This window comes from Stenotrophomonas sp. AB1(2024) (assembly GCF_037482345.1).
Lineage (GTDB): Bacteria > Pseudomonadota > Gammaproteobacteria > Xanthomonadales > Xanthomonadaceae > Stenotrophomonas.
In genome coordinates this window covers 909,901-1,131,985 of the sequence record NZ_JBBHKO020000001.1, presented here as the reverse complement: position 1 = coordinate 1,131,985, position 222,085 = coordinate 909,901, and the positions used below count along the sequence as shown (strand labels likewise).

At 66.2% G+C, this 222,085-nt stretch carries 224 protein-coding genes, 13 tRNA genes, 1 other RNA gene and 1 pseudogene (1 of these 239 cut by a window edge); 140 read left to right on the top strand and 99 right to left on the bottom strand.

Features of this window, described 5'->3' with window-relative positions; genetic code table 11:
• Positions 1-307: 307 nt before the first annotated feature.
• The 29 genes from rpsJ to WIX41_RS05275 all read left to right on the top strand — a co-directional run bounded on the left by rpsJ (position 308) and on the right by WIX41_RS05275 (position 17,182).
• Entirely contained in the window at positions 308-619 is a 312-nt protein-coding gene (gene rpsJ / locus WIX41_RS05415) for a 30S ribosomal protein S10 (protein ID WP_010341589.1), read from the top strand.
• Positions 620-630: 11 nt separating this feature from the next.
• The gene (gene rplC / locus WIX41_RS05410; protein ID WP_214900299.1) at positions 631-1,281 is read left to right on the top strand and encodes a 50S ribosomal protein L3; all 651 of its coding nucleotides are present in this window, start codon (positions 631-633) and stop codon (positions 1,279-1,281) included.
• Between the two features lie 12 nt (positions 1,282-1,293).
• Positions 1,294-1,899 carry a 50S ribosomal protein L4 gene (gene rplD, locus WIX41_RS05405; RefSeq protein WP_068849458.1) on the top strand — a complete coding sequence of 202 codons (606 nt, stop codon included), beginning with the start codon at positions 1,294-1,296 and terminating at the stop codon, positions 1,897-1,899.
• Complete coding sequence (gene rplW, locus WIX41_RS05400) at positions 1,896-2,195, top strand: 50S ribosomal protein L23 (protein ID WP_068854553.1); 300 nt, start codon at positions 1,896-1,898, stop codon at positions 2,193-2,195. The genes rplD and rplW overlap by 4 nt, the downstream gene beginning before the upstream one ends.
• Positions 2,196-2,205: 10 nt before the next feature.
• Positions 2,206-3,033 carry a 50S ribosomal protein L2 gene (gene rplB, locus WIX41_RS05395; protein ID WP_214900304.1) on the top strand — a complete coding sequence of 276 codons (828 nt, stop codon included), beginning with the start codon at positions 2,206-2,208 and terminating at the stop codon, positions 3,031-3,033.
• Between the two features lie 6 nt (positions 3,034-3,039).
• Positions 3,040-3,309, top strand: a complete 270-nt coding sequence (rpsS, locus tag WIX41_RS05390) for a 30S ribosomal protein S19 (RefSeq protein WP_017355409.1) — start codon at positions 3,040-3,042, stop codon at positions 3,307-3,309.
• Between the two features lie 12 nt (positions 3,310-3,321).
• Positions 3,322-3,657: a 50S ribosomal protein L22 gene (gene rplV / locus WIX41_RS05385; protein WP_017355410.1), complete on the top strand. Its 336-nt coding sequence runs from the start codon at positions 3,322-3,324 to the stop codon at positions 3,655-3,657.
• Between the two features lie 17 nt (positions 3,658-3,674).
• Entirely contained in the window at positions 3,675-4,409 is a 735-nt protein-coding gene (gene rpsC, locus WIX41_RS05380) for a 30S ribosomal protein S3 (RefSeq protein WP_339446096.1), read from the top strand.
• Positions 4,410-4,414: 5 nt separating this feature from the next.
• A complete protein-coding gene (gene rplP / locus WIX41_RS05375) occupies positions 4,415-4,828 on the top strand; it encodes a 50S ribosomal protein L16 (RefSeq protein ID WP_068849463.1) in 414 nt (137 codons plus the stop codon).
• On the top strand, positions 4,828-5,013 hold the full coding sequence (gene rpmC, locus WIX41_RS05370; RefSeq protein WP_339446095.1) for a 50S ribosomal protein L29: 186 nt from the start codon (positions 4,828-4,830) through the stop codon (positions 5,011-5,013). Before rplP ends, rpmC begins: the two co-directional genes overlap by 1 nt.
• A gap of 11 nt (positions 5,014-5,024) precedes the next feature.
• Positions 5,025-5,294 (top strand): 30S ribosomal protein S17, encoded by a 270-nt coding sequence (rpsQ, locus tag WIX41_RS05365; RefSeq protein ID WP_339446094.1) that lies wholly within the window; start codon positions 5,025-5,027, stop codon positions 5,292-5,294.
• A gap of 13 nt (positions 5,295-5,307) precedes the next feature.
• Entirely contained in the window at positions 5,308-5,676 is a 369-nt protein-coding gene (gene rplN / locus WIX41_RS05360; RefSeq protein WP_214900331.1) for a 50S ribosomal protein L14, read from the top strand.
• A 16-nt stretch (positions 5,677-5,692) separates the two neighbouring features.
• Positions 5,693-6,010 carry a 50S ribosomal protein L24 gene (gene rplX, locus WIX41_RS05355; RefSeq protein WP_017355416.1) on the top strand — a complete coding sequence of 106 codons (318 nt, stop codon included), beginning with the start codon at positions 5,693-5,695 and terminating at the stop codon, positions 6,008-6,010.
• Positions 6,011-6,021: 11 nt separating this feature from the next.
• On the top strand, positions 6,022-6,564 hold the full coding sequence (gene rplE, locus WIX41_RS05350) for a 50S ribosomal protein L5 (RefSeq protein WP_339446093.1): 543 nt from the start codon (positions 6,022-6,024) through the stop codon (positions 6,562-6,564).
• A gap of 18 nt (positions 6,565-6,582) precedes the next feature.
• Positions 6,583-6,888: a 30S ribosomal protein S14 gene (gene rpsN / locus WIX41_RS05345; RefSeq protein ID WP_214900344.1), complete on the top strand. Its 306-nt coding sequence runs from the start codon at positions 6,583-6,585 to the stop codon at positions 6,886-6,888.
• Positions 6,889-7,151: 263 nt separating this feature from the next.
• The gene (gene rpsH / locus WIX41_RS05340) at positions 7,152-7,550 is read left to right on the top strand and encodes a 30S ribosomal protein S8 (RefSeq protein ID WP_019186156.1); all 399 of its coding nucleotides are present in this window, start codon (positions 7,152-7,154) and stop codon (positions 7,548-7,550) included.
• A gap of 18 nt (positions 7,551-7,568) precedes the next feature.
• Positions 7,569-8,096, top strand: coding sequence for a 50S ribosomal protein L6 (gene rplF, locus WIX41_RS05335; protein WP_339446092.1), 528 nt, complete (start codon positions 7,569-7,571; stop codon positions 8,094-8,096).
• A gap of 55 nt (positions 8,097-8,151) precedes the next feature.
• Positions 8,152-8,505 carry a 50S ribosomal protein L18 gene (rplR, locus tag WIX41_RS05330; RefSeq protein WP_019186158.1) on the top strand — a complete coding sequence of 118 codons (354 nt, stop codon included), beginning with the start codon at positions 8,152-8,154 and terminating at the stop codon, positions 8,503-8,505.
• Between the two features lie 158 nt (positions 8,506-8,663).
• Complete coding sequence (rpsE, locus tag WIX41_RS05325) at positions 8,664-9,206, top strand: 30S ribosomal protein S5 (protein WP_038690276.1); 543 nt, start codon at positions 8,664-8,666, stop codon at positions 9,204-9,206.
• Positions 9,199-9,390 (top strand): 50S ribosomal protein L30, encoded by a 192-nt coding sequence (gene rpmD / locus WIX41_RS05320; protein WP_068849475.1) that lies wholly within the window; start codon positions 9,199-9,201, stop codon positions 9,388-9,390. The genes rpsE and rpmD overlap by 8 nt, the downstream gene beginning before the upstream one ends.
• Before the next feature lie 4 nt (positions 9,391-9,394).
• Positions 9,395-9,838 (top strand): 50S ribosomal protein L15, encoded by a 444-nt coding sequence (gene rplO, locus WIX41_RS05315; protein WP_068849476.1) that lies wholly within the window; start codon positions 9,395-9,397, stop codon positions 9,836-9,838.
• Between the two features lie 3 nt (positions 9,839-9,841).
• Complete coding sequence (secY, locus tag WIX41_RS05310) at positions 9,842-11,197, top strand: preprotein translocase subunit SecY (RefSeq protein ID WP_339446091.1); 1,356 nt, start codon at positions 9,842-9,844, stop codon at positions 11,195-11,197.
• 363 nt (positions 11,198-11,560) lie between these two features.
• A complete protein-coding gene (gene rpsM / locus WIX41_RS05305) occupies positions 11,561-11,917 on the top strand; it encodes a 30S ribosomal protein S13 (RefSeq protein WP_017355426.1) in 357 nt (118 codons plus the stop codon).
• Positions 11,918-11,929: 12 nt separating this feature from the next.
• Positions 11,930-12,319 (top strand): 30S ribosomal protein S11, encoded by a 390-nt coding sequence (rpsK, locus tag WIX41_RS05300; RefSeq protein ID WP_017355427.1) that lies wholly within the window; start codon positions 11,930-11,932, stop codon positions 12,317-12,319.
• 14 nt (positions 12,320-12,333) lie between these two features.
• Positions 12,334-12,963, top strand: coding sequence for a 30S ribosomal protein S4 (rpsD, locus tag WIX41_RS05295; protein WP_339446090.1), 630 nt, complete (start codon positions 12,334-12,336; stop codon positions 12,961-12,963).
• Between the two features lie 55 nt (positions 12,964-13,018).
• Positions 13,019-14,017 carry a DNA-directed RNA polymerase subunit alpha gene (locus WIX41_RS05290; protein ID WP_068849481.1) on the top strand — a complete coding sequence of 333 codons (999 nt, stop codon included), beginning with the start codon at positions 13,019-13,021 and terminating at the stop codon, positions 14,015-14,017.
• 198 nt (positions 14,018-14,215) lie between these two features.
• On the top strand, positions 14,216-14,602 hold the full coding sequence (gene rplQ / locus WIX41_RS05285) for a 50S ribosomal protein L17 (protein WP_068849483.1): 387 nt from the start codon (positions 14,216-14,218) through the stop codon (positions 14,600-14,602).
• Between the two features lie 662 nt (positions 14,603-15,264).
• Positions 15,265-15,777 carry a disulfide bond formation protein B gene (locus WIX41_RS05280; RefSeq protein WP_339446089.1) on the top strand — a complete coding sequence of 171 codons (513 nt, stop codon included), beginning with the start codon at positions 15,265-15,267 and terminating at the stop codon, positions 15,775-15,777.
• 31 nt (positions 15,778-15,808) lie between these two features.
• Positions 15,809-17,182 carry a class II 3-deoxy-7-phosphoheptulonate synthase gene (locus tag WIX41_RS05275; protein WP_339446088.1) on the top strand — a complete coding sequence of 458 codons (1,374 nt, stop codon included), beginning with the start codon at positions 15,809-15,811 and terminating at the stop codon, positions 17,180-17,182.
• A 26-nt stretch (positions 17,183-17,208) separates the two neighbouring features.
• On the opposite strand, the gene WIX41_RS05270 is transcribed toward WIX41_RS05275, so the two are convergent.
• From WIX41_RS05270 to typA, 3 genes are read right to left on the bottom strand one after another with little or no spacing between them, the layout of a single operon-like run.
• Positions 17,209-18,819 (bottom strand): amidase, encoded by a 1,611-nt coding sequence (locus WIX41_RS05270; protein WP_339446087.1) that lies wholly within the window; start codon positions 18,817-18,819, stop codon positions 17,209-17,211.
• A 56-nt stretch (positions 18,820-18,875) separates the two neighbouring features.
• On the bottom strand, positions 18,876-19,361 hold the full coding sequence (locus WIX41_RS05265) for a DUF2127 domain-containing protein (protein WP_339446086.1): 486 nt from the start codon (positions 19,359-19,361) through the stop codon (positions 18,876-18,878).
• Between the two features lie 10 nt (positions 19,362-19,371).
• Entirely contained in the window at positions 19,372-21,219 is a 1,848-nt protein-coding gene (gene typA / locus WIX41_RS05260) for a translational GTPase TypA (protein ID WP_339446085.1), read from the bottom strand.
• 248 nt (positions 21,220-21,467) lie between these two features.
• Between typA and WIX41_RS05255 the strand changes: the two genes are divergently transcribed.
• From WIX41_RS05255 to prpE, 3 genes are all read left to right on the top strand, one after another.
• Entirely contained in the window at positions 21,468-21,971 is a 504-nt protein-coding gene (locus WIX41_RS05255) for a peptidylprolyl isomerase (RefSeq protein WP_339446084.1), read from the top strand.
• A gap of 114 nt (positions 21,972-22,085) precedes the next feature.
• Positions 22,086-23,072, top strand: coding sequence for a malate dehydrogenase (locus WIX41_RS05250; protein ID WP_339446083.1), 987 nt, complete (start codon positions 22,086-22,088; stop codon positions 23,070-23,072).
• A gap of 485 nt (positions 23,073-23,557) precedes the next feature.
• Positions 23,558-25,435 (top strand): propionate--CoA ligase, encoded by a 1,878-nt coding sequence (gene prpE / locus WIX41_RS05245; RefSeq protein ID WP_339446082.1) that lies wholly within the window; start codon positions 23,558-23,560, stop codon positions 25,433-25,435.
• A 371-nt stretch (positions 25,436-25,806) separates the two neighbouring features.
• Here the strand turns inward: prpE and WIX41_RS05240 are convergent, their stop codons facing one another.
• Positions 25,807-25,989: a hypothetical protein gene (locus WIX41_RS05240; RefSeq protein ID WP_339446081.1), complete on the bottom strand. Its 183-nt coding sequence runs from the start codon at positions 25,987-25,989 to the stop codon at positions 25,807-25,809.
• Positions 25,990-26,377: 388 nt separating this feature from the next.
• On the opposite strand from WIX41_RS05240, the gene WIX41_RS05235 reads away from it, so the two are divergent.
• The gene (locus WIX41_RS05235) at positions 26,378-26,872 is read left to right on the top strand and encodes a hypothetical protein (protein ID WP_339446080.1); all 495 of its coding nucleotides are present in this window, start codon (positions 26,378-26,380) and stop codon (positions 26,870-26,872) included.
• 125 nt (positions 26,873-26,997) lie between these two features.
• Here the strand turns inward: WIX41_RS05235 and WIX41_RS05230 are convergent, their stop codons facing one another.
• The 5 genes from WIX41_RS05230 to WIX41_RS05210 form a co-directional block, all read right to left on the bottom strand.
• Entirely contained in the window at positions 26,998-27,609 is a 612-nt protein-coding gene (locus WIX41_RS05230; protein WP_339446079.1) for a glutathione S-transferase N-terminal domain-containing protein, read from the bottom strand.
• 89 nt (positions 27,610-27,698) lie between these two features.
• Complete coding sequence (locus WIX41_RS05225) at positions 27,699-28,157, bottom strand: cell wall hydrolase (RefSeq protein WP_339446078.1); 459 nt, start codon at positions 28,155-28,157, stop codon at positions 27,699-27,701.
• A 382-nt stretch (positions 28,158-28,539) separates the two neighbouring features.
• The gene (locus tag WIX41_RS05220; RefSeq protein WP_339446077.1) at positions 28,540-30,573 is read right to left on the bottom strand and encodes an NADPH-dependent 2,4-dienoyl-CoA reductase; all 2,034 of its coding nucleotides are present in this window, start codon (positions 30,571-30,573) and stop codon (positions 28,540-28,542) included.
• 162 nt (positions 30,574-30,735) lie between these two features.
• Positions 30,736-31,335, bottom strand: coding sequence for a YczE/YyaS/YitT family protein (locus tag WIX41_RS05215; RefSeq protein WP_339446076.1), 600 nt, complete (start codon positions 31,333-31,335; stop codon positions 30,736-30,738).
• A 108-nt stretch (positions 31,336-31,443) separates the two neighbouring features.
• A complete protein-coding gene (locus WIX41_RS05210; RefSeq protein ID WP_339446075.1) occupies positions 31,444-32,469 on the bottom strand; it encodes a zinc-binding alcohol dehydrogenase family protein in 1,026 nt (341 codons plus the stop codon).
• A gap of 383 nt (positions 32,470-32,852) precedes the next feature.
• Here WIX41_RS05210 and WIX41_RS05205 point away from each other — a divergent pair, with 383 nt between their 5' ends.
• The 4 genes from WIX41_RS05205 (at position 32,853) to WIX41_RS05190 (ending at position 35,938) form a co-directional block, all read left to right on the top strand.
• Positions 32,853-33,947 (top strand): OmpA family protein, encoded by a 1,095-nt coding sequence (locus WIX41_RS05205; protein ID WP_339446074.1) that lies wholly within the window; start codon positions 32,853-32,855, stop codon positions 33,945-33,947.
• Between the two features lie 179 nt (positions 33,948-34,126).
• Positions 34,127-34,651 (top strand): hypothetical protein, encoded by a 525-nt coding sequence (locus tag WIX41_RS05200; RefSeq protein WP_339446073.1) that lies wholly within the window; start codon positions 34,127-34,129, stop codon positions 34,649-34,651.
• A gap of 19 nt (positions 34,652-34,670) precedes the next feature.
• The gene (locus tag WIX41_RS05195) at positions 34,671-35,510 is read left to right on the top strand and encodes a pseudouridine synthase (RefSeq protein WP_409187325.1); all 840 of its coding nucleotides are present in this window, start codon (positions 34,671-34,673) and stop codon (positions 35,508-35,510) included.
• An 86-nt stretch (positions 35,511-35,596) separates the two neighbouring features.
• Complete coding sequence (locus WIX41_RS05190; RefSeq protein ID WP_339446071.1) at positions 35,597-35,938, top strand: hypothetical protein; 342 nt, start codon at positions 35,597-35,599, stop codon at positions 35,936-35,938.
• A gap of 60 nt (positions 35,939-35,998) precedes the next feature.
• Here WIX41_RS05190 and kbl read toward each other — a convergent pair whose 3' ends face one another.
• Positions 35,999-37,210 carry a glycine C-acetyltransferase gene (gene kbl, locus WIX41_RS05185; protein ID WP_339446070.1) on the bottom strand — a complete coding sequence of 404 codons (1,212 nt, stop codon included), beginning with the start codon at positions 37,208-37,210 and terminating at the stop codon, positions 35,999-36,001.
• 193 nt (positions 37,211-37,403) lie between these two features.
• Here kbl and WIX41_RS05180 point away from each other — a divergent pair, with 193 nt between their 5' ends.
• Positions 37,404-38,105 carry a TorF family putative porin gene (locus tag WIX41_RS05180; RefSeq protein ID WP_339446069.1) on the top strand — a complete coding sequence of 234 codons (702 nt, stop codon included), beginning with the start codon at positions 37,404-37,406 and terminating at the stop codon, positions 38,103-38,105.
• 136 nt (positions 38,106-38,241) lie between these two features.
• Here WIX41_RS05180 and tdh read toward each other — a convergent pair whose 3' ends face one another.
• The gene (tdh, locus tag WIX41_RS05175; RefSeq protein ID WP_214900403.1) at positions 38,242-39,264 is read right to left on the bottom strand and encodes an L-threonine 3-dehydrogenase; all 1,023 of its coding nucleotides are present in this window, start codon (positions 39,262-39,264) and stop codon (positions 38,242-38,244) included.
• 189 nt (positions 39,265-39,453) lie between these two features.
• Between tdh and WIX41_RS05170 the strand changes: the two genes are divergently transcribed.
• The 7 genes from WIX41_RS05170 to WIX41_RS05140 all read left to right on the top strand — a co-directional run bounded on the left by WIX41_RS05170 (position 39,454) and on the right by WIX41_RS05140 (position 48,533).
• Positions 39,454-41,619: a S46 family peptidase gene (locus WIX41_RS05170; RefSeq protein WP_339446068.1), complete on the top strand. Its 2,166-nt coding sequence runs from the start codon at positions 39,454-39,456 to the stop codon at positions 41,617-41,619.
• A gap of 614 nt (positions 41,620-42,233) precedes the next feature.
• Positions 42,234-42,878, top strand: coding sequence for a histidine phosphatase family protein (locus WIX41_RS05165; protein ID WP_339446067.1), 645 nt, complete (start codon positions 42,234-42,236; stop codon positions 42,876-42,878).
• A gap of 89 nt (positions 42,879-42,967) precedes the next feature.
• Complete coding sequence (gene folC / locus WIX41_RS05160; RefSeq protein ID WP_339446066.1) at positions 42,968-44,242, top strand: bifunctional tetrahydrofolate synthase/dihydrofolate synthase; 1,275 nt, start codon at positions 42,968-42,970, stop codon at positions 44,240-44,242.
• Positions 44,243-44,343: 101 nt separating this feature from the next.
• A complete protein-coding gene (locus tag WIX41_RS05155; protein WP_339446065.1) occupies positions 44,344-45,351 on the top strand; it encodes an SPOR domain-containing protein in 1,008 nt (335 codons plus the stop codon).
• A 15-nt stretch (positions 45,352-45,366) separates the two neighbouring features.
• A complete protein-coding gene (locus WIX41_RS05150; protein ID WP_339446064.1) occupies positions 45,367-46,164 on the top strand; it encodes a CvpA family protein in 798 nt (265 codons plus the stop codon).
• A 29-nt stretch (positions 46,165-46,193) separates the two neighbouring features.
• The gene (purF, locus tag WIX41_RS05145) at positions 46,194-47,660 is read left to right on the top strand and encodes an amidophosphoribosyltransferase (RefSeq protein ID WP_339446063.1); all 1,467 of its coding nucleotides are present in this window, start codon (positions 46,194-46,196) and stop codon (positions 47,658-47,660) included.
• A gap of 72 nt (positions 47,661-47,732) precedes the next feature.
• Positions 47,733-48,533: a ferritin-like domain-containing protein gene (locus WIX41_RS05140; protein ID WP_409187455.1), complete on the top strand. Its 801-nt coding sequence runs from the start codon at positions 47,733-47,735 to the stop codon at positions 48,531-48,533.
• Positions 48,534-48,698: 165 nt separating this feature from the next.
• Here the strand turns inward: WIX41_RS05140 and WIX41_RS05135 are convergent, their stop codons facing one another.
• The 10 genes from WIX41_RS05135 to WIX41_RS05090 form a co-directional block, all read right to left on the bottom strand.
• A complete protein-coding gene (locus WIX41_RS05135; protein ID WP_339446061.1) occupies positions 48,699-50,186 on the bottom strand; it encodes a phospholipase effector Tle1 domain-containing protein in 1,488 nt (495 codons plus the stop codon).
• 83 nt (positions 50,187-50,269) lie between these two features.
• On the bottom strand, positions 50,270-51,010 hold the full coding sequence (gene lpxH, locus WIX41_RS05130) for a UDP-2,3-diacylglucosamine diphosphatase (RefSeq protein WP_339446060.1): 741 nt from the start codon (positions 51,008-51,010) through the stop codon (positions 50,270-50,272).
• Between the two features lie 57 nt (positions 51,011-51,067).
• Positions 51,068-51,607 carry a phosphatase PAP2 family protein gene (locus WIX41_RS05125; RefSeq protein ID WP_339446059.1) on the bottom strand — a complete coding sequence of 180 codons (540 nt, stop codon included), beginning with the start codon at positions 51,605-51,607 and terminating at the stop codon, positions 51,068-51,070.
• Positions 51,588-52,724 (bottom strand): glycosyltransferase family 4 protein, encoded by a 1,137-nt coding sequence (locus WIX41_RS05120; protein ID WP_339446058.1) that lies wholly within the window; start codon positions 52,722-52,724, stop codon positions 51,588-51,590. The genes WIX41_RS05125 and WIX41_RS05120 overlap by 20 nt, the downstream gene beginning before the upstream one ends.
• Before the next feature lie 146 nt (positions 52,725-52,870).
• Positions 52,871-55,789, bottom strand: a complete 2,919-nt coding sequence (locus WIX41_RS05115; RefSeq protein WP_339446057.1) for a TonB-dependent receptor domain-containing protein — start codon at positions 55,787-55,789, stop codon at positions 52,871-52,873.
• A gap of 347 nt (positions 55,790-56,136) precedes the next feature.
• A complete protein-coding gene (ppx, locus tag WIX41_RS05110) occupies positions 56,137-57,663 on the bottom strand; it encodes an exopolyphosphatase (protein WP_339446056.1) in 1,527 nt (508 codons plus the stop codon).
• A 127-nt stretch (positions 57,664-57,790) separates the two neighbouring features.
• Positions 57,791-59,872, bottom strand: coding sequence for a polyphosphate kinase 1 (ppk1, locus tag WIX41_RS05105; protein ID WP_339446055.1), 2,082 nt, complete (start codon positions 59,870-59,872; stop codon positions 57,791-57,793).
• On the bottom strand, positions 59,869-61,209 hold the full coding sequence (gene phoR / locus WIX41_RS05100; RefSeq protein WP_339446054.1) for a phosphate regulon sensor histidine kinase PhoR: 1,341 nt from the start codon (positions 61,207-61,209) through the stop codon (positions 59,869-59,871). Before phoR ends, ppk1 begins: the two co-directional genes overlap by 4 nt.
• Positions 61,210-61,257: 48 nt before the next feature.
• On the bottom strand, positions 61,258-61,947 hold the full coding sequence (phoB, locus tag WIX41_RS05095; RefSeq protein ID WP_339446053.1) for a phosphate regulon transcriptional regulator PhoB: 690 nt from the start codon (positions 61,945-61,947) through the stop codon (positions 61,258-61,260).
• A gap of 228 nt (positions 61,948-62,175) precedes the next feature.
• Positions 62,176-63,816, bottom strand: coding sequence for a M48 family metalloprotease (locus tag WIX41_RS05090; protein ID WP_339446052.1), 1,641 nt, complete (start codon positions 63,814-63,816; stop codon positions 62,176-62,178).
• Positions 63,817-63,923: 107 nt separating this feature from the next.
• Here WIX41_RS05090 and grxC point away from each other — a divergent pair, with 107 nt between their 5' ends.
• The 3 genes from grxC to WIX41_RS05075 all read left to right on the top strand — a co-directional run bounded on the left by grxC (position 63,924) and on the right by WIX41_RS05075 (position 65,823).
• On the top strand, positions 63,924-64,220 hold the full coding sequence (gene grxC, locus WIX41_RS05085) for a glutaredoxin 3 (protein WP_339446051.1): 297 nt from the start codon (positions 63,924-63,926) through the stop codon (positions 64,218-64,220).
• On the top strand, positions 64,217-64,609 hold the full coding sequence (locus WIX41_RS05080) for a carboxymuconolactone decarboxylase family protein (protein WP_339446050.1): 393 nt from the start codon (positions 64,217-64,219) through the stop codon (positions 64,607-64,609). Before grxC ends, WIX41_RS05080 begins: the two co-directional genes overlap by 4 nt.
• A gap of 206 nt (positions 64,610-64,815) precedes the next feature.
• On the top strand, positions 64,816-65,823 hold the full coding sequence (locus WIX41_RS05075; RefSeq protein ID WP_038690170.1) for an isocitrate dehydrogenase: 1,008 nt from the start codon (positions 64,816-64,818) through the stop codon (positions 65,821-65,823).
• Positions 65,824-65,943: 120 nt separating this feature from the next.
• Here the strand turns inward: WIX41_RS05075 and WIX41_RS05070 are convergent, their stop codons facing one another.
• Positions 65,944-66,702: a Bax inhibitor-1/YccA family protein gene (locus tag WIX41_RS05070; protein WP_339446049.1), complete on the bottom strand. Its 759-nt coding sequence runs from the start codon at positions 66,700-66,702 to the stop codon at positions 65,944-65,946.
• A 206-nt stretch (positions 66,703-66,908) separates the two neighbouring features.
• Here WIX41_RS05070 and WIX41_RS05065 point away from each other — a divergent pair.
• From WIX41_RS05065 to WIX41_RS04990, 16 genes are all read left to right on the top strand, one after another.
• Positions 66,909-66,985 (top strand) — tRNA-Pro (locus tag WIX41_RS05065).
• A gap of 46 nt (positions 66,986-67,031) precedes the next feature.
• Positions 67,032-67,108: transfer RNA gene (locus tag WIX41_RS05060), tRNA-Arg, on the top strand.
• Positions 67,109-67,164: 56 nt separating this feature from the next.
• Positions 67,165-67,241 (top strand) — tRNA-His (locus WIX41_RS05055).
• A gap of 85 nt (positions 67,242-67,326) precedes the next feature.
• A tRNA-Lys gene (locus WIX41_RS05050) sits at positions 67,327-67,402 on the top strand.
• Between the two features lie 160 nt (positions 67,403-67,562).
• Positions 67,563-67,638, top strand: a tRNA-Lys gene (locus tag WIX41_RS05045).
• Positions 67,639-68,182: 544 nt separating this feature from the next.
• Positions 68,183-68,267: transfer RNA gene (locus tag WIX41_RS05040), tRNA-Leu, on the top strand.
• Positions 68,268-68,458: 191 nt separating this feature from the next.
• Complete coding sequence (tig, locus tag WIX41_RS05035) at positions 68,459-69,754, top strand: trigger factor (RefSeq protein ID WP_339446048.1); 1,296 nt, start codon at positions 68,459-68,461, stop codon at positions 69,752-69,754.
• A gap of 65 nt (positions 69,755-69,819) precedes the next feature.
• A complete protein-coding gene (clpP, locus tag WIX41_RS05030; protein WP_282247392.1) occupies positions 69,820-70,446 on the top strand; it encodes an ATP-dependent Clp endopeptidase proteolytic subunit ClpP in 627 nt (208 codons plus the stop codon).
• A gap of 126 nt (positions 70,447-70,572) precedes the next feature.
• Positions 70,573-71,862: an ATP-dependent Clp protease ATP-binding subunit ClpX gene (gene clpX / locus WIX41_RS05025; protein WP_068849575.1), complete on the top strand. Its 1,290-nt coding sequence runs from the start codon at positions 70,573-70,575 to the stop codon at positions 71,860-71,862.
• Positions 71,863-72,004: 142 nt separating this feature from the next.
• Entirely contained in the window at positions 72,005-74,470 is a 2,466-nt protein-coding gene (gene lon / locus WIX41_RS05020; protein WP_339446047.1) for an endopeptidase La, read from the top strand.
• Between the two features lie 218 nt (positions 74,471-74,688).
• Positions 74,689-74,961, top strand: coding sequence for an HU family DNA-binding protein (locus WIX41_RS05015; RefSeq protein ID WP_019185801.1), 273 nt, complete (start codon positions 74,689-74,691; stop codon positions 74,959-74,961).
• 11 nt (positions 74,962-74,972) lie between these two features.
• Positions 74,973-75,047, top strand: a tRNA-Val gene (locus WIX41_RS05010).
• A 27-nt stretch (positions 75,048-75,074) separates the two neighbouring features.
• Positions 75,075-75,151 (top strand) — tRNA-Asp (locus WIX41_RS05005).
• Positions 75,152-75,239: 88 nt separating this feature from the next.
• A tRNA-Asp gene (locus tag WIX41_RS05000) sits at positions 75,240-75,316 on the top strand.
• Between the two features lie 88 nt (positions 75,317-75,404).
• A tRNA-Asp gene (locus tag WIX41_RS04995) sits at positions 75,405-75,481 on the top strand.
• A gap of 124 nt (positions 75,482-75,605) precedes the next feature.
• Entirely contained in the window at positions 75,606-77,579 is a 1,974-nt protein-coding gene (locus WIX41_RS04990; RefSeq protein ID WP_339446046.1) for a peptidyl-prolyl cis-trans isomerase, read from the top strand.
• 119 nt (positions 77,580-77,698) lie between these two features.
• Here the strand turns inward: WIX41_RS04990 and WIX41_RS04985 are convergent, their stop codons facing one another.
• Together WIX41_RS04985 and gloB are read right to left on the bottom strand one after the other, a co-directional pair.
• Complete coding sequence (locus WIX41_RS04985) at positions 77,699-78,901, bottom strand: lytic transglycosylase domain-containing protein (RefSeq protein WP_339446045.1); 1,203 nt, start codon at positions 78,899-78,901, stop codon at positions 77,699-77,701.
• Positions 78,898-79,665: a hydroxyacylglutathione hydrolase gene (gloB, locus tag WIX41_RS04980; RefSeq protein WP_339446044.1), complete on the bottom strand. Its 768-nt coding sequence runs from the start codon at positions 79,663-79,665 to the stop codon at positions 78,898-78,900. The genes WIX41_RS04985 and gloB overlap by 4 nt, the downstream gene beginning before the upstream one ends.
• 11 nt (positions 79,666-79,676) lie before the next feature.
• Between gloB and WIX41_RS04975 the strand changes: the two genes are divergently transcribed.
• Genes WIX41_RS04975 through dnaQ form a run of 3 tightly spaced genes read left to right on the top strand, consistent with a single transcriptional unit; the run spans position 79,677 to position 81,516 of the window.
• Positions 79,677-80,321, top strand: a complete 645-nt coding sequence (locus tag WIX41_RS04975) for a methyltransferase domain-containing protein (RefSeq protein ID WP_409187324.1) — start codon at positions 79,677-79,679, stop codon at positions 80,319-80,321.
• 12 nt (positions 80,322-80,333) lie between these two features.
• Positions 80,334-80,786, top strand: coding sequence for a ribonuclease HI (gene rnhA, locus WIX41_RS04970; protein ID WP_339446042.1), 453 nt, complete (start codon positions 80,334-80,336; stop codon positions 80,784-80,786).
• 4 nt (positions 80,787-80,790) lie between these two features.
• On the top strand, positions 80,791-81,516 hold the full coding sequence (gene dnaQ, locus WIX41_RS04965) for a DNA polymerase III subunit epsilon (protein ID WP_339446041.1): 726 nt from the start codon (positions 80,791-80,793) through the stop codon (positions 81,514-81,516).
• 502 nt (positions 81,517-82,018) lie between these two features.
• Here the strand turns inward: dnaQ and WIX41_RS04960 are convergent.
• The gene (locus tag WIX41_RS04960; protein ID WP_068854556.1) at positions 82,019-82,723 is read right to left on the bottom strand and encodes a PP2C family protein-serine/threonine phosphatase; all 705 of its coding nucleotides are present in this window, start codon (positions 82,721-82,723) and stop codon (positions 82,019-82,021) included.
• A 170-nt stretch (positions 82,724-82,893) separates the two neighbouring features.
• On the opposite strand from WIX41_RS04960, the gene WIX41_RS04955 reads away from it, so the two are divergent.
• A tRNA-Ser gene (locus WIX41_RS04955) sits at positions 82,894-82,984 on the top strand.
• A gap of 347 nt (positions 82,985-83,331) precedes the next feature.
• Positions 83,332-83,724 carry a DUF6165 family protein gene (locus WIX41_RS04950; protein ID WP_339446040.1) on the top strand — a complete coding sequence of 131 codons (393 nt, stop codon included), beginning with the start codon at positions 83,332-83,334 and terminating at the stop codon, positions 83,722-83,724.
• An 81-nt stretch (positions 83,725-83,805) separates the two neighbouring features.
• Here the strand turns inward: WIX41_RS04950 and WIX41_RS04945 are convergent, their stop codons facing one another.
• Positions 83,806-84,849, bottom strand: coding sequence for a glycosyltransferase family 9 protein (locus WIX41_RS04945; RefSeq protein WP_409187323.1), 1,044 nt, complete (start codon positions 84,847-84,849; stop codon positions 83,806-83,808).
• Between the two features lie 21 nt (positions 84,850-84,870).
• On the opposite strand from WIX41_RS04945, the gene WIX41_RS04940 reads away from it, so the two are divergent.
• Both WIX41_RS04940 and WIX41_RS04935 read left to right on the top strand, forming a co-directional pair.
• Positions 84,871-85,620, top strand: a complete 750-nt coding sequence (locus WIX41_RS04940; RefSeq protein WP_339446038.1) for a 3-deoxy-D-manno-octulosonic acid kinase — start codon at positions 84,871-84,873, stop codon at positions 85,618-85,620.
• Positions 85,620-86,378: an MBL fold metallo-hydrolase gene (locus WIX41_RS04935; protein WP_339446037.1), complete on the top strand. Its 759-nt coding sequence runs from the start codon at positions 85,620-85,622 to the stop codon at positions 86,376-86,378. The genes WIX41_RS04940 and WIX41_RS04935 overlap by 1 nt, the downstream gene beginning before the upstream one ends.
• A 149-nt stretch (positions 86,379-86,527) precedes the next feature.
• Here the strand turns inward: WIX41_RS04935 and ffs are convergent.
• Positions 86,528-86,624: signal recognition particle sRNA small type (ffs, locus tag WIX41_RS04930), an RNA gene on the bottom strand.
• 277 nt (positions 86,625-86,901) lie between these two features.
• Between ffs and WIX41_RS04925 the strand changes: the two genes are divergently transcribed.
• On the top strand, positions 86,902-87,219 hold the full coding sequence (locus WIX41_RS04925) for a DMT family transporter (protein ID WP_339446036.1): 318 nt from the start codon (positions 86,902-86,904) through the stop codon (positions 87,217-87,219).
• Between the two features lie 21 nt (positions 87,220-87,240).
• Here the strand turns inward: WIX41_RS04925 and WIX41_RS04920 are convergent, their stop codons facing one another.
• Positions 87,241-87,861, bottom strand: a complete 621-nt coding sequence (locus WIX41_RS04920; protein WP_339446035.1) for a cation transporter — start codon at positions 87,859-87,861, stop codon at positions 87,241-87,243.
• Positions 87,862-88,224: 363 nt separating this feature from the next.
• A tRNA-Ser gene (locus WIX41_RS04915) sits at positions 88,225-88,317 on the bottom strand.
• A gap of 133 nt (positions 88,318-88,450) precedes the next feature.
• Here WIX41_RS04915 and dnaX point away from each other — a divergent pair.
• The 4 genes from dnaX to WIX41_RS04895 all read left to right on the top strand — a co-directional run bounded on the left by dnaX (position 88,451) and on the right by WIX41_RS04895 (position 91,741).
• Positions 88,451-90,376 carry a DNA polymerase III subunit gamma/tau gene (dnaX, locus tag WIX41_RS04910; protein ID WP_339446034.1) on the top strand — a complete coding sequence of 642 codons (1,926 nt, stop codon included), beginning with the start codon at positions 88,451-88,453 and terminating at the stop codon, positions 90,374-90,376.
• A 6-nt stretch (positions 90,377-90,382) separates the two neighbouring features.
• Positions 90,383-90,703, top strand: a complete 321-nt coding sequence (locus tag WIX41_RS04905; RefSeq protein ID WP_145478448.1) for a YbaB/EbfC family nucleoid-associated protein — start codon at positions 90,383-90,385, stop codon at positions 90,701-90,703.
• A 2-nt stretch (positions 90,704-90,705) separates the two neighbouring features.
• Positions 90,706-91,302, top strand: coding sequence for a recombination mediator RecR (gene recR / locus WIX41_RS04900; RefSeq protein WP_339446033.1), 597 nt, complete (start codon positions 90,706-90,708; stop codon positions 91,300-91,302).
• Positions 91,303-91,381: 79 nt separating this feature from the next.
• Positions 91,382-91,741, top strand: coding sequence for a histidine triad nucleotide-binding protein (locus WIX41_RS04895; protein ID WP_339446032.1), 360 nt, complete (start codon positions 91,382-91,384; stop codon positions 91,739-91,741).
• A 45-nt stretch (positions 91,742-91,786) separates the two neighbouring features.
• Here the strand turns inward: WIX41_RS04895 and WIX41_RS04890 are convergent, their stop codons facing one another.
• Genes WIX41_RS04890 through WIX41_RS04875 form a run of 4 tightly spaced genes read right to left on the bottom strand, consistent with a single transcriptional unit; the run spans position 91,787 to position 96,157 of the window.
• Positions 91,787-92,311 carry a Slp family lipoprotein gene (locus tag WIX41_RS04890; RefSeq protein WP_214900502.1) on the bottom strand — a complete coding sequence of 175 codons (525 nt, stop codon included), beginning with the start codon at positions 92,309-92,311 and terminating at the stop codon, positions 91,787-91,789.
• The gene (locus WIX41_RS04885; protein WP_339446031.1) at positions 92,308-94,254 is read right to left on the bottom strand and encodes a transglutaminase TgpA family protein; all 1,947 of its coding nucleotides are present in this window, start codon (positions 94,252-94,254) and stop codon (positions 92,308-92,310) included. Before WIX41_RS04885 ends, WIX41_RS04890 begins: the two co-directional genes overlap by 4 nt.
• Positions 94,247-95,161 (bottom strand): DUF58 domain-containing protein, encoded by a 915-nt coding sequence (locus WIX41_RS04880; RefSeq protein ID WP_409187454.1) that lies wholly within the window; start codon positions 95,159-95,161, stop codon positions 94,247-94,249. Before WIX41_RS04880 ends, WIX41_RS04885 begins: the two co-directional genes overlap by 8 nt.
• Positions 95,162-95,203: 42 nt before the next feature.
• A complete protein-coding gene (locus WIX41_RS04875; RefSeq protein WP_339446029.1) occupies positions 95,204-96,157 on the bottom strand; it encodes an AAA family ATPase in 954 nt (317 codons plus the stop codon).
• A 40-nt stretch (positions 96,158-96,197) separates the two neighbouring features.
• On the opposite strand from WIX41_RS04875, the gene WIX41_RS04870 reads away from it, so the two are divergent.
• Entirely contained in the window at positions 96,198-98,039 is a 1,842-nt protein-coding gene (locus WIX41_RS04870; protein ID WP_409187322.1) for a glycosyltransferase family 39 protein, read from the top strand.
• Between the two features lie 15 nt (positions 98,040-98,054).
• On the opposite strand, the gene WIX41_RS04865 is transcribed toward WIX41_RS04870, so the two are convergent.
• Positions 98,055-98,627 (bottom strand): Maf family protein, encoded by a 573-nt coding sequence (locus tag WIX41_RS04865; protein ID WP_339446027.1) that lies wholly within the window; start codon positions 98,625-98,627, stop codon positions 98,055-98,057.
• A gap of 102 nt (positions 98,628-98,729) precedes the next feature.
• On the opposite strand from WIX41_RS04865, the gene WIX41_RS04860 reads away from it, so the two are divergent.
• The 17 genes from WIX41_RS04860 (at position 98,730) to WIX41_RS04780 (ending at position 111,569) form a co-directional block, all read left to right on the top strand.
• Positions 98,730-99,239 carry a YceD family protein gene (locus tag WIX41_RS04860; protein WP_068849627.1) on the top strand — a complete coding sequence of 170 codons (510 nt, stop codon included), beginning with the start codon at positions 98,730-98,732 and terminating at the stop codon, positions 99,237-99,239.
• 109 nt (positions 99,240-99,348) lie between these two features.
• On the top strand, positions 99,349-99,546 hold the full coding sequence (gene rpmF / locus WIX41_RS04855; RefSeq protein WP_068849629.1) for a 50S ribosomal protein L32: 198 nt from the start codon (positions 99,349-99,351) through the stop codon (positions 99,544-99,546).
• Positions 99,547-99,633: 87 nt separating this feature from the next.
• Entirely contained in the window at positions 99,634-100,611 is a 978-nt protein-coding gene (locus WIX41_RS04850; protein WP_339446025.1) for a beta-ketoacyl-ACP synthase III, read from the top strand.
• 63 nt (positions 100,612-100,674) lie between these two features.
• Positions 100,675-101,457 carry a hypothetical protein gene (locus tag WIX41_RS04845; protein WP_339446024.1) on the top strand — a complete coding sequence of 261 codons (783 nt, stop codon included), beginning with the start codon at positions 100,675-100,677 and terminating at the stop codon, positions 101,455-101,457.
• Positions 101,458-101,540: 83 nt separating this feature from the next.
• Positions 101,541-102,485: an ACP S-malonyltransferase gene (gene fabD, locus WIX41_RS04840; RefSeq protein ID WP_339446023.1), complete on the top strand. Its 945-nt coding sequence runs from the start codon at positions 101,541-101,543 to the stop codon at positions 102,483-102,485.
• 76 nt (positions 102,486-102,561) lie between these two features.
• Complete coding sequence (fabG, locus tag WIX41_RS04835; protein WP_339446022.1) at positions 102,562-103,305, top strand: 3-oxoacyl-ACP reductase FabG; 744 nt, start codon at positions 102,562-102,564, stop codon at positions 103,303-103,305.
• Positions 103,306-103,458: 153 nt separating this feature from the next.
• Complete coding sequence (gene acpP, locus WIX41_RS04830; RefSeq protein ID WP_339446021.1) at positions 103,459-103,698, top strand: acyl carrier protein; 240 nt, start codon at positions 103,459-103,461, stop codon at positions 103,696-103,698.
• A 136-nt stretch (positions 103,699-103,834) separates the two neighbouring features.
• Positions 103,835-105,097, top strand: a complete 1,263-nt coding sequence (gene fabF, locus WIX41_RS04825; protein WP_339446020.1) for a beta-ketoacyl-ACP synthase II — start codon at positions 103,835-103,837, stop codon at positions 105,095-105,097.
• A 168-nt stretch (positions 105,098-105,265) separates the two neighbouring features.
• Positions 105,266-106,657, top strand: a complete 1,392-nt coding sequence (locus WIX41_RS04820; protein ID WP_339446019.1) for an aminodeoxychorismate synthase component I — start codon at positions 105,266-105,268, stop codon at positions 106,655-106,657.
• Between the two features lie 105 nt (positions 106,658-106,762).
• A complete protein-coding gene (gene mltG / locus WIX41_RS04815) occupies positions 106,763-107,824 on the top strand; it encodes an endolytic transglycosylase MltG (protein ID WP_339446018.1) in 1,062 nt (353 codons plus the stop codon).
• Entirely contained in the window at positions 107,821-108,489 is a 669-nt protein-coding gene (gene tmk / locus WIX41_RS04810) for a dTMP kinase (RefSeq protein ID WP_339446017.1), read from the top strand. The genes mltG and tmk overlap by 4 nt, the downstream gene beginning before the upstream one ends.
• On the top strand, positions 108,482-109,441 hold the full coding sequence (locus WIX41_RS04805; RefSeq protein ID WP_339446016.1) for a DNA polymerase III subunit delta': 960 nt from the start codon (positions 108,482-108,484) through the stop codon (positions 109,439-109,441). The genes tmk and WIX41_RS04805 overlap by 8 nt, the downstream gene beginning before the upstream one ends.
• On the top strand, positions 109,438-109,791 hold the full coding sequence (locus WIX41_RS04800; protein WP_214900535.1) for a PilZ domain-containing protein: 354 nt from the start codon (positions 109,438-109,440) through the stop codon (positions 109,789-109,791). The genes WIX41_RS04805 and WIX41_RS04800 overlap by 4 nt, the downstream gene beginning before the upstream one ends.
• A 65-nt stretch (positions 109,792-109,856) precedes the next feature.
• Positions 109,857-109,931, top strand: a tRNA-Val gene (locus WIX41_RS04795).
• Between the two features lie 221 nt (positions 109,932-110,152).
• The gene (locus WIX41_RS04790) at positions 110,153-110,641 is read left to right on the top strand and encodes a hypothetical protein (RefSeq protein WP_339446015.1); all 489 of its coding nucleotides are present in this window, start codon (positions 110,153-110,155) and stop codon (positions 110,639-110,641) included.
• A complete protein-coding gene (locus WIX41_RS04785) occupies positions 110,631-110,870 on the top strand; it encodes a hypothetical protein (protein ID WP_339446014.1) in 240 nt (79 codons plus the stop codon). The genes WIX41_RS04790 and WIX41_RS04785 overlap by 11 nt, the downstream gene beginning before the upstream one ends.
• 414 nt (positions 110,871-111,284) lie before the next feature.
• Positions 111,285-111,569 carry a SymE family type I addiction module toxin gene (locus WIX41_RS04780; protein ID WP_339446013.1) on the top strand — a complete coding sequence of 95 codons (285 nt, stop codon included), beginning with the start codon at positions 111,285-111,287 and terminating at the stop codon, positions 111,567-111,569.
• Between the two features lie 76 nt (positions 111,570-111,645).
• Here the strand turns inward: WIX41_RS04780 and WIX41_RS04775 are convergent, their stop codons facing one another.
• Together WIX41_RS04775 and WIX41_RS04770 are read right to left on the bottom strand one after the other, a co-directional pair.
• A complete protein-coding gene (locus WIX41_RS04775) occupies positions 111,646-111,795 on the bottom strand; it encodes a hypothetical protein (protein WP_339446012.1) in 150 nt (49 codons plus the stop codon).
• A complete protein-coding gene (locus WIX41_RS04770; RefSeq protein ID WP_339446011.1) occupies positions 111,788-112,282 on the bottom strand; it encodes a lipocalin-like domain-containing protein in 495 nt (164 codons plus the stop codon). Before WIX41_RS04770 ends, WIX41_RS04775 begins: the two co-directional genes overlap by 8 nt.
• 117 nt (positions 112,283-112,399) lie before the next feature.
• On the opposite strand from WIX41_RS04770, the gene WIX41_RS04765 reads away from it, so the two are divergent.
• A complete protein-coding gene (locus WIX41_RS04765; RefSeq protein ID WP_339446010.1) occupies positions 112,400-113,230 on the top strand; it encodes a LysR family transcriptional regulator in 831 nt (276 codons plus the stop codon).
• Positions 113,231-113,287: 57 nt separating this feature from the next.
• Here WIX41_RS04765 and WIX41_RS04760 read toward each other — a convergent pair whose 3' ends face one another.
• Positions 113,288-114,250: an AraC family transcriptional regulator gene (locus WIX41_RS04760; protein ID WP_339446009.1), complete on the bottom strand. Its 963-nt coding sequence runs from the start codon at positions 114,248-114,250 to the stop codon at positions 113,288-113,290.
• Between the two features lie 88 nt (positions 114,251-114,338).
• Between WIX41_RS04760 and WIX41_RS04755 the strand changes: the two genes are divergently transcribed.
• The 4 genes from WIX41_RS04755 (at position 114,339) to WIX41_RS04740 (ending at position 117,954) form a co-directional block, all read left to right on the top strand.
• Entirely contained in the window at positions 114,339-115,172 is an 834-nt protein-coding gene (locus tag WIX41_RS04755) for an oxidoreductase (RefSeq protein ID WP_339446008.1), read from the top strand.
• Positions 115,173-115,251: 79 nt separating this feature from the next.
• Positions 115,252-115,485 (top strand): hypothetical protein, encoded by a 234-nt coding sequence (locus WIX41_RS04750; RefSeq protein WP_339446007.1) that lies wholly within the window; start codon positions 115,252-115,254, stop codon positions 115,483-115,485.
• An 89-nt stretch (positions 115,486-115,574) separates the two neighbouring features.
• Positions 115,575-116,540 (top strand): alpha/beta hydrolase family protein, encoded by a 966-nt coding sequence (locus WIX41_RS04745; protein WP_339446006.1) that lies wholly within the window; start codon positions 115,575-115,577, stop codon positions 116,538-116,540.
• A gap of 40 nt (positions 116,541-116,580) precedes the next feature.
• Positions 116,581-117,954: a serine hydrolase domain-containing protein gene (locus WIX41_RS04740; protein WP_339446005.1), complete on the top strand. Its 1,374-nt coding sequence runs from the start codon at positions 116,581-116,583 to the stop codon at positions 117,952-117,954.
• 37 nt (positions 117,955-117,991) lie between these two features.
• On the opposite strand, the gene WIX41_RS04735 is transcribed toward WIX41_RS04740, so the two are convergent.
• The 3 genes from WIX41_RS04735 to WIX41_RS04725 are packed head-to-tail and all read right to left on the bottom strand — an operon-like array spanning position 117,992 to position 120,595.
• Complete coding sequence (locus tag WIX41_RS04735; protein ID WP_339446004.1) at positions 117,992-119,230, bottom strand: FG-GAP repeat domain-containing protein; 1,239 nt, start codon at positions 119,228-119,230, stop codon at positions 117,992-117,994.
• A 16-nt stretch (positions 119,231-119,246) separates the two neighbouring features.
• Complete coding sequence (locus WIX41_RS04730; protein WP_339446003.1) at positions 119,247-120,233, bottom strand: hypothetical protein; 987 nt, start codon at positions 120,231-120,233, stop codon at positions 119,247-119,249.
• Between the two features lie 8 nt (positions 120,234-120,241).
• Positions 120,242-120,595, bottom strand: a complete 354-nt coding sequence (locus WIX41_RS04725) for an H-NS family nucleoid-associated regulatory protein (RefSeq protein WP_339446002.1) — start codon at positions 120,593-120,595, stop codon at positions 120,242-120,244.
• Positions 120,596-120,901: 306 nt separating this feature from the next.
• Here WIX41_RS04725 and WIX41_RS04720 point away from each other — a divergent pair, with 306 nt between their 5' ends.
• Complete coding sequence (locus WIX41_RS04720) at positions 120,902-121,525, top strand: DUF2306 domain-containing protein (RefSeq protein ID WP_339446001.1); 624 nt, start codon at positions 120,902-120,904, stop codon at positions 121,523-121,525.
• Positions 121,526-121,565: 40 nt separating this feature from the next.
• Here WIX41_RS04720 and WIX41_RS04715 read toward each other — a convergent pair whose 3' ends face one another.
• Positions 121,566-123,050, bottom strand: coding sequence for an FAD-dependent oxidoreductase (locus tag WIX41_RS04715; protein WP_339446000.1), 1,485 nt, complete (start codon positions 123,048-123,050; stop codon positions 121,566-121,568).
• 49 nt (positions 123,051-123,099) lie between these two features.
• Between WIX41_RS04715 and WIX41_RS04710 the strand changes: the two genes are divergently transcribed.
• Positions 123,100-123,591 (top strand): MarR family winged helix-turn-helix transcriptional regulator, encoded by a 492-nt coding sequence (locus WIX41_RS04710; protein WP_339445999.1) that lies wholly within the window; start codon positions 123,100-123,102, stop codon positions 123,589-123,591.
• A 55-nt stretch (positions 123,592-123,646) separates the two neighbouring features.
• Positions 123,647-124,027, top strand: coding sequence for a YbjQ family protein (locus WIX41_RS04705; protein WP_409187321.1), 381 nt, complete (start codon positions 123,647-123,649; stop codon positions 124,025-124,027).
• A gap of 34 nt (positions 124,028-124,061) precedes the next feature.
• On the opposite strand, the gene WIX41_RS04700 is transcribed toward WIX41_RS04705, so the two are convergent.
• From WIX41_RS04700 to WIX41_RS04690, 3 genes are all read right to left on the bottom strand, one after another.
• On the bottom strand, positions 124,062-124,244 hold the full coding sequence (locus tag WIX41_RS04700) for a hypothetical protein (protein WP_339445998.1): 183 nt from the start codon (positions 124,242-124,244) through the stop codon (positions 124,062-124,064).
• Positions 124,241-125,377, bottom strand: a complete 1,137-nt coding sequence (locus WIX41_RS04695) for a PepSY-associated TM helix domain-containing protein (protein ID WP_339445997.1) — start codon at positions 125,375-125,377, stop codon at positions 124,241-124,243. The genes WIX41_RS04700 and WIX41_RS04695 overlap by 4 nt, the downstream gene beginning before the upstream one ends.
• Before the next feature lie 116 nt (positions 125,378-125,493).
• Positions 125,494-127,584, bottom strand: coding sequence for a TonB-dependent siderophore receptor (locus tag WIX41_RS04690; protein WP_339445996.1), 2,091 nt, complete (start codon positions 127,582-127,584; stop codon positions 125,494-125,496).
• 179 nt (positions 127,585-127,763) lie between these two features.
• On the opposite strand from WIX41_RS04690, the gene WIX41_RS04685 reads away from it, so the two are divergent.
• The 3 genes from WIX41_RS04685 (at position 127,764) to WIX41_RS04675 (ending at position 131,002) form a co-directional block, all read left to right on the top strand.
• Positions 127,764-127,982 carry a hypothetical protein gene (locus tag WIX41_RS04685; RefSeq protein WP_339445995.1) on the top strand — a complete coding sequence of 73 codons (219 nt, stop codon included), beginning with the start codon at positions 127,764-127,766 and terminating at the stop codon, positions 127,980-127,982.
• Between the two features lie 114 nt (positions 127,983-128,096).
• On the top strand, positions 128,097-129,074 hold the full coding sequence (locus tag WIX41_RS04680; protein ID WP_409187453.1) for a DUF4105 domain-containing protein: 978 nt from the start codon (positions 128,097-128,099) through the stop codon (positions 129,072-129,074).
• Complete coding sequence (locus WIX41_RS04675) at positions 129,071-131,002, top strand: esterase/lipase family protein (RefSeq protein ID WP_339445993.1); 1,932 nt, start codon at positions 129,071-129,073, stop codon at positions 131,000-131,002. Before WIX41_RS04680 ends, WIX41_RS04675 begins: the two co-directional genes overlap by 4 nt.
• A gap of 44 nt (positions 131,003-131,046) precedes the next feature.
• Here the strand turns inward: WIX41_RS04675 and WIX41_RS04670 are convergent, their stop codons facing one another.
• Positions 131,047-132,405 (bottom strand): MFS transporter, encoded by a 1,359-nt coding sequence (locus tag WIX41_RS04670; protein ID WP_339445992.1) that lies wholly within the window; start codon positions 132,403-132,405, stop codon positions 131,047-131,049.
• 89 nt (positions 132,406-132,494) lie between these two features.
• On the opposite strand from WIX41_RS04670, the gene soxR reads away from it, so the two are divergent.
• Positions 132,495-132,929, top strand: coding sequence for a redox-sensitive transcriptional activator SoxR (soxR, locus tag WIX41_RS04665; protein ID WP_339445991.1), 435 nt, complete (start codon positions 132,495-132,497; stop codon positions 132,927-132,929).
• Positions 132,930-133,020: 91 nt separating this feature from the next.
• Here soxR and proC read toward each other — a convergent pair whose 3' ends face one another.
• Positions 133,021-133,842: a pyrroline-5-carboxylate reductase gene (gene proC / locus WIX41_RS04660; RefSeq protein ID WP_339445990.1), complete on the bottom strand. Its 822-nt coding sequence runs from the start codon at positions 133,840-133,842 to the stop codon at positions 133,021-133,023.
• 63 nt (positions 133,843-133,905) lie between these two features.
• Positions 133,906-134,580 carry a YggS family pyridoxal phosphate-dependent enzyme gene (locus WIX41_RS04655; protein ID WP_409187452.1) on the bottom strand — a complete coding sequence of 225 codons (675 nt, stop codon included), beginning with the start codon at positions 134,578-134,580 and terminating at the stop codon, positions 133,906-133,908.
• Between the two features lie 132 nt (positions 134,581-134,712).
• Here WIX41_RS04655 and WIX41_RS04650 point away from each other — a divergent pair.
• The 6 genes and pseudogenes from WIX41_RS04650 to WIX41_RS04625 all read left to right on the top strand — a co-directional run bounded on the left by WIX41_RS04650 (position 134,713) and on the right by WIX41_RS04625 (position 139,977).
• Positions 134,713-135,749, top strand: a pseudogene (locus WIX41_RS04650) (type IV pilus twitching motility protein PilT).
• 121 nt (positions 135,750-135,870) lie between these two features.
• Entirely contained in the window at positions 135,871-137,013 is a 1,143-nt protein-coding gene (locus WIX41_RS04645; protein WP_339445989.1) for a PilT/PilU family type 4a pilus ATPase, read from the top strand.
• A 114-nt stretch (positions 137,014-137,127) separates the two neighbouring features.
• Entirely contained in the window at positions 137,128-137,718 is a 591-nt protein-coding gene (locus WIX41_RS04640; RefSeq protein WP_339445988.1) for a hypothetical protein, read from the top strand.
• Between the two features lie 125 nt (positions 137,719-137,843).
• Positions 137,844-138,827, top strand: a complete 984-nt coding sequence (locus WIX41_RS04635; protein ID WP_339445987.1) for an aldo/keto reductase — start codon at positions 137,844-137,846, stop codon at positions 138,825-138,827.
• Between the two features lie 132 nt (positions 138,828-138,959).
• The gene (locus WIX41_RS04630; protein ID WP_339445986.1) at positions 138,960-139,175 is read left to right on the top strand and encodes a DUF4287 domain-containing protein; all 216 of its coding nucleotides are present in this window, start codon (positions 138,960-138,962) and stop codon (positions 139,173-139,175) included.
• Between the two features lie 94 nt (positions 139,176-139,269).
• Complete coding sequence (locus WIX41_RS04625; RefSeq protein WP_339445985.1) at positions 139,270-139,977, top strand: YitT family protein; 708 nt, start codon at positions 139,270-139,272, stop codon at positions 139,975-139,977.
• A gap of 51 nt (positions 139,978-140,028) precedes the next feature.
• On the opposite strand, the gene WIX41_RS04620 is transcribed toward WIX41_RS04625, so the two are convergent.
• Positions 140,029-140,571, bottom strand: coding sequence for a DNA-3-methyladenine glycosylase I (locus WIX41_RS04620; RefSeq protein ID WP_339445984.1), 543 nt, complete (start codon positions 140,569-140,571; stop codon positions 140,029-140,031).
• Positions 140,572-140,688: 117 nt separating this feature from the next.
• Here WIX41_RS04620 and WIX41_RS04615 point away from each other — a divergent pair, with 117 nt between their 5' ends.
• The 4 genes from WIX41_RS04615 (at position 140,689) to WIX41_RS04600 (ending at position 143,870) form a co-directional block, all read left to right on the top strand.
• Positions 140,689-141,255, top strand: coding sequence for a YqgE/AlgH family protein (locus WIX41_RS04615; protein ID WP_339445983.1), 567 nt, complete (start codon positions 140,689-140,691; stop codon positions 141,253-141,255).
• Positions 141,248-141,715 (top strand): Holliday junction resolvase RuvX, encoded by a 468-nt coding sequence (gene ruvX / locus WIX41_RS04610; protein ID WP_339445982.1) that lies wholly within the window; start codon positions 141,248-141,250, stop codon positions 141,713-141,715. Before WIX41_RS04615 ends, ruvX begins: the two co-directional genes overlap by 8 nt.
• A gap of 15 nt (positions 141,716-141,730) precedes the next feature.
• Positions 141,731-142,681 (top strand): aspartate carbamoyltransferase catalytic subunit, encoded by a 951-nt coding sequence (locus WIX41_RS04605; RefSeq protein ID WP_339445981.1) that lies wholly within the window; start codon positions 141,731-141,733, stop codon positions 142,679-142,681.
• A gap of 739 nt (positions 142,682-143,420) precedes the next feature.
• Complete coding sequence (locus tag WIX41_RS04600; RefSeq protein WP_339445980.1) at positions 143,421-143,870, top strand: REP-associated tyrosine transposase; 450 nt, start codon at positions 143,421-143,423, stop codon at positions 143,868-143,870.
• Between the two features lie 724 nt (positions 143,871-144,594).
• On the opposite strand, the gene WIX41_RS04595 is transcribed toward WIX41_RS04600, so the two are convergent.
• The 16 genes from WIX41_RS04595 to WIX41_RS04520 all read right to left on the bottom strand — a co-directional run bounded on the left by WIX41_RS04595 (position 144,595) and on the right by WIX41_RS04520 (position 157,446).
• Positions 144,595-145,395 (bottom strand): prolyl oligopeptidase family serine peptidase, encoded by an 801-nt coding sequence (locus WIX41_RS04595; RefSeq protein ID WP_339445979.1) that lies wholly within the window; start codon positions 145,393-145,395, stop codon positions 144,595-144,597.
• A gap of 67 nt (positions 145,396-145,462) precedes the next feature.
• Positions 145,463-145,729, bottom strand: coding sequence for a hypothetical protein (locus WIX41_RS04590; protein WP_339445978.1), 267 nt, complete (start codon positions 145,727-145,729; stop codon positions 145,463-145,465).
• Positions 145,730-145,742: 13 nt separating this feature from the next.
• Positions 145,743-147,104 (bottom strand): magnesium transporter, encoded by a 1,362-nt coding sequence (gene mgtE, locus WIX41_RS04585; RefSeq protein ID WP_068849782.1) that lies wholly within the window; start codon positions 147,102-147,104, stop codon positions 145,743-145,745.
• A gap of 186 nt (positions 147,105-147,290) precedes the next feature.
• On the bottom strand, positions 147,291-149,060 hold the full coding sequence (gene ptsP, locus WIX41_RS04580; RefSeq protein ID WP_339445977.1) for a phosphoenolpyruvate--protein phosphotransferase: 1,770 nt from the start codon (positions 149,058-149,060) through the stop codon (positions 147,291-147,293).
• Between the two features lie 2 nt (positions 149,061-149,062).
• The gene (locus WIX41_RS04575) at positions 149,063-149,332 is read right to left on the bottom strand and encodes an HPr family phosphocarrier protein (RefSeq protein ID WP_339445976.1); all 270 of its coding nucleotides are present in this window, start codon (positions 149,330-149,332) and stop codon (positions 149,063-149,065) included.
• On the bottom strand, positions 149,325-149,717 hold the full coding sequence (locus tag WIX41_RS04570; protein ID WP_339445975.1) for a PTS sugar transporter subunit IIA: 393 nt from the start codon (positions 149,715-149,717) through the stop codon (positions 149,325-149,327). The genes WIX41_RS04575 and WIX41_RS04570 overlap by 8 nt, the downstream gene beginning before the upstream one ends.
• Positions 149,718-149,788: 71 nt before the next feature.
• The gene (rapZ, locus tag WIX41_RS04565; protein ID WP_339445974.1) at positions 149,789-150,676 is read right to left on the bottom strand and encodes an RNase adapter RapZ; all 888 of its coding nucleotides are present in this window, start codon (positions 150,674-150,676) and stop codon (positions 149,789-149,791) included.
• A complete protein-coding gene (gene hprK, locus WIX41_RS04560; RefSeq protein ID WP_068849794.1) occupies positions 150,673-151,623 on the bottom strand; it encodes an HPr(Ser) kinase/phosphatase in 951 nt (316 codons plus the stop codon). The genes rapZ and hprK overlap by 4 nt, the downstream gene beginning before the upstream one ends.
• The gene (locus WIX41_RS04555) at positions 151,620-152,072 is read right to left on the bottom strand and encodes a PTS sugar transporter subunit IIA (protein ID WP_339445973.1); all 453 of its coding nucleotides are present in this window, start codon (positions 152,070-152,072) and stop codon (positions 151,620-151,622) included. Before WIX41_RS04555 ends, hprK begins: the two co-directional genes overlap by 4 nt.
• A 21-nt stretch (positions 152,073-152,093) precedes the next feature.
• On the bottom strand, positions 152,094-152,414 hold the full coding sequence (gene hpf / locus WIX41_RS04550) for a ribosome hibernation-promoting factor, HPF/YfiA family (protein WP_339445972.1): 321 nt from the start codon (positions 152,412-152,414) through the stop codon (positions 152,094-152,096).
• 57 nt (positions 152,415-152,471) lie between these two features.
• Positions 152,472-153,917 (bottom strand): RNA polymerase factor sigma-54, encoded by a 1,446-nt coding sequence (locus WIX41_RS04545; protein ID WP_339445971.1) that lies wholly within the window; start codon positions 153,915-153,917, stop codon positions 152,472-152,474.
• Positions 153,918-153,958: 41 nt separating this feature from the next.
• On the bottom strand, positions 153,959-154,678 hold the full coding sequence (lptB, locus tag WIX41_RS04540; protein WP_339445970.1) for an LPS export ABC transporter ATP-binding protein: 720 nt from the start codon (positions 154,676-154,678) through the stop codon (positions 153,959-153,961).
• Positions 154,678-155,232 carry a lipopolysaccharide transport periplasmic protein LptA gene (gene lptA / locus WIX41_RS04535; protein ID WP_339445969.1) on the bottom strand — a complete coding sequence of 185 codons (555 nt, stop codon included), beginning with the start codon at positions 155,230-155,232 and terminating at the stop codon, positions 154,678-154,680. The genes lptB and lptA overlap by 1 nt, the downstream gene beginning before the upstream one ends.
• Positions 155,233-155,297: 65 nt before the next feature.
• Positions 155,298-155,858, bottom strand: a complete 561-nt coding sequence (gene lptC / locus WIX41_RS04530) for an LPS export ABC transporter periplasmic protein LptC (protein ID WP_339445968.1) — start codon at positions 155,856-155,858, stop codon at positions 155,298-155,300.
• The gene (locus tag WIX41_RS04525) at positions 155,855-156,403 is read right to left on the bottom strand and encodes a KdsC family phosphatase (protein WP_339445967.1); all 549 of its coding nucleotides are present in this window, start codon (positions 156,401-156,403) and stop codon (positions 155,855-155,857) included. The genes lptC and WIX41_RS04525 overlap by 4 nt, the downstream gene beginning before the upstream one ends.
• 41 nt (positions 156,404-156,444) lie before the next feature.
• Positions 156,445-157,446: a KpsF/GutQ family sugar-phosphate isomerase gene (locus WIX41_RS04520; protein ID WP_339445966.1), complete on the bottom strand. Its 1,002-nt coding sequence runs from the start codon at positions 157,444-157,446 to the stop codon at positions 156,445-156,447.
• 53 nt (positions 157,447-157,499) lie between these two features.
• Between WIX41_RS04520 and WIX41_RS04515 the strand changes: the two genes are divergently transcribed.
• The 3 genes from WIX41_RS04515 (at position 157,500) to WIX41_RS04505 (ending at position 159,378) form a co-directional block, all read left to right on the top strand.
• The gene (locus tag WIX41_RS04515) at positions 157,500-157,730 is read left to right on the top strand and encodes a BolA family protein (RefSeq protein WP_339445965.1); all 231 of its coding nucleotides are present in this window, start codon (positions 157,500-157,502) and stop codon (positions 157,728-157,730) included.
• A gap of 68 nt (positions 157,731-157,798) precedes the next feature.
• On the top strand, positions 157,799-159,070 hold the full coding sequence (murA, locus tag WIX41_RS04510) for a UDP-N-acetylglucosamine 1-carboxyvinyltransferase (protein WP_339445964.1): 1,272 nt from the start codon (positions 157,799-157,801) through the stop codon (positions 159,068-159,070).
• Positions 159,067-159,378 (top strand): hypothetical protein, encoded by a 312-nt coding sequence (locus WIX41_RS04505; RefSeq protein ID WP_339445963.1) that lies wholly within the window; start codon positions 159,067-159,069, stop codon positions 159,376-159,378. Before murA ends, WIX41_RS04505 begins: the two co-directional genes overlap by 4 nt.
• A 92-nt stretch (positions 159,379-159,470) precedes the next feature.
• Here WIX41_RS04505 and WIX41_RS04500 read toward each other — a convergent pair whose 3' ends face one another.
• From WIX41_RS04500 to purM, 5 genes are all read right to left on the bottom strand, one after another.
• Entirely contained in the window at positions 159,471-160,154 is a 684-nt protein-coding gene (locus tag WIX41_RS04500; RefSeq protein ID WP_339445962.1) for a DUF3108 domain-containing protein, read from the bottom strand.
• Positions 160,155-160,156: 2 nt separating this feature from the next.
• Positions 160,157-160,936, bottom strand: coding sequence for a DUF3108 domain-containing protein (locus WIX41_RS04495; RefSeq protein ID WP_339445961.1), 780 nt, complete (start codon positions 160,934-160,936; stop codon positions 160,157-160,159).
• 67 nt (positions 160,937-161,003) lie between these two features.
• Entirely contained in the window at positions 161,004-161,663 is a 660-nt protein-coding gene (gene purN / locus WIX41_RS04490) for a phosphoribosylglycinamide formyltransferase (RefSeq protein WP_339445960.1), read from the bottom strand.
• Positions 161,660-162,097, bottom strand: a complete 438-nt coding sequence (locus WIX41_RS04485) for a hypothetical protein (RefSeq protein WP_339445959.1) — start codon at positions 162,095-162,097, stop codon at positions 161,660-161,662. The genes purN and WIX41_RS04485 overlap by 4 nt, the downstream gene beginning before the upstream one ends.
• A gap of 9 nt (positions 162,098-162,106) precedes the next feature.
• Complete coding sequence (gene purM / locus WIX41_RS04480) at positions 162,107-163,138, bottom strand: phosphoribosylformylglycinamidine cyclo-ligase (protein ID WP_409187451.1); 1,032 nt, start codon at positions 163,136-163,138, stop codon at positions 162,107-162,109.
• Between the two features lie 138 nt (positions 163,139-163,276).
• On the opposite strand from purM, the gene WIX41_RS04475 reads away from it, so the two are divergent.
• Genes WIX41_RS04475 through hda form a run of 3 tightly spaced genes read left to right on the top strand, consistent with a single transcriptional unit; the run spans position 163,277 to position 166,274 of the window.
• Positions 163,277-164,401, top strand: a complete 1,125-nt coding sequence (locus WIX41_RS04475; protein ID WP_339445957.1) for a DUF2066 domain-containing protein — start codon at positions 163,277-163,279, stop codon at positions 164,399-164,401.
• Positions 164,398-165,567 (top strand): AI-2E family transporter, encoded by a 1,170-nt coding sequence (locus WIX41_RS04470; protein WP_339445956.1) that lies wholly within the window; start codon positions 164,398-164,400, stop codon positions 165,565-165,567. Before WIX41_RS04475 ends, WIX41_RS04470 begins: the two co-directional genes overlap by 4 nt.
• Positions 165,564-166,274 (top strand): DnaA regulatory inactivator Hda, encoded by a 711-nt coding sequence (gene hda, locus WIX41_RS04465; RefSeq protein WP_339445955.1) that lies wholly within the window; start codon positions 165,564-165,566, stop codon positions 166,272-166,274. The genes WIX41_RS04470 and hda overlap by 4 nt, the downstream gene beginning before the upstream one ends.
• A 141-nt stretch (positions 166,275-166,415) precedes the next feature.
• Here hda and murU read toward each other — a convergent pair whose 3' ends face one another.
• The 4 genes from murU to WIX41_RS04445 form a co-directional block, all read right to left on the bottom strand.
• The gene (gene murU / locus WIX41_RS04460; RefSeq protein ID WP_339445954.1) at positions 166,416-167,117 is read right to left on the bottom strand and encodes an N-acetylmuramate alpha-1-phosphate uridylyltransferase MurU; all 702 of its coding nucleotides are present in this window, start codon (positions 167,115-167,117) and stop codon (positions 166,416-166,418) included.
• Entirely contained in the window at positions 167,114-168,139 is a 1,026-nt protein-coding gene (locus WIX41_RS04455) for an aminoglycoside phosphotransferase family protein (protein ID WP_339445953.1), read from the bottom strand. Before WIX41_RS04455 ends, murU begins: the two co-directional genes overlap by 4 nt.
• A gap of 58 nt (positions 168,140-168,197) precedes the next feature.
• The gene (locus tag WIX41_RS04450; protein ID WP_339445952.1) at positions 168,198-168,467 is read right to left on the bottom strand and encodes a GlsB/YeaQ/YmgE family stress response membrane protein; all 270 of its coding nucleotides are present in this window, start codon (positions 168,465-168,467) and stop codon (positions 168,198-168,200) included.
• 66 nt (positions 168,468-168,533) lie between these two features.
• Positions 168,534-170,027, bottom strand: a complete 1,494-nt coding sequence (locus tag WIX41_RS04445) for a M20 family metallopeptidase (RefSeq protein ID WP_409187450.1) — start codon at positions 170,025-170,027, stop codon at positions 168,534-168,536.
• A 247-nt stretch (positions 170,028-170,274) separates the two neighbouring features.
• On the opposite strand from WIX41_RS04445, the gene WIX41_RS04440 reads away from it, so the two are divergent.
• The 4 genes from WIX41_RS04440 (at position 170,275) to WIX41_RS04425 (ending at position 173,527) form a co-directional block, all read left to right on the top strand.
• Positions 170,275-170,556 carry a ComEA family DNA-binding protein gene (locus tag WIX41_RS04440; RefSeq protein WP_409187449.1) on the top strand — a complete coding sequence of 94 codons (282 nt, stop codon included), beginning with the start codon at positions 170,275-170,277 and terminating at the stop codon, positions 170,554-170,556.
• Positions 170,557-171,081: 525 nt separating this feature from the next.
• A complete protein-coding gene (locus WIX41_RS04435; RefSeq protein WP_339445950.1) occupies positions 171,082-172,137 on the top strand; it encodes a L,D-transpeptidase in 1,056 nt (351 codons plus the stop codon).
• A 2-nt stretch (positions 172,138-172,139) separates the two neighbouring features.
• Positions 172,140-172,892 carry a murein L,D-transpeptidase catalytic domain family protein gene (locus tag WIX41_RS04430; RefSeq protein ID WP_339445949.1) on the top strand — a complete coding sequence of 251 codons (753 nt, stop codon included), beginning with the start codon at positions 172,140-172,142 and terminating at the stop codon, positions 172,890-172,892.
• A 14-nt stretch (positions 172,893-172,906) separates the two neighbouring features.
• A complete protein-coding gene (locus WIX41_RS04425; RefSeq protein ID WP_339445948.1) occupies positions 172,907-173,527 on the top strand; it encodes a HutD/Ves family protein in 621 nt (206 codons plus the stop codon).
• On the opposite strand, the gene WIX41_RS04420 is transcribed toward WIX41_RS04425, so the two are convergent.
• The 16 genes from WIX41_RS04420 to WIX41_RS04345 form a co-directional block, all read right to left on the bottom strand.
• Positions 173,506-175,116 carry a sulfite reductase subunit alpha gene (locus WIX41_RS04420; protein ID WP_339445947.1) on the bottom strand — a complete coding sequence of 537 codons (1,611 nt, stop codon included), beginning with the start codon at positions 175,114-175,116 and terminating at the stop codon, positions 173,506-173,508. The genes WIX41_RS04425 and WIX41_RS04420 overlap by 22 nt on opposite strands.
• Positions 175,113-176,087 carry an FAD:protein FMN transferase gene (locus WIX41_RS04415; protein WP_339445946.1) on the bottom strand — a complete coding sequence of 325 codons (975 nt, stop codon included), beginning with the start codon at positions 176,085-176,087 and terminating at the stop codon, positions 175,113-175,115. The genes WIX41_RS04420 and WIX41_RS04415 overlap by 4 nt, the downstream gene beginning before the upstream one ends.
• A gap of 111 nt (positions 176,088-176,198) precedes the next feature.
• Positions 176,199-177,005 carry a DUF4198 domain-containing protein gene (locus tag WIX41_RS04410; RefSeq protein WP_339445945.1) on the bottom strand — a complete coding sequence of 269 codons (807 nt, stop codon included), beginning with the start codon at positions 177,003-177,005 and terminating at the stop codon, positions 176,199-176,201.
• A gap of 56 nt (positions 177,006-177,061) precedes the next feature.
• Positions 177,062-177,580, bottom strand: a complete 519-nt coding sequence (locus WIX41_RS04405; protein WP_339445944.1) for a DUF2271 domain-containing protein — start codon at positions 177,578-177,580, stop codon at positions 177,062-177,064.
• 34 nt (positions 177,581-177,614) lie between these two features.
• Complete coding sequence (locus WIX41_RS04400) at positions 177,615-178,229, bottom strand: PepSY-associated TM helix domain-containing protein (protein WP_339445943.1); 615 nt, start codon at positions 178,227-178,229, stop codon at positions 177,615-177,617.
• A gap of 655 nt (positions 178,230-178,884) precedes the next feature.
• A complete protein-coding gene (locus WIX41_RS04395; RefSeq protein ID WP_339445942.1) occupies positions 178,885-181,317 on the bottom strand; it encodes a TonB-dependent receptor domain-containing protein in 2,433 nt (810 codons plus the stop codon).
• A gap of 151 nt (positions 181,318-181,468) precedes the next feature.
• Positions 181,469-181,897: a hypothetical protein gene (locus tag WIX41_RS04390; RefSeq protein ID WP_339445941.1), complete on the bottom strand. Its 429-nt coding sequence runs from the start codon at positions 181,895-181,897 to the stop codon at positions 181,469-181,471.
• Between the two features lie 180 nt (positions 181,898-182,077).
• Positions 182,078-182,764, bottom strand: a complete 687-nt coding sequence (locus WIX41_RS04385) for a Fe2+-dependent dioxygenase (RefSeq protein ID WP_339445940.1) — start codon at positions 182,762-182,764, stop codon at positions 182,078-182,080.
• An 18-nt stretch (positions 182,765-182,782) separates the two neighbouring features.
• Entirely contained in the window at positions 182,783-185,104 is a 2,322-nt protein-coding gene (locus WIX41_RS04380) for a catecholate siderophore receptor Fiu (RefSeq protein ID WP_339445939.1), read from the bottom strand.
• A gap of 682 nt (positions 185,105-185,786) precedes the next feature.
• Positions 185,787-186,119 (bottom strand): non-heme iron oxygenase ferredoxin subunit, encoded by a 333-nt coding sequence (locus WIX41_RS04375; RefSeq protein ID WP_214900683.1) that lies wholly within the window; start codon positions 186,117-186,119, stop codon positions 185,787-185,789.
• Positions 186,116-186,652, bottom strand: coding sequence for a GNAT family N-acetyltransferase (locus WIX41_RS04370; RefSeq protein WP_339445938.1), 537 nt, complete (start codon positions 186,650-186,652; stop codon positions 186,116-186,118). The genes WIX41_RS04375 and WIX41_RS04370 overlap by 4 nt, the downstream gene beginning before the upstream one ends.
• Before the next feature lie 67 nt (positions 186,653-186,719).
• A complete protein-coding gene (locus WIX41_RS04365; RefSeq protein WP_339445937.1) occupies positions 186,720-187,976 on the bottom strand; it encodes a cysteine desulfurase in 1,257 nt (418 codons plus the stop codon).
• Positions 187,973-189,235, bottom strand: coding sequence for a Fe-S cluster assembly protein SufD (sufD, locus tag WIX41_RS04360; protein WP_339445936.1), 1,263 nt, complete (start codon positions 189,233-189,235; stop codon positions 187,973-187,975). Before sufD ends, WIX41_RS04365 begins: the two co-directional genes overlap by 4 nt.
• Complete coding sequence (gene sufC / locus WIX41_RS04355; protein ID WP_339445935.1) at positions 189,235-189,999, bottom strand: Fe-S cluster assembly ATPase SufC; 765 nt, start codon at positions 189,997-189,999, stop codon at positions 189,235-189,237. Before sufC ends, sufD begins: the two co-directional genes overlap by 1 nt.
• Positions 190,000-190,083: 84 nt before the next feature.
• Positions 190,084-191,559: a Fe-S cluster assembly protein SufB gene (gene sufB, locus WIX41_RS04350; RefSeq protein WP_339445934.1), complete on the bottom strand. Its 1,476-nt coding sequence runs from the start codon at positions 191,557-191,559 to the stop codon at positions 190,084-190,086.
• Positions 191,560-191,575: 16 nt separating this feature from the next.
• Positions 191,576-192,028 (bottom strand): SUF system Fe-S cluster assembly regulator, encoded by a 453-nt coding sequence (locus WIX41_RS04345; RefSeq protein ID WP_339445933.1) that lies wholly within the window; start codon positions 192,026-192,028, stop codon positions 191,576-191,578.
• A 132-nt stretch (positions 192,029-192,160) separates the two neighbouring features.
• On the opposite strand from WIX41_RS04345, the gene WIX41_RS04340 reads away from it, so the two are divergent.
• Entirely contained in the window at positions 192,161-192,628 is a 468-nt protein-coding gene (locus WIX41_RS04340) for an SET domain-containing protein (RefSeq protein ID WP_339445932.1), read from the top strand.
• 209 nt (positions 192,629-192,837) lie between these two features.
• Here WIX41_RS04340 and WIX41_RS04335 read toward each other — a convergent pair whose 3' ends face one another.
• From WIX41_RS04335 to WIX41_RS04320, 4 genes are all read right to left on the bottom strand, one after another.
• Positions 192,838-193,434, bottom strand: a complete 597-nt coding sequence (locus WIX41_RS04335) for a hypothetical protein (protein ID WP_339445931.1) — start codon at positions 193,432-193,434, stop codon at positions 192,838-192,840.
• A gap of 140 nt (positions 193,435-193,574) precedes the next feature.
• Positions 193,575-194,108: a hypothetical protein gene (locus tag WIX41_RS04330; RefSeq protein WP_339445930.1), complete on the bottom strand. Its 534-nt coding sequence runs from the start codon at positions 194,106-194,108 to the stop codon at positions 193,575-193,577.
• A gap of 41 nt (positions 194,109-194,149) precedes the next feature.
• The gene (locus WIX41_RS04325; RefSeq protein ID WP_339445929.1) at positions 194,150-194,458 is read right to left on the bottom strand and encodes a DUF3861 family protein; all 309 of its coding nucleotides are present in this window, start codon (positions 194,456-194,458) and stop codon (positions 194,150-194,152) included.
• 259 nt (positions 194,459-194,717) lie between these two features.
• On the bottom strand, positions 194,718-195,116 hold the full coding sequence (locus tag WIX41_RS04320) for an HU family DNA-binding protein (RefSeq protein ID WP_339445928.1): 399 nt from the start codon (positions 195,114-195,116) through the stop codon (positions 194,718-194,720).
• 384 nt (positions 195,117-195,500) lie between these two features.
• On the opposite strand from WIX41_RS04320, the gene WIX41_RS04315 reads away from it, so the two are divergent.
• A complete protein-coding gene (locus tag WIX41_RS04315; protein ID WP_339445927.1) occupies positions 195,501-195,935 on the top strand; it encodes an OsmC family protein in 435 nt (144 codons plus the stop codon).
• A 114-nt stretch (positions 195,936-196,049) separates the two neighbouring features.
• On the opposite strand, the gene WIX41_RS04310 is transcribed toward WIX41_RS04315, so the two are convergent.
• Complete coding sequence (locus WIX41_RS04310; RefSeq protein ID WP_339445926.1) at positions 196,050-196,925, bottom strand: PhzF family phenazine biosynthesis protein; 876 nt, start codon at positions 196,923-196,925, stop codon at positions 196,050-196,052.
• A gap of 173 nt (positions 196,926-197,098) precedes the next feature.
• On the opposite strand from WIX41_RS04310, the gene WIX41_RS04305 reads away from it, so the two are divergent.
• The 4 genes from WIX41_RS04305 to WIX41_RS04290 all read left to right on the top strand — a co-directional run bounded on the left by WIX41_RS04305 (position 197,099) and on the right by WIX41_RS04290 (position 203,425).
• Complete coding sequence (locus WIX41_RS04305; RefSeq protein WP_339445925.1) at positions 197,099-199,702, top strand: bifunctional aspartate kinase/diaminopimelate decarboxylase; 2,604 nt, start codon at positions 197,099-197,101, stop codon at positions 199,700-199,702.
• 42 nt (positions 199,703-199,744) lie between these two features.
• Positions 199,745-201,097, top strand: coding sequence for a UDP-N-acetyl-alpha-D-muramoyl-L-alanyl-L-glutamate epimerase (gene murL, locus WIX41_RS04300; protein WP_339445924.1), 1,353 nt, complete (start codon positions 199,745-199,747; stop codon positions 201,095-201,097).
• Positions 201,078-202,487, top strand: coding sequence for a UDP-N-acetylmuramoyl-L-alanine--D-glutamate ligase (gene murD, locus WIX41_RS04295; protein WP_339445923.1), 1,410 nt, complete (start codon positions 201,078-201,080; stop codon positions 202,485-202,487). Before murL ends, murD begins: the two co-directional genes overlap by 20 nt.
• 143 nt (positions 202,488-202,630) lie before the next feature.
• The gene (locus tag WIX41_RS04290; RefSeq protein ID WP_339445922.1) at positions 202,631-203,425 is read left to right on the top strand and encodes a dienelactone hydrolase family protein; all 795 of its coding nucleotides are present in this window, start codon (positions 202,631-202,633) and stop codon (positions 203,423-203,425) included.
• 92 nt (positions 203,426-203,517) lie between these two features.
• Here the strand turns inward: WIX41_RS04290 and WIX41_RS04285 are convergent, their stop codons facing one another.
• A complete protein-coding gene (locus tag WIX41_RS04285) occupies positions 203,518-204,516 on the bottom strand; it encodes a polyprenyl synthetase family protein (protein ID WP_339445921.1) in 999 nt (332 codons plus the stop codon).
• Positions 204,517-204,708: 192 nt separating this feature from the next.
• Here WIX41_RS04285 and WIX41_RS04280 point away from each other — a divergent pair, with 192 nt between their 5' ends.
• Positions 204,709-206,322, top strand: a complete 1,614-nt coding sequence (locus tag WIX41_RS04280) for an alpha-glucosidase family protein (protein ID WP_339445920.1) — start codon at positions 204,709-204,711, stop codon at positions 206,320-206,322.
• Between the two features lie 489 nt (positions 206,323-206,811).
• Here WIX41_RS04280 and WIX41_RS04275 read toward each other — a convergent pair whose 3' ends face one another.
• Positions 206,812-209,574: a TonB-dependent receptor gene (locus tag WIX41_RS04275; protein WP_339445919.1), complete on the bottom strand. Its 2,763-nt coding sequence runs from the start codon at positions 209,572-209,574 to the stop codon at positions 206,812-206,814.
• A gap of 270 nt (positions 209,575-209,844) precedes the next feature.
• Complete coding sequence (locus tag WIX41_RS04270) at positions 209,845-211,911, bottom strand: glycoside hydrolase family 97 protein (protein ID WP_339445918.1); 2,067 nt, start codon at positions 211,909-211,911, stop codon at positions 209,845-209,847.
• A gap of 256 nt (positions 211,912-212,167) precedes the next feature.
• Between WIX41_RS04270 and WIX41_RS04265 the strand changes: the two genes are divergently transcribed.
• The 5 genes from WIX41_RS04265 to WIX41_RS04245 all read left to right on the top strand — a co-directional run bounded on the left by WIX41_RS04265 (position 212,168) and on the right by WIX41_RS04245 (position 219,287).
• On the top strand, positions 212,168-214,363 hold the full coding sequence (locus WIX41_RS04265; protein WP_339445917.1) for a hypothetical protein: 2,196 nt from the start codon (positions 212,168-212,170) through the stop codon (positions 214,361-214,363).
• Positions 214,360-215,847, top strand: a complete 1,488-nt coding sequence (locus tag WIX41_RS04260) for an MFS transporter (protein WP_339445916.1) — start codon at positions 214,360-214,362, stop codon at positions 215,845-215,847. The genes WIX41_RS04265 and WIX41_RS04260 overlap by 4 nt, the downstream gene beginning before the upstream one ends.
• The gene (locus WIX41_RS04255) at positions 215,847-217,568 is read left to right on the top strand and encodes an alpha-amylase family glycosyl hydrolase (RefSeq protein WP_339445915.1); all 1,722 of its coding nucleotides are present in this window, start codon (positions 215,847-215,849) and stop codon (positions 217,566-217,568) included. Before WIX41_RS04260 ends, WIX41_RS04255 begins: the two co-directional genes overlap by 1 nt.
• A 185-nt stretch (positions 217,569-217,753) precedes the next feature.
• Positions 217,754-218,134, top strand: a complete 381-nt coding sequence (locus tag WIX41_RS04250) for an SseB family protein (protein ID WP_339445914.1) — start codon at positions 217,754-217,756, stop codon at positions 218,132-218,134.
• Positions 218,135-218,246: 112 nt separating this feature from the next.
• The gene (locus tag WIX41_RS04245) at positions 218,247-219,287 is read left to right on the top strand and encodes a DUF5694 domain-containing protein (protein WP_409187448.1); all 1,041 of its coding nucleotides are present in this window, start codon (positions 218,247-218,249) and stop codon (positions 219,285-219,287) included.
• 5 nt (positions 219,288-219,292) lie between these two features.
• Here the strand turns inward: WIX41_RS04245 and WIX41_RS04240 are convergent, their stop codons facing one another.
• Together WIX41_RS04240 and WIX41_RS04235 are read right to left on the bottom strand one after the other, a co-directional pair.
• A complete protein-coding gene (locus tag WIX41_RS04240; protein WP_409187447.1) occupies positions 219,293-220,327 on the bottom strand; it encodes a LacI family DNA-binding transcriptional regulator in 1,035 nt (344 codons plus the stop codon).
• A gap of 144 nt (positions 220,328-220,471) precedes the next feature.
• Entirely contained in the window at positions 220,472-221,029 is a 558-nt protein-coding gene (locus WIX41_RS04235) for an exonuclease (RefSeq protein ID WP_339445911.1), read from the bottom strand.
• 238 nt (positions 221,030-221,267) lie between these two features.
• Here WIX41_RS04235 and WIX41_RS04230 point away from each other — a divergent pair, with 238 nt between their 5' ends.
• Complete coding sequence (locus WIX41_RS04230; protein ID WP_339445910.1) at positions 221,268-221,828, top strand: single-stranded DNA-binding protein; 561 nt, start codon at positions 221,268-221,270, stop codon at positions 221,826-221,828.
• Between the two features lie 134 nt (positions 221,829-221,962).
• Positions 221,963-222,085, top strand: the beginning of a protein-coding gene (locus WIX41_RS04225) for a pentapeptide repeat-containing protein (RefSeq protein WP_339445909.1). 774 nt of this gene lie beyond the right edge of the window; only the first 123 of its 897 coding nucleotides appear in the window; the start codon lies at positions 221,963-221,965; its stop codon lies beyond the right edge, outside the window.

Below are 222,085 nucleotides of genomic sequence, written 5' to 3'. Positions count from 1 at the left end.
CTGGGTAGGGCATCGGGGTTGCAACACAAACGGGAAAAGAGGCGCAGGACGCACCTCGTGTTCCCCAGACCAGGAAGGGTCGCGCCATTCAGGCAGTGTCAACAGGTCCCCTGTTGACTGCCGCGTTGTATGCGCGCTATACTTTTTGTCTGGGCAGATCGGGAGACCGGTCTGCCTCGATTTTTGAGGTCTATGGAAAGATCTTGTCGCCGCGCAGGAATGTGCGGCGTCCGCATTCAGGATATTCATGGGACAAGGCAACCCAGAGGCCTTGTCCGTCGCTCTTTTAACGAAGGAACCTACCGCCATGGCGGACCAAAAGATCCGGATTCGGTTGAAGGCGTTCGATCATCGTTTGATCGACCGTTCGGCCAGCGAGATCGTTGAAACGGCAAAGCGGACCGGCGCGCAAGTGCGTGGCCCGATCCCGCTGCCGACCAAGATCGAGCGCTACACCATTCTCGTCTCGCCGCACGTCGACAAGGACGCGCGTGACCAGTACGAGACCCGCACGCACAAGCGCGTGCTCGACATCGTCGACCCCAACGACAAGACCGTGGACGCGCTGATGAAGCTCGAACTGGCTGCCGGCGTCGACGTTCAGATCAAGCTGACCTGAGGACTACGACCATGACGAAGAAATATTCGTTGGGCTTCGTGGGCCGCAAGGCTGGCATGAGCCGCGTGTTCACCGAAGATGGCCAGGCCATCCCGGTGACCCTGATTGAAGCTACCCCGAACCGCATCGCGCAGATCAAGACCGTCGAAGCTGACGGCTACAGCGCCGTGCAGGTGACCGTCGGCGCGCGTCGCGCTGCCCTGGTCAACAAGCCGGAATCCGGCCACTTCGCCAAGGCGAAGGTGGAAGCCGGTCGTGGCCTGTGGGAATTCCGCGTTGAAGACGCGCAGCTCGGCGATTTCGCCGTTGGCGGCGAAGTCAAGGCGGACATCTTTGAAGTTGGCCAGAAGGTCGACGTCCAGGGTGTCACCAAGGGTAAGGGCTTCCAGGGCACCATCAAGCGCTACAACTTCCGTATGGGCGATGCAACCCACGGTAACTCGCTGTCGCATCGCGCGCCGGGTTCGCTGGGTCAGCGCCAGACCCCGGGTCGCGTTTTCCCGGGCAAGAAGATGTCGGGCCACATGGGTGCCGTGCAGCAGAGCACGCAGAACCTGGAAGTTGTCAAGGTCGACGTCGAGCGCGGTCTGATCGCGATTCGTGGCGCCGTGCCTGGCGCTGCGGGTGGTGACGTGATCGTGCGTCCGGCTAGCAAGGCATAAGGAGAGATGACGATGGAACTCGTTATCACGGGTAGCAACAACAAGGTCTCGGTCTCCGATGCCGTGTTCGGTCGCGATTTCAGCGAAGATCTGGTCCACCAGGTCGTCGTCGCCTATCGCAACGCCGGCCGCGCCGGCACCAAGGCACAGAAGACTCGCTCTGAAGTGGCTGGTACCACCAAGAAGTCGAAGAAGCAGAAGGGCGGCGGTGCGCGTCATGGCGCGCTGACGGCTCCGATCTTCGTCGGCGGTGGTGTCACCTTCGCGGCCAAGCCGCGCAGCTTCGAGCAGAAGGTCAACCGCAAGCAGTACCGTGCCGCCATGTGCGCGATCCTGTCCGAGCTGAACCGTCAGGGCCGTCTGACCATCGTGGAGTCCTTCGACGTCGAAGCGACCAGCACGAAGGCTCTGATCGCCAAGCTGGCCGGCCTGGAAGTGGGCAAGCGCCCGCTGATCGTCACCGAGGAAGCCACCGAACACCTGTACCTGTCGGCCCGCAACATTCCCTACGTGGAAGTGCGTGACGTGCAGGGCCTGGACCCGGTGTCGCTGGTCGGTGCCGACACGGTCGTCATCACCGCTGACGCGGTCAAGAAGGTCGAGGAGTGGCTGGCATGAACAGCAACGAAAAAATCTTCAGCGTGCTGCGTGCTCCGCGAGTCTCCGAAAAGACCGCGCGCCTGCAGGAACATTCCAACCAGTATGTCTTCGAGATCTCGAACGAAGCGACCAAGGCCGACGTGAAGGCCGCGGTAGAGCAGTTGTTCGACGTCAAGGTCGAAGCGGTCAACGTGCTGAACGTGAAGGGCAAGAACAAGTCCTTCCGTAACCGCACCGGCCGCCGCGGCGATTGGCGCAAGGCGTACGTGCGTCTCGCCGATGGCCAGTCCATCGATGTAACGGCCAAGGCCTGAGGTACATCCCATGCCATTGATGAAATTCAAGCCCACTTCCCCCGGCCGCCGTTCGGCCGTGCGCGTGGTTACGCCCGATCTGCACAAGGGCGCACCGCACGCAGCGTTGCTGGAGCCGAAGAGCAATACCGGTGGTCGTAACCACCACGGTCGCATCACCACCCGTCACGTGGGCGGTGGTCACAAGCAGCATTACCGTCTGATTGACTTCAAGCGCAACAAGGAAGGCATTCCGGCGCGCGTGGAACGCATCGAATACGATCCGAACCGCACCGCCCATATCGCCCTGCTGTGCTACGTCGACGGCGAGCGCCGCTACATCATCGCACCGAAGGGCCTGAAGGCCGGTGACCAGGTGATCGCGGGTTCGGATGCGCCGATCAAGACCGGCAACACCCTGCCGCTGCGCAACATCCCGGTTGGTACCACCATCCACGGCATCGAACTGAAGCCGGGCAAGGGTGCCCAGATCGCGCGTGCCGCCGGCGCTGCCGTGCAGCTCGTCGCTCGTGAAGGCGTCTTCGCCACCCTGCGCCTGCGCTCGGGTGAAATGCGCAAGGTGCCGGTCGAGTGCCGCGCAACCATCGGTGAAGTCGGCAACGACGAACACAACCTGGAAAAGCTGGGCAAGGCTGGCGCCAAGCGCTGGCGCGGTGTCCGCCCGACCGTTCGTGGTGCTGCCATGAACCCGGTTGACCACCCGCACGGTGGTGGTGAGGCGAAGGCCGGCCAGGGTAATCCGCACCCGGTCACCCCGTGGGGTGTTCCGACCAAGGGTTACAAGACGCGCAAGAACAAGCGCACCCAGCAATTCATCGTCCGCGATCGTAGGGGCTAATCGACCATGGCACGTTCACTCAAGAAGGGCCCGTTCGTCGATCACCACCTCGTCAAGAAGGTGGAGGCCGCTGCGGGTAGCAAGAAGCCGATCAAGACCTGGTCGCGCCGTTCGATGATCCTGCCGGAAATGGTAGGCATCACCATCGCCGTTCATAACGGCAAGAACCACGTTCCGGTGCTCGTCAACGAGAACATGGTCGGCCACAAGCTCGGCGAATTTGCCATCACCCGGACCTTCAAGGGTCACGGTGGTGACAAGAAGTCGGGCAAGTAAGGAGAGATGACAATGGAAGCGAAAGCAATCCTGCGCTCCGCGCGCATCTCTGCGCAGAAAGCCCGCCTGGTCGCTGACCAGGTGCGCGGCCTGCCGGCCGAGCGTGCGGTAAACCTGCTGAAGTTCTCGGACAAGAAGGCTGCCCACCTGATCAAGAAGGTGGTGGAGTCGGCTATTGCAAATGCCGAAAACAACCAGGGCGCCGACGTCGACGAGCTGAAGGTTCAGACCATCATGGTAGATGAAGGTCCGACCCTGAAGCGTTTCATGGCGCGGGCGAAAGGCCGCGGCACCCGCATCCTCAAGCGCACCAGCCACATCACTGTGGTTGTGGGCGCCGGCAAGTAAGCGGAAAGGAAAACACCATGGGTCATAAAGTTCATCCGATTGGTATCCGCCTCGGCATCTCCAAGGACTGGAACTCCAAGTGGTACGCCAACAAGGGCGAGTTCGCTGGTTATCTGGCGGCCGACCTGAAGGTGCGGGAAATGCTGCGCAAGAAGCTCGCGCAGGCCGGCATCAGCAAGATCCTCATCGAACGTCCGGCGAAGACCGCCCGCGTGACGATCCACACCGCCCGTCCGGGCGTGGTGATCGGCAAGCGTGGTGAGGACATCGAGAAGCTGCGCAAGGAAGTGAGCGAGATGATGGGCGTTCCGGCGCACATCAACGTCACCGAAGTGCGCAAGCCCGAGCTGGACGCACAGCTGGTTGCCGAGTCGATCGCGCAGCAGCTGGAGCGTCGCATCATGTTCCGCCGCGCCATGAAGCGCTCGGTCGGCAACGCGATGCGCCTCGGTGCCCTGGGCATCAAGGTCAACGTCGGTGGTCGCTTGAACGGTGCTGAAATCGCCCGTTCGGAGTGGTACCGCGAAGGCCGCGTGCCGCTGCATACGCTGCGTGCCGACATCGACTATGGCTTCGCTGAAGCCAAGACGACCTACGGCATCATCGGCATCAAGGTCTGGATCTACAAGGGCGAGGTTTTCGATTTCTCCCAGGTTGGCCAGGAAAAGCAGGACGACACCCCGTCGCGCAACGATCGTAATGATCGCGGCGACCGCGGTGACCGTCAGCGCCCGGCCCGTGAAGCGAGGTAACGACAATGTTGCAACCCAAGCGAACCAAGTACCGCAAGGTACACAAGGGCCGTAACGATGGCCTGAGCTGGAGCGCCAACGCTGTCAGCTTCGGTGAGTACGGCCTGAAGGCAACCGCCCACGGTCAGCTGACCGCGCGTCAGATCGAAGCGGCCCGCCGCTCGATCAGCCGCTACGTCAAGCGCGGTGGCAAGATGTGGATCCGAGTGTTCCCCGACAAGCCGATCACCAAGAAGCCCATCGAAGTCCGAATGGGTTCTGGTAAGGGCAACGTGGAGTACTGGGTAGCCCAGATCCAGCCCGGCCGCATGATCTATGAAATTGAAGGTGTGGGTGAAGACGTGGCACGCGAGGCGTTCCGCCTGGCAGCTGCCAAGCTCTCCGTGACCACCACTTTCGTGACCCGGACGGTGATGTGATGGATATCAAACAACTTCGCGAAAAGTCGGCTGACGATCTGAAGACCCACCTGACCGATCTGCGTAAGGAGCAGTTCTCGCTCCGTATGCAGCAGGTCACCGGGCAGCTGCCGAAGACTCACGAAACCCGCCGGGTCCGCCGCGAGATTGCTCGCGTCAAGACCCTGCTCGGCAGCAACAAGTAAGGATGGCCGCGATGAGCGACAATACTGAAAACAAGACGCTGCGCACGGTCCAAGGCCGTGTCGTCAGCAACAAGATGGACAAGACGGTCACCGTGCTGGTGGAACGCCTGGTCAAGCATGCTCTGTACGGCAAGTACCTGAAGCGTTCGACCAAGCTCCACGCGCATGATGCCGACAACGCCTGCAATGAAGGCGACGTCGTGCTGGTGACCGAGATTGCTCCGATGTCCAAGACCAAGAACTGGCGCGTGGTGGAAGTCCTCACGCGTGCGGCTCAATAAGGAGATCTGAATCATGATCCAGATGCAGAGCTACCTCGAGGTCGCGGACAATTCCGGTGCCAAGGAAGTGATGTGCATCAAGGTGCTGGGCGGCTCCAAGCGTCGCTACGCGCACATCGGTGACATCATCAAGGTCACCGTGAAGGATGCAATTCCGCGCGGCAAGGTCAAGAAGGGTGAAGTGTTCGACGCCGTCGTGGTGCGTACCCGCAAGGGTGTGCGCCGCGCCGATGGCTCGCTGATCCGTTTCGACGCCAACGCCGCTGTCCTGCTCAACAACAAGCAGGAGCCGATCGGCACCCGCATCTTCGGACCGGTGACGCGTGAACTTCGCAACGAGAAGTTCATGAAGATCGTCTCGCTCGCTCCCGAAGTGCTGTGAGCGACAGGAGATAATCATGGCTAACCGTATCAAGAAGGGCGACCAGGTCGTCGTCAACACCGGCAAGGACAAGGGCAAGCAGGGCGAAGTCGTCCGCGTCGACGGCGATCGTGTGATCGTCGCCAACGTGAACATCGTCAAGCGCCACACCAAGCCGAACCCGCAGGCAGGCGTTGCCGGCGGCGTGGTCGAGCGTGAAGCGTCGATCCATATCTCCAACGTGAATGTGCTCAACCCGGCTTCGGGCAAGGGCGAGCGCGTTGGCTTCAAGGTGCTGGAGGATGGACGCAAACTGCGTGTGTTCCGCTCCAGCGGTGAGGCGCTCGACGCCTGAGGAATGAGAAGATGAGTTCCCGTCTCGAAAAGTTCTACCAGGAAGAAGTGGTGCCGGCGCTGATGAAGCAGTTCGGCTACACCAATCCGATGCAGGTCCCGAAGCTGGTCAAGGTCACCCTGAACATGGGTGTCGGCGAAGCGGCGACCAACAAGAAGATCCTGGAAAATGCCGTCGCCGACATGGCCAAGCTCTCCGGCCAGAAGCCGATCGTGACCAAGTCCCGCGTTTCGGTGGCTTCGTTCAAGATCCGCGATGGTTGGCCGATCGGCTGCAAGACCACGCTGCGTCGTGCCAAGATGTATGAGTTCCTGGACCGCCTGATCAACATCTCGCTGCCGCGCGTGCGCGACTTCCGTGGTGTTTCGGGTCGTTCCTTCGACGGTCGTGGCAACTTCAACATGGGTGTGAAGGAGCAGATCATCTTCCCGGAAATCGACTTCGACGCTGTCGACGCGATCCGCGGCATGGATATCGCCATCACCACCACCGCCAAGACCGATGCGGAAGCGAAGGCGCTGCTTGCAGCGTTCAAGTTCCCGTTCCGTAACTGATACGTCGAGGAATCCGAAATGGCAAAGACCTCCATGGTCAACCGCGACCTGAAGCGTGCGAAGCTGGCCGTCAAGTACGCCGGCAAGCGTGAAGAGCTGAAGAAGATCATCTCCAGCGCGACCGCTTCGTACGACGAAAAGGCCGAGGCAGTGGTCAAGCTGCAGAAGCTGCCGCGCGACTCGTCGCCGAGCCGTCACCGCAACCGCTGCGAGCTCTCGGGCCGCCCGCGTGGCGTGTACAGCAAGTTCGGCCTCGGCCGCAACAAGCTGCGTGAAGCCACCATGCGTGGCGACGTGCCGGGCCTGCGCAAGGCCAGCTGGTAAGGGATTCGTCCCTGCAGTACGGGGTGAGCCTGTTCAGGTTCACCCCGACTTGAAGAGTCCGACCCTGGTCGGGCTCTTTTTGTCGTATACTCCCGCGTCTCACCCGGCGGCAAGGGGTGGGGTAGGGCGGTAGTGCCGACCGGTAGGGCCGACTGTCAGTCGGCTGCCTGGCACGGCTGAACTAGAACGACGGGCCGCAAGGCCCATTCCAAATAGCAAGATTTTCGCGAAAGCGGATATCGGTGCACTCAAAGGTATCGACTATGAGCATGACTGATCCCATCGCCGACCTGCTGGTACGCATCAAAAATGCGGCCGCGGTTGGCAAGCAGACGGTGAAAGCACCGTCCTCCAAGATCAAGGTTGCAATCGCAGAAGTGTTGAAGGCCGAAGGCTACATCACCGACCTGCGCGTGACCAAGATCGAGAACAACAAGGCCGAGCTTGAAATCGTCCTGAAGTATTTCGAAGGCAAGCCGGTCATCGAGACCCTGAAGCGCTTCTCGCGTTCGGGTCTGCGCCAGTACCGTGGCAAGTCCGAGCTGCCGAAGGTCCTGAACGGCCTGGGCATCTCCATCATCTCTACCTCCAAGGGCATCATGACTGATGCGCAGGCGCGCCAGTTGGGCGTCGGCGGCGAAGTCCTGTGCTTCGTGGCCTAAGGCGAGAAGGAAACTACTATGTCCCGCGTAGCCAAGAAGCCGGTCAACCTGCCCAAGGGCGTTGAACTGAACATCCAGCCGGAATCCGTCAGCGTGAAGGGCCCGAAGGGCACCCTGACCCTGCCGAAGGTTGCTGGCGTTGAAATCTCCGTCAATGACGGCGTTGCCACCCTGGCCGCCAGCAATGACGACCTGGTTGCCCTCACCGGCACCGTCCGCGCGATCCTGGCCAACATGGTCAAGGGCGTCACCGATGGCTTCGAGCGCAAGCTTGAGCTGGTCGGCGTCGGCTACCGTGCCGCCATGCAGGGCAAGGACCTGAGCCTGTCGCTCGGTTTCTCGCACCCGGTGGTGTACGTGGCCCCGGAAGGCATCACGCTGTCGACCCCGACCCAGACCGAAATCCTGGTCCAGGGCACCGACAAGCAGCTGGTGGGCGAAGTTGCCGCCAAGATCCGCGCTTACCGCAAGCCGGAGCCCTACAAGGGCAAGGGTGTGAAGTACGCCGGCGAAGTCATCATTCGTAAGGAAGCCAAGAAGGCGTAAGGGCGAATCCCCTTTTCGGGGGAGGTCCTGTCTTCAGCTTTCAAGGAAAAAGATCATGAACAAGAACATTGCTCGCCTGCGTCGCGCCAAGTCCACCCGCGCACACATCCGTGTCCTCGGCGTGCCGCGTCTGTCGGTGCTGCGCACCGGTCAGCACCTGTACGCCCAGGTCTTCACCGCCGACGGCTCCAAGGTGCTGGCTGCTGCCAACACCACCCAGGCCGACGTCAAGGAAGGCCTGAAGAACGGCAAGAACAGCGACGCCGCCGCCAAGGTCGGCAAGCTGGTTGCCGAGCGCGCCAAGGCTGCGGGCATCGAGAAGGTCGCTTTCGACCGCTCGGGCTACCGCTACCACGGCCGCATCAAGGCACTGGCCGATGCAGCCCGCGAAGGCGGCCTGCAGTTCTAAGGGATAAGGAAGCGGGGCTGGTCCCCGCTTCCGCCTGCCTGCCGGCACGGGTTGTGCCGGGCGACGTCCTTCTTCTGCAGGGGCGCTCGATCCACCGCTTCATTCCACAGCTATAAGCGGCCCTGAGCCGTACATACCCAATCAATCAAGGAATCAACATGGCAGAAGAACGTCAGCAGCGGGGTCGCGATCGCGACCGTAACCGCGAAGAGAAAGTCGACGACGGCATGATCGAGAAGCTGGTCGCGGTCAACCGCGTCAGCAAGACCGTCAAGGGCGGTCGTCAGTTCACCTTCACCGCACTGACCGTGGTCGGTGACGGCGCAGGCAAGGTCGGTTTCGGTTACGGCAAGGCGCGCGAAGTGCCGGTCGCCATCCAGAAGTCGATGGAGCAGGCCCGCAAGAACCTGGCCGATGTCGATCTGAACAACGGCACCCTGTGGCACCCGGTCAAGTCCGGCCACGGCGCAGCCCGCGTGTTCATGATGCCGGCTTCGGAAGGTACGGGCGTCATCGCCGGTGGTGCCATGCGCGCCGTGCTGGAAGCGGTTGGCGTCAAGAACGTGCTGGCCAAGGCCGTCGGTTCGCGCAACCCGATCAACCTGGTTCGCGCCACGCTGAAGGGTCTGTCCGAAATGCAGTCGCCGGCCCGCATCGCGGCCAAGCGCGGCAAGAAGGTGGAGGATCTCAACCATGGCTAATGACACCGTCAAGACCGTCAAGGTCCGTCTGGTTGGCGGCCTGCGTGGTACCCAGTCGCGTCACCGCCTGTCGGTGCGTGCCCTGGGCCTGAACAAGCTCAACGATGTGCGTGTCCTGAAGGACAGCCCGCAGGTTCGCGGTCTGATCAACAAGGTCCACTACCTTGTCAAGGTTGAGGAATAATCCAATGACCCTGCATCTCAATGAACTGAGCCCGGCACCGGGCGCGCGCAAAGAGCGCACCCGCGTCGGCCGTGGTATCGGCTCCGGCCTGGGCAAGACCTGCGGCCGCGGCCACAAGGGTTCGTTCGCCCGTAAGGGTGGCGGCAAGATCAAGGCGGGCTTCGAAGGCGGCCAGACCCCCATGCAGCGTCGTCTGCCGAAGGTCGGTTTCCGTTCCAAGATCGCCAAGGACACCGCCGAAGTGCTGTCCTACCACTTGGACCGCCTGGAAGCTGGCGAGATCGATTTCGCCGCGCTGCGCGCTGCGAAGCTGGTCCCGAGCACGGCCAAGCAGGCCAAGATCGTCATGAAGGGCGGCCTGACCAAGGCCTTCACCCTGAAGGGCATCGCTGCAACGGCCGGTGCCAAGGCCGCGATCGAAGCTGCCGGCGGCAGCGTACAGGAGTAAGACATGGCGCAAGCTGGCATTGGTAACCTGGGCGGCGGGCTCGGCAAGTTCACGGAACTTCGCCAGCGTCTGCTGTTCGTCGTCGGGGCTTTGATTGTCTACCGCATCGGCTGTTATGTGCCGGTGCCGGGCGTCAATCCCGATGCCATGCTTGCACTCATGCAGGCGCAGGGCGGCGGCATCGTGGACATGTTCAACATGTTCTCGGGCGGCGCCCTGCACCGTTTCAGCATCTTTGCGCTGAACGTGATGCCGTACATCTCGGCATCCATCGTGATGCAGCTGGCGGTCCACATCTTCCCGGCGCTCAAGGCGCTGCAGAAGGAAGGTGAATCCGGCCGTCGCAAGATCACCCAATATTCCCGCATCGGCGCCGTGTTGCTGGCGGTGGTGCAGGGCGGCAGCATCGCGCTGGCACTGCAGAACCAGCTGTCCCCGAGCGGTGCGCCGGTGGTGTACGCGCCGGGCATGGGCTTTGTGCTCACCGCCGTGGTCGCACTGACCGCCGGCACCATCTTCCTGATGTGGGTCGGCGAGCAGGTCACCGAACGCGGCATCGGCAACGGTGTGTCGCTGATCATCTTCGCCGGCATCGTGGCCGGTCTGCCGGGTGCGGTCATCCACACCTTCGACGCGTTCCGCGAAGGCAACCTGCAGTTCATCCAGCTGCTGCTGATCGCGCTGGTGGTGCTGGCCTTCACCTTCTTCGTGGTGTTCGTCGAACGCGGCCAGCGCCGCATCACGGTGAACTACGCACGTCGCCAGGGTGGCCGTAACGCGTACATGAACCAGACCTCGTTCCTGCCGTTGAAGCTGAACATGGCGGGCGTGATCCCGGCCATCTTCGCCTCCAGCATCCTGGCGTTCCCGACCACCCTGGCCATGTGGTCCGGCCAGGCCAGCTCGGCTACCTGGCTGCAGAAGGTGGCCAACGCGCTTGGTCCGGGCGAGCCGCTGCACATGATCGTGTTCGCTGGGCTGATCACCGGTTTCGCGTTCTTCTATACCGCGCTGGTGTTCAACTCGCAGGAAACCGCCGACAACCTCAAGAAGTCGGGCGCGCTGATTCCGGGCATCCGTCCGGGCAAGGCCACCGCCGATTACATCGACGGCGTGCTGACCCGCCTGACCGCAGCCGGTTCGGCCTACCTGGTGATCGTCTGCCTGCTGCCGGAAATCATGCGCACGCAGCTGAACGCCTCGTTCTACTTCGGCGGCACCTCGCTGCTGATCGTGGTGGTGGTGGTGATGGACTTCATCGCGCAGATCCAGGCGCACCTGATGTCGCACCAGTACGAGAGCCTGTTGAAGAAGGCCAACCTGAAGGGCGGCAACCGCGGCGGCTTTGCCCGCGGCTGATTGGCCTGTTACACTATCGTCTTCCTGACGTGATGGTCCTCCGCTTCGCGGACCTGGCCACACAAACGAAGGGCGGCCCCCGCAGCGGTTCCGGGTGGGGGTGAGATCGGGTCGTCCCGCGCGGGAGTAGCGCGGGCGGCGCCGGAAGTGGGCTCGAAAGAGTCGCTTTCCGGAGTCAACCTGATCCGGCGCCGGAGCCTGGGCACACTCCCTGGGCCGGGTCCATGAAACCTTTCAGGTTTCACGGGCTTCCATGTAAACCGGAACCTTGTTAGTATCGCTAGTTCACTTTTTTGATCCATCCTGCCGGATCGGCGCGCCTTGGGTGCGCTGTCGGCCATCACTCAGCTGGAGAACCGCGTCATGGCGCGTATTGCAGGCGTCAACCTGCCAGCCCAGAAGCACGTCTGGGTCGGGTTGCAAAGCATTTACGGCATCGGCCGTACCCGTTCGAAGAAGGTCTGCGACGCTGCAGGCGTGACTTCGACCACCAAGATCCGCGATCTGTCGGAGCCGGAAATCGAGCGTCTTCGCTCGGAAGTGGCCAAGTACATCGTGGAAGGCGATCTGCGCCGTGAAATCGGTATCGCGATCAAGCGCCTGATGGACCTGGGCTGCTACCGCGGTCTGCGTCACCGTCGCGGCCTGCCGCTGCGTGGTCAGCGCACCCGTACCAACGCCCGCACCCGCAAGGGCCCGCGCAAGGCGATCAGGAAGTAAGGGACCTAAGAAATGGCTAAGCCCGTCGCTAAGACCAAGAAGAAGATCAAGCGCGTCGTCACTGACGGCGTTGCCCACGTCCACGCTTCTTTCAACAACACCATCGTGACCATCACCGACCGCCAGGGCAACGCTCTGTCGTGGGCGACGTCCGGTGGCGCTGGCTTCCGCGGTTCGCGTAAGTCCACCCCGTTCGCTGCCCAGGTGGCTGCCGAGAAAGCCGGCCGCGCCGCGCTGGATTACGGCGTCAAGTCCCTGGAAGTCCGCATCAAGGGCCCGGGTCCGGGTCGTGAGTCGGCCGTGCGCTCGCTGAACAACGTGGGCTACAAGATCACCAACATCATCGACGTGACGCCAATCCCGCACAACGGGTGCCGTCCGCCGAAGAAGCGTCGCGTCTAAAGGAGCGATAAGAAATGGCTCGTTATATCGGTCCTACCTGTAAGCTCGCCCGCCGCGAAGGCGCCGACCTTTCCCTCAAGAGCCCGGCCCGTGCGCTGGACTCCAAGTGCAAGCTGGAGCAGAAGCCCGGCCAGCACGGCGCGACCGCCCGCAAGGGCAAGCTGTCCGACTACGCCACCCAGCTGCGTGAAAAGCAGAAGGTCAAGCGTATCTACGGTCTGCTGGAGCGTCAGTTCCGCAACTACTACAAGAAGGCCTCGACCAAGAAGGGCAACACCGGCGAGAACCTGCTGCAGCTGTTGGAAACCCGCCTGGACAACGTCGTCTATCGCATGGGCTTCGCTGTGACCCGTCCGGCTGCGCGTCAGCTGGTCTCGCACCGCGGTGTCACCGTGAACGGCAAGTCGGTCAACCTGGCTTCGTACCAGGTCAAGGCTGGCGACGCTGTCGCGCTGTCCGAGAAGGCTGCCAAGCAGCTGCGCGTTCAGGAAGCCCTGACCGTGTCCAAAACGCATGACCTGCGCCCGTCGTGGATCGAAGTGGATGCCGACAAGTTCGCGGGCATCTTCAAGGCCGTGCCGGATCGTTCGGACCTGCCTGCGGATATCAACGAAGCGCTGATCGTCGAGTTGTATTCGAAGTAATTCACATTGGAGAGCCCCCGGCGACGGCCGGGGGTTCACTAGGAGAACCCGCAACATGACGGTTACCGCCAACCAGGTTCTGCGTCCTCGTGGTCCGCAGATCGAACGCCTTACCGACACCCGCGCCAAGGTCGTTATCGAACCCTTGGAACGTGGTTACGGGCATACGTTGGGCAATGCCCTGCGTCGCGTGCTGCTGTCGTCCATCCCGGGCTTCGCCATTACGGAAGTTGAGATCGACGGCGTACTGCATGAGTACACCACGCTCGAAGGCCTGCAGGAGGACGTTCTCGAAGTCCTGCTCAACCTGAAGGACGTGGCAATCCGTATGCACACCGGTGACAGCGCAACCCTGTCGCTGTCCAAGCAGGGTCCGGGTGTCGTGACCGCTGCCGATATCAAGGTCGACCACAACGTCGAGATCCTCAACACGGATCATGTCATCTGCCACCTGACCAAGGACACGGCAGTCAACATGCGTTTGAAGATCGAGCGTGGCTTCGGCTACCAGCCGGCGGCCGCGCGTCGTCGTCCGGACGAAGAAACCCGTGCCATTGGTCGTCTGGTCCTGGACGCCTCGTTCTCGCCGGTCCGTCGCGTCGCCTATTCGGTGGAAGCGGCCCGCGTTGAACAGCGTACCGACCTTGACAAGCTGGTGCTGGACATCGAAACCAACGGCACGATCGATGCCGAGGAAGCCGTGCGCACCGCCGCCGACATCCTCAGCGATCAGCTGTCGGTCTTCGGTGACTTCACCCACCGCGACCGCGGTGCAGCCAAGCCGGCCAACAACGGCGTGGATCCGGTGCTGCTGCGCCCGATCGACGACCTGGAACTGACCGTGCGTTCGGCCAACTGCCTCAAGGCCGAGAGCATCTACTACATCGGCGATCTGATCCAGAAGACCGAAGTGGAACTGCTCAAGACCCCGAACCTCGGCAAGAAGTCGCTGACCGAGATCAAGGAAGTCCTCGCCCAGCGCGGTCTTTCGCTCGGCATGAAGCTGGAGAACTGGCCGCCGGCCGGTGTCGCCCAGCACGGCATGCTCGGCTGATCCAGCGAAGTAGACGTTTCACCCCGCACCTTCGGGTGCGGGGGCTTTACCCGCAGTACTTCGCATCGACAGGCCCACAGCCTGCGGTGACGGTCGGCCAGGAGGGCCGGCACCGGACCATCCGCAGTCCAAGCAACAACGCCGGGAAGGCGACAGCGATACCCAACCGATCCAACATTCTTTCAAGGAACATCCGTCATGCGTCACATGAAATCCGGCCGCAAGTTCAGCCGTACCAGCGCCCACCGCGAAGCAATGTTCAAGAACATGGCCGCGTCGCTGTTCAAGCACGAGCTGATCAAGACCACCCTGCCGAAGGCCAAGGAACTGCGCCGCGTCGCCGAGCCGCTGATCACCCTGGCCAAGGTCGACTCCGTTGCCAACCGCCGTCTGGCCTTCGCCCGCCTGCGTGACAACGAAGCCGTCGGCAACCTGTTCACCACCCTGGGCCCGCGCTACGCGAACCGTCCGGGCGGCTACCTGCGCCTGCTGAAGTGCGGCTTCCGCGCTGGCGACAACGCGCCGATGGCCTACGTCGAACTGGTCGACCGTCCGGCGGCCGTGGCTGAAGCCGTCGAAGAATAATCGACGCGCTTTACCAAAGATTCTTCAGAGAACCCGGCCTTGTGCCGGGTTTTTTGTTGGGTTTGGTTTGGCGTCAACGTCAACGTCAACGTCAACGGCGCTGGTTGCTCGCTGGCCACTGCGGGGCCCCGGCCGGTGTGGGTTTGCGGGGGGCGCCGTGAACCCCCCTCCGGGGTCCGGCCCAGCCGCCAGCGGCTGTGCGTTCAGTCGCACGCGAGGCAGTGCCTCGCAAGCAGTGCGCCTTCACCCATGGGGGCTCTTACCAAACATCCATGTTTGGTAAAGCCCCCGCAAACCCACCCCGGCCGGTGCCCCCGACACGTGGTCGGGAGCCAAAGGGCCCATCGGCGGGGCGTGGGAGGCCGCGATCTGGGGCTGGCCGGGCCAAGCCCGGCATATCTTCGCCAGCCGTAGAGCCGGGCTCTGCCCGGCTGCCGTTGACGTCCCACAGCGAAGCCGGGACGGGCGTGCCCGTCCTGATTCAGACCCCGACCTCCCGCCCCCGGCGCGGCCGGGCAGTGGACATCTCGGCTGCGCGGCTGTTCGCACGGACCGCGCAACACACCGTATGGCCAACTACGCCGACATACGGCAAAAAGCCGCAGCCTGTACAACGTGAGGGCCTGTTAATCTTGGTGCCTGGACTAACAAGAGTGTTGGCAATGAATCCATTGCGCTGGAATTACCGCGCCCAGTTCCTGCTGGGGTTCCTGGTCTGTGCTGGCCTGCTCGGCTACGCGATCTTCCTGCAGCTGAAGATGGGGCTGGAGCCGTGCCCGTTGTGCATCTTCCAGCGCATTGCGTTCGCCGCGCTTGGCCTGCTGTTCCTGATCGGCGCGCTGCACGGGCCGCGTGATCGGCCTGGGCGCGTCACCTATGGCGTGCTGGCTTTCATTGCCGCCGCTGCGGGCATCGGCATTGCCGGGCGCCATGTGTACGTGCAGCTGCTGCCCCAGGACATGGGCTCGAGCTGTGGGCCGCCGCTGTCGTTCCTCAGCGAGACCATGGGGCCGTTCGAAGTGTTCCGCACCGTGCTTACCGGTACCGGCAACTGCGGCAACATCGACTGGCAGTTCCTGGGCCTCACCATGCCCATGTGGAGCCTGGTGTGGTTCACCCTGCTGGGCCTGTGGGCGCTGGTGGTGTCGTTCCGCCGTCCTGCCCGTCGCTACTGATCTTTTTTCTGCTGATTTACTGGATATTCCGATGACTGCCTCCGACCGTGCCACCTCTTCTGCCTCGCTGCCGACCGACTGGTCGCCGGAGAGCTGGCGCGGCCGGCCTGCGCTGCAGATGCCGACCTATCCCGATCCGGTGGCATTGGATGCCGCGTTGCATGAGCTCAAGCGGCTGCCGCCGCTGGTGACCTCGTGGGAGATTCTCTCGCTCAAGCAGCAGCTGGCCGACGCGCAGGAAGGCAAGCGCTTCCTGCTGCAGGGGGGCGACTGCGCCGAGAACTTCAGCGATTGTGAGTCCACCACCATCTCCAACCGGCTCAAGGTGCTGCTGCAGATGAGCCTGGTGCTGGTGCACGGCATGCGCAAGCCGGTGATCCGTGTTGGTCGGTTTGCGGGGCAGTACGCCAAACCGCGTTCTGCCGATACCGAGACCCGCGATGGCGTGACCCTGCCGAGCTACCGCGGTGACGTGATCAATGCGCCGGAATTCACCGAGGCCGCGCGCCTGCCCGATCCGCGCCGCATGCTGCAGGCCCACGCGCATTCGGCCATGACCATGAACTTCGTGCGCGCGCTGATCGATGGCGGCTTCGCCGACCTGCACCATCCCGAATACTGGAACCTGGAGTGGGTGCGGCATTCGCCGCTCGCCACCGATTACCAGAAGATGGTGTCGTCCATCGGCGATGCGGTGCGCTTCATGGAAACCCTGTCCGGCGCGCAGGTGTACAACCTCAACCGCATCGACTTCTATACCTCGCACGAAGCGTTGTTGCTGCCCTACGAACAGGCCCTTACCCGGCAGGTGCCGCGCCAGCATGGCTGGCTGAACCTGAGCACCCACTACCCGTGGATCGGCATGCGCACCGCCGCGCTGGACGGCGCGCACGTGGAATACCTGCGTGGCGTACGCAACCCGATCGGGATCAAGGTCGGTCCGTCCGTGCAGCCCGACCAGCTGCTGCGCCTGATCGACGTGCTCAACCCCGATGATGAACCCGGCCGCCTGAGCTTCATCCACCGCATGGGTGCCGCGCAGATCGCCGGGAAGCTGCCGCCGCTGCTGGATGCCGTCAAGCGCGATGGCCGCCGCGTGCTGTGGGTGTGCGATGCCATGCATGGCAATACCGAGAGCACCAGCAATGGCTACAAGACCCGGCGTTTCGACAACGTGCGCAGTGAAGTGGAGCTGTCCTTCGACCTGCATGCGGCGGCCGGGACGCGGCTGGGTGGCGTGCACCTGGAGCTGACCGGTGAAGATGTCACCGAGTGCACCGGTGGCGCGCGTGAGCTCACCGAGCGTGATCTGGAGCGGGCCTACCGCTCGTCGGTGGACCCGCGCCTGAACTACGAGCAGTCGCTGGAGATCGCGATGGCGATCGTGCGCAAGCAGGGCGGCTGACCTCTACGCGCGTGCATGCGGGTGGATCAGGGCAACAATGCCTCGGTCCTGAACCGTGGCGGTCGCCGCGCCCGCGTACGCTGCTCGTAGTCGTACGCCAGCTCGATCAGCTTCGGCTCGCTCCACGCCGTGCCCATGAACAGCAACCCCAGCGGCAGTCCGTTGACGTGCCCCATCGGCACGCTGAGGCTCGGGTAGCCGGCCACCGCAGCAGCGCTGTAGCTGCCGCCGGGGAAAGCGTCGCCCTGGCCAGTACGGATCGGCCACGCCGCGCCCGTGGTGGGGGCCACCAGGGCGTCCAGGTGCTCGGCCTTGAGCACTGCGTCGATCCCTTCGGTACCCGCCAGGCGGCGCGCCTGGGTGCGCGCGGCGATGTATTCGGGGGTGCCCAGGCCGGTGGCCTGCGCGGCCGTTTCCATCAGGTCCTGGCCGAACAGCACCAGTTCCTTGTCGGCATGGCTGCGGTTGAACGCGATGATCGCGTCCAGGTCGCGCACCGGGGCCTGGTGGCTGGTCAGGTAACGCTGCATGCCTGCCTTGAACTCGTGCAGCAGCACCACGCGCTCGGCGGCTTCCCATTGGCCCTCGGTGGGAAGCTCCACAGGTACCACCACCGCGCCGGCATCGCGCAACACGCCGATCGCATGCTGCAGGGCTGGGGCCACGCCGGGCTGCTGGTCCAACGGGCCATGCAGTACCCCGATGCGGGCGCCGCGCAGCCCGTCGGGATTGAGTCGCGCGGTGTAGTCGTACACCGCCCGTCCCGGCATGGTCGCCGTGGCCGGGTCGGCATCATCGCGGCCGGCCATGGCGGTCAACAGCGCGGCAGCGTCGGCCACGCTGCGGGTGATCGGCCCGGCGGTGTCCTGGCTGAAGGAGATCGGCACTATGCCGTCGCGGCTGACCAGCCCCACCGTAGGCTTGAGCCCGACCACACCGTTCACCGCCGCCGGGCAGACGATGCTGCCATCGGTTTCGGTACCCACTGCAGCGGCCGCCAGGTTGGCCGCCACCGCCACTGCGCTGCCGCTGCTGGAGCCGCAGGGAGTGTGGCTGAGCCGGTAAGGGTTTCGGGTCTGGCCGCCTCGCGCACTCCAGCCGGAAATGGATTGGCTGGAACGGAAGTTCGCCCACTCGCTCAGGTTGGTCTTGCCCAGGATCAGCGCCCCGGCCGCACGCAGCCGGATGACCAGGAATGCGTCCTCGGGGCGGAAGCCGGCAAGCGCCAGCGAGCCGGCGCTGGTGCCCATCGGGCGGGCGCCGATGTTGTCCTTGAGCAGAAGCGGAATGCCATGCAGGGGGCCGCGCAGCTGCCCACGGCGGCGCTCGGCATCCAGTACCGCCGCTTCCTTCAGCGCATCCGGATTGAGCTCCAGCACCGCGTTGAGGCGCGGGCCGGCGCGATCCAGCCGGGCGATCCTCTCCAGGTAGGCGCGGGTCAGGGTGACGCTGTCCAGCTCACCGGCGGCCATGGCCGCCTGCAGCTGGGTGATATCGGCTTCGGCGTAGGCGAACGGTATACCGCGCGGCGCGGTGGACGCTGCGGCATGGGCCTGGTTGAGCAGTGGCGCAGGCGCGGGCGCGCAGCCGCCCAGCAATGCGATGGCCAACACGAGTGATGTCAGTGGCGAGCGCATTTGTGTATCCCCGGAACCAGCGCTCAGGCTAACCAGCGCCACGCGCGCTTGGCAACTCACGCTGGCAGTTGGGCCGGGCCGTGACGCTTGCGGATGTCGCGGGCGAGTACGCCGACCACGATGAGATTGATCACCAGCACCGACCACGAGGCCCAGCCCGGGTGGCGGATGATCGCGAAAATGTCGAACGGCAGGTAGATGCCGGCGGTGACGCAGCCCAGCCAGGACGCCCAGGCTTTGGCGCGCCAGAGGCCCCAGGCCTCGAAGAGATGCAGGATGCCGTAGGCGACCATGGCCGCAGCGGCCAGGTGGACGGCATCGGGGCTGATCATGTTGAGCAGCGAGGGCAGGGTGCCGTGATCCGGGTCCAGGCTGAAACGCCGGATCAGGGCATTGACCCCATCACGCAGTGGCTGCGGGCCGAGCACTTCCAGCCCGGTGGCCGCCAACAGCGCCAGGACCGCCTTGCTGGCTTCCAGCAAGGCGATCAGGTGAAGCCCCGGATGCTTGTGAGGATCCGGGTTGTAGGGCGTGTCGGTCACGACGGTCCGATCAGCCGCCGCGCGAGGCCTTCTTGCGGTCGCTTTCGGTCAGCCCCTTCTTGCGAAGGCGGATTTCCTTCGGGGTGATCTCGACCAGCTCGTCGTCTTCGATGAAGTCCAGGGCCTGTTCCAGCGAGTACTTGATGGCCGGGGTCAGCTGGATCGCATCGTCCTTGCCCGACGCACGCATGTTGGTCAGCGGCTTGGTCTTGATCGCGTTGACGGTCAGGTCGTTGTCCTTGGAGTGGATACCGATCAGCTGGCCTTCGTACACGTTGTCGCCTTCAGCAGCGAACAGCTTGCCACGCTCCTGCAGCGGCCCCAGCGAGTAGGCGGGGGTGGCGCCCGGCGCGTTGGCGATCATCACGCCGTTCTGGCGCTTGGCGATGGCGCCCTGTTCCTTCGGGCCGTAATGGTCGAACACGTGGAACAGCAGGCCCGAACCCTGGGTGAGGGTCTTGAACTCGTTCTGGAAGCCGATCAGGCCACGGGCCGGGATCTGGTATTCCAGGCGCACACGGCCCTTGCCGTCCGGTTCCATGTTCTTCAGCTGGCCCTTGCGGGTGCCCAGCTTTTCCATGACGCCGCCCTGGTGCTGCTCTTCGATATCCACCACCAGCTGTTCGATCGGCTCCATGGCCTGGCCGTCGATCTGCTTGATGATCACTTCCGGACGCGACACGGCCAGTTCGTAGCCTTCACGGCGCATGTTTTCGATCAGCACCGACAGGTGCAGTTCGCCACGGCCCGAGACCAGGAACTTGTCGGCGTCTTCCAGCTGTTCGACCTTCAGGGCCACGTTGTGGACCTGTTCGCGATCCAGGCGGTCCTTGATCTGGCGGCTGGTCAGGAACTTGCCACCGGACAGGTCCTTGTTGCCGGCGAACGGCGAGTTGTTGACCTGGAAGGTCATCGAGATCGTCGGTTCGTCGACGGTCAGCGCCGGCAGCGCTTCCGGGGTATCGGGGTGGCACAGGGTGTCGGAGATGGTCAGTTCCGGAATGCCCGAGATGGCGACGATGTCGCCGGCCTCGGCGGTATCCTGTTCGATCCGCTCCAGGCCCAGGAAGCCCAGCACCTGCGCGACCTTGCCGTTGCGCTTCTTGCCTTCACGGTCGATCACCGCGACCTGCATGTTCTTCTTCAGGGTGCCGCGCTGGATGCGACCGATGCCGATCACGCCCACGAAGTTGTTGTAGTCCAGCTGGCTGATGCGCATCTGGAACGGACCATCCGGGTCCACTTCCGGCTTCGGCGCGTGCTGCATGATCGCTTCGTACAGCGGGGTCATGTCGCCGTCGCGCACGCTGTCTTCCAGGCCGGCGTAGCCGTTCAGGGCCGAGGCGTAGACGATCGGGAAGTCGAGCTGCTCATTGGTGGCGCCGAGCTTGTCGAACAGGTCGAAAACCTGGTCGATCACCCAATCCGGACGCGAGCCCGGGCGGTCGACCTTGTTGACCACCACGATCGGCTTGAAGCCCATCGCGAAGGCCTTCTGGGTGACGAAGCGGGTCTGCGGCATCGGGCCGTCCATGGCGTCGACCAGGATCAGCACGGTGTCCACCATCGACAGCACGCGCTCCACTTCGCCGCCGAAGTCGGCGTGTCCGGGGGTGTCGACGATGTTGATGCGGTTCTTGACGCCGGTACGCTTGTCTTCCCAGGTGATGGCCGTGTTCTTGGCCAGGATCGTGATGCCACGCTCCTTTTCCTGGTCGTTGCTGTCCATCACGCGCTCGGCGAGCACGGTGCGCTCGGACAGCGTGCCGGACTGCTTGAGCAGCTGGTCCACAAGGGTGGTCTTACCGTGGTCGACGTGGGCGACGATGGCGATGTTGCGAAGATTTTCGATAGACATGCGAAAGGGGGCCAGTCGGCGCCGGATTTGGAAAAAGAAGTCCATCATTATACGGCTTTGATGGCCAAACGCGAAAACCCCCTTACGCCCATTCAGCTAATGCCGGCCGCCGGGTGACCCGAGGCTTCCTGAGGGCCGGCCAACGGCCGGCGCTACCGCGGCTCGTTCGACCATGGTCAGGCGGGTCCACATCGCACCTGCGGTGTATCCTTATGGGCTGACAACAACCCCGTATACCAAGGATCCACATGTCCATCTCCCCCCTCATCGCCACCTTCGATACCTCCAAGGGCCCGATCAAGGTCGAGTTGTTCGCCGACAAGGCGCCGCTGACCGTGGCCAACTTCGTCAACCTGGTCCAGAAAGGCTTCTATAACGGCCTGGCCTTCCACCGCGTCATCGCCGATTTCATGATCCAGGGCGGTTGCCCGGAGGGTCGCGGCACCGGCGGCCCGGGCTACAAGTTCGAGGATGAGAAGAACGGTGTGAAGCACCAGATCGGTTCGCTGTCGATGGCCAATGCCGGCCCGAACACCAACGGCAGCCAGTTCTTCATCACCCACATCAAGACCGACTGGCTGGACGGCAAGCACACCGTGTTCGGCCAGGTCGTGGAAGGCCAGGACGTTGTGAATTCGATCGCCCAGGGCAACGCCATCCATACGATCACCCTGGAAGGCGACACCGACGCCGTGCTGGCCGCCCAGGCCGACCGCGTGGCCGAGTGGAACAAGCTGATCCCGGCCAAGTAATCCCCTCCAACGGCCTCCTGTCATGGGAGGCCGTTTCGCGTTTCCGGCCGCCCCGCCAGGTTTCTCCCCGCCCGGTGGCCACTCCCACACCGCTTCTAAGCAGAGGAAATCCCCATGAAAGCACCTGTTCGTGTTGCCGTGACCGGCGCCGCCGGCCAGATCGGCTACGCCCTGCTGTTCCGCATCGCCTCCGGCGAAATGCTGGGCAAGGACCAGCCGGTCATCCTGCAGCTGCTCGAGCTGCCGGTCGACAAGGCCCAGGCCGCCCTGCGCGGCGTGATGATGGAACTGGAAGACTGCGCGTTCCCGCTGCTGGCCGGCATGGTCGGCACCGATGACGCCGAAGTGGCGTTCAAGGATGCCGACATCGCCCTGCTGGTCGGCGCGCGTCCGCGCGGCCCGGGCATGGAGCGCAAGGATCTGCTGCTGGAAAACGCCAAGATCTTCACCGCCCAGGGCGCAGCACTGAACAAGGTCGCCAGCCGCAACGTGAAGGTGCTGGTGGTCGGCAACCCGGCCAACACCAATGCCTACATCGCCATGAAGTCGGCGCCGGACCTGAACCCGCGCAACTTCACCGCCATGCTGCGCCTGGACCACAACCGTGCGCTGAGCCAGCTGTCGTCCAAGCTGGGCAAGCCGGTCGGTGGCATGGAGAAGCTGGTCGTGTGGGGCAACCACAGCCCGACCATGTACCCCGATTACCGTTTCGCCACCGCCGACGGTGCGTCGATCGCCGATGCGATCAACGACCAGGAATGGAACGCCACCACCTTCATCCCGACCGTGGGCAAGCGCGGCGCGGCGATCATCGAAGCCCGTGGTTCATCCTCGGCTGCTTCGGCCGCCAATGCCGCCATCGACCACGTGCGCGACTGGGTGCTGGGCAGCAATGGCAAGTGGGTCACCATGGGCGTGCCGTCCGACGGTTCCTACTGCATTCCGGAAGGCGTGATCTTCGGCTTTGCGGTGACCACCGAGAACGGTGAGTACACCCTGGTCAAGGATCTGCCGGTGGACGACTTCAGCCAGAAGTACATCGACAAGACCCTGGCCGAGCTGGAAGAAGAGCGCGCCGGCGTCGCCCACCTGCTGGGTTGATCGCGGCTGGCCGACCTTATGGTTGGCAGTCCATGAAAAAGCGCCGGGCTTGCCCGGCGCTTTTTTTTCTTCGATCGCCTTCATCGCGGGCGTTGAGGGCCCCGCCGCGGCCGGCAGGCCCCTGTGCAAATGTCCCCGGCCGTCGCCCTGCGGCGACGGCCTCCTCCTTTACTTTGCCAGGAGCCTGCCAGCCGCGACGGGGCTCGGCTTGCGGTTCGCAATGGAAAAGCAGAAGCCAGGGGGCAACGCCGGTGGGTCGAGTGCCGGGCCCCCATACCCTTGGAGGCGAAGTAAAGGAGGAGGTGTCGGCCGCAGGCCGACGCCGGGGGACATTCGCCGGAAAGGGTATGGGGGCCCGGCACTCGATTCACCGGCAGCCGCGTTTGATTCAGAACGCGCACGCGTACCGTACGACCAAGGTCGGACAGTTCGTCCGCCGCCATCGGACTATGCTCGAAGGCATGATCTTGTCTGGGAGGGCTGTCATGCGTTACGAAGATGTCTACCGGCGATCGGTGGAGGAACCCGAAGCGTTCTGGGCCGAGGAAGCACACCGGATCTACTGGCATGTACCGCCGCAGCAGATCCTGGATTACAGCAACCCGCCGTTCCGCCGCTGGTACGTGGGTGGCCAGACCAACCTCTGCTACAACGCGGTGGACCGGCACCTGGTCGATCGCCCCGACCAGCTGGCGCTGGTGGCCATTTCCACCGAAACCAACGTTACCCGCGAAATCACCTACCGTGAGCTGCATCGCGAGGTGAACGCGTTCGCCGCGGTACTGCAGCGGCTCGATGTGCAGCGTGGCGACCGCGTGGTCATCTACATGCCGAACATGGCCGAAGCAGTGTTCGCGATGCTGGCCTGCGCGCGCATCGGTGCGATCCATTCGGTGGTGTTCGGTGGCTTTGCCGCGCACAACCTGGCGCTGCGCATCGACGATGCCGTACCCAAGCTGCTCATCGCTGCCGACGCCGGCAAGCGCGGTGGCAAGGTGATTCCCTACAAGGCCATGGTGGATGCGGCGTGCGCCGAAGCGCAGTCGCCGCCGCCGCACGTGCTGATCGTCTCGCGCGGGTTGGACCCGGCCGAACCGAAGGTGCCCGGCCGCGACGTCGACTACGCCACGCTGCGCGAGGAGGTCGGCGACCAGGACGTACCGGTGGTGTGGCTGGAATCGAGCGAACCCAGCTATCTGTTGTACACCTCCGGTACCACCGGCAAACCCAAGGGCGTGCAGCGCGATGTGGGCGGTTACGCGGTGGCGATGGCGCAGTCGATGGAAACGGTGTTCGACTGCAGACCGGGCCAGGTGATGTTCTCCACCTCGGACGTGGGCTGGGCGGTCGGGCATTCGTACAACGTGTACGGCCCGCTGATCGGCGGCTGCACCTCGCTGTTGTACGAAGGCCTGCCGACCCATCCCGATCCGGGCATCTGGTGGGCGTTGTGCGAACAGTATGGGGTGCGCACGTTGTTCTCCTCGCCGACCGCGATCCGCGTGCTGAAAAAGCACGACGCCGACTTCATCCGTCGCCACGACCTGGATTCGCTCAAGTACGTGTTCCTGGCCGGTGAGCCGCTGGACGAGCCGACCGCGCACTGGATCAACGATGCGCTGGGCAAGCCGATCATCGACAACTACTGGCAGACCGAAACCGGTTGGCCGGCGCTGACCTTGTTGCCCGGCGTGGACCTCAAGCCGGTGCGCTTCGGCTCGCCGGGCTTCCCGAACCTCGGTTACCGCATGAAGGTGATCGACGAGAACACCGGCGCCGAAGTACAGGCCGGGCAGAAGGGCGTGCTGGTGATGGTGCCGCCGCTGCCGCCGGGCTGCATGAGCACCGTGTGGAATGACGACGAGCGCTTCCTCAAGAGCTACTTCAGCCACTTCAAGGAGCTGCTGTACAGCTCGCTGGACTGGGCGATCCGCGACGAAGACGGCTACACCTTCATCCTGGGTCGCACCGACGATGTGATCAACGTGGCTGGGCACCGGCTGGGCACGCGCGAGATCGAGGAATGCATTTCCGGGCACCCGCTGGTGGCCGAAGCGGCGGTGATCGGTGTCAAGGACGAGCTCAAGGGCCAGGTGCCGCTGGTGTTCGTCACCCTCAAGCAGGCGGTCGAGGGCGATGGCAGCGCGGTGGTGGCCGAGATGATGCAGCGGGTCACCGAAAGCCTGGGCGCGGTAGCGCGCCCGGCGCACATCCACCTGGTAAACGCCCTGCCCAAGACCCGCTCGGGCAAGCTGCTGCGCCGATCGCTGCAGGCCCTGGCCGAACAGCGCGACCCGGGCGATCTGTCTACCCTGGACGACCCGGGCGCGCTGGATGAGATCCGCAGGGCGCTGGGGCGGTGATGGGAGGTGGAGCCGCGGTCAGTTCAAGACAACCCAGGCTTGGCCGCAGCAATCATGGTGCCATAGAGCAATGAGCCGCCGACCACGCTGCCGAGTATGAATGCCGGTGAGTGATCAGAGGCTGCGACCATCCATCCAGCCGCAAGTACGCCCCACGTCACGAAGAAGCTGATTGTGTGGACGGCCAGGTGGAGAGGGAAGGTTGGAAACCTGCGCGCTGGGAAGCGATCAGTCAGTTTTCGAACAATCCAATCTGCCAGAAGTGGAGCTGGGAGCCTCATTGGGCAGTACCTCGCGTTTCATGTACATCAACCGAGCGCCGCTCATTGGAACGGCGCTCAGCGGGTATGTTTCAAGCCCGAAGATATTATTTACTTCGGCCGGTAACCTGTGATGGCGCCTAATACCAAGCCGCCCGCGAAGCCAACTGGACCACCGAGAATGCCGCCGATGATTGCGCTGGCCGCTATGTCCCTGAACTGCAGGCGATGGTTGTCGGTGTAAATGCCTGCGCCAGTAACCTGCATCACTTCTTCGCTGCTGATTTCACGCACTCTCTCGAACTCCTTGTAACCCCGTATCGGGGATGCAGAGGCTAGTTGCTGCTGCGGTGTGGTTGAAGTGCGTTCGTTCTCATTATCGCAGCCGCGTATGAAGTCGGACCCTGTTGCGACAAGGGCTGTCGCTTCATGGTGGAAGCTTGCTCGCGGATTCCGCGCAGCTGGCGATGCCCGCGCGCACATCGCGCGAATGTTGCGATGCGACATCCGGTGAGAGGGACCTCGGTTAAGCTGCGAAAGTGATCGCTGCTGGGCTGATCGTGACATGCCGGGGATTGCGTGCACGGACAGAGTCACCACCCAGACGAGCGCAAGGGGCGTATGCGTGCCGGCGACAGCCGCAGGCCTGCGTGCAGGGGGACCAGGTAACAGGGGGAAACACATGGCGTACATCCATGCCAAGACGGCCGCTGGCCGTCAGGAAATCGAAGATCGTGCACGTCGGCTGCCGCCGGGGCTGCGCTCCATTCTGCTGATGGTCGATGGTCAGCGCGATGACAATGAATTGACCGGGATGTTGCCCGGGCTGCGCGCGCCGGACGACGCGCTGGCGCAGCTGGCGGAGATGGGACTGATCGAAGTGGTTGGCGGGGCGCTGGCGCCGTCGGCGCCGCGCGCGTTCACCTCGGGCCGCGAACAGGATCCGGTGCTCTACAAACAACTGTACGAATGGATGAGCGAGTCGGTGCGAAAGTACCTTGGCCTGAAGGGCTACTTCATGCAGCTCAAGATCGAGCGCTGCGCCGATGCGGCCAGCCTGGAAAAGCTGTGGCCGGAAATGGCGGCCGCCGTGTCCAAGGCGAAGAGTCCGGCGCTGGCCACCCGTTGGCTGGAGGAAACGCGCGCGCTGCTGGCCAGCCAGCCCGAAACGGTCTGATCACCTTCGGGCGGGTGGGCAATCGTAGAGCCACGCCCTGCGTGGCTTCGCGGTGCTGGACGAAGAGCAGCCACGCAGGGCGTGGCGCTACGTCAGGCCGGGCAGAGCCCGGCGCTACGCCATTCTCAATTCAGGCCTTCGGCCGTTAGTGCCGCCTGCACGCCGGTGTCGGCTTCCATGCGGGTCTTGAACGCGGCCAGGTTGTCCAGGCCGGTCAGGTCGACCTTGGCGCCGGTGGCCCAACGCAGGGTGATGTAGAAGTACGCATCGGCGTAGCTGCGGAAACCGGCCAGCCAGGGCTTGTCGGCGAGCTGGCGGTTGGCTGTTTCGAACAGGCCACGCAGGCGCTTGCGGGCGGCATCGCGGATCGCGTCGTACTGGGTTTCGTCGGCGATGAACTTGCCCGGTGCGAACAGCGGCGAGAACGCCGGGTGCACGTCGGAGTTGACGAAGGCCAGCCAGCGGTTGGCTTCGGCGCGTTGCTGCGCGCTGCCGTCGCCGCCCAGGCCGGCCTGCGGGTAGCTGTCGGCGATGTAGCCCATGATGGCCGCGTTCTGGGTCAGCACGAAGCTGCCATCAACGATGGTGGGCACCGAGCCGGCCGGATTGATCGCAAGATAGGCCGGGGCCTTCAGGGTGTTCTTGTCGAGCAGCTCCACCTCGAATGGCTGGCCGGTCCACTGCAGGGCGATGTGGTCGGCGGTGGAGCAGGCACCGGGCTTGCTGTACAGCTTCATGAGGAACTCCGTCGGGGTGCAGGAAAGGTAAGCGGCCCACTATTCCAGAGCCGGCCCCGAATCCTCAACGGTATGGCCGTAACAGATCGTTACGACGCGCGTGGCTTGAGTTTCTGCACGCGATAGAACGTGTGGTCGCCGATGGTGGCTACCTGGTAGGCATTGCGCCAGCTCGGGCTGGCAATGGCCAGCGCGGCGAAGTGGCTGGCGCCGGGCACGATCTCCTTGCGTTCGCCTTCCGGCAGCGCCCAGTTGCGCTCGGCATCGAAGGCCACGGTCATGGCTTCTTCCCAGGCACCGGTGTTGCCCAGCTGGGTGCCCGGCGCCACGATGGTCGGCGCGAACTGCTTGCGCGCGGTGACCACCTTGCACATCGAGTCGCCCCACAGGCCGCTGTCCAGGCGGCGCAGCGCCACTTCCGCAACGGCTTGCTGGCCGCGCAGGGTCTGGTCACGCGCTTCGAGGTAGACGGTCGTGCTCAGGCACAACGAATCGGCGGCCGGCTGGGGCAACAACTGCGACAGCCAGAGTATCCAGGCCAGTTTCATAAATCTCCTTGCTCCGTATGGGCCGCACCTGACTGCTCCGTCCGATTGTGGGGACGGGGGCGTGAAGGCACTGCTTGGCGTCATGGGGAGGCGGCCATCGGGGCCGCCCGGGAGCGGCACCCGAAAGACGTGGGGGCCGCGCGCTCACTCGAACTGGGTGGTGAGCGGGAAAGTTGGCGCACGATAGGGGGGGATTTCGCAACGCATCCTGAATCGGAGAGCTTGACATTCAGCTTCGGAAGGAGGGTCGGAAACCGTATTCAGGTCCCTTCGGTGGGACCGCTTGGGCCGGCCAACGGCCGGCGCTACCGGGTGTGTTGGCGCTTACGCGGTCCGGGAGGCGTTCGCCATCGGTAGCGCCGGCCGTTGGCCGGCATTCCGATTACAGGGCAGCCGCGAGGCGGCTGCCCTGGTTGATCGCGCGCTTGGCATCCAGCTCGGCAGCCACATCGGCGCCGCCGATCAGGTGGGCGTCCACGCCCGCAGCCAACAGCGCCGCATGCAGGTCCCGGCGCGGCTCCTGGCCGGCGCACACCACCACGTGGTTTACCGGCAGGGTCTGCTCCTGGCCACCGATGCGGATGTGCAGGCCATCGTCGTCCACGCCCAGGTATTCCACGCCGCCGAGCATCTTCACGCCCTTGGCCTTGAGCGTGGCGCGGTGGATCCAGCCGGTGGTCTTGCCCAGCCGGGCACCCGGTTTGCCTGGGCTGCGCTGCAGCAGCCAGACCTTGCGCGCGGGCGGTTCGGGCTGCGGCCGCGCGAGTGCGCCGCGCGCTTCGAAATGAGGATCCACGCCCCATTCGAGCATCCAGCGCACCGGGTCCAGTGCAGGCGATGGGCCTTCATGCACCAGGAATTCGCCCACGTCGAAACCGATGCCGCCGGCGCCGATGATCGCCGCTTCCGCGCCGACCTTCACCTTGCCCAGCAGTACGTCGAGATAGCTGACCACCTTGGGGTGGTCGGCGCCGGGGAAGTCGACCTGGCGCGGGGTGATGCCGGTGGCAACCACCACCGCATCGAATCCGGCCAGGCTGGCGACATCGGCCACCGTGTCGAGCTTCACGGTGACGCCGGTCTCCTCCAGCATGTGGCGGAAGTAGCGCAGCGTTTCGTGGAATTCTTCCTTGCCGGGAATGCGCTTGGCCACGTTGAACTGGCCACCGATCTCGCTGCCGGCATCGAACAGGGTGACCGCATGGCCGCGTTCGGCGGCCACCGTGGCACACGCCAACCCGGCCGGACCGGCACCGACCACGGCGACTTTTTTCGGCGCCGTGGTGGGACGATAGACCAACTCGGTTTCATGCACCGCGCGCGGGTTGACCAGGCAGCTGGCGGTCTTGTTCTCGAACACGTGGTCCAGGCAGGCCTGGTTGCAGGCGATGCAGGTGTTGATCGCCTGCGCGCGGCCGGCGCGCGCCTTGTTGGCCCATTCCGGGTCGGCCAGCAGTGGGCGTGCCAGCGACACCATGTCCGCGCCGCCACCCGCCAGGATGTGTTCGGCCACATCAGGCATGTTGATCCGGTTGGTGGCGATGACCGGAACCTGCACGTGCGGTTTGAGCTTGGCGGTGACCCCGGCGAACGCCGCGCGCGGCACCGAGGTGGCGATGGTGGGTACGCGCGCTTCATGCCAACCGATGCCGGAATTGATCAGGGTGGCACCGGCCGCTTCGATCGCCTTGGCCTGCTGCACGATCTCGTCCCAGTTGCTGCCGTCTTCGACCAGATCGACCAGCGACAGCCGGTAGATGATGATGAAATCCGGTCCGCACGCCTCGCGGATGCGGCGTACGATTTCCACCGCGAACTGCATGCGCCGGGTGGCGTCGCCGCCCCAGTGGTCGCTGCGCAGGTTGGTGCGCGGCGCGATGAATTCGTTGATGAGATAGCCTTCCGAGCCCATCACTTCCACGCCATCGTAGCCGGCTTCGCGGGCCAGCTGCGCGCTACGCGCGTAATCGGCGATGTGCCGCTCCACGCCACGCGCCGACAGCGCACGCGGGGTGAACGGGTTGATTGGCGCCTTCTTCTTCGAGGGCGCCACCGACAGGGGGTGGTAGGCGTAGCGGCCGGCGTGCAGCAACTGCAGGGCGATCTTGCCGTCGTGCGCATGCACCGCGCCGGTCAGCTGGCGGTGCGGGCCAACCTCCCAGGGCCAGGACAGCTTGCCGCCGAAGGGCTTGAGCCAACCCACCACGTTGGGCGCGTAGCCGCCGGTGACGATCAGCCCGACCCCGCCGGCCGCGCGCTCGGCGAAGTACGCTGCCAGCCGCGGGAAGTCGCGCGCGCGGTCTTCCAGACCGGTATGCATGGATCCCATCAGGATGCGGTTGCGCAGGGTGGTGAAGCCCAGGTCGAGCGGGGCGAACAGATGGGGGTAGGCGGGGAATTCGGCGGCTGGCGACATGAAGATACGCTTGCGTACGGAAGGTCCGCAGGGTGCCGCGAATGCCCCTGAAGAGCAAGGGGGGAGGAGAGCCCCCTGAGTCAGGGGGCGGCGCCGAAGGCGCGGAGGTATGGGAAGGGGGGTAAGACGGGCCCCATGCTTTGCGCAGCAAAGCGTGGGGCGTCAGCGCGCATGCGCTGGCGTGTCCACGAACAGGGGGAGGGTATAGCCGCACAGGGGGCCGATCAGCAGGGCGAAGGCGAGGGTGCCCAGGCCGACGTTGCCGCCCAGCTGCCAGCCGATGACCAGCACGGTGCCTTCGATCAGGCTGCGCACCAGCCAGATCGGCCAGCCGGTGCGGGCGTGGAGGCCAGTCATCAGGCCGTCGCGCGGGCCCGGCCCGAAACGGGCGCCGATGTAGAGGCCGGTGGCGACCGCCACAAGAAACAGCCCCAGCACGAACATCGGGATCTGCCACACCAGCCCGTGCACCTCCGGCAGCAGCCACAGGCCGAATTGTGCGCTCGGGCCGATCAGCAGTACGTTCAATACCGTGCCCAGGCCCGGTTTCTGCCGGATCGGCCACCACAACAGCAGCACCAGCGCGCCGATCACATTGGTGGCCGCGCCGAACGACAGCGGGGTCTGCAGCGCGATGCCCTGGGAGAGCACATCCCACGGCGCCACGCCGATCGCGGCGCGGATCATTACCGCAGCGCCCATGCCGTAAAGGAACAGGCCGATCAGCAATTGCAGCAGGCGCAGGGGCAGCGAGGTGGGCATGGCGGTGTCATCGGGCAGGGCGTTTGACTGTAGGCCGCGCGCTGGCGCGCCGACAGATACAGATGCGCACGAATGCGCGCGCGCACGGCATGCCATGCGCCCTGGCGTTCACTCCCAGCCGGACAACACCAGCTTGCCGGTGACCCCGCCGCCTTCGAGCAGGCGATGCGCTTCACGCAGGTTGGCGGCATTGATGCTGCCCAGCGAGGTGCGCGCGGTGCTGCGCAGCTCACCGGCGTCGATCAGGCTGGCCACCCGGCTCAGAATGCGGTGTTGTTCGACCATGTCGGCGGTCTGGAAGCGCGACCGCGCGAACATGAACTCCCAATGGATGCCGATGCATTTGGCTTTGTACGGATCGCCGATGCGCAACGGCCCACGCGGTTCCACGATCAGGCCCACATGCCCCTGCGGTGCCAGCAGGTCGCCCAGCACGTCCCAATAATGGTCGGTGTCGGCCAGATTCAGCGCCACCTCGACCTGCGCGATGCCCAGCGCCTGCAGTTGCGCCGGCAGCGGTTGGCGATGGTCCACCACGTGATCGGCGCCCATCCGGCGGCACCATTCGGCCGAATCTTCACGTGAGGCCGTGGCCACCACGGTGAAGCCCGCGTGCCGCGCCAGCTGGATCGCGATGGAGCCCACGCCACCTGCGCCGCCGATGACCAGCAGCGTCTGGCCGCTGTGGCGGCGATCGTCGAAATGTAGCGGCATGCGTTCAAACAACAGTTCCCACGCGGTCAGCACCGTCAACGGCAGTGCCGCAGCTTCGGCGAAATCCAGCGTGGTCGGCTTGCGCCCCACCACGCGCTCATCCACCCACTGCCATTGCGCGTTGCTGCCCGATCGCGTCACGTCGCCGGCGTAATACACCTCGTCGCCCGGTGCGAACGCCGTAACCTGCGCGCCCACGGCTTTAACTGTGCCGGAAGCGTCATAGCCAAGGATGCGCGGTGGCGATACTTCACCGGCGCGCGGCGCACGCTGTTTGGTATCGACCGGATTGACGGAAACAGCATGGACGCGCACCAACAGGTCCCTTCCCTGAGGGGCACCAGGTTCAGGAAGCTCGATGTCACGCAGTGAACCGGGGTCGTCGATGGGCAGGTAGTGAGTGAGGCCTACGGCTTTCATGGCGGCTCCTGTGGAGGTGAACACCTTCATCATAAGGTCGCTTTTGAACCTGTTTCTGGGCTGAATAACGCCATGCGGCAAACGGCATCAAATACTGCATCAAATACTGTGGCGAACCCCTGAAAACTCTGGGAGAGTGCCGAAAACCCTTGCCATTGTTGGGCCTTGCAGAAGTTCACCAACCTGTATAGGGTGCGTCCAGCTGGACCCGGTGGAGGTCTGGTGGTCGTCTTCACATGTTACGTGACCGTTAACATCACCTTCACTCTCCTGAGCATAATGTTCGCGGCGGTGGCGTGCTGAATCGGCAGTCTGAAAATGACGCAGTAGTGCTGGCCCATGCCTCTACCGGTTTCATACCCCCGAAATAGGAGCTGTACTCAATGAACAAGAAGATCCTCACTGCCGCGCTGCTGGGCGGCCTGGCTTTCGCCCAGGCAGCCTCGGCGCAGGATTTTGATGACCGCTGGTACCTGACCGGTTCGACCGGCTTCAACTTCCAGGATAGCGACCGTCTGACCAACGACGCTCCGTTCGTTACCCTGGGTCTCGGTAAGTTCATCAGCCCCAACTGGTCGCTGGACGGTGAGCTGAACTACCAGAACCCGAACTTCGACGACAACCAGGACCTGAACTGGAGCCAGTACGGCGCGTCGATCGACCTGCGCCGCCACTTCATCTCCGAAGGCCGTGGCTGGAACCCGTACCTGCTGATGGGTCTGGGCTACCAGAAGTCGGAAGAAGAGTTCGACAACTTCCCGTCGCCGAACAGCCCGGGTGAGCGCAAGGACGGCAACTTCGCCGCCAAGCTCGGCGTCGGCCTGCAGACCACCTTCGAAAAGCGCGTTGCAGTCCGTGCCGAAGTGGCCTACCGCGGTGACTTCGACGACAAGAGCGTTGCTGCCCGTGACGAAAGCTGGTTCGGCGACGTGCTGGCCTCGGTCGGCGTCGTGATCCCGCTGGGACCGGCTCCGGTTGCCGCCGTCGCGGCTCCGCCGCCGGCTGCCCCGAGCTGCGCAGACCTGGATGACGACGGTGACGGCGTCAACAACTGCGACGACAAGTGCCCGGATTCGCAGCCGGGTCAGACCATCGGTCCGGACGGTTGCCCGGTTCCGGTCTCCATCGACCTGAAGGGCGTGAACTTCGACTTCGACAAGTCGAACCTGCGTCCGGACGCCGTGGCGATCCTGGGTGAAGCTGCCCAGATCCTGACCCGTTACCCGGACCTGAAGGTCGAAGTCGCTGGTCACACCGACTCCAAGGGTACCGAAGAGTACAACCAGAAGCTGTCCGAGCGCCGTGCTACCGCGGTGTACAACTACCTGACCCAGAACGGCGTTGACGCCGCTCGTCTGGTGGGCCCGATCGGTTACGGCGAGAGCCGCCCGATTGCGCCGAACACCAACCCGGATGGTTCGGACAACCCGGAAGGTCGTGCGAAGAACCGTCGTACCGAGCTGAACGTCCAGAACTAAGCCTTCTGGTAGTACAGCCTCAGGACAGGGCCCGGCATTGCCGGGCCCTGTTTTTTTGTGCGGAATGCATGAAATCGGCAGCAATTCCAATACGTTGGCGTATTCATTGAATGTGGGATATTGAAAGCCGTTGTGGCGCTGTTAAACTCGGCGCGTCGACCCTCTTCTGGAAGCATCCCATGCTGCGTATTGCACTGGCCGCCGCACTTGGCCTGGCCCTGGTTCCCACCGCCTACGCAGCCGTGGATTGCTCGGCAACGGCCACCAGCGTCAAGCCGCTGCCGCTGCCGGCCACCGCGATCTCCCCGGTGGCGTCCGAGCTGTACATCCGCAACGTGCAGCTGGGCATGCCTGCTGGCGTGCTGACCTCCAATTTCGACCAGCAGCAGTCGTTGGACCGCGTGCTGCAGCGCCTGCGCATCGACGGCTGCCAGAACATCGCCAAGGCGATGCCCGGCGCCCCGGCGATCAAGCCGAACGATCCGGCCGCGTACAAGCCGCAGACCGAGTTCGACAACACGCCGTGGCGCTTCGACATGAGCCAGAACGGCAAGCGCATGACTGCCGAAGAATTCGATGCCTGGATGAAGGCGCGCGGCGTGCGCGTGGTCAAGGCGCGTCCGGTGCCGGCCGCCGCTGTCGCACCGGCAGCAGTACCTGCCGCCGACGCACCGGCTGAAACCAAGCCGGGCGGCAAGAAGTAAGACACGTGCGCGGCGCCCAATGACGTCCCGTCGCCCCCCCGCCGCGCCAACGACCCGACCGCGCCGCGACCTGCGGCGTGCGTCCGCTCCCGCCAGATCCGCCCCCAGATCCACCGACGCACCGCGCCACGGGCTGGCGCGGGTGCTGTCCAAGGCCGGGCTGTGCTCGCGTACCGAAGCGGCGCGCTGGATCGGCGAGGGCCGGGTGACGGTCGATGGCCGCACCATCAACAACCCCGAATTTCCGATCATCGACGGCCGCCACGTGGTCCGCGTCGATGGCCAGCCGCTGGACGCACCGCGGCGGCTGCACATCGTGCTCAACAAGCCGCGCGGCCTGGTCACCACCGCGCAGGACGAGCGCGGCCGCGACACCGTGTATCGCTGCTTCGACGGAGCGGGGCTGCCCTGGCTGGCGCCGGTCGGGCGGCTGGACAAGGCCAGCGAAGGCCTGCTGTTGTTCAGCAACGACCCGCAGTGGGCCGCGCAGCTGACCGACCCCGCTACCGGACCGGACAAGACCTATCACGTGCAGATCGATGCCATCCCCGATGCCGCGCAGCTGGCCGCGCTGTGCACGGGAGTGGATGACGCCGGTGAATTCCTGCGCGCGCGCCAGGCGCGGCTGCTGCGCAGCGGCGACAAGACGGCCTGGCTGGAGGTGGTGCTCGAAGAAGGGCGCAACCGCCATATCCGCCGGCTGCTGGCCGCCTTCGACATCAATGTGCTGCGCCTGGTGCGCGTGGGCATTGGCCGGCTGCCGCTGGGCACGCTGGCCAAGGGCGCCTGGCGCGAACTGGAGCCGCACGAACTGGAACTGCTGACCGCCACGGCCGACGATGCCGTGGCCGGGACATGAGATCACCGCCTGCCGCCAGGCGGACACGACACCGGGCAATGGATGGCCTGCCAACGCGATTGCGTCCACTACCGGGAGTTAATGCCATGCACGCCCACCCCTTCACCCGTTCCCTGCTGCGCAGCGCCTGGCTGCTGCTACCGGCAGCGCTGCTGAGCGCCTGTGGCGGCCACAAAGAGGTGGCCAAGGCCACCCCGCCGGTGACCGACAAGATCGTGGAGATCCGGCCGTCCGAGCGCGACGGCCGGGGCGCCTTCCGCTTCCACATGAGCAATGGCGACAAGCGCATGAGCGCCGACGAGTTCGATGCGTGGATGAAGGCCAACGGCATCCGCGTGGCCAAGGGCAACCCGAATGCGGCCCCGGCGGCCAAGCCGGTCGTGGTGGCGAGCAAGGACGACGGCAAGGGCAAAAAGAAAAAGAAATGACGCGCGGTGCGCGTCATTCCGGATGTTGCATCGTGAACGTCAGCGGGGCAGAGCCCCGCTCTACGCTTTGATGACGCCGAGCTCCAGGCCAATGCGGGTGAACGCATCAATGGCGCGGTCCAGGTGCTGGCGGGTGTGCGCGGCGCTGATCTGGGTGCGGATGCGCGCCTGGCCCTTGGGTACCACGGGGAAGAAGAAGCCGATCGCGTAGATGCCTTCCTCGAGCAGGCGTTCGGCGAACTTCTGCGCCAGCGGCGCGTCGTACAGCATCACCGGACTGATCGGGTGCACACCCGGCTTCACGTCGAAGCCGGCGGCGGTCATTTTCTGGCGGAAGTAGGCGGTGTTCTCGGCCAGGGTGGTGCGCAGGTCGTCGGCGGCGGCCAGCATGTCGAAGGCCTTGATGCCCGCAGCGACCACGTGCGGCGGCAGCGAGTTGGAGAACAGGTACGGGCGTGAGCGCTGGCGCAACAGCTCGATCACTTCGGCGCTGGCGGTGGTGAAGCCGCCCAGCGCACCGCCCATCGCTTTGCCCAGGGTGCCGGTGATGATGTCGATCTTCTCCAGCACGCCTTTGACTTCGGCCGAGCCGCGGCCGGTGGCGCCCAGGAAGCCGGTGGCGTGGCATTCGTCGATGTGGACCAGCGCGTTGTACTTCTTCGCCAGCGCGGTGATTTCATCCAGTGGGGCGATGAAGCCGTCCATCGAGAACACGCCGTCGGTGGTGATCAGCTTGGTACGGCAGCCGGCGGCATCGGCCGCCTGCAGCTGGGCTTCCAGGTCGGCCATGTCGCAGTTGGCGTAGCGGAAGCGCTTGGCCTTGCACAGGCGCACGCCGTCGATGATCGAGGCGTGGTTGAGTGCGTCGGAGATGATCGCGTCGTTCTCGCCCAGCAGCGGCTCGAACAGGCCGCCGTTGGCGTCGAAGCAGGCCGCGTACAGGATGGTGTCCTGCTTGCCGAAGAAGCCGGCGATCTGCTGCTCCAGCTGCTTGTGCAGGTCCTGGGTGCCGCAGATGAAGCGCACCGAGGCCATGCCGAAGCCGTGGCTGTCCAGCGCATCCTTGGCCGCCTGGATCAGGTCCGGGTGGTCGGCCAGGCCCAGGTAGTTGTTGGCGCAGAAGTTCAGCACCGTGCGGCCGTCGTCCAGGGTGATCTCGGCCGACTGCGGGCTGGTGATGACGCGCTCGGATTTGAACAGGCCCTGGGCGCGGATGGCCTCCAGTTCCTCAACAAAGTGCTGGGTGAGCGGGGCGGTCGGGGCGTCGGTCATGGCAGGCGGTCATCGGCACGGGAAAACCGGGATTTTACAGGCCGCCGCCTGCCACAGGGCGACTGCGGCCGCCGGCCGTCAGCGGCCGGTGCGGAAGTGCTTGCGCACGGGATTGTTGCATCGCAATATCAATCAGGTTAAAAAACTGTAAACCCGCGCTGCATCCGCCCCCCACGTCCCGGAGAGACCCCGCATGAAACACGCCACGCGCTGTACCGCCGCTGCTGTGCTCTGCGCCGCCTTGCTTGCCTCGTTTGCCGCCAGTGCCCAGGACGAGGCCGAATCGCCGTTCAGCTGGAACGTCACCGGCGTGTCCGACTACGTGTTCCGTGGCGTCTCGCAGACCGATGAAGACCCGACCGTGCAGGCCGGCTTCACCTACACCTCGCCGGTGGGCCTGTACGCCGGTGTCTGGGGTTCGGGCGTGGACTTCGGCGATGGCGGCCCGGATGCCGAAGTCGATTACTTCATCGGCTACGGCGTGGATGTCACCGGGAACGTCAACTTCGACGTGATGCTCAACCACTACAGCTACCCCGGTTCGAGCGAGCTTGCCTATACCGAGCTGATCACCAAGACCAGCTTCGCCGAGCACTACAACGTGACCGTGGCCTACACCAACGATGTCTGGAACACCGACACCGATGGCTGGTACTTCGCCGCCGGCACCGAATGGGCGCTTCCGCAGGACTTCGTGCTGACCGCCAACGTCGGCCGCAACACGTTCAAGGATGAGGTCGCCAAGGACTACACCGACTGGAACATCGGCGTGAACCGCACCTGGGGCCTGTTCACGCTGGGCCTGGGCTACTACGGCACCGACGGCAACGGCCGCGACAATTCCGGCAAGCTGGCCGACAACCGCGTCGTTTTCACCGTGGCCGTAGGCCAATAAGCCGTGGGCTATTGATGGGTAGCGCCGGCCGTTGGCCGGCCCATGCACGACCCAACGAAAAAGGCACCCATCGGGTGCCTTTTTCTTGCCTGCGGAGGGTCGGCCAACGGCCGGCGCGACCGCATCCCGGTGACGCTCAATTCCAGCTGAGGACCACCTTGCCGGCCTTGCCCTGTTCCATCAGGTCGAAGCCCTTCTGGAACTCGTCGATCGGCAGCTGGTGGGTCATCACCTTGCCGAGCGGGAAGCCGGACAGCACCAGCTGGGTCATCTTGTACCAGGTCTCGTACATCTTGCGGCCGTAGATGCCCTGCACGGTCAAACCCTTGAAGATGATCTTGTCCCAGTCGCAGCCGGCGCCCCTGGGCATGATGCCGAGCATGGCGATCTTGCCGCCGTGGTACATGCAGTCGAGCATGTCGTTGAACGCACGCGGGTTGCCGCTCATTTCCAGGCCCACGTCGAAGCCCTCCATGTGCAGTTCCTTCATCACGTCCTTGAGCGAGGTGTTGGCGACGTTGACCACGCGGGTGGCACCCATGTCGGCGGCCAGCTTCAGGCGGAAGTCGTTGACGTCGGTCACCACCACGTTGCGCGCACCGATGTGCTTGCAGATGCCGGCGGCGATGATGCCGATCGGGCCCGCGCCGGTGATCAGCACGTCTTCGCCGATCACGTCGAATTCCAGCGCGCAGTGCGCGGCATTGCCGTAGGGGTCGAAGAAGGCGGCCAGCTCGGACGGGATCTGGTCGGGGATCGGCCACAGGTTGCTGGCCGGCATCACCATGTACTCGGCGAAGGCGCCGTTGACGTTCACGCCGATGCCCACGGTGTTCGGGCACAGGTGCGGACGGCCGCCGCGGCAGTTGCGGCAGTGGCCGCAGACGATGTGGCCTTCGGCCGACACGCGCTGGCCGATTTCGTAGCCGGTCACGCCCGGGCCGATCCCGGCGATGCGGCCGACGAACTCATGGCCGATGGTCAGGCCCGGCTTGATCGTGCGCTGGCTCCACTCGTCCCACAGGTAGATGTGCAGGTCGGTACCGCAGATGGCGGTCTTCTCCAGCTTGATCAGGACCTCGTTCGGACCCGGCACCGGCACCGGCACTTCTTCGAGCCAGATGCCCTTGGCGGCTTCACGCTTGACCAGGGCCTTCATTGTTTGCTGCGCCATCGGGGTGGAACTCGTCTGGGGGAAAGCGGAATTATAGGGCCCGCGGGGAGTTTTCCATGTTGCGGCGCCGTACCTGCCGGTAGCGCCGGCCGTTGGCCGGCCCCATGACCTCCGGGGGCGGGAAGGGCGTCAGGTTGCCGGTACACTCGGCGGTTCTTTCTTCTGGGGCCGCTCATGCGCTCGAACCTGCTTGCTTTCTCCGTCGTCGCCAGCCTTGGGCTGGTCCAGGCCGCCCATGCCGCTGAAGGCATGTGGGTGCCGCAACAGCTGCCGGAGATCGCCGGGCCACTCAAGCAGGCCGGCCTGAAGCTGTCCCCCGAACAGATCTCGGACTTGACCGGCGACCCGATGGGCGCGGTGGTGGCGCTGGGGGGCTGCACCGCCAGCTTCGTCTCGCCGCAGGGCCTGGTGGTGACCAACCACCATTGCGCCTACGGTGCGATCCAGCTCAATTCCACCGCCGAGAAGAACCTGATCAAGGACGGCTTCAATGCGCCGACCCTGAAGGATGAGCTGAGCGCCGGCCCGAACGCGCGCGTGTTCGTGCTCGACCAGATCACCGACGTCACCGACCAGGCCAAGGCCGCCATCGCCGCCGCCGGCCAGGACCCGCTGGCCCGCGCCCGCGCGCTGGAAGCCTTCGACAAGGCGCAGACCGCCGCGTGCGAGGCCGACGCCGGCTTCCGCTGCCGCCTGTACAGCTTCTCCGGCGGCAACACCTACCGCCTGTTCCGCAACATGGAAATCAAGGACGTGCGCCTGGTCTACGCACCCCCGGGCAGCGTCGGCAAGTTCGGCGGCGACGTCGACAACTGGATGTGGCCGCGCCACACCGGCGATTTCTCCTTCTACCGCGCCTACGTGGGCAAGGACGGCACGCCGGCTGCCTTCTCGGCCGACAACGTGCCCTACCAGCCGAAGCATTTCCTGACGTTCGCCGACCAGCCGCTGGGCGCCGACGACTTCGTGATGGTGGCCGGCTACCCGGGCCGCACCAACCGCTACGCGCTGGCCGGTGAATTCAACGAAACCGCCGGCTGGACCTATCCGACCACCGCCCGCCACTACAACGCGGTGCTGGCGCTGATCGACAAGGCCGGCAAGGCCGATGCGGACGTGAAGGTGAAGTACGCCGCCACCGCCGCCAGCATGAACAACGTGACCAAGAACTACGCCGGCCAGCTGGAAGGCTTCAAGCGCATCGACGCGGCCGGCCAGAAGCAGGCCGAAGAAGCGGCCGTGCTGGCCTGGCTGAAGAAGCAGGGCGCGGCCGGCAAGCCGGCGCTGGCCGCGCACGCGCAGTTGACCCAGCACCTGGACACCAGCAAGGCAACCCGCGAACGTGACCTGTTCGTCGGCCAGTTCAACAACACCGCCGCCGTGGGCGCCGCGCTGGCCTTGTATCGACTGTCGATCGAGCGCGCCAAGCCCGATGCCGAGCGTGAGGCGGGCTACCAGGACCGCGACCTGCCGACCATCGAAGGCAACCTGCGCCAGATGGATCGACGCTACGTGGCGAAGATGGACCAGCAGTTCCAGCAGTACTGGTTGAACCAGTACGTGGCCCTGCCGCCGGCCCAGCGCACCAATGAGGTGCTGAACCAGTGGCTGGCCGGCAGTGATGCCGCCGCCGTGGACGGCCTGGTCAATAAGCTGTCAGGGACGAAGCTGGGCAGCCTGGACGAGCGCCTGACCTGGTTCAAGGCCGACCGTGCGGCCTTCGAGGCCAGTGCCGATCCGGTCATCCAGTACGCCGTGGCGACCATGCCGGCCTTGCTGCAGCAGGAAGAGCAGAAGAAGACCCGCGAAGGCGAATCGCTGCTGGCCCGCCCGGCCTACCTGCAGGCCGTGGCCGACTACAAGAAGAGCAAGGGCGAAGTCGTCTACCCGGACGCCAACCTGTCGCTGCGCATCACCTTCGGCAACGTCATGGGCTATGGCAAGGACGGGGTGAACTACACCCCGTTCACCACGCTGGAAGGCGTGGCGGCCAAGGAAACCGACGAAGACCCGTTCGATTCGCCCAAGGCCCTGCTGGATGCGGTCAAGGCCAAGCGCTACGGCGGTCTGGAAGACAAGCGCGTGGGCTCGGTGCCGGTGAACTTCCTCTCCAACCTGGACATCACCGGCGGCAACTCCGGTTCGCCGGTGCTGGATGCGCACGGCAAGCTGGTCGGTCTGGCCTTCGACGGCAACTGGGAATCGGTCAGCTCCAACTGGGTGTTCGACCCGGTCATGACCCGCATGATCGCGGTAGACAGCCGCTACATGCAGTGGATCATGCAGGAAGTGGCGCCGGCCCCGCAGCTGCTCAAAGAGCTGAACCTCACGGGTAGGTAATGCAAGGGACGGCGTAGCCGTTCCTAACGTCGCTAGCCGACGGCCCGAAGGGGGCCCACCCAAGGTGGGCATACCGTTGGTCGTTAACCGGTTAAAAAACCCCGCGGCAATGCCGCGGGGTTTTTTGCGCGCTGGATCAAACGCGGCTGCCGGTGAATCGAGCGCCGGGGCGGCACACCCTTTCCAGCGAATGTCCCCCGGCGTCGGCCGGAGGCCGACACCTCCTCCTTTACTTCGCCTCCAAGGGTATGCCGCCCCGGCGCTCGATTCACCGGCGTTGCACCGTGACGTCCGCTTTTCCCTGCCAACCGCAAGCCGAGCCCCGCCGCGGCCGGTAGGTCCCTGGCAAAGTAAAGGAGGAGGGGGCGGCCGCAGGCCGACGCCGGGGGACATTTGCATAGGGGCCTGCCGGCCGCGGCGGGGCCCCACACGCTCGCGATGAACCTGATCGAAGACCCTGCACCAAGCTTCCAAGGCCCTCGAAATGAGACGCTTCACTCCGACGGGAGAAGAACCTTTTGTTTGGCAAGGTATGATGGCCGTTCCCCCACGATCGTTCACATCACGTGAACGATTGCGACTGTTCTCCTCTCCCCCAAGGACCTCTAGTTCGCATGCGCATCCTGCTTGCCCGTCACGGCGAAACCCCCTGGAATGCCGAAGGCCGTTACCAGGGCCAGATCGATATCCCGTTGTCGCCGATCGGCGAAGCCCAGGCCCAGGCCCTGGGTGAACGCCTGAAGTCGGTGGACATCACCCGTGCCGTCGCCTCGCCGCTGTCGCGCGCGCAGCGCACCGCGCAGCTGGCCCTCGGTGCCGGCCGCGCCGACATGCTGCTGACCGAACCGGACCTGCAGGAAATCGCCCACGGTGAATGGGAAGGCCTGCTGGCCAGCGAAATCAACGAAAAAGACCCCTCGCGCCTGCAGGCCTGGCGCGACGAGCCCGATACCGTGCTGATGCCCGGCGGCGAATCGCTGCGGTTGGTGCTGGACCGCAGCTGGCGCGGCCTGGCCCGCGCCGCTGAAGGCCTGGGTGAGCACGACACGCTGCTGGTGGTCGCCCATGACGCGGTCAACCGGGTGATCCTGTGCCGGATCCTGGGCCTGCCGTTGTCGCGGCTGTGGACCTTCCGCCAGGCCCCGACCACGCTCAACCTGCTCGAAGGCGCCGACCTGGACAGCCTGGAAGTGGTGCGGTTGAACGACTGTGCGCACCACACGCCGTTTTTTGGTGAAGCGAAGCATCGGGCGTTGTGATTCTTCCTGAGGTTGCCGACTGACAGTCGGCACTACACGTCGGCCGCTACCTCGAATTCACTGTTCCGCTATTGCCACGATTTATTGCCATGACTAGTACCCGCCCGCACTCACTTGCCGACTGGCTCAGCTACATCGAGCAGCAGCACCCGGCCACCATCGACATGGGGCTGGAGCGCGTGCGTGCGGTAGCCACCGCCATGGGCCTGGCCCAGCCGGCGCCGCACACCATCGTGGTGGGCGGCACCAACGGCAAGGGCTCCACGGTGGCCTTCATCGAGGCGATCGCGCGGGCGGCAGGCTGGAAAGTGGGCGCCTATACCTCGCCGCACCTGCTGCAGTACAACGAGCGCGTGCGTATCGAGGGTGAGGACGTTTCCGACGATGCCCTTGTCGCCGCCTTCAATGCCATCGAAGACGCACGCGGCAGTACCACACTGACCTATTTCGAGTACGGCACGCTGGCCGCGCTGTACCTGTTCGCGCAGGCCGGGCTCGACCTGGCCGTACTGGAAGTGGGGCTCGGCGGCCGCCTGGATGCGGTCAACATCGTCGATGCGGACGTTGCGGTGATCACCACCGTGGACATCGACCATGCCGACTGGCTGGGTGAGGACCGCGAAGCGATCGGCGTGGAGAAGGCCGGCATCATCCGTGGCTGGAAGCCGGTGATCCTGGGCGAGACCGATCCACCGTCCAGCGTGCTGGCGCGCGCCTACCTGCTGGGCGCCAACGCGATTCGAGGGGGCAGCGATTTCTTCGCCGACGTCATCGATGGCCAGCACTGGTGCTGGCGTGACGTGGGCTTCCGTATCGAATTGCCGATGCCGGCGCTGCGCGGGCCGATCCAGCTGCGCAATGCGGCCTCCGCCATTGCTGCACTGCGCGCGCTGGACAAGCCGCTGCCGCGTACGGCCATCGTCGATGGCGTGGCCCGGGCCCACATCCGCGGCCGATTGCAGGCGTTCGAACGTGATGGCGTGGAGGTGCTGGTCGATGTCGGCCACAACCCACAGGCTGCGCGCGAGCTGGCCGCTGCATTGAAGGCAGCGCCGATCACCGGGCGCACCGTGGCCGTGTTCGCCGCGCTGCAGGACAAGGATGCCGCTGGCGTGGTCGAAGCGCTGTCCGACCACGTCGATGCCTGGCACCTGGCCGGACTGGAAGGCGCCCGCGCACAGACCGCGGCGGCATTGCAGGCGCGCCTGGCCGGCACCGCTGCAGCCGGTGCGTCCCCCCATGCCGATGTGGGCACGGCGCTGCAGCAGGCGCTGGCCGCAGCCAGCGCCGGCGACCGCGTGCTGGTCGTCGGTTCCTTCCATACCGCCGCGCAGGCCTTGCTGTGGCTGGAAAACGCCCGCTGAAGCGGGCAGCAAGCGACAACGTTCAGCCGTCTTCGACGCCGCACCCGCGTGCGCCCGTATAATCGCCGTGGCATTCCGCCGCGCCGCCCTGCCTGCCTTCCGTGGATACTCCTCTGAAACAGCGACTGATTGGTGCCATCGTCCTGGTGGCGTTGGCCGTGATTTTCCTGCCCATGCTGGTCAAGGGTCCTGCCCCCGACAGTGGCGTGGCCAACGTGCCGCTCAGCGCGCCCGACGCGCCGGCTGACGGCCAGTTCCAGACCCGTGAGCTGCCGCTGGTCGCCCCTACCGGTGGCGCCACGGGTCTGCAGAGCGGGGTCTCCACCACCCAGCCACTGCAGGACGCGGCCGCTCCAGCCGAAGCGGCTGTTGCCGATACCTCGCCCGCCGTTGCCGCCGGCAACTATGCCGTCAGCTTTGGCGCCTACGGCAGCCAGGCCGATGCCAATGCGGTGATCGCGTTCCTGAAGAAGGCCCAGCTGCCGGGCTTCAGCGAACCGGCCACGATCAACGGCCGCCAGGCCTGGCGCGTGCGCGTCGGCCCGTACGCCGATCGCGCCCAAGCCGAAGCGGCACGCCTGGAAGCGGTCAAGGTCCGTAATGACGTCAAGGCCGAAGTGGTGACCCTGGACGCACGCGCCGACAGCGCCGTGGCCGCCGCCCCGGCCCCGCCAAGCGCCACCAGCGCTGCGGCCGCAGCGGCAACGGCCACGGTCAAGACCGAAACGCTGCCGCCCGAACCCATGGCTGCCGCAAAGCCCGCACCGAAGCCTGAAGCCCCCAGACCGGAGCCGAAGCCGGCCGCGTCCAAGCCCGAACCCGCCACTGCGGCCGCCAAGCCCGTGGCAGTGCCGACCGCGCCGGCCGCCAGCAGCGTCGGTTTTGCCGTGCAGCTGGGTGCATTCGGCCAGGCCACCGAAGCCAATGCGCTGCGCGACAAGGTGCGCGCCGCCGGCTTCAGCGCCTTCGTGGAGCAGGTACGCACCGACAAGGGCACGCTCAACCGCGTGCGCGTCGGCCCGGTCGCCAATCGTGCCGAGGCGGAGAACCTCAAGGCCCAGGTTGCGTCCAAGGTCGGCGTGGCCGGCATGGTCCGGCCGCATCCCTGATGCGGCCGCCCGCACATGATTGATTTCGTGCTGCTGGCGGTGATCGGCATCTCGACCCTGCTCGGGGTGATGCGCGGTTTCGTCAGCATCGTCATCAGCACCTTCTCGTGGCTGCTGGGCGGCTGGGCCGCGCTGATGTTCGGGCGCAGTGCCGCCGCGTGGTGGTCGGCTCCGGCCGCGCCGGGCACCGGCCACTATTTCGCCGGCTACCTCACCGTGTTCCTGCTGGTGATGGTCTCGGTCTGGGCAATCGGCCTGGTGATCCGTCAGGCCGTGCGTTCGACCAGCCTGAACGGCGCCGACCGCATGCTGGGCGCCGGCCTGGGCCTGGCCCGGGGCGGCCTGATCGCTTGTGCGCTGCTGCTGCTGGGTTCGTACACACCGCTGACCCGCGAGGCGACGTGGCGCGACTCGCACCTGCGCGCGATGCTCGCCCCCGGGGTGGGCTGGATGCAGGCCAAGATGCCGCGCATGCCGGACCTGCCGCAGATGCCCAACCTGAAGGACATGAAGGGCCTGCAGGGCATGCCGATGGCGCTGCCGGAGGTGAACATGGCGCAACTGCCCATCGGGGAGTTGGGCAAGCCGGGCGCGACAGGCGATAATGGCGTACTTGGCCAGTTGCTGGGTGGGCGCGGATGGCCGCGACCGCTGGATGAGACCCCGCAGCAGGCGGTGGACCCCGCCGATGTGTGGGCCAACCAGGCACGGCCAGGCTCCCCCCAGACCATCGACCCGGCGCTCGTGCGCCCGGACGACACCGCTCCGGCACGGAACGGTTCCCCCGGCCAGGCACGGCCACCTTCACAGTAGATGGGCCCAGCCCAGCGGAGATTCGCACCATGTGTGGCATCGTCGGTATTGTCGGCAACCAGAACGTCGCCGGGCAGTTGTATGACGGCCTGACCGTCCTCCAGCATCGTGGCCAGGACGCGGCAGGCATTGCCACCGCCGACGGCACCCGGCTGCGCGTGCAGAAGGCCAACGGTCTGGTACGCGATGTGTTCGACGCCAAGACCATGTCCACCCTGGAAGGCCGCGTCGGTATCGCCCATGTGCGCTACCCGACCGCCGGTTCGGAAGGCATGGACGAGGCGCAGCCGTTCTACGTCAATTCGCCCTACGGCATCGCGCTGGCCCACAACGGCAACCTGATCAACACCGAGGCGCTGCGCCAGCAGGTGTTCGAACAGGACCGCCGCAACGTCAACACCGATTCGGACAGCGAAGTGCTGCTGAACGTGTTCGCCTTCGAACTGGACGCGCAGCGCCAGCTGACCCCGGAAGCGGCGATCCGCGCCGTGGCCGGCGTGCACCGCCGCTGCAAGGGCGGCTATGCGGTGATCAGCGTGGTGCTGGGCCTGGGCCTGGTCGCCTTCCGCGACCCGCACGGCATCCGCCCGCTGGTGCTGGGCAAGCGCGCCCACGCCGAAGGCGATGAATACATCGTGGCCTCCGAATCCGCGGCGCTGGACGTGCTGGGCTTCCAGCGCGTGCGCGATGTGCGCCCGGGCGAAGCGCTGGTGATCACCGCGCGCGGCGAGCTGTTCTCCGAAGTGTGCGCCGAGCCGGCCGAACACAGCCCGTGCATCTTCGAATACGTGTACTTCGCGCGCCCCGATTCGATGATCGACAACGTGTCGGTGCACAAGGCGCGCATGCGCATGGGTATCAAGCTGGGCGAGAAGATCCTGCGCCTGCGCCCGGACCACGACATCGACACCATCATTCCGATCCCGGACACCTCGCGCGACGCTGCGCTGGAAATCTCCAACGTGCTCGGGGTGAAGTACCGCGAAGGCTTCATCAAGAACCGCTACATCGGTCGTACCTTCATCATGCCGGGGCAGGGTGAGCGGGTGAAGTCGGTACGCCGCAAGCTCAATCCGATCCACCTGGAGTTCCGCAACCGCGTGGTGCTGCTGGTGGACGATTCGATCGTGCGCGGCACCACCAGCCAGCAGATCGTGCAGATGGCGCGCGACGCCGGTGCGCGCAAGGTGTACCTGGCCAGCGCCGCGCCGCCGGTGCGTTACCCCAACATCTATGGCATCGACATGCCGGCGGCCGAAGAACTGGTCGCGCACAACCGCAGCGTGGAAGAAATCGAAGCGCACCTGGGCTGCGACTGGTTGATCTACCAGGACATCGAGGACATGGAAGCGGCGGTGCGCGAAGGCAACCCGGAGCTGAAGTCCTTCGATTCCTCGTGCTTCAACGGCGTCTACCCGACCGGGATCGAGCCGGGCTATTTCGAGCGCATCCAGCAGCTGCGTTCGGACGATGCCAAGCACAAGCGCCGCGCCTGAGGCCTGCCGGTGAGCGCGACGTTGCCGCCGGACGAGGCGGCCGGTGACCTGTTGCGCGCGGCGCAGCAGTGCATGGCCGAGGCGGACCCGCTACGCAAGGTGGCGCTGACCCAGCAGTACGCGGCGCAGTTCCGCGCGGGGCAGTTGAAGGTGCGCGCGGATGCGCCGCCGCCGGAATCGATTCGCATGCCGGGGCGGCCGCCGCAGCTGCAGCTGGTGCATCCGCGTGATGTACCTCGGCGCGGGTTGGGCAACGCCGAAGGGCGTGCGGCGTTCATCCATGCCATCGCGCATATCGAACTCAATGCGATCGACCTGGCCTGGGATGCGGTGTACCGCTTCCGTGGGCTGCCGGCGTCGTTCCATGCCGATTGGGTGGGGGTGGCCGACGATGAGTCGCGGCACTTCCTGCTGCTGCATGGTCGGTTGCAGGCGCACGGCCACGACTACGGCGATTTTGCCGCGCACAACGGGCTGTGGGAGATGTGCGAGAAGACCGCGCACGACGGCCTGTCGCGGATGGCGCTGGTGCCGCGGGTGCTGGAGGCGCGGGGACTGGATGTCACCCCGGGGATGATCACCAAGCTGCGTTCGGCCAATGACCACGCCACGGCCGATGTGTTGGAGATCATCCTGCGCGAGGAAGTGGCGCATGTGGCTGCGGGGACGCGCTGGTATCGCTGGTATTGCGAGCGTGCCGGTGTCGAGCCTCGCGCACGTTTCATCGCGCTGTTGAAGGAATATGCCAACGGGTTTCTATATGGTCCGTTCAATCTTGAGGCGCGGTTGTTGGCTGGCTTCGAGCAGGACGAGTTGGCGGACCTGATCGAACAGGCTGGTCGTACCGGCCCCGCATCGCAATCGGCGGGATAACCGTGCCGTTGTGCCGGGCGTTGCCCGGCTTCATGCATCCGGGCGAACAGCCGGTGGCCATCGGTTCTCTGGTTTGGCGGGGTCGAATCCCGATCGACTGCCGATAACGGTGAAACGTTCGGTGGCGCATGAAAACAATCGACGTCCACGAAACGCAAAACCCCGTTAAACGTTCCGCAGCACCACCCGCTTCCCGTCTTCCGTAGGCCGGTTGATGTAAAACAATCCCGGCCCCGGCCGGTACGGCAATTCGCGCGTTGCATCGTCGGCCGCATACAACAATGCGGTGTCGCCGAGCGCATCGAAATTCCAATGCGCTGATTGCATCAGGTAACGCTGTCGCAACAGCAGTTCCTGCGCTGCATCGAGCGCTTGGCCTGCCACCAGGCGTGCGGCAATGGGCTTCAGCTCATCCGGCAACGCCATCGCCGGATCCGCATCCGGCGTGCGTGCCCACATTACGCCGGCGGCTGCCGCGCGCTGGTGGATGAGCCGCAGTGCGACCAGCTGGTAGCGCCAGTCGATCTCGCGTTTGAGCACCACTGCGGCATGCGCGAACAGCACCCACTGCGGCAGCACGCTGTCGCTGCCGGCCACGCGCATCTGCTGCCAGCGATGCCATACGTCGACCCAGACGTTGTCTTCGCCCAGGCCCAGTGCGGCCTGCCATCGCCGGCAGGCGTCCTGCGCGCGCGCGTAGACCTGGGTGCTGCGCAGCAGGGCCAGTGGCGGCGTGGTGGTGTCGGGCACGTCGTGGGTGCGGATGCGCTGGCCCTGCGGGCGGGTGAGTAGTTTTGGCCCTTCGATGCGCTGGTCGTAGCCGCCGCCGATGTTGGCGTGCACGCCGGGCAACGCGATCTCTTCGTGTTCGGGCGCGACGGAGGTCAGTGCAAAGTAGTGGCGGTGCTCGTCGCGCGCTGTGACCTGGACCACCTTGTCGGCGCAGCCGGCGGGCAGGTTGACGTGGGGCAGTTCGTCGCGCTGGCGTGCGTCGATCGCGACCACGGTGTCGAACAGGCCGACGAAGCGCACCGGGCCGATCGCAGGGGCGGATGGCAGTGTCCAGCCGGTGCGGCGCAGCTGTTCCTGCAGCCAGAGGCGGCCGTCGGGGGCGTTGAGCCGGTTGATCGCATCGCGCGCCGAGGCGGCGCCGCGCGAGAAGCCGAACAGGTCCAGCCGCACGTCGGTCAGCGTATGTGGCGGCAGGCCATGGGCGAGCGCGCGCAGTGCCTCGGGCAGTCGAACATCCAGCGCGCGGTGGACCTTGGCGTTCACCCCGCTGGGTCCGATGCCGAAGGCCAGCCCCATCAGGTCGTCGTCCTTGCCGGTGCGGGTGCCGGCACCTTCGATGTAGATCGCCAGCGACAGCCGGCCGGGCGTGGCGGGGGAGGTCCGGCGGTGGTCGGGGTACAGCGCATGCAGCCGTGCGATGTTGGTCAGGCCGTTGCTGAAACTGCTGGTCAGGCGGCTCTGGTAGGGCGAGGCGTCATCGGCCAGTACCGCAGATGCCGGCGGACGCGGCGCCGGGGTGGTGCTGCCGGGCGGGCGCGAGGCGTGCAGCAGGTTGTCGGCGTTGTTGCGGGTGCCGTCGAAGAACAGGCCGATCTGCAGCGTGACCGGCACGATGATGGTCGGAGTGGACTGCCCTGCCATGGCGTCGGTTCCCCTGTTGATGCGGCACCAAGGTAGCGTGAAAACGACACCGACGCGATGCAACCGAACCGCTGTGGCTGCCTTTACGCCAATGAATCCAGCGTCCAGCCCTGTGGGGTGACGCGCAGCACCGACCCCTGTTCGTACCAGTCGCCCAGCACGATGCGCGTGCACGTACGCCCGCCAGCCTGCAGGCTGTGGATCGCCGGGCGGTGGGTATGGCCATGGATCATCGTGTCCACGCCGTGGCGCACGAAGGTGGCGGTCACCTCATCGGGGGCGACGTCGGTGACGGTCTCGAACGTGGCGCGGTCGCCCTGCTTCATTTCGGACTGGCGCGCCTGGCTGGCATCGCGCGCCTTCTGCGCGAAGGCGATGCGCGCGGCCAGCGGCTGGGCCAGGAACTGGGCCTGGAACACCGGGTCGCGGGTCTGCGCGCGGAACTGCTGGTAGGCCACATCGTCGGTGCACAGCAGGTCGCCGTGCTGCAGCAGCACCGGCGTGCCGTACAGGTCGATCACGCTCGGGTCGGGCAGGATGCGGAAGCCGGCGCGGCGTGCGTAGTCTTCGCCGACCAGGAAATCGCGGTTGCCGCGGATGAAGTACACCGGCACGCCGGCGGCGGCGACTGTCTTGAGTGCATCGGCCACCGCATCGGCGGCAGGCGAGGGGGTGTCATCGCCGATCCAGGCCTCGAACAGGTCGCCCAGGATGTACAGGGCATCGGCCTGCATCGCTTCGCGGCGCAGGAAGGCCAGGAAGAGGTCGGTGATGGCTGGACGGCTCGGGTCCAGATGCAGATCGGAGATGAACAGCGTGGTCATGCCCACATTGTATTAGGTCGCGCGACCAACGCCATCGTCCGCGTCCGGTACACACCGTCAAACCGGCAACGGCAACCATTGCAGGCTCGCCCCGGCCAACGCGGTGGCAATTGCCGTGGCCGCCAGCACATCACTGGGGTAATGCAGCCCCAGCACCACCCGCGATACCCCCACCGCCGCCGTGAACGGCACCAGCACCGGCGCCAGCCACGGGTAGTAGGCCAAGGCCACGATGGTGAACGACACCGCATGCAGGGTGTGCCCGGAGGGGAAACTGAATTCGTCCAGCGGCGCCACCCAGGCGCGGATGCGCAGGTCGGCCGCGTAGGGGCGGGGGCGCCGGGTCCAGCGCTTCAGACCCTTGTACAGCAGCAGCGCCATCAACCCGGTGGCGGCCATGTGCAGCGAGGCGCGCAGGCCGTCGAAGCCATCCAGCAGCACCAGCGCGCCCATCAGCGCATACCAGAACACGCCGTCGCCCAGCCGGCTGACGACGGCAAAGGAGCGGCGTACGCGGCGATGCCGGCAGTAGTGGTTGGCGCGCCGGCACCAGCGGGTTTCGCGCCCGCGCAGGGCATCAAGCGGCGTGGTGCGCATGCGGCCTCCGGGCAGTGGCCAGTTCTGCAAGCAGGGCGTCGAATTCGGCGACTACCTGCTGCGGGTGCAGGCGCTTCATGGCCACGGCCGCATTCTGGCCCAGCCGTTCGCGCGTGGCATCGTCGCCGGCCAGGCGCATCGCCGCATCGACGAAAGCACTGTCATCGTCCACCGCCACGCCGGTTTCATCGGTGCGCAGGTGTTCGCGTGCCGCGCCGTAATCGAACGCCACCGTGGTCACGCCACTGGCCATCGCTTCCAGCGTGACATTGCCGAAGGTCTCGCTGCGGCTGGGGAACAGGAACAGGTCGCCGCTGGCGAAATGGCGGGCCAGCGCATCGCCGCGCTGCACGCCGCAGAAGATGAAGTCCGGGTTCTCATGGGCCAGCTTTTCGCGCGCCGGGCCATCGCCGACCCACACGAAGCGGGCCTTGGGGCGTACCTGCTGCAGCCGGCGGAACGCCTTCACCGCCAGTACCAGGTTCTTTTCCGCTGCAATGCGGCCGACGTAGATGGCTGCAAAGCCGGTGCCGTCGATACCCCATTCCTCGCGCAGCGCCGGGTCGCGCCGCTGTGGTTCGAACTGGCTGCTGTCCACCGCGCGCGCCAGCAGGCGCACCCGGTCGAAGCCCTGGCCGGTGAGAAACTGCTGCAGTTCCTGGGTGGGCACCAGGGTGGCATCGGCCTGGTTGTGGAAGCGCCGCATCCAGCGCAGGGCGGCGGCCTGCAACCAGGCCACGCCGTAGTCCGGCAGGTATTCGTCGAAGCGGGTATGGAAGCCGGTGGCGACCGGAATGCCCAGGCGCCGCGCGGTACGCAGCGCCGACCAGCCCAGCGGGCCTTCGGTGGCGATGTAGATGGCGTCCGGGCGCTGCTGCTGCCACTGCCGGGCCAGCCGCTTGGGCGCGGGCAGGCCGAAGCGCAGGCCGGGGTAGCGGGGCAGCCCGGCGCCCGGCACCAGCAGTGCGCCGCCGGCATCGGTGTCGTCGGCCTGGCGCGGGCGGACCAGGTCCACCTCATGCCCGGCCGCGCGCAGTCCCTGTTCCAGACCCTGCACGGTCAGGGCAACGCCGTTGACTTCCGGGGGATACGTTTCAGTGACGATGGCATAGCGCATGGCGGGCCTCCGGTTTGCACGCATGCTCGCCGCTGGCGATGTAGCCGACATGACATGGACATGACCGGCGCATGACGGCGGGCCGGGCACAAAAAAACCACGGCCCCGCAGGGCCGTGGTCATCGTGCATCACCCGCGCGGGGCGATCAGAAGCGCTGCTGGTACTTCATGTAGATGAAGCGGCCGATGTCATAACCGCCGTAGTACGAGAAGGCCGAGTTCGGCTTGCTGTACATGATCGGGCCCAGCTTGTCGAAGACATTGTTGGCACCGACCGACACGGTGGCTTCCCACGGCAGGCTGTAACGGAACTGCACGTCGTGGAAGGTGACCGAACCACGTTCGTTGTAGTTGCGCGACCCCTTGTACCAGGGGGCGAACTGGTTCGGATCCGAGCACTCTTCCGGGTACAGCGCGATGTTGGCGCACTGTTCCTTCACACCCGAGTAGTAACGGGCGGTCCAGCTCATGCCGAAGTTTTCCAGATCCCAGCCCAGCACCAGGTTGGAACGGACGCGGAAGCCGCTGCCGATGCCGTTGGTGGTGGTCGGGACGACGCTGGCGTCGTTGGTGGAGCGGTAGACGTTGCTGGACACGTAGGTGGTGGCCGAGTCCAGCGAGAGCTTGCCGAAGTCGGTATCCAGGCGGTAGTTCAGGTCCAGGTCGTAACCTTCCGTTTCCAGGAAACCGGCGTTGCGGTTGCCGAACTTCAGGTTGGTGACGATGCCGGTGATCGGATCGCGATCGAAGCGGCTGCAGCGCGCGTCGATGCCCTGCTCATAGCAGTCGATCAGGATCTGGCTGGGCGAATCGGAAATGATGGTGTTGTCGATGCGGATCTTCCACCAGTCCAGCGAGGCGTTGAAGTTCTGGATGAAGCCGGGGCTCCAGACCAGGCCCAGCGTCTTGCTCTTGGACGTTTCCGGGGTCAGCAGCGGGTTCGAGCCGGAGGTGAACGGCACCGGGGTGGCGTCGGTGGCCACGGTCACCGGCGTGCCGCCCTGGCGCAGCTGGCGGAAGGTGGCGGCATTGGCGATGTCACGCGAGCAACGGGCGCGGACTTCGGCGCTGCTGCGCGAGGCGCCGAACACGGTGTCGCACGGATCGCTGAACTGCGCGAAGGTTTCCGAACCGCCACCGAACAGGTCGTTGATGGTCGGCGAGCGGAAACCTTCTGCCCAGGTACCACGCACCATCAGCGAGTCGATCGGCTTCCACTTGAAGCCGAACTTGCTGTTGAGCGTGTTGCCGAAGGTGTCGTAGTCCGAGAAGCGGGTGGCGCCGTTGAAGGTCAGTTCCTTGGCGCCCGGCAGGTCGGCCAGCACCGGAACGTTGAGCTCCAGGTAGGCTTCGTTGACGGTGTAGTCGCCACCGGTCGGGCCGGAGGCCAGGTTGGTGGTGGCACCGGTCTGTGCCAGCGCATCGGGGGTGTACTTGCCTTCTTCCTTGCGGCTTTCAACGCCGAAGGCGAAGCCCAGGTCGCCGGCCGGCAGCGTCACGATGGAACCGGCGATGTTGGCGAAGAAGTTCTTGGAGGTGGTGCGGCCCTGGGTGGTTTCTTCCGGGAACAGCCACGCCTGCAGCTCTTCATTGCCGTACAGGCCGTTCGGCGCGGTGACGCCGTACGCCACCAGCGGGTTCCACGGCTTGCACACGTCCATCGAGATCGGCGCGGCGGCGGTACCGCACTGCACCTGCCCGGAGGCGTTGAGGAACGACGGACCCACGCCGCCGGCGACGCGCGCCTTGTGCAGGTTGCCGGTGGCCACCGATTCCAGCTCGTTGCGGTTGTACTGGTAGCCCGCTTCCCAGTCGAAGTAGCGCTCGCCGATGTCGAATGAACCATCGAACGAGGCGACCGCACGGTAGGTCTTCAGATTGCTGGTGGTAACGCGCGGGATTTCCCAGGTACGGCGGTTCCAGGCCACCGCAGTGGGCGTGGCATAGCCGTGCTGGTTGCCGAACGGGTTGAAGTAGCTGTCGATCGACATCGAGCCCACGCCAGCGGTGCTGGACTGCAGCGGGTAGCCGGCGATCTGGCGGGTCGACTCACGTTCGTTGTAGCCCAGCTCGGTGCGGAAGTTGACGCTGTCGGTGATCGCGAAGCGACCATCGAAATACACCGAATCGCGCTTGAGCGGATACATCACGTGCATCTGGTCGTTGGCGTTGCTCACATCACCGGTGAACGGCGTGGTGTCGGTGCGGTGGTAGTTGCCCGGCAGGGTCGGGTCCGAACCACGGTTGAGCGAGTAGCCGCAGCCGGCGGTGGCCGTGCAGCCCGGGCCGCGCAGGCCGGTGATCTGGCCGTACTGGCTGATGGTGGTCCAGTTGCTGGAATCCAGCGGGTGGCGGTCGGTCATGCCGAACTGGCTGAAGCCACGGTCGCGTGCCCACACACCCTTTTCTTCGGCGTGCTCGGCCGACAGGGTCAGCGAGATGCGGTCGTTGCTCCAACCGGCGACCACGTCGAAGCGGTCGCGGGCGCCATCGCCTTCGCTGTACTGGCCGTGGTAGACGTTGGCGGTGACGCCGGTGACGTTGCCGCGGGTGATGATGTTGACCACACCGGCCATCGCGTCCGAACCGTAGATGGCGGAGGCACCATCCTTCAGCACTTCGATGCGCTCGACAGCCGAGACCGGGAGGGTCGACACGTCCTGGTAACCGGACGTACTGATGCCCAGACGCTTGCCGTTGACCAGCACCAGCGTGCGCTGGGTGCCCAGGTTGCGCATGTCGATGTAGGTGCCGCCGGCATTTTCACCGGCCGTCAGCGCGTTGGCACGGCTGATCGTCGGGCTGCCCATGGCGGTGACGTTCTGCAGGATGTCGGCCACGGAACTGAAGCCCTGGCGCTCGATGTCGGTGCGGCTGATCGCAAACACCGGCTGTGCGGTTTCCACGTCCACCGTACGGATGCGCGAACCGGTGATCTCGATGCGGTCGAGGTTGGTGGTGTTCGGCGCGTCCTGTGCCATGGCCGGGGCGGCCACCAGGCCAGCGGTACCGGCGACCAGGGCACAGCGGATCGCTTGCCCAAGTACGTTGATGCGTGAAGTCATTAGGCTCTCTCTCTGGTTCGGAACTGAATCAAAAGAGGTCGACGGGGTCCCAAGGCCCCGCGTTCCTCGAAAACCAGCCCAAATGGACCGGTTACTCGATCTTAGTCCCAATCGTTAAGTCCATGTAAAGCTGTTTGCCAAAAAAACTTCACACATGCGTAACCAAAGAGATGAAAGTTAATGAAAATCAATGAATTGTGAAGGTTTTTGCTATCGGCGATGTGTATCCAGATATGTCGACATGTATCAATATGCTGCAATGCGGAATGAAAAATTCTGCGCACGCTTCCTGACAGAAGCATGGGGCGGGCCGTGCTTGGAGGGGCGTTTGGAGCCGCGAAAGCGGCTCAGGCCACGAAGGGGCGGAACTGGATCCCGAGCCCGGCCATGCCGTCGGATTCGCCAATCAGGTCGGCACGCAGCAGCGGGCGGGCATCGATGTAGGCCTGCGGCAGGATCAGCGACAGGCGGCTGTCGTCGGCGCTGAGCTCCAATGCCGGCACCGGGGTGTCTTCGTGGGCACGGTTGAGCAGCACCGCCAGCCGCAGCAGGGCGGTCATGCGCCGGGCCGGCAGCAGCAGGCGCTCGGGCAAGGCATCGAATGCGGATTTGGAGACATTGCGGCGGTGGCTGCGCACCAGTGCGGCAAGCAACTGCTGTTCCTGGCGCGAGAAGCCGGCAATATCCGAGTTCTCCAGCACATAGCTGCCGTGCACGTGGTAACCGCTGTGGGCGATCATCAGCCCCAGCTCGTGCAGGCGTGCGGCCCAGCCGAGCATGCGCGCATCGTCCGGGTCCAGTTTCCAGCTGTCTTCGACCTGGCCGAACAGGTCCAGGGCGGTGCGCTGCACGCGCTCGGCCTGGACCGTATCGATGCCGTAGCGCAGGGTCAAGGCGTCGACCGATTCATCACGCAGGTCGTTCTCGCTGGCACGGCCCAGGATGTCGTACAGGATGCCTTCGCGCATGGCCGCCTTGCTCACCAGCAGCTTCTGCAGGCCCAGCGCCTGGAAGGCCGCTTCCAGCACCAGGATGCCGCCGGCGATGATCGGGCGGCGGTCGGGCGACAGGCCGGGCAGGTCGATGTCTTCGATGCGCTTGGCCTTGAGCAGCTCATCGCGCAGCTGCGGCAGCGCTTCGGCGGTGATCGCGCCCTTGCTCAGCTTCATGGCGGCGCAGATTTCGCTGATCGCCTTGTGCGTGCCCGACGAGCCCAGTGCCTCGTGCCAGCCCAGCGAACGGTACTTGATGGCGAACTGCTGGAACTCGGCGCCGATTTCAGTCAGTGCATCCTTCCAGCGCCGCTTGCTGAGCTTGCCGCCGGGGAAGAAGCGCCGCGTGCTGGCGATGCAGCCGGCCTGCAGGCTTTCCCGCTCCAGGGTCTGCATGCCCTGGCCGATGATGAACTCCGTGGAGCCGCCCCCGATATCGATCACCAGGCGGCGCTGGTCCGGCTTGGGGGGCTGGGCGTGGGCCACGCCCAGGTAGATCAGGCGGGCCTCCTCGCGTCCGCTGACCACTTCGATGGCGTGTCCCAGCGCGGTTTCGGCCGGCATCAGGAAGGCCTGTGGCGAACGCAGCTGGCGCACGGTGTTGGTGGCCAGTGCACGCACGCGCACCGACGGAATGCCGCGGATGCGCTGGCCGAAACGGGCCAGGCATTCCAGCGCGCGCTGGCGCGCTTCGGCCGACAGGCCGCCCTTGCCATCCAGGCCATCGGCCATGCGCACGGTTTCGCGCAATCGGTCCACCACGCGCAGCTGGCCAAGCGTGTAACGCGCGATGACCATGTGGAAACTGTTGGAACCGAGGTCGATGGCGGCGAGCAGATCGCCATCCTGAAGAGCGGGCGGGGTCGTGGAGGTATGCGGCATGGTCGAATGGTAGCCGAAGGCCGGGCCGCGGCGTCACCGCGCGCCCTTCACATGATGCGACCGGCGGTGGCATCGAAGGAATCCCGACCAACGGGCGCGGGATCTACCCGGTTCGTAGATCTTCGATCTACAAACCTTGCATCAATGCCATCTGCGCCGAATGCGGGGGGTGGTCGTGATCGGGGGTGCACTTGCGGTATTGGCCGTCGGCGTGCAGTTCCCAGGCGTTGAGGTTGTCGTCCAGGTAGTTCTGCAGCACATCGCGGTAGACCTTGCGGGCCAGTTCCGGGTCCAGGATCGGGAAGCAGGTTTCCACCCGGCGCAGCAGGTTGCGTTCGAGCCAGTCGGCGCTGGCGCAGTACAGCTCGGAAGCGCCGTCGTTGCCGAACCAGTACACCCGGCTGTGTTCCAGGAAGCGGCCTACGATCGAGCGTACCCGGATGTTGTCCGACACTCCCGGTACGCCGGGGCGCAGGGTGCAGGCACCGCGCACGATCAGGTCGATCTGCACGCCGGCCCGGGAGGCGGCATACAGCGCCCGCACCACCTGCGGCTCATTGAGGGCATTCATCTTGGCGATGATCCGCCCCGGGCGGCCGCTGATGGCCAGATTCATCTCCCGCTCGATCCGCTGCAGCAGCCCGTCGTGCAGGGTGAACGGCGACTGCAGCAGGCGCTTGAGGCGGGTGCGCGGGGCCAGCCCGGACAACTGCTGGAACAGCAGGTGCACGTCATTGCCGATATCCGCATCGGCGGTGATCAGGCTCAGGTCGGTGTAGGCCCGCGCGGTGCCGCTATGGTAGTTGCCGGTGCCCAGGTGCACGTAGCGGCGCAGCTTGCGCCCTTCGCGGCGCACGATCAGCAGCATCTTGGCGTGGGTCTTGTAGCCCACCACGCCATACACCACCTGCACGCCGGCTTCCTGCAGGCGGTCGGCCAGGCCCAGGTTGGCTTCTTCGTCGAAGCGCGCGCGCAGCTCCACCACCACGGTGACATCCTTGCCGTTGCGTGCGGCCTGGATCAGCGCATCGACAATCAGCGAATCCTTGCCGGTGCGGTACAGGGTCTGCTTGATCGCCAGTACGTTCGGATCCACCGCAGCCTGCTTGATCAGGTCCAGTACGGCGGTGAACGCATCGAAGGGGTGGTGCAGCAGCACGTCCCGGCGTGCCACCACCTCGAAGATGCCGTCGCTGTCGCGCAGCGTGCGCGGGCTCATCGGCGGGTACTTCAGTTCCGGGCGCGCCAGCAGGTCGTACAGCTGGATCACGCGGTTGAGGTTGACCGGTCCGTCGATGCGGTAGACCGCGTTTTCGGTCAGGCCGAAATTCTGCAACAGGGTGCGCACGATATCGCGTGGGCAGTCCTGGGCGATTTCCAGGCGCACCGCTGGCCGGTAGCCGCGGTCGACCAGCTCATCGCGCAGCGCCAGTGCCAGGTTCTCGACTTCTTCCTCGTCCACCACCAGCTCGGAATTGCGGGTTACCCGGAACTGGTAGGCACCCTGGACTTCCATGCCCGGGAACAGCTCGCCCACGAACGTGGACAGCACCGAGGACAGGAACACGAACGTCTGCGGACCGCCCAGGGTCTGCGGCAGCTGGATGATGCGCGGCAGCGAGCGCGGCGCGCGCACGATGGCCAGGTGGCCGGCGCGGCCGAACGCATCGGTACCCTTGAGCACCACCACGATGTTCAGTGATTTGTTGAGGATCTTCGGGAACGGGTGCGACGGATCCAGGCCCAGCGGTGAAAGTACCGGCATGATCTCGTTGCGGAAGTACGCACGCAGCCAGCGCTTCTGGCGGTGGTTCCAGGAATGCCGGCCCAGCACATCGATGCCGGCCTCGTGCAGCGCCGGACGCAGGGTCTCGTTCCAGCAGCGGTACTGCTGGTCCACCAGCTGCGCGGCGCGGTCATGGATGGCGTTGAGGATGGTCTGCGGGGCCATGCCGTCCGGGGCCGGGGGCAGGCCGAACTCCTGCGCGTGGCGCACGGCAGCGGCACGGATCTCGAAGAACTCGTCCAGGTTGGTGCAGGAAATGCACATGAAGCGCAGCCGCTCCAGTACCGGGACCTGCGGGTCCATCGCCTGGGCCAGCACGCGGAAGTTGAAATCCAGCTGCGACAGCTCGCGGTTGATGTACAGGGCCGGATCGCGCAGTGGATCGGTTTCCGCCGGCACGGCGATGGGAACCAGGGTGCTCATGCGGGGAAGTCTTCTGCAGAGGAAAGGGAGGCCACGTCGGTACGCTCGCGCACGTGGTCGGCGTCGAAGTGGCATGAGAACACACTGCCCTTGCCGACCTCGCTCTGTATCTCCAGGCGCGCGTGGTGCAGGCCCAGGATGTGCTTGACGATCGACAGGCCCAGCCCGGTGCCGCCGCTTTCGCGCGAGCGGCTGCTGGAGACGCGGTAGAAGCGTTCGGTCAGGCGCGGCAGGTGGGTGGCCGGAATGCCGTAGCCGGTATCGCGTACCGCCAGCACCACGCCCTGGCCTTCGCGGGCCAGTTCCACCTCGACCCGGCCGCCGGCCGGGGTGTAGCGCACCGCGTTGGTGACCAGGTTGGAAAAGGCGCTGTGCAGTTCCTTGTTGGAACCCTGCAGGTCCACCCCGGCGCTGTCGATCACGTTGATCTGGTGGCGCCCCTGGCTGTGCGCTTCGGCTTCGCGGCGCAGCGTGGCCAGCATCGGCGCCATCGCCACGGTTTCTTCTTCGGTGTGTTCCTGCGATTCCAGCCGCGACAGGGTCAGCAGGTCTTCGACCAGCTGGGCCATGCGCTGGGACTGCTTGCGCATTTCTTCCAGCATCGGCCCGGTGCCGGGGAAATCCTCCGGCTCCATCATGTCCAGGTAGCCGTGTACCACCGTCAAGGGTGTGCGCAGCTCATGCGAGACATTGGCCACGAAATCGCGGCGCACCTGTTCCAGCCGCAGCAGCTTGCTGACATCGCGCGCGATCAACAGCCAGTAGTCGGGCGAATAGGGAATCAGGCGCAGGTTGAGGCGGATCGCCGGGTCGACCGGGGAGGGCACGTCCAGGATCGGTTCGGCATTGCGGCCGCCAGCCAGCCAGTGGGCCAGCGGCATCGGCTGCAGGCGCGCGACCAGGGCTTCGCCCAGGTCGCCGGGGTGGTGCAGGCCCAGCAGCGTGGTGGCCGATTCGTTGAACCACTGCACGCGCTGGCTGTTGCGGTCCACCACCACCACCGCATCGGGCAGTGCCGCCGCAGCGGCGCGGTAGCTGCGCAGCATGTCCAGCAGGCGCCGTTTGCGCGTGCGCATTTCCAGCTGGTTGCGGTACAGCAGGCGGTCCAGTTCGTTCCAGACCCCGTTGCCGCCGCTCATGTCCCAGCGCTGGCGCGCCGTGAGCCGGCGCAGCACCTTGCGCAGCCGCCAGTAGTGCCAGCCGAGCGCCCCGATGGAGGCGAGCGCGATGCACATCCACACATGCCCGGTGGCAAGGCCCACCAGGCCGGCCGCGAGCAGCAGAACGGCGAGGGTGGCAAGGGTTTTCAACCAGGCGAAGCGGATGTGGCGCGGCATTGCGGTCTCATTGAAAATGCGTAGAGCGGGGCTCTGCCCCGCTGACGTTCACAGCGACGTCGAGAACCGGTAGCCGGCGCCGCGGACGGTCTGCACCATGTTCTCGGCGCCGAACGGTTCCAGCGTCTTGCGCAGGCGACGGATGTGCACGTCGATGGTGCGCTCCTCCACGTATACGCTGCCGCCCCATACGTGGTCCAGCAGCTGGGTACGGGTGTAGACGCGTTCGGGGTGGGTCATGAAGAAATGCAGCAGGCGGTATTCGGTCGGGCCGATCGGCACCGGCTGGTCGCCGGCGAATACCCGGTGCGCGGCGCCGTCGATGCGGATCGTGCCCACCGCCACGCTGCCGTCCTCGTCGTCGTCGCGCGCCCGGCGCATCACCGCGCGGATCCGTGCCAGCAGCTCGCGCGCCGAGAACGGCTTGACCACGTAGTCGTCCACGCCGGCTTCGAGCCCGCCCACGCGGTCGTTTTCTTCGCCGCGCGCGGTCAGCATGATGATCGGCACCTCGCGGGTAAGGGCCTCCTTGCGCCAGCGCCGGGCCAGGTCCAGGCCACTGGTGCCCGGCAGCATCCAATCCAGCAGGATCAGGTCCGGTACGCGGTCAGCGATCGCCGTCTGCGCCTCGCGGGCATCACCGGCATGGATGGGGTCGTAGTCGCCCTTGCGCAGGGCAAAGGCGACCATTTCGCGGATCGCGGGTTCGTCATCGACGATCAGGATGCGTTTCTGCACGTGCCCACCGTATTGCTCATCAGATCGGGATTGAGCTCAGTAGACTACGGTTTCGTGACATGTTTGTGACTATGTCGCCGGCGGGTTCCCTGGAGTGTCGTCTTCATGTCATCTCCACCCAGCGCCTGGGCCGGCCAACGGCCGGCGCTACCACCTGTGCTACGCACCCGCAATCATCGGTAGCGCCGGCCGTTGGCCGGCCCAGGCGGTGCCAGGCCGCACGTACCCTCACCGCCGCTCGAGCTCAGGGTCATCGATGCCTTGCCGACGCATTTCCAGCACCAGTGGGGTGATGCTCTCGATCCGGGCATCGACCCGGGCCCGGCCCACGTAATCCAGCGCCGGCTGCTTCTTCAGCGCCTGCAGCTGCATCAGCGCCTGTTCGGGGCGGCCGTTCAGGAATGCGGCCTCGGCATAGGCTTCGCTGGCGCGCAGGGTGTCGCCGGCCAGCTCGCTGGCGCGGGCGTAGCGCTGCTGGAACACCGGGTCATTGCCGCTTTGCGACAGCAGCGGGCGCAACATCGCCTGGGCGCGCTGGCCGGCCTCGCGCCCGCCCTGTTCGTTCAGGATCTCCGCGTACGTCAGCGCGACCGGGCGGCTGCCCGGGTGCTGCCGCAGCAGCGCGTCGAAGCGGGCATTGGCCTGGGCCGGCTGGCCGGAGCGGGATTCGGACTCGGCCAGCGCCAGCGCCACCCACAGGTTGTCCGGGTGGTCCTTCAGCAGTTCGGCCAGGTCGCGCCGCGCCTCGGCCGCGCCGCTGTTGCGCAGCCGCGCCAGCGCCAGCCCATAGCGCTGGGCATCGTTGAGCCCGTTCTTCTGCGCGCGCTGCAGGTTCTGGTACTCGGTGGCCAGCTCGCCCGGCGTATCGGCGCTGAGCACGCGCAGGCGCTCGCGCGCCCACTCGAACTGGCCGGTGGCGCCCCTGCTGAGCGAATTCACCGAGATCTGCATCGAGGCCGGCAGCAGTGGATTGGTGCGGCGGACCATCGGCTCGGACAGCGCCGGGTCGGCCGGGTCCACCCGTTCCTGGCGCACCCCGCCGGGCACTTCGGTGGTGAGCAGCACCGTGTCCTTCTTCATCTGCTCGGCGCGGGCTTTGGCCTCGCTGATGCGGGTGGTGTTGACCGGGTGGGTCTGCAGGAAATCGGGTACGGAATAGCCGCCGGCATTGCCGCGCATCGAGGCGGACATGCGTTCGAAGAAGCCGGCCATGGCATCGACGTCGTAGCCGCTGCGGGCCAGGGTGCGGATGCCCAGGCGGTCGGCCTCGGACTCGTTGCTGCGGGTGTAGTTGATCTGGCGCTGCTGCATCAGCCCCATGCCGGAGGTGATGGCGGCCATGGTCGCATCGCCCGACGAGTTGCCGCCGGCCTGCTGTGCGGCCACCACCGCCGCCAGCATGCCCAGCAGGATCGGAATCTGGTCGCGCTGGGCCCGTTCCACGCCGCGCAGTACATGCTGCTGGGTCACGTGGGCGATTTCATGGGACAGCACGGCCGCCACTTCGTCCTCGCGTTCGGCGGTCAGCACCAGCCCGGCGTTGACCCCGACATAGCCGCCCAGGGTGGCGAAGGCATTGATCTGCCGGTCCTTGAGCATGAAGAAGGTATAGGGCTGGCGCGGCTGGGCGCTGTTGGAGCCGAGCCGGGCGCCCATGGTCTGCAGCCAGTCGTCCACCAGCGGGTCGTCGAGCAGGTAGCCGTAGTTGCGCAGCTCGCGCAGCATCATGCCGCCGTACTCGGCCTGGCGGGCCGGGGTCAGCAGTTCGCCGGCCGACGAGCCGATGTCCGGCAGCTTGCTGTCCTGGGCCGACGCCCACGGCGCGGCCAGGGCAAGGGTCAACGCGGCAGAGAGCAGCAAAGGGCGCAAGCAGAACTCCTGGGGGCTGCGGGTGATCCGCAGTGTTGCGGTGATGACATGGAAAATCCAGCGCAGGGCTACCATATACAGACACTCGTTCCGCTGTGGAGTTTCCCGTGAGCCAAGATGTCGCTTCCAACCCGGGTGGGAAGCCGCCCATCACCATCTATTCGACCGCGATCTGCCCGTATTGCGTGGCCGCCAAGAACTTCCTGAAGAGCAAGGGCGAGAGCTGGACTGAAGTCCGCATCGACCTGGACCCGGTCGAGCGCGAAAAGATGATGGCCAAGACCCGCCGCACCAGCGTGCCGCAGATCTTCATCGGCGAGCACCACGTGGGCGGCTACGACGACATGATCGCCCTGCACCGGGAAGGAAAGCTTGAGCCGCTGCTGAACGGGGAGGGCGCATGAGCGCTGCGGACGACGGCAGCAAAGACCGGATTGCCGAATTCACCGAATTCCGCCAGCGCATGAACCAGCGCATTCTCGGCGAGCCCAACCAGGTGGTGCGCCGCTTCTTCGCGCTGGACACCCAGACCTACCAGGCGGGCGCGCTGGATGTGAAGACCAAGGAGCTGCTGGGCCTGGTCGCTTCGATGGTGCTGCGCTGCGATGACTGCATCAGTTACCACGTGGCCCAGTGCAAGGAGGCCGGGGTGACCCGTGAGGAGTTCTTCGAGACCTTCTCGGTCGGCCTGGTGGTCGGCGGCTCCATCGTCATTCCCCACCTGCGCCGCGCCGTGGACTTCCTGGACCAGCTGGAAGGTGGCGCCGAGGCCCCGGCCGTTCACGAACATTGATACCCGGTAGCGCCGGCCGTTGGCCGGCCTTCATGAACGCCGGCCCCGATCCGCAGGCCGGCAAACGGCCGGCGCTACCGGTTGCCACCATGGTCTATTTGGGGTCCCTTGGGCGGGTAAGGCATAATTGCCGATGAAACTTCCCTTGCGCCCTCGCTCCGGCTCTCTGACCGACGGCGCTCCCCCTCGGTTCGGAAACAGATCAAATGACGCAGAAAATCACGGTCATCCGCGGTGACGGCATCGGCCCGGAGATCATGGACGCTACCCTGTTCGTGCTCGGCAAGCTCGACACCGGCTTTGAATACGAAGATGCCGACGCTGGCCTGGTCGCACTGGAAAAGCATGGTGACCTGATGCCGGCGTCCACGCTGGAATCGATCGCACGCAACAAGATCGCGCTGAAGAGCCCGCTGACCACGCCGGTCGGTGGTGGCTTCACCTCGATCAACGTCAGCCTGCGCCGCCACTTCGACCTGTACGCCAACGTGCGTCCGGCCGTGTCGTTCCCGAACACCAAGTCGCGTTTCGGCGACGGCGTGGACCTGATCACCGTCCGTGAGAACACCGAAGGCGCGTACCTGGCCGAAGGCCAGGAAGTGTCGGCCGACGGCGAAACCGCGTTCTCCGGCACCCGCATCACCCGCAAGGGTTCCGAGCGCATCGTGCGCTACGCCTTCGAGCTGGCCCGCAGCACCGGCCGCAAGAAGGTCACCGCCGTGCACAAGGCCAACATCATCAAGTCGACCTCGGGCCTGTTCCTGGCCGTGGCGCGCGAAGTGGCGGCCAAGTACCCGGACATCGAGTTCCAGGAAATGATCGTCGACAACTGCTGCATGCAGCTGGTGATGCGTCCGGAACAGTTCGACATCATCGTTACCACCAACCTGTTCGGCGACATCATCTCCGACCTGTGCGCCGGCCTCGTCGGCGGCCTGGGCCTGGCCCCGGGTGCCAACATCGGTGAGAACGCGGCGATCTTCGAAGCCGTGCACGGCACTGCGCCGGATATCGCCGGCCAGGGCAAGGCCAATCCGTGCGCGCTGCTGCTGGCTGCCGCGCAGATGCTCGACCACGTCGGCCAGACCGACAACGCTGAACGCCTGCGCAAGGCCATCGTGGCCACGCTGGAAGCCAAGGATTCGCTGACCGGCGACCTCGGCGGCACCGGCAACACCATGGGCTTCGCCCAGGCCATCGCCAGCCGCCTGTAACCGGGCTGCGAAAACGGCAACAAAAAAGGGCGCCCTTTCCGGCGCCCTTTTTTTATCCGGTAGCGCCGGCCGTTGGCCGGCCCACGCAATCCCAACGGCCGGCGCTGCCGCAACGCTGAATCAACGTTGCTGCAGCTTCGACAGCAACCGCAGGAACTCCACATACAGCCACACCAGGGTGACCATCAGCCCGAACGCGCCATACCACTCCATGTACTTCGGCGCGCGCGCGGCTGCGCCGTTTTCGATGAAGTCGAAGTCCAGCACCAGGTTCAGCGCGGCCACCACCACCACGAACAGGCTGAAGGCGATGCCCAGCCAGCTGGCTTCATGGATCACCGGCACGTTGATGTCGAAGAAGCCCAGCACGAACGAGGCCAGGTACAGCAGCGCGATGCCGCCGGTGGCCGCGACCACGCCCAGCTTGAAGTTCTCGGTGACCTTGATCAGGCCGCTGCGGTAGGCCGCCAGCAGGGCGAACAGGGTGCCGAAGGTGAGCAGCACCGCCTGGAACACGATGCCCGGGAAGCGTGCTTCGAACACGGCCGAGATCGCGCCCAGGAAAAAGCCTTCCACCAGCGCGTACATCGGCGCGGTGACCGGCGACCATTCCTTCTTGAACACCGTCACCAGCGCCAGGATCAGCCCGCCGACAGCGCCACCGATCACATAGATCATCGCGCCCGATGCGATCTGGCCGTCGGCGCCGAGGGCCTGGCTCCAGGCGAAGGCGGCGGTGAGCACGGTCAGCAACAGCAGGATGCCGGTCTTGTTGACCGTGCCGTTGATGGTCATCGCCTGGTCGGGCGAGGTCACGACCGAGCCGCTGGCCAGGTCGAGGAACGTCGACTCGGAAAGTGCGGGATTGCCGCTGCGCATTGCCAATCTCCTTGAAGGGTAGGGTCCGGCCCATCCGGCCGCTGAACAAAGCATAGCGCAAGGCAATAAACGGTAGCGCCGACTGTTGGTCGGCTGCCTGGCGGAGTAGTCGACCAACAGTCGGCGCTACAAAACCGTTGACAGATGCTTCCCCGATTCCCACAATAGCCGACTCTTTCGGGGGGAACCTCGAGGGATGAAACCACCGGGGTATAGCGCAGTCTGGTAGCGCGCCTGCTTTGGGAGCAGGATGTCGGGGGTTCGAATCCCTCTACCCCGACCACGTCCCGCTGCTCAAAACGGGATGGGAATGCGACAATCCGGTCAGGGCGCCCGTAGCTCAACTGGATAGAGCACCGGCCTTCTAAGCCGGCGGTTACAGGTTCGATTCCTGTCGGGCGCGCCATCGGTGCAAACGCAGGGCTGCTTCAAAGGTTTCAGGCGAATAAACAGGTTTCAGTGGTGGCTGTAGCTCAGTTGGTTAGAGTACCGGATTGTGATTCCGGTGGTCGGGGGTTCGAATCCCCTCAGCCACCCCACTGATTTGAAGAACCCGGTTCACCGAAAGTGAATCGGGGTTGCAAAAAAAGGCGCAATCGATACACTATGCGCCTGGGTTTTTCAGGGCTGTTAGCTCAGTTGGTAGAGCAGTTGACTCTTAATCAATAGGTCCAAGGTTCGAATCCTTGACAGCCCACCAAGACAGAAGCCATCCGGTTCGCCGGGTGGCTTTTTTCTTGGCTGCGATCCGGCATCGTGCAGCCACGCAGGGCGTGGCTCTACGGCGGCGCCTGGACGACGGCTGCAGAAACCCCTTGCAACCTCGTGCGCATTGCGTCATAATTCGCCTCCCGATTTTCGGGCTGTTAGCTCAGTTGGTAGAGCAGTTGACTCTTAATCAATAGGTCCAAGGTTCGAATCCTTGACAGCCCACCAAGACAAAAGCCATCCGGTCCGCCGGGTGGCTTTTTTCTTGCCCGATATCAGACGGCCCGCCAGGGCACATCTGGAGTAAAGCCCCCTTGAGTCAAGGGGGCGCGGCGAAGCCGCGGGGTTGTGGATGCTGGTGAGATGGGGCCCGCGCTTTGCGCAGCAAAGGGTGGGGCTGCGGCGCGAATGCGCTGCAGCTTCCCCAAGGTTCGAATCCTTGACAGCCCACCAAGACAAAAGCCATCCGGTCCGCCGGGTGGCTTTTTTCTTGGCTGCGCTCCGGCATCGCGCAGCCACGCAGGGCGTGGCTCTACGCGATCCCCCCGAATCGACCTGCGCACGTAAAAACCCGTAGTGCCACGCCATGCGTGGCAACCGCGCGCAGCGCGGCCCAGGCGTCCAACGCCGATCACCGGCCGGTCGCGGCCATGCAACCGGCGTTTACCCCCACCGAAGCCGCCCGTCAGGCGTTCATGACCCCAAAACGAAGAGCACCTCCGCCCACCACCGGTCGACGCAGCGGTCGCCCGCCGCCATAATGCCGCCCAGCGCGAAAGTGGCGGAATTGGTAGACGCCCTGGATTTAGGTTCCAGTGCCGCAAGGCGTGGGGGTTCGAGTCCCCCCTTTCGCACCACCTGGCGGGGCACGGGCGCCCCCTGAACACGCCCCGGATTGACGTTCCCGGCCCCCTGCTGGCGGCGCTGGCCGTTATCGGCGAAACTACAGGGCTGCGGCGGGCAGGCGCGTCCACGACCCCGCGTTCTCAACCCGTTTCATCCAATCACATCGTGCCGGGGGCGTCGCCACCGGTTGGCAGGAGTCAACATGCAAGCTTCGATCGAATCCACCGGCAATCTGGAACGCCGCCTGACCTTCTCGCTGCCGGAAGACCGCCTGCAGACCCACATCAGCGGCCGCCTGGGCGAAATCGCCCGCACCGCCCGCATCAAGGGCTTCCGCCCGGGCAAGGTGCCGACCAAGGTGATCGAGCAGCGCTTCGGCCAGCAGGTCCGCAGCGAAGCCGTCGACGGCCTGCTGCGCGAGACCTTCGACGCGGCCATCCGCGAGCACGAACTGCGCATTGCCGGCGCCCCGCGCATCGACAAGGGCGATGACGGCGAATTCTCCTTCGTGGCCACCGTCGAGCTGGTGCCGGACTTCGGCGATGTCGACGTCGGCAAGCTGACCGTCGTGCGCCACACTGCCGAGATCAACGACGCCGACATCGACCAGATGATCACCAACCTGCGTGAGCAGCGCCGCAGCTGGAGCCCGGTTGCCCGTGGCGCCCAGGAGGGCGACCTGGTGGCACTGGAAACCTGGTCGCAGGCCGGCGATGAGCGCCTGCCGGCCGAAGGTACCGAAAAGGGCAGCGTGGTGGTGGGCCAGGGCATGATGTTCGAGCAGATCGAGCAGGGCCTGGTCGGCCTGGCCAAGGGCGAGGAAAAGACCCTGGACGTCGAGTTCCCGGCCGACTGGCGCGTGCCGGCGTTGGCCGGCAAGCAGGTCAAGGTCACCGTCAAGGCGGTGGACGTGTCCGAGCCGGTGCTGCCGGAAGTCGATGCCGATTTCATCAAGAGCTTCGGCGTGAAGGGCGGCGACGTGGAGCAGTTCCGCAAGGACATCCGCGCCAACCTGGAGCGTGAACTCAAGGGTGCCCTGATGAACCGCCTGCGCCGCGAAGTGGGCGAGCAGCTGATCGCCGCCTATGCTTCGGTCGAAATGCCGCCGCGCCTGGTCGACAACGAAGCCCGCGCCATGCTGGCCCAGCAGATCGAGCAGATCCGCCGCAGCGGCCGCAACCCGGGCGAAGTCCCGGCAGACGCCCATGAAGGCTTCAAGGACGCCGCTGCCAAGCGCGTGCTGGTCGGCCTGCTGGTCGGCGAAGTGGCCCGCAGGAACGACCTGCGCCTGGACCCCAAGCGCCTGAACGAAACCATGCGCCTGATCGCCTCGACCTATGAAGAGCCGGAGCAGGTCATTGAGATGTACCGCAACGACCCCCAGCTGATGAGTGGGCTGCAGAACCGCGTGATGGAAGAGCAGGTGATCGACTGGATCGCCGAGCGCGCCCAGCACACCGAGCAGCCGCTGTCGTTCCAGGACGCGATCCGCCAGTAAGCGGCCCGTGTTTTACGCCCCGCGCCCCGGCGCGGGGTCGTTCCCCCTCAAATAGGTGCCTCAAAATGGACAACCGAACCAAAGCCCTGAACATGGTTCCGATGGTGGTCGAACAGACCAGCCGCGGCGAGCGCGCCTATGACATCTATTCGCGCCTGTTGAAGGAGCGCCTGATCTTCCTCGTGGGCCCGATCGACGATCACATGGCCAACGTGGTGGTGGCGCAGCTGCTGTTCCTGGAAGCGGACAACCCGGAAAAGGACATCAGCATCTACATCAACTCGCCCGGTGGCGTGGTCACCGCCGGCATGGCGATCTACGACACCATGCAGTACATCAAGCCGGACGTGAGCACCATCTGCGTCGGCCAGGCCGCCTCGATGGGCGCGCTGCTGCTGGCATCCGGTGCGGCCGGCAAGCGGTATGCGCTGCCGAACTCGCGCGTGATGATCCACCAGCCGCTGGGCGGCTTCCAGGGCCAGGCCACGGACATCGACATCCACGCCCGTGAGATCCTGACCCTGCGTTCGCGCCTGAACGAAGTGCTGGCCAAGCACACCGGTCAGTCGCTGGAGACCATCGCGCGCGATACCGAGCGCGACAACTTCAAGAGCGCGGCCGATGCGGTGGCCTATGGCCTGGTCGACCAGGTGCTCGAGCGCCGTCCGGAAGAGTCGATCACCCCGGCCTGATAGTGCCGCCAGGCCGGGAAACCGGCCTGTTTCCGCAGGGTCGGGCTGGACTGGCGTCCTCCCGACCCTGTGCTATTCTCGAATCGAACCCCCGTTCAGCGGGTGGGGTAACTGGGTAAGCGAAGCATGAGCGAAGACCGCCAAGGTCGTTCCACGGAAACCGGCAAGATCCTCTACTGCTCCTTCTGCGGAAAGAGCCAGCATGAGGTGCGCAAGCTGATTGCTGGGCCAAGCGTGTTCATCTGCGATGAATGCGTGGAGCTGTGCAACGACATCATCCGTGAAGAGCTTGAGGAAAAGGCGCAGTCGGCGCGCAGTTCGCTGCCCAAGCCGCGCGAGATCCTCGAAGTCCTGGACCAGTACGTGATTGGCCAGAACCGGGCCAAGCGCACGCTGGCCGTGGCCGTGTACAACCATTACAAGCGCATCGAGAGCCGGCAGAAGAACGACGAGGTCGAACTGGCCAAGTCCAACATCCTGCTGGTCGGTCCGACCGGTTCGGGCAAGACCCTGCTGGCCGAAACCCTGGCCCGCCTGCTCAACGTGCCGTTCACCATGGCCGACGCCACCACGCTGACCGAAGCCGGTTACGTGGGCGAGGATGTGGAAAACATCATCCAGAAGCTGCTGCAGAAGTGCGACTACGACGTCGAGAAGGCGCAGCAGGGCATTGTCTACATCGATGAAATCGACAAGATCTCGCGCAAGAGCGAGAACCCGTCGATCACCCGTGACGTGTCCGGCGAAGGCGTGCAGCAGGCACTGCTGAAGCTGATCGAAGGCACCGTGGCCAGCGTTCCGCCGCAGGGCGGCCGCAAGCACCCGCAGCAGGAATTCCTGCAGGTGGACACCAAGAACATCCTGTTCATCTGCGGCGGCGCGTTCGCTGGGCTGGACAAGGTGATCCAGGCCCGTTCCAACGACTCCGGCGGCATCGGGTTCGGGGCCAAGGTGAAGAGCTCCGAGCGCAAGCAGGAAGTGGGCAAGGTGCTGGCTGAAGTCGAGCCGGAAGACCTGATCAAGTTCGGCCTGATTCCGGAATTCGTCGGTCGCCTGCCGGTCGTGGCGACCCTGGAAGAGCTGGACGAAGCGGCCCTGGTCAGGATCCTGACCGAGCCGAAGAACGCCATCACCAAGCAGTTCAAGAAGCTGTTCGAGATGGAACACGTGGAGCTCGAGTTCCGCCCGGACGCCCTGTCGGCCATCGCCCGCAAGGCGCTCAAGCGCAAGACCGGTGCCCGTGGCCTGCGCACCATCGTCGAGTCGGTCCTGCTGGACACCATGTACGACCTGCCTTCGGCCGAGAACGTCAGCAAGGTGGTGGTGGACGAATCGGTGATCGAACACAAGTCCGAGCCGTACCTGATCTACCAGACCCCGCCGGCTCCGGAACAGAAGGCGGCAGGTGCCGAATAATCGATTCAAGTATTTGAATTGATGGTAGTTTTTCAGAGCATCTTGCATCTGGACGCCGATGGCCCCATAACGGGGCCATCGGCTTTTTTGTATCCGGGTAAGGCTGCCCGGAGGCCATCCCCACTGTTCCAATGGAGCCCACATGGCCCGTTCCCCAACTGAGACTCTCGATCTGCCGGTACTGCCGCTGCGCGACGTGGTGGTGTTCCCGCACATGGTCATTCCGCTGTTCGTCGGCCGCGACAAGTCCATGCACGCGCTGGAGCAGGCGATGGAGGCGGACAAGCGCATCCTGCTGCTGGCCCAGAAGTCGGCCGAGACCGACGATCCCACCGCCGCCGACCTCTACCAGGTCGGCACCCTGGCCCAGGTGCTGCAGCTGCTGAAGCTGCCCGACGGCACCATCAAGGTGCTGGTCGAAGGGCTGTCGCGGGTCAACGTCACCCAGGTCACCGAGCGCGACGGTTCGCTGCATGGCGTGGGTGTGGAAATCGAATCTGACGAATCGCGCGAGCCGCGCGAGATCGAAGCCGTCGCGCGTTCGCTGATGTCGCTGTTCGAGCAGTACGTCAAGACCAACCGCAAGCTGCCGCCGGAGCTGTTGCAGACGCTGGCCGGCATCGATGAGCCGGCGCGCCTGGCCGATACCATCGCCGCGCACATCAGCGTGCGCCTGGCCGACAAGCAGCGCCTGCTGGAAACCCTGCAGATCGGCGACCGCCTGGAAATGCTGGTGGGCCTGGTCGACGGCGAAATCGACGTGCAGCAGATGGAAAAGCGCATCCGCGGACGGGTCAAGTCGCAGATGGAAAAGAGCCAGCGCGAGTACTACCTCAACGAACAGATGAAGGCCATCCAGAAGGAACTGGGCGACCTGGACGACGCGCCCGGCGAGCTGGAAGAGCTGGCCCGCAGGATCGCCGAAGCGGGCATGCCCAAGCCGGTGGAAACCAAGGCCAAGGCCGAGCTCAACAAGCTCAAGCAGATGTCGCCGATGTCGGCTGAAGCGGCCGTGGTGCGCAACTACCTGGACTGGCTGCTGGGCGTGCCGTGGAAGAAGCGCACCAAGGTGCGCAAGGACCTCAAGGTCGCCCAGGACACCCTGGATGCCGACCACTTCGGCCTGGACAAGGTCAAGGACCGCATCCTGGAATACCTGGCGGTGCAGTCGCGCGTGAAGCAGATGAAGGGCCCGATCCTGTGCCTGGTCGGGCCGCCGGGCGTGGGCAAGACCTCGCTGGGGCAGTCCATCGCCAAGGCCACCAACCGCAAGTTCGTGCGCATGAGCCTGGGCGGCGTACGCGACGAGGCCGAGATCCGTGGCCACCGCCGCACCTACGTCGGCTCCATGCCGGGCCGCATCGTGCAGAACCTCAACAAGGTGGGCAGCAAGAACGCGTTGTTCGTGCTCGATGAGATCGACAAGATGTCGATGGACTTCCGTGGCGACCCGTCCTCGGCGCTGCTGGAAGTGCTCGACCCGGAGCAGAACAACGCCTTCAACGACCACTACCTGGAAGTGGACCTGGACCTGTCCGAAGTGATGTTCGTGGCGACCTCCAATTCGCTCAACATCCCCGGCCCGCTGCTGGACCGCATGGAAGTGATCCGCATCCCCGGTTACACCGAGGATGAAAAGCTCAACATCGCCATGCGTTACCTGGTGCCCAAGCAGCTCAAGGCCAATGGCCTGAAGCCGGAGGAGCTGGAGATCGAGGCCGACGCCATCCAGGACGTGGTGCGTTACTACTCCCGCGAGTCGGGCGTGCGTAACCTTGAACGCGAAGTGGCCAAGATCTGCCGCAAGGTGGTGAAGGAAATCGCACTGGGCGGCCCGGTCGCGCTGGCCAAGCCGGCCAAGGCCGGCAGGAAGGCCGCCGCGAAGAAGAGGGCACTGGTGGTGGTGAACGGCAGGAACCTGGAGAAGTACCTGGGCGTGCGCCGCTTCGATTTCGGCCGCGCCGAAGAACAGAACGAAGTCGGCCTGGTCACCGGCCTGGCCTGGACCGAAGTGGGCGGCGACCTGCTGCAGATCGAATCCACCCTGGTGCCGGGCAAGGGCGCGCTGATCCTGACCGGCCAGCTTGGCAACGTCATGAAGGAATCGGCCTCGGCCGCGCTGTCGGTGGTGCGTTCGCGCGCTGAGCGGCTGGGCATCGATGCCGAGTTCCTGCAGAAGCACGACGTCCACGTGCATGTGCCCGACGGCGCCACCCCGAAGGACGGCCCCAGCGCCGGTATCGCCATGGTGACCTCGCTGGTGTCGATGCTGACCAAGGTGCCGATCCGTGCCGAAGTGGCCATGACCGGCGAAATCACCCTGCGCGGACGCGTCACCGCCATTGGCGGCCTGAAGGAAAAACTGCTGGCCGCGCTGCGCGGTGGCATCACCACCGTGATCATCCCCGAAGAGAACCGCAAGGACCTGGCTGACATTCCAGCCAACGTCACCCGAGACCTGAAGATCATTCCGGTGAAGTGGATTGAAGAGGTGTTGGACCTGGCGCTGGAAACGCCGCTGACTGCGCCCAAGCCCAGGAAGGATGGGCAGCGCGTCACGGTGAGAGGCAAGAGCAAGACAGCATCCACCACGCGCGTCAAGCATTGACGCGCGCTGTGGGTGAATTGTAAAAGATGGCCCGAAACCCGCGTCGTTATTGGCTTTTCAGCTTGCGCGGGTAGGGGTGCGCTGGTATAAAAGCACCACTCGCAAGTCAGCAGACGCTGACGGGTGCGAATCGAGAACTTCACTGGCGTCCGGCCACGTTGCGGGCCGGATGCTTCACTGTCGAACATGCGGAATCCCCGCCAAAGGAGCTGTACAGAATGAACAAGACCGAATTGATCGACGCCGTTGCCGAAGCCGCTGACCTGACCAAGGCCGAATCGAGCCGCGCTGTCGATGCCGTCATCGCTTCCGTCACCAAGGCCCTGAAGGGCGGTGATGCGGTGACCCTGGTGGGCTTCGGTACGTTCCAGGTGCGCGATCGCGCTGCCCGTACCGGCCGCAACCCGAAGACCGGCGACACCATCAAGATCGCTGCGTCGAAGAATCCGTCGTTCAAGGCTGGCAAAGCCCTGAAGGATGCCGTAAACTAAGCGGCTTGCTGGGGTGCTTAGCTCAGCGGTAGAGCGTCTCCTTTACACGGAGAGGGTCGGGGGTTCGAAACCCTCAGCACCCACCATGCACCGCCAGTAAAAGTTTGAAATGTGGAGCGGTAGTTCAGCTGGTTAGAATGCTGGCCTGTCACGCCGGAGGTCGCGGGTTCGAGTCCCGTCCGCTCCGCCAGTTTCAACGAGGCCCCTGAGCGATCGGGGGCCTTGTTTTCTGCAACGATCCAGATCGTCGTGGAAGGCAGCAGAAAAGGTTTTAGTGCGGAGCGGTAGTTCAGCTGGTTAGAATGCTGGCCTGTCACGCCGGAGGTCGCGGGTTCGAGTCCCGTCCGCTCCGCCAGTTACGAAAAATCCTCGAAAAGCGGTACATCGGGGTGGGTTTTCTGAGTATCTTCGGATATAATGAGCGCCTGAAAAGTTTCAAGCGCGGAGCGGTAGTTCAGCTGGTTAGAATGCTGGCCTGTCACGCCGGAGGTCGCGGGTTCGAGTCCCGTCCGCTCCGCCAATTCTTGAAGGCCCCTGGTGAAAACCAGGGGCCTTTCTTTTTGGTATGTCGCCCGCCCCCTGTTGGGGAGTGGCGCGAAGCGGGGTACACTGCCGGATTCGCCAATCGGGCCTTGATTTCTCCCATGCTGCAGAAACTTCGCGACAAGACCTCGGGCTGGATCGTTACCGTGATCCTGGGGCTGCTGATGATTCCGTTCCTGTTTGTGATCGACTCCAGCTATCTGGGTGGCGTCGGTGCGCAGAACGTGGCCAAGGTGGCAGCGCCGCCGACCTGGTGGCGCTCGGCACCGTCGTGGTGGCCGATGTCCTTCCTGTGGCAGCACCATGAAATCAGTGCGGAAGAATTCCGTGCCCGTTTCGAGCAGGCCCGCCAGCAGGCCCGTCAGCAGCAGGGGGAGAACTTCGACCCGCGCGCGTTCGAAAGCGCGGAGAACAAGCGCGCCGTGCTCGACCAGATGATCGATGAACAGGTCGTGCGCCTGGCCGGCGAACAGTCCGGCGTCGTCATCGGCGATGCCGCCGTGCGCGAGACCATCGCGTCCATACCGGCCTTCCTCGGTGCCGATGGCAAGTTCAACCAGGACCAGTACCGCCTGGCGCTGAGCACCGGCAACCCGCCGCGCACGCCGGCGCAGTTCGAAACGCTGGTGCGCGAGAGCCTGCAGCAGTCGATCATTCCGCAGGCGCTGCAGGAATCGGGCTTCGTCACCAGCGCAGAGGCCGAGCGCCTGATGAAGCTGCTGGGCGAAACCCGCGACGTGGAAATCGCCGCGCTGCCCGAACTGCCGGCCGATACCGCCGAAGTGACCGACGCGCAGATCAAGCAGTGGTACGACAGCCACCCGATGGACTTCCGCCAGCCCGAATCGGTGTCGCTGGAATTCGTGGAGATCAATGCGGCCACGCTGCCGCCGGCCGCACCTGCCGATGAAGCTACCCTGCGCAGGCGCTACGCCGACGAGAAGGCGCGCTTCTCCACGCCGGAAGCACGCTTGGCCTCGCACATCCTGATCGCCGCCGACGGCAGCGACCCGGCCAAGCTCAAGGCCGCTGAAGAAAAGGCCGCTGCGCTGGCCGCGCAGGCCAGGGCGCCGGGTGCGGACTTTGCCGCGCTGGCCAAGGCCAACTCGGACGACACCGGCTCCAAGGCCACCGGCGGCGACCTGGGTTGGGTCGAACGCGATGCCATGGTCAAGCCGTTCGAAGACGCGCTGTTCGGCATGAAGGCAGGCGAGGTGAGCGCACCGGTCAAGACCGAATTCGGTTACCACGTGCTGCAGCTGCGCGAGGTCCGTGGTGGCCAGCAGCGTCCGTTCGAGGAAGTCCGCGACCAGCTCGCCGCCGAACAGCTCAAGGCAGACACCGAAGGCGCATTCTCCGAACTGAGCGGCCGCCTGGTCGACCAGGTCTACAAGAACCCGACCTCGCTGCAGGGTGCCGCCGACGCGCTGAACCTGAAGGTGCAGACGATCGGTCCGTTCACCCGTGACACCGCCAGCGGCATTGCCGCCAACCCGGCGGTGCTGCATGCGGCGTTCTCCGACGTGCTGGTGCAGGACGGCACCGTGAGCGATCCGATCGCGATCACGCCCGACCACAGCGTGATGATCCGCGTGACCGACCACAGCCCGGAGCAGGCGCTGCCGCTGGACAAGGCCCGCGACGGGGTGATTGCCGCGATCCGCGCCGACCGCAACCGCCAGGTCTCGGCCAAGGCGGCTGACGCGCTGCTTGCCAAGCTCAATGCCGGGCAGACCCTGCAGGCGCTGGCGGCAGAGGAGAAGCTGCAGGTCAGCCCGCTGCCGGGCCTGCCGCGCACCCAGCCGGTGCCGACCCCGGAGATCAACCGCGCGGTGTTCGCCGCCCCGGCCCCGGCCGAAGGCAAGCCGAGCTACGGCAAGGTCGCCGTGCAGGACCGCTATGTGGTGTTCGCGGTCACCAAGGTCACCCCGCCGAACCTGGCCGACGTGCCGGCCGAGCAGAAGCAGCAGTTCAAGGACCAGCTGGACCAGGTCGACGGCATGGCCGCGGCCAAGGCGTTCGTCCAGGCGATGCGCAGGCATTACAAAGTGCAGGTCGAAGAGGCCAACCTGTAAAAGGTTGCGTAGCGCCGGGCTCTGCCCGGCGGCTCCAGGGAAAAGGCCCGGCAATGCCGGGCCTTTTTGCTTGTGTACGGTGTTGTGCGCGGCTTTGCCGGGCAGAGCCCGGCACTACGTCAGTCTTCGACGCGCAACACCGCACCGGGCTTGAGCACACTGCTGCCGCTGAGGTTGTTCAACGACAGCAACGCCTTCAACGGCATCCTGTAGCGCTTGGCGATGGTCCACGCCGACTCGCCGCTGCGCACGGTGTGCCGGCGCGCCTTCGGGCGGTCGGCGCTGGCCACGGCGCGGCGGCTCACCTGCGTGTCCGCACGCGGGCTGGCCGTTTCGGCTGTGGGCACATCGGCCTTGGCCACCATCACCGAGGCATCCGCCGGCGCATGCGCGGCCGGGGCCAGCACCGTCACCTGGCCGCTGGGGCGGCCCTTGCCGCTGGCCAGGGCCGGATTGAGCCGGGCGATGCGCGCCGGGTCCAGCGAACGCTGTGCGGCCCATTGCTGCACGCTGGTGCCGGCAGGCAGGGTGTGGCTCTTCAGCACCGGTACCGTGCGGTCCAGCGAGGCCATCACGGCGGGCGTGGTTTCGGCATCTTCCAGCACGCAGGCCAATGCGTGCAGCTTCTCCACATACGCATAGGTCACCGGCGACAGCCCCGGCAACTCGGCCGGGCGCGCATTCTGCGCGTTCATGCCGGCCTTGCGCAGCGACTGCAGCACGCGGTATTCGCCAGCGTTGTAGGCCATGGTGGCCAGTCGCCAGTCGCCGCCGAACATGCCATGCAGGGTCTTGAGGTAGCGTACCGCCGCCTGGGTGGAATCGGCGGCGGACAAGCGGCCGTCATAGCCGTTGGTCATCTGCACGCGGTGGTTCCTGGCGGTGCTGGCAATGAACTGCCACAGCCCGGCAGGGCCTGCGCCATTGCGCGCGTTGGGCCGGTAGCCGCTTTCCACGAACGGGATCAGCGCAAATTCGGTGGGCAGGCTGGCTTTGCGCAGCTCTTCGACCACATAGCCGAACAGCACCAGCGCATCGTCGTCCTGGTCGGCCAGGCGCGAGGGCGCGTGGGCGAACTGCTTCTGCCAGCGTGGGCTGGTGGCCTCGGCATTGCAGGTCGGTTCGGCCAGGCCATCACGGAAGCTGGCGAAGATTTCCTGGCCATTGCGGACCGAGGCCGGGGGCAGGGCGCCGCCATCCAGCGGCAGCTGCGAAAGCCCGGCCACGTTCTGCGACATCCCCGCACTCAACGACTGGGCGCCCGCAGCGCCGGCCAGGGCGATCGCCAGGCCTGCTGCGAGCGGCAACCATCGCCGACTCATGTTCGGAATCCGTCTTTCCAGCCCCGCAGACCTGCCAGGACATCGACTTCATCGGTGACGGGACGACCGAGGTGCTGGCTGACGGCAGCGCGGACAGCGGCCGTATCGGTTCGCAGGAACGGGTTGCATTCCAGCTCGCTCGCCAACGTAACGGGCAGCGTGGGGCGTTCATCGCGGCGCATGGCCAGGGCCTCCTCTTGGCGTCGCGCGAGCGCGGCGTTGGCGGGGTCGACATGCCGCGCGAAGACGGCATTTGACACGGTGTACTCATGGCCGCAGCACAGCAACAGGTGCGGTGGCAGGGACGCCAGCTTGTGCAGGGACGCAAGAAGCTGGGGGGGCGTACCTTCGAACATCCGGCCACAGCCCAGGCTGAACAATGCATCGCCACTGAAAAGATGTTCAGCGCTGTGAAATGCGATGTGCGACCGGGTGTGTCCGGGCACGGATACTACGTCCATCTCCAGCCCCAATGCCTGAATGTGTTCACCTTCGCCCACGCGGCGGGTGGCCCCGGGAATGCGCGGATCGTCGGGTGCGACCACCGCCAGCCCCGGAAAGCGGGCCTGCAGCTCGGCCACACCGCCGATATGGTCGTCGTGGTGGTGGGTAAGCAGGACCGTGTGCGGGCGCCAGTCGTGCTGCGCTGCGGCGGCCAGCACGGGGGCGGCCTGGCCGGGGTCGACCACGATGGCGTGGCCGTCGTCGGCGACCAGCGCCCAGATGTAGTTGTCCGCGAATGCGGGTAGGGCAGTCAGTCGCATAGAATTGGACCATGCCCGCCGCGCCGAGCCCCCGTCAAGTTTCCGTCGCATCCTGGTTTGATACTGAACCGGCGCAAGCGCTGCGTGAGCTCGAGCGAAAGGCCCTGGAGCCGGTGCTGGCGTCGCACCCGCTCAACCCCTGGTTGTGGATTGCGCCCACCCCGGCCTGGCTGGAGGCAGCGGCCTTGCCGGGGCAGGGGGTGCGGCTGCATCGCAGCGAAGGCGGCTATAGCGGCGATGTCGCCTGCGCGCTGCCGTTGCCGTTCCAGGGCGAGAGCCTCAACGCGATCGTGCTGCAGCATGTCACCGCCCGCGATGCCGAACAGCTGATCGCCGAATGTGCGCGGGTGCTGATGCCGGGTGGGCGCCTGTGGCTGTCCACGCTCAACCCGTTCAGCCCGTTCCGCAGCCAATGGCGCCGGCACGGGCTGGTGGTGCGCACCCCGCAGCGGCTGCGCCACACCCTGGAGCGGGCCGGACTGGCCTGCGACGACCTGGCCTGGCTGGGCCCGATGTGGCGCGACCGCGCGCCTGAGCGCGGCAGCTTGGCTGCCCTGCGCGCGGCCTGCCTGTTCACCGCCGAAAAACGCACCCTGGCCCTGCCAGGACCTACGCCACTGCCGGTACGCCGTTGGCACGGCACCGTGGCGACCTGATCTGGAGTTGTATTGAAAACCATTGAAATCCACACCGACGGTTCCTGCCTCGGCAACCCCGGTCCCGGCGGCTGGGCCGCGTTGATGCGCTACAAGGGCCACGAGCGCGAGCTGAGCGGCGGCGAAGCGCACACCACCAACAACCGGATGGAGCTGATGGCGGCCATCTCCGGCCTGGAAGTGCTCACCGAGCCGTGCGAGATCGTGCTGTTCACCGATTCGCAGTACGTGCGCCAGGGTCTGACCCAGTGGCTGCCGGGCTGGATCCGCAAGAACTGGAAGACCGCCGGCGGCGACCCGGTCAAGAACCGCGACCTGTGGGAGCGCCTGCATGCGGCCACCCAGAAGCACAGCATCGACTGGCGCTGGGTGAAGGGCCATTCCGGTGACCCGGACAACGAGCGGGTGGATACCCTGGCGCGCGACGCCGCGATCCGGATCCGTGCCGCTGGCCCGGTACACTGAACCCATGCGTCAGATCATCCTCGACACCGAAACCACCGGCCTGGAATGGCGCAAGGGCAACCGCATCGTCGAAATCGGCTGTGTGGAACTGCTGGAGCGCCGCCCCAGCGGCAACAACTTCCACCAGTACCTCAAGCCGGACTGCGAGTTCGAGCAGGGCGCGCAGGAAGTCACCGGGCTGACCCTGGAGTTCCTGGCCGACAAGCCGGTGTTCGCGCAGGTCGCCGAAGAATTCCTGGCCTACATCGACGGCGCCGAGCTGATCATCCACAACGCGGCGTTCGATCTGGGCTTCCTGGATTACGAGCTGTCGTTGCTGGGCGACCAGTACGGCAAGATCACCGACCGCTGCACGGTGATCGATACGCTGAAGATGGCGCGCGAGCGCTACCCAGGCCAGCGCAACTCGCTCGATGCGCTGTGCAAGCGGCTGGGCGTGGACAACACGCACCGCCAGCTGCACGGCGGCCTGCTCGATGCGCAGATCCTGGGCGATGTGTACATCGCGCTGACCTCCGGCCAGGAGGAGATCGGCTTCGGTTCGGCCGACGATGCCCGCCCCGGCACTGCCCATGCCCAGGCCTTCGACACCAGCCGCCTGCTGCCGCGCCCGCGCGTGGTGGCGACGGCCTCGGAGCTGGAAGCGCACGAAGCGCGCCTGGCCAAACTGCGCAAGAAGGCTGGTCATGCCATCTGGGATGGGCCGAAGGCGGAAGAGGCGGTGGCCTGATGCCGCGGCTTCGGCGGGTTTAAACGTCGGGGGGTGTGCCGCGATCGGTGAACAACGGTCTTCGGATCCTTGTGCCGCGCTGCGCGCGGTGTCCGGCCAACGTTATGCCCGCCGTCCTGGCGGGCACCCTTCGGGCCATCGCTACGCGATGTTGAGAACGGCTCCTGCCGTTCTCTTATGCCCGCCGTCCTGGCGGGCACCCTTCGGGCCATCGCTACGCGATATTGAGAACGGCTCCTGCCGTTCTCTTATGCCCGCCGTCCCTGGCGGGCACCCTACGGGCCATCGCTGTGCGATGTTGAGAACGGCTCCTGCCGTTCTCTTATGCCCGCCGTCCCTGGCGGGCACCCTACGGGCCATCGCTGTGCGATGTTGAGAACGGCTCCTGCCGTTCTCTTCGGACCCACGAATTGTTACGGACCCATTGGGATCGGGATCAATCAACCATGGGCCCCGGCAGCATGACGGTAGCGCCGGCCGTTGGCCGGCCCAAGCGGTCCAGCTAATGACAACGAACGAGAATCACCGTGATGTTGTCCGAACCACCGCCATCCAGGGCTGCGGCCACCAGCGTATCCACGCATTCCTGCGCGCTGGCATCGTCATAGGCGAGGGTGCGGGCAATGCCCGTGTCTTCCACTTCTTCGGTCAGCCCGTCGCTGCATAGCAACAACTGCATGCCCGGGCGCAGCTCGCCGGCGGTGGTGGCCACGTTCAGGTGCGCCGGGTCGGTCACCCCCAGCGCCTGGGTCACTACGTTGCGGTGCGGGTGCGCGCGGGCCTCTTCGGCGGTGAGGTTGCCCTGCGCCACCATTTCCTGCACCACGCTGTGATCCTGGCTCAGCTGGGCAAGCTTGCCGTCGCGCCACAGGTAGGCGCGGCTGTCGCCGACCCAGGCCACCTCATAGCGGTTGCCCTGCACCCGCGCGGCCACCACCGTGGTGCCCATCGGGAGGCTGTCGTTGCGTCGGCGCGAGGTGCGGATGATTTCCTCATCGGCCACCCGGATCGCGTGCGCGAGCGTGGCGCCCTGGCGGATCTCGCGCACGATCGTCTCGCGCGCCAGCGCGCTGGCGACTTCGCCACAGGCATGCCCGCCCATGCCATCGGCCACCAGCCACAGTGCCAGCTCCCCGTCCCCGTAGTAGGTGTCCTCGTTGAGGTCACGGCGCAGGCCAGGGTGGGTCAGGTGTCCGAATTCGATCATGGAAGTGCGCAGGCCGGGAGTGTGTTGCTGAGGGATAACGGCATGATCGCGGCCCTGCGGACATCCGGCAAGGCATCGATACAGAAGAAATTCATCGGAAGCGGGAGAATGGCTTGCCGTCAGCGCCTGCTGACCGTATTATTCGCTCCCCGGTTCGCCGGGGACCATCTGGAGAGGTGGCAGAGCGGTTGAATGTACCTGACTCGAAATCAGGCAGGCGTTTATAGCGCCTCGGGGGTTCGAATCCCCCCCTCTCCGCCAGACACGCAAAAAAGGCTGCCCTTCGGGTGGCCTTTTTTGCGTGTCTGGCGGAGAGGGGGGGATTGCAACGGCGCTACGCGCCGTTGCCCCCGCATGCTTCCTCTCCCCGCCCCTGTCGGGGCAGCCCCTCAACAGAGGGGCTTGTCTCTTCGGGCGGCGTAAAACCACGCCTTACTTGGCTGGTCGTTGGTCGGCACCGCGCAGCCACGCTGCTGAACCACGCTACGTACCCTGGCGACCATTGCAAAGGCGCGTGGCGACGCGTTCAACGAAATGGCGCACGCTGTTCATGTGGCGCGGCGTGGCTCTACGGCTAAACTGGGTGGAACAGAATAGTGGTGTCCCCCATGAGCGCAGAAATCCAAGTCCCCGTCTCCTTCGGCGAGCTGCTCGACAAGATCTCCATCCTGCAGATCAAATCCGAGCGGATCAGCGATCCGGCCAAGCTGGCCAACATCCGCACCGAGCTGAGCGCGCTGGAAAAGACCTGGATGGTGCACCCGGCCGGGGGCAAGGACATCGCCAAGCTGCGCACCGAGCTCAAGGACGTCAACGAAAAACTGTGGGATATCGAAGACAACGTCCGCCTGAAAGACAAGGCAGGTGAATTCGATGAGGCGTTCGTCGCCCTGGCCCGCAGCGTTTACCAGAACAACGATGAGCGGGCGCGCATCAAGAAGGACATCAACAAGGCGCTGGGTTCGCTGTACATCGAAGAGAAGTCGTACAAGCACGCCTGACGGTAGAGCCGGGCTCTGCCCGGCTGCTGTCCGTGGCGGTCCCGCATCGCCTGGTTGCCGGGCAGAGCCCGGCACTACCGGTCATGCGTTATCGGCAACGTAGCGCTCGAAGGCGGCAATGCCGTCTTCCACGGTAATCAGCTGCATCACATCATCGAACTCGATCTTGGTGCCCCACTTGAGTTCGCTGGCCGGCTTGCCCAGGAACTTCTGCGCCGCATCGTCATAGCGGTCCACGCAGTAGCGGCGGTCCGAATAGGGGCCGCTGCGGTGCGGGTTGCTGGCCGCGTGCAGGCCCAGCACCTTGGTGCCCATCGCGTTGGCGATGTGCATGGGGCCCGAATCCGGGGTCATCACCAGCGCCGCGCGGGCCAGCAGGGCCGGCAGCTGCTTGAGCGTGTCCTTGCCCACCAGGTCCAGCGCCGGGGTGTCCAGCTGGGCCTGGATGGCGTCGGCCATGCCGCGCTCCAGCTCGCTGCGGCCTCCGCACAGCACCACCCGCCAGCCGCGCGCTGCCGCGTGGTTGGCCACCGCCGCGTAGCGCTCGGCGTACCAGTTGCGGCGCACGTGGCTGGAACAGGGCGAGATCATCAGCACCGGCCGGCCATCGTCCTGCCATTGCGCGTGCGCCCATTCCACCGCTGCCGGCGGGATCGCCAGGTCCCAGCTGACCTCGTTCTGGCGGATCCCCAGTGGCTCGCAGAAGCTGCCGATCGCATCCAGCACGTGGATGCCGGGGCGGTCGGGGATGCGCTCGTTGATGAAAAGACCGTGCAGGTCCTTGGAGCGGGCCTTGTCATAGCCGATCCGGCGTACGGCGGGCACGAACGCCGACAACACGTTGGCGCGGAAGGCCACCTGCATCTGCAGCAGTGCCTCGAAACGCCCTGGTGGCAGCGACGCGCGCAGGGCGCGCATGCCCGCCAGCCCGGTCTTCTTGTCGTAGGCGTGGAACACCACGCCCGGCAGGCCGTCGAGCAGCTTGTGCCCGGCCTTGTCGATGATCCAGTGCAGTTCGGTGCCCGGCCGTGCCTGCTGCAGGGTCCGCACCAGCGGCACCACGTGGGTGACATCGCCCAGCGCGGACAAACGCAAAAGACACAAGGAAGAGGACGCTGATGCCATGGTGTTGTTAGACTCGAAGGAATGGTCGCATTCGACGCCACTGAAGCGCTGACGCCCTGCCGCGATGGACGCGGCATGGGTGCCATTCTGTTCGACCGCGAACGGCTGCGGCAAGCCGAGATGAGCCTGTTCTCCCCGATCCACTGGGGCGAGCGGGCGCGCCCGGTCGGCGATGGCGGCCGGGGCGGGGCCTGGTTCGTCGATGCGCCCTTCGGCCATTGCGTGCTGCGCCAGTACCTGCGCGGCGGGATGGCAGCCAGGCTCAGCCATGACCAGTACCTGTGGCGCGGGGCCAACCGCACCCGCAGCTTCGCCGAATTCCGCCTGATGCGCGCCCTGCGTGCGTTGAAACTGCCGGTGCCGCGCCCGATCGCCGCGTTTTACATGCGCGAAGGCATGCGCTACCGCGCCGCGATCCTGATGGAGCGCCTGGAAGGCGTGCGTTCGCTGGCCGACCGCGCGCTGGTGGCCGGGCGGGGCGCGCCGTGGGAAGAGGCCGGTCGGCTGATCGCGCGCTTCCACCGCGCCGGGTTGGACCATGCCGATCTCAACGCCCACAACATCCTGTTCGATGCCAACGGTCACGGCTGGCTGATCGATTTCGACCGTGGCGTGCAGCGCATCCCGGCTACGGCCTGGCGCGAGCGCAATCTCAAGCGCCTGCACCGTTCGCTGGTGAAACTGCGGGGCGAGCGCAGCCACGACGAGGTTGAAAAGGACTTCGAGCGCCTGCGCCGTGCCTATGACCTGGCCTGGAACCGGGGTTACTGATGGACTGGTCGTTGCGTTTCATGGGGGTCGGCAATGCGTCGGCCGTGCAGTTGGGCTCGCCGATGGCGGTGATCGAGCGCGGCGGCCAGCCGTGGCTGACCATCGACTGTGGCGGCGAAGGTCTTACTGCCTACCTGGCCCAGTACGGGCGCATACCCGAAGCGCTGTTCGTCACCCATGTGCATCTGGACCATGTAGCCGGCTTCGAGCGCCTGTTCGTGGATGCCTACTTCTCGCCGCAGCGGCGTGGCCGCATCCGTCTGTATGTGCCGGCCAGCGTGGTGCCGCTGCTGCACCGGCGCGTGGGCGACTACCCCAACGTGCTGGCCGAAGGTGGCGCCAACTTCTGGGATGCCTTCCAGCTGATCGTGGTGGGCGAGGCGTTCTGGCATGACGGCGTGCGCCTGGAAGTGTTTCCGGTCCGCCATCACTGGCCGGAAACGGCGTATGGCCTGCGCCTGCAGGGCGCGCTGGTGTGGAGCGGCGACACCCGCCCGATTCCCGAAATGCTGGCGCGTTATGCCGCCGACAACGAACTTGTCGCGCACGACTGCGGCCTGCACGGCAACCCGTCGCATACCGGCGTGGACGATCTCGAGCGTGAGTACAGCGCCGAACTGCAGGCGCGGATGATGCTCTACCACTACGCCAGCGAAGCCGACGGCGAAGCGCTGCGGCAGCGTGGGCACAGGGTCGCGCTGCCGGGCGAGTGCGTGGCGTTGTCGGCCCCGACGTCCCCTGTAGCAATCCCCCCGTAGAGCCGCGCCGCGCCGCATGAACGGTGCGCGCCGGTCCGTTGAACGCGTCGCCACGCGCCTTTGCGCTGATCGCATCGCGACGTAGCGTGATTCAGTGCGTGGCTGCGCGGTACCGCCGAAGCCTCTTTCGCAAGCCCAAAAAGGTGGCGGCCCCGCCGGCTGACCTCGGCGCCCGCGTCGATCGATACCGTTGCTGCCTTCCGGCCCTGGCGGGATTTTCGACCTAGCGTCGCGAGGGGCCGACGGGGCCGCCATAGAGACGTGTGCAGGCAGGACCAGGTCCCGCAGTGCAGCCACGCATTCTATCCCAACCGCCGCGCGCAACGCCAGCAGCCCGACGATCGGCCGCGAAGCGACACGCCATGCGTGTCCAACGCACACCTGAATCCCCTGTATCCCCAGACACGCAACTCACGCCACCCCAACCCCCAGCCGTTAGAATGCCCGCACATCTGGAGGAACGGCCTCCCCCGCATCGGGCATCAACGACCAGGACGGCCTGGCCCCATCAAAGGAGGCCCCCATGGCCTGGATCTATCTACTGGCAGCCGGTGTACTGGAAATCGTCTGGGCGTTTGCGATGAAGCAGTCCGACGGTTTCAGCAAGCTCACCCCCTCCATCATCACCATCGCCGGCATGATTGCCAGTTTCTGGCTGCTCGCCCTGGCGATGCGCACGCTGCCACTGGGCACCGCCTATACGATCTGGACCGGCATCGGCGCGGTCGGCGCGTTCGTGATCGGCATCGTGTTCCTGGGTGAACAGGTCAGTGCGATGCGGATTGCTGCTGCCGTGTTGATCGTGAGCGGGCTGGTGCTGATGAAGGTGTCGAGCGCGTAACAGCAAGAGAGGTCGGCGGGTTCAGCCCTGAACCCGCATTTCCCGCCACGCCGAACGCAGCACGCGCAACGCTGAGCGCAGGAACATCACCAGCAAAGCGGCAGCGATCAGCAGATCCGGCCAGCCAGCGCCGAACGCCCACACCGCGAGCGCGGCCAGCAGCACGGCCACGCCCTCGAAAATGTCGTTGCGCGAGCATTCCCACGCCGAGGCCATGTTGACGTCGCCGTTGCGGAACGGATTCAGCAGCCACAGGCATACGCCGTTGGCGGCAAGGTTGAGTGCAGCGGCGATGCCCATGCCTTCAAACAGCGGCACGGCCGGGTGGGTCAGTCGCCAGCCGATCTGCACCGCCACGGCAATGGCCGCGCCGAGGATCAGCAGCCCCTTCAACAGTGCGACCCGTACCTTGGCCTGCATCGAAGCACCCACCACGGCCAGGCTGATCGCGTAAGTCAGCGCGTCGCCCAGGTTGTCCAGGCTGCCCGACAGCAGCGACGACGAATGGCTCCACCAGGCGGCCGCCGCCATCATCACGAACGTTGCCAGGTTGATCGCCAGCACGATGCGCAGCACACGGCGTTGCTTGGCCTGGAGGGCGGCGACGTCGACGATTTTTCCGCAGCTGCAGCAGTCGGACATGGGGGAGGGGAGTCGGGAAAGGGTGCCCCATTGTAGAGCCACGCCCTGCGTGGCTTCGCGGTGCTGAACGGAGAGCAGCCACGCAGGGCGTGGCTCTACGAAGAAGGTCGCCCTTCGGGCGGCGTTTTTGTCCGGCGGGTTGGTCGAACGCGGCGGAATGGTGGCGGCTTCATTGCCGGGGATTGCGGGGCCCATCCATGGGCCCCGCCCCAACGCGCGCTGGGCGCGCGTTGGGGCCAGCCGTTCGGCTGTCCGGATTCGCTCCGGGCGAATCCGTCGAACCCCCGTCCGGTGCTTCTCGTCCCCCTCTCTCCGCCGGGCAAACGCAAAAGGCCGCCCATTGGGCGGCCTTTTGCGTTTGTCTGGCGGAGAGAGGGGGATTCGAACCCCCGAAGCGCGGTTTAGACGCTTACACACTTTCCAGGCGTGCTCCTTCAACCACTCGGACACCTCTCCGGACCTGCTGCATTGACGCTGCAGGGGCGCAGATTCTAGCCGGGGAATGCGATTGGCACAAGCACGACGATCACCCGGCTGGGGGGCTGGACAGGCGTGGCACAATGGACGTCCCGATGAAGACGGTGGCCTGATGTCCTATCTCGTCCTTGCCCGCAAGTGGCGTCCCAAGCGTTTTGCCGAGCTGGTGGGCCAGGAACACGTGGTCCGTGCGCTCAGCAATGCGCTGGACAGCGGCCGGGTGCACCATGCATTCCTGTTTACCGGCACCCGAGGGGTCGGCAAGACCACCATCGCGCGCATTTTCGCCAAGTCGCTCAATTGCGAGCAGGGCACCAGCGCCGATCCCTGCGGCCAGTGCCCGGCCTGCCTGGATATCGATTCCGGGCGCTACATCGATCTGCTGGAAATCGATGCCGCATCCAATACCGGCGTGGACGATGTCCGTGAGGTGATCGAGAACGCCCAGTACATGCCCTCGCGCGGCAAGTACAAGGTCTACCTGATCGACGAAGTGCACATGCTGTCCAAGGCGGCGTTCAATGCGCTGCTCAAGACGCTGGAAGAGCCGCCGGAACACGTGAAGTTCCTGCTGGCCACCACCGACCCGCAGAAACTGCCGGTGACGGTGCTGTCGCGCTGCCTGCAATTCAACCTGAAGCGCCTCGACGAGGACCAGATCCAGGGCCAGATGACCCGGATCCTGGCCGCCGAGGAGATCGAATCGGATCCGACCGCGATCGTGCAGCTGGCCAAGGCCGCCGACGGCAGCCTGCGCGACGGCCTGTCGTTGCTCGACCAGGCCATTGCCTACGCCGGTGGTGCACTGCGCGAAGACGTGGTGCGCACCATGCTGGGTACCGTCGACCGTACCCAGGTGGCGGCCATGCTCGGCGCCCTGGCCGACGGCGATGGCGTGCGCCTGCTGCAGGTAGTGGCCGCGCTGGCGGAGTTCTCGCCCGACTGGAGCGGTGTGCTGGAAGCGCTGGCCGAAGCCCTGCACCGTATCCAGGTACAGCAGCTGGTGCCCGGCGCCCAGGCCGATGGCGAAGGCATCGATGCCGCCGCTTTCGCCCAGCGCCTGCGCCCGGAAGTGGTGCAGCTCTGGTACCAGATGGCGCTCAGTGGCCGTCGCGACCTGCATCTGGCGCCCAGCCCGCGGGCCGGCTTTGAAATGGCCGTGCTGCGCATGCTGGCGTTCCGCCCGGCTGCCGCGGTACCGCCGGTGCCGCGTGACCCGGGTACCGGTACCGAGGTGGGCAGCGGTTCGCGCGGCGCCGAGCAGGGGGGTATGGCCGCCGCGCCGGCAGCCGTGGCCGCGCACGTTGCCGCTGCGCCCGTGGCAGCAGTTGCAGCGCCTGCGGTCGCTTCGGCTGCCGTGGCCCCGGCGGCTCCCGTTGCCGCCCCGGCTGCGCCGAAACCGACAGCTGCGCCCGTAGTGGAACCCGCCGTCGACGACGATCTGCCGCCGTGGCACCAGGCTGGCAGCGACGACCGTGACGAAGCATTGGCCGTTGAACTGGCCAGCCCCGACGCTGCCATGGCCGCGCCGTGGGAAGCTCCGCCGGTACGCGCCTCCGCGCCCGTCCAGGCTGCGGCGCCTGCGCCGCGCCCGCAGGGCATCGACATCAGCCCGTCGCCCGCTGCCGCCAACACCGGCCCAGTCGCGCTGGCATCGGCCGAAACCTGGCTGGAACTGGTCGCCCAGAGCCAGCTGAACGGGCCGTCTCGGCAGCTGGCCGCACACGCCGCGTTCATCGGCTTCCAGCACGGCGTCTTGAAACTGGCCGTATCGCCCGGATTTGAGTACCTGTGTTCAGACCGGTCGCTGGCGGCCCTGACCGAGGCGCTGTCCGGCCCGCTCGGGATGACCCCGAAGATCGTGATCGAACATGGCAACGCCGAGGCCGAAACGCTGCACCAGCGTTCCGACCGCCAGCGTGGCGAACGACAACAGGCGGCCGAAACCGCCTTCATGGCCGACCCGTCGGTGCAGTTGCTCATCCAGCAGCATGGCGCCCGGGTCGTGACCGATTCCATCCGTCCTTTTGATGAGTAACACGACATGCGCGGCAACATCGCCCAACTGATGCAGCAGGCCCAGAAGATGCAGGAAAACCTGCAGAAGGCCCAGGAAGAACTCGCCAAGCTGGAAGTCACCGGCAGCGCCGGCGGCGGCATGGTCAGCGTGACCCTGACCGGTGCCAAGGAGTGCCGCAAGGTGCGCATCGATCCGTCGATCCTGTCCGATGCGGAAATGACCGAAGACCTGGTCGCGGCTGCCTTCAACGACGCCTCCAACAAGATCGATGCCGAATCGAAGAACCGCATGGGTTCGGCCACGGCCGGCATGCAGCTGCCGCCCGGCATGAAGCTGCCGTTCTAAGCGTGAGCCTGCCCCTGCTCGAACAGCTGATCGAAGCCTTCCGGGTGTTGCCCGGGGTGGGGCAGAAAACCGCCCAGCGCATGGCCTACCACGTGCTGGAGCGCGAGCGCGAGGGCGGGAAAAAGCTGGCCGAGGTCCTGGCCAAGGCCATCGAACGCATCGGCCATTGCGCGCAGTGCCGCGATTTCAGCGAAACGGAGGTCTGCGCGGTGTGCGCCAATGGCAGCCGCGAGCGCCAGCAGCTGTGTGCGGTCGAATCGCCAGCCGACCGGCTGGCCATTGAAACCGCCACTGGCTTCCGCGGCGTGTACTTCGTGCTGCAGGGCCGGCTGTCGCCGCTGGACGGCGTTGGCCCGCGCGAACTCGGCCTGGACCAGCTGGAGGCACGGTTGGGGCAGGGCGAGGTGCAGGAACTGATCATCGCCACCAGCGCCACTGTTGAAGGTGAAGCCACCGCGCATTACCTGGCGCAGCTGGCGCGTGCGCACAAGGTGCGGCCCAGTCGCCTAGCGCAGGGCCTGCCATTGGGTGGTGAGCTCGAATACGTCGATCGCGGCACGCTGTCGCACGCGTTCGGCACCCGTACCGAAGCAACCTGACTACCGGTAGCGCCGGCCGTTGGCCGGCCCACGCGGATTGCCATCGTTCGGAAAACCGGCCAATCATCGAGGTGATGCAATGACCCAAGACACCCTGTTCGGAAAGATCATCCGCCGCGAAATTCCGGCCACCATCGTCTACGAAGATGACGAGGTGCTGGCGTTCAAGGACATCGCGCCGCAGGCGCCGGTGCACGTGCTGTTCATTCCGAAGAACGAAGCCATTCCCACGCTGGATGATGTGCAGCCTTCGCAGGCGCACCTGATCGGCAAGCTGGCGTTGGCGGCCGCCGAATACGCACGGCGCGAGGGCTTCGCGCAGGATGGCTACCGCATCGTCATGAACTGCCGCGAGCATGCAGGACAGACGGTGTTCCATATCCACCTGCATCTGTTGGCCGGGGCGCCGTTGGGGCATTTTGGTACCCCGAATGCATAAAAAGAAACCGCCCGGGAGGGCGGTTTCTTTTTATCAGTGCCGGAATTACCACCAGCCCCAACCGCGGTAGCCCCAGCCGGGGCCCCAGCCCGGGCCCCACGGGCCGTACGGGTAGACCGGTACCACATCGACCTGGCGCTGTTCCGGCCACAGGTAGATCACGTCGGCCTCGAGCTTGGGCAGGCGGTAGTCGTAATCGCCGATGCGGGTGTTCTCATAGCCGGCGATTTTGCCGATGAAGGTCACATCGCGGCCTTCCTCGAACACGGCCGGGTCGTAGAAGCCGGCACGGCAGGCCACGAAGCGGCCGTCGCTGGCGTCGTTGGAGGTGGTGTTTGGACGGCCGCTGCCATTGAGCGGGCGCGACAGCAGCTGGAAGCAGGTCTGGCCCTGGCCCGGGGTGGTTTCGATGATGCGACCACCCCAGCGGACCGGCGTGCCCACCTGCTGGGTGGCGACCGAATCGCGTGGGCTGACCACGCTGAACTGCCCCTGCAGTGGTTTGGGGGCCGTGGCACAGGCGGCCAGCGCCAGCGACGCGGCAAGGGGAAGCAGGATCTTGACGTTCATGAGGTTGCTCCGGTGGGCGGGCGATGCCTGTGCAGGTCGCGCACGAGTGAAGGGTCGAGCTCAGCGTCAGCGTAGCGCGCCTGAACGAAACGGTGGCTGAGCAGAATCAGCGCCGGGTCGGGGCGCTGCCGGTGGACGCGCTGCGCCCAGTCCGTGGCGGTATCCGCAGGTTCCCGGGCCAGGCCATGCCGCGCGTAACGCCGGCCCAGACGGTGCCAGGCGCGCAGCAGCGGATCGCGCTCGCGCTCGCCACGGGCCAGCAGCCATGCCATCCAGCCTAGCGCGGCGCCTGCGAAGGCAATGAAAATGGCCGCCAGCTGCGCCGGCTCCAGCGTGTCCACGCCCAGCGGGCGCAACAACTGCTGCTGGCGGTTGGAATCGAACGACAACACCAGGTCGTTCCAGCCCCGGCGCAGGAAATCGCCCACCTGGCCCAGCTGCAGCCAGCGGCCTTCCAGCGTGGTGCCCGCGCCGTCGCCGAGGCGGTCTTCCAGGGTGTCGTAGATACGTTCGGGCGCCACCGCTGCGGTCGGGTCCACCCGCACCCAGCCGCGCTGCGGAAGCCACACTTCGGCCCAGGCATGCGCATCCATCCGGCGCACCACGAAGTAGTCGCCATAGGGATTGCGCTGGCCACCGGCAAAGCCGGTCACCACCCGCGCGGGAATGCCGGCGCTGCGCATCAGCACTACGAACGACGAACTGAAGTGCTGGCAGAAACCGGCCTGCTGATCGAACAGGAATTCATCCACGCTGTGCCGGCCCGGCTCCGGCGTGGACAGGGTGTAGGCGAAACGCGAACGGATCCAGTCCAGTGCCCGCGCCACGATCGCCGCATCGTTGCTGCCCGCCTCCTGCCGCCACTGCCTGCCCAATGCCACCGTGCGCGGATTGAGGTCGGGAGGCAGCTGCAGGGTCAGCTGGCGCTGGAACGCGCTGAGCGGTTCGGCATAGGACGCCGCCGGTGCCGATTGCAGGTGCCAGCGGGTGAGCGCCGACAGGCTGCGTTCGCTGCGCAGGCTGTAGGTGCCATCCAGCGTGGTGCCGGCGGGTGCCTGCAGTGGCAGGTCCAGCGCCACCAACTGGCGGCGGTCGGTCGGCTCGTAGTCGATCTGGTAATCCCAGTGCGGCGCCGCGCGGGTCACCGTGGGGGGCGCGCGCCGCTCGCTGTAGGGGTCCCGGTCCCAGCGGCGACCGTCGAAGTGGGTCAGCACCGGGCCGCGCCAGTAGCGCTGCTCTGGCGAGGGGGTCGCACCGAAGAAGCTCACGCGAAGCGCGGTGGAATCATCGGCCATCAAGTCCAGCCACTCGGATGGGTCCATGTGATCGGACAGCCCGGGCTTGCCCACGGCGCGTTCGGGCAGCCCCCACAGTGGCTCGCTCAATCGTGGGAACAGCCAGAACGCGGCCAGGGCCAGCGGCACGCCCAGCGCCACCAGCTTGCCAACACCGCGCAGCTGGCCCCCCAGCGTCGCGTTGGGCGCCTGCCCTTCGGCGCGCGCCAATCGCTGCAGCGTGAGCAGCGTGGCCAGTGCCGCCAGCACCGCCAACACCATTGTCATGGGGCCTTGGTCGAGCAGGAACGCCGAAAACGGCGCGAACAGCGCAAAGCCAAGCAGGCTTCGCGCATCGCGCAGGCTACGCAGTTCGCTGGATTTCAGCGCCAGCATCGCTGCCAGCAGCGCACAGCCGGTATCGCGGCCGGGGCGCATGCCCATCTGCCAGTAGATCGCAGCCAGCATGCCCAGCACCAGCAGCAACCGGACCGGGCCGGGCAGTACCCGTTGCCCGGAAAGCAGCGCCGTGAGCACCGCCGCCAGCGCGAATACGCCGGCAAGCAGCGGCGGCAGCTGCAGCAACAGCGGAACCAGCGCCAGCGCCGCGCTGGCCAACGTCCAGCGACGGGCGACCGGGGAAAGCAGGGAGACAGAAAGGTCAGCCATGCGGCATCAGCGCCAGGGCGCGTTGGCAGAGGTGGTGGTGGCTGCTGCCCTGGCCCGGGCCCAATACCGGCTGGCCCGGCAGTAGCAGCGTATAACGGCGGCCTTCGCGCTCGGCCAGATCCACCCAGCGTGCCAGTCGCGCGATTCTCACCTCGCCCGGCAACGAACCCATCTGGCGCCAGTCGAGCAGCGCGTCCACGCCCACCGGCTTCTCGTACTCGCGCACCAGCAGCATGGCGCGGCGTGCGGAGTGCTTCCAGGAAATACTGCGCTGCGGATCGCCTGGCCGATAGGGACGCAACTGGTGCAGCTCATCGCCGCTGGCATGCACCCGGGTGTGCAGCGGATCGCCGTCGCCTTCGGGCAGTGGTGGTGACTGCTTCTCGGGCGCGGCATACACCAGTAATGGGGTGTCGGGCCACACCCAGGACCATGCGCGGACCAGCCCCAGCGGTTGCGTGGTGGAAATGCGGATACGCTCCAGGTCCAGCCAGCCGCGACGTTCCGTAGGCAAGGGCAGGTCCACTTCGATCTGGTTGGTATCCACCAGGTGTCCGTACGCCGCTGCATCGCCCAACGCCAGCACCAGGCCGCGACGCACGCGCGTATCGGCGCGCGAAAGGTTGATGCGCAGGCGCAGCGTGGCCCCGGCCACCACCGGTTCGGCCGATACCGCATCGACCTGCAGTCCCGACAACTGCAGGTGCGCGCTGAGCGTGCTGGCAATGGCCACCGTGGTCAGCAGCAGCGCCAGCAGCAATGCCGGGTTGTTGTTGTAGTTCAGCGCGCCCAGCAGCATTGCGCCCAGTAGCACCGCCACGAACAGGCCGAAGCGGGTGGGCAGTACATAGATGCGGCGGCGGTCCAGCCGGCGCGGCAGGCTTTCCGGCTGCCGTGGCCGGGCCATCAATACCAGCTTGCGCCAGCGCTCTCCCCAGCCCTTGCGCACTCAGTCCACCGGAACCGTCTGGAGGATGGCGCGGGCCAATGCCGGTCCGGTGCTGGCTTCGGCTTCAGGCACCAGCCGGTGCCCGGCCACGGCAACAAACAGGGTCTGGACGTCTTCGGGCACCACATGGCCGCGGCCCAGCAGCAGTGCATGCGCCTTGGCCGCGCGCAGCAGCGCCAGCCCCGCGCGCGGCGACAGGCCCACGCGCACCCCGGTGTGCTGGCGGCTGCGCGCGAGCAGTGACTGCACATACTGGATCAATGCTTCGCTGGCATGTACCTGGCTTACCGCGTCGCGCAGCGCGCGCACCTGGTTGTCGTCCAGGCAGGCGGTGGCCTGCGCGATCAGGTGGCGGCGGTCGGTGCCGCGCAGCAGTTCGCGTTCGGATTCGGGATTGGGGTAACCCAGCGCCAGCCGCAACAGGAAGCGGTCCAGCTGCGAATCGGGCAACGGGAAGGTGCCGGAGAGGTCCACCGGGTTCTGCGTGGCAATGACGAAGAACGGATCGGGCAGCGGATGGGTCACGCCATCGAGCGTGACCTGCTGTTCGGCCATCGCCTCCAGCAGCGCGCTCTGCGTGCGCGGCGGCGCACGGTTGATCTCGTCGGCCAGCAGCACGTGCGTGAAGACCGGGCCGGGATGAAACTGGAACTGGCGGCTGGTGGCCTCGTAAACCGAGACGCCGAGCACATCTGCCGGCAGCAGGTCCGAGGTGAACTGCACGCGCTGGAACCCCAGCCCCAAGCTGGAAGCCAGTGCATGGGCCAGGGTGGTCTTGCCCAGGCCGGGCAGATCTTCGATCAGCAGGTGGCCGCCGGAGAGCAGTGCGACGAATGCCAGCCGGACTTCATGGGCCTTGCCCAGCACCAGTCCATTGACCTGGTCCTGCGCGCTGCGCAGGGACTGTCGCAGTTCTTCGGGTAGCATGGCGGGCACGCGGGGCGAAGTATCCATGTTCGTCTCGTGTCGATGATTCCTTCGATTCTATAGAGCAATGCAGGGCGAACAACGCGCGCGCACAATTTTTCTGGTGTTGTGGACGCTCATCACGGCCATCAAGCTCGTGGTGGCCGCGCGTCTGCCCCTGTTCGTGGACGAAGCGTTCTATTGGCAGGAAGGCCAGCATCTGGCCGCCGCCTATTCCGATCTGCCCGGGCTGACCGCCTGGCTGGCGCGGCTGGGCGTGGAGCTGGGTGGCAACCATGTGCTGGCGTTGCGCCTGCCGTTCCTGGCCATCGGCGCCATGCTGCCATGGCTGGTCTCGCGCACCGCCACGCGCTGGTTCGGCGCGGTGGCCGGCTGGCAGGCGGGCAGCCTGACCCTGCTGATGCCGCTGTCGGCCACGCTGGGCATGCTGGCCGTGCCCGATGTGCCGATGGCGCTGGCCGCCGTGCTGTGCCTGGATGCCGGCGCGCGCCTGCTGCGCAACGTCGATGCCGCAGCAGCGGTGAAGCTTTCGCTGGGTCTGGTGATCGGCGCACTCAGCCACTACCGCTTCATTGGTGTGATTCTGGTGGGTTTCATTGCCCTGCTGCTGCTGCCGCAGGGGCGGCGCACGCTACGCGATCCGCGCGTGTGGGTGGCGCTGGCGGTGGGTGTGATGGCGTGGTTGCCGTTGCTGGCGTGGAACGCCGACAACCAGGACGCCGGCCTGAAATTCCAGGTGGTCGAGCGCCACCCCTGGGCATTCCAGTGGAGCGGCCTGTGGTTCCTGGTGATCCAGCCGATGCTGGTCACGCCCATCCTGTGCATTGCCATGTGGAAGGTGGCGCTGGCCGGCACCCGTTCCGGCGGCGGCGCGCGTGCGCAGTGGCGCTACTTCGGCCTGGTGGGCGCGGTCTCCACATTGGCGATCTTCGCGCTGGGCTTCTTCACCGATGTGGAGCGAATCAGTTTCCATTGGCCGCTGCCCGGCTACCTGGCCCTGCTGGTGGCGGTGCCGGTGGTGCTGAACGGCTGGCCGCGCTGGCTGCGGCGTACCGGCTGGTGGTTCGCAGGGGCAGGGCTGGCGCTGGCCCTCTCGTATTACCTGATGGCTTCCAGCCCGGCCCTTCGCGAACAGCTGGCGGGCGACAAGTTCTACCCACGCAACTTCGCTGGCTGGGCACCGCTGGCCGATGAGGTGCGCACGGAACTGGCCAGCATGCCGCCGGGCACGCGGGTGCTGGCGGGCAACTTCAAGGTGGGCGCGGAGCTGGGCTTCCAGTTGCGCGACCCGCGCATTGAAGTGCTGCGCCACCCGCTCAACGACAAGCACGGCCGCACCGCGCAGCTGGGCCTGTGGGGCCTGCTGCACGATGGCCAGCGCGATGCGCCGCTGCTGCTGGTGCTCTCGCCCAGCGACCAGCGCTACCGCGACCTGCTCGAGCGTTACCATGACATCTGCAGGCAGGTGGGCCCGTTGCCTCCGCCGCGCGTGGTCAGCCAGGACCACGGCTACCAGCGCTTCCTGTTGTTCAAGCTGCCCGCGCAGCGGGTCGATGGCCCCTGCGTGACCCCGGCGATGGCCTGGCTGGATGCGCCCCTGCAGGACGCCAGCGTGGGCGGCCGCATGGAAGTGCGTGGCTGGGCGTTCAAGGATGGCGTGGGGCTGGCGCGCGTCGAATTGCGGATCGATGGCAAGCCGGCGGGCGATGCGGTCTACGGCCGCGCATATGACATCACCGCCGCCTGGAAGATTTCCACCGATCCGCAGCATCCGAACGTGGCCTTCGATGCCACGCTCGATACGCGCGCACTCGCCCCTGGCAGACACTGGCTGGGCATGACGCTCTACGGCAACGATGGCAGCGTGGAGCAGTGGCAGGAGCAGTCTTTCACAGTGCCCGCGCGCTGAACCTTTCGACTGCCCTCAGGGCAGGGTGTAGCCGGCCCGGCGCAGCAGCCCGGCCAGCGCGATCAGCGGCAGGCCGATCAGCGCGGTCGGGTCGCGGTTGTCGATCGCCTCGAACAACGTGATGCCCAGTCCCTCGCACTTGAAGCTTCCGGCGCAGTCCAGCGGCTGCTCGGCGGCCACATAGCGGGCAATCTCGTCGGCGGCCAGCGCCCGGAAGTGCACCTCGGTGAGGTCGCAGGCCTCCAGTGCCTGGCCATCGCGGATCAGGCAGATGGCCGTATGGAAGGCCACCGTCTGCCCGGACATCGCCGCCAGCTGCGCATGTGCACCGGGCACATCGCCGGGCTTGCCCAGCGGGGCCCCGTTCAGGTCCGCGACCTGGTCCGAGCCGATCACCCAGCGGCCCGGGTGGCGGGTGGCCACCTCGGCGGCCTTGGCCCGCGCCAGTCGCACCGCCAGGGCGCGTGGGGCTTCACCGGGGGCAGGGGTCTCGTCCACGTCCGGGCGCGCCGTATCCAGCGGCAGGCCCAGCCGTTCCAGCAGTTCACGGCGGTAGCGGGAGGTGGAGGCCAACAGCAGGGGAAGCATGCGACAATACCGGGGTGACAGGGGGTGGGGCGCACTTTACCGCAGCCCCCCGCGTCGGGGTAATTGACAACGGCCGGTGGCGTCCTTAACATTCAGCGGCTTATGTCCGCGAACGTGCCCGAATTGCTGGATGCCTGGCGGATGGTCGCAGCACGAAGGTGCTTCGACGGTCAGGTAGAACTGGCAGAAATGACCCGCCTGCAAGGCCTTGTTGCCGATACCGAGGGAAAGTGCACCTTTGCGCTGGAATTCGGCCACGACGACATCCTGCGGGTATCCTATGTGGACCTGACCATCGATACCGCGCTGCCGCTGATCTGTCAGCGCAGCCTGCAGCGCTTCCTGCTGCCGGTGTCGGTCAAGCAGCGGCTCGGCCTGATCCGTAGCGAAGACGAAGAGTCGTCGTTGCCGGAAGAGTACGAGGCGATGCTGGTGCCCGAAGACGGCAGCCTGCGTCCGCTGGATCTGGTCGAGGACGAACTGGTCCTGGCCGTGCCGGTGGTGCCGCTGTCGCCCGAGGGTGAAGCGGTTGACCGGGACTGGGCACCGACCGAAGAAGAACAGAGCAAGGCCAATCCGTTTGCGGCATTGGCGGCGCTGAAGAAACAATAGCAGCCGGATTGTCGTCGGCGGCTGCGGCGAAAGCGAAGACTGTGCTGGGCGCTGGCGTCCTGCGCGACGATACGACGAAGCAAAAACGAACCGAGTTTGGAGCAATCCCATGGCTGTGCAGAAATCCCGTGTTACCCCGTCCCGCCGCGGCCAGCGCCGTTCGCATGACGCCCTGAGCGCCAAGCAGCTGTCCACCGACCCGACCACCGGCGAAGTGCATCTGCGTCACCACATCACTGCTGACGGTTTCTACCGCGGCAAGAAGGTGATCACGACCAAGTCGAACTCGGCCGTCGAAGAAGATTGATTTGTGAGGGCCGCTGCCCGGTCGGGCAGCGGCCTTTACCCCTTTCTTCCGGCCGCCATTTCCGGTGGCCGTGTTACAGGAAATGCAATGAGCAAGCGGATCTACTCGAGGATCGCGGGCACCGGTAGTTATTTGCCCGAGAAAGTGTTGACCAACCAGGATCTGGAGAAAATGGTCGACACCAGCGATGAGTGGATCCAGACGCGCACCGGTATCCGTGAGCGGCACATCGCCGCCGACACGGAAACCACCAGCGACCTCGGCTATCACGCCGCGGTACGTGCGTTGGAAGCGGCCGGTATCGACGCCTCCCAGCTCGACATGATCGTGGTGGGTACCACTACCCCCGATCTGATCTTCCCGTCCACCGCCTGCCTGATCCAGGCCAAGCTCGGTGCGACCGGCTGCCCTGCCTTCGACGTCAACGCCGCCTGTTCGGGCTTTGTGTTCGCGTTGGGCGTGGCCGACAAATTCATTCGTTCCGGTGATGCCCGCCACGTGCTGGTCATCGGTGCGGAAACCCTGACCCGTATCGTCGACTGGAACGACCGCACTACCTGCGTGTTGTTCGGCGATGGCGCGGGCGCCGTAGTGCTCAAGGCCGACGAAGACGCCGGCATCCTGAGCACCCACCTGCATTCGGACGGCAGCAAGAAGGAACTGCTGTGGAACCCGGTGGGCGTCTCGGCCGGTTTCGGCGAAGGCGAGCAGGCCCGCGGCGCGATCCTGATGAAGGGCAATGACGTGTTCAAGTACGCCGTCAAGGCGCTGGACTCGGTCGTGGACGAAACCCTGGACGCCAACGGCCTGACCAAGGCCGACCTGGACTGGCTGATCCCGCACCAGGCCAACCTGCGCATCATCGAGGCCACCGCCAAGCGGCTGGACATGTCGATGGACCAGGTCGTGGTCACGGTGGACAAGCACGGCAACACCTCCTCGGCCTCGGTGCCGATGGCACTGGACGTGGCCGTTCGCTCCGGCAGGGTGCAGCGCGGCCAGCTGCTGCTGCTGGAAGCCTTCGGTGGCGGCTTCACCTGGGGTTCGGCGTTGCTGCGTTATTAATGCGTTAATTGGTTCAAGGCAAACGGCCCCGATGGGGCCGTTTTGCATTCCTGGAGGTGTGTCATGGTCGAACCCATCGTCATCGAGGGCCAGCCCGCCTGGTTGAAGCAGTACGGCGAAAGCAGCCGCGCAGTCGCGCTGGGCCTGCTCAATTTCGTGGCCAACCGCTTTCAGCTGGATGCCCTTCGCCCACCGCCGCACCGGGGCGGTGACGCCGCCCGCGAAACCGAAGCGCGCCGCCTGGCCGAACTCCAGGCCCAAGGTGTCAACGTGCCGCACGTGATCGGCAGCGGCCATGCCTCGTTGGTACTGGGCGACAACGGCAGCTCCTTCAATACCTGTCTGCGCCAAGCCGACGACGCCGGCCGCGACGCACTGGTGTCGGCGGCCATGCAGGCCATCGTGGCCGCGCATACCAAAGGGGCCTATTTCGGTCAGCCGCTGCCGCGCAACCTGACCTGGGACGGCAACGCCATCGGCTTCATCGATTTCGAGGAAGACCCGCTGGAAGTGATGGGCCTGGCCCAGGCCCAGGCCCGTGACTGGCTGATGTTCGGCTATGGTGTTGCCAAATATTACGAACACCGCCCGGAGCAGTTGCAGGCGCTGATGGCGGCGGCCATGGACGGCGAAGACGCCCCGGTGCTGGCGCATGCGCACGCGGTGTCGGGCCGGCTGCAGCGGTTGGCCCGCTACAGCATGAAGATGGGGCGCTCGGCGCGCGCGCTGGCGCGCGCCATCCTGATCGTGCACGGGGCCACCACGCTAGGCATGTTGATGCTGATGGCGATCTGCTTCGATTTCTTCAGCGATGGCGATCTGGATATTCTGCAGCTGTTTGTTTGACCCCTTCAATACGCGCCAGTACAGACGAAGCGCGGTATTCCCCCTTATCATTCGCCGTTCGATTTTTGCAGGCGGATCTCCGCGTGACCGATTCCAATCTCGCTTTCGTGTTCCCCGGCCAGGGCTCCCAGTCGCTGGGCATGCTGGCTGAACTGGCTGAACTGCACCCGCAGGTGCGTGACGCCTTCACCGAAGCCTCCGATGGCGCCGGCGTGGACCTGTGGGCGCTGTCGCAGGGCGGCCCGGAAGAGATGCTCAACCGCACCGAATACACCCAGCCGGCCCTGCTGGCGGCCAGCATCGGCGTATGGCGCGCGTGGAAGGCCGTGCACGGCGCCCAGCCGGCCGTGCTGGCGGGCCACAGCCTGGGCGAGTACACCGCCCTGGTGGCGGCCGGGGCCCTGTCGCTGCGCGACGGTGCCCATCTGGTACGCCTGCGTGGCCAGCTGATGCAGGACGCCGCCCCCACGGGCGTCGGGGCCATGGCCGCCGTGCTCGGCGCCGACGATGCCGTGGTGAAGGACGTCTGTGAACAGGCCTCCGGCAGCCAGGTGGTGGTACCGGCCAACTACAACTCGCCCGGCCAGATCGTCATCGGGGGCGATGCCGCCGCCGTCGACCGCGCCCTGGCCCTGCTCGCCGAACAGGGCGTGCGCAAGGCCGTGAAGCTGGCTGTCAGCGTGCCCTCGCACACCCCGCTCATGCGCGAAGCCGCCAACCGCCTGGCCGAAACCATGGCGGGTCTGGATTGGCGCGTGCCGACCCTGCCGGTGGTGCAGAACGTGGATGCGCGCGTGCATGACGGCATCGATGCCATCCGCAGCGCCCTGGTCCAGCAGCTGTACCTGCCGGTGCAGTGGACCGGCTGCGTCCAGGCGCTGGCCAGCCGTGGTGTCACCCGCGTGGCCGAATGCGGCCCGGGCAAGGTGCTCAGCGGATTGATCAAGCGCATCGACAAGAGCCTGGATGCGCGCACACTGTCCACGCCCGCCGAATTCGAGACTGCCCGCGAGACCTGGGCCGCCTGATGACCTTCGATCGCGTTCGCCACGTGCCGGCCCCCGGGCCGGCACTGCGGACCGGTCCCGTTTGAGGAAACTGAGCATGAGCAAGCCCCTTCAGGGTGAAATCGCACTGGTGACCGGCGCCAGCCGTGGCATCGGTGCCGCGATCGCCGAGGCACTGGCCGCGCAGGGCGCGACCGTCATCGGTACCGCCACCACCGAATCCGGTGCGGCTGCCATTGGCGAACGCCTGGCTGCCGTGGGCGGCCATGGCCGCGCGCTGAACGTGACCGACCCGGCCGCGCTCGAGGCCGTGCTGGACGGCATCGCCAAGGAGTTCGGAGCCATCACCGTCCTGGTCAACAACGCCGGCATCACCCGCGACAACCTGCTGCTGCGCATGAAGGAAGAGGACTGGCAGGCCATCCTCGACACCAACCTGACCAGCGTCTACCGCACTTCCAAGGCCGTCATCCGCGGCATGATGAAGGCGCGCAAGGGTCGGATCATCAACATTGCCTCGGTGATCGGCGTTACCGGCAATGCCGGCCAGGCCAATTACGCCGCGGCCAAGGCCGGCATCATTGCCTTCTCCAAGTCGCTGGCCAAGGAAATCGGCTCGCGCGGCATCACCGTCAACGTGGTGGCGCCGGGCTTCATCGACACCGACATGACCAAGGCCCTGCCCGAAGAACAGCGCACCGGCCTGGTCAAGTCCATCGCCCTGGAGCGCCTGGGCGAGCCTTCCGACATCGCCAACGCGGTGGCGTTCCTGGCCGGTCCCTCGGCCAGCTACATCACCGGCGAAACCCTCCATGTGAACGGCGGCATGTACATGCCGTAAGCATGTGGTGCAGGGAATGCACCGCAAGTGGTTGATCCAAATGGAGTTTTGCAGTCCTGCAAGGCGCCTGCGGTTTCCACTACACTATCCAACGGCCATCGCCATATGATGGCGTCACTTTTTGAACCACTACTCCATCTGGAGCGATATCCAATGAGCACCATCGAAGAACGCGTCAAGAAAATCGTCGTCGAACAGCTTGGCGTCAAGGAAGAAGAAGTCACCAACGGCGCATCGTTCGTCGATGACCTGGGCGCCGACTCCCTGGACACCGTTGAGCTGGTGATGGCGCTGGAAGAAGAATTCGAGTGCGAGATCCCGGACGAAGAAGCCGAGAAAATCAGCACCGTCCAGGCTGCAATCGACTACGTCACCTCTCACGTCAAGGCGTGATGTCAGGCGGCTTGCGCGCGGGTGTGGCCAACGCCGCCACCGCGTGCAGCAAACCCATGGGGCCGCGCTTGCGGCCCTGTGCTTTTGAGCGTTACACCGCGTCAACCCCGCAACACCCGGGTCAGGAGAATCTGCAATGAAACGTCGCGTCGTCGTTACCGGCATGGGCATGGTCTCGCCGTTGGGCAATGATATGGCCACCAGTTGGAAGGGCATCACCGAAGGCCGTTCCGGCATCGGCCCGCTGACCAATGTTTCGCAGGCTTACCTGGACCGTTTCACCACCAAGATCGCAGGTGAGGTCAGGGACTTCGACATCACCGCCGACAATGAACAGTTCGGCAAATTCCGGGTCAGTGGCAAGGATGCCAGGAAGATGGATCCGTTCATTCATTACGGCCTCGGTGCCGCCTTCATGGCCTTGAACGATTCGGGCCTGGAGATCACCGACGGCAATGCCGAACGCATCGGCGCCATCGTGGGCGCGGGCATCGGCGGCCTGCTGGGCATCGAGGAACAGACCATCGAGTTCCACGAGGGCAAGAAGATCTCGCCCTTCTACGTGCCCAAGACCATCATCAACATGCTGCCCGGCCAGCTGAGCATCATCACCGGTTTGAAGGGCCCGTCGTTCTCGGCGGTGTCGGCCTGCGCCACCTCCAACCATTCCATCGGCACCGCCATGCGCATGATCCAGTACGGCGACGCGGACGTGATGGTGGTGGGCGGTGCCGAGCGCGGCTCTTCGCCGACCGCACTGGGCGGCTTCTGCGCCATGAAGGCCATGAGCACCCGCAACGACGCCCCGGGCGAAGCATCGCGCCCGTGGGACAAGGAGCGCGACGGGTTCGTGCTCGGTGACGGTGCCGGCATCCTGATCCTGGAAGAATACGAACACGCCAAGGCACGCGGCGCGCGCATCTACGCCGAGCTTGCCGGCTTCGGCGCCAGCTCGGACGCGTACCACATGACGGCCCCGAGCGAGAACGGCGAAGGTGCAGCCCGCTGCATGACCATGGCCCTCAAGGACGCCGGCGTCAGCCCGGACCAGGTGGGTTACCTCAACGCGCACGGCACCTCCACGCCGCTGGGCGACCTGGGCGAAACCATGGCCATGAAGACCGCCTTCGGCGACCACGCCTACAAGATGATGGTCAGCTCCACCAAGTCGATGACCGGCCACCTGCTCGGCGCGGCCGGCGGCGTGGAAGCCATCTTCTCGGTGCTGGCGCTGCGCGACAACATCATTCCGCCCACCATCAACCTGCACGAAGCGGGCGAGGGCTGCGACCTGGATTACGTGCCCAACACCGCACGCGAGGCCAAGGTGGATGTGGTGATGTCCAACGGCTTCGGCTTCGGCGGCACCAACGGCACGCTGGTGTTCAAGCGCGTCTGAGTTCCACGCCGCGACAGACGTCAACCAAGGCCGCCCACCGGGCGGCCTTGGCACATCTGCGCAATGTGCGTGATTTCATCGCCCGCGACACCCGGTAGCGCCGGCCGTTGGCCGGCCCTCACAATGTTCCCCCGGCCCTGGCCGGCCCAGACCCCTGCCGGTATCCCGATGTTCCAGACCCGCCTGCTACCCGCCACCACCGACCTGCTCGCGCTCCAGCGCCTGGCACCGCAGCGTTACCCGCTGCTGATGGAATCCACCGCCTCGGGCACCGCCCAGGGCCGCTGGGACCTGCTGCTGATGGGCAACGGTGAATCACTGGCGCTGCATGCCGATGGCGTCGTGCGCGACCACAGCGGCGCTGCGCATGAAGGCCGCTTTCTGGACGTGCTTGACGCGCACTGGCACGCACTTCGGTTGCCGCGTGAGGGCACGCCTGATTCGCCTTCGCCAGTTCCTGGCGCAGGGCCCGGCCTGCCGTTCCGTGGCGGCTGGGCGCTGATGCTCGACTACGAACTGGCCGGCCAGATCGAAACCGTGCTCGCCCTGCCGGCACGCGCCGACGGCCTGCCCAGCGCGTTCGCGCTGCGCTGCCCGGCCGCGGTGCTGCACGACCGCCTACTGGACCAGTTCCACGCCGTGTGCGAGACCGGGCACGCCGCTCAGCTCGATACGCTCCTGCAGGACCTGGAAGCCACAGCCACGCTGCCGCCGCTGCCGCAGTGGCAGCCACCAGCCGAGATGGAAGAAGACGCGCCCACGCGCTTCACCGACGGCGTGGGCAAGGTCATCGACTATCTGCGTGCCGGCGACGTGTTCCAGGTGAACCTTTCGCGACGGTGGGTCGCGCACTTCGATGGTGCGCTCGCACCGCAGGCACTGTACGCCCAGCTGCGCGTGGCCAACCCGGCCCCGTTCGCCGGCCTGTTCATCGCGCAGGGCAGGGCGGTGGTGAGTTCTTCGCCGGAGCGCCTGGTGTCGGTGCATGGCGACGACGTGCAGACCCGCCCCATCGCCGGCACCCGGCCGCGCTTTGCTGGCGACGACGATGCCGAGCGCATCCGCGAACTGGTGGGCCACCCCAAGGAGCGCGCTGAGCACGTGATGCTGATCGACCTGGAGCGCAACGACCTGGGCCGCATCTGCACCGCCGGCAGCGTCGAAGTGGACGAACTGATGAGCGTGGAAAGCTACGCGCACGTGCACCACATCGTGAGCAACGTGCGTGGCCGCCTGCGCCCGGGCGTGAGCCCCGGCCAGGTGATTGCCGCCACCTTCCCCGGCGGCACCATCACCGGCTGCCCGAAGGTGCGCTGCATGCAGATCATCGCCGAACTCGAACAGACCGCCCGCGGCGCCTACACCGGCGCGTTCGGCTGGCTGAACCGCGACGGCGACCTGGACCTGAACATCCTCATCCGCACCGCCGAAGTGGCCGGCAGCCAGGCCGCCTTCCGCACTGGCGCCGGCATCGTCGTGGATTCGGACCCGGTCAAGGAACTGGACGAAACCCGCGCCAAGGCCCGTGGCCTGATGCGCGCCCTGGGTCGCCACGACTGACGTAAGTGTGCGTGCATCACCCGCACGGTATCCTGTAAAGGAAAACACCCGGTAGCGCCGGCCGTTGTCCGGCCCACCGGATGCATCAACAACTGTGAGGTGACCATGGCGGGTGCGAAACGGGGTTGTCTGGCCATACTGACGGTGCTGCTGCTCGGCGCACTGCTGCTGGCCGCCGCAGGCGCATGGTTCTGGCACAGCCAGAGCGGCTTCGCCGACACGCCCATCAGCCCCGACCAGCCCAGCGTCGTCATCGCCCCGGGCGATGGCCTGCAAACCGTCGTGCGCAAGCTGCGCGACGCCGGCGTGGATGAAGGCAACGACACCCAGTGGCAACTGCTGGCGCGCCAGCTCGACGCTGCCGGCAAGCTCAAGGTGGGCGAATACGCGCTGGATGCCACGCTCACCCCGCGCGAACTGCTCACCCGCATGCGCCAGGGCCGCACCCTGCAACACCGCGTGACGATCGTCGAAGGCTGGAACATCCGCCAGCTGCGCGCCGCGCTCAAACGCGCCGATCCGCTCATCCACAAGACCGACGCACTGGACGACGCCGCGCTGATGAAGACGCTTGGCTTCCCCGGCCAGCACCCGGAAGGGCGCTTCCTGCCCGAAACCTACGTCTACCAGCGGGGCGACACCGACCTGGATGTGCTCAAGCGCGCCCATGCCGCCATGGAAAAGGAACTGGCCGCGGCCTGGGAAAGCCGCGTTGACGAGCTGCCGCTGAATTCGCCCTACGAACTGCTGATCCTGGCGTCCATCATCGAAAAAGAAACCGCACTGCCCAGCGAACGGCCGCAGATTGCGGGTGTGTTCGCACGCCGCCTGAAAATGGGCATGCGCCTGCAGACCGACCCCACCGTCATCTACGGCATTGGCAGCAGCTACGACGGCAACATCCGCAAGCGCGACCTCATCACCGATACGCCCTACAACACTTACACGCGTGCCGGGCTCCCCCCGACCCCTATCGCCATGCCGGGCCGCGACGCCCTGCAGGCCGCCGCACGCCCCGCCGGAGGCGATGCCCTGTACTTCGTGGCCGTGGGCGATGGCAGTGGCGCGCACGTGTTCTCGGCCACCTACACCGACCACAACGCTGCGGTGGCCCGTTACCTGCAGCAGCTGCGCCAGCAGCGCAGCAGCCAGGCGACCCCGCAATGAGCCACGCACTGCGCCGCCACCCGCGGTTCATCAGCCTGGAAGGCGGCGAGGGCGCCGGCAAGACCACCGCCCTCAACGCCATCCGCAGCGCCCTGCAGGCGCAGGGCCATGAGGTTGTGCTCACCCGCGAACCCGGCGGCACCCCGCTGGCCGAACGCATCCGTGCGCTGGTGCTGACCCCGGATGCGGACATCGCCAACGAGCCGCTCAGCGCCGAAGCCGAACTGCTGCTGGTGTTCGCCGCCCGTGCCCAGCACGTGCGCCAGGTGATCGAACCGGCCCTGTGCCGGGGCTGCTACGTGCTCAGCGACCGCTTCACCGATTCCAGCTACGCCTACCAGGGCGGCGGCCGTGGCCTGGAGCCGGCGTGGATCGCCGACCTGGAACGCCGGGCCGTGGGCCTGCTGCCCGGCCTGACCCTGCTGCTGGACGTGGACGTGACCATAGGGCGCGCCCGCGCCAACGGCCGCGACCTGTGGCCGGACCGCATCGAAAGCGAGCAGGACGATTTCTTCCAGCGCGTGCGCGCGGTCTTCCGTGAGCGCGCCACCCAGGATCCCACGCGTTTCCGCCTCATCGACGCCAGCCAGGACCAGGCCGGCGTGGCCGCCCAGGTGGTGGCCGCCATCGAGGCATGGCTGGCGCAGGAGCAGGGCAATGACTGACGCGTTTTCCCCCTGGCAGCAGCGCGCCTACGACCAGACCATCGCCGCGCTCGATGCCGGCCGGCTCGGCCACGGCCTGCTGATCTGCGGCCCGGCCGGGCTGGGCAAGCGCGAGGTGGCGCTGCGCATGGCCACCCACGTGCTGACCCGGGGCGAGCCGGCCGCTGCCAAGCGCAGCGCCCAGCTGATCGCCGCCGGCACCCACCCGGACCTGCAACTGGTCTCGTTCATTCCAAACAAGTCCGGCGACAAGCTGCGCACCGAGATCGTCATCGAACAGGTGCGCGAGATATCCCAGAAGCTCTCGCTCACCCCGCAGTACGGCATCGCCCAGGTAGTGGTGGTGGACCCGGCCGACGCCATCAACCGCGCCGCCTGCAACGCCCTGCTCAAGACCCTGGAAGAACCGCAGCCCGGTCGCTACCTGTGGCTGATCAGCAGTGACCCGGCGCGCCTGCCGGCCACCGTGCGCAGCCGCTGCCAGCGCCTGGAATTCAAGCTGCCGCCGCGCGAGGAAAGCCTGGCCTGGCTGCAGGCCCAAGGCCACAGCGAGGCCAGCGCCCGCGAAGCCCTGGACGCTGCCCGCGGCCACCCCGGGCTGGCCGACGACTGGCTGCGCAACGACGGCCTGGCCCTGCGCCGGCAGGTCGCCAGCGACCTGGAAGCGCTGGTGGCCGGGCGCTCGGGCGCGGTGGAACTGGCCCAGCGCTGGACCGCTGACGACCACGCCGCCCTGCGCCTGCGCCATGCCGCCGACCTGGCGCTGGCCCAGGCCACCGGGGGCGGCTTGACCGATCCCGAGCGATTGCACAAGCTGGGCGCCTGGTTCGACGCCGCCAACCGTACCCGCGATCTGTTGCGCACCACCGTGCGCGCCGACCTGGCGGTGGTGGAATTGTTGTTGGCCTGGAACAAGGTCAACGAGCGGCACGCAAAGGGGAATAGAGCATGAGCGCCACCAACGCCCGCCAGGGCATCCTGTCGCTGGCCGTCAAGGACAAAGCGGCGCTGTACAGCGCGTACATGCCGTTCGTGAAGAACGGCGGCATCTTCGTGCCCACGCCCAAGCGCTACTTCCTGGGCGATGAAGTGTTCCTGCTGCTGAGCCTGCCCGATTCCAGCGAGCGCCTGCCGGTGGCCGGCAAGGTGGTCTGGGTGACCCCGGCCGGTGCCCAGGGCAACCGCGCGGCGGGCATCGGCGTGCAGCTGGCCGACGGCCAGGAAGGCGAGAACGTCCGCAACAGGATCGAGACCGCGCTGGCCGGCACCCTGAACTCGGACAAGCCCACGCACACGATGTGAAGAAATTCACGAAAACCCGTTGACGCCAAATTTCGCCGCCCTATAATGAGCGGCTCAGCAGCATCGGGCGGTTAGCTCAGCGGTAGAGCATTGCCTTCACACGGCAAGGGTCACAAGTTCGAACCTTGTACCGCCCACCATGATTCAGTCGAAGAAGCCTCCGGAAACGGGGGCTTTTTTGTTGTGTCCGTTCCGCCGGTTGGCCAGGACGCTCGGATGAGACGCAGGTCAGTTGCGACGCAACTGTAGGCGGCATCGATGAAATCCGGAAAAGGAGACGAAACAATCGATTTTCCATCTGGTTCGTCCTTCGGCAGGGTGTTTCTTCCGATCTCGAATCATCGCGCCTCAGGGACACGTCATGAACAGCCTCTCCGGTCCGGAAGATGCATACAGAAGTCTGGTCGAAAAGGGTCCAGAGGGGTGGATCTATGGCCTGGTGGCATTTGCCGTCCTGGAGGAGCAGCGGATTGAGTGGATGCGTCACATCGAGTCAAGGTCTGGTTGTCTCCCCAACAGTGAGCAGATTCGGGAATGGTACGAACAGCAGCCTGCTTCTACGCTGATCCGAGCGCGAGGCACCGCCGAGAGCATGCTGGGTGACTATGCCGAAGATCTCGCCAAATCCATGGATGAGAACCACAGAAGGGCAATACTGGACGATGTAATAGTTGCCGAAATTCGATCGAACAATCGGTTCTGGCCCCAGTTTGGCGCCAACGTCGCTGCTGGACTTGTTGGTACGGTCCTGTTTTCAGTTCTTCTTGTATTGATCGTGCTGGTGGCCTTACGTGATCCTTCGCCTGTTGCGATGATCAAGCAGGTTCAGGAGGTCCAGCGTGGCAAATGACAGCATTCTCCAACGCGCGTCGCTGGCGGCCTTCAAGGTGCTCACCGACAGCGCCAACAGCAAGAAGGCGAAGCTGGCCTTGGGCCTGGACTCGTCTCAGCACCGATCAAGCGAAATGATTCGCTCGCCGGCAAAATCTGCTGCATACCGAATCATCAGAGATCCTTCGAAAAGCAAGGCGGCCATGATTGCAGCGGAGCTGGCCCTGACAAGACGTCCGAAGCGGTAGTTTCCGACACGTTTCGTGTGGAGTACTTGATGCTCTTCTTTGTACTCGACGTGCAGTTCGCATGCCGAGGTGTGAACTGCATTCGCCGATCTGTGAGTAGGTGTGGTCGCTTGCGTCATCACTTAGGCTTCGTCAACCAAGATCGTTAGATCCAGAGATACAAACGATTTCCCAGCTTCCGCATCATCCTGCATGGTGTTCTACAGAGCCTAGAAACTCTTGAAATTGCACAATGTTGGACGTTTCTTTGTCGGGAGGGCGGCTAATACAAGACCTTCATGGAAATACGCCCGCCGGTTTGTGCAGTTTCACGGTTTCTAGCCTCCCGACGCCCTTGTCATCTCGACAGGAGCCACACGTGCCGGAGGTCCAACATGTTTTAGATCGCGGGCTCACACGCCCAACGAGTATGAATTGCGCCCCAAGCGCAAACCCTATTCCCGCCCGCCACGCACCTATAGGGTGTGTGCGCATTGGTACGAACCGCAGGATGGGATGGGGCGCTACGAACCCATTCCCTGCCTCAGGCTGAGTGGCCGCTGGTTGCGGGATACCGGCTTCGTGATTGGCGCCAAGGGGGCGGTTGAGGTGAAAGAGGGCTCCATCACCCTCACGGTGATCGAAACGCCCGCGCCGGTTGCTCCGAAGGTTCCCCGCAAGGTGCAGCGTGAGCTGGCCCGCCTTGGGAGGATGTCATGAGCAGGCGCGCACTCATGCGGGCGAAGATGGAAGACACGTTGCGGGCCAACTTCCAGGCTGCTCCAACGGTGAAGGATCACGGCATGAAGCTCAGGGGCAGGACGCGCGGCAGGCTGCGCACGCTGTCGCCGCGCGACATCCCGGTACTGGACGAATTGCCGATCGCACTGGCCCCGCTTGCCGGGCTGGTCACGCAGCGTCCGTCCATGCCCAGCGTCTCAGTCAACCCGTCGCCATACGGAGATGGGCACGCTGCCATCCGCTCTTGGCGGCACGGTGTACCGCAGCTCCGCGCCATCGCGCGTGTACTTGCGTCGCTGGGTCGTGCCTTCCCAGTTGGGGAAAGACGCCCCGTCAATCGAGAACACCAGTTCGCCCGCCCGTTCGTCGATGGCCAGCGCACCGTAGTGGGTGCTGCTGCCCATGACCGCAGCGCGGAATTCGTCGGCGCTGCCATCGGCCTTGCTGTTGCTGCCAAACCGCAGGCGGTCGGACCGGAAGATCTGCAGCGAGTACTGCCCCGTGGCGTCGACCATCAGCGTGCCCTTCGGACGTTCCCCGTAGTCGCGGGTGATCTCGCCGTTGGGCAGCCGCTTGTCGGCGGCCACCAGTATCCAGGTGCCCTGCAGCGGGAAGGGGCGCGGCTGCGCCTGTGCATCGCGTGCACCCAGGCCGGCCAGCAGGGCGAACAGGGCGCCAGTCAGTAACTTCATCAGGTGGGTCCTCATGGCGTGGGTGGATGCGCCAAGCCTGGACCGCTTGAGTCATGCAATAAAGGCATCTATAAGGATATCTGTCATTTCAGAATTGAATGATTGGACATGAGAGCCATGGACGTGGAAGCGGTCAGGGCGTTCCTGCTGGCCGGTGACCTGAAAAGCTTCACCCGGGCCGCAGAGGTGATGGGCACCACGCAGTCGGCGATCAGCCTCAAGCTGCGGCGGCTGGAGGAACAGCTTGGCCGCCGGCTGCTGGAGCGCACCCCGCGTCATGTGCGCCTCTCGGCCGAAGGGCTGGCCTTTCTCGGCGTCGCGCGCGAGCTGGTGTTGTCCCACGACCGCGCGGCGGCGGCCTTCACGACCGAGCCGCGCAGGTTGTCGATCGGGATCAATCAGCAGCTGGTTGGCAGCGAGCTGCCGGTGCTGCTGGGGAAGATGCGCGACCACGACCCCAACCTGCTGGTCGAAATACGCATTGCCGGCACCAATGAGCTCATGCAGGCCCAGCAGCGCGGGGAGCTGGATGCCGTGATGGTGCTGCGCCCTGAAGAAGGGGGCAAGCGTGGCAGGATCGCGTTCCAGGAATCCTTCTCATGGTTTGCGGCGCCGGGTTGGGAACGGTTCGCAGGCCAGCCATTGCCGTTGGCAACGCAGGGCGAGCCATGCCGCATCCGCCTTGAGGCCGTGCGCGCGCTCGACCGTGCAGGCATCGCGTGGCGCGAGGTCTTCATCGGCAAGGGTGCCGCGATCCTGGGTGCCGCCGCCGTGGCAGGCCTGGCGGTGGCCGTACTGGCGCGGCGCGCGGCACCACCCGGCACGGTGGACGTGGGCGGGCCATTCTCGCTGCCGCCGATCCGAGCGCAGGACGTGATGCTCTACAGCAACCTGAGCGACAGACGCACCCGCGAGGCGCTGCGCGTCGTCACCTTGGCTTTCCAGTGAGATGGCGGGCTGCGACCCGCCGGCATGTACTGGCAAATGCCATCCAGGTGCTCGCCCTCAGTGGGATGAAACATAGGTTGCGCCGGGCCACGCCTGCGCAACCGCAAAACTGTCGCGCATGCGCCGCGCTTCCTTCGCAGGTGTCAGCCCGAACAGGCGTTTGAACTCACGGCTGAACTGCGAGCTGCTTTCGAAACCTACCGCGTGGCAGGCGGCAGCGGCGGTCATGCCTTCCCGCACCATCAGCAGGCGTGCCTGGTGCAAACGCGTTGACTTGAGGTACTGCATGGGCGAGGTACAGGTCACGGCCTTGAAGTGACTGTGGAACGATGCTGGGCTCATGCCTGCCGCCTGCGCCAGGCCCGCAACATCCAACGGCTGGGCGTAGGTGGCGTGGATGCGCTGAAGCGCTTTGGCGATCTTTCCGAACCTTCCCTGCAGCGACAGTGCCGAGCGCATGACCGGGCCCTGTGGGCCGGTTAGCACGCGGTAGTACAGTTCGCGAAGCAACTGAGGCCCGAGCAGGGCCGACTCCATCGGGTCGGCAAGCGCCCGGAGCAGGCGCTCCAGCGACATCTGCATGGCCGCGTCCAAGGGGCTGGACAGCATGCTCTGTGGCTGCACCGCGCTTGCGCTGCCGCCTTGGCGATCGATCTCCAACGTCAGTTCGGCTGCAAGTGAAAAGTCCAGGTGCAGGTACAACGCGAGCAGCGGCGCGTCAGCCGATGCATCTGTTTCCATGGTGAAGGGTACGGGCACGGAGACGGCCAGATACTGGTCTGCGTCATACACATAGGTGCGCGGACCGAAGTAACCGCGCTTGCGGCCTTGGCAGACAATCACGATGCCGGGGTCGTAGAGGACCGGTGTCCGTGACAGTGGGCGGTCGGATCGGAGCACGCGGACGCTGGGCAGTGCGGTCGGGTTGTAACCCTCGACCAGCGCCAGTGCCAGCACGAGCGGTGCCAATGGAGGCGGCGCACGGTCCTGAAGGGTAGCGGTTGCGTCGGAGGACTTCATAGGAATAGGCAATTATCGGAGCGGAACGTGGCTTATCGGGGCGGGGTGGCAGAAGTACTGTGCACCCATCCTCATGTTGGAGTATTCCATGACGCACCCCAGGCACCTTTTCATTACCGGCGTGAGCAGCGGTTTCGGCCTTGCGCTGGCCCGCGAAGCCTTGGCTGATGGTCACAGGGTGACAGGCACGTTGCGCCAGGTTGATCGCATCGAGGCGTTCGAGGCGCTGGCGCCCGATCGCGCCCACGCACGCCTGTTGGACGTCACCGACGAGGTGGCCATCGAGAGGGTGGTCCGCGAGGTCGAGGTGGAACGTGGCCCGATCGAGGTACTGGTCAACAACGCCGGGTATGGCCACGAAGGGGTGATGGAGGAATCGCCGCTGGCGGAGATGCGCAAACAGTTCGATGTGAACGTGTTCGGCGCGGTGGCGATGATGCGGGCAGTGCTGCCGGGCATGCGTAGCCGGCGCTCCGGGCGGATCCTCAACATCACCTCGATGGGCGGCATGATCACGATGCCGGGCATCAGCTACTACTGCGGCAGCAAGTTCGCGCTGGAGGGCATCAGCGAAGCGTTGGGCAAGGAAGTGCGCGACCTTGGCATTCATGTCACTGCGGTGGCGCCGGGTTCATTCCGTACCGACTGGGCGGGGCGCTCCATGGTGCGTTCGCCGCGGTCCCTGAGCGACTATGACGCGTTGTTCGGCCCCATTCGTCAGCGTCGGCAGCAGGTCAGTGGAAAACAGCTGGGCGACCCAACGAAGGCCGCGCGCGCCATGCTGGATACCCTGGACAGCGACGCGCCTCCCGCGCATCTGCTGCTCGGCAGTGATGCCCTGACCCTGGTGCGCGAGAAGTATGTTTCCGCGCTGGATGACCTCGTGCGCTGGGAAAGCGTCACGCGCTCCACCGATGGCTGAATCAGTGCTGGCAGTGGCGAGTGCCTCCAGCCTGTGGTTTCATTCGCAGCGCATGGACCTACAGAAGGAACTACTCAACATGGAAAAGCGGGTGTGCTTCGACTTCGAAATCGAGTTCAGCAATGGAGGCGGAATCCAGGGCCAGGAATTCCGGCTTGATATTGACGGCGACGACATCGCCGACGATGCACTTGCCGACTACATCGTTCGGGACATGCGACTGCTGATGGTGGGCACGGTGCGCATCCTCAACAAGCGGATCATCGAAGAGCCGCACAAGCGCCCCGTGGATGCGCTTGACGGAGCGGAATGATGGTGTGGCGTTGCAGTGCAGCGAATGCTGCGGGCGGTCGCTTTCATGGCGATACGCCAGGAACTGGAATGCCGGCCTTGGTGGGCCGAATGGGTGTACTGCTTCTTCTGGCACTCGTTTCTTCGCCAGCTACAGCAGGAAACGCCGTATTTCATGACCACCTGCAGGTGACGCGCGTTGATGGCAGCCTGGTGGACGTGCACGTGCAACGCCCTTCCTCGAAGGGCAAGGTGCCGCTGTTGGTATACATCGACGGCTCCCTCTGCATCCCCTCGACCTACAACGAGAGCGTTGTCTGGTTGCAGGGGAAGAATGAAGGCGCCCACCCCTTTGCGCTGGCCGTGATCGAGAAGCCGGGTCCGACCGTTCCGGCGCTCAACGCCGAGGGCAATATCGAGATCGGGCCGGACTTCAACTGCAGCGAAACGTTCCGTCAGCGCTATTCCATCGATCAGCGTGTGCTCGACCATCTTCGCGTGCTGCAGTACCTGAACCGGCATGCGAGCTGGTGGAATGGCGAGTTGCTGATCTGGGGCTTCTCCGATGGAGGCCACATCGGCGCTCAGCTGGCGGCGTACTACCCGCAGACCAAGGCCGTGGCGCTGGTAGGCGTTGGCGGCGGAACGCCGATGGCTGATTCCATGGAAGCCATGGTGTGCGCCGCGCCTGCGGATACCGCGACATGCCGTGATTCTCTGCGGAGACAGATGGACGAGATCCGCGCCGCGCCGGTGCCGACGCGCGACTGGATGGGGCAATCCAATACCCACACGGCATGGGCCAGTCGTCTGGATGCGGTGGAGGCCAATGTGCTGCGCGACCTGAAGGCGCCGCTGCTGGTCGTGCATGGCGAGCGCGATGGATCAGTGCAGGTAGCGTCCGCACGGATGCTGGCGGAGCTCATGCGGGGCTCGGGCGTGGTATTCCGTTACCGGGAAGTACCGGGCATGCGACATAGCCTGTGGGGAGCGACGACTCCGCAGGAGACTGACGCACTGCACCGGGAGGTGCTCACGTGGCTGACGGGGAGGGACGATGACGCGGCACTGCGTTGAATCGTACAGAGTGCGAGCCGCGGTGCTCGTGGCGACAGCCGTGCTGCTGTTTGTCATGGGGCCTGTCGGCGCTAGCACCCCTGCAGAGACTGCGTTCGACGAATGGTTGGCAGCGTTCAACAGCAATGATGGAGCGGCGCTGCGCAAATTCAATGAGGCGCGCTTTGGCGATGCGGGCCACAATATCGAGTATCTCCTGGACAGCCGTGAAGAGACGGGCGGGCTTGCGATGGTGCGGGTTGAGCGAAATGACGCGACGACGTTCGTTGCACTGACGAAGGAAAGGAATTTTCCTGCGTATCGCCGCGTCACGGTGCAGCTTCAGAAGCCGGGCTCGCCGCTCCTCGACGAGATCTCGCAGGATCCGCTGCGCATGACGCAGGCGGACGCGCTGAAGGCGTTTGATGCATTTGCCGCGCGCCTGGCCGCAGCCGATCGGTTCTCTGGCGTGCTGGTGATCGAACAGGACGGCAAGCGGTTGTACGCAGGGCATTTTGGGCTTGCCGACCGCGAGCAGCAGGTTCCGGTCCGGCTTGATACTCCGTTCCTGTTCGCGTCGCAGGGCAAGATGTTCACGGCCGTCGCGGTGCTGCAACTGATCGGGGCAGGCAAGGTGGGCTTCGATGACCCGATTGGCAGGTACCTGGTCGACTATCCGGACAAGAAGATGGCCAAGGTCACCATTCGGCAGCTCCTGGCGCACCAGGGCGGTGCGGGGGACATGGGGGTCCTGAATCCGGATGAGGGTGAGAACCGGGCCTGGGTTCGCTCGATCGGGGACCTGATCAAACTCAATGGCAGGCGTCCTCCGGAATTCCCGCCGGGATCACGATTCGAGTATTCAAACTACGGTTTCGTCATGCTCGGTGCGCTGGTCGAGAAGGTGAGCGGACAGAGCTATTACGATTATGTCGCCGAGCACATCTTCAAACCGGCGGGCATGAAAGCAACCCGCTATCCAGTTGCAGCGCAGATGGCCACGGTTGCACGGGGCTACACGCAGGGTGAAAGCGGAGCGCTGATACCCAGTGCCGACCAGTTGCCGTGGCGCGGTTCACCGGCAGGGGGTGGGGTTTCAACCGCCGGTGACGAGGTTCGGTTCGTTGAAGCCCTCAGGGCGGGCAAGCTGATCCCGCTTCCGCTGTTGATCGAGGCAACCCGGCAGCAGACGGACTGGTACGGCTATGGCTTCATTTCATCCGGCCCGGCCGAATTCCCGCATTGGGGGCACGGGGGAGGGGCCGCTGGCAACAGCGCGGCCCTGTCGGTGTATCCGTCCAACAACATGACGATGGTGTGCCTGAGCAATCGCGACCCGCCGGTTTGCGATCGGCTGTTGACCAGCCTGCATTACCATCTCGCACCGGCGCGTCCCGCGCCGGCTGGAAAGGATGCTTCCAAACCGAAGGAATGATGTTCCGGTCCGTTGGAGCAGCCGGCCTGCGGCAGATCTAATCGTGCTGCTTCGCTCGGTTCAGCAGCAGCCGCGCCTGCGATTGCCAGCCGCCAATGAACAGGTCCGGCCTGCCATCGCCATCCAGATCGCCATGGGCCATGCTCCAGCTTCGCCCCACGGTGGTAGAAGGAATCACGGCGGCGGTGACGTCGGTGAAGACACCCTTCCCATCGTTCTGCCACGCACGCACTTGCAGCGGCACGAAGCCCGGTACATCGATCGCGCTCACCACCAGATCGGGATGACCATCATGGTTGAAGTCCACCACGGTGCCACCCCAGCTTGAGAAGCGGTGGGCGGGCAGGCGCGCACGGGTTTCGTCCTTGAAGCGGGCGTTGCCCTGGTTGATCAGCAACCGCGTCTGCGGGTCCTTGTCCCAGTCCCGGTTGTTGCTGGTGAGGTTGAAGAACACCAGGTCCAGGCGGCCATCGCCGTTGGCATCAAGGACGTGTACTTCGCGGGTCTCGGTCGGTATCTGTGGGCCCAACCGATCAGTGGCATCGGTGAAGCGGCCGCGGCCGTCGTTCAACAACAGTCGATTGATCGGATCCTGGCTGGCGATGGCCATGTCCAGGTCGCCATCGCCATCCAGATCGGCCAGCACGATGCCCTGTGCCTGCACGTCGATGGAGGGCAGGTGGGTCGTAGTGGCATCGACGAACCAGCCCGGTCGCGCACGGTCATTGAGCCACAGGAAGGGCTGCGCCACCCCGTCCTTGCCCTCGGTGGTGTTGCCCACCACGATGTCGGGCAGGCCGTCGCCATTCACATCGCCGACCGCCACGGCATTGGCCTGGCTGGTGGCGGGCAGGCGTTCACTCACCCGGGTAAACCCACCCTTGCCGTCGCCCAGGAACAGGTTGTGCTGTTCGGTGTCTTCGGCAACGAACACCACATCCATGTGGCCGTCGCCATCGAAGTCGGCCACGCGCACATGCTCGTTGTCGCCGGTGATCGAGCCGAAGGCATCGGGCTTCTGGCTGAGCTTTCCGGTGCCATCGTTGAGGTACAGCCGGTTGGCGCCGTTTTCCACCGCAACCGCGACATCCAGGTCACCATCTCCATCGGCATCCAGCAGGGCCGCATCCAGCGCGTGCAGTTCGGGGTCCGCAGGAACATGCGTCGCGGTCACGTCAGTGAAGACCTTGGCCGCAGGCCCGCTCTGGCCAGCGCAGGCAGCGGGCAAGGCAGCGGAAAGCGCGGTGAGCAGCAGGAACGGGGTGGATCTGGTCATGCTGAAGGACCTCCGGTCAGTCAACCAGCGCCAGCTGCCGTTTGAAACCCGGCCACAGCGCCAGTTTGTGGGTGACATAGGTGATCTTGCGCGTCGCGTCCTTCGAATCCACTTTGATGGACGAGGTCGTTTTGCCCTGTCGCCACAGGCCGAACATCACGATGTCAGCGCCCACCGGGAACGACTGCAGCCATGCGGCGTCGTCGTGCCCGACACTCACTTCGTAGAAGTCCATCTGGTCGGTGACGCCGGTGCGTTGGTACTTGGAGGTGCAGTTCAGGTAGGTGGCGCTGTAGCTGGCGCCGGGCGGCGGCGAGCGGTGCGACCGCACAGTGCCGACCAGCGCCATGGGCAGGTCCGTGGAAGCGGCGCCAAGCCGTTCCCACGCCTCGTCGTAACGGTCCGGCTCGTAGAAGAAGTTGCTCCACTCGATCTTTTTCTTGCCCAGGCGCAGGGTGAGTTGCGCGGCCAGCACGGCGTCGTCGTCACACATGGCACGCAGGGTGAGCAGGTCGGCGACGGTGCGCAGGTAGCTGTCCAGCCGTTGGCCGGTGCCCTGGTACGTGGTTGGGCGCCGGGTTGCCGAGGCGCTCGCGGTAGGCGCCGGTGAGGCGGGCGCTTGATTGCTGCCGCGCTTCAGCCCCTGTTGGAGCAACAGCAGCCGCAGCTCATGTTTACCGTCGTCCAGTGCCTGCAGGAAATCGGGATCGGATCCAGCGGCCAGAATGGTCTGCAGGCGACCCGGGGCATCGTATCGGCACCCACGGATATGCTCCACGCCCTTCTTCAACGCGATGTAGGCCGGCACATGGATGGGCGTGGTGCGGTCGGCCCGGGATCGGGTGTGTTCGGTCACGAACCTGACAGAAACGCCGCATCCGGGACTGTCGCAAAGCAGCGTGGGAAGGGTCTGCTGCGCATCATGGCGCTTCTGCAGGTCCTCAACGCGATGCGGGGTGCCGAACGTTCCCAGGGCCCGGCGCATCTTGATTCCGCGACTCATCTTCGCATTCAGCCCGGATAGGCCGGGAAGCGCTCATCGGGGTGGTGCTTCTTCCACTCGGTATGCGCCACGGTGCCCTCCCACGCAAGGAACGTCCCCGGCACGCGACCGCGGCCGGACCAGGTTTCCTGGGTATGTGGGAGCCAGTAGCGCGGCGGCAGTTCCTTCCGTTCAGGTTTGGCGCGCTTGGCCGGACTGGCCGCACCCTCGCTGTCCAACAGCGCGCGCAGCCTGCGTTGCTGCTCAGGACTGAAATCGGCATAGCTGGCGGTCAGCAGCAGGGTGACGCGTTCATACGCCTCCTTGGTGGCTGCCCGCAGCAGTGCTTGCGGGGAGGAAGAGGCGGATGGCTTGCGGGGCATGTGATTCCAGGAAATGGGGCTGACGGCGGGCACGATAACAAATGCCAGTGTGATCGACCCGCTTTCGACCCGCCATCGTGAGAATCCGTAGTGCCACGCCCTGCGTGGCAGCGCACGATCACATCAGGCGACAGTACCCGGTATGCGAATGCAAACCGGTATGCGATTCACGCTGGCCGTGATGTGGTCGAACATGCGCTGCTGGTCCGGAAGTGATGCTCACTTCCTCGGGGTTACGGCGTAAAGTCCGCCCACGGGACAGGAGACCATGCCGTGAATGCACCTTCATCGCGCCGGGAAAATGTTGTGAGAACCGTGTTCACGGTCATCCTCTGGATGGTCGTCGTGCTTGTATCGGCGGAGTTCCTGCTTGCCGTCTACGGTAACTACCGGCTTGCCGACAGCCCCGCGTATGGTCGCTTCGTGGATCGGCACGGCTGGTTGTGGCTGCACCTGGCCGGCGGGGTGGCCGCCATTGTGACCGGGCCAGTGCAGCTGCTGGCGCGCTGGTGGTGGGAGCGACCGGTACTGCATCGGCAGGTCGGGTACGTCTATTTCGGCGGAATCCTCACCGCCAGTGCGGCGGCGGCTGGATTGATCGCCACTACTCCCGCACCGCTTTCCATCCAGCTTGGCTTTGCGGGTACCGCGCTGGCATGGTTGACCACGGCGCTGTTGGCGATGATTGCGATCCACCGTGGTCGCGTGCAGCGCCACAGGACATGGATGATCCGCAACTACGCGGTGACCCTGGCGCCTGTCCTGTTCCGCTTGATGTTGCCCGTGGCCATTGCTTCGGGGTTCGCGCCGGGCGGTGCGCTCATCTCGTGCCTGCTCTGGGCGAGCTGGCTGCTGCCCCTGGCCCTCATGGAAACATTCCGGCGGCTGGCCCCGGTCTCCCGCGCCAGCCTCCGCAGCACCGACGGCTGAGCGGTGCTCCCCTGGCGTTGCGACTACGGTATGCCCGGCATCAGGGCGAACACGCTGCATGGTGTGACACCAGGTCGGCGATCCGCCTGCCTTCCGCAACCGCCGCGACATAGCCGTCAGGACGAACCAGCACCCACTCGTCCGATTCCAGTCCGTACGCTTGTGCGAAATACCCTTCGCCGTCCCGCAGGTCACCCTTCGGTCCAATGAGGTGCACGTGCAGGTTGGTGCGCGAGGGTGCAGCGGTGCGGTCGGTTGCATGGCCAAGCAGGGTCCAGTGCGTACCGTGAAGCACGTCGAACAGCCGTCGGGGCTGTCCACCTGCGCCCTGCAGGGGGGCATCCGGCGCGCGGTCGCCGGGTACGATGCGTCCCTCGCGTGGTCCGGCCGGCAGCGTAAGCGAAGACGTCCGGTACCCGAGGTCGAGCTGCTGCACCTCACGTCCGCGGCGGTTGTCGCCCCGTTTGGCATGCTCGAGAAGGGTGGTGGCAAGACCGAGCATCGAGGCTGCAATGGGTCTGCGTTCTTCTTCGTAGGTATCGAGCAGCACGTCCGGTGCGCCTTGCAGCACGGACGCCAGCTTCCAGCCCAGGTTGTATGCATCCTGCGCGCTGGTGTTCAGACCCTGGCCGCCGGTAGGCGGATGGGTATGCGCGGCATCGCCGACCAGGAACACGCGGCCGACGCGATAGCGATCAGCCAGGCGTGCATTCATCTGGTACGCGGAGGCCCACCAGACACCTTCGACCGCGAGGTCATCGCGCCCTGTCCGCTCGTGCACCATCGCGGCCAGGCCTTCGATGGACAGATCCACCTCGCCCTCCAACGGCACCGGAGCCTGCAGCTGGAACAGCGCCGTGCCCATGAGTGGGCACAGCGAAATGCGGCGCGCCATGTCGCTCTCGTTGAAGTTGTGCCACGCATCGCGCGGCAAACCCTGCAGCACGATATCGGCGACCACGGCGCGTACGCCAAGCGTCTGGCCGGGGAAAGGAACCTGCAGCGCCTGGCGCACGAAGCTGCGGCCACCGTCGGCACCGACCAGGTAGCGCGTCCTCAGCAGCTGCTCGCCCGCGGGTGTGGCAATGCGGATGCAGACTTCATCGTCATCCTGGTCGAAGCCAATCAACGCGTGACCAAATTCCACTGCGTGCCCCAGTTCGGCCAGCCGGTCGCGCATCACCGCTTCGGTCAGGAACTGCGGGACCATCAGCGGCTGGCGATAAGGCTCGGCCGGGGTGGCCGGTGCACCTTCCAGCACGGCGCTGTCGGTGCAGCTGCCGTCGGCATGGTGGGTGCGCGAGAGGGGGTAGAGACCACCGGTGGCAAACAACCGGTCGACGATGCCCATGTCCTCGAAAATTTCCTGGCTGCGGGGCTGGATGCCCTTGCCGCGGGAGCCATGGAAGGGCTGGTCGCGCTGCTCCAGCAGCCGGAAGGGCACGCCGCGCCGGGCCAGTTCGATGGCCAGGGTCAAGCCGGCGGCACCGGCGCCGCAGATCACTACATCGGGGGTACTACTCATCTCGTCATCTCCAAGTATGTGTAATATGCACTTATCTGGAGGGAATGCTATGCCCACGAAAAAGAGAGTGCAAGATACACATATTTCGGCCGAGATGAAGTCGCTGCACCTGTCCATGGTCAGCCTCGTCAGCGTGATGAACCGTCCGCGCAACGACGAGCGGCTGATCCAGGAAGCAGGGGTCAAGCTGGACCAGGCCCTGTTCCGGCTGCTGGTGGTGATCGAGCGGGTAGGGCCGATCGGGGTGGTGGAACTGGCGGACCGGCTGGGCCGCGACTACACGACCATCAGCCGGCAGGTTGCCAAGCTGGCGACGATGGAGCTGATCACCCGGCAGGGCAACCCGCAGGACCGCCGGATTCGCGAGGCAACCATTGCGCCGAAGGGCAAGGACATGACCGACCGCCTGGATGCTGCGCGCGAACGGATGGGCAGGGCCATCTTCGAAACCTGGGCGCCGCAGGAGGTATCGGACCTGGTACGGCTGATGGCGAAATTCGCCGGCGCCATGGAAGCCGTCGAGCGCGGGCCGCCGGGGTAGAGCCACGCCCTGCGTGGCTGCAGAATGTCCGATTATCCTGTGCAACGAGGCAACCATGGCAGATCCCTACAACAGCGCCGCACGCCCGCCGACCGGGCCCCGTCTTGACGATTCGATGGTGACTACCGCGTTCGAGCTGCCCGGGTACCGGATCGTGCGCAACCTCGGCGTGGTGCGCGGCATCACCGTGCGCTCGCGTTCGATCGTCGGCAATTTCCTGGGCGGTATCCAGACGCTGTTCGGCGGCAACATCACCATCTATACCGAGCTGTGCGAGCAGGCGCGCGGGGAGACCTACCGCGACATGGCCAAGCACGCACGGATGCTGGGGGCCAACGCGATCATCGGAATGCGGTATGACGCTACCGATATCATGACCGGGCTGACCGAGGTGCTGTGCTACGGAACGGCGGTCGTGGTGGAGCCTTTGCGGTGATGTGAGCGGGCGGCCCCAGCGATTGGCCAGCCGATCAGCGAGCGCGTTTCACCCACGCGCGCACCACCAGCCCGATCAGTGCAGCAAAGACCACCCACGACACCACGTCGAACACGCCATCGCCGATCAGCGCGCTGACCAGGCCCAGCACGCTGGCGGCCGCGATCCAGGCTGGCGCCGTGAACGGGCTGTCAGTGGGCGCAGGGGTCTGGCTCATGCAGCACCCCCGGTCTTCTCGGCACGCTCGATCTCGGTCACCCGCGCCTCCGTGCTGCCGCGCTTGAACCACAGGTACAGGCCGCTGACCAGCACTGCGATGGTGAGCAGATCCAGCAGTGCCCAGAGGATCTTCAGCGGCAGCTTGCCGTAGTCGCCGAAGTGCAGCGGCTGGCTGAGCAGCAGCACGCTCATGTAGGTGGGCAGCTGCGGCTGGGCGGTGAGTTCGCCGCTGGTCGCGTCGATCAATACCGGGCGATACAACCGCTCGGTAAGCGGGGTGTTGCCCTGCATGAACACGCCATAGTGGTGGTCGCCGCTGTAGCCGGTGCCGGGGAAGCTGACGAACGCCGGGCGCATGCCCGGTTCGGCGGCGCGCGCGGTGTCCACGGCGGCCTGCAACGAGGCCAGCGTGGTCGGACGCGGCTGGCCGGCGTAGCGCGCGGCGAATTCGCCCAACTGCTGGCTCTGCCAGGCGGTTTCCAGGGGTTTGGCGATGGTGTTGATGGCCCCGGTGATGCCCACCACCAGCGCCCAGCCCAGGGTGACCACACCGATCACGTTGTGCAGGTCCAGCCAGGCCAGCCGGCGGCTGCGTCCGGTGCGCAGGGTGCCGAAGCGCTGGCGGCGCATGAAGGGGCCGTACAGCACCAGGCCGGAGACGATCGCCACCGCGAACAGCAGGCCCATCGCGCCCATGAACAGCATGCCGGGCAGGCCCAGGAACAGGTCGGTGTGCAGGCGGTACAGGAAGTACATCACCCCTTCGTTGAACTGTGGCGCGGGCAGTACTTCACCGCTGTTGGCATCGAGCAGCGCGGTCTTCATCTGCGGCGGCGGCGTACCCGGCTCGGTGCCGGTGTTGACGTAGACGGTATGGCCTTCCCAGTCCCAGCCCACGAACAACGGCACGTTGCCGGGGTACTGCGCCACGGCGGTGCGAACCTGCGCATCCAGGTTGCGGTGCGCGGCTTCCGGTTGCGGGTTGTCTACGTGCGGTTCGCTGAGATGGGCGATTTCCTCGCCGAACACCAGCGGCAGGCCGGTGATGCACAACAGCAGCAGGAACAGCGTGCAGACCAGGCTGGTCCACTTGTGGACCAGGAACCAGGCTTTGAGGGTGGTGCGTTGCATTGGGTTCTCTGGCGGCGGCTGGAGAAAGCTTGCCGGGCAGAGCCCGGCGCTACGGTTCTTTTTGCCGGGCAGAGCCCGGCACTACGGCGTAGAGCCGGGCTCTGCCCGGCTGACGATCAGAAGCGGTAACTGATGGTGCCGGTCACCATGCGCGGGTTGCCGGTGAAGCAGTCGCCGAAGTTGCGGCAGGGGGCGAAGTACTTCTTGTCGCTCAGGTTGGTGATGTTCAGCGCCATCGTCCAATCGGTGACCTGTACTTCAGCCAGGGCGTCCACCAGCGTGTAGCTGGGGGTGCGGATGAAGCCGCCGTAACCCAGCGACTGGGTGTTGCCCACGTAACGGCCGCCGATGCCCAGGCGCAGGCGCGCATCGTCGACCAGGTTGAAGGCTTTGCCCAGCCACACCGACGCCAGCTCCTGCGGGGTGTCGTTGAGGCGCTGGTTCACTTCCATGGCGAAGTTGCTCTTGGTCACTTCGGCCTTGTTGCGCGAATACGCCGCAGTGAGGGTGATGTCGTGCGCGAACTGGAACTGGCCCTCCAGTTCCACGCCCTTCGATTCGATTTCACCGGTCTGGATCACGTTCAACACGTTGTCCGGATCGTTGGTCTGGCGGTTGGTCTCGGTGATGCGGTAGGCCGCCAGGGTGACCAGCATGTTCGGCGCCGGCTGCCATTTGATGCCGCCTTCCCACTGGTCGCCCTGCATCGGCTTGAACGCACGGCCGTACAGGTCCTGGCCGGTGACCGGCAGGAACGATTCGCTGTAGCTGATGTACGGCGACACGCCCGCCCCGATCTCGCCGATCAGGCCGGCGCGGTAGGTGGTGGCGTTGTCGGTCTGGCTGGGCAGGCCTTCGGTCTTGCTGCGCGCGTGGTCGCGACGTGCGCCGAGCACCAGCGAGACGCGGTCGGCCCAGCGGATCTGGTCCTGCAGGTACACGCCCAGCTGGGTGGTCTGCTGGTCGGGCAGGCGGTCCCAGCCGTTGATGGTCACGCCGGTGGAGATCGGGTTGTAGATGTCGATCGGGGTCGGGGTGGCATCCAGGTTGTAGGACTTCTCGCGGTAGTCGCTGTAGTCCACGCCGGCCAGCAGCAGGTGCTGGAACGCGCCGGTGGCGAAGTCGAACTGCACGGCGTTGTCGCTGGTCAGCGACCGCACGTCGGGGCGCACGCCGTAAGCGTTGCGGTTGAGCACGCGCTTGTCGGCATCGATGAACGGGTCCAGCGGATTGGAATAGGTGTCCGGGTACAGTTCGCGGAACTCGGTCCTGCCATCCAGGTAACGCACCGCAGAACGCAGGCTGATGGAGTCGCTGAAGCGGTGGTCGAACAGCGCGGTCACGCTGTACACACGCGAATCGAGCTTGTCGAAATCGCGGTCGCCCAGGAACGTCGACGGATCCAGGCGCGGCGACCCGGCCGGCGCGTTCAAGGTCGCCACCACCGGCAGGAACTGCTGGCTGGAGGCGGTTTTGTCGTGCTGGTAGCTGGCCAGCACGGTCAGCGTGCTGCGCTCGCTCTGCCAGCTGATCGACGGCGCCAGGTACACGCGATCATCGTCGATGTAGTCGGTCTGCATGCCCGAATCGCGCACCAGCCCGACGAAACGACCGGCTACCGTGCCCGCCTCGTTCAGGGTGCCGGCCACGTCGCCCTGGATCTGTTTGCGGTCGAAGTTGCCCAGCTGAACGCCCACTTCACCGCCCAGCTCGCCGGAGGTCGGGCGCTTGGTGATGGCATTGATGATGCCGCCGGTGGCGCCGGCGCCGTACAGCACCGAGGACGGGCCGCGCAGCACTTCCACCCGTTCCAGGCCATACACCTCGGTGCGCGCCAGCGGGTTGAAGCCGTAGCTGCGGCGCAGGCCGTCCAGGTACTGCACCGGGTCCAGGCCGCGCACGGTGCTGCCGTCGCTGCGGGTATCCAGGCCGTAGGCATCGGCGGTCACGCCGGCGCTGTAGCGCAGGGTTTCCTGCAGGTTGCGCGCGCCGCGGTCGGTGAACAGCTCGCTGGTGACCACGCTGATCGCCTGCGGGGTCTGCGTGAGCGGGGTATCGGTCTTGGTGGCGGTGCTGGCGCGGTTGGCGACCACGCTGACCGCGTCCAGGGTACGGGCCGTGCTGGTGTCCTGGGCTTGGGCCATCGCCGAGGCCAGCAGAGTGGGAACCAGCAACAGCAAGGGCGAACGGCGGGACAGGACAGGCATGGCAAGGATCCGGGGGCTGAGGGCCCGGATTATCGGGAGATGAGGATGCGAACGCAAATGAATCTCAGGTGCAGGCCCATTGCGGCCTGTTTTCATCCGTCTGCCACATCCCCTGCACGGCCCGTACGCGTCGCCGCTCCTAACGTAGACCGTCCCCACGTCATTCCTGGAGACACGCCATGAACACCCTGCAGACAGCCGCCCGGGCGATGCGCAACGGCCTGGAGGAAATGGCGGCCCTGTTGGTGGGCGAGCGCGCCGGGGACCTGCGCCGGGACGATACTGCCGCCCCCGGGGTCGGCATTCCGATGCCACGCCGATGGCCGCTGCGCCGCGCCCTGCCGCGCGCCCGCAAGGGCATGGCGCCGTGGCAGAAGGTGGGCGCACCGCGCCGCTGAGTGAACCTGAACAGGGAAACTGTCCCCCACACCGCAGTTATGGCTAACTAGCGCCCAGACCAACCGACGGAACGATGTGTGAAGACAGCAGGACGATGGGGGCTGGCCGTATTGATGCTGGTCGCAGCGCTGTGGGTAGCCGGGCTGCTGGCGTATCAACTTCCCGGGCCGGGTTGGTTGAAGGGCGTGGTGCTGGTGGGGTGGGGCACATTCGCGTTGAGCACCGCCGTGGCTGTCGGGCGCGCCCGTGCCGGGCGTTGGCCGGGTCCGTTGTTCGTGGCCGCGCTGGTGGTCTGCGGCGTCTGGTGGCTGCTGCTCAGCCCGCGCCAGGACCGGGTCTGGGCCGATGATGTCGCCCAGCGGCTGAAGGTGGTGGAGTTCGACGGCTCCAAGGTGGTGCTCGACAACGTGCGCAACTTCACCTGGCGCACCGATGACGACCACGACGTGCGCTGGGAGCGCCGCGAATACGATCTGGACCAGCTGCGCTCGGCCGACCTGGTGCTGTCGTACTGGATGGGGCCGATGATCGCGCACACGCTGGTCTCGTTCGGTTTCGCCGACGGCCGCCAGTTGGTGTTCTCGCTGGAGATCCGCAAGGAGCGCGGTGAATCGTTCTCGGCGCTGGGCGGGTTCTTCCGCAAGTTCGAGATGACGCTGGTAGCGGCCGAGGAAACCGACATCGTGCGTGTGCGCAGCAACGTGCGCGGCGAAGATGTGTACCTGTATCGCCTGAAGGGCATGTCCCATGAACAGCTCAAGGGCCTGTTCGTGTCCTACCTGGGCGCGGCGCGAAAGCTGGACGCGGCGCCGGCCTTCTACAACACGCTGACCAGCAACTGCACCACCATCGTGTACGAGTTGGCCAGGCAGATCGCACCGGGCCTGCCGCTGGATTACCGGCTGCTCGCTTCCGGTTACTTTGCCGAGTACGCGCGCGATCTGGGCGTACTTGCCCCGGGCGTGGACTTCGCCACGCTCAAGGCGCGCGGACGCATCACCGATCGCGCGCGCGCGGCCGGCGACGATCCGCACTTTTCGCAGCTGATCCGCGAAGGCGTGCCCGGTATCGACGCGGAGGCGCAGCCGTGAGCCGGTTGATCTGGCGGAGCGTGCCGTTGTTGGCGGCGGTGCTGTTGCTGTTGCTGTCCAGCGGCTGCGCCATGGTCACCATGAAGCAGGTTTCGCCCACCGACTACCTGGCCAGCAAGCGTGGCGACGTGCTCACCTCGGGTAGGTTCAGCATGGCCTCGCAGGAAACGCTGAGCGTGATCGGGCTGGACGTATCGCTGTGCGAGAAGGATGTAGTCGCGTGCGAAAAGACCCTCAAGGACACCCGTGACCTGCCCGAGGAACAGCGCCTGTCGGCGCTGTCCGAGCTGTGGGTGAAGAACGCACTGGCGCTCACTCCCAAACTGAAGGACCGCGACAAGACCCCGATGTCCGACGCGGCGCTGGATGCGTGGCTGGAAGCGGCCCGATATGCCTATGCCTACCTGTTCTTCAGCGGGCGAACGCCGTCGGACCGCGCCTTCGAAGACCGCCAGACCCAGGTGCGCGATTACTACAACTACGCCGCCGAGCAGACCGCCACGGTGGTGTTCAAGCGCAGCCGCGAAAGCGCGCTGGAAGGCGAGGATTACAACGCCGCGGTGGCAGGCGAGCGCTGGACGCTGACCTCGGACTTCGACGAACTGCGCCTGACCAGCATTCCCACCACCATGGTGTCGGCGTCATCCGTGAGCTTTGCCGGCCTGCGCAGCACCTACCGCCGCGATGGCTTTGGTGCCGAGCTGGTGGTGGTGATGGACCCGCCCAAGCTGATCGCGTCGATCAACGGTGAAAAGGCAGAGATTCCGCAGTACAGCGAGATGTCGGCGATCAATGCGACTGCACTGCTGCGCTTCAAGGGCGACACCCTGCAGCAGGTGCTGGACACCACCCAGGTGCTGTTCGACGTGTATTCGCCCGAATCCACCGAAAGCGTGGACCTGCACGGCGAGAAAGTGCCGCTGGCCGGCAACTTCACCGCCGCCTACGGCATGTGGCTGGCCCAGTCCGGCTTCGCCACCCAGTCGTTGCGCACTCTTTTCGGGTTGAGTGAAGGTATCGCCGAGCCGCACATGTACCTGATGCAGCCATGGGACCCGAACCGCCGCATCATCTTCATGCTGCATGGGCTGGGCAGCAGCCCGGAGGCGTGGGTGAACGTGGCCAACGAGATCCTGGGCGATCCCGAACTGCGCAGGCACTTCCAGGTGTGGCAGGTGTACTACCCGACCAACGCGCCGATCGCGCTGAACCGCTACGAGATCGACCAGGCGTTCGACAACACACTCAAGCATTTTGATCCGACGGGAACCTCGCGTGCCTCGAAGGACATGGTGTTCATCGGCCACAGCATGGGCGGTGTATTGGCCCGGCTGCTGGTCACCAGTTCGGGAGAGACGTTGTGGAACCAGCTGCTGGCCAACTACGACCTGAAGGGTGAACGGCTCAAGCGGGTCCAGGCAAAGCTCGGCCCGCTGCTGCACTTTGATGCCGAACCGAACGTGGAGCGGGCGATCTTCATCGCCGCTCCGCACAAAGGCACCGATATCGCGGGCAACCGGGTAGGGCGCCTGATCGGCAAGCTGGTGCGGTTGCCGATCACGATCCTGGGCAAATTCGAGGATGTGTTCCAGGCGCTGCAGCAATCGGAAGTGCAGTCGGCGCAGCCGACCAAGCTGCAGATTCCCAACAGCATCGACAACCTCAAGGCCAGCGACCCATTCGTGAAGGCGGCTGCCGCACTGCCGATCATGCCGGGCCTGAAGTACCACTCGATCATCGCCCAGCGCAAACCCGAGGTGCCGCTGGAGAAGTCCGACGACGGCCTGGTGCCTTATTGGAGCGCGCACCTGCCGGGCGCGGTGTCGGAGAAGGTGATCATTTCCGGCCACAGCGTGCAGGAGACCCCGCAGGCGGTGCTGGAGATAAGGCGGATCCTCAGGGAGGATCTTGAGGAAGTGGCGCCCTGACATTCCGGTCGGGGCGGCACCGCGCAGCCACGCAGGGCGTGGCTCTACACCCGCCGCGCTACCACCACGCTCGCTGCGGCCAACAACAACATGATCGCAAACGTCTGCAGATAGCCCAGCGTCACATCCACCGACAACATCAACGCGAACAGCGATCCGGAAATGGCCAGCGTGGTGGCCACGCCCAGCGCTTCGCTCAGCTGCAGCGCCGAGGTATTGGCCCCCTGCTGCGCCGGCGGCGACAACGACAGCGTCAGCACCGACAGACTGGGGTAGATCAACCCCATCCCCAGCCCGGTCAGCGTCCACCCTGCCAGCGCCAATCCCAGCGGTACGCCCGGCTGGATCGCCAGCGCGGTGCCGATGATGCCGGTGCACATCAACAGCGCGCCCGTGGTGAGCAGCTGGCGGCGCGACAGCCCCTGGCCGCCATGGCCCTGGAACCAAGAGCCGCTGAACCAGCCCAGTGCGCCCAGGCTCAATGCCACCCCGGCCAGCAGCGGGCTCAGGCCGCGCTCACGCTGCAGCAGCAGGGGCAGGAACGCTTCGCAACCGAAGAACGCCGACGCCGCAATGCCGCGCAGCGCGATCACGCTGGGCAGTCCACGGCGCAGGCGCAGGGTGCCGCGCGGCAGCAGCTTCCAGCTGCACAGCGCCAGCAGTGCCACCGCAGGCAGCAGCACCGCCAGCGCCGGCCAGCCTACCTGTTGGCCACCGACGTAAAGCAGCAGCGCGCCCACGGACGCGCCGATGGCCCAGCGAACCACGGTAGCGCTCGAATCGGTGGAGGCAGCCAGTGGCGGCACCGCACGCAGCGCCGGCCGCAGCAGCAGCGCGGCGGGGATGGCCAACAGAGGCACACCCAGAAACACCCAGCGCCACCCGGCGTGCTGCACGATCAGGCCGCTGATGGCCGGGCCGATCAGCGAGGGCACCACCCAGCCGGCGGAGAATGCGGCGAACACACGAGGCCGCAGCGATTCCGGGAACGTGCGCCCGACCAGCACATACAGCGCCACCGAAATCGCGCCCGCGCCCAGCCCCTGCAGCAGCCTGCCGATCACCAGTACCGGCATGTGCTGGGCCAGCCCGGCCACCAGCAGGCCGGCGATGAAGCAGCACAGGCCCAGCCACAGCGGCCGTGCCGGGCCCAGTCGGTCGCTCCAGCGGCCCGCCAACGTCATGCCGATCACGCTGGTGGCCAGCGTGCCGCCGAACGCCAGCGCGTACAGGCGCAGCCCATCCAGCTCATGCGCGACGGTCGGCATGGCCGCAGCCACGGCCAGCGCCTCGAAGGCATGCAGCGAAACCAGCGCGACCATGCCGATGGTGGTGGCGCGGTAACGCGCCGAGAGGATCGACGCGGGCGCGTCGGTGGGGAGTGCAGCTACATCGGAAGACATGCGGATTCCAGGCAACGAAGAAGCGTGGCGCTTGCCGCGCGCCGCGAGGTGCCGCACCATGACATCTTAACCATGGTTGAGGTCAAGCGGTGATCGCGCAGGAGCTGAGTGTAGGCGAGGTGGCACGTCGCAGCGGCGTGGCGGTATCGGCGTTGCACTTCTATGAGCGCAAGGGGTTGATCCACAGCCTGCGCACGGCCGGCAACCAGCGCCGTTTCAGCCGCGACGTGCTGCGCCGGCTGGCGGTGATCCGCGTGGCGCAGCGGGTGGGCATGCCGCTGGAGGCGGTGGCCAATGCATTTGCCGCGTTGCCGGAAAACAAGACGCCCACCCGTGCCGAGTGGGCGAAGATGTCGGCGCTGTGGCGCGGTGAGCTGGACCAGCGCATCGAGGAGTTGTTGCTGCTGCGCGACCAGCTCACCGATTGCATCGGCTGCGGTTGCCTGTCGTTGAAGCGCTGCCGGCTGGCCAACCCGGGCGACGCATTGGGCGCGCAGGGCGACGGCGCGCAGCGGTGGGGGTGATGCACCGCGCGAACGGCAGCCACGCAGGGCGTGGCTCTACGCGTGTTCCAAGTCCGTAGAGCCACGCCCTGCGTGGCTGAACCCGCCCGATTCAATCGTTCGCCGCCGACAACGCCTTGCCACGCCGCGTCGCGGCATCGATGGCGCGCCCCACGATCGCCTCGAAATCTTCGCCCTGGAAGCTCTCGATCGCCGCCTGCGTGGTGCCGTTCGGCGAGGTCACCCGGCGCCGCAGCTCAGCGGGGGCCTCGCCCGACTCATCGAGCATGCGACTGGCGCCCAGCAGGGTCTGCACCACCAGCGTGCGGGCGGCGTCGGCCGGCAGGCCCTGTGCAATGCCCGCAGCTTCCATGGCTTCGGCCAGCAGGAACACGTAGGCCGGTCCGCTGCCGGACACTGCGGTCACTGCATCCATGCGTGTTTCGTCGTCAATCCAGACCGTACGTCCGGCGCTGGACAGCACCTGGTCGGCCTGCGCGCGCTGGGCATCGCTGACTGCGGCCGTGGCGAACAGGCCGGTGACCCCTGCGCCGAGCAACGCCGGGGTGTTGGGCATGGCGCGGACCACAGCCGCCTGGCCACCCAGCCAGCGCACCAGCTGCGCGCTGGTGATGCCGGCGGCAATGGACACCACCAGGGGGGCCTTGGTCCGAGCGCCATCGGCCAGCGCAGCGCAGACATCGCGCAGCACCTGCGGTTTCACCGCCAGCACCCATACCGTGCCCTGGGCGGCGGCCTCGATGGCGCTGGCGTAGGTCTTCACCCCGAATTCGGCAGTGAGCTGGCTGCGCAGCTCGGCGACCGGTTCGGCCACGTGGATCTGCCCGGGGGCGACGCCCTGGCGGATCAGGCCGGCGACCAGACTGCGCGCCATGTTGCCGCCGCCGATGAAGGTGATGGAATCGCTGCTCATGGAATCTCCGGGTAGCGCCGGGCTCTGCCCGGCCGGTGGGTGGCAGCGGGGCAGAGCCCCGCTCTACGTGTTGCGTGCGCCAAACAAGGCGGTGCCGACGCGGACCATGGTTGCCCCATGGGCGATGGCCTCGGGGTAATCGCCGCTCATGCCCATCGAGAGGGTATCGACGTGCGGGTGCTGGGCGGCGAGGTCGACAAACAGCGCGTGCATGCGTTCAAAGGCCCGTGCCCGGCGATCCACTTCCGGCCACGGCGCAGGAATGGCCATCAGCCCGCGCAGGCGCAGGCGTGGTTCGGCAATGATGGCTGCCGCCAGCGCCGGTACGGCATCGGGACTGCAGCCGTGCTTGCTGTCTTCATCGTCGATATTGACCTGGATCAGCACGTTCAACGGCGCCCGGGCGGCCGGCCGGTGCGCGGCAAGTGCGGTGACCAGCTTGGCCCGGTCCACGCTCTGCACCCAGTCGAAACGTTGCGCGGCCAGCTCGGCCTTGTTGGACTGCAGGTGGCCGATCAGGTGCCACTCCAGCCGCAATTCGGCCAACGCATCGATCTTGGCCGCAGCCTCCTGCACGTAGTTCTCGCCAAAGGCACGCTGGCCCTGTGCGGCCAGCGCTGCCACGGCATCGGCCGGCTGGGTCTTAGATACGGCCAGCAGGCGCGGCGTTGGCCGCCCGGCGGCCGTGGCCGCGTTGTGCAGGTTCAGCAGCAGGGTGGACAGGGGCAGGGCGGTCACGGGCAGGGCACTCAAGGGGCAGCTCCACAAAGGGCAGCTTCAGAACAGGATATCCCGGTGGATCAGGGAGGCTATACTGCCGACCGGGGAAAGATCCTTCCAGTCGCAGCAGTCTATGGGGAGTAGCAGCGTATGGATATCGCCGAGCTGTTGGCGTTTTCCGTGAAGAACAAAGCGTCGGACCTTCATCTGTCGGCAGGCTTGCCGCCGATGATCCGCGTGGACGGCGATGTCCGTCGCATCAACATTCCGGCCCTGGACCACAAACAGGTCCACGCGCTCGTTTACGACATCATGTCGGACAAGCAGCGTCGCGATTACGAGGAGTTCCTCGAAGTCGATTTCTCGTTCGAGATTCCCAGTCTGGCGCGCTTCCGCGTCAACGCGTTCAACCAGAACCGTGGCGCCGGTGCGGTGTTCCGTACCATTCCGTCCGAAGTGCTGACGCTGGAGGACCTGAACACGCCGCCGATCTTCCGTGAGCTGATCGACCAGCCGCAGGGCCTGATCCTGGTGACCGGCCCGACCGGTTCGGGCAAGTCGACCACGCTGGCGGCGATGATCGACCACATCAACAAGAATGAGTACGGCCACATCCTCACCGTCGAGGATCCGATCGAATTCGTGCACACCTCGCAGAAGTGCCTGATCAACCAGCGCGAAGTGCACCGCGACACGCACGGCTTCAACGAAGCGCTGCGCTCGGCACTGCGTGAAGACCCGGACATCATCCTGGTGGGCGAACTCCGCGACCTGGAAACCATCCGCCTGGCGTTGACCGCGGCCGAGACCGGCCACCTGGTGTTCGGCACCCTGCACACCAGTTCGGCGGCCAAGACCATCGACCGCATCATCGACGTGTTCCCCGCCGGCGAAAAGCCGATGGTGCGCTCGATGCTGTCCGAGTCGCTGCGCGCGGTGATTTCGCAGGCGCTGCTGAAGAAAGTGGGGGCGGGCGTACCGCTGCGTGGGAAATCATGGTCGGTACCCCGGCCATCCGCAACCTGATCCGCGAGGACAAGGTGGCGCAGATGTACTCGGCGATCCAGACCGGCCAGCAGATGGGCATGATGACGCTCGACCAGCACCTGCAGGACCTGGTCAAGCGCAGCTTGATCACGCGCAACCAGGCCAAGGAATACGCCAAGGACAAGCGCATCTTCGAATGACGGACAAGCCGGGCCCGTCCCGGCGCGTTCCGCTGCGTAACGCCGGGCTGTGCCCGGCTCGACAGATTCGGTAGCGCCGGCCGTTGGCCGGCTCTCGGCAAGGCATCCGGAGCCCACCGCAATGAATACCACCAGCACCACCATCGACTTCACCTCGTTCCTCAAGCTGATGGCGCACCAGAAGGCGTCGGATCTTTTCATCACCGCGGGCATGCCGCCGGCGATCAAGGTCAACGGCAAGATCTCGCCCATCACCCAGACCCCGCTCACGCCGCAACAGAGCCGCGACCTGGTGCTGAACGTGATGACCCCATCACAGCGCGAAGAGTTCGAAAAAACCCACGAGTGCAACTTCGCCATCGGCCTGTCCGGCGTGGGCCGGTTCCGCGTGAGCTGCTTCTACCAGCGCAACCAGGTCGGCATGGTCCTGCGCCGCATCGAGACGCGCATTCCCACCGTGGAAGAGCTGAGCCTGCCGCCGATCATCAAGACGCTGGCGATGACCAAGCGCGGCATCATCCTGTTCGTGGGTGCGACCGGTACCGGTAAATCGACCTCGCTGGCGGCGATGATCGGCTACCGCAACCTGAACTCCACCGGCCACATCATCACCATCGAAGACCCGATCGAATTCGTGCACAAGCACGAAGGCTGCATCATCACCCAGCGCGAGGTCGGCATCGACACCGAAAGCTGGGAGGCGGCACTGAAGAACACGCTGCGCCAGGCGCCGGACGTGATCATGATCGGCGAAGTGCGTACCCGCGAAGGCATGGACCACGCCATCGCCTTCGCCGAAACCGGCCATCTGGTGCTGTGTACCCTGCATGCCAACAACGCCAACCAGGCGATGGACCGCATCATCAACTTCTTCCCGGAAGACCGCCGCAACCAGCTGTTGATGGACCTGTCGCTGAACCTCAAGGGCGTGGTCGCCCAACAGCTGGTGCCCTCGCCGGATGGCAAGTCGCGCAAGGTGGCGATGGAAATCATGCTGGGCACGCCGCTGGTGCAGGATTACATCCGCGACGGCGAGATCCACAAGCTCAAGGAAGTGATGAAGGAGTCGGTGCAGCTGGGCATGCGCACCTTCGACCAGAGCCTGTTCGAGCTCTACCAGGCCGGCGAGATCAGCTACGAAGACGCGCTGCGTTACGCCGACTCGCAGAACGAAGTGCGCCTGCGCATCAAGCTGTCGCAGGGCGGCGACGCACGCACGCTGTCGCAGGGCCTGGACGGGGTGGAGATTTCCGAGGTTCGTTGAACCTGCGGAAGCGGAACCAGGGCGCGTACGGTGCAATGCCGGCGCGCCTTTGTCGTAAGTGGTGCTTCAAGGGGCCGGCACCGCGCCGGTAGCACTGAACTGTAGAGAATGCATATGGAACTGCATGATCCGTACCGCGCGCCGGCGACCATCCCGGCACCACCTGCATTGCCTCGCGCCCTGCCTGAGGTGCGTGCCCAATCACAGGCCGACTCCGACGCGGCCGAGTACTACTCGCCCTCCACCCTGAAAATGGTGCTGCTCTCACCGACCACGTTCGGGCTCTACCCGCTGTACTGGTTCTGGCGGAACTGGCAGGCGATCAAGCGTGAAACGGGAGGAAGCCAGTGGACTTGGGCGCGCGCGCTGTTCTCGCCGATCTGGGCGTACTTCTGCTTCAGCGACCTGCGCAGCGCGGCCTGCAACCGTCGTCGCGACCTGGCGTTCGACCCGGCGCTGCTGGCAGTAGCCTACTTCCTGCTCAACCTCTCCACCCGGCTGCCCAATGTCGGGTGGTTGCTTGGCTTGTTCATCTTCGTACCGCTGCTGCCGGTCAACAGCCTGCTGCGTCGCTACCACCAGGATGAGCGGGTGGACATGGAGCGCATGGACCGGTTCAACATCTGGCACATCCTGGTGGTGGTGGCCGGGGGGCTGTTCCTGCTGCTGCTCTTCATCGCCATGGCGGTCACGCCGGACCGGTAACAGGATGGCGCCGCCGTCAGGCGGCGCCATTCATGAAATCTGCTCATGACCAACAGCGCTCCGGCCTGTGCAATCGGCACGGACCTCTGGCGTATCGTGGGGGTCCCCACTGGAAGGAGCACCCCATGCAGACACGAATCCTTGGCAACAGCGGCCTGCGCGTTTCCGCGCTTGGGCTGGGCTGCATGGGGCTGAGCCATGCCTATGGCACCGCCCCCGAGGTGAGCACCGGCGTCGCGCTGCTGCACGCGGCGGTGGAACGGGGCGTGACCTTCTTCGACACCGCCGAGGTGTATGGCCCGTTCCGCAACGAGGAATTGCTGGGGCAGGCACTGGCGCCCTACCGCGACCAGGTGGTCATCGCGACCAAGTTTGGTTTCAAGGGCGCCAACGCCGATGCCGGTCTGGACAGTCGCCCGGAGAACATCCGTGCGGTATGCGAAGCCAGCCTGCAGCGGCTCAGGACCGACCGCATCGACCTGTTCTACCAGCACCGGGTCGACCCGAACGTGCCGATCGAGGAGGTCGCCGGCACCGTCAAGGACCTGATTGCCGAAGGCAAAGTAAAGCATTTCGGCCTGTCCGAAGCCGGCGAAGACAGCATCCGCCGCGCGCATGCGGTGCAGCCGGTGGCGGCGCTGCAGAGCGAGTATTCGCTGTGGTGGCGTGAGCCTGAGCAGAGCGTGCTGCCGGTGCTGGAAGAGCTGGGCATCGGCTTTGTGCCGTTCAGCCCGCTTGGTCGCGGTTTCCTGACCGGGGCGATCACCGCCGATACCGAGTTCGCCGCCAACGATTTCCGCAGCTCGCTGCCGCGCTTTGCGGTGGAGGCGCGCCGCGCCAACCAGGCCCTCGTGGACGCCATTGGTGCGATCGCCGCCGCGCGCCAGGCCACCCCGGCCCAGGTTGCACTGGCCTGGCTGCTGGCGCGCAGGCCGTGGATTGTGCCGATTCCGGGCACCACCAAGCTGCATCGGCTGGAGGAAAACCTGGCTGCGGTGGATCTGACCCTGCACGAGGCCGACCTGCAGCAGATCGCGGCGGCGCTGGACGGCATCGCCATCATGGGCGACCGCTACAACGCTGAGCGGCAGAAGCAGGTCACCCGCTGACGTTCAAGGCGCACGACCAACGGTCGTGCGCTACCGCTTGACCGGTAGGTGCCCACCGTTGGTGGGTACGGATGTCGATTTCCTCCGCTGACCAACGTCGTACCGGGTGAACCCCTCTGCAAGGAACAGGTCATGAGCGACACCACCCCGGTCAAAGGCCCCGCGTCGTACTTTCCGTCCATCGAAAAGACCTATGGGCAGCCCGTCGGGCACTGGCTGGCTCTGCTGGCCACCCAGGGTGGCCTCAAGCACATGGCGCTGGTCACCTTCCTGAAGAACCAGCACGGCCTGGGCCATGGCCACGCCAATGCACTGGTGGCGCACCATCTGAAGGACCGGACGGGGTGAAAACGTCATTCGTTGCGGGATGAATCAATTTCACCTGCAACTGTCACGCGGATCGTGTCTAATACCGCTCCCCACGTGTCTGGCCCCATCCCCCATGTCCCTTCAATCCCATGGCCCTGCGCCGTGCGACGACGCTGACGGCCATCTGGTCACCGCCGGTCCGCTGACCCCGCCCCCGGACAGCGCCGGCACCGTGGCCGATGCGAAAGCGCTGCGCCATTCGGTCGCCGAAGACGTGCAGGGCATGATCCTGGCCACGCTGGTGGCTTCGCTGGGCCTGGCGATCTTTGCCAAGGGCGGGCTGATGATCGGCGGCATGGCAGGGCTGGCCTTCCTGGCCCACTATGCGTTCGGCTGGAACTTCGGCCTGGTGTTCGTGCTGGTCAACCTGCCGTTCTACTGGGTGGCGGTGCGGCGGATGGGCTGGGAATTCACCCTGAAGACCTTCGCGGCGGTCACCGCCTGCGGCGTGCTGACCGACCTGCTGCCGCGCTGGGCCGATTTCGCCCACATCAGCTCGCTGTATTCAGCGCTGGTCGGCGGCGCGCTGGCCGGGCTGGGCATCCTGTTCTACATCCGCCACCGCGCCAGCCTGGGCGGCATCGGCATCCTGGCGGTGTACCTGCAGCGCACCCGCGGCTGGAGTGCCGGCAAGGTGCAGATGTCGTTCGATACGCTGCTGATGGGCGTGGCGTTCTTCGTGCTGTCGCCGGACAAGGTGCTGTATTCGGCGATCGGCGCGGTAGTGCTGAGCCTGGTGTTGATGTTCAACCACCGGCCCGGCAGGTACATGGGCGTTTAACACCGCACACCGGTAGCGCCGGCCGTTGGCCGGCCCAGGCGATGTCCGGGATCAACGTGATGTTACGGCCCACGGCGGTGGGATCTTCGCCAAACGCTTGTACACGGGGCAATCCCTGGCGTGCGCGCCGGGCAGGTAGCCCAGGCTCATCAGGAATTCGCCGGTGATCTCGCCGCCGGTGAAGCGGAATGTCTTCTTGAACAGCTTCACCCAGTCAGCCTTGTCGCGCGGGTGGTGCGCGTCCAGCCACGCCGCGAAACTGCCGTGGCTGGACCGCAGCTGCTGGATCACCTGCGCGTTGTGGATGGCCGCGTGCACTTTGAGCCGGTTGCGGATGATGCCCGCATCGTTGAGCAGCCGTTCCACGTCGCGCTCGCCGTAGGCAGCCACGGTGTCCACGTCGAACTGGCTGTAGGCCGCGCGGAAACCTTCGCGCTTCTTCAGAATGGTTTCCCAGCTCAGCCCGGCCTGGTTGATTTCCAGCAGCAACCGCTCGAACAGCTCGCGTTCGTCGCGCTGCGGGAAGCCATATTCGTGGTCATGGTAGTGACCGTGCACCGGGTGGCCCGGGGCGATGAGGCAGTAACCGCTCATGGGGAATCGTCGTCAACAGGAGAGTGCGTGATCCCAGTCTACGGCCAACACTCACCCGCCCGCATCCGCAGGGCCAGACTCACGCCCGTGTGCGGATGCACCGGGTAGAATGGACCCATGTCCACGTTGCCCACATCCCTTGCCCATCACCTGCTGGTCGCGCTGCCGTCGCTGACCGATCCGACCTTTGCGCGCACGGTGGGCCTGATCTGCCAGCACGACGAGAACGGTGCCATGGGCGTGCTGGTCAACCAGCCGTCGGAGTACACGCTGGGCGATGTGCTGGCGCAGATGGAGATCCAGACCGACGACCTCGCGCTGCGCGATCAGGTGGTGCTCAACGGCGGCCCGGTGCACCCCGAGCGCGGCTTCGTCATCCATGACGACGCGCGCGACTGGGAATCGAGCCTGCAGGTGGGCGAGGGCGTGTACCTCACCACCTCGCGTGACATCCTCGAGGCCATGGCCCGCGGGCATGGCCCGCGCAACACGCTGGTCACGCTCGGCTGTGCCGGCTGGACCGAGGGCCAACTGGAAGGCGAGATTGCCGACAACAGCTGGCTGACCGTGCCGGCCGATGTCGAATTGCTGTTCGCCACGCCGCTGGAGCAGCGCTGGCAGGGGGCCGCCGCGCGCATCGGCGTGGATCTGTTCCGACTGACCGATTACAGCGGCAATGTCTGAGCCGGCCACCATCCGCCGCGACGGTACCGTGCTGGGCTTCGATGTCGGCTCGCGCCGGATCGGCGTGGCGATCGGCAGTTCGTTCGGCACCCATGCCCGCGCCATCGCGGTGGTGGACGTGCACGGCAATGGCCCAGACTGGACCGCGGTCGAACGCCTGATCAAGGAATGGCGGCCCGATGGCCTGGTGGTGGGCGACCCGCTCACCCTGGAGGGCCAGGACCAGCCCAACCGCAAGCGCGCGCAGGGCTTTGCCCGCCAGCTGCGGGAACGTTTCAAACTGCCGGTGGTGCTGATCGACGAGCGTTCCAGCTCGGTCGAAGCCGCCCGCCGGTTCGCCGTCGAGCGCGCCGAAGGCCGCAAGCGTCGTCGTGATGCGGCCACGCTGGATGCGGTGGCCGCCGCGGTGATCATCGAACGCTGGCTGTCTTCGCCCGACGACGCCACCCCCGTTTCCTGACCCCAGACCCTGCCCATGACCGCCTCGCAACTCGATTCCGACGGACGCCTGCGCCACCTGCTGACCCTGGAAGGTCTGCCCCGCGAAACCCTGCTGCAGCTGCTCGACCGCGCCGGCCAGATCCGCGACGCGGCGGTGGGCCGGGTCGGCAACAAGCGCCACGTGCTGGGCGGTTCGGCGGTGTGCACGCTGTTCTTCGAACCCTCCACCCGCACCCGCAGTTCGTTCCAGCTGGCGGCGCAACGCCTCGGCGCGGACGTGCTGAACTTCGATGCCTCCACCTCGTCCACGCGCAAGGGCGAGACCGCCTGCGACACGCTGAAGAACCTGGAGGCGATGGGCGTGCGCGGGTTCGTGGTGCGCCACCCGGATGACGGTGCCGTGGCCGAACTGGCGGCGGCGGCGGGCGAGGGCACCGCACTGGTCAACGCCGGTGATGGCCGCAGCGCGCATCCGACCCAGGGCCTGCTCGACATGCTGACCCTGCGCCAGGCCAAGGGTGGCGATTTTTCGAAGATGAAGGTGGTGATCGTCGGCGACGTGAAGCATTCGCGCGTGGCCCGCACCGACCTGCATGCCCTGCGCACGCTGGGCGTGGGCGAGATCCGCGTATGCGGCCCGCAGTCGCTGCTGCCGGACGATGAGACGTTGAAGGGCTGCATCGTCGGCCAGGATTTCGACCAGATGCTGGAAGGCGTGGATGCGCTGATGATGCTGCGCCTGCAGCGAGAGCGCATGGAAGAAGGCCTGGTGCCCTCGATCGAGCAGTACCACGCGGAATACGGCTTGAACGCCGCGCGCCTGAAGCGTGCCGGGCAGGATGCGGCCGTGCTGCACCCGGGCCCGATCAATCGCGGTGTTGAAGTCACCGACGAAGTCGCCGACGGCCCGCAATCGTGGGTGTTGCGCCAGGTCGCCAACGGCGTGGCCGTGCGCATGGCGGTGTTGGAGACGTTGTTGGGGTGATGGGGGGGCGGCTTCGGATGGTCTAAACGTCGGATGAAACATGGGGGCGGTTTGTTGCCGCCTTCGGATGCTTGGGCCGCGCTGCGCGCGGTGTCCGGCCAACGGCCGGGGCTACGAATTGGTACGGGGCCATTGGGATTGGGATCAATCGACCATTGGTTTCGGATGGTCTAAACGTCGGATGAAACATGGGGGCGGTTTGTTTCCGCTTTCGGATGCTTGGGCCGCGCTGCGCGCGGTGTCCGGCCAACGGCCGGGGCTACGAATTGGTGCGGGCCCATTGGGATTGGGATCAATCAACCGTTGGCTTCGGATGGTCTAAACGTCGGATGAAACATGGGGGCGGTATGTTTCCGCCTTCGGATGCTTGGGCCGCGCTGCGCGCGGTGTCCGGCCAACGGCCGGGGCTACGAATTGGTGCGGGCCCATTGGAATTGGGATCAATCAACCGTTGGCTTCGGATGGTCTAAACGTCGGATGAAACATGGGGGCGGTATGTTTCCGCCTTCGGATGCTTGGGCCGCGCTGCGCGCGGTGTCCGGCCAACGGCCGGGGCTACGAATTGGTGCGGGGCCATTGGGATTGGGATCAATCGACCATTGGCTTCGGATGCATGGCGGTAGCGCCGGCCGTTGGCCGGCCCACGCGAACCTGCCTACGCTGCGTGTTGGTGTCGGGCGATACCGGTGCCTGCGTTCCCCTGACATTCAACTGCTGCCGATCCGCGCACCATCGGCGGATGAGCAGCAACCGTCTCCGCATTGGACGTCACAGCATCGCTGGGCAGATCTACGTCATGACGACGCGCTGCACCGGGCAAGCCCGGTGGTTTGAGCGTCCGGAAGCCGCCGAGATCGTGGTGGACCAATTCCGAAAGATGGACCGAAGCCGATGCACCCTTACCCTGGCATGGGTCGTCATGCCCGACCACATCCACTGGATGTTTGAACTGCGCTCGCATTCACTCGCGTACGTCGCGCGGCGCTTCAAATCTTCCAGCGCGCTGGCACTGAACCGCCTGAGCCGTAGGCAGGGCAAGGTGTGGCAGCCCGGATTTTTCGATCATGCGCTGCGTATGGACGAAGCGCTATTGCGCCACGCGCGCTACATCGTTGGCAACCCGATACGCGCGGGAATGACCGATCACATTGGCGAATACAAGTACGCCTGGTGTCGCTGGCCGCTGTAGGCATGATCCGACATTACGTGAGCCGGCCAACGGCCGGCGCTACCGGAATCCGGCCTGACGACCGGTTGATCCCGATCCCAATGGGCCCGTGGTTGATTGATCCAGATCCCGATGGGCCCGTAACAATTCGTAGCCCCGGCCGTTGGCCGGACACCGCGCGCAGCGCGGCCCAAACGTCCGAAGGCATCAACATCATCGCCACCGATCATCCGTCCGGCGTTTACACGATCCGAAGCCCACGGTTGATTGATCCAGATCCCGATGGGCCCGTGGTTGTTTAATCCCGATCCCAATGGCCCCGTACCAATTCGTAGCCCCGGCCGTTGGCCGGACACCGCGCGCAGCGCGGCCCAAGCATCCGAAGGCGGCAACATCATCGCCACCGGTAAACCTTCCGGCGTTTAGACGATCCGAAGCCACCCATCAGACGTTCATGACCCCGGATCGAAAAGCAGCCGGCCAACGGCCGGCGCTACCGGAATCCGGCCTGGCGACCGGTTGATCCAGATCCCAATGGGCCCGTGGTTGATTGATCCTGATCTCAATGGGCCCGTACCAATTCGTAGCCCCGGCCGTTGGCCGGACACCGCGCGTAGCGCGGTCCAAGCATCCGAAGGCGGCAACATCATCGCCACCGGTAAACCTTCCGGCGTTTAGACGATCCGAAGCCACCCATCAGACGTTCATGACCCCGGATCGAAAAGCAGCCGGCCAACGGCCGGCGCTACCGCCTCTGCACGAACATCCAGTCCCACATTGCCGCGTCCGCATACGTCGCGTCCCATGCGTTGTGGTTGCCCTGCGGGTATTCGGTATACCGCACGTCGCTGGCACCGGCGGCATCGAACGCCACCTTCAGTTGCCGGTCGTCTTCGGGCAGCACCACATCATCCAGCGCGCCATGGAACATCCAGATCGGTGTCGCCTTCAAGCGTGCGGCCATGGCCGCATACGGATCCGCTTGGCCCGCCACCGATTCCACGAACAGCGTCGCGCGCACCGCGCGTGGGGCCAACACCGCGCCGCACACTGGCACGATCGCGGCAAAACGGCCCGGGTGCTCCAGTGCGATGTTCCAGCTGCCATAGCCCCCCATCGACATGCCGGTCAGGTACTGGCGCGAGGGGTCGGCACCGAATTCGGCAAGGGTGGCATCCAGCGCGGCCAGCGCGATGCGGTTGTTGATGCCCGACCACTCCTGGTCTTCCGGCACCTGCGGCAGCACCACCAGCGCCGGGAAATCGCGCGCGTGCGCGCGCAGGTGCGGTCCCAGCCCGGCCGTGGTCTGACGGCGCCCGTCGCTCCCACGCTCACCCGAGCCATGCAGGAACAGCACCACCGGCAGGCTCCCGCGCTGCGCCTGCGCGGCGCGCGGCACGAACACCTGGTAACGCGATTGGCGTTCTTCCACGGTGACCGTGCGCTCTACGAAGTGCCCCTTGTCGGGTGCGTGCGTTGAGGCGCACCCGCTCAGCGCGGCCATCGCCACCACCCACACCCACCATCCCGCGCGCTGTCGTGCCATGTACCGTCCCCGTCTGAAAGCGTTTTCAGTCTAGGTGCCGCAGGGCCGGCGGGCATCTTGCAGTGCATCAGTCCGGGCGCGGCGCCGAGGCCAGGATCTCCAACTGCTCGATCGCCTCGGGGTGGCCGTCGGCGGCAGCGGCCTGCACCTGCGCCAGGCTGGGGTGCAGGACCAGCAGGATCGGGTTCTCGCACTGCGGGCAATCGAACTCGGCCTCGTCTTCGTGCAGCTCCATGCTCATCTGGCGCGCGCTGCCCTGCCATTCGCAGGCCGGGCAGGTGTGGATCTGGTCGCGCCAACCGGCGGCGAAGTAGTTGTCGAGGGTCAAGGCCATGTTGAAGAACCGGTCAGTGCAGCAGGATCAGGGTGGCCAGGCCCAGGAAGCTGAAGAAGCCCATGACGTCGGTGACCGCGGTAACCACCACGGTGCCGGCCACCGCCGGATCCACGTTCATGCGCTTGAGCAGCAGTGGCAGCAGTACGCCGGCCAGCGCGGCCGCGCAGAAGTTGATGATCAGCGCCAGGGTGATCACCAGCGAGAGCAGGAAACTGTGGAACCACAGGTAGGCGATGATGCCGACCACGGTGCCGATCAAGGTGCCGTTGATCAAGGCCACCCGCGATTCCTTCCACAACAGGATGCGCGCGTTGCTCTGGCCCACCTGGCCCAGCGCGATACCGCGCACCATCAGGGTCAGCACCTGCACCGCCGCGTTGCCGCCCACGCCGGCCACGATCGGCATCAGCACCGCCAGCGCGACCACCTTCTGCAGGGTCAGCTCGAACTGGCCGATCACGGTCGCCGCCAGGAACGCGGTGCACAGGTTGATGCCCAGCCACACCACGCGGCCACGTACGGCGCGCTTGATCGGGGAGAACAGGTCTTCCTCTTCGTCCAGACCGGCCGCACCCAGCGCCTGGTGTTCGGCCTGCGAACGGATGATGTCGACCACGTCATCGATGGTGATGCGGCCAAGCAGGATGTTGTTGTCGTCCACCACCGGCGCCGAGACCCAGTCATGGTCGGAAAACTGCCGGGCGACTTCGTCGGCGCTCTCGCCCACGTCGATGGCTGGCTGCTCGTCGTCGATCAGCCGGTTGATCGGGGTGCTGTCCTCATGGGTCACCAGCGAGGCCAGCGACAGCCGGCCCAGGTACTGGTGGCGGCGGCTGACCACGAACAGGTGGTCGGTGTGGTCGGGCAGCTCGCCACGCAGGCGCAGGTAGCGCAGCACCACGTCCACGTTGACATCGGCGCGTACGGTCACCACGTCCGGGTTCATCAGGCGGCCGGCACTGTCCTCGGGGTAGGACAGGACCTGCTCGAGCCGCTCGCGGTTCTCGCGGTCCATCGACTTGAGTACTTCATCGATGACCGTATCGGGCAGGTCTTCGACCAGGTCGGCAAGGTCATCGATGTCCAGGTCTTCGACCGCGGCGATGATTTCGTCCGGGTCCATGTCGGCCAGCAGGCTTTCGCGCACTTCCTCGCCGACGTGGACCAGCACCTCGCCATCGTCTTCCGGGTCGACCAGCCCCCACACCACTTCGCGCTTGCCTGGCGGCAGCGATTCGAGCAGGTTGCCGATCTCGGCCGGCGCCAGCGTGTTGACCAGCCTGCGCACCGGACCCAGCCGCCCGCTGTCCAGTGCATCGGACAACAGTCGCAACTGGCGCGCCGTCTTGTCGTGGCGTACGGCTTCGGCCATGCACAGCTCCCGCAGCAAAAGAAAAAAGGCCGCTATCCCGGACAGGATGCGGCAGAAGGGGTGGTCACCGCGTCATTATCGCTTGGATGGATGACAAACCGGAACATGATGAAACCGGTGGCGCCGGCCGTTGGCCGGCCCACGGATCGCCTGGGCCGGCCAACGGCAGGCGCTACCGATCACGGGTCAAGCGTTGTTTTCTATCCAACGTTCGATGCTGCGCCGGTCGCGCGCGGCCAGCAGCTTCGGTGCCGCGGCCTGCAGTTCGCCCAGATCGCTGTCGCGGACCGCGCGGCGCACTTCCAGCAGCGTGCCGGGGTGCAGGCTGAACTCGGTCAGGCCCAGCGCCAGCAGCATGCGGGTCATGCGCGGGTCGCCGGCGATTTCACCGCACACCGCCACCGGCACCTCGTACTCGCGGCCGGTGCGCAGGATGTGCGCCAGCAGGCGCAGCACCGCCGGGTGCAGCGGCGAATACAGCTCGCCCACCGCCTCGTTGTTGCGGTCGGCGGCCAGCAGGTACTGGACCAGGTCGTTGGTGCCGATGGACAGGAAGTCGACCAGGTCGATGAAGCTCTCCAGCGCGATCGCCGCGGCCGGCACTTCGATCATCGCCCCGAACGGGATGTACTCGGCCACTTCGTGGCCATCGGCGCGCAGCAGCTCGGCCTGCTTGTTCAAACGCCGCCGCACCGCCAGCAGCTCCTCGCGGGTGCTGACCATCGGCAGCAGGATGCGCAGCTTGCCGTAGGCCGAGGCGCGCAGGATCGCGCGCAGCTGGGTATCGGCCACCTTCGGCCGGGCCAGCGACAGCCGCACCCCGCGCAGGCCCAGTGCCGGGTTTTCTTCGTTGCTCAGGGTGAGCCCGGTGCGGTCGGCCTTGTCCGCGCCCAGGTCCAGGGTGCGGATGGTCACCGGCCGCCCGCTCATGCCAAGCGCGGCGTCGCGGTAGGTTTCGAACTGTTCCTGTTCGTCGGGCAGTTCGTCGCGCTGCAGGAACAGGAATTCGGTACGGTACAGGCCCAGCCCGTGCGCGCCCAGCGCGTGCGCTTCGGTGACGTCTTCGCGCGATTCGGCATTGGCCAGCAGCGCGATGTCGACGTTGTCGCGGGTACGGCTGGGCTTGCTGCGCAGGCGGCCCAGCTCGCGCTGTTCGCGGGCCTGGTCGCGCAGGCGGGCGCGGTAATCGCGCAGGTCCGGCGGCAGCGGGTTGACGGTGATCTGGCCGGTGCTGCCGTCGATGCCCAGCACGTCGCCGTCTGAAATCTTCTGCAGCAGGTTGGGGATGTTGACGATCAACGGCAGGTGCAGGCTGCGCGCCAGGATCGCGCTGTGCGAGAGCGCGCTGCCGGCGGCGGTGACGATGCCGACCACCCCATGCGCCTGCAGCTGGGCCAGTTCGGAAGGAGCGATGTTGTCGCAGACCAGGATTTCCCCGGCCAGGCCCTTCACGTCCGGTGGGCGTTTCTGCAGGAAGGCATGGATGCGCCCGATCACATGGTCCAGGTCGTCCATGCGGCTCTTCAGGTAGGCATCGTCCATGCCATCGAAGACCTTGGCCAGGCGGTCGCGCTGCACGCGCAGCGCATAGCCGGCGCTGTATGGACCGCTGCGGATCAGCTCATCCAGGCCGAACAACAGTTCCGGGTCGTCCAGCAGCAGTGCGTGCAGGTCGAGGAACTCGCCCGCTTCCTGGTTCAGCGCGCCCTGCAGGCGCTGGCGCAGGTCGTGCATTTCGGCACGGGCCGCATCCACGGCCTGGTGCAGGCGCTGCAGTTCGGCCTCCACCTGGGCCGGGGCGATGCGCTGCTCGGCCACTTCCAGCGCATGTGGCAGGCGCACCCGGGCGCGGCCGAGGGCATTGCCACGCGAGGCCCCGTGGCCGGCCAGCAGCAACGCACCGGACGCAGTCCGTGCCGATGTGCTGGAACCCGATCGCGACGGTGGCCCCGGCATGCTCAGCTGTCCTCGTCGAAGCGTCGCTCGAACAGGGCCACCACGGCGTCCATGGCGGCCGCTTCGTCTTCGCCGTCGATGCGCACGGTGACCGGGGTGCCCTGGCCGGCGGCCAGCAGCATCACGCCCATGATGCTCTTGGCGTTGATCTCACGGCCCTTGGCGGCCATGGTCACGTTGCAGCGGAAGGGGGCCAGCACCTGCACCAGCTTTGCAGTGGCGCGGGCATGCAGGCCCAGGCGGTTGGATACGGTGAGTTCACGTTCAAGCATCGTCGACAATCGCTCCATTGCGAGTGCCCGCCGCGGCTGTGGCGGGCAGTTGATCCAGTCCCTGTTCCGGATAATTCATCACTCGCAACAACATCGGCAGGCTCAGCGCCGAGACCCGGCGTGCCGGGGTGCCCAGGCGGGCCAGCTGCGCTGCCAGATTGCTCGGGCTGGCGCCATACAGGTCGGTCAGGATCAGCACGCCCTCACCGCTGTCGACCCGCCGCAGGGCGGCCGAGGCGAGCGGGAGCAGGGCGTCCAGGTCTTCGTCGAACGGTACTTCGAAAGCTTCGGTCTTCAGCGGCAGGTGCCGCAGTAGCCGGGTCGCCACGTCCAGCAGGGACGTGCCTACGCCGGGATGCGTTACAAGGAGAATGCCACAGGTCATTGTCGAACGTTAACATCCCAACATGAATTGGGGATACACCACGGTAGCAACGGACCGTTGGTCCGTTGGCATTAGTCCAGCTCGCGGTGGAACGTGGCCACTTCCGGCCAGCCCTGGTCGCGCGCATGCCGCGCCAGCCGCTCGGCCAGGTACACCGAGCGGTGTTTCCCACCGGTACAGCCAAAGGCCACGGTGACGTAGCTGCGGGTGTCATTGCCCAGCCGCGGCAGCCAGGTGTCGAGGAAATCGACCAGCTGGTCCACGTACTTCTGCACGTCCGGCTGGGTGTCCAGGTATTCGCGTACCGGGGTTTCGCGCCCGGACATCGGCCGCAGTTCCGGGTTCCAGTGCGGGTTGGGCAGCACCCGGGCGTCGAACACGAAGTCGGCTTCGGCCGGCACCCCGCGCTTGTAGGCGAACGATTCGAACAACAGCGACAGTTTGTTGCCGTGGCTGAGGGCGAATTCGGTCACCACCTTGCGGCGCAGCTGGTGCACGTTGAGGGGGGTGGTGTCGATCACCGCATCGGCGGCGCGGCGCAGCGGGGCGGTCAGTTCGCGCTCGCGCGCGATCGCTTCAGGCAGCGACAGCCCCAACTGGCTCAGCGGGTGTCGGCGGCGGGTGTCGGCGTAGCGTTTGAGCAGGGTTTCATCGGTGGCATCGAAGAACAGCAGCTGCGCGTCCAGCCCGGCCGCCTTGGCGTCTTCGCGCCAGTGCGAGAGCTGGCTCAGGTCGCTCTGGCCGCGCACGTCGATGCCCACGGCCAGGCGGCGTGGGGCGTCGGCATCGTGGCCGGCCAGCAGGCTGCGCACGAAGTCCGGCAGCAGGTTGATCGGCAGGTTGTCCGAACAGTAGTAATCGAGGTCTTCGAAAGTCTTCAGCGCCACCGTCTTGCCGGAGCCGGACAGCCCGCTGACGATGATCAGGGTGGCGGCGGTGGGTTCGGGGGCGGCGTTCATGGGGTGCGGCGTTCCAGCAGGTTGCTGTGGCGGGCGATGAACATCGCCGCAGGGTCGATGCCCTTGGTACGCAGGATGTGCAGCCGGGTGGCCGCCTCGGTCAATACCGAAAGGTTGCGGCCGGGCATCACCGGCAGGGTGATCAGCGGTACGTCCAGGTCCAGCACGTGGCGGGTGCCGGAATCGCCGGTCAGGCGCTCGTAACCATGCGGGGTGGGTTCGGTCATGGGCTTGGTCAGGTGCACGATGAGCCGAAGGTACTTGTTCTTCTTTACCGCCGTATCACCGAACATCTCGCGCACGTTGAGCACGCCCAGCCCGCGCACTTCCAGCAGGTCCTGCAGCAGTTCGGGGCAGGTACCGTCGAGTACGTCCGGGGCGATCTGGGTGAACTCGGGGGCGTCGTCGGCCACCAGCCGGTGGCCGCGGCTGAGCAGTTCCAGCGCCAGTTCGCTCTTGCCCGAACCGGCTTCGCCGGTGATCAGCACGCCGATGGAGTAGATCTCCATGAACACGCCATGCAGGATCACCCGGGGCGCCAGGGTCCGGGCCAGGTGGTAGGACAGGTGGTTGAGCAGTTCGTGGCCGCGCTTGGGCGAGATCCACAGCGGCGTCTGCGATTCATCGGCCGCCGCGCGCAGGTCTTCCGGGCACGGCTGGTTGCGGGTGATCACCAGCGCCAGCGGGTGCGACTGCATGATCCGCTCGATGGTTTCCCAGCGCTGGCGCGAATCCAGCGAATCCAGCCAGGACAGTTCTTCGGTGCCCAGGATCTGCACCTTGTTGGGGTAGATCGCATTGAGATAACCGGCCAGCGACGGGCGCCGCGAGACGGTGTTGCCGGCTTCCAGTTCGCGCCGCTCGCCTTTCTGCCCGGCCACCCAGCGCAGGCTCAGGCGGTCACGCTGCTGTTCGAACAGTTCACGCGCGGTGATGCTGGTATTCATGCGGCGCTCGCCGGCGGGGGGAATTCGATGACCTGGCGCAGGGCCGCCCCGTCGCGCGCTTCGCGCAGCGCCTGGCGGATGGCCGGCTCGGAAAACAGCTCGGCCAGCTCGGACAGCAGCATCAGGTGTTGATGGGTGTAGTGGCTGGGCACGGCGATGGCGAACACCAGGTCCACCGGTTCATCGCCGCCGAAGTCCACCGGCGTCTCCAGCCGCAGCAGCGCCCCGCGAGGGCGTTCCAGCAGCGGCGCGCGGCCGTGGGGGATGGCGATGCCGTGGCCGATGGCGGTACTGCCCAGGGTCTCGCGCTCGCACAGGTTCTGGTAGAGCAGATCGGCATTGGCTTCGCGGCAGGCCAGCAGCCGGGCGGCGGCCTTCAGCACACTGTCGCGATCGGCGGCCGGCAGCACCTGGGTGCGCACGGCCGCCAGTAGATCAGTCAAAGGCATGGAAAGGGGGGAGCGGGGGCGTCAGACGCCATTGTCGCTTATCGGAACGCCCGGCGCGTGCTGCTGGCGCTTCTCCTTGTGCTTGACCACCAGGCGGTCGAGCTTGTCGGCGAGCAGGTCGATGGCGGCATACATGGTCTGGCCGCCGGCCTCGGCGTGCAGGATCTGGCCGGGAATGTTCGCGCTGGCATCCACGTGATGCTCGTTCTTGCGCAGTTCCAGGGTCACCCGGATTTCGCAGTGCTGGTCGAAGTGCTTGCCTACCCGGCCAACCTTTTCCTCAACGTAATCCTTCAGGGCCGGGGTCACTTCCACGTGATTGCCAAACGTCTCGATGCGCATCGGGTTTCTCCTTATTCGGATTTGCCAATGAACCGTCCCGCCGGGCGCGGTGTAGCGTCAGGCGATGCGTACTCTTTCGTGCGAGGCGGAAATGTTCATGGCCTCACGATACTTCGCCACGGTGCGCCGCGCCACCGGTATTCCCGAGGTTTTGAGCAGGTCAGCCAGCTTGGCGTCAGAAAGCGGCTTGCGTGGGTTCTCGTCGTCGATCAGGCACCGGATCATCGCCTGGATGGCGGTGCTGGAGGCCTCGCCGCCGCTGTCGGTGTCGATTCCCGAGGCGAAGAACGCGCGCAGCGCCAGGGTCCCGCGCGGGGTGCGCACGTACTTGCGGGCGATGGCCCGGGAAATGGTTGATTCGTGCAGCCCAAGCTCCCCGGCGACCTCGCGCAGGGTCAACGGGCGCAGCGCCTGGGCGCCGAACTCCAGGAAGGCGGCCTGCTGCTGCAGCAGGCAGCGCATTACCCGCAGCAGCGTCTCCCCGCGCGCCTCCAGGCCCTTGAGCAGCCATCGCGCCTCCTGCAGGTGGGCGCGCAGGTAGCCGGCGTCGCTTTCGCCACAGCGGCGGATCATCTGTTCATAGCCGCGATGAATGACCACCCTGGGGCCGGCGTGGCCGGCCAGCGCCGCGCGCCAGCTGCCGTTCTGGCGCCAGACCACACAGTCGGGTACCACGTAGCTGTCATGGGCCAGCTCGCCGATCTGGGTGCCCGGGCGCGGGTCCAGCGAGCGCAGCAGCTGCACCGCCGTTTCCACCGCGTCCACCGGCTCGCGCAGTTCATGGGCAATGCCGGTCACGCCGCTGCGCGGCAGGCGCTCCAGCGGGCCATCGGCAATCCGCCGGGCCAGCGCCAGGCCGGGGGTCTGCGGGTCCAGCACGTCCAGCTGCAGCTGCAGGCATTCGCCCAGGTTGCGCGCGCCGACCCCGATCGGGTCGAAGCGCTGGATCTGGTGCAGCACGGTGAGGATCTCGGCTTCATCGGCATGAATGGCCGGGAGCAGGGTTTCGGCGATGGCCGACAGTGGCTCGCGCAGGTAGCCGTCGTCTTCGAATGCGTCGATCAGGGCGGCGCCGATGCTGCGGTCACGGCGCGATAGATGCGACAGGTGCAGCTGCCACAGCAGGTGGTCGGCCAGGCTTTCGGTCTCGGCAACGCGCTCGGCGGCGCTGCCGTTGTCGTCATCGTCGAACGAACCGCCGCTGCTGCCGCTGCTCCAGTCGCCCTCGCCGGGCGCCCAGTCATCGGCCCCGGAGGGTGCGGAATCGCCGTCGCCGCTGCTGTCGCGCTCGGCTGCTTCAGGCGGGCGTTCTTCGCTGCCCGGCTCGGCGTCCAGGGTCGGTTCGGCGTTCTCGGCCCAGTCCAGCAGCGGGTTGGTTTCCACCGCCTCGGCAATTTCCAGCTCCAGTTCGGCGCTGGACATCTGCAACAGCTTGATCGCCTGACGCAGCTGCGGCGTCATGACCAGTTGTTGTCCCAGCGATGTCTGAAGCCGTGCTTTCATGCCTGTGCCGAACGGAGGGAAGGCGCTGCAGCGGCCGGCGGTCAGAGCTTGAAGGTCTCTCCAAGGTACACGCGGCGGACGTCTGCGTTTTCCAGGATCGCGTCTGGTGACCCCTGCGCCAGTACGCTGCCTTCGTTGAGGATATACGCGCGGTCGCAGATTCCCAAGGTTTCGCGCACATTGTGATCGGTGATCAGCACCCCGATGCCACGCTGCTTGAGGTGGGTGACGATGCGCTGGATCTCGCCGACCGAGATCGGGTCCACACCGGCGAACGGCTCATCGAGCAGGATCAGGCGCGGCTTGGCGGCCAGCGCGCGGGCGATTTCACAGCGGCGGCGCTCGCCGCCGGACAGGCTGGCGCCCAGCTGGTCGGCCACGTGGTTGATCTGCAGCTCATCCAGCAGCGAATTCAGCTCCTTCTCGCGGCCGGCCCTGTCCAGGTCCTCGCGCAGCTCCAGCACCAGGCGCAGGTTGTCGGCCACGGTCAGCTTGCGGAACACCGACGGCTCCTGCGGCAGGTAGCCAACGCCCTGTTTGGCGCGGGTGTACATGGGGTCGGCGGTGATGTCCTTGCCGTCCAGCACGATGCTGCCGGCGTCGGCCTCGACCAGGCCCACGATCATGTAGAAACAGGTGGTCTTGCCGGCACCGTTGGGGCCGAGCAGGCCCACCACTTCACCGGCGTCCAGGGTCAGGCCGAATTCCTTGACCACTTCGCGCTGCTTGTAGCGCTTGCGCAGGCCCTTGGCGACGAGCATTACTTCTTGCTCCCGGCGGTAGGTACGGTGGTTTTGGCGGCCGGGGTGGCAGCGGCCGGGGGAGTGCCCTTGTTCTTGGGCGGAATGACGGTGCGCACGCGCTGGCCATCGCCGCCACTGTTCATCTGGCCGGTGCGGGTGTTGTAGGTCATGGTGCCGCCGGTGTTGACGCCCTGCGGGCTTTCGACGCGGTAGTTGCCAGTCAGCACGATGGTTTCAGTGGTGATGTTGTAGTCGATGGTGTCGGCGCGGGCGTTCATCCAGCTGCCGTCGTCGAGTTGCTGCTTCATGGTCGCCTGCTTGCCGGTGAACACCGCACGCACCGCCTCGCCGCCCTTCATGTGGATGTCGGCGCTGTCCGCGCGGATCTCCAGCGTGCCCTGGGTGATCACCACGCCCTTGGACAGGGTGGTCACACCGTCGCCCGTGATCACGCCGATCTGGGCGCCCGCGTCGATGGTCATTTCCTGGTTGCGGTCCGAGGTCTTGGCCGAGGCGGCGAAGTTCGACGCCAGCAGCGCGAGCGCCAGGGTAGATGCAAGGAATAGCTTCATGGGGGGTCTCGGTCCTGCCTGAGTCGGGTATGCGGCCGACGACGGCCGTGCGGTAAGGGAGGCGTTCATCGGTGCGGGGTGTAGCGACTCTTGACCTGGCTCAGGAACTGGTAGGTCTTGTCGCTGGAGTTCAGCGCGAATCCGACCCCGGACTGAGTGATGCCTGGCCGGGTCATGGTCACCAGCCCGTCGGAGGTGGCCCGGTTTTCCTTCGGGAACACGTCCAGCTGCTCGGTGCGGAAGGTGGTAGGCGGAATGCTGGGCACGCGCGGGCTGTCGCCGCTGACGTTGCCGGTCAGCCGCAGCTTGTCGCCGGTGGCGCTGACCCAGCCGGTGTCGCTGCGCAGTTCCCAATGGTTGCCGTCGCGGTCGGGCAGCAGGAACAGCGGGGTCTGGATGGTCATGGTCTCGTCGCTGCGGGTGCGTTCCAGCAGCGGCGCGCGCAACGTGGTCGATTCCCGGCCCTGCTCGTCCAGCGCGATGATCTGGAAGTCGTGCAGTACGTAATCCTTGCTGGCATCGTCGCCCACGGCGAGCGGCGCCTTGTCGCGCTCGCGCAGCAACGACCAGCCGCTGAGCAGCGCGGCCACCAGCAGCACCCCCCCCAGGGCGGTACGCCAGCTCATGCGCCGAACCTCGCCAGCACCGCATCCACATGGCCCTGGGCGGCCAGCAGCACGTCGCACAGCTCGCGCGCGGCGCCGCGCCCGCCATCGGCACGGGTCAGCCAGTGCACGCGCTCGGCAATCCAGGGGTGGGCGTTGGCCGGTGCCACCGCCAGCCCGACCGCGCACAGCGGGGCCAGGTCGGGCAGGTCATCGCCCATGAACGCCACCTGATCCAGGCCGATCCCATGCTGCTCGCACAGTGCATGCACGCTGGCCAGCTTGTCGCCCACCGCGATCTGGGTGTCGATGCCCAGGTCGGCGCCACGCTTCTGCGCCGACAGGCTGTTGCGCGCGGTGATCAGCACGGGGTGGATGCCATGCTGCTGCAGCAGTTTCAGGCCAAGTCCGTCCTGCACGTAATACGCCTTGCTCTCGTTGCCGTCACGGTCGTAGTAGAGCCGACCGTCGGTGAGTGTGCCGTCCACGTCGAAGCAGGCCAGCCGGATACGCCCGGCGGCGGCATGCAGGTGGGACGGGAAACCGGGCAGCGGGGAGTAGGGCATCAGGAGCGCAGGTCAGCTGAATGGAGGAGTGTCACTGTGGTTTAAACCACCCGGGCCCGCAACAGGTCATGAATGTTGAGGGCGCCGACCGCGCGGCCCTCGCCATCGACCACGATCAGGCCGTTGATCTGCTGGGTTTCCATCACCCGTGCCGCTTCCACGGCCAGTTGGTCGGCGCCGATGGTGCGCGGGGTGCGGGTCATGACATCGACGATGCGCGCGCTGCGCACGTCCAGGTCGCTGTCCAGGGCGCGGCGCAGGTCGCCGTCGGTGAACAGGCCGACCAGCCGCTGGTCGGCATCGACCACGGCGGTCATGCCCAGCCGCTTGCGGCTCATTTCGACCAGTGCCTCGCTCAGGCTGGCGTGTTCGCCCACCTGGGGCAGCTCATCGCCGCTGTGCATCACATCGGTGATGTGCAGCAGCAGGCGCCGGCCGAGGCTGCCGGCCGGGTGCGAGCGGGCGAAATCGTCGGCAGTGAAACCGCGCGCGTCCAGCAGGGCGACGGCCAGCGCATCGCCCATCGCCAGCGAGGCGGTGGTGCTGGAGGTGGGGGCCAGTGCCAGCGGGCAGGCTTCGGCTGGCACGCTGACGTCCAGGTGCACGTCGGCAGCCAACGCCAGCGACGAGCCGGGCCGGCCGGTCATGGCGATCAGGCGGTTGCCCTGGCGCTTGAGCACCGGCAGCAGCATCAGCACCTCGTCCGATTCGCCCGAGTAGGACAATGCCAGCACCACGTCGGCCTCGGTGATCATGCCCAGGTCGCCGTGGCCGGCCTCACCGGGGTGCACATAGAACGCCGGGGTGCCGGTGGAGGCCAGCGTGGCAGCTATCTTGCGCGCCACATGGCCGGACTTGCCCATGCCCGTGGCGACCACGCGACCTCGGCTTTCCAGCACCAGTTGGCAGGCCTGGCTGAACCCTTCGCCCAGGCGCTGGGCTACTGCGGCAAGGGCATCGCGCTCGATTTCGAACACGCGGCGGCCGCTGGCAACCAGCGCGGCCGGGTCGGCGGATGAAGGGGGCAGGGGCGAAACAGCCATGCGGGCGCCACGCGGAAGAGTAGAATGAGCGCTCATTTTATTAGGAAAGCCCGTTGGACGCCGAGACCATCCGCAATCTGATCGAAACCGGCCTGCCGGGCGCCCGCGCGGACGTGCAGGGTGACGATGGCGTGCATTTCGAGGCCACCGTGGTCTGTGACGCCTTTGCCGGCAAGCTGCCGCTGGCACGCCACCGCATGGTCTATGCCACGCTGGGCGAACTGATGGGCGGGGCGATCCATGCCCTGGCACTGAAGACCGTCACGCCGGCTGAAGCTGGCTGAGTTCCCCCGCCGCCGCGCAGCCGACCAACGGTCGGCGCTACCCTTCTCTCCTCTATTTCGCAGAATCCATGGCCAAGATCGTAGTGACCGGCGGCAAGCCGCTGCACGGTGAAGTGAACATTTCCGGCGCCAAGAACGCCGTCCTCCCCATCCTGTGCGCGACCCTGCTGGCCGATGCGCCGGTGGAAATCACCAACGTGCCGCACCTGCACGACGTGGTGACCACGGTAAAGCTGCTGAGCGAGCTGGGTGCCAAGGTCACCATCGACCAGGGCACGCTGTCGCGCGGCAGCGCGATCGTGGTCGACCCGCGCCCGGTCAACCAGCACGTGGCCCCGTATGAGCTGGTGCGCACCATGCGTGCCTCGATCCTGGTGCTGGGCCCGCTGCTGGCCCGCTTCGGCGCGGCCGAAGTATCGCTGCCCGGCGGCTGCGCCATCGGTTCGCGCCCGGTCGACCAGCACATCAAGGGCCTGCAGGCGCTCGGTGCGGAGATCGTGGTCGAGAACGGCTTCATCAAGGCCCACGCCAAGCGCCTGAAGGGCGCGCACTTCACCTTCGACATGGTCAGCGTGACCGGCACCGAGAACGTGCTGATGGCCGCCGTGCTGGCCGAAGGCACCACCGTGCTGGACAACGCGGCGATGGAACCGGAAGTCACCGATCTGGCGCACTGCCTGATCGCACTCGGCGCGAAGATCGAAGGCCTGGGCACCGCCCGCCTGGTGATCGAAGGCGTCGAACGCCTCTCCGGTGGCCGCCATGAAGTGCTGCCCGACCGCATCGAAACCGGCACCTTCCTGGTCGCTGCGGCGATGACCGGTGGCAAGGTCACGGTCAATCGTGCCCGCCCGAGCACCATGGATGCGGTGCTGGCCAAACTGGTCGAAGCCGGCGCGAAGATCGAGTCCACTGAAAACAGCATCACCCTGGACATGCAGGGCAAGCGCCCGCGTGCGGTCAACCTGACCACCGCGCCGTACCCGGCGTTCCCCACCGACATGCAGGCGCAGTTCATGGCGCTCAACTGCGTGGCCGATGGCGTGGGCGTGATCAATGAAACGATCTTCGAAAACCGCTTCATGCACGTCAATGAACTGCTGCGCCTGGGCGCGGATATCCAGGTGGAAGGCCACACCGCGATCGTGCGTGGCGCCGAGCAGCTGAGCGGCGCGCCGGTGATGGCCACCGACCTGCGGGCCTCGGCGTCGCTGATCCTGGCCGGGCTGATGGCCGAGGGCGAGACCACCATCGACCGCATCTACCACCTGGACCGCGGCTACGAGAACGTCGAAGAGAAGCTCTCGTCGCTGGGCGCCACCATCCGGCGCGTCGCATGATCCTGCGCGGCCAGTTCACCCGCCGCCGCAAGGCGCTGCTGATCCTGGTGCTGGTGGTGCTGGGCTGGCTGGGCTACGCCTGGTACGCCGACATTGCCATCACCCAGGGCCTGGAACAGCAGGACATGGACTGGAACGGCGATGGCACGGTCAGCCGCACCGAGGTGCTGCAGTCGTTCTACGCCGTGGGCGTGACCACGACCGTGGAAGGCAATCGCCACTGCAAGACGTTCTACTGGCGCGGCAGTGGCGAACAGATCCGGGTGGATTGCAGGACGGTATTCGCGGAAGACAAGTCGGTGAAATGAAAAACGCCCGCGGATGCGGGCGTTTTTCATTCATCGGAGTGCCGACCAACGGTCGGCACCTGCCGGGTGGGTATCGACCGTTGGTCGATACGTCATTTGAACGATTTGATCGTCAGGTCCAGCGCGTCCTTGCCCCCTTCGCGCTGCAGCAGGCGGACCGGCACCGGCAGCTCCCTGGTCACCCAGGCGATCTGCTCCTTGTTGCCATCCACGCGCGACACCTTGGTGGCGTCGTAGGTCTTGCCGCCCACGGTGACCTGTTCCTTGCCCACGGTTTTGTAGGTCAGCGACTTGATGCGGCCTTCGTCCACCATGCGGTAGGTCAGCGGCTTGCCGTCGGCGAAGTCGCGCGCGATGGCGAGGTTGATCAGCAGGGCATCCATGTCGCCGGCCTTCAGCGTGACCGGGCCGGCGCGTTCGGGCTTGATGTCGCCCTTCCACGTTGCCTGCTTCCTGTTCCAGTCATAGGTCGCCTGGACGTTCTTTTTCTTCACGAACACCGCCGAGCGGTCTTCGCTGCTGAGTGGGCGCAGGTGGCCGTCGGCTTCGTCGAACACGGTGTTCTGGGTCAGCAGCCCGAGCTGGTTCTGGACCTTCAGGCTGTACTGCCACTTGTCGCCGTCGACCTTGGTCAGGGTCATCTGGCCCGGTGCCGCAAGACCCATGTAAGTGGCCTGGTATTCGGCGGTGAACGGCTGCAGCGCCATGGCCGGCAGGCTGGTCAGCGCCAACGCGCCAGCGGCGACCCACGACAGGGGACGGTTGAGGATGGTCATGCTCACACTCCTTGGTATTCGATCAGGCGCAGGTCGATCCGATCCTGACCGTCTTCGCGTTGCAGGATGCGCACCGGGGTGGGAACCCCGTTGGCGATCCAGAGGATGGTTTCGTCGTTGCCGCCATTGGTGCGGTACACCCGCAGCGCGTTGTAGGACAGTTCGCCGACCTCGACGTTCTCGGTATCCGGTGCGGCCTGGTAGTCGTGCTGGCGCACCCGGCCCACATCGACATAACGGTAATGCATCTGCCCGCCCGGGCGCGCGTCGCGCATGATCGCCAGGTTGATCAGCAGCGCGCTCAGATCGCCCGGCTGCAGCGGAATCGGCTGGGTGCGTTCCTTCTTCAGGTCGCCCAGCCACTGCGCGGTACCCGCCTTCCAGTCGTAGGTGCCGGTGACTTTCTTGCCCAGAAACAGGCCCTTGCGCACGGTCGCCTGGCTCAGCGGCACGTAGGTGGTGCCGTGCTTCTCGAACACGGTGCTCTGTTCCAGGTTCAGGCCCAGCACGCTGGCGAAGCCGCGTCGGCCCACCACCTGCATGTCCACCCGCCACTGGTCGCCGCCGGTGTGGGTGACGCGCATCGTCGCATCGCCAGCTTCCTTGCCCTTGTACAGGGCCTGGTAGGTGGCGGTGAACGGCTCCAGCGGCGGCGCTTCCCACGTGGTGGGCGGCGGCAGCACTGGCAGTTCCGGCGGTGTGGGTTCCTGCGCCTGTGCGATCGCCACCGTGCACAGCAGGGAGGCGAGCAGCACCAGCGGTTTGGACAGAGTGGTTTTCATGCGCGCGCGGAAGCGGGGGAGGGAGGAGGATGCCAGCGGCCGGGTCAGCGGCGCGTGTGCGCCGTCATCAGGGGTTGAGCTGTCCGGCGCAATCTAGGCGCAGCGGACTGAACAGGGGGTGGCCGTCAACCTCCAGCTGACCGTCGCGTTCAGCTACGCGACCGGCCACCAGCCACTGCAGGCTGGCGATCAGCAGCGGGTGCTCCACGGCCAGCACGCGCTGGGACAACTGTTCGGCGGTATCACCGGGCAGCACCGGCACCCGTGCCTGGGCCAGTACGGTGCCCGCATCCAGTTCGGGTACCACGAAGTGCACGCTGGCCCCGGCTTCGGCATCGCCGGCGTCCAGCGCGCGGGCGTGGGTGTGCAGGCCTTTGTAAAGCGGCAGCAGCGACGGATGGATGTTGACCAACCGGCCACTGAAGCGCTGCACGAATGCTTCGCCAAGGATGCGCATGTAACCGGCGCAGACCACCCAATCCGGCGCGAAGGCGACCAGGGCATCGCCCAGTGCGGCATCGAAGGCGGCGCGGTCGGCGTAGCCTTTGGGCGAGCGCGCCCAGCGTCGGTCCGGGGCGACTTTCTGCAGTGCCGATGCATCGGGCTTGTCCGACAGCACCGCCACCACCTCGGCGTCGAGCGTGCCGGCGGCGATCGCATCGACGATGGCCTGCAGGTTGCTGCCACGGCCGGAGGCCAGCACCGCGATGCGACTGCGTGAGCTCATGCGGTGACGGTACCGTCAGCGACACTGAAGCTGGCCACCACTTCCGGGCGCAACAGCACGATCAGGGCGTACACGCCCAGCGCGATGCCGAGCGCGCCGGCCAGGCAGGCCGCACCGGCGGCGATCTTGCACAGCTTGTGCGAACGGCGCTCGGCCATGCGCCGCGCGCCGAGGATGTTCAAGGTACCCAGCCCGGCGAAGATCGCGCCGGCGCCGACCATGATCGCCGCCAGCAGGGCCGGCTGGGCGTTGGGGTTGGCGCTGTTGCTTTCGCTGATGTAGCCGCCGGCGGCGCCCAGCACCAGGATCGGCACCAGCAGCAGTTCCAGCACGCCCAGGATGTAGAACAGGATCTTCAGCGTATGCAGGTGCGAGGCGACCTGATGCGGTGTCCAGCCGCGCGGGAAGTTCAGCGGCGGGGGCGTGGAAGACATCGGCAGGCCTCAGGCGTGAGTGATCCGCACGCGTTCGGCGCCGTCGGCCGGGGTGACCTTGCCGATGGTCCACTGCGCCAGGCCCTGGGCTTCGACGGCGGCGGTCACGCTGGCCACCTGGTCCGGGGCGACGATCAGCACGAAGCCGATGCCGCAGTTGAAGGTGCGCCACATTTCGCTGTCGGCCACCGCACCTTCGCGCTGCAGCCACTGGAACACCGGCGGCAGGCTCCAGGAGGAGGCGTCGATGTCCAGGCCCAGGCCTTCGGGCACCACGCGGATGATGTTTTCGGTCAGGCCGCCGCCGGTGATGTGGGCCATGCCATGGATGGCCGCACCGTGGCTCTTGAGCAGGGCCAGGATCGGTTTCACGTACAGGCGGGTCGGCGCCATCAGCGCATCGACCAGCTTGACCCCACCTTCCAGCTCCAGGTCGGCCGGGCGGCCGGCGCGGTCGTAGATGCGGCGGACCAGCGAGTAGCCGTTGGAGTGCGGGCCGGAGGAGGCGATGCCGATCAGCACGTCGCCGTTGGCCACGCTGGCGCCGTCCTTCAGCTCGCTCTTTTCCACGCCGGCCACGGTGAAGCCGGCCAGGTCGTACTCGCCCGGGGCATACATGTCGGGCATTTCAGCGGTTTCGCCGCCGATCAGCGCGCAGCCGGCCTCGGTGCAGCCATTGGCGATGCCGCCCACGACCGCCGCGGCGGTGTCGATGTCCAGCTTGCCGGTCGCGAAATAGTCCAGGAAGAACAGCGGCTCGGCGCCCTGCACCAGCACGTCGTTCACGCACATGGCGACCAGATCGATGCCGATCGTGTCGTGACGGCCCAGCTGTTGTGCCAGCTTCAGCTTGGTGCCCACCCCGTCCGTGCCCGACACCAGCACCGGCTCGCGGTACTTGCTGGAGAGGTCGAACAGGGCGCCGAACCCGCCCAGGCCACCCATCACCTCGGGCCGGAAGCTGCGCTTGACCAGCGGCTTGATGCGCTCGACCAGTTCATTGCCCGCGTCGATGTCGACGCCGGCGTCGCGGTAGGTCAGGGGGGAGGGGTTGGACGGGGAATTGGTCACGGGCGTCGGCGCTGCGCTGGGGTGAAAGCGAGATTTTAACAGGCCACGTTGGCGCGCAGGCCCTATTCGGGCAACAATTCCCCCCGGATACGCTCAATGGAAGTCCTGATGCGCCGCAGCCTCTTTGTAATGATGTTCCTCGCGCTGTGCCTGCCGGTGGCCACGATGGCCCAGAGCGGCATGCGCACCGAAGGCGACGTGGCCACGGCCAGTGGGGCCTACGAGGCCGAAGTGCCGGTCAACAGCCAGGGCGAGGCCGACCGCAACGGGGCCCTGGCCCGCGCGCTGGGCAACGTGCTGACCAAGCTGTCGGGCGACCGCAGCGTGCTGTCCCGCCCGGGCGTGATGCAGGCCCTGCGCGATGCGAAGAACTACGTGGCCAGCTATGACTACCGCCAGGACCAGAGCACGTCGGCCACCGGTGCCCCCAGCTACCGCACCATGCTGGTGGCCCGGTTCCGCCAGGACGACGTGGACGGGCTGATTTCGGCGCTGGGCCTGCCGCTGTGGCCGCAGCCGCGGCCCAAGCCGGTGACCTGGCTGGCCATTGATGACGGCTCCGGTCCCCGCCTGGTCACCGTGCAGCAGGCCAATGCGGCCCGCCCGTTGCTGAACCGCGCCATCGAGCGCGGCTACAAGCTCGGCCTGCCCACCGGCAGCGCCGCCGAGCAGGCCCTGGTGGGCGCGATCTGGCGCCAGGACACCGCTGCGGTGGCCCGTGCCTCCTCGCGCTACGCCCCGCCGATGCAGCTGGTCGGCAAGCTCTACCGCGACACCACCGGCGGCTGGGTGGCCGACTGGGTGTTCGTGGATGGCGGCAAGGAGCTGAACAGGTGGACCGTCAAGGACAGCGATGCCCGCCGTGCGATGTCCAGCGGCGCCGATGGTGCGGCCGATGCGTTGGTCAAGCGCTACGCCAAGGCCGGTGCGGCCACCGGCGCGGCCGGCACCTACACCATCGCGGTGACCGGGATCGACAGCGCCGAGGACTACCTGCGCCTGGCCGCCGGCCTGCGTGAGAACCCGGTGGTACGCAACATCACCCCGCTGCGCGCCTCGGGCAACCGCCTGGAGCTGTCGCTGGAAATGACCGCCGGTCTGGCCGGGCTGAACCGCATGCTGGGCGACAACGGAGTGATCGTGCCGCTGGCCCCGCTGCCGGAACCGATCGATGAGGACGCTGCTCCCGGCAGCCCCCCGCCCCCCGCCAGCAATGAGTACCGCCTGCGATGACCCTCACCCCGGAAGCGGAGATCGCGCAATTCCTGCGCCGCGTCAAGTACATCCTGTTTGCATTGGCGGTGGGTTGGTTGGTGTGGCTGCTGGCGCCGATCCTGACTCCGTTCGTGCTGGCCCTGGCGCTGGCCTGGCTGGGCGACCCGCTGGTGGACCGGGTCGAGGCCACCGGTCGGTCGCGCAACACCGGCGTGGTGCTGGTGTTCGTGGCCATGGTGCTGGTGATCACCGCCGCGCTGCTGATCCTGGTGCCGATGATCGAGCGCCAGATCGCTACCTTGATCGCGGCCATTCCGCAGGCCCAGCAGTGGCTGATGCAGCACGGCATTCCGTGGTTCGAGCAGAAGACCGGCATGGAAATCATGCCGTGGCTGGAGCCGGACCGCCTGATCGAATGGGTGCGCAGCCACTGGGAGCAGGCCGGCGGGTTTGCCAGGACCTTCTTCGGCTACGTTTCGCGTTCGGGCTTTGCGATGGTGACCTGGGTGGTCAACATCCTGCTGCTGCCGATCCTGGCGTTCTACTTCCTGCGCGACTGGGACAAGCTGGTCGAGCGCGTGGCCTCGACCATCCCGCGCAACCACGTGGGCACCATCACCAAGCTGGCGCGCGAGTCCAACGAGGTACTGGGTGCGTTCATTCGTGGCCAGTTCCTGGTGATGGTGGCGCTGGGCCTGATCTACGCCATCGGCCTGTCGCTGGTGGGCCTGAAGCTGGGCCTGTTGATCGGCCTGATTGCCGGCCTGATCAGCTTCATTCCGTACCTGGGCGCCACCACCGGCATCATCATGGCGGTGCTGGCCGCGCTGGTGCAGGCGCAGGGCTTGGACCTGAAACTGCTCATTCTGGTGGGCGTGGTGTTCACCGTGGGCCAGCTGTTGGAAAGCTACGTACTTACCCCGCGCATCGTCGGCGACAAAATCGGCCTGCACCCGGTGGCGGTGATCTTCGCGGTGATGGCCGGTGGCCAGCTGTTCGGCTTCCTGGGCATGCTGCTGGCGTTGCCGGTGGCGGCGGTGAGCAATGTGCTGCTGCGCTATGCACACCTGCGCTACCGTGAGAGCGAGCTGTATGCCGGCGAAAAGACCGCGATCGTGCTCGATTCGTACATCGACAAGCCGACCCTGATCGTCGAGACGCCCCAGGACCCGGACCTGAAGTGAGTGTTGTTCCGCAGCTGCCGCTCGCCTTGCGTTACCCGCAGGACGAGCGACTGGAAACCTTCATCGGCGCACCGGACGGTGCGCTGGCGCAGCTGCGCGCGATTGCCGTGGGCGAGGATCAACACTGGGTGTACCTGGAAGGGGCGGCCGGCACCGGCAAGACCCATCAGGCGCTGGCGATGTGTTCGCTGGCCGAGCAGGCCGGGCGGCAGCCGACCTACCTGCCGCTGAAGGCGGTGGTGGGGCGCACCCGCGCTGCCCTGGAATCGCTGGAAGGCCGCGACCTGGTGGCGCTGGATGGGCTGGATGCGGTGGCCGGGAATCGCGACGATGAAGTGGCGCTGTTCGATTTCCACAACCGCGCGCGCAGTGCCGGCATCACCTTGATGTACACCGCACAGCACGCACCGGACCGGCTGGGCCTGGTGCTGCCCGACCTGCGTTCGCGCCTGCAGCAGTGCGTGCGCGTGGTGCTGCAGCCACTGGACGACGAAGGCCGTGCGGCGGTGCTTCGCGAGCGCGCGGCGCGGCGGGGATTATCGATTGACGAAGCCGCCATCGAATGGCTGCTGACCCGCACTGGCCGCGAGCTGGGCAACCTGGTCAGCCTGCTGGACTGGCTGGACCGCGAATCGCTCGCCGCGCAGCGGCGCATCACCGTGCCATTTTTGCGGCAGGTGGTGGAAGAGGGTTCGCACCGGCTGTAGAGCCACGCCCTGCGTGGCGGCTCTTCGTTTCGGCACCGCGCAGCCACGCGTGAATCATGCCCCGTCATGGCGGCAGGTTCCGCGCGCATGGCGATGCGTTCATCAAACCGGCGCCAGCGGATCCTGGGGCGCGGCGTGGCTCTACGCCAGGGCTGCGTCCAGCGCTGCGAGGCGTTCTGGCGTGCCTACGTCCGTCCATCTTCCCGCGTGGTATTGCCCGGTTACGCGGCCGTGTGCCATGGCGTGTCGCATCAACGGGGCAAGGCCGAACCGCGGCGGGTTCGCTGACGCGCCCTCTGTTGCGCCGATCACCTCACGCCATCCGTCGAGAATCGATGGGCGATACACGCCAATGCCGGCATACGTCAGTCGCGGTGCATCGCCTGCATCGCTGACCGTACCATCCCCGCGCAGGATGAAATCCCCGCGCGGATGCTGCACCGGGTTGTCGACCAGCACCAGGTGCGCATCGCCCTGCGGTTGCTGCGGCAACGCGCTGAAATCCACATCCGTCCATACATCGCCGTTGACCACCAGGAACGGCGCATCACCCAGCAGCGGCAGCGCGTTGAGGATGCCGCCGCCGGTTTCCAGCGGCACTGCACCTTCGCTGATGAAGTGCAGCTGCATGCCCCAGCGATCACCGTCGCCCAGCGCAGGCGCGAACTGATCGCCCAGCCACGAGGTGTTGATCACCACCTCGCTGAACCCCGCCGCAGCCAGCCGCTCCAGGTGCCACACGATAAGCGGCTTGCCGCCCGCCACCAGCAACGGCTTGGGCGTGGTGAGCGTGAGCGGCCGCATGCGTTCGCCCTTGCCGGCGCTGAAGATCATCGCCTTCATGCGCGGCTGGGCACCGGCAGCGCCATCGCGGCCATCGCCGGCTTGATCCGTTCCTGCAGAAGCGTGTTCAAGCCGGCCAGTTCGGGATGGCGTGGCAACACCTCATCCAGGTAACGGATGAAGCGCGGTGCATCGGCGAAGTAATGGCCCTTGCCGTCGCGGTCGCGCAGGCGCACGAACAGGCCGAGGATCTTCAGGTGACGCTGCACGCCCATCCAGTCGGCGTCGCGCAGGAACTGCGGCCACGGCCGCACCGGCAGCCCGGCCGCCTGCGCCTGTGCGTGGTAGCGCGCCAGCCAGGCGTCCACGCGTTCCAGCGGCCAGCTCAGGAACGCATCCTTGAACAGGCTCACCGGGTCGTAGGCGATCGGCCCGCGTACCAGGTCCTGGAAATCGAGCACGGCCGGGCCGGGCTCGACCGGCATCAGGTTGCGTGGCATGAAATCGCGGTGGGTGAGCACCTGCGGCTGCTGCAGCGCGTTGTCCATCAAGCGGCGATGGGCGAGCTGCAGTGTTTCGACTTCACCGCAGTCCAGCTGCAGGCCCAGGTGGCGCTGCAGGAACCATTCGTCGAACAGGCCGGCGTCGCGCTGCAACAGTGCCTCGCCGAACGAGCCCATGCCCTCGGGTAACGGGATCTGCTGCAGGCGGATGAGCTGTGCGAAGGCGGCATCGAACCACGCGTCGGCATTGTCGTCGTCGATGTGCCGGGCGAGCGTGGGCCCACCGAGATCTTCCAGCAGCAGGAAACCCTGTTCCTCGTCGCGGGCCAGCACGCGCGGTACGCGCACGCCGTTGGGTTCCAGCAGGTCATGCATGCGCAGCCACGGGCGCACGTCTTCCAGCCCGGGCGGCGAATCCATCACGATGTGGCTGCCGTGTACGCTGGTGGCGCGCCAGTAGCTGCGGAAACCGGCGTCCACCGACGCGCGGTCCAGGTGCGGGTCGGGGTCGCCCAGCGCGGCGCAGGTCCACTGCCGGCGAAGCTCGGCGCGCAGCGGGTCGGAAGCAGGATCGTTCATGGACAGGTACGTAGAAGCGGCGCCACGGGGCGCGCGGGGAGAAGGGGAGTCGGGATGTTCAGCGCTTGCTGCTGAAGAGGCGGAGCAGGGCCAGCACGGCGATGGCGCCCAGGATCGCGCCGATGAAACCGGCCGGTTCGCCGCGCGCATACCAACCCATGTACTGGCCGAACCAGCCGGCCACCAGCGCGCCGACGATGCCGAGCGCAATGGTCAGCAGGCAGCCCATGCGGTTGTTGCCGGGCATGACGAAGCGCCCGAGCAGGCCGACCACGAAGCCGACCAGGATGATGTAGAGCCAGCTGGTGCTGCCGAACAGGACGTTCATGGAGCCGTTTCCCGCAGGAGATTGACGCAGCCTACCAAGCGCAGGCTGCGTCCGTCACCGTCGCTATCAGCAGCAGCCGTGACCGCCGTGGCGGGTGCCGCTGTCGGCGGCCACCGGCGAACCGCTGGTTTCACCGCGCAGGCTGGCCGCGTAATGCTCGCTGATCACCTTGGATACGCACGCGGTGACGCGCTTGCCCATCGGAATGTGCAGGAACTCGTTCGGGCCGTGTGCATTGGAATGCGGGCCGAGCACGCCGGTGATCATGAACTGCGCGCCGGGGAACTTTTCGCCCAGCATGCCCATGAACGGAATCGAGCCACCTTCGCCCATGTACATCGCCGGCTTGCCGAAGAAGGTCTGGCTGGCTTCGTCGATGGCCTGGGTCAGCCACGGCGCCATCGCCGGGGCGTTCCAGCCCGAGGAGGCCTTTTCCAGGTCCAGCTTCACTTCCGCGCCGTTGGGCGGGTCGCGCAGCAGGGCTTCCTTCAGCAGTTCGCCGCAGGCCTTGCCGTCGGCGGTCGGCGGCAGGCGCAGCGACAGCTTCACTGCGGTATGCGGGCGCAGCACGTTGCCGGCCGAGGCGAGCGCCGGCATGCCGTCCACGCCGGTCACCGACAGCGCCGGGCGCCAGGTGCGGTTGAGCACCAGTTCGGTCAGGTCCTCGTTCATCGGCTTGAGGCCGTCGACCAGCGGGAACTTGTCGAAGATCGCCGTGTCCACCACCTCGGCGGCACGCCTGGCCTGGGCCTGGCGCTCTTCCGGGATGTCGACATGCATGCCGTCAAGCAGGATGCGGCCGGTGTTCTCGTCCTCGATGCGCGACAGCAACTGGCGCAGCAGGCGGAAGCTGGACGGCACCACGCCGGATGCATCGCCCGAATGCACGCCTTCGTTGAGCACCTTCACCGAGAAGTTGCCGCCGGTCAGGCCGCGCAGCGAGGTGGTGCACCACAGTTGGTCGTAGTTGGCGCAGCCCGAATCCAGGCACACCACCAGCGACGGCTTGCCGATGCGGTCGGCCAGGTGGTCCACGTAGGCCGGCAGGTCGTAGCTGCCCGATTCCTCGCAGGCTTCGATCAGCACCACGCAGCGGGCATGCGGCAGGTTCTGTTCCTGCAGCGCCAGCACCGCAGCCAGCGAGCCGAAGATGGCGTAGCCGTCGTCGGCGCCGCCGCGGCCGTACAGCTTGTCGCCGCGCAGCACCGGCACCCACGGGCCCAGGTCATCGTCCCAGCCGGTCATTTCCGGCTGCTTGTCCAGGTGGCCGTACAGCAGCACGGTGTCGTCGCCGGTTTCGGCGCCGGTGGCGGGAATTTCCAGCAGCAGCAGCGGCGTGCGGCCTTCCAGGCGCACCACCTCGACCTTCAGGCCCGGCAACTTCTGGGCCTTGGCCCAGCTTTCCATCAGGGTGACGGCCTGTTCCATATAGCCGTTTTCGACCCAATTGGCGTCGAACATCGGCGATTTGTTGGGGATACGGATGTATTCGACCAATTGCGGAACGATCTCGCTGTCCCACTTTTCACTGACGAATTGGCCGAGTTTGGCGCTGTCCATCTGGTGCTCCGAGTGCATGTGGCTGATCCCGTCATTCTACGCCTGAGCGCGGGGTAGGGATTTCCCTACATCACGTCAGGTATTTAGCTGGCTGTGTGAAGGTGATGTGGACGATAGGCTGTGTGTATGTGGCGAGGGACACTGACTGCTCCGACGGGATGCCGGCAGGAGTCGGTCCGAAGTCACAGGGAGCTACACGGTGGGGCCTTGGTTTTCGTGGAGGGCGCTTGCGCTGGCACTGCTGTTGATGGGAACCGCCTCGGCGGCCGACCGCATCAACATCAATACGGCAGATGCGTCGACGCTGCAGCAGGGATTGACGAACGTGGGGCCCCACAAGGCCCAGGCGATCGTGGCGTACCGGCGACAACACGGACCTTTCCTCCGGGTCGAGGACCTGGCACGGGTGAAAGGGATAGGGACAGCAACAGTCGAACGGAATCGGCGACGGATGACGGTGGGGGCCATGGTGGCGCCCACGGCGGCACCGCCCAGGAGGGCAATGCCGGCACCCGTACCAAGGCGCTGACGTAACAGGATGGGTCGCGACCGGCACGACGCCGGTCACGGTGGCCAGGCAGGAGCCGGCCACCACGACAGCCGCAGGGACGGGGCACGCACGGAGGCGGCGCGGAAGGATTGGCGCGGACCCACCAGGACGGTGGCATCCAGACCCGGGTAGGGGAGGGATGGCGGAACAACATACGGCCGAGTGCAGGGAGCATGGCCGGCACCCACACTGGGCAGGATGCACAGGGGGAAGGCGGGATGCCGACAAGGACGTGACGATTGCCCGGTCCGCACAGGGATGTGTGACCGGGCAATTTTGTTTGGGGGGGCCTCGACGGGTTTCAACGTCGGGCCGTTCCCGTGTCGCCGTGGCATTGTGGTGTCGGATGCTTGTGCCGCGCTGCGCGCGGTTGCCACGCAGGGCGTGGCACTACGGGAATTTCTGCGAACGCGGCGACATTTGGACCCGCGCCGGGTAGAGCCACGCCCTACGTGGCTGCACCATCTGGTGTAGCGTCACTCTCAAACCCCCGGGATCTCTTTCATGGCACCACGCCGCACGCTGCTCACCCTCGGACTTGCTTCGCTGCTGGCCGCCGTTGTATTTCCTGCGCTGGCCGCCACCCCGTCTGCGCCCGCAGCGACCCAGACGGAGCCTGGCCCCACCGACCTCAAGCCTGGCCAGTTCCTCTGGCACCCGGAGATTTCCCCGGCCGGGCCGATCGTGCTGGTGGTCAGCCTGGATGAGCAGCGCGCCTACGTGTACCGCAATGGCATCGCCATCGGCCTGAGCACCATCAGCTCGGGCAAGGCCGGGCATGAAACGCCGACCGGGGTGTTCACCATCCTGCAGAAGGACAAGGACCACAAATCCAACCTGTACAACAGCGCGCCCATGCCCTACATGCAGCGCCTGACCTGGGATGGGATCGCGCTGCACGGCGGCAACCTGCCCGGACACCCGGCCTCGCACGGCTGCGTGCGCCTGCCGCAGGCCTTCGCGCAGAAGTTGTTCGGCGAAACCAGGCGCGGCGATACCGTGGTGGTGGCCGATGCCAAGAGCGCACCGATGACGCTGGCCTACCCGGCGGTACTGGCCCCGGTGAACAGCGTGGGCAAGACTCTGCTGGAAACCACCGACGCGCCGGACCAGTACTGGAATGACAGCGCCGCACCGTCGGGCCAGGTGGGCATCCTGGTCAGCCTGCACGACCAGCGCCTGTACGTGCTGCGCGATGGCGTGCTGATCGGCGAATCGCGGCTGGAGGCCAAGGCGCTGCCGGCGTTCGAGGGCACTACGCTGTTCGTGATGCAGGACGGCTATTCGGATACCGCCAGCCCACTCGATGCCACTCAAAAGCTGCACAGATGGACCGCCTACCCGCTGCTGGGGCAGAGCGCCGGCAATGCCAGCCCGGACCTGCTGGCCACCCCCAGCCTGCCGATGGCGCTGCCGCCTTCCTTTGCCACCCAGCTGTACAAGACGCTGGTGCCGGGCACCACGCTGCTGGTGACCAGCCTGCCGGCGGTTCGCCCGGTGGCGGATGAACAGAACCTGCAGCCGGTCTTGGAATCGGACGTAGGCGGGGTCACGTTGTAGGCATGGCTTGCCGCGTTCCGCTTTCCCTGCTGATGGGTATCACCGCGCTCGCCCTCCCCGGGGGCGATGTGAGTGCCGGTAGCGCCGGCCGTTGGCCGGCCCAGGCGGTGTCGGGGGCCGGCCAACGGCCGGCGCTACCGGCAGAACAGATGGCCGACATGCTGGCGCGCGTTGCGCCCAATGCGGACCGCAAGGTGCTGCAGTTGGCCGCCAACGCAATGACCTGCGCCCTTCGCCGGCCGGAGCTGGGGGTCGACCCGGGCCGGTTGAGCGTGATCGATTACTCGCGCCCGTCCACCGAGCAGCGGATGTGGGTGTTCGACCTGGCCCACCAGAAGCTGCTGTTCGAGGAATGGGTGGCGCACGGCCGCAACAGCGGCGGCAACACCACCGAACGCTTCTCCAACCGCGATGGCAGTTTCATGTCCAGCCTGGGCGCGTTCACCGCCAAGGAAACCTACATGGGCGGCAATGGTTATTCGCTGCGCTTGGAGGGGCTGGAGCCGGGCTTCAATGACAAGGCGCGCGACCGCGCCATCGTCATCCACGGTGCGCCGTACGTGAACCCGACCATCGCCCGGCTGCAGGGGCGACTTGGGCGCAGCCTGGGCTGCCCGGCGGTGCGCCTGACCGTGGCGCGGCCGTTGATCGACAGCCTGCGGGGCGGGGCGATGGTGTTCGCCTACTACCCCGACAAGGACTGGCTGGCGCGCTCGCAGCTGCTTGACGCCGACTGCGGCGGCAACGCCGGCTGAGGCACAATGGCGGCATGTCCACCGCCACCGCATTGAGCGCTGCCACGCGCGTCATTCCGAGCTTTGAATACCGCCGCGAGCGCTGGCGCAATGGCCTGGGCTGGACGCGGGAGATCCTGCGCGTGCCTGACAGCGAGGCGTGGCAGGTGCGGTTGTCGATTGCCGAGATCGAGCAGGATGCGGCGTTCTCGTCGTTCCCCGGCATCGAGCGCGAGCTGGTGCTGTTGCGCGGGGAAGGGCTACGGTTGCGCTTCGCCGATGGCACGGTGCATGCGTTGATGCCGCCGCATGATCGCCTGCGCTTTGCCGGCGAAGCGGAGGTTCATGGCGAGCTGGTGGATGGGCTCACCCACGATTTCAATCTGATGTGGCGCCGCGATCAGGTGGATGCCGAACTGCTGCACCGGCCGCTGGTGGGCAGCATGTTCTTTTTCACCGAGCCGGGAACGGCATGGGCGATCCATCTGCTGGCCGGGCAGGCTGAATTCGAGGGCGAGGCCGATCTGCCGCCGTTGCAGCAGGGCGACACCGCCTGGCTGGCGGCGGGGCCGCGCAGGCGTTACGCGTTGCGCGGTGGTGGTGAGTTGCTGGCGATCCGCCTGGACCAGCGCGGTCAATACACGTCGCGGCGATAGCGGCCTGCGACGATCAATGCTTCTTTTCCTTCGCGGCCCAGTGCTTGTTCGATCACCGCATCCACCGCCGGCGCCATGCCCTGCAGGCTGCCGCAGACCAGGATCGTGGCACCGCCCCGCACCCACTGGCGCAATGTGTCCAGCTGCGCGAGCAACCGGTCCTGCACATAGTGGTGCTCGTCACCGTCGCGGCTGAACACCGCATCCAACCGCGCGATCATGCCGTCCCGTTGCCAACGCTGCAGGTCTTCATTGAAGTAGAAATCATGCGCGGCGGTACGTTCACCGAACAGCAACCAGTTGCGCCCGGCGCCAAGGTCCACCCGTGCACGCAGGTGCGCACGCAGGCCGGCGATGCCGGTGCCGTTGCCGATCAGGATCAGCGGCGCCTCCAGCGGCGGTGCGTGGAAATTGGGATTGCTGCGGAAGCGCAGGTCGATGCGGCCGCCCAGCGCGGCGTGATCGCACAGCCAGCCGCTGCCCAGCCCCGGCGTGCCATCCGGGCGCAGCAGCCGGCGCAGCAACAGCACCACCTGGCCTTCGGCCGGCATGCTGGCAATGGAATACTCCCGGTGCGGCAGTGGCCGGAGCGCGGCCACCAAGGCGGCGTCATCGGCGGGTACGGAATCGGGCAACACCGGTAGATGCGAACGCGCCAGCCAGGCGCGCAGCGGTTGCCCCTCGACCATCGCCGCGCCGTTGCGGGCATGCGCGGCCAACCATGCGTCTACCTCCGCCAGACTGTGCTGCGGGCCGATCTCGGCCACATCACCGGCCTGCCACGCTGGCAGCACGCCGTCTTCCGGTACCAGTCCCACCCGCCACGTCGCCGCGCCCGGGCTGCCGGGATTTTCCAGCCGACGGTCGTGCAAGAGCCAGTGTTGGTACTGCGGCGGGGTCCAGTCGGGCAGGTCGGTGGCGTCGCCACCGAGCTGGCCCAGCAACTGCTGCCAGTGGCGCAGCGCGGCGGGGTCGGCGTTGTCCACTTCGATGGTGTCGAACAGCGGATGCGCGCCGCGCTGGCGCAGCCATGCATCGAGCTGGTGGCCGAATGCGCAGAAATGCCCGTAGCTGCGGTCGCCCAATGCCAGCACGCCGTAGTGCAGGTGCGGCAGCGCAAGGTCCTGCGGCATCACCCGCCGCAGGAAGGGCAGGGTGTGGTCGGGTGGATCGCCTTCGCCGGTGGTGCTGGCGATCAGCAGCATGCGCGCGGATTGCTGCAGCAGCGGTGCGTCCAGCTGGTGCAGGCTGCGTACGCGTACCGGTACACCAGCCGCGCGCAGGACCTCTGCACTGCGCTCGCACAGTTGCTGGCCAAACCCGGTCTGGCTGGCCCAGACCAGCAACAGGGGCGCGCCGTCGGATGCGCTGGCAGCATCATCGCGGTGGCGGCCGCGCCACCAGAGCAGTGCACACAGTGCGGCGTAGGCGATGAGACTGCCGGCCGCCCAGCGCCAGTGCGATGCCAGCGGGGCGCCCAACCACCAGTCTTCCTGCAGGTGCAGGCGCAGCAGCAGCCAGGCCAACACGGCCAGCACTGCCATCATGGCGATGTTGCCCAGCACTGCGCGCGAAGGGCCGCGCTTCATGCCGCAGCCTCCTGTTCGGCAAGCAGTTCGGCAAAGGCCGTGCTCAGCTGTTCTTCGATGCCCTGCGCGCTGCGGGTGATGAAACGTGCGGCCAGTGCGTTGGCATTGGCGAACGGAAGGCCCGCCTCGGCCCCCATCACGGTCAACGCGGTGGCCCAGCCATCGGCGTGCATGGCATCGCGCGCGACCACTGTTACCGCCGCCGCAGCGCGGCTGACCGGTGCGCCCACGCGCGGGTCGAGCGTATGGCTGTAGTGCGCGCCGCCCTGGGTGAACTGGTGCCAGCGGTCGCCCGACGTGGCCACGGCCAGGTCGTCGAGCACCAGCACGCGGGGGGGATGCGGGAGTTCTGCTTCTTCTTCGGGACCGGCCTCGACCAGTACGCGCCACGGCTGCCCATCGGGTTTGCGACCGTAGCCGTGCAGCTCGCCGCCGACCTCGACCAGTGCCGCAGCAATGCCCTGGTCGCGAAGCCAGTGGCTGACCAGATCCACGGCAAAGCCCTTGGCGATGGCCGAAAGATCCAGTTCCAGTCCACCGGGTTGCAGCAGGCAGCCGTCCTGCCAATGCAGACGCTGCCAGCCGCAGCGGGCCCGGGTCGCGGTGAGCAGTGCAGTGTCGGGCACGCGTTGCGCATGTGCCCGCGCGCCAAAGCCCCACAGTGCTACCAACGGGCCGACAGTGGGATCAAACGCACCATCGCTGCGCTGCGCGATATCGAGCGCGCAGTCGACTACCTCGGCAAACAGTGCGGGCAGCGGCAACGATGCGCCGGCCGCCGCGCCATTGAATGCGGAAATGGCGCTGGCCGCCTCCCAGGTGCTCATCTGCGCCACCACGGCATCCAGCTGCGCCTGGATGCCCGCATGCAGCGGGTGCAGGTCGCGGTCGGGCGAGGTGGTCAGTTTGACCTGCCAGGTGGTGCCCATGGTGTGGCCACCGAGGCTGGCGATGTCGAGGGAGGGGGTCATTGGGTTCTATGGGTGTGCGTGGTTGCCGGGCAGGGCCCGGCGTTACGAGGCGGCCGGGCCTGGCCCGGCGATCGCCTGGTTGCCAGGCAGGGCCTGGCACTACCGCTGCCTTTATTGCGGCAGTACTTCGAGGGTGGCGACGTAGTTCAGGCGGCGGGTCTTGGCCTGCTTGAGCGTGGTCTTCTTGTCTTCGCTGCTGGTTTCCAGCCAGTACATGCCGGCTTCGGGCCAGGTGACGGAGAACTCGCCCTTCTTGTCGCTGGTGACCTTGATCTCTTCCTGGGTGTTGCGGTAGCGCGTGCCGCCGCGGGTGATCTCGAAGGCCAGGCCGGCGCGCGGCTTGCCGTCGACCAGCACGCGGAACTTCGCTTCTTCGCCCGCGGCCAGGTCGTTGGGGTGGCCCACGGCGACCAGCTCGATGCCCGACTTGGTCGGCTTGAGCGCGGTGTCGTTCGGAGCGCCATTGGTGACGAAGGTTTCGATGCGGTTGACCGACTGGCTCACCTGCAGCTTCTTCGCCTTCTTCGGCACTTCGGTGGCGAAGGTCGCCACGGTGCCGCGCCAGCGCTTGGGCTTGCCGTCTTCTTCCCAGCTCGCCGACAGACCGTTGTTGACCGAGGCCAGGCGGTAGGTGCCCTGCTGGGTCAGCTCGACGTCGAACACGCTGCGGAACTTGCCGGTGGAGGCGTTCTGCGGCTGCACGGTGGTGCCGTCCGGTGCGGTGATGACCAGGCTCTCCAGGCGCAGCGGCACGTGGTTGAAGTAGAACAGGTCGTTGGACACCGCCGCATCGACGGTGATCCACGGATGTTCGCCGGCGATGACGGTCTGCGACGGCTGCAACCAGGCCTTGTGGGCGAGGGCGGAGAACGGAAGGACGGCGGCCAGGGCGGCGGCCAGGACGAGCGAGCGCTTCATCAACAACTCCATGTACGGGTGAGGGATGCCCTCCCTGCAGGGAGGGCAGTGGAAATTCAGGGCGTGGCTGACAGTGTGACCAGGCCCAGTTCGGTGGTGCCCCGGGCTTGGCCGGTTTCCTGCTTGGTGGCCGGCCAGGTGAAGGGAATCTTGACCAGCTCGCGGCCGCCGACTTCGCGCACCGCTTCCACCACCAGCGTGTAGTTGCCCGGTGCCAGCGACTTCATCGCCGGCTGCTTGTTGGTGAACGACAGCGCGTGGGTGCCGGCCGGCTTGGTCGGGCCGGTCACGCCGTCCACCGGCACCGCAAGCGAACGGCCGCTTTTGCGCCACCACTGGCGCAGGTCGGGCAGCCACTTGGTGCCGTGGCCTTCGCTGTTGCCGGTCTGCTGGTACCAGACCGAGAGATTGGCGGCGACCTTCTGGTCGGCCCCTTCCAGCCACACGGCCACGTACGGGCGGTGGTACTCGGCCACGTTGAGCTTGGGCACCTCGACGTTGATGTCCAGGGTGGTGGCATAGGCCGGCGAGGTGGCCAGCAGGCCGCTCAGGGCGATGGTGAGGGTGACGCGCATGGTGCGGCTCCGGGAAGGGAAAGGGGAAAGGGAATCAGTGGATCAGGATCAGCGCGATCAGCAGCGGCACCATCAGGCCCAGGCCGACCAGCGGCCAGGTCATGCGGCGCTGGCGGGCATGCAGGTGCAGCAGGAACAGGCCGGTGATGCAGAACACCAGGCAGGCCACGGCGAACACATCCAGGAACCAGCCCCAGGCCGGGCCGGCATTGCGGCCCTTGTGCAGGTCGTTGAAGTAGGACACCCAGCCGCGCGAGGTTGCTTCGTATTCGACCGCGCCGCTTTCACGGTCGATGCTCAGCCAGGCATCGCCGCCGGGGCTGGGCATGGAAAGGTAGATTTCCCCGGCCGACCATTCGGCCGGGCGGCGGCCAATGGAAACGCCCAGCTCGCGGTCCAGCCAGCGGGCGGCAGGGCGGGGCACCGGTGCGTTGCCATCGGTATGGTCGGCGAGCTGGCCAAGCAGCTCGGCCGGCAATTCCAGCTGCCGATTGACCACCTGCGGCGTGGCCTCGATCTTCGCCGCATGGTTCAGCGTGATCCCGGTGGCGGCAAACAACAGCATGCCGATCAGGCACACCGCCGAACTGATCCAGTGCCACTGGTGCAGGGTACGCAGCCAGAAGCCACGGCTTTGTTGTTGTTGCACGGCAGAGGAGGGCGTAAGGGCGGCCACGGTCACAAAAGAAGAAGGCGAATACCGAATTACACCATTGATGAGAATGGTTCGCAATTATTGGCCGCACGATGAAGGTCCACGCGGGCCGGCCAACGGCCGGCGCTACCGGTATCCGGCCTTTGGGTCGATTGATCCCGATCCCGATGGGCCCGTAACAATTCGTAGGTCCGGCCGTTGGCCGGACACCGCGCGCAGCGCGGCGCAAGCGTCCGAAGCCGGCACGCCACCGCCCGCGACCACCATCCCGACGTTGAAATCCACCGGAGCCTGCTGCCGACGTATCCAGATCCAAATGGGCACGTAACAATTCGTAGGTCCGGCCGTTGGCCGGACACCGCGCGCAGCGCGGCGCAAGCGTCCGAAGCCGGCACGCCACCGCCCGCGACCACCATCCCGACGTTGAAACCCACCGGAGCCTGCTGCCGACGTATCCAGATCCGAATGGGCACGTAACAATTCGTAGGTCCGGCCGTTGGCCGGACACCGCGCGCAGCGCGGCGCAAGCCCCCGAAGCCGGACATGCAATCGCCCGTACCCATCACCCCGGAGTTTAGACCCACCGGAGCCGTCCACCAGGTGTGCACACCCCAACCGGCGCCCGACCCCATGGCCGGGCGCCGACAGCTCAAAACTTCGCGTTCAATGAAATCCAATAACTCCGCCGCTGATCCTTCGTCGCGTAATCATCCACACAGTTGTACTCACTGTCGCTGATCAACACGCACGACTGCGAAACGAAATCCTTGTCGAACAGATTGTTCACCCGCGCATTGACCGTCAGCCACTGATTGATGTCCCAGCTGCCGCCCAGATGGAAGATCGTGTAGTCATCGTAGTACCGCACCTGCGAGCTGCTCACCCCGCCCACGTTGCTCACCAGCGTGTCGCGATACCGGTCATAACGCCCCTCACCGATCAGCGACAGGCTCACCGCCTCGCTGATCTGCCAGTTCAGACTCGCATTGGCCATGTGCCTGGCCGGCGTGGTGGTACCGCCCACCGGCTTGCCCTTGTCCACACCGCTGGTCTGCTCGGACCTGGTATAGGTGTAGTTGCCACGCAGCTGCAGGCTGTCCAGAAGATCCACATGCGCGGCTGCCTCCACGCCACGCGTTTCAGCGGTATCGATGTTCACGCTCTGGCTGAAGGTGCTGTAGCCCAGCGCCGCCCAACCCGGGCCCACATCCACGCAATACCCGCTGCCGGCCGGTGCCACCTCGCAGTTCGGGAAGGTGCCGCCGCTGGCGATCTTGTCGTCGAACTTGTTGAAGAAACCGGTGAGGTTGAAGCCCCAGCGTTCGCCCTCGTAGTAGCTGGCGATCTCGTAATTGGTGCTGGTTTCCGGCTGCAGGTTGGGCGACCCCACCAGCGGCAGCACGCCCTGGCCGCCGAAACCGGTCACGCCCGGGAACAGCTGGTCCGGTCGCGGGGTCTTGTAGCCGGTGCTCACGCCGCCCTTGAAGGTCCAGGCATCGCTGGCATTCCACACCAGGTACGCGCGCGGGCTGACATGGCTGCCGAAGATGTTGTGGTCGTCATAGCGCACGCCCAGCGTGGCGGTCAGCGCATCGGTCAGCGCCCAGTTGTCTTCGGCGAACACCGACCACATGCGGTGCTTCTGCTTGACGTTGTCGCGGTAGCCGGCGCCGTCCATGCCGAACACACCGTCAACCATGTCGGTATCGGTGTACTGGCCGCCCACGGTCAGCTTGTGTGCGTCCAGGCTCATGTCCAGCATCGTGTCCAGCACATAGCCTTCCAGCTCCATGGTGCGCAGCGGACGCGGCAGGAACGCTTCCAGCCGCGCCAGCTCGGTCGGGTTCAACGCGGCCAGCGCGTTGGTGCGGCCGGCGGCACAGTTGTTGGCCGCGCCGGTGCGCAGGCACACGTCGTTCCACAGCGTCTGCAGGTCGGCGCGTTCGTCCAGGGTCAGCGGCAGCGACCGACCCAGGTTGTTGCTCTGGGTGTGGGTCAGCGTGGTCTGCCAGGTGCCGAAGGAATAGCGCCCCTGGTGGGTCAACGCCAGCTGGTCGCGCTCGTAGCGCTGGTAGGCGGTATAGCCCACGCGCGGCTGCACCACGCGGCGGGTGATCGTGCCCGTCCCGTTCGGGTTGGGGATGGTGGCATTGCCCACGCGCCACAGGCTGGCAACGCTGTCCAGCGTGCCGGTCTGGCCTTCGCTGTTGTCGTACTTCTGCCGCGACACGTCGTAATCCAGCGACAGGTCATGGTCGTCATTGATCGTCAAGCCCAGGCGCACGCCGGTGTTCCAGTTGGTGTTGGCCACCGCCTTGCCGCCACCGCCGAAGCCGATGCTGCGCTCCCATGGGGTGCCATCGGGCAGCGGCAGGTCGTCCCACTCCGGGTTCGACGCCTTGGCGTCGTAGTAGCTGCCACGCACGGCCAGCGCCACGCGGTCCTTCACCAGCGGGCCGGTCAGGTACACATCGGTGGTGCGCGCATCGCCGAACTGGTCGTCCTGCTGCACGGTGAAACCCTGGGTAACCGAGCCATGCCAGCTGTCCTGGCTGCGCCGGGTGATGATGTTGATGACGCCACCCATGGCATCGGAACCGTACAGCGTGGACATCGGGCCGCGCACCACTTCGATGCGTTCGATCGCATCCAGCGGTGGCAGGTAGGCGAACTGGCCGCCACCGAAGTTGTTCGGGTACAGCTGGCCCACGTTGCTCTGGCGGCGGCCGTCGATCAGCACCAGCGTGTATTCGGAGGGCATGCCGCGCATGGAAATGGTGGCGCGGCCGTTCTTGTCGGTGGTTTCCATGCCCACGTCGATGCCTTCCACATCGCGCAGCGCGTCCACCAGGCTGGTGTAGGGGCGCTTGCTCAGTTCTTCGCGGCTGACCACGCTGATGCTGGCCGGCGCGTCGGTGATCTTCTGCTCGAAGCCTGACGCGGTTACCACCACCTGGTCCAGGGTCTTGGGATCACCGGCGACATCGCCAGCGGCGAAGGTGGGCGCGCTGATGGCAGTGAGCAGGGCGATGCTGAGCGTGCGGCGGGACAGGGACGTGCAACGACGATGGCGCTGGGCCATGGCGGGTTTCCTCGGAAAGGGGACGAACGCGGGAACGCCGTGGCCGGCGGCCGCAGCGGAATCGGAAAATCATCAGAGGGCCTGCAGTGCAGGCAGCAGCGGTGCGCTCAGCGACGGTCGTGCAGGTGCAGCGACGCGGACGCGGGCGGAATCAGCCCTGCGGGGGGGCCTGGCCGCGCTGGACGCGCAGGCCGGGCGTCGCCGGCAAAGGGGTGGCCGGCGCGGAATCAATGGTGGGTACGACCTGCGGCGGCAGTTCGGCCAGGGTGGCCATCAGTGCATCAAGCGATTCGGTTGACGGCGGCTGCGGCAGGCGCGGCGGGGTTGCCGCCGGGCGTGCACTGGTCATGCGGCGCGGCTTGGCCGGTGTTTCTTCCTGCACGCGGTTGTCACCGCCGGGGCGTCCCTCGGCCGGCAGCTGCATCACCAGCGCAGCGGTGCCGGGCAGGTGTGGTTCAAGCAGCGGCAGGGTGCCCAGCAGCATCGACAGCAGCGCCAGCCACGCCAGCACCGTCGCCAACGCCGGGCGCTGCCCGCGCATGGCGGGGGCAAAGCTGCGGTGGCGGTGTGGGTGGCGCAAGGTGGGATTCCGATCCAAGGCGCGCCGGCAGGTCCGGTGCGGGGGGGATTGTAGATAGCGTTTGTCACAAACGCAAATAGGAATGATTTACAGATGCGGGGATTTCGATTGACGGTAGCGCCGGCCGTTGGCCGGCCCAAGCGATCCGTGGACCGGCCAACGGCCGGCGCTACCGGTCCCTCAGGTCTCGCTCCAGCGCCGCAACAGGTTGTGATACACCCCGGTCAACTGCAGGACCGCCCCCGGATCGGCGCCGGTCACGCGCAGCTTTTCGATCGCCCCATCCATCTCCAGCAGCATCCGCCGTGCGCCGTCATCGCGCACCATGCTCTGCACCCAGAAGAACGAGGCCAGCCGCGCACCTGCGGTCACCGGGTTGACCTTGTGCAGGCTGCTGGAGGGGTACAGCACCAGATCGCCGGCGGGCAGCTTCACCTCATGCTCGCCGTAGGTGTCGCTGATGACCAGCTCGCCACCCTCGTAGTCCTCCGGCGCGTTGAGGAACAGCGTGCACGACACATCCGAACGCAGGTGACTGCGCTGGCCATCCGTACCCGTGATCATCACCGCGCCATCCACATGGAAGCCGTACTCGCCACCGCCCTGGTAGCGGTTGAAGCGCGGCGGCAGGATGCGTAGCGGCAGTGCGGCGGCGAAGAACAGCGGGTGCCGTTCCAGCGCCGCCAGCACGATCCTGCCCAGTTCGGCTTTCAGCGGAGAAGCGTCAGGCAACTGCTGGTTGCGTTTGACCTGCGCGCCCTGCACGCCCACGGTCTCGCGGCCGTCGGCCCAGTCCGCCGCCGCAAGCGCGCGCTGCAGGTGGGCCAGTTCGTCGGCGGTGAGGACATCGGGAACGTGCAGGAGCATGGCAGGGTCCTTGGTGGATCAGAAGCGGAAGTCCGCGCTGAACAGCACGCTGCGCGGGGCACCCGGGGTGTAACGGTAGCCGCTCTTGTTGATCGCGGCCACATAGTCCTTGTCGAACAGGTTGTAGGCGTTCAAACGTAGTACCAGGTGCTCGTTGATCTCATACGAGGCCACCGCGTCGTACACCGTGTACGACTTGGTGAACGCCGGGGTGCCCACCGCGCCATCGGTGCCACGGTGCATCTGGCCGGCATAACGCACGCCGCCGCCCAGGGTCAGACCGAACGGGAAGGTGTAGCTGGTCCAGCTGGTGAAGGTGGCGCCGGGGGTGTAGGTCAGGTTGCGGGTGCCGTCCGCGGCCACGCTGGCGCCTTCCTCCACTTCGGTATCCAGGTGGCTGTAGCCGGCCGAGACCGACCAGTTCTCGGTGATGCGGCCGACCGTCGACACCTCGATGCCCTGCACCGTCTTCCTGCCGGTCTGGGTCGGGTTGCCGACGTCGTCCAGCACCTGGGTGTTGATCTCGTTGCTGACTTCGGTCTTGAACAGGGCCACATTGAAGGCCAGGTTGTCGTCCAGGAACGCCCACTTGGTCCCCACTTCCAGCGTCTTTGCCTTCTGCGGGTCCAGGCTGGGGTTGTCGGCGCTGCTCACCGAGCTGCTCAGCTGGAAGTTGCTGCCGCCCGGGGGCTGCTGGGACAGCGCGTAGTTGCCGTACAGGCTGACGATGTCGCCAACCTTGTACACCGCACCCAGCTTCCAGTTGAGCAGGGTGTCGGAATGCTCCAGCGATGGATTGGGAATCACCGTGCCCACCGGGTTGCTGCCGCACGCCGGGCCACGCCCGCCGCATACCGACGCGCTCTGGTACTCGGTTCTGTAATGGTCCGCACGCAGGCCGGCGGTGACCAGGAAGCTGTCGGTGAAGTGCAGCGTATCGAACAGGTACACCGAGGAGGTGGTGGTCTTGCCGCGGCTGTCGGCGCCATTGTGCGCCCAGGTCAGGCCGGTGGCGTTCCAGTCCGGGGTGTACAGGTTGGCCGGCGACCAGGTGGTGTCGTTGGTGGCGGCCTGGCCGAAGCTCTTGAGCTCTTCGCGGGTGAATTCCACGCCAGTGCTCAGGTTGTGCACGATGGCGCCGGTGCTGAAGTCCGCGCGCAGGTTGAGCTGGTCGGTGAGGATGGTGTTCTGCTGGTCCTTGAAGGTCGGCAGGCTGCGCGCGATGGTGTAGGTGTCCAGGTTGTTGCGATCGGTATAACGGATGTTGCCGGTGGGCGCGCCGTTGGCACCGCGCGTGCCGGTGCCCATGAAGGCGGTGAGCATGTAGTCCTGGTCGGTGCGGCCCCAGCGTGCGGTGTTGGTCAGGCGCACGTTGTCGTTGAAATCGTGCTCGATGCGGAAGGTGGCCATCTTCGCGGTGACATCGTCATGGTCGGCGCGGGTGCCGTAGAAGTTCTCCGGGTTCACCGGATGGCCGGCCAGCTGTTCCAGCGTGGGCTGCGGGGTCCAGCCGGGCAGGCCCAGGGTCGGCACGCCACCGTCGGGCACGTTGTCCTGGTCCACGTACAGCAGGTTGAGGATGTAGCGGGTATTGGTACCCAGCCCGAATGCCAGCGACGGCGCGATGCCCCAGCGCGAGTTGTTGACGTGGTCACGGCCCGGCTGGTCGCTGTCCTGCCACATGGCATTCAGGCGCAGCGCGCTGGTCGCGCCCAGGGTCTGGTTCCAGTCGGCCGATGCGCGCTGCTGGCTGTCGCTGCCGACCGAGACGGTGCCGCTCACCGCGTCATGCAGGTTGGCCTGTTTGCTCACCATGTTGATCGAACCGGTGGGCGCGGAACGGCCGTTGTCGGTGCCGGCCGGGCCCTTGGACACTTCCACCTGTTCGGTGTTGAACACATCGCGCGAGATTGAGCCGACATCGCGCACGCCGTCCACGAAGATGCTGCTGGAGGTGTCGAAGCCACGCATGAAAATGCTGTCGCCGGTGTTGGTGTTGCCGTTCTCGCCGACGTAGAACGTGCCCACGCCCGGGCTGTTGCGCAGGGCGTCGGTCAGCGTGGTGGCGCCCTGCTGGGTGAACAGGTCGCGGCTGATGATCTGGATGGTCTGCGGGGTGTCCTGCAGGGACTGGGTGAACTTGGGCGAGGCGACCTTGTCGACTTTGAAGCCGCGCGAGGCCTGCACCTGCACCTGGTCCAGCGTGCGCGGGGTGTCGCTGCTCGACTCGGCATGGGCGGCCACCGGCAGCATGGCCAGGCTGAGGCCGGTGACGAGGCTGGCGGTGGCCAGGCTGGTGGCACTGCGGGCGGCGGAGGGATGCTTGCGGCTCTTGATCATGGTGGTGGAAGACCTGGGAACGGATGGGGAATGTCGCGCGGGTGCACGGGGAATGCGCGCACGCGGGAGGCATGGACGGTCGATCGGATACGGAACGGCGTGGTGCGGAAAGCAGTCAGCGGTGCGCGCGCGGGAAGGCCGGCGCGGCGGCGATCAGGCGCGGGCGGGGGGTGCCTGGGACAGATGCGAGCACAGGGCGCGCCTCGGGATGGAGGGGCGTGCCGGAACGCGAGGTATCGCGCTGATGCCTGCATTGGCCGGAAGCTTCAGCGCCCCGACTGGTATGCCTGCTTTGCCGGGCTTGCCGTTCTCCGCTTCCTTCTCTGCAACGGCGCAGGCGTGGAAGCGCACCCCGGAGCGGCCGGGAACCGGATCGCCGCACTGGGTTTGCCCTGCGAGGGCGACCTCTCCCCAACCGGCCTGTCCCGCGCCGGCAGGTGTCCCCTGCCAGCCCAACACGGCGGCAAGCAGGCAGCACATCGCCGCTGCGGTCAGCAGGAGTGAGGTCCAGCGGGCAGAGTGGGTGTCTCGGGCGGAAGCCATGAGGCGGGATCGGTCAGGCCGGGGCGGCGAATGACGGTAAGTTAACAGAAACGATAATGATTCGCATCCATCAGCCTGCGCCGGACATCACAGAATCGACCATAGGCCCATTCAGGTTTTCTATCGCTTGTGCCGTGCCTCAGTCGCGGTCGTCGCGGGTCCAGACCCCGCCGTGTTCCAGCTTCACCGGGAACTTCGGTACCGGCGAATAGGCCGGCGCGCACAGGGCGCGGCCGTCGCGCACGTCGAAGCGCGCGCTGTGCAGCACGCATTCGATGCTGCCTTCTTCGATATTGAAGGTGCCCGAGGACAGCTCGAATTCCTCGTGGCTGCATTGGTCTTCGAGGGCGTACAGATCGCCGTCCAGGTTGAACACCACGATCGGCGTGCCGGTGACTTCATCGAAGGTGCTCTTCATCTCGCCGGGCAGCAGCTCGGCGGTGGCGCAGACGAAGGTCCAGGTCTCGCTCATGCGTGGGCCGCCAGCGGCTTTTCCAGGATTTCAAAGCGCAGGTCGTCGCGCTTGGGAATACCGAAGCGCTCATCCCCATACGGGAACGGCTTCTTGATCCCGGTGCGCTGGTAGCCGCGACGCTCGTAGAAGGCGATCAGCTCATCGCGGATGTCGATCACCGTCATCTGCATGACCGGCACGCCCCATTCGCGCGCGGCGTGGGTCTCGGCCGCGTCCATCACCTGCTTGCCGATACCGCCGCCCTGCTGCGCCGGGTCCACCGAGAACATGCCGAAGTAGCCCTTGCCATGGTCGTCGGCGATGTGGGCACAGGCCAGCAGCTGGCCGTTGCGTTCGGCCAGCAGGATGGTGCTGCGCGGGCGCTCGATATCGGCCTGCAGGCCGGTGGCGTCAATGCGCGCACCGTCCAGCATGTCCGCTTCGGTGGTCCAGCCGGCGCGGCTGGCGTCGCCGCGGTAGGCCGACGTGACCAGGGTGATCAGGGCGGGAATGTCGGCCAGCGTGGCCGCACGGAAGGTCAGGGTACTCATGCCGCCATTCTAGAGCGGGGCGCCGGTGGCGGGTAGCAGTGGCGCGGCCTATGGCGTGCGGGTTTGCTCAGCCGAGCAGCCTGCGAACCTTGTTCAAGGCCGCCATGAACCGCTCGATCTCGGCATGCGTGTTGTAGAACGCCAGCGATGCCCGGCACGTGGCCGCCACACCGTAGTACTGCAGCAGCGGGTGCGCGCAGTGCTGCCCCGAGCGGATGGCAACGCCTTCCAGGTCCAGCAGGGTGGCCAGGTCGTGCGCATGCGCGCCTTCGATCAGGAACGACACCACTGCCGCCTTGTCCGGCGTGGTGCCGAAGATGCGCAGGCCGTCGATCTTGTTCAGTTCTTCGGTGAAGTGCGCCAGCAGTTCGCCTTCGCGCGCTTCCACGTGGTCCAGGCCCAACGATTCCAGGTAGTCCACCGCCACGCCCAGGCCGATGAAGCCGGCGATGTTCGGGGTGCCGGCTTCGAACTTGTGTGGGGCGTCGTTGAACACGGTGCCCTCGAAGCTGACTTCCTTGATCATCTCGCCACCGCCCAGGAACGGCGGCATGGCATCGAGGTGTTCGCGCTTGGCCCACAGCGCGCCGGTGCCGGTGGGGCCGCACATCTTGTGGCCGGTGATGGCGTAGAAGTCGCAGCCGATGGCGGCAATGTCGACCTTGCGGTGCGGCACGGCCTGCGAGCCATCGACCATGGTGACGATGCCGCGCTTGCGTGCTTCACGGCAGATCTCGCGCACCGGGTTGACCGTGCCCAGCACGTTGGAGACATGCGCCACGGCGAGCAGCTTGACCTCGGGGGTCATCGCCCTGCGCAGGGCGTCCAGGTCCAGGGCGCCGTCCGGGGTGATCTCGGCCACGCGGAGGGTGGCGCCGGTGCGCTGGGCGACCAGCTGCCACGGCACGATGTTGGCGTGGTGCTCCATGCGCGAGACCAGGATGACATCGCCTGCCTTCAGGCGCGGCAGGGCCCATGAATAGGCCACCAGGTTGATGGCGAAGGTGGTGCCGCTGCACAGGATGAGTTCACTGGCACGCACGTTGAGGAAGCGCGCCAGCTTGGTGCGCGCGCCTTCGTAGGCGTCGGTGGCCTCGGTGCCCAGCGCGTGCACCGCGCGGCTGACGTTGGCGTTGTAGCGGCGGTAATACTCGTCCACTGCGCCGATCACCTGTACCGGCTTCTGGCCGGTGTTGGCGTTGTCGAAGTAGACCAGCGGCTTGCCGTGCACTTCCCGCATCAGCAGCGGGAAGTCCAGGCGCACGCGGTCCCAGTCGGGGGCGGCGACGGTGTCGGCCATCGGGCGCGGGGTGGAGAGGTTCATGCCACGCCTGCCTTGGCCAGCGCGATATCCAGCTGGCGGCGCAGCTGTTCGGTCAGGCGGGCGTCGAGCATGTTCAGCGGCTCATGGCAGAACGCGGCGCTGAGCAGCTGCTGGGCCTGCTGGGCCGGCAGGCCGCGCGAGCGCAGGTAGAACAGCGCGTTGGCGTCGAGCTGGCCGACGGTGGCGCCATGTGCGGCCTTCACTTCGTCGGCGTCGATCACCAGCGTGGGCTGGGTATCGATTTCGGCATCGGCCGAGAGCAGCAGGTTCTTGTTGGACAGGTTCGCATCGGTACCGTCGGCGCCGGCACGGATGTGGATGCCGCCGTGGAACACCACGCGGCTGCGGTTGGCGGCCACGCCGCGCCACACCATTTCCGAGGTGGTATCGCGCGCGATGTGTTCGATGCCCAGGCGGGTATCGACATGGCGGCGGCCGTTGCCGAGCAGCACGCCGTTGGCGGTCAGCTGGGCGTTGTCGCCTTCCAGGCGCACGTTGAGTTCGTGACGGCTGAGCGCGGCGCCCAGTTCCAGGTCCACGCGGCGGTACTGCGCGTTGCGGGCCAGCACCGCGTCGGTGCGCAGCAGGGCGGTGGCGCGGCTGCCGTCGGCCTGCACGCGGGCGTGCGAGAGCACCGTGTCCTGGGCCAGGTGTACGTGCACCAGGGTGTTGCCCAGGTGCGCGGCATCGCCGGCATCCAGGTGATGCTCGACCACGCCCAGCGCGGCGCCGGCACGCAGTTCGATCAGGTGGCGGTGGTGCCAGGCCAGGTCGGGGCCGCCGGCGGCGCTGATGAAGACCAGCTGCAGCGGGGTGTCGACCTGCACGCCGTCGTCCACGCGCACCAGCACGCCTTCGTCGGCGAGGGCGGCGTTGAGGCGGGCGAAGATCTCTTCGCTGCGTTCGAAGCGGCGGCCCAGGAAGCGCAGGGCGTCCTCACCGGCGGCCAGCGCCGAGGACAGGGTCTGCACCTGCACGCCGGCCGGCAGCGCGGACACGTCGCTGTGCGCGGCGGACGGGCGGCCGTTGACGAACACCAGCCGCGGCGACGGGATGTCGGCCAGCAGGGCGGGGTCGATGTCGGGTGCGGCCAGCGGTGCGGGCTGGAACGTGCGGCGTTCGAGCTGGCGCAGCGAGGTGTACTTCCAGGCTTCGCTGCGCGGGCCCGGCAGGCCAGCCTGCAGGGCGGCGTCGAGCTCGGCGCGGCGGGCGTCGCCGCCGCAGAAGCCGGCGGCGAGGGAATCGAGCAGGGCGCTCATCAGACCGCTGCCTCCGGCACCACGCGGTCCTTCAGGAAGTGGTAGCCGTGGGCTTCCAGTTCCAGGGCCAGTTCGGGGCCGCCGCTCTGCACGATCCTGCCATCGGCCAGCACGTGCACCACGTCCGGCTTGATGTAGTCGAGCAGGCGCTGGTAGTGGGTGATGACCAGGAACGAACGGTCCGGCGAGCGCAGCGCGTTGACGCCGTCGGCCACGCTCTTGAGCGCATCGATGTCCAGGCCGCTGTCGGTCTCGTCCAGGATCGCCAGCTTCGGCTCGAGCACGGCCAGCTGGAAGATCTCGTTGCGCTTCTTCTCGCCACCGGAGAAGCCTTCGTTGACGCCACGGTGCAGCAGCTCATCCTTCAGGTGCAGCACGGCCAGCTTCTGGCGCACCAGCTTGAGGAACTGCATGGAGTCAAGTTCATCCTCGCCGCGCGCCTTGCGCTGGGCGTTGAGCGCGGCGCGCAGGAAGTAGGTGTTGTTCACGCCGGGGATTTCCACCGGGTACTGGAAGGCCAGGAACAGGCCGGCGGCGGCGCGCTCTTCCGGCGCCAGGTCCAGCAGGTCGCGGCCTTCGAACTGGACGCTGCCTTCGCTGACGTCATAGCCTTCGCGGCCGGCCAGCACGTTGCCCAGCGTGGACTTGCCCGCGCCGTTGGGGCCCATGATGGCGTGCACCTGGCCTGGCTTAACATCCAGCGACAGGCCCTTGAGAATTTCCTTGTCGCCGATGCGGGCGTGGAGGTTGTCAATCTTCAACATGATGATCTTTCCAATATGCGAACCAAGGCCCGCGTAGTGCCACGCCCTGCGTGGCAAAAATGTAAAACGAAGGCGTGCTGGTGGTCAGCCTACAGACCCTTCCAGCGAAACTTCCAGAAGCTTCTTGGCTTCGACGGCAAACTCCATCGGCAGCTCGCGGAACACCTGCTTGCAGAAGCCATCCACGATCATCGACACCGCGTTTTCCTGATCAATGCCACGCGCGCGGCAATAGAACATCTGGTCGTCGGAAATCTTGGACGTAGTAGCCTCATGCTCCACCGTAGCGCTCGGGTTCTTCACCTCGATGTACGGGAAGGTGTGCGCGCCGGAGGTCTTGCCGATCAGCAGCGAATCGCACTGGGTGTAGTTGCGCGCGCCATCGGCATTGCGGTCCACCTTGACCAGGCCGCGGTAGGTGTTCTGGCCACGGCCGGCGCTGATGCCCTTGCTGACGATCTTGCTCTTGGTGCGCTTGCCGATGTGGATCATCTTGGTGCCGGTGTCGGCCTGCTGGCGATGATGGGTCAGCGCCACGGAGTGGAACTCGCCCACCGAATCGTCGCCCAGCAGCACGCAGGACGGATACTTCCAGGTGATCGCCGAACCGGTCTCGACCTGGGTCCAGGTGACCTTGCTGCGCGCGCCACGGCATTCGGCACGCTTGGTGACGAAGTTGTAGATGCCGCCCACGCCGTTCTCATCACCCGGGTACCAGTTCTGCACGGTGGAATACTTGATCTCGGCATCTTCCAGCGCCACCAGTTCGACCACTGCCGCGTGCAGCTGGTTCTCATCGCGCATCGGCGCGGTGCAGCCTTCCAGGTAGGACACGTACGCCTTGTCCTCGCAGATGATCAGGGTGCGCTCGAACTGGCCGGTGTGGCCGGCGTTGATGCGGAAATAGGTGCTCAGTTCCATCGGGCAGCGCACACCCTTGGGAATGAACACGAAGCTGCCGTCGGAGAACACGGCCGAGTTCAGCGCGGCGAAGTAGTTGTCGCCCACCGGCACCACGCTGCCCAGGTACTGCTTGACCAGTTCGGGGTGTTCCTTGATGGCTTCGGACATGGAGCAGAAGATCACGCCCTTTTCGGCCAGTTCCTTGCGGAAGGTGGTGCCGACCGAAACCGAGTCGAACACCGCGTCCACCGCCACGCCGGCCAGCCTGGCGCGCTCGTGCAGCGGCACGCCCAGCTTGTCGTAGGTGTCCAGCAGTTCCTTGGGCACGTCATCCAGCGAGGCGTACTTCGGGCCCTTCGGCGCGGAGTAGTAGCTGAGCGCCTGCAGGTCGATCGCGGCGATCTGCAGCTTGGCCCAGTTCGGCATCGGCATGGTCAGGAAGTGGCGGTAGGCGTCCAGGCGCCACTGCGTCATCCACTCCGGTTCTTCCTTCTTGGCCGACAGGGCACGAATGGTGTCCTCGTCCAGGCCGGGCGGCAGTGAATCCGATTCGATGTCCGTGATGAAGCCAGCCGAATACTTGCGGCCGAGCTGCTCGTGGATCTCGCGGTTGGGGGTATCGCCGGGGGCGACGGTGTCGAGGGTATCGGTGGCCATGGGGGCTGCCTGTGGATCAGGAGACGACATCCGCCGCGATCACGCGGCGGGGGGCGTCAACAAGGGGAAGAGGGGGCAGGATCTGCGCCAGGGTGACCTTGCGCAGTGCGTCGGACACCACGTCGTTGATCAGCCGCCAGCTGCTGCGCGCGCCGCACTGCAGCTCGCGTTCGCACTGGCTGTGGTCGTGCGCGCACTCGGTCAGGCCCAGCGGGCCCTCCATGGCTTCGACGATCTCGAACAGGCTGATCTGGTCGGGGCGGCGCGTCAGCCGGTAGCCGCCGCGCACGCCGCGCAGGCCTTCCACCAGCCCGGCCTGGGCCAGCGGCTTGAGCAGCTTGCTCACGGTGGGCGGCTCAAGGCTGGCAAATTCCGCCAGTTCGGTCGCGCTGAGCACCTCGCCCGGGCGAGCGGCAAGGACGGTCAGGACGACGGTGGCGTAATCGGTAAGCTTGGTAACGCGGAGCATGGGGAGGACAGAGCCATAAAGCGGACTGAAATTGTACGCTTTTATGCCCGGGCATCCAACCCATCCTGTTCAGGTGGTCATGATCACAAAGATTAAGCGAGAATCGCCTATCCCAACGTAACGGCCAGCCAGATGCCCAAGAAGATTCAAGCCCGCAAGTCCGCCATTCACGGCAATGGCGTGTTCGCGCTGGCACCGCTCAAGAAGGGTGAGCGGGTCATCCAGTACAAGGGCCTGCTGCGCAGCCACGCCGATGTGGATGCCGACGATACCGGGGATGTGGAAAGCGGTCATACCTTCCTGTTCACCCTGAACGACGATTACGTCATCGATGCCAACTACAAAGGCAACGATGCGCGCTGGCTGAACCACAGCTGCGACCCCAACTGCGAGGCGGTCATCGAGGAAGCCGAGGGCGACAACCGCCGCGAGGACAAGGTGTTCATCGAGGCGATCAAGGACATCAAACCGGGTGATGAGCTGACCTACAACTACGGCATCACCCTGGCCGAGCGCCACACCGCGCGCCTGAAGAAGATCTGGGAATGCCGCTGCGGCTCGAAGAAGTGCACCGGGACGATGTTGCAGCCCAAGCGATAAACGCCAAAGGCGTTTTTCGCTTGGGCGGGTAGCGCCGAAGAGAACGGCAGGAGCCGTTCTCAACATCGCGAAGCGATGGCCCGGAGGGGGGGCGCCAGGACGGCGGGCATAACGTTGGCCGGCCCATGCAGGCGGTTGGTGCGACGGGTCGTCCCAGCACGCGGACGTGCTGGACACCTCGAGGGCCGGCCAACGGCCGGCGCTACCGGTTAGTTGCCGAGGACGCCTGCGGGAACGAGGCTCCCCAGGTCCTGGTTGAAGGTGACCACCAGCTTGCCGTTCTGGACCTGGGCCGACTGCACCTGCAGCGCGCCGAGCAGGGCGCCTACGGTCGGGTCGATCTTGTAGATCGGCTCGCGCCGGGCGTAATCGACCAGGAACGTGTTGAGCAGGCCGCGTGTGCGCGAATCGAGCTTGCCGCCGTTGTTGGCCGGGGTGAAATCGTCCACCGTCGGCTGGTCCAGGTGGAAGCCCTGGGTCTGCGCGTCGTAGCGCAGGCCGCTGCTCAGCTTGACCTTGCCCAGCGGCGCCGGCGTGCTGCCGGCCGTGGCCAGCGCCACGTCGAAGCCCAGGTCCAGGCGGTTGCCCTGCGGCAGGGTCAGGGTGGGGTGGCTCATGGTCATCGCGATCAGGCCGCCGAGGGCGTCCTGGGTGCGCGGGAAACTGCCGTCCAGGTACTGCTGGACGTCGGTGGCGCCGACCGACAGTTCGCGGCCGGAAATGCTCGGGGCCGCCTGCGCGCCGACGGCGGCGGCGATGAGGACGGTGCAGGCGGCAATGCGGGTGAACAGGGGGCGTAGCTTCATGGTGGCCGGGCGCTGGATGGAGATGCCGACACGATAGCGCGTTGGGCTGAATCGGCGCTTCATGGGCCCCAATGATGTGCAGCCACGCAGGGCGTGGCTCTACGTCAACGGGTAGAGCCACGCCCTGCGTGGCTGCGCGGTCAATCCAGCGCGGGCTGCAGCGAGGCGCTGAGGATTTCCCAGCCGCTGCCATCGGGGCGCGGTTGCAGGCGGTACCAGCCGTTGTAATGGAAGGTGCCGTCGGCGGTGATGGCGCGGATGCGCACGGGCACTTCGCGCAGGCGCGAGGGTTGGGCGGTGTCGCGGGCGATGGGGATGTCGGTGTCCACGCGCAGGTTGCGCAGCTGCGGGATGGTGCGCAACACGGCGTCGTCGGGGCGCGCGCTGGTGTGGCCGCCGCTCCAGAACGCGTCGGAGCGCTTGCGGTCGCTGCCCAGCAGGGCATAAATGTAGTTGCGTACGGTGATGGTTTCGCTCGGCGCATCCGGGGCCACCGCGCTCAGTACCGGCGGCGCCATGGCGGCGAGGCCTTCGCCCTGCGCCGGAGCAGCCTCAGGTGAAGCGGCTGCGGAGTCGGTCGCCACCGCGCTCGCGGGCGTCTCCCCGGGGGCCGGATCGGGCTGGCAGGAACATCCGGCAAACAGCAGCGGCAGCAGGAACACAATTCGACGCATGACGCACTCTCCCCCATGGAGGGCAGAGTGTAGCGGTGGTTTCAGGGTGCGCGCTGGATGGCATCCAGGGCGCTGAGCACCTCGTCCAGTTTCGGCTGCAGTGCGGTCAGCGGGTGCGTGGGTTCTTCGGCATGGCGGCGTGCCAGGTCCTGCAGGAGCTGGGTGGCGACGATGGCCGCGGCGCGCTCGTCGCCGCTCAGGCCGGCCTGGCGGCGGGCGGCTTCCAGCAGCCGCATCCAATCCTGCTGGGCGCGGTGTTCCAGTTCGATCGTGCAGCGTCCGCTGCACTGCAGCCCGTCCTTTTCGATCGGGGTAACGGTGATGCGATAGCGTTGCGAGGGGCTGGCCATGGCGGTGCACTGTGGGGGGATGGGCCCACCTTAGGCGCGGTGAGCGGGCTGGGCGACAGGCGCGGCCGCACGCAGTGTTCCACCTTGTGCGTTCTGGTCGTGCAGGCACCGGCTGCAAGGGCCGTGGCGACTGGGTGTGCGCGGGGCGTGACGGCGCAGGCGGGGTTTGGCAACGCTGTGTTTCGCTGCCCGCGCAGTGGCCAAAAAAGAACGGGACGGCCAAGGCCGTCCCGTCCGGGTGCTGCAGGAAGCGCGCAGATTACAGCGCGGCGTCCTTGAGCTTCTTGAGCGGACGCACCTTCAGCTTGGTGGTGGCCGGCTTGGCGGCGAACCACTGCTCTTCCTTGGTGAACGGGTTGATGCCCTTGCGCTTCGGCTTGGCCGGAACGTTGACCGTGGTGATCTTCAGCAGGCCCGGCAGGGTGAAGCTGCCGGCGCCCTTCTTGTGTACCGAGGAGGCCACTGCGGTTTCCAGCGAGGCCAGCACAGCGCGGACGTCCTTGGCGACAACGCCAGAGGCTTCGACGATGTGTGCAACCAGGCCGGACTTGGTCAGCACTTCCTTGATCGGCTTCGGAGCGGCCGGCTTTGCGGCGGCCTTCGTAGCGACTTTCTTCACTGCCTTCTTCGGGGCAGCCTTCTTAGCGGTCTTTGCCATGGTTTCCTGTTCCGTGATCGGTTGGTTGTGTGGTCGCGCCGAACCCATCGGCAAGCGAAATGTAGGGCAACAATGCGGCGGCGCCAATAGGCAAACGCATAAAAATTCGGCTTTTCTGCGTTTGCGGTTACTGCAGTGCATCAGGACATGCCCAAAAAAACGGTCCGTGCGACGGGGTCGGAGCGGCTCGTCGGGCCGCGAAGATAGGCTGAAATTGCTTGAAAACACCTTGAAAACAGCGCTTTGCATCGCAGCCAGGGGCGGGCGCGATGACGGCGGGGATGGTCGGGTGCGGCCGCACGACGCAGGCCGGCAGGACCAGACACGGCGCTAACGCCCGCCGGTCTACGCTGGTGCTGCCATTCACCCGCTAAGGATCTACCGATGGGCATTTCGCGTCACGCCACCGCGCACTGGGAAGGTGACCTCAAGACAGGCAAGGGACAATTGAGCACGCCGCAGAGCGGCCTGCTGGACAAGACCCGCTATGCCTTCAGCAGCCGCTTCGGCGACGAGAAGGGCACCAACCCGGAAGAACTGATCGCCGCCGCGCATGCCGGCTGTTTCACCATGGCGCTGTCGGCCAAGCTGACCGAGGCCGGCTTCGTGCCCACCTCGCTGGACACCGAAGCCAAGGTCGACCTGTCGATGGAAGGCGGCCCGCAGCTGTCGCAGATCACGCTGAAGGTGAAAGCGGTGGTGCCCAATATCGACGCCACGCAGTTCCGCGGCATTGCTGACGATGCCAAGCAGAATTGCCCGGTTTCCAAGGCGCTGAGCTCGGTGCCGATCAGCCTGGAAGCCGAACTGGCCGGTTGATGGACCAAGGTGCCAGCCAACAGCCGGCACCCGTAGAGCCACGCCCTGCGGGGCTGCGCGGTGCCGGAACGAGGTGCAGCCACGCAGGGCGTGGCGCTACGTCGCCCCGGGATATCACCAGTTGATCGTTCCCTCGATCACCGTCTGCACCTGGCCGCCGGACCACACCTCGCCGTCGGCGTCCACGTGCAGCGTCAGCCGCGCGTCGTGGCCGACTTCGCGGCCCTGGCTGACCACATAGCTGCCCTCGCGACCCGGCAACGCGGCACGGCTGTCCAGCCACGCGGCCAGCACGGCGTTGGCCGCGCCGGAGGCAGCATCTTCGAAGCGCCGGCCATTGCCCACGAAAGCACGTACCGCCAGCTGGTACGCCGCGCCGGCGCTGCGCGCATAGGCGAACACGCCCATGCTGTCGGTGCTTTCCGCCAGCGCGGCCACCGCGTCCCAGTCCGGCGACAGGGCGCGCAACGCCGCTTCATCGGCCAGTTCCATCACCCACCAGCTGCGGCCACCGGACATGCGTGCCGGCGGCAGTTCACCCAGCGGCCAGCCGGCCAGCGCGGCCTGCAGGCGCGGATCGGCCGCAGTGGTCACCTCGGCCACCGCCGCGCGCGGGGTGCGGATGGCGATGCTGCGCGCAGCTCCTTCGCCCGCCACCCGCAGCGGCAGGGCCCCGGCGATGCCGTCCTGCACCAGCAGGCCGTCCACCGGCGTGGCCAGGCCGGCGTCCAGCACCGCATGGGCAGTACCCACGCTGGGGTGGCCGGCGAACGGCACTTCCTTCTGCGGGCTGAACATGCGGATGCGGTAGCTGGCACCTGGCGCCTGCGGGGCGAACACGAAGGTGGTTTCCGGCAGGCGGGTCCAACGGGCGATGGCCTGCATGCGCGCGTCGTCCAGGCCCTCCGCGTCCAGCACCACGGCCAGCGGATTGCCCGCGCCGGGATAAGGGGAAAATACGTCAAGCTGGAGGAAGCGGCGGGCAGTCATGGCAGATCGATCTGGCGGAACGGTCGGGCAGCTTAGCAAGCTGGGCCGGGTGTGCCGGGCAGGGCAGGCAATGCCGCCGCGCAGGCCCTGCCAGGGCTTGGCTTGGCATAGAATCAGAGGTTCGGCCCGGCGTGCCGGGTCCATCCCCCCACTACCTACCCATTCCTACCTCCATGTCAGCTTCCCCCCTTGTCGATCGCTGGATCGTATTGAAGTTCGGCGGCACCTCCGTGTCGCGTCGTCACCGCTGGGACACGATCGGGAAGCTGGCGAAAAAACGTGCGGAAGAAACCGGTGCGCGCGTGCTGGTGGTGGTGTCGGCCCTGTCCGGGGTGACCAATGAACTGACCGCGATCGCCGATGGCGCTGCCGACAGCCGCGCCCGTGTGGATGCGCTGGTGGCCCGCCACCGCGAGTTCCTGGCCGAGATCGAGCTCGATCCCGGGGCGCTGGACGTGCGCCTGGCCGCGCTGCAGGGCCTGCTGGACGACCCGCGCGCCGCCACGCGCCCGCTGGAGTGGCAGGCCGACGTGCTGGGCCAGGGCGAACTGCTGTCCTCCACCATCGGCGCGGCCTACCTGCGCGCCAGCGGCCTGGATTTCGGCTGGATGGATGCGCGCGAGTGGCTGCAGGCGCTGCCGCCGCAGCCCAACCAGAGCGATTGGTCGCAGCGCCTGTCGGTGAACTGCCAGTGGCGTTCGGATGCGGAGTGGGCCGCGGCCTTCCGTGCCCAGCCGACCCGCATGCTGATCACCCAGGGCTTCATTTCGCGCCACGCCGATGGCGGCACCGCCATCCTCGGCCGTGGTGGTTCGGATACCTCGGCCGCCTATTTCGGCGCGCTGCTGGGTGCCAGCCGCGTGGAAATCTGGACTGACGTTCCGGGCATGTTCAGCGCCAACCCGAAGGACGTGCCCGACGCGCGCCTGCTGACCCGCCTGGATTATTACGAAGCGCAGGAAATCGCCACCACCGGCGCCAAGGTGCTGCACCCGCGTTCGATCAAGCCGTGCCGCGATGCCGGCGTGCCGATGGCGATCCTGGATACCGAACGCCCGGAACTGCCGGGCACCAGTATCGACGGCAACGCCGCACCGGTGCCGGGGGTGAAGGCGATCAGCCGGCGCAACGGCATCGTGCTGGTGTCGATGGAAGGCATCGGCATGTGGCAGCAGGTCGGCTTCCTGGCCGATGTGTTCGGGCTGTTCAAGAAGCACGGGCTGTCGGTGGACCTGATCGGTTCGGCCGAAACCAACGTCACCGTGTCGCTGGATCCGTCCGAAAACCTGGTCAATACCGATGTGCTGGCCGCGCTGTCGGCCGACCTGTCGCAGATCTGCAAGGTCAAGATCATCGTGCCGTGCGCGGCGATCACCCTGGTCGGCCGTGGCATGCGCTCGCTGCTGCACAAGCTGTCGGACGTGTGGGCGACCTTCGGGCGCGAGCGCGTGCACATGATTTCGCAGTCGTCCAATGACCTCAACCTGACCTTCGTCATCGACGAAGCCGACGCCGACGGCCTGCTGCCGATCCTGCACGCCGAACTGATCGACAGTGGCGCGATGCCGGTGGAAGAGGGCGAAGTGTTCGGCCCGCGCTGGCGCGAGATCGCCGGCACTATCCGGCCGCGCGAGACCGCCTGGTGGCGCGGCCAGCGCGAGCACCTGCTGCACCTGGCCCAGGCCGGCACGCCGCGCTACGTGTACAACCTTGCCACGGTGCGTGCCCGCGCCCGCGCGCTGGCCGCGATCAAGCCGATCGACCAGCGCTACTACGCGATCAAGGCCAACAGCCACCCGGCCATCCTGGAGCTGCTGGAGCAGGAAGGTTTCGGCCTGGAATGCGTGTCGCACGGTGAGCTCAAGCACGTGTTCAACGTGCTGCCGACGCTGTCGCCGCGCCGGGTGCTGTTCACCCCCAGTTTCGCACCGCGTACCGAGTACGAAGCCGCGTTCGCACTGGGCGTGACCGTCACCGTGGACAACGTGGAAGCGCTGCAGCGCTGGCCGGACCTGTTCCGCAACCGCGAGCTGTGGCTGCGCGTGGACCTGGGCCGTGGCGAAGGCCACCACGCCAAGGTCCGCACCGGCGGCAAGGACTCCAAGTTCGGCCTGCCGATCGCCCGCGTGGACGAATTCGTACGCCTGGCCGAAGCGCTGGGCACCCGCGTGGTCGGCCTGCACGCCCACCTGGGCAGCGGCGTGGAAACGGCGCAGCACTGGCGCCTGATGTGCGACGAACTGGCCGGTTTCGCGCGCCGGATCGGCAGCGTGGAAACCATCGATATCGGCGGCGGCCTGCCGATTCCGTACAGCGCCGATGACGAGCCGTTCGACCTGGATGCCTGGGCCGTGGGCCTGGCCGAGGTCAAGGCGGTGCACCCGGCGTTCCGCCTGGCGATCGAACCAGGCCGTTACCTGGTGGCCGAATCCGGCGTGCTGCTCACCACCGCCACCCAGGTGGTGGAGAAGGACGGCGTGCGCCGCGTGGGCCTGGATGCGGGCATGAATACGTTGATGCGCCCGGCGCTGTACGACGCCTGGCATGACATCGAGAACCTCAGCCGCTTCGGCGGGTATTCCGAGGCACTGTTCGATGTGGTCGGGCCGATCTGCGAATCCAGCGATGTATTCGGCAAGCGCCGTCGCCTGCCGGTTTCCACTGCGCCGGACGACGTGATGCTGATCGCCGACGCCGGCGCCTACGGCTACGTCATGGCCAACACCTACAACCAGCGCGAGCTGCCGCGCGAGGACATCATCGACGATGTGCCCTGAGCGCCTCCCGTTGGTTTCCCTTACTGCCTCACCGGACACCCCATGACTGCTTTCGATAAACACCAGGTTGCCTGCTTCCGCTTCGTCCGCTGCGAATTCGCAGCGGATACCGGCGTGGCGCAGCTGGTCTACGCTTTCGACAACGGCCCGGAGCTGGTCGAGACGGTCAGCATTCCCGGCGCGCCGTTCGTGCTGGACGACGCCCGCGCCGAGGCCGTGCAGCGGGCCCTGCGCCTGCTGCACCTGTTTGCCGGCGTCAGCTATTACAAGGCCGCAGTGCCGGAGCAGGTACGGATCGACAGCTACAGCATCGACGCCGACACCGCCGCGCTGGTGGAAACGGTGTACCTCAATGGGCTGGGCGAGTTCGCCTACCGCAACGGGCTGAACCTGCGCGGGCGGTTCCGCCTGCCGGTGGACGGCCAAGCGGTCAATGCGCCGGCCGTGGGATTGCGCGAACACGCGTTGGTGGCCATCGGCGGCGGCAAGGATTCGCTGGTCAGCATTGAAGCGCTGCGCACGCTGGGCATCGCCGAAACGGTGACCTGGATCGGCGGTTCGCAGCTGATCCGCGCCTGCGCCGAGCGTACCGGCCTGCCGATGCTCAACATCGGCCGCACGTTGGCCCCGGAGCTGTTCGAGCTCAACCGCCAGGGCGCGTGGAACGGGCATATCCCGGTCACCGCGGTGAACTCGGCGATCATGGTGCTGGCCGCGCTGCTGCAGGGCGTGGACCAGGTGGTGTTCTCCAACGAGCGTTCGGCCAGCTACGGCAGCCAGATCCCGGGCACCGGCGAAGTGAACCACCAGTGGTCCAAGGGCTGGGCCTTCGAACAGGCCTTCGGCGAACACCTTGAAAAGCACGTGGCGGCGGACCTGCATTACTACTCGCTGCTGCGCCCGCTGTCGGAGCTGGCGGTGGCCCGTCAGTTCGCCAGGACCGATTTCTACGACGCGCATTTCTCCAGCTGCAACCGCAACTTCCATATCCTGGGCGAGCGCCCGGTGAACCGTTGGTGCGGGGTGTGCCCGAAGTGCCACTTCGTGTTCCTGGCGCTGGCCCCGTTCATGCCCAAGACCCGGCTGGTGCGCATCTTCGGCCGCAACCTGCTGGATGACATGGAGCAGGCCGGCGGCTTCGATGCGCTGCTGGAATTCCAGGACCACAAGCCGTTCGAATGCGTGGGCGAAGGCCGTGAATCGCGTGCGGCCATGGCCACCCTCGCGGCGCGCCCGGAATGGAACGAGGACGCGCTGGTGAAGCGCTTCATCCAGGAGATCCAGCCGCATCTGGACCGCGCCGAGCTGCAGATCGAGCCGTTGCTGGTGCTGGAAGGCGAGCACCGGATTCCGGCGGCGATCTGGGAGCGCCTGCGTGCGAATTTCGCAGCTTGAAGGCAGGCGCGTAGCGCTGTGGGGCTGGGGGCGCGAGGGGCGCGCGGCCTTCGCCGTCCTTCGCCAGCGCCTGCCCGCGCTGGCCCTGACCCTGTTCTGCCCCGAGGCCGAGGCCGCCGCTGCGCGCGCCGAGGCGGGGAGTGCACTGCGGGTGCGTTCGGATGTCAGCGGCGAAACGCTGGCCGCGTTCGAGGTGGTGATCAAGTCGCCGGGGATCAGTCCCTACGGCGAGGCCGCCGTTGCAGCCGCCGCGCGGGGTACGCAGTTCATTGGCGGTACGTCGTTGTGGTTCTCCGAGCACGCCGATGCAGAAGGCACGGTGCGCAACACGGTGTGCGTGACCGGCACCAAGGGCAAGAGCACCACCACCTCGCTGCTGGCCCATCTGCTGCGTGCCTCGGGTGCGCGCACCGGGTTGGTGGGCAATATCGGCCTGCCGCTGCTGGAGGTGCTGGATCCGCAGCCGGCACCGGATTATTGGGCGGTGGAGCTGTCCAGCTACCAGACCGGCGAAGTGGCGCGCAGTGGTGCGCACCCGCAGGTGGCGGTGGTGCTGAACCTGTTCCCCGAGCACCTGGACTGGCATGGCAGTGAGGCGCGCTACATCCAGGACAAGCTGGCGCTGGTGACTGCCGCGGCGCCGCGCATTGCCGTACTCAACGCAGCCGACCCGCACCTGGCCGCGCTGTCGCTGCCGGACAGCGAGGTGGTGTGGTTCAACCAGCCGCTGGGCTGGCATATGCGTGGCGAATGGGTCTATCGCGGCGGGCAGGCGGTGTTCGATACCGCGAACACGCCGCTGCCGGGTCGGCACAACCGCGGCAACCTGTGTGCGGTATTGGCGGCGATCGAGGCGCTGGGTCTGGGCGCGGTGGCGCTGGCCCCGGCCGTGCAGGATTTTCGCCCACTGCCCAATCGCCTGCAGACCATTGGCAGCCGGAATGGGCTGCGCTTCGTCAATGATTCGATCAGCACCACGCCGCATGCCAGCCTGGCGGCGCTGGAATGCTTCGCTGGCCAGCGCATCGCGCTGCTGGTGGGTGGGCATGACCGTGGGCTGGACTGGCACGACTTCGTGGACCATATGGCGCACGACGTGCCGCCGGTGGAGATCGTCACGATGGGCGCCAACGGCCCGCGCATCCATGCGCTGTTGCAGCCCTTGGCGGAAGCCGGGCGGTTTGGGCTGCATGCGGCGGCGGATCTGGATGAAGCGGTGCGCCTGGCACGTGCCGCGCTGGGCGCGCAGGGTGGAGTGGTGTTGATGTCGCCGGGCGCACCCAGTTACGGCGCATACAAGGATTACGTCGCGCGCGGCCGGCATTTCGCCGAGTTGGCCGGGTTCGATCCGGACCAGATCACCGCGATCCCGGGGCTCGGGATCGCCTGACCCGTCAAGACCGTTCCCGGCCGTAGAGCCACGCCCTGCGTGGCTTCGGAGTGCCTGGCGTGGTCGCAGCCACGCAGGGCGTGGCTCTACGTCGCATCACGCACCCTGTGCTTTCATAAGGCTCTTTCCAGAGGAGCAGGCGCATGAAGCAGCAATGGCAGTGGGGTGCGGCACTGGTGCTGGGCATGACGGCGCTGCCGGCAATGGCGGCGATGCAGGCCAGGCCGGTGGAGTGGCAGCACGAAGGCGCCACCTTCAGCGGGGTGCTGGTCTACGACGACGAAGACAACGATAAACGCCCCGGTCTGGTGATGGTGCCGAACTGGAAGGGCGTCAACGACTCGGCCATCGCCAAGGCCAAACAGCTGGCCGGCGACGACTACGTGGTGCTGGTGGCCGACGTGTACGGCAAGGGCGTGCGCCCGAAGACCGACGCCGAAGCCGGCCCGGTGGCGACCCAGCTGCGCAATGACCGCCCGGTCCTGCGCGCCCGCGCGCTGAAGGCGCTGGAAGTGCTCAAGGCCCAGGCCGGCAACGCACCGCTGGATGCCTCGAAGATCGGCGCGGTCGGGTTCTGCTTCGGCGGCACCACGGTGCTGGAGCTGGCCCGTGCCGGTGCGCCGCTGGCCGGCGTGGTCAGCCTGCATGGCGGGCTGGGTTCGCCGCTGCCGGCCAAGGCCGGTGGCACCCACCCGTCGGTACTGGTGCTCAACGGCGCCAACGACAAGGGGGTGAGCAAGGACGACATCGCCAGCTTCGAGCAGGAGATGAACGCGGCCAAGGTCGATTGGGAATTCACCAATTACAGCGGGGCGGTGCACTGCTTCGCCGAAGCCGATGCCAACAGCCCGCCGGGCTGCCTGTACAACGAGCGGGCGGCGAAGCGGGCGTGGAAGAGCCTGGATACGTTCTTCGAAGGGTTGTTCGACAAGCGGTGATCGGAAAATCGGTAGCGCCGGCCGTTGGCCGGCCCACGGACCGCCTGGGCCGGCCAACGGCCGGCGCTACCGGATTCCACCCCGCGTCCGGGTCAATGCGAACGCTGTACCGCGTAGCGGGCCAGGCCGCGTAGCGCGGCCACAGCATCATTGTCGGCCAGGCCATCGAGCGCGCGCTCGGCGGCATCGGCGTATTCCTCGGCACGGCGGCGGCTGTATTCCAGGCCGCCGGTGGCGTGGATGGCGGCCAATACTTCCGGCATCGCATCGGCGTTGCCGTTCTGCACGATGTCGCGCAGGCGCTCGCGGGTGGTGGCGTCCGAATGGGCCATGGCGTGGATCAGCGGCAGGGTGGCCTTGCCTTCGGCCAGGTCGTCGCCCAGGTTCTTGCCCAGCTCATCGGCGTTGGCCGAGTAGTCCAGCACGTCGTCGGCGATCTGGAAGGCGTAGCCCAGGTGCATGCCGTAGTCGTACAGCGCCTGCTGGGTGGCCGCGTCCACGCCGCTGGCCAGCGCGCCCAGGCGGGTGCCGGCGGCGAACAGCACTGCGGTCTTGCGCTCGATCACGCGCAGATAGGCCGCTTCGTCGGTGTCGGGGTTGTGCACGTGCAGCAGCTGCAGCACCTCGCCTTCGGCGATCCGGTTGGTGGTGTCGGCCAGGATCTGCATGACCGGCATGCGGTCCAGTTCGACCATCAGCTGGAAGCTGCGCGAATACAGGAAATCGCCGACCAGCACGCTGGGGGCATTGCCCCACAGCGCATTGGCGGTGCTGCGGCCGCGCCGCAGGCTGGATTCGTCCACCACGTCGTCGTGCAGCAGGGTCGAGGTGTGGATGAACTCGATGATCGCCGCCAGCTGGTGGTGCTCCGGGCCGGCCTGGCCGACCGCGTGGCCGGCCAGCATGACCAGCATCGGCCGCAGGCGCTTGCCGCCGGCGGAGATGATGTGGTCGGCGATCTGGTTGATCAGCACGACATCCGAGGACAGTCGGCGGCGAATCAGCGCATCCACGGCGGCCATGTCGGGCGCGGCGAGCGACTGGATCTGGGGCAGGCCCAGCGCGGGGCGGGTGTCTTCGGTGATGGTCATGCGGTCTGACTTTCAGGCGTGGGCGGAATTATAGGCGGTGCGGACGTGTTCCGCCCGCGAAGGCGTTCCGGGGCCGGGCAGGGCGTGAATACGTATGCAAACAGCGCCACCGCCAAGGGCACGCCGCTAAGCTTGTCGGGTACGTTCTGGTGCCCTGGGAGGGCGCCCTGGAAGCCCGGAGGGGGGCCCTCGATGACGCAGATTCCATGGTGGCGCGGTGCCGTCATCTATCAGATTTACCCGCGCAGTTTCCTCGATGCCAACGGTGACGGCGTGGGCGACCTGCCCGGCATCATCGAACGGCTGGATTACGTGGCCTCGCTGGGCGTGGACGCGATCTGGATTTCGCCGTTCTTCACCTCGCCCATGGCCGACTTCGGCTACGACATCGCCGACCACCGCGATGTCGATCCGCTGTTCGGCACCCTGGCCGATTTCGACCGGTTGCTGGCCAAGGCGCATGCGCTGGGCCTGAAGGTGATGATCGACCAGGTGTTCAGCCACACCTCGATCGAGCACGCCTGGTTCCGCGAGAGCCGCCAGGACCGCACCAATCCCAAGGCGGACTGGTACGTGTGGGCCGACCCGCGCGAAGACGGCACCCCGCCCAACAACTGGATGTCGATCTTCGGTGGCGTGGCCTGGCAGTGGGAGCCGCGCCGCGAGCAGTACTTCCTGCACAATTTCCTGGCCGACCAGCCGGACCTGGATTTCCACAATCCGGCCGTGCAGCAGGCCACGCTGGACTACGTGCGGTTCTGGCTGGACCGGGGCGTGGATGGCTTCCGCCTGGATTCGATCAACTTCTGCTTCCACGACAGGCAGCTGCGCGACAACCCGGCCAAGCCGCTGGAAAAGCGCCTCGGTCGGGGCTTCAGCACCGACAACCCGTACGCCTACCAGTACCACTACTACAACAACACCCAACCGGAGAACCTGCCGTTCATCGAGCGCCTGCGCGGGCTGCTGGACCAGTACCCGGGTGCGGTCAGCCTGGGCGAGATCTCCGCCGAGGATTCGCTGGCGACCACGGCCGAGTACACCGCGCCGGGCCGCCTGCACATGGGCTACAGCTTCGAATTGCTGGTCAAGGACTACAGCGCCGCCTACATCCGCGACACCGTGTCGCGGCTGGAAGCGACCATGACCGAAGGCTGGCCGTGCTGGGCGATCTCCAACCACGACGTGGAGCGCGCCGTGACCCGCTGGGGCGGGCACCCCGCGCAGCCGCGGCTGGCGCGCCTGCTGGTGGCGGTGCTGTGCTCGCTGCGTGGCTCGATCTGCCTGTACCAGGGCGAAGAGCTGGGCCTGGGCGAAGCGGACGTGCCGTTCGAGGCGCTGCAGGACCCGTACGGCATCACCTTCTGGCCGAACTTCAAGGGCCGCGACGGGTGCCGCACGCCGATGCCGTGGCTGGACGCGCCACTGGCGGGATTCACCACGGGTACGCCGTGGCTGCCGATCCCGGAGGAACACCGCACGGCGGCGGTGGCGGTGCAGGAACACGATCCGCACTCGGTGTTGAACGCGTTCCGCCAATTCCTGGCTTGGCGGCGGACGATGCCGACGCTGTTGCTGGGTGACATCCGTTTCCTGGAGACGGCCGAACCGGTGCTGATGTTTGAACGCACGCATGGCGATGAGACGCTGCTGCTGGCGTTCAACCTGTCGGCCGAGGCGGTGCAGGTGGCGTTGCCGGCGGGCGACTGGCACGCGCTGCACGTGCCGGGGCCGGATGCGGGGCAGGCCGAGGGTTCGCAGCTGGCGCTGCCGGCGCAGGCGATGTACTGCGCGCGGCGCGGCTGATTCACGATTTCCGGTGGTATTGAAGGGCGGGGCTGCGAGGTCCCGCCCTTTTTTTCGTTCTCCGCTTGATTCCGAGGGCCGTGGAAGCTGGGTGCGCGGTCTTCGATCAGGTTCATCGCGAGCGTTGAGGGCCCCGCCGCGGCCGGCAGGCCCCTATGCAAATGTCCCCCGGCCGACGCCTGCGGCGACGGCCTCCTCCTTTACTTTGCCAGGGACCTACCGGCCGCGACGGGGCTCGGCTTGCGGTTGGGAGGGAAAAGCGGGCGTCACGGGGCAACGCCGGTGGGGTGAGTACGGGGCCGCCATGCCCTTGTGGCGAAGTAAAGGAGGAGGTGGCGGCCGCAGGCCGCCGCCGGGGGACATTCGCAGACAAGGGTATGGCGGTCCCGCATTTACCCCACCGGCAGCCGCGTTTGATTCACCACTGACCCGCAACAAAAAACCCGCTGCTCGCGCAGCGGGTTCTTCGTTCGTGCTTCCATGCCTGGATCAGAACTTGTAGTTCACGCCCAGCATGTAGGTACGGCCCCACTCGATGTACTCCAGCGGCCGATCCTTGGTGCCCGCATAGGTGCGGTACGGCTCGTTGGTCAGGTTGCTTCCCTGCAGCAGCAGGGTCAGGCCGTGCAGCGCGCTGTCGTCGGCGAAGGTATAGCTGACCTGTGCATCGGTCACGTTCTCGCCCACCACGTAACGCAGCGTGCGGTTGCCATTGAAGTTGCCGATTTCACCGATGAAGTCCGAACGACGGCGTTGGCTCACGCGCGCTTCAAACCCATTGCGCTCGTAGTAGGCGGTGAAGTTGTACACGCGCTCGGACAGGCCCGGCAGGCTGATCGGATCGGTGCCCACGCTGGAGGCGCTTTCCGGGTCCATGATCTTGATGTCGCTGTCGTTGAACGTCGCGCTGGCCTGTACGCCAAAGCCGAGCAGTGGGGCAGCCAGCATCTCGAGCGGGAGCGAGGCGGTCAGTTCCAGGCCGCGCAGGGTGCCGCCGTTGCCGTTCTCCGGCGTCGAGAAGGTGCCGGTGGTAAGGACCGGTGCGGTCATGCCCGGTGGCGGAACGTAGCCGCCAAGCAGGTTGCTGAAGTCGTAGTCATCCACCGACTGGGTGTAGATGTAGCTCTTCAGGTCCTTGTAGAACACGGCTGCGGCAACGTACGCCTTTTCACCGAAGTATTTCTCATACGACAAGTCGATGGCATTGGCGCGCCACGGATCCAGCAGCGGATTGCCGCCACTGCCGCCCGGCCTGCCGGTGGCCGTATCCACGCCGAACTCCAGGCCTGCGCGCATCTGGTCCACGCGCGGACGCGCGACCTGCTTGGCCACCGCGAAACGCAGGGTCTGCTGGTGCGGGAAGGTGAAGGCCAGATTCAGGCTCGGCAGCCAGTCGGTGTACTTCTTGCCTTCATCGATCGGCAGCACTTCCTGGCCGACTGGACGCGAGCGGTCGAAGTAGTTCGACTGCGAGCTCTGGTCGGTGGTGATCATCTGCACGCCGATGTTGCCGCGCACGCCCACGTTGCCGATATCGGTGTTGATGTTGGCCCGGACCCAGGCAGTGGTGGTCTTTTCCTGCACCACCCACGACTTGGGAATCAGGTAATCCAGGTTGGTGACCGGGTTGAATTCCATGTAGCGATCAACCGCGGCCGGTACGTTCCAGGCCGGGATGTAGCCGATGCCGGCAAAGCCCAGGTTGACCGGGGCGTACTGCAGGTCGTTGCCGACGTTGGCGTCGCCCTGTGCGCCGAGCAGGATGTTGCCTTCGGCCTGGGTCTTCTCCTTGCGGCGGTCGGCGTAGTTCACGCCCACGTCCACGTCCTGGAACCACGACAGCGCTTCGGGCATGTTGAACGTGCCCTGCAGGCGCGCGCCCTTCAGGCGGTCTTCCACCTGCGGCACCTTGCCGTAGCCCGAGCCATAGATGGTGTTGGTCAGGTACAGCGCTTCGGGGTTGGAGTAATCCAGGCCCGGGCGGATCTGCGAAAAGCCATCGGGGTTGATGGCCAGGCCGATGGTGTCCAGCTGCGGCATCGGGGTGAGCTGCAGGTTGTTTTCCAGGTTCAGCTCATCGCGCGTGGCCTTGGAGTAGTTCACATCGGCGGCAAGCTTGAAGCTGTCGAAGGTCAGCTCGTTGTTCCAGCCGAACGCGTCGATCTTGTCTTCGCGCTTGTTGTACATGCCGCGCACCAGCGGGTACACGCCGCTGGCGGTGCCGCCGGTGAAGGTGCCGTTGCCGTTCACCTGCGGGTTGCTGATCAGCAGGCCCGGGGTGTAGCCGCCGTTGAAGTTGCTGAGGTTGACCTCGAACTGGTTGGCGGTGTCGATCTGCTCGGCTTCGGTGTGGAACATGTCCAGCGTGCTGGTCCACATGTTGGACGGGCGGAACTGCACGGTGGCCATGTAACCATCACGCTTTGCGTTGCCGGTACGGCGCAGCGCCTTGATGCCGTCGGAGAACGCCGTACCCGGGGCCACGCCGGGGCGGTTGCCCTGGTCGGTCTGCTCGGTGGTCCACGGCTCGTACAGGCCGACCTGGTTTTCCTGGATCGGGTTGTCGCTGTGTGCGTAGCCCAGTGCGATGCCCCAGGTGTTATCGGCAAACTGGTCGATGTAGCTCGCACTGAAGCGGTTGCCGTAGGCATCCACGTTGGCGGCCTTGCCCAGCGAGTTCTTCGAGTAGCGGCCGCTGAGCGCGATCACGCGCTCGCCGAACGCCAGCGGACGCACGGTCTGCATGTCGATGGTGCCCGACAGGCCCTGGCCGACCAGCGCCGCATCCGGGGTCTTGTACACGGTCACGCCGTTGACCAGCTCGGATGGGTACTGATCGAACTCCACGCTGCGGTTGTCGCCGGTGCTGACCACTTCACGCCCGTTGAGCAGGGTGGTGGCGAAGTCGGGCGACAGACCGCGCACGCTGATCACCTGGGCACGGCCGGCCACGCGCTGTGCGGCCAGGCCGGGCAGGCGGGCCAACGATTCGGCGATGCTCACATCCGGCAGCTTGCCGATGTCTTCGGCCGAGATCACCTCGACCACCGAGGTGGCGTCCTGCTTGATCGCAATGGCGTTTTCGATGCCGCGGCGGATGCCGGTCACCTGGACGGTGTCCAGGTTCGTGGCGGCGGAACCGGCCGGCGGCGTGGTGCCCGGATCGGTGGTGGTGGACTGCGCCAACGCCAATGACGGCGTCAGGGCGACGGCCAGCGCGATACTCAGCGCGCTGCGCTTGCGATTCAACATTTTCCCCTCCCAGGCAATGTTGCCAAACATGTTGTGGTCAACGGCGATGCATTGCCGCAGGTGTCATGGCGCGGTGGCCGTTGACTGCGTGGCTATGGTAGGCAGGGCGCCTTCGCGGTGAATCACCCTGCATACGTATTCAATGGAATATGCGGTGGTTGAAAGCGGTTTCAGGGCGCCGCGTTTCCGGTAGCGCCGGCCGTTGGCCGGCTCAGGCGATCCGTGGGCCGGCCAATGGCCGGCGCTACCGAGGTGCAGCGCGCGTGTCATTTACATTGGTATGAATCGGATCGCCTGGCCACCACCGGGTGCCAGCACGATGTTCAACGTGTCGGCACTGGTGACCTCGCGGGTTTCGCGCTTGAACGCGAACGGGTTGCGCTGGAAATCGGCACCGTCGCCGTCGCGGTAGATCTCGGCGCGGTAACGCACGCCCGGTTCCAGGAACGACAGCGGCACCGGCAGCGAACGCCCATGCTCATCGGTGATGCTGCCCAGGAACCAGTCGCGGCTGTTGCGGTCCTTGCGTGCGATGGTCACGTAGTCGCCCACCTCGCCATCCAGCACGCGGGTGTCGTCCCAGTCCACGGCCACGTCCTCGATGAAGCGGAACGCCTCGCGGTGCTGTTCATAGTGTTCGGGCAGGTCGGCGGCCATCTGTATCGGGCTGTAGATCACCACGTACAGCGCCAACTGGCGGGCCAGCGTGCTGGGGATGGCCTGGCCGTGGCGGCCCTTCAGGCTGAGGATGCCGGGGGTGTAGTCCATCGGCCCGGACAGCAGGCGGGTGAACACCAGGTTGACCTCGTGTTCGGGCGGGTTCGGCGGCTGGCCCCAGGCGTTGTACTCCATGCCGCGTGCGCCTTCGCGCGAAATCCAGTTCGGATACGTGCGGCGCAGCCCGGTGTCCTTGATCGGCTCGTGCGGGTTCACCGCGATGTGCCGTTTGGCCGCTTCCTGCACCACCTTGAGGTGATGGCGGGCCATGAACTGGCCGTCGTGCCACTCGCGCCACAGCGGGCCGCCGGCCGGATTGCGCCGATCCACCTGGCCGTCGTCGCAGACGTAGCCGCTCTTGAACGAATCCACGCCCAGCCGCGCATACAGGTCCAATGCCGCGCCCAGCTGGTCTTCGTAGTGCTCGATCGCGCAGCCGGTTTCGTGGTGGCCGATCAGGTGCACGCCTTTCTTCGCCCCGTACGCCGACAGTGCCTCGATGTCGAAGTCCGGGGTGGCCCGGGTGAAATCGAAGTCGTAGCCGTTGCCGACCCAGTTGCCGTCCCAGCCCGGATTCCAGCCTTCCACCAGCACACCGCGGAAATCGTGCCTGGCCGCGAAGTCGATCACCTTCTTCGTCTTGGCAGTGGTCGCCGCATGCTTCGGGCCGGTCGCCCAGCTCTCTTCATCCAGGTGCATCGACCACCACACGCCCAGGTACTTGGATGGCTTTACCCAGCTCACATCGCCCAGCACGTTGGGCTCGTTGAGGTTGAGGATCAGGTTGGATTCCACCAGCCCGCCGGCGGTGTCGCTGATCTGCAGCGTCCGCCACGGCGTATCGAAGGGCAGGGTGCGGCGCACCTTCCAGCCTTCGGCTGACGGCGACAACTGCGCGCGCAGGCGCTGCCCGTCGGTGCGGCGCAGCCACATGCCGGCGTAATCGACCAGCGCTGCTTCGTGGATCGCCATGTGCAGGCCGTCGTGGCTGCGCAGGGTGAGCGGGGTATGCGCCAGCGGCACCTGGTCCAGCGGCGTGCGCTGGTACAGGTATTCGTAATGGATGGGCTCGCCGGCCGGGATCCACCACGCGGTGGATTCGGGGGCGATCGCAAATTCGGTCAGCTCGTCATCGATGATCGCTTCGCGAAGACCGGGCTGTTCCGGGAAGTGGTAGCGCAAACCCAGGCCGTCGTCGTAGACGCGGAACACCACGTCCAGCCGGCGCTTGGCGCCGCTGCGCTCGCCCAGGTGGACGGTGACTTCGTTGTAGTGGTTGCGCACGTTGCGGCGCTCGCCCCAGGGCTGTTCCCAGGTGTCATCGACACTGCGCGTGTCCTGCCCGAGCACCGCCAGGTCGCGGTCCAGGCGGCCGTCGCGCAGCTGGAAGCCCAGTTTCGAGTCGGCCACCACGGTCTGGCCCAGGCGCTCGACCCGGTAACTGGGGTTGCCGCCATCGAGCTGCAGCGACACCTTCAGCACCTTGCCCGGCGAGCTGGCACTGGCCACGGTGACCGGTTCGGCCTGCGCGACCGCAGCGCAGAGCAACAACGACAGTGCCAGCCAGGCCAGCGGGCGGGGCGCGGCAACGGCGCGCAACAACGGCAAATCCAATGGCATTTCCCCTCCCAGGGCAGCGCGACTCTGCCCCGGACTATAGCCACGCGTGCCGCGGCCTCACCGCGCCAGGCCATGAATACGTATGCAAGCGGGCATCGATGTTGCCTGTGCGGTGCGACGGGCGACAGTCGTCGCCTACCATGCAGGCAGGCACCCTGGGAGGGGGCCGCGACGACAGCGCCCCGGCGCTGCCGAACCATACCGCGTGCAAGAAGGGAGGAAGGCCGACGGGCGCAAGCCGGTCTGCCGCTTTTCGATGCTGAAGACGATCTGCCTGACCGCTGCCCTCGGGGCGGCGCTGGTGTCCACCGCTGCGGCGGCGGACCTGACATTCGATGGCCGCACGGCGCGTGCCATTGCTGGCGCCGACGGCAGCTTCCAGCTGCTGGCCGATGGCAAGCCGGTGGCGATCAGCGCCCAGCCGATGCACAGCCGCACCGACAGCGTGATGTTCGATGCGCTGTTCGCGCTGGCCCAGCAGGAAATGGCGGCCGACCGCGTGGATGCGATCCGCGACCCGGCCTTCAACTTCGGCAACCCGGTGGACTGCGAATGCTTCCAGACCGGTGAGCGCTGGCCCTACGTGTGGACGCGCGATGTGAGCTTCGCCGCCGACCTGGCGCTGGCCCGGCTGGAGCCGATCCGCACCCGCCAGTCGCTGCAGTTCAAGCTGTCCACCGCCCGCGACGGCGTTACCCCCGGCCTGTTCGTGGCCCAGGACACCGGCTCCGGCGGCAGCTGGCCGATCAGCAGCGACCGCGTGGTGTGGTTCCTGGCCGCGCGCGACCTGCTCGACAGTGGCGTCTTCGCCAACCAGACCTGGGACGCCCTGCAGGCCACACTTGCCCAAGACCGCGCGATGGTGTTCGACGCGCGCACGGGACTGTACCGTGGCGAGACCTCGTTCCTGGACTGGCGCGAGCAGACCTATCCGGACTGGACCCGCAAGGACGTGCGCTTCATCGGCGACTCTTTCGCGCTGTCCACCAACGTGCTGCACTACCAGGCGCTGCGGCTGGCCGAGAAGTTCGCACGTGAGCTGGGCGACGACCGCGCCACCGGATACGCGGCCTGGGCCGACGCGCTGGCCAGGCAGATCGACGCGCGTTTCTGGCGCGAAGATGCCGGCATGTACATGAGCTACATCGGCGAAGCCGCGCACCCGGTGCCGTACGCCAAGTACGACCTGCTTGGCATCTCGTTGGGCGTGCTGGCCGACGTGTTCCCGGCCGAGCGCGCCCGCCGTTCGCTGGCCAACTATCCGTACGTGGAAGGCGGCAGCCCGGTGGTGTGGCCGCAGGAAGCGCAGCAGCCGATCTACCACAACCGCGCGGTGTGGCCGTTCGTCAGCGCGTATTCGCTGCGCGCCGCACGCAAAGTGGACGATGCCACCCGCATCCAGCGCGAGATCGAATCACTGATGCGTGGCAGCGCGCTGGCCGGCTCGAACATGGAAAATTATGAGATGCGCACGCTGGCCGTGCACGTTGACGAAGGCCCGTTGAGCGGCCCGGTGGTCAATTCGCCGCGCCAGCTGTGGTCGGTGGCCGGCTACCTGTCGATGGTGCTGGAAGGCGTGTTCGGCGTGGAAGCCGACGGCACCGTCGCGCCCAAGCTGCCGGTGGCCCTGGTGCCGCAGCTGTTCGGCACGCGCAACAGCATCGAGCTCGACGACGGCACCACCCATTACATCCTCAAACGCCCGCGCAAGCTCGACGGCGAACTGCTGGTAGCAAAGAAAACCACCCGCAAAGGCAACACCGTAACCGTCCAGCTGGAGCCGCACGCGTCGTCCGCATCGAAACCGGCACCGGTGCCAGCCGCGAACCCCAACGCGTTCGCACCCACCACCCCGGCGGCGCCGAAGCCCCTGAAACGCGGCAAGACCTGGACGTTCGCCATCCCCGCCAACCACCAACTCTGGCAGGACGGCAACCCGGTAGGCACCACCACCCACACCCTCACCGATGACGGCCATCAGCACTGCCTCAGCCTCACCCGCCGCGAAGGCGCACTGGAATCGCTGCACAGCCCGATGACCTGCGTCGGCCCGCAGCAACGCCTGGCCGGCGCGACCCAATGGAACTGGATGGCAACCACGCCCACCCGTGTGCGTGTCCGCCTGCGCTACGACAACCCCAACGGCCCGATCAACACCGGCGTCACCGCTGCCGTAAAGGCGCTGGCCGTGCAATGTGCGGGTAAGCCCGCGCAGCGCGCCACCATGGTGATGCCGCACAGTGTCGGCCCGCAGGACTCCACCGCCGCCGAATTCGATCTGCCCAAGGGCAGCTGCCGTTTCACCCTGGAACCGGGCTTCAACATGAGCGCGCTGGAACACTTCGCCCAGTACAACGGTGGCAAGGGCGGCCGCGACGGCGTGCTCAACGCGGCCAAGGTCAGCGCTCTGTTGATCTCGCCGGTAGCCGGCGACGCGGAGGCCGCGCGATGAGCCGCACCGCCAAGCCGACCCTGTCGTTCTGGCAGATCTGGAACATGTGCTTCGGCTTCCTCGGCATCCAGTTCGGGTTCGCGCTGCAGAACGCCAATGCGAGCCGCATCTTCGAAACGCTGGGCGCACCGATGGATGCGGTGCCGGGCCTATGGATCGCCGCGCCGCTGACCGGCCTGCTGGTGCAGCCGATCATCGGCTACCTGTCCGACCGCACCTGGACGCGTTGGGGCCGCCGTCGTCCGTACTTCATGATCGGCGCGGTGTTCACCACGCTGGCCCTGCTGGTGATGCCGAACTCGCCCACGTTGTGGATCGCGGCGGGCACGCTGTGGGTGCTGGATGCCTCCATCAACGTTTCGATGGAGCCGTTCCGTGCCTTTGTCGGCGACAAGCTGGCGCCGCGCCAGCGCCCGACCGGCTATGCGATGCAGAGCTTCTTCATCGGCGTGGGCGCCATCGTCGCCAGCTTCCTGCCATTCATCCTGGCTCACTTCGGCGTGGCCAATACGGCTGCCGCCGGTGAAGTGCCGCCCACGGTGCGCTATGCGTTCTACTTCGGCGCGGTGGTGCTGCTGGCTTCCATCGCGTGGACGGTGTTCAGCACCGACGAGTACTCGCCGGCCGAGCTGGCCAGCTTCGACGATGCCGAACCGCCGGCCGTGCACCAGTCCGCGCCCGTGGCCGGGCCGCCGCCGCTGCTGCAGGTCGGCGGCTGGATCGCGCTGGGCCTGGCACTGGCGGCTGCCATCGCCTGGCGCGACGGCGACAAGATGCTCTACGTGCTGGCCGGGCTGTGCATCGCCTACGGCCTGCTGCTCGGCGTGGCGCGGGTGCTGCCCGGCCCGCACATGCTGGCCACCATCGTCGACGACCTGCGCAGCATGCCACGCACCATGCGCCGGCTGGCGTGGGTGCAGTTCTTCTCATGGTTCGCACTGTTCGCGATGTGGATCTACACCACCGCCGCCGTGGCCGGTACCCACTTCGGCTCCACCGATCCGGCGTCGGCCGCCTACAACGAAGGCGCCAACTGGGTGGGCGTGCTGTTCGGCGCCTACAACGGCTTCGCCGCGCTGGCCGCGCTGTTGATCCCGCTGATGGTGCGACTGCTTGGCCTGCGCCTGAGCCACCTGGTCAACCTGTGGCTGGGTGGCCTCGGACTGATTTCGCTGATGCTGATCGACGACCCGAAGTGGCTGCTGCTGTCGATGGTCGGGGTCGGCTTTGCCTGGGCCTCGATCCTGTCGCTGCCGTATGCGCTGCTGTCCGACAGCGTGCCGGCGGCCAAGATGGGCGTGTACATGGGCCTGTTCAATTTCTTCATCGTCATCCCGCAGCTGGTCGCAGCCAGCGCGCTGGGCTTCATGCTGCGCCTGTGGCTGGGTGGCAATCCGATGCACGTGCTGGCGCTGGGTGGCGTCAGCCTGTTGATCGCCGGGTTGTGCGTGCTGCGGGTACCGTCCCACCAGGAGGTTGTCTGATGCTGTCTCGTTCGTGTTTGTGGCTGGGCCTTTCGTCCGCACTGCTGGCCGGTAATGCCGTTGCCGCGCCGCGTCCCGATTACGTGGGCACGCTGGAGCCGTTCGCCAGCGATGCGGTGTACTTCGTGGTCACCGACCGCTTCGTCAACGGCGACCCGTCCAACGACCACCGCGACCAGGGCGGCAAGCACCGCACCTTCGACATTCCGGTGCCGTGCCCGGACAAGGTGGATGGCAACATCGGCTACCTGGGCGGCGACTTCAAGGGCGTGCTCGACAATGCCCAGTACATCCGCAACCTCGGTTTCGGCGCGGTGTGGATCACCCCGATCATCGACAACCCGGATGAAGCGTTCACCGGCAGCAAGCCGATCAGCTGCACCAGCACCCTGACCGACCGCGGCAAGACCGGCTACCACGGCTACTGGGGCATCAACTTCTACAAGCTCGACGAGCACCTGCCGAGCGCGGACCTGGACTTTGCCGGGCTCACCCGCGGCCTGCACGATGCGAGGTTGAAGGTGGTGCTGGACATCGTCGGCAACCACGGATCGCCCGCCTGGACGATGCCGGTGAAGCAGCCGCAGTTCGGGCAGATCTTCGACAAGGACGGAGCGCTCATCGCCGACCACCAGAACCTGCCGCCGCAGCAGCTCGATCCCAAGCACAACCCGCTGCACGCGTTCTACAACAACATCGGCCCGGTCGATGCGGACAAGGGCTCGATCTTCGACGGCAACCTGGCCGAGCTGGGCGATTTCAACCAGGACAATCCGGCGGTGATGGACTACCTGGTGGGGGCCTACCTGCAGTGGGCCGCGCAGGGCGTGGACGCACTGCGCATCGACACCATCGGCTGGCTGCCGCACCCGTGGTGGCACCAATTCGTCAACCGCATCCGCGCCGAGCACCCGAACATGTTCATGTTCGGCGAAGCGTTCGACTATGACGCCGGCAAGATTGCCGAGCACACCTGGCCGTCCAACGCCAACGTGAGCGTGCTGGACTTCCCGCTGCGTGGCGCGATGTCGAGCGTGTTCGGCAAGGAGCAGAAGGGCTTTGAGGCATTGGTCGAACCGCTGCACCTGGTCGGCGGCCCGTATGCGAATCCGTATGAGCTGATGAGCTTCTACGACAACCACGACATGGCCCGTCTGGACGCCAGCGACAACGGCTTCATCGATGCGCACAACTGGCTGTTCACCGCGCGCGGCATTCCGGTGCTGTACTACGGCTCGGAAACCGGCTTCATGCGCAGCCGTGCCGAGCACGCGGGCAACCGCGCCTACTTCGGCCAGGAACGCGTGAACGCCGCCCCGCAAAGCCCGATCTTCGCGCCGCTGCAGCGCATCGCCAAACTGCGCCAGGCCACTCCGGCCCTGCAGCGTGGGCTGCAGGTCAACGAACGCCTGCAGGGCGACCAGGCCGTGTTCTACCGCGTGCTGCAGCAGGGCGACACCGCACAGACCGCGCTGGTGCTGCTCAACAAGGGCGATACCGTCAGCACTTTCGAGGTGAGCCGTTACCTGCAGCCGGGCACCTGGCGCGACGCGCTGGGCGGTGGCAGCCAGAACGTGAAGCGCAGCCTCAAGGCCGAAGTGCCCGCGCACGGGGTGAAGGTGTTCCTGCTGGATGCGGCAGTGAACCAGAAGGAATTGGAAGTAGAGCTGGTGAAGGCGGTTGCGGACCAGCAGGCAAGGACCAAGCGCCTGGACCGGTAGCGCCGAAGAGAACGGCAGGAGCCGTTCTCTTCGGCGCGTGGCGACGGCCCGAAGGGTGTCCGCCAGGACGGCGGGCATAACGTTGGCCGGCCCACGTACGGTTGGGTCCATGCGGGCCGGCCAACGGCCGGCGCTACCGGGCGGGTAGAATGTGCTGTCTTCCGTCGCGCCGCCGCACCCCGTTCATGACCGACCCTGGCCCCCAGACCCCGATCGAATCGCTCCTCCAATCCGCCATGGAAGGGCAGACCCCGATCAGCGCCTTCATGAAGGCCTTCGTCGCCTCGGACGTGGTGCTGCTCACCGGCAGCCTGGTCACCCCCGACGGCAGCGGCTTCGACCCACTGCTGTTCGACAAGCAGGGCACCCTGCACGTAGCGGTGTTCACCGACATGGCCCGGGTCGGCTTCCACAGCCAGCAGGCCCCGCATACGATCCGCATGCAGATGCTGGAAGTGCTCAGGCGCGTGCCAGGCGGCTACGGCGTGGTGGTCAACCCCGGCACCTCGCTGGGCATGGAGCTCTCATGGCCGGGCATCCAGGAAATCCTCAAGGACTTCGCCTGACGCCGGTTCCCTGACGGACGGCACCCTGTCCAAGGTCACGCGTGTGCGCTGCCGGGTTCGGCAACAATGCGGCGATCGAGGATCGGGAGGGCTGGGCATGCAACGACGCACGTTGGGGCTGGCGCTGATGCTGGCAGCAGGCTTTCCCGTCGCGGCAGCGACGCCGGTGGACCTGGGCACACTGGACAGGGAGATGACTGGCCCTCGCACGCAGGTACTGGTGCTGGGCAGCGTACACCTGGGCGAAGTGGAGGGCGGCATCCAGCCAGGCGCGCTCGGGCCCTTGCTGGACAGACTGGCGGCGTACAAGCCGGACATCATCACCGTGGAGGACATCAGCGGTGAGCAGTGCGACCTGGCCGAGCGTCATCCCAGCGTCTACGGCCCGGACTACTGCGCCAGTACCGAAGCTGCACGCATTGCCACCGGCCTGCAGACGCCAGCCGCGATCGAAAAGGTCAACGCCGCCCTGGCCAGCTGGCCCAAGGCGCCTACGGCGGCCCAGCGCCGCCAGCTGGCCGCGTGGATGCTGGCCGCCAACGAGCGGGCCTCGGCCTATGCGCAATGGCTGCAGCTGGCGCCGGGCGAGCGCCGCGCTGGCGACGGATTGGATGCCACGCTGGTTGCCCTGCTCAACACCATCGCCACCCGCCAGAACGAGAGCTACCAGATCGCCGCGCAGCTGGCGGCTCGATTGGACCTACCCCGCGTGTACGCCATCGACGACCACACCGGCGACAACATCCAGATCCAGGATCGCAAGGCATTCGGCAGTGCCCTGGAACAGGCCTGGAACGCCGGCAAGGCAGAGCTGGACAAGAACATCGCCATCGAAGACAAGATGGCGAAAGACCGCGACCTGCTGCCGCTGTACCGCTTCATCAATGCGCCCGAACGGCTCAACGTACTGACCGATGTCAACGTCGGCGCCACCCTGCGTGCAACATCGGCCGAGCACTACCCGCGGATATGGGTGAGCGGTTGGGAAATCCGCAACCTGCGGATGGTGGCCAACATCCTGGAAACCTTCCGCGAGCGCCCAGGCGTGCGGGTTTTGTCGCTGGTGGGCGCCTCGCACAAGCCGTACTTCGATCAGTGGCTGGGCCAGATGCAGGGCGTGGATATCGTGGATGCGGAGCAGGCGCTGAGGTGACGAGGTCAGCGCCCGGCCAGCGACGATTCCCGCAGCACCCGCTTCACCGGAATGGTCTGGCTTTCCACCGGTTCGCCCTGGATCAGTGCCAGCAGCCGCTCCACCAGCAGCTGCCCGGCCTGCTTGGTGTCCTGCTGGACGGTGGAGAGCGTCGGTGAGACCGACGCCGCCAGTGGAATGTCATCGAAGCCGGCCAGTGCAACGTCCTGCGGAATGCGCAGGCCCCGTTCGCGCAGCGCACGCATCGCACCGATGGCGATCAGGTCGCTGGCCGCAAAGACCGCATCGATGGGCTGCCCATCGGCCAGCAGCGCCTGGCAGGCATCGTAGCCGGACTGTTCGGTGGTGATCGCATCGAACTGCAGGGCCGGGTCGACCGGCACGCCGCGCTCGGCCATCGCGGCCACATAGCCGCGGTAGCGTTCCTCGAACTCTGGGTAGTGGCTGGACGCGTGGCCGACAAAGGCGATGCGTCTGCAGCCCTGGTCGAGCAGGTGGGCGGTGATGTCGAAGCCACCCTGGAAGTTGTCGCTGCCGATCGACACCCCGGGCTGGTCGGGCAGGGCGGCCCCCCAGCGCACGAAGTGGGTGCCCTGTTCGACCAGCCGCTGCAGCCGCTCGCGCGACTCGTGGTAGTCGCCGTAGCCGAGCAGGATGATGCCGTCGGCCTTGTTGCTGTCTTCGTAATCGGCCTGCCAGTCGGTGGACAGCTGCTGGAACGACACCAGCAGGTCGTAGCCGCGCAGCGCGCAGGCGCGGGTGATCGAGCCCAGCATGGCGTGGAAGAACGGGTTGATCAGCGAATCGTCGTTGGTGGGATCTTCGAAGAACAGCAGCGCCAGCGTGCCGGCATTGCGCAGGCGCAGGCTGGAGGCATTCTTGTCCACCTTGTAGTTCAGCTCCCGGGCGATGCGCAGGATCCGCTCACGGGTTTCCTGGTTCACCATCGGGCTGCCACGCAGCGCCCGCGACACGGTCGGCTGGGAAACCCCGGCCAGGTGCGCGATATCCAGGGAGGTGGCTTTGCCGCGGATGGTCATGGAGGGCAGGGCTGTGACGACGGAGATCATGATGCCACGGTGACGTAATGGCCGTTGGGACGCGTAGAGCCACGCCCTGCGTGGCTGCTCTCCGTTCAGGACCGCGAAGCCACGCAGGGCGTGGCTCTACCATCAGGCCCATTTTTACCGCCGGCTCTCCCCCAGCATGTTGCAGAACAACGCCCCCTGCTCGATCGCATCATCCAACGCCACATGCGTGTGCCGCAGCCGGTCGAACCAGCGCTTGGGCATGGTCCGTTTGGTAACGCTGCGGTACTCCGTCTTCAGCATCGCCATCGCAAAGGTCTTGATATCCAACGCCGAATGCGAAAACGGGCTCTCCCCCGCAAACCGCATCAGATACCAGTACACGAACAGGAAGTCATACCCGGCCGGATACCCCACGAACACCGGCTTGCCCGGCAGCGCCTTGAGCCAGGCGAGGTAGCGGCGCATCGCCGCCTCCGGCGCCTCACAGTCGCTTCGGCAGGCCGCCCACGCGGCCGGTTGGGTTGTCCACCACGCCATGGTGTCGGGATGGCCCCGGGCCCCGGGCAACGTGTCCAGATTGGCCGAAAAGGTCGCCACCAGGGTCTTGTCGGCCAGATAGGCGGCCGACCCGAAGCTCAACATGGAATGCGGGCCGGGGATGGGGCCATCGGCCTCCACATCGGTACTGACGTAAATTTCGTGGTTGGGCATGGCGCGAGTCTAGCGCGGGCCAAACCGGGGCGGCAGCGTGGAGGCCTTGTCCCGCAATGGTCGAGCCAAATCCCGAAGGCGATCAGGGGCATCCCCGACAGAGGTCGGGCAGGCAGGGATGATAGAATTGGGCATTCTGTCATCCCACCCAGATTTCCCGCAGGGCGGCCGGTGTATCCGCACCTCCAAGAGTGTGTAATCTCTCAGGCCTGCCCTCGGACAACGGAAGAGCACCCCTATGGCGCGCGGTATCAATAAAGTCATCCTGGTCGGCAACCTCGGCAACGACCCGGACGTGAAGTACACCCAAGGCGGCATGGCGATCACCCGCATCAGCCTGGCCACCACCAGCGTCCGCAAGGACAAGGATGGCAACCAGCAGGAGCGCACCGAATGGCACCGCGTGGTGTTCTTCGGCAAGCTCGGCGAAATTGCCGGCGAATACCTGCGCAAGGGCAGCTCGGTCTACGTCGAAGGCAGCCTGCGCTACGACAAGTACACCGGCCAGGATGGCGTGGAGAAGTACTCCACCGACATCATCGCCGACGAAATGCAGATGCTGGGCGGCCGTGGTGAAGGCGGCGGCGGTGGCGGTGGCGGTGGCGGCGATCGTCCGCAGCGCCCGCAGGCCCCGCGCCAGGAATACGGTGGTGGTGGTGGTGGTGGTGGTGGTGGTGGTGGCGGTGGCGGTCAGCGCGGCGGCGGCGGTGGCTACGGCCAGCAGCAGCGCCCGCAGCAGCCGCCGCAGCAGTCGGCTCCGCCGATGGACGATTTCGCGGACGACGATATTCCGTTCTAACCGAGCAGCTCTTTCGCTGTATCTTCGAGTGGCAGGGTGGCCTGCCACTCAAGGTATAGACTGATCGTGAGAACCTAGCCTATCTTTTCTCTGGTGTTTCTAGATAATTTTCGAGAATTTTGAAAGGATTCTCCATGAAAGACGATCAGTCTCTAGGTGCTGACGCTCAGTCCGTTGATCCAGACGTGAAATCAGCGGACGGAGACGATCTTCCGGTCGCACTTCTCAAGGGTAATCGGCTGGAGCTTAAAGATAGA

Excerpts from the sequence above, each read along its gene's own strand:
- rpsJ (WP_010341589.1), top strand. The coding sequence starts at position 308 with ATGGCGGACCAAAAGATCCGGATTCGGTTGAAGGCGTTCGATCATCGT.
- rplC (WP_214900299.1), top strand. The coding sequence starts at position 631 with ATGACGAAGAAATATTCGTTGGGCTTCGTGGGCCGCAAGGCTGGCATG.
- rplD (WP_068849458.1), top strand. The coding sequence starts at position 1,294 with ATGGAACTCGTTATCACGGGTAGCAACAACAAGGTCTCGGTCTCCGAT.
- rplW (WP_068854553.1), top strand. The coding sequence starts at position 1,896 with ATGAACAGCAACGAAAAAATCTTCAGCGTGCTGCGTGCTCCGCGAGTC.
- rplB (WP_214900304.1), top strand. The coding sequence starts at position 2,206 with ATGCCATTGATGAAATTCAAGCCCACTTCCCCCGGCCGCCGTTCGGCC.
- rpsS (WP_017355409.1), top strand. The coding sequence starts at position 3,040 with ATGGCACGTTCACTCAAGAAGGGCCCGTTCGTCGATCACCACCTCGTC.
- rplV (WP_017355410.1), top strand. The coding sequence starts at position 3,322 with ATGGAAGCGAAAGCAATCCTGCGCTCCGCGCGCATCTCTGCGCAGAAA.
- rpsC (WP_339446096.1), top strand. The coding sequence starts at position 3,675 with ATGGGTCATAAAGTTCATCCGATTGGTATCCGCCTCGGCATCTCCAAG.
- rplP (WP_068849463.1), top strand. The coding sequence starts at position 4,415 with ATGTTGCAACCCAAGCGAACCAAGTACCGCAAGGTACACAAGGGCCGT.
- rpmC (WP_339446095.1), top strand. The coding sequence starts at position 4,828 with ATGGATATCAAACAACTTCGCGAAAAGTCGGCTGACGATCTGAAGACC.
- rpsQ (WP_339446094.1), top strand. The coding sequence starts at position 5,025 with ATGAGCGACAATACTGAAAACAAGACGCTGCGCACGGTCCAAGGCCGT.
- rplN (WP_214900331.1), top strand. The coding sequence starts at position 5,308 with ATGATCCAGATGCAGAGCTACCTCGAGGTCGCGGACAATTCCGGTGCC.
- rplX (WP_017355416.1), top strand. The coding sequence starts at position 5,693 with ATGGCTAACCGTATCAAGAAGGGCGACCAGGTCGTCGTCAACACCGGC.
- rplE (WP_339446093.1), top strand. The coding sequence starts at position 6,022 with ATGAGTTCCCGTCTCGAAAAGTTCTACCAGGAAGAAGTGGTGCCGGCG.
- rpsN (WP_214900344.1), top strand. The coding sequence starts at position 6,583 with ATGGCAAAGACCTCCATGGTCAACCGCGACCTGAAGCGTGCGAAGCTG.
- rpsH (WP_019186156.1), top strand. The coding sequence starts at position 7,152 with ATGAGCATGACTGATCCCATCGCCGACCTGCTGGTACGCATCAAAAAT.
- rplF (WP_339446092.1), top strand. The coding sequence starts at position 7,569 with ATGTCCCGCGTAGCCAAGAAGCCGGTCAACCTGCCCAAGGGCGTTGAA.
- rplR (WP_019186158.1), top strand. The coding sequence starts at position 8,152 with ATGAACAAGAACATTGCTCGCCTGCGTCGCGCCAAGTCCACCCGCGCA.
- rpsE (WP_038690276.1), top strand. The coding sequence starts at position 8,664 with ATGGCAGAAGAACGTCAGCAGCGGGGTCGCGATCGCGACCGTAACCGC.
- rpmD (WP_068849475.1), top strand. The coding sequence starts at position 9,199 with ATGGCTAATGACACCGTCAAGACCGTCAAGGTCCGTCTGGTTGGCGGC.
- rplO (WP_068849476.1), top strand. The coding sequence starts at position 9,395 with ATGACCCTGCATCTCAATGAACTGAGCCCGGCACCGGGCGCGCGCAAA.
- secY (WP_339446091.1), top strand. The coding sequence starts at position 9,842 with ATGGCGCAAGCTGGCATTGGTAACCTGGGCGGCGGGCTCGGCAAGTTC.
- rpsM (WP_017355426.1), top strand. The coding sequence starts at position 11,561 with ATGGCGCGTATTGCAGGCGTCAACCTGCCAGCCCAGAAGCACGTCTGG.
- rpsK (WP_017355427.1), top strand. The coding sequence starts at position 11,930 with ATGGCTAAGCCCGTCGCTAAGACCAAGAAGAAGATCAAGCGCGTCGTC.
- rpsD (WP_339446090.1), top strand. The coding sequence starts at position 12,334 with ATGGCTCGTTATATCGGTCCTACCTGTAAGCTCGCCCGCCGCGAAGGC.
- WIX41_RS05290 (WP_068849481.1), top strand. The coding sequence starts at position 13,019 with ATGACGGTTACCGCCAACCAGGTTCTGCGTCCTCGTGGTCCGCAGATC.
- rplQ (WP_068849483.1), top strand. The coding sequence starts at position 14,216 with ATGCGTCACATGAAATCCGGCCGCAAGTTCAGCCGTACCAGCGCCCAC.
- WIX41_RS05280 (WP_339446089.1), top strand. The coding sequence starts at position 15,265 with ATGAATCCATTGCGCTGGAATTACCGCGCCCAGTTCCTGCTGGGGTTC.
- WIX41_RS05275 (WP_339446088.1), top strand. The coding sequence starts at position 15,809 with ATGACTGCCTCCGACCGTGCCACCTCTTCTGCCTCGCTGCCGACCGAC.
- WIX41_RS05270 (WP_339446087.1), bottom strand. The coding sequence starts at position 18,819 with ATGCGCTCGCCACTGACATCACTCGTGTTGGCCATCGCATTGCTGGGC.
- typA (WP_339446085.1), bottom strand. The coding sequence starts at position 21,219 with ATGTCTATCGAAAATCTTCGCAACATCGCCATCGTCGCCCACGTCGAC.
- WIX41_RS05255 (WP_339446084.1), top strand. The coding sequence starts at position 21,468 with ATGTCCATCTCCCCCCTCATCGCCACCTTCGATACCTCCAAGGGCCCG.
- WIX41_RS05250 (WP_339446083.1), top strand. The coding sequence starts at position 22,086 with ATGAAAGCACCTGTTCGTGTTGCCGTGACCGGCGCCGCCGGCCAGATC.
- prpE (WP_339446082.1), top strand. The coding sequence starts at position 23,558 with ATGCGTTACGAAGATGTCTACCGGCGATCGGTGGAGGAACCCGAAGCG.
- WIX41_RS05235 (WP_339446080.1), top strand. The coding sequence starts at position 26,378 with ATGGCGTACATCCATGCCAAGACGGCCGCTGGCCGTCAGGAAATCGAA.
- WIX41_RS05230 (WP_339446079.1), bottom strand. The coding sequence starts at position 27,609 with ATGAAGCTGTACAGCAAGCCCGGTGCCTGCTCCACCGCCGACCACATC.
- WIX41_RS05225 (WP_339446078.1), bottom strand. The coding sequence starts at position 28,157 with ATGAAACTGGCCTGGATACTCTGGCTGTCGCAGTTGTTGCCCCAGCCG.
- WIX41_RS05220 (WP_339446077.1), bottom strand. The coding sequence starts at position 30,573 with ATGTCGCCAGCCGCCGAATTCCCCGCCTACCCCCATCTGTTCGCCCCG.
- WIX41_RS05215 (WP_339446076.1), bottom strand. The coding sequence starts at position 31,335 with ATGCCCACCTCGCTGCCCCTGCGCCTGCTGCAATTGCTGATCGGCCTG.
- WIX41_RS05210 (WP_339446075.1), bottom strand. The coding sequence starts at position 32,469 with ATGAAAGCCGTAGGCCTCACTCACTACCTGCCCATCGACGACCCCGGT.
- WIX41_RS05205 (WP_339446074.1), top strand. The coding sequence starts at position 32,853 with ATGAACAAGAAGATCCTCACTGCCGCGCTGCTGGGCGGCCTGGCTTTC.
- WIX41_RS05200 (WP_339446073.1), top strand. The coding sequence starts at position 34,127 with ATGCTGCGTATTGCACTGGCCGCCGCACTTGGCCTGGCCCTGGTTCCC.
- WIX41_RS05195 (WP_409187325.1), top strand. The coding sequence starts at position 34,671 with ATGACGTCCCGTCGCCCCCCCGCCGCGCCAACGACCCGACCGCGCCGC.
- WIX41_RS05190 (WP_339446071.1), top strand. The coding sequence starts at position 35,597 with ATGCACGCCCACCCCTTCACCCGTTCCCTGCTGCGCAGCGCCTGGCTG.
- kbl (WP_339446070.1), bottom strand. The coding sequence starts at position 37,210 with ATGACCGACGCCCCGACCGCCCCGCTCACCCAGCACTTTGTTGAGGAA.
- WIX41_RS05180 (WP_339446069.1), top strand. The coding sequence starts at position 37,404 with ATGAAACACGCCACGCGCTGTACCGCCGCTGCTGTGCTCTGCGCCGCC.
- tdh (WP_214900403.1), bottom strand. The coding sequence starts at position 39,264 with ATGAAGGCCCTGGTCAAGCGTGAAGCCGCCAAGGGCATCTGGCTCGAA.
- WIX41_RS05170 (WP_339446068.1), top strand. The coding sequence starts at position 39,454 with ATGCGCTCGAACCTGCTTGCTTTCTCCGTCGTCGCCAGCCTTGGGCTG.
- WIX41_RS05165 (WP_339446067.1), top strand. The coding sequence starts at position 42,234 with ATGCGCATCCTGCTTGCCCGTCACGGCGAAACCCCCTGGAATGCCGAA.
- folC (WP_339446066.1), top strand. The coding sequence starts at position 42,968 with ATGACTAGTACCCGCCCGCACTCACTTGCCGACTGGCTCAGCTACATC.
- WIX41_RS05150 (WP_339446064.1), top strand. The coding sequence starts at position 45,367 with ATGATTGATTTCGTGCTGCTGGCGGTGATCGGCATCTCGACCCTGCTC.
- purF (WP_339446063.1), top strand. The coding sequence starts at position 46,194 with ATGTGTGGCATCGTCGGTATTGTCGGCAACCAGAACGTCGCCGGGCAG.
- WIX41_RS05140 (WP_409187455.1), top strand. The coding sequence starts at position 47,733 with ATGGCCGAGGCGGACCCGCTACGCAAGGTGGCGCTGACCCAGCAGTAC.
- WIX41_RS05135 (WP_339446061.1), bottom strand. The coding sequence starts at position 50,186 with ATGGCAGGGCAGTCCACTCCGACCATCATCGTGCCGGTCACGCTGCAG.
- lpxH (WP_339446060.1), bottom strand. The coding sequence starts at position 51,010 with ATGACCACGCTGTTCATCTCCGATCTGCATCTGGACCCGAGCCGTCCA.
- WIX41_RS05125 (WP_339446059.1), bottom strand. The coding sequence starts at position 51,607 with ATGCGCACCACGCCGCTTGATGCCCTGCGCGGGCGCGAAACCCGCTGG.
- WIX41_RS05120 (WP_339446058.1), bottom strand. The coding sequence starts at position 52,724 with ATGCGCTATGCCATCGTCACTGAAACGTATCCCCCGGAAGTCAACGGC.
- WIX41_RS05115 (WP_339446057.1), bottom strand. The coding sequence starts at position 55,789 with ATGACTTCACGCATCAACGTACTTGGGCAAGCGATCCGCTGTGCCCTG.
- ppx (WP_339446056.1), bottom strand. The coding sequence starts at position 57,663 with ATGCCGCATACCTCCACGACCCCGCCCGCTCTTCAGGATGGCGATCTG.
- ppk1 (WP_339446055.1), bottom strand. The coding sequence starts at position 59,872 with ATGAGCACCCTGGTTCCCATCGCCGTGCCGGCGGAAACCGATCCACTG.
- phoR (WP_339446054.1), bottom strand. The coding sequence starts at position 61,209 with ATGCCGCGCCACATCCGCTTCGCCTGGTTGAAAACCCTTGCCACCCTC.
- WIX41_RS05080 (WP_339446050.1), top strand. The coding sequence starts at position 64,217 with ATGAGCGCTGCGGACGACGGCAGCAAAGACCGGATTGCCGAATTCACC.
- WIX41_RS05075 (WP_038690170.1), top strand. The coding sequence starts at position 64,816 with ATGACGCAGAAAATCACGGTCATCCGCGGTGACGGCATCGGCCCGGAG.
- WIX41_RS05070 (WP_339446049.1), bottom strand. The coding sequence starts at position 66,702 with ATGCGCAGCGGCAATCCCGCACTTTCCGAGTCGACGTTCCTCGACCTG.
- tig (WP_339446048.1), top strand. The coding sequence starts at position 68,459 with ATGCAAGCTTCGATCGAATCCACCGGCAATCTGGAACGCCGCCTGACC.
- clpP (WP_282247392.1), top strand. The coding sequence starts at position 69,820 with ATGGACAACCGAACCAAAGCCCTGAACATGGTTCCGATGGTGGTCGAA.
- clpX (WP_068849575.1), top strand. The coding sequence starts at position 70,573 with ATGAGCGAAGACCGCCAAGGTCGTTCCACGGAAACCGGCAAGATCCTC.
- lon (WP_339446047.1), top strand. The coding sequence starts at position 72,005 with ATGGCCCGTTCCCCAACTGAGACTCTCGATCTGCCGGTACTGCCGCTG.
- WIX41_RS05015 (WP_019185801.1), top strand. The coding sequence starts at position 74,689 with ATGAACAAGACCGAATTGATCGACGCCGTTGCCGAAGCCGCTGACCTG.
- WIX41_RS04990 (WP_339446046.1), top strand. The coding sequence starts at position 75,606 with ATGCTGCAGAAACTTCGCGACAAGACCTCGGGCTGGATCGTTACCGTG.
- WIX41_RS04985 (WP_339446045.1), bottom strand. The coding sequence starts at position 78,901 with ATGAGTCGGCGATGGTTGCCGCTCGCAGCAGGCCTGGCGATCGCCCTG.
- gloB (WP_339446044.1), bottom strand. The coding sequence starts at position 79,665 with ATGCGACTGACTGCCCTACCCGCATTCGCGGACAACTACATCTGGGCG.
- WIX41_RS04975 (WP_409187324.1), top strand. The coding sequence starts at position 79,677 with ATGCCCGCCGCGCCGAGCCCCCGTCAAGTTTCCGTCGCATCCTGGTTT.
- dnaQ (WP_339446041.1), top strand. The coding sequence starts at position 80,791 with ATGCGTCAGATCATCCTCGACACCGAAACCACCGGCCTGGAATGGCGC.
- WIX41_RS04960 (WP_068854556.1), bottom strand. The coding sequence starts at position 82,723 with ATGATCGAATTCGGACACCTGACCCACCCTGGCCTGCGCCGTGACCTC.
- WIX41_RS04950 (WP_339446040.1), top strand. The coding sequence starts at position 83,332 with ATGAGCGCAGAAATCCAAGTCCCCGTCTCCTTCGGCGAGCTGCTCGAC.
- WIX41_RS04945 (WP_409187323.1), bottom strand. The coding sequence starts at position 84,849 with ATGGCATCAGCGTCCTCTTCCTTGTGTCTTTTGCGTTTGTCCGCGCTG.
- WIX41_RS04940 (WP_339446038.1), top strand. The coding sequence starts at position 84,871 with ATGGTCGCATTCGACGCCACTGAAGCGCTGACGCCCTGCCGCGATGGA.
- WIX41_RS04935 (WP_339446037.1), top strand. The coding sequence starts at position 85,620 with ATGGACTGGTCGTTGCGTTTCATGGGGGTCGGCAATGCGTCGGCCGTG.
- WIX41_RS04925 (WP_339446036.1), top strand. The coding sequence starts at position 86,902 with ATGGCCTGGATCTATCTACTGGCAGCCGGTGTACTGGAAATCGTCTGG.
- WIX41_RS04920 (WP_339446035.1), bottom strand. The coding sequence starts at position 87,861 with ATGTCCGACTGCTGCAGCTGCGGAAAAATCGTCGACGTCGCCGCCCTC.
- dnaX (WP_339446034.1), top strand. The coding sequence starts at position 88,451 with ATGTCCTATCTCGTCCTTGCCCGCAAGTGGCGTCCCAAGCGTTTTGCC.
- WIX41_RS04905 (WP_145478448.1), top strand. The coding sequence starts at position 90,383 with ATGCGCGGCAACATCGCCCAACTGATGCAGCAGGCCCAGAAGATGCAG.
- WIX41_RS04895 (WP_339446032.1), top strand. The coding sequence starts at position 91,382 with ATGACCCAAGACACCCTGTTCGGAAAGATCATCCGCCGCGAAATTCCG.
- WIX41_RS04890 (WP_214900502.1), bottom strand. The coding sequence starts at position 92,311 with ATGAACGTCAAGATCCTGCTTCCCCTTGCCGCGTCGCTGGCGCTGGCC.
- WIX41_RS04885 (WP_339446031.1), bottom strand. The coding sequence starts at position 94,254 with ATGGCTGACCTTTCTGTCTCCCTGCTTTCCCCGGTCGCCCGTCGCTGG.
- WIX41_RS04880 (WP_409187454.1), bottom strand. The coding sequence starts at position 95,161 with ATGGCCCGGCCACGGCAGCCGGAAAGCCTGCCGCGCCGGCTGGACCGC.
- WIX41_RS04875 (WP_339446029.1), bottom strand. The coding sequence starts at position 96,157 with ATGGATACTTCGCCCCGCGTGCCCGCCATGCTACCCGAAGAACTGCGA.
- WIX41_RS04870 (WP_409187322.1), top strand. The coding sequence starts at position 96,198 with ATGCAGGGCGAACAACGCGCGCGCACAATTTTTCTGGTGTTGTGGACG.
- WIX41_RS04865 (WP_339446027.1), bottom strand. The coding sequence starts at position 98,627 with ATGCTTCCCCTGCTGTTGGCCTCCACCTCCCGCTACCGCCGTGAACTG.
- WIX41_RS04860 (WP_068849627.1), top strand. The coding sequence starts at position 98,730 with ATGTCCGCGAACGTGCCCGAATTGCTGGATGCCTGGCGGATGGTCGCA.
- rpmF (WP_068849629.1), top strand. The coding sequence starts at position 99,349 with ATGGCTGTGCAGAAATCCCGTGTTACCCCGTCCCGCCGCGGCCAGCGC.
- WIX41_RS04850 (WP_339446025.1), top strand. The coding sequence starts at position 99,634 with ATGAGCAAGCGGATCTACTCGAGGATCGCGGGCACCGGTAGTTATTTG.
- WIX41_RS04845 (WP_339446024.1), top strand. The coding sequence starts at position 100,675 with ATGGTCGAACCCATCGTCATCGAGGGCCAGCCCGCCTGGTTGAAGCAG.
- fabG (WP_339446022.1), top strand. The coding sequence starts at position 102,562 with ATGAGCAAGCCCCTTCAGGGTGAAATCGCACTGGTGACCGGCGCCAGC.
- acpP (WP_339446021.1), top strand. The coding sequence starts at position 103,459 with ATGAGCACCATCGAAGAACGCGTCAAGAAAATCGTCGTCGAACAGCTT.
- fabF (WP_339446020.1), top strand. The coding sequence starts at position 103,835 with ATGAAACGTCGCGTCGTCGTTACCGGCATGGGCATGGTCTCGCCGTTG.
- WIX41_RS04820 (WP_339446019.1), top strand. The coding sequence starts at position 105,266 with ATGTTCCAGACCCGCCTGCTACCCGCCACCACCGACCTGCTCGCGCTC.
- mltG (WP_339446018.1), top strand. The coding sequence starts at position 106,763 with ATGGCGGGTGCGAAACGGGGTTGTCTGGCCATACTGACGGTGCTGCTG.
- tmk (WP_339446017.1), top strand. The coding sequence starts at position 107,821 with ATGAGCCACGCACTGCGCCGCCACCCGCGGTTCATCAGCCTGGAAGGC.
- WIX41_RS04805 (WP_339446016.1), top strand. The coding sequence starts at position 108,482 with ATGACTGACGCGTTTTCCCCCTGGCAGCAGCGCGCCTACGACCAGACC.
- WIX41_RS04800 (WP_214900535.1), top strand. The coding sequence starts at position 109,438 with ATGAGCGCCACCAACGCCCGCCAGGGCATCCTGTCGCTGGCCGTCAAG.
- WIX41_RS04790 (WP_339446015.1), top strand. The coding sequence starts at position 110,153 with ATGAACAGCCTCTCCGGTCCGGAAGATGCATACAGAAGTCTGGTCGAA.
- WIX41_RS04770 (WP_339446011.1), bottom strand. The coding sequence starts at position 112,282 with ATGAAGTTACTGACTGGCGCCCTGTTCGCCCTGCTGGCCGGCCTGGGT.
- WIX41_RS04765 (WP_339446010.1), top strand. The coding sequence starts at position 112,400 with ATGGACGTGGAAGCGGTCAGGGCGTTCCTGCTGGCCGGTGACCTGAAA.
- WIX41_RS04760 (WP_339446009.1), bottom strand. The coding sequence starts at position 114,250 with ATGAAGTCCTCCGACGCAACCGCTACCCTTCAGGACCGTGCGCCGCCT.
- WIX41_RS04755 (WP_339446008.1), top strand. The coding sequence starts at position 114,339 with ATGACGCACCCCAGGCACCTTTTCATTACCGGCGTGAGCAGCGGTTTC.
- WIX41_RS04750 (WP_339446007.1), top strand. The coding sequence starts at position 115,252 with ATGGAAAAGCGGGTGTGCTTCGACTTCGAAATCGAGTTCAGCAATGGA.
- WIX41_RS04745 (WP_339446006.1), top strand. The coding sequence starts at position 115,575 with ATGGGTGTACTGCTTCTTCTGGCACTCGTTTCTTCGCCAGCTACAGCA.
- WIX41_RS04735 (WP_339446004.1), bottom strand. The coding sequence starts at position 119,230 with ATGACCAGATCCACCCCGTTCCTGCTGCTCACCGCGCTTTCCGCTGCC.
- WIX41_RS04730 (WP_339446003.1), bottom strand. The coding sequence starts at position 120,233 with ATGAGTCGCGGAATCAAGATGCGCCGGGCCCTGGGAACGTTCGGCACC.
- WIX41_RS04725 (WP_339446002.1), bottom strand. The coding sequence starts at position 120,595 with ATGCCCCGCAAGCCATCCGCCTCTTCCTCCCCGCAAGCACTGCTGCGG.
- WIX41_RS04715 (WP_339446000.1), bottom strand. The coding sequence starts at position 123,050 with ATGAGTAGTACCCCCGATGTAGTGATCTGCGGCGCCGGTGCCGCCGGC.
- WIX41_RS04710 (WP_339445999.1), top strand. The coding sequence starts at position 123,100 with ATGCCCACGAAAAAGAGAGTGCAAGATACACATATTTCGGCCGAGATG.
- WIX41_RS04705 (WP_409187321.1), top strand. The coding sequence starts at position 123,647 with ATGGCAGATCCCTACAACAGCGCCGCACGCCCGCCGACCGGGCCCCGT.
- WIX41_RS04700 (WP_339445998.1), bottom strand. The coding sequence starts at position 124,244 with ATGAGCCAGACCCCTGCGCCCACTGACAGCCCGTTCACGGCGCCAGCC.
- WIX41_RS04695 (WP_339445997.1), bottom strand. The coding sequence starts at position 125,377 with ATGCAACGCACCACCCTCAAAGCCTGGTTCCTGGTCCACAAGTGGACC.
- WIX41_RS04690 (WP_339445996.1), bottom strand. The coding sequence starts at position 127,584 with ATGCCTGTCCTGTCCCGCCGTTCGCCCTTGCTGTTGCTGGTTCCCACT.
- WIX41_RS04685 (WP_339445995.1), top strand. The coding sequence starts at position 127,764 with ATGAACACCCTGCAGACAGCCGCCCGGGCGATGCGCAACGGCCTGGAG.
- WIX41_RS04680 (WP_409187453.1), top strand. The coding sequence starts at position 128,097 with ATGCTGGTCGCAGCGCTGTGGGTAGCCGGGCTGCTGGCGTATCAACTT.
- WIX41_RS04670 (WP_339445992.1), bottom strand. The coding sequence starts at position 132,405 with ATGTCTTCCGATGTAGCTGCACTCCCCACCGACGCGCCCGCGTCGATC.
- proC (WP_339445990.1), bottom strand. The coding sequence starts at position 133,842 with ATGAGCAGCGATTCCATCACCTTCATCGGCGGCGGCAACATGGCGCGC.
- WIX41_RS04645 (WP_339445989.1), top strand. The coding sequence starts at position 135,871 with ATGAATACCACCAGCACCACCATCGACTTCACCTCGTTCCTCAAGCTG.
- WIX41_RS04640 (WP_339445988.1), top strand. The coding sequence starts at position 137,128 with ATGGAACTGCATGATCCGTACCGCGCGCCGGCGACCATCCCGGCACCA.
- WIX41_RS04635 (WP_339445987.1), top strand. The coding sequence starts at position 137,844 with ATGCAGACACGAATCCTTGGCAACAGCGGCCTGCGCGTTTCCGCGCTT.
- WIX41_RS04630 (WP_339445986.1), top strand. The coding sequence starts at position 138,960 with ATGAGCGACACCACCCCGGTCAAAGGCCCCGCGTCGTACTTTCCGTCC.
- WIX41_RS04625 (WP_339445985.1), top strand. The coding sequence starts at position 139,270 with ATGTCCCTTCAATCCCATGGCCCTGCGCCGTGCGACGACGCTGACGGC.
- WIX41_RS04620 (WP_339445984.1), bottom strand. The coding sequence starts at position 140,571 with ATGAGCGGTTACTGCCTCATCGCCCCGGGCCACCCGGTGCACGGTCAC.
- WIX41_RS04615 (WP_339445983.1), top strand. The coding sequence starts at position 140,689 with ATGTCCACGTTGCCCACATCCCTTGCCCATCACCTGCTGGTCGCGCTG.
- ruvX (WP_339445982.1), top strand. The coding sequence starts at position 141,248 with ATGTCTGAGCCGGCCACCATCCGCCGCGACGGTACCGTGCTGGGCTTC.
- WIX41_RS04605 (WP_339445981.1), top strand. The coding sequence starts at position 141,731 with ATGACCGCCTCGCAACTCGATTCCGACGGACGCCTGCGCCACCTGCTG.
- WIX41_RS04600 (WP_339445980.1), top strand. The coding sequence starts at position 143,421 with ATGAGCAGCAACCGTCTCCGCATTGGACGTCACAGCATCGCTGGGCAG.
- WIX41_RS04595 (WP_339445979.1), bottom strand. The coding sequence starts at position 145,395 with ATGGCACGACAGCGCGCGGGATGGTGGGTGTGGGTGGTGGCGATGGCC.
- WIX41_RS04590 (WP_339445978.1), bottom strand. The coding sequence starts at position 145,729 with ATGGCCTTGACCCTCGACAACTACTTCGCCGCCGGTTGGCGCGACCAG.
- mgtE (WP_068849782.1), bottom strand. The coding sequence starts at position 147,104 with ATGGCCGAAGCCGTACGCCACGACAAGACGGCGCGCCAGTTGCGACTG.
- ptsP (WP_339445977.1), bottom strand. The coding sequence starts at position 149,060 with ATGCCGGGGCCACCGTCGCGATCGGGTTCCAGCACATCGGCACGGACT.
- WIX41_RS04575 (WP_339445976.1), bottom strand. The coding sequence starts at position 149,332 with ATGCTTGAACGTGAACTCACCGTATCCAACCGCCTGGGCCTGCATGCC.
- WIX41_RS04570 (WP_339445975.1), bottom strand. The coding sequence starts at position 149,717 with ATGACCTGTGGCATTCTCCTTGTAACGCATCCCGGCGTAGGCACGTCC.
- rapZ (WP_339445974.1), bottom strand. The coding sequence starts at position 150,676 with ATGAACGCCGCCCCCGAACCCACCGCCGCCACCCTGATCATCGTCAGC.
- hprK (WP_068849794.1), bottom strand. The coding sequence starts at position 151,623 with ATGAATACCAGCATCACCGCGCGTGAACTGTTCGAACAGCAGCGTGAC.
- WIX41_RS04555 (WP_339445973.1), bottom strand. The coding sequence starts at position 152,072 with ATGCCTTTGACTGATCTACTGGCGGCCGTGCGCACCCAGGTGCTGCCG.
- hpf (WP_339445972.1), bottom strand. The coding sequence starts at position 152,414 with ATGCGCATCGAGACGTTTGGCAATCACGTGGAAGTGACCCCGGCCCTG.
- WIX41_RS04545 (WP_339445971.1), bottom strand. The coding sequence starts at position 153,917 with ATGAAAGCACGGCTTCAGACATCGCTGGGACAACAACTGGTCATGACG.
- lptB (WP_339445970.1), bottom strand. The coding sequence starts at position 154,678 with ATGCTCGTCGCCAAGGGCCTGCGCAAGCGCTACAAGCAGCGCGAAGTG.
- lptA (WP_339445969.1), bottom strand. The coding sequence starts at position 155,232 with ATGAAGCTATTCCTTGCATCTACCCTGGCGCTCGCGCTGCTGGCGTCG.
- lptC (WP_339445968.1), bottom strand. The coding sequence starts at position 155,858 with ATGAGCTGGCGTACCGCCCTGGGGGGGGTGCTGCTGGTGGCCGCGCTG.
- WIX41_RS04525 (WP_339445967.1), bottom strand. The coding sequence starts at position 156,403 with ATGCCCTACTCCCCGCTGCCCGGTTTCCCGTCCCACCTGCATGCCGCC.
- WIX41_RS04520 (WP_339445966.1), bottom strand. The coding sequence starts at position 157,446 with ATGGCTGTTTCGCCCCTGCCCCCTTCATCCGCCGACCCGGCCGCGCTG.
- murA (WP_339445964.1), top strand. The coding sequence starts at position 157,799 with ATGGCCAAGATCGTAGTGACCGGCGGCAAGCCGCTGCACGGTGAAGTG.
- WIX41_RS04505 (WP_339445963.1), top strand. The coding sequence starts at position 159,067 with ATGATCCTGCGCGGCCAGTTCACCCGCCGCCGCAAGGCGCTGCTGATC.
- WIX41_RS04500 (WP_339445962.1), bottom strand. The coding sequence starts at position 160,154 with ATGACCATCCTCAACCGTCCCCTGTCGTGGGTCGCCGCTGGCGCGTTG.
- WIX41_RS04495 (WP_339445961.1), bottom strand. The coding sequence starts at position 160,936 with ATGAAAACCACTCTGTCCAAACCGCTGGTGCTGCTCGCCTCCCTGCTG.
- purN (WP_339445960.1), bottom strand. The coding sequence starts at position 161,663 with ATGAGCTCACGCAGTCGCATCGCGGTGCTGGCCTCCGGCCGTGGCAGC.
- WIX41_RS04485 (WP_339445959.1), bottom strand. The coding sequence starts at position 162,097 with ATGTCTTCCACGCCCCCGCCGCTGAACTTCCCGCGCGGCTGGACACCG.
- WIX41_RS04475 (WP_339445957.1), top strand. The coding sequence starts at position 163,277 with ATGCGCCGCAGCCTCTTTGTAATGATGTTCCTCGCGCTGTGCCTGCCG.
- WIX41_RS04470 (WP_339445956.1), top strand. The coding sequence starts at position 164,398 with ATGACCCTCACCCCGGAAGCGGAGATCGCGCAATTCCTGCGCCGCGTC.
- murU (WP_339445954.1), bottom strand. The coding sequence starts at position 167,117 with ATGAAGGCGATGATCTTCAGCGCCGGCAAGGGCGAACGCATGCGGCCG.
- WIX41_RS04455 (WP_339445953.1), bottom strand. The coding sequence starts at position 168,139 with ATGAACGATCCTGCTTCCGACCCGCTGCGCGCCGAGCTTCGCCGGCAG.
- WIX41_RS04450 (WP_339445952.1), bottom strand. The coding sequence starts at position 168,467 with ATGAACGTCCTGTTCGGCAGCACCAGCTGGCTCTACATCATCCTGGTC.
- WIX41_RS04445 (WP_409187450.1), bottom strand. The coding sequence starts at position 170,027 with ATGGACAGCGCCAAACTCGGCCAATTCGTCAGTGAAAAGTGGGACAGC.
- WIX41_RS04440 (WP_409187449.1), top strand. The coding sequence starts at position 170,275 with ATGGGAACCGCCTCGGCGGCCGACCGCATCAACATCAATACGGCAGAT.
- WIX41_RS04435 (WP_339445950.1), top strand. The coding sequence starts at position 171,082 with ATGGCACCACGCCGCACGCTGCTCACCCTCGGACTTGCTTCGCTGCTG.
- WIX41_RS04430 (WP_339445949.1), top strand. The coding sequence starts at position 172,140 with ATGGCTTGCCGCGTTCCGCTTTCCCTGCTGATGGGTATCACCGCGCTC.
- WIX41_RS04425 (WP_339445948.1), top strand. The coding sequence starts at position 172,907 with ATGTCCACCGCCACCGCATTGAGCGCTGCCACGCGCGTCATTCCGAGC.
- WIX41_RS04420 (WP_339445947.1), bottom strand. The coding sequence starts at position 175,116 with ATGAAGCGCGGCCCTTCGCGCGCAGTGCTGGGCAACATCGCCATGATG.
- WIX41_RS04415 (WP_339445946.1), bottom strand. The coding sequence starts at position 176,087 with ATGACCCCCTCCCTCGACATCGCCAGCCTCGGTGGCCACACCATGGGC.
- WIX41_RS04410 (WP_339445945.1), bottom strand. The coding sequence starts at position 177,005 with ATGAAGCGCTCGCTCGTCCTGGCCGCCGCCCTGGCCGCCGTCCTTCCG.
- WIX41_RS04405 (WP_339445944.1), bottom strand. The coding sequence starts at position 177,580 with ATGCGCGTCACCCTCACCATCGCCCTGAGCGGCCTGCTGGCCACCTCG.
- WIX41_RS04395 (WP_339445942.1), bottom strand. The coding sequence starts at position 181,317 with ATGGCCCAGCGCCATCGTCGTTGCACGTCCCTGTCCCGCCGCACGCTC.
- WIX41_RS04385 (WP_339445940.1), bottom strand. The coding sequence starts at position 182,764 with ATGCTCCTGCACGTTCCCGATGTCCTCACCGCCGACGAACTGGCCCAC.
- WIX41_RS04380 (WP_339445939.1), bottom strand. The coding sequence starts at position 185,104 with ATGATCAAGAGCCGCAAGCATCCCTCCGCCGCCCGCAGTGCCACCAGC.
- WIX41_RS04375 (WP_214900683.1), bottom strand. The coding sequence starts at position 186,119 with ATGAGCGAGACCTGGACCTTCGTCTGCGCCACCGCCGAGCTGCTGCCC.
- WIX41_RS04370 (WP_339445938.1), bottom strand. The coding sequence starts at position 186,652 with ATGAGTACCCTGACCTTCCGTGCGGCCACGCTGGCCGACATTCCCGCC.
- WIX41_RS04365 (WP_339445937.1), bottom strand. The coding sequence starts at position 187,976 with ATGAACCTCTCCACCCCGCGCCCGATGGCCGACACCGTCGCCGCCCCC.
- sufD (WP_339445936.1), bottom strand. The coding sequence starts at position 189,235 with ATGAGCGCCCTGCTCGATTCCCTCGCCGCCGGCTTCTGCGGCGGCGAC.
- sufC (WP_339445935.1), bottom strand. The coding sequence starts at position 189,999 with ATGTTGAAGATTGACAACCTCCACGCCCGCATCGGCGACAAGGAAATT.
- sufB (WP_339445934.1), bottom strand. The coding sequence starts at position 191,559 with ATGGCCACCGATACCCTCGACACCGTCGCCCCCGGCGATACCCCCAAC.
- WIX41_RS04345 (WP_339445933.1), bottom strand. The coding sequence starts at position 192,028 with ATGCTCCGCGTTACCAAGCTTACCGATTACGCCACCGTCGTCCTGACC.
- WIX41_RS04340 (WP_339445932.1), top strand. The coding sequence starts at position 192,161 with ATGCCCAAGAAGATTCAAGCCCGCAAGTCCGCCATTCACGGCAATGGC.
- WIX41_RS04335 (WP_339445931.1), bottom strand. The coding sequence starts at position 193,434 with ATGAAGCTACGCCCCCTGTTCACCCGCATTGCCGCCTGCACCGTCCTC.
- WIX41_RS04330 (WP_339445930.1), bottom strand. The coding sequence starts at position 194,108 with ATGCGTCGAATTGTGTTCCTGCTGCCGCTGCTGTTTGCCGGATGTTCC.
- WIX41_RS04325 (WP_339445929.1), bottom strand. The coding sequence starts at position 194,458 with ATGGCCAGCCCCTCGCAACGCTATCGCATCACCGTTACCCCGATCGAA.
- WIX41_RS04320 (WP_339445928.1), bottom strand. The coding sequence starts at position 195,116 with ATGGCAAAGACCGCTAAGAAGGCTGCCCCGAAGAAGGCAGTGAAGAAA.
- WIX41_RS04315 (WP_339445927.1), top strand. The coding sequence starts at position 195,501 with ATGGGCATTTCGCGTCACGCCACCGCGCACTGGGAAGGTGACCTCAAG.
- WIX41_RS04310 (WP_339445926.1), bottom strand. The coding sequence starts at position 196,925 with ATGACTGCCCGCCGCTTCCTCCAGCTTGACGTATTTTCCCCTTATCCC.
- WIX41_RS04305 (WP_339445925.1), top strand. The coding sequence starts at position 197,099 with ATGTCAGCTTCCCCCCTTGTCGATCGCTGGATCGTATTGAAGTTCGGC.
- murL (WP_339445924.1), top strand. The coding sequence starts at position 199,745 with ATGACTGCTTTCGATAAACACCAGGTTGCCTGCTTCCGCTTCGTCCGC.
- WIX41_RS04290 (WP_339445922.1), top strand. The coding sequence starts at position 202,631 with ATGAAGCAGCAATGGCAGTGGGGTGCGGCACTGGTGCTGGGCATGACG.
- WIX41_RS04285 (WP_339445921.1), bottom strand. The coding sequence starts at position 204,516 with ATGACCATCACCGAAGACACCCGCCCCGCGCTGGGCCTGCCCCAGATC.
- WIX41_RS04280 (WP_339445920.1), top strand. The coding sequence starts at position 204,709 with ATGACGCAGATTCCATGGTGGCGCGGTGCCGTCATCTATCAGATTTAC.
- WIX41_RS04275 (WP_339445919.1), bottom strand. The coding sequence starts at position 209,574 with ATGTTGAATCGCAAGCGCAGCGCGCTGAGTATCGCGCTGGCCGTCGCC.
- WIX41_RS04270 (WP_339445918.1), bottom strand. The coding sequence starts at position 211,911 with ATGCCATTGGATTTGCCGTTGTTGCGCGCCGTTGCCGCGCCCCGCCCG.
- WIX41_RS04265 (WP_339445917.1), top strand. The coding sequence starts at position 212,168 with ATGCTGAAGACGATCTGCCTGACCGCTGCCCTCGGGGCGGCGCTGGTG.
- WIX41_RS04260 (WP_339445916.1), top strand. The coding sequence starts at position 214,360 with ATGAGCCGCACCGCCAAGCCGACCCTGTCGTTCTGGCAGATCTGGAAC.
- WIX41_RS04255 (WP_339445915.1), top strand. The coding sequence starts at position 215,847 with ATGCTGTCTCGTTCGTGTTTGTGGCTGGGCCTTTCGTCCGCACTGCTG.
- WIX41_RS04250 (WP_339445914.1), top strand. The coding sequence starts at position 217,754 with ATGACCGACCCTGGCCCCCAGACCCCGATCGAATCGCTCCTCCAATCC.
- WIX41_RS04240 (WP_409187447.1), bottom strand. The coding sequence starts at position 220,327 with ATGACCATCCGCGGCAAAGCCACCTCCCTGGATATCGCGCACCTGGCC.
- WIX41_RS04235 (WP_339445911.1), bottom strand. The coding sequence starts at position 221,029 with ATGCCCAACCACGAAATTTACGTCAGTACCGATGTGGAGGCCGATGGC.
- WIX41_RS04230 (WP_339445910.1), top strand. The coding sequence starts at position 221,268 with ATGGCGCGCGGTATCAATAAAGTCATCCTGGTCGGCAACCTCGGCAAC.